165 protein-coding genes and 4 pseudogenes (1 of these 169 cut by a window edge) are annotated in these 230,686 nt (G+C 61.8%); 73 read left to right on the forward strand and 96 right to left on the reverse strand.

The genetic code is table 11. The features are described from left to right. From KGA89_RS12190 to KGA89_RS12210, 5 genes are all read right to left on the reverse strand, one after another. Positions 1–608 (reverse strand): LLM class flavin-dependent oxidoreductase (locus tag KGA89_RS12190; protein WP_223471667.1); only part of this gene is annotated, 608 nt, incomplete at its 3' end. Positions 609–725: 117 nt separating this feature from the next. Beyond that, entirely contained in the window at positions 726–1,829 is a 1,104-nt protein-coding gene (locus tag KGA89_RS12195; RefSeq protein WP_223471668.1) for a sigma-54 interaction domain-containing protein, read from the reverse strand. A gap of 8 nt (positions 1,830–1,837) precedes the next feature. After that, a complete protein-coding gene (locus KGA89_RS12200) occupies positions 1,838–3,025 on the reverse strand; it encodes an acyl-CoA dehydrogenase family protein (protein ID WP_038856383.1) in 1,188 nt (395 codons plus the stop codon). Positions 3,026–3,084: 59 nt separating this feature from the next. Beyond that, complete coding sequence (gene msuE / locus KGA89_RS12205; protein WP_223471669.1) at positions 3,085–3,648, reverse strand: FMN reductase; 564 nt, start codon at positions 3,646–3,648, stop codon at positions 3,085–3,087. A gap of 275 nt (positions 3,649–3,923) precedes the next feature. Further along, a complete protein-coding gene (locus KGA89_RS12210; protein WP_043042596.1) occupies positions 3,924–4,565 on the reverse strand; it encodes a LysE family translocator in 642 nt (213 codons plus the stop codon). A gap of 210 nt (positions 4,566–4,775) precedes the next feature. Here KGA89_RS12210 and KGA89_RS12215 point away from each other — a divergent pair, with 210 nt between their 5' ends. The 4 genes from KGA89_RS12215 (at position 4,776) to KGA89_RS12230 (ending at position 7,606) form a co-directional block, all read left to right on the forward strand. Then, positions 4,776–5,549 carry an SDR family oxidoreductase gene (locus KGA89_RS12215; protein ID WP_223471670.1) on the forward strand — a complete coding sequence of 258 codons (774 nt, stop codon included), beginning with the start codon at positions 4,776–4,778 and terminating at the stop codon, positions 5,547–5,549. 133 nt (positions 5,550–5,682) lie between these two features. Beyond that, the gene (locus KGA89_RS12220; RefSeq protein WP_223471671.1) at positions 5,683–6,576 is read left to right on the forward strand and encodes a LysR family transcriptional regulator; all 894 of its coding nucleotides are present in this window, start codon (positions 5,683–5,685) and stop codon (positions 6,574–6,576) included. Positions 6,577–6,632: 56 nt separating this feature from the next. Further along, positions 6,633–6,902 carry a YceK/YidQ family lipoprotein gene (locus tag KGA89_RS12225; protein ID WP_223471672.1) on the forward strand — a complete coding sequence of 90 codons (270 nt, stop codon included), beginning with the start codon at positions 6,633–6,635 and terminating at the stop codon, positions 6,900–6,902. 89 nt (positions 6,903–6,991) lie between these two features. Then, positions 6,992–7,606 carry a LysE family translocator gene (locus KGA89_RS12230; protein ID WP_003200694.1) on the forward strand — a complete coding sequence of 205 codons (615 nt, stop codon included), beginning with the start codon at positions 6,992–6,994 and terminating at the stop codon, positions 7,604–7,606. A gap of 86 nt (positions 7,607–7,692) precedes the next feature. Here KGA89_RS12230 and KGA89_RS12235 read toward each other — a convergent pair whose 3' ends face one another. Continuing rightward, entirely contained in the window at positions 7,693–8,562 is an 870-nt protein-coding gene (locus KGA89_RS12235; protein WP_223471673.1) for an NmrA family NAD(P)-binding protein, read from the reverse strand. Positions 8,563–8,705: 143 nt separating this feature from the next. Here KGA89_RS12235 and KGA89_RS12240 point away from each other — a divergent pair, with 143 nt between their 5' ends. After that, positions 8,706–9,581 carry a LysR family transcriptional regulator gene (locus KGA89_RS12240; protein ID WP_003200698.1) on the forward strand — a complete coding sequence of 292 codons (876 nt, stop codon included), beginning with the start codon at positions 8,706–8,708 and terminating at the stop codon, positions 9,579–9,581. Between the two features lie 12 nt (positions 9,582–9,593). On the opposite strand, the gene KGA89_RS12245 is transcribed toward KGA89_RS12240, so the two are convergent. Beyond that, positions 9,594–10,052, reverse strand: coding sequence for a winged helix-turn-helix transcriptional regulator (locus KGA89_RS12245; protein WP_223471674.1), 459 nt, complete (start codon positions 10,050–10,052; stop codon positions 9,594–9,596). Between the two features lie 125 nt (positions 10,053–10,177). Here KGA89_RS12245 and KGA89_RS12250 point away from each other — a divergent pair, with 125 nt between their 5' ends. Continuing rightward, positions 10,178–11,464, forward strand: coding sequence for an MFS transporter (locus KGA89_RS12250; RefSeq protein WP_223471675.1), 1,287 nt, complete (start codon positions 10,178–10,180; stop codon positions 11,462–11,464). On the opposite strand, the gene KGA89_RS12255 is transcribed toward KGA89_RS12250, so the two are convergent. After that, positions 11,389–12,279, reverse strand: coding sequence for a LysR family transcriptional regulator (locus tag KGA89_RS12255; RefSeq protein WP_003200706.1), 891 nt, complete (start codon positions 12,277–12,279; stop codon positions 11,389–11,391). The two genes, KGA89_RS12250 and KGA89_RS12255, sit on opposite strands and share 76 nt — an antisense overlap. Positions 12,280–12,448: 169 nt before the next feature. On the opposite strand from KGA89_RS12255, the gene KGA89_RS12260 reads away from it, so the two are divergent. The 5 genes from KGA89_RS12260 (at position 12,449) to KGA89_RS12280 (ending at position 19,201) form a co-directional block, all read left to right on the forward strand. Next, positions 12,449–13,531, forward strand: coding sequence for a 4-oxalomesaconate tautomerase (locus KGA89_RS12260; RefSeq protein ID WP_003200708.1), 1,083 nt, complete (start codon positions 12,449–12,451; stop codon positions 13,529–13,531). Positions 13,532–13,572: 41 nt separating this feature from the next. Continuing rightward, complete coding sequence (locus tag KGA89_RS12265; RefSeq protein WP_223471676.1) at positions 13,573–14,898, forward strand: dicarboxylate/amino acid:cation symporter; 1,326 nt, start codon at positions 13,573–13,575, stop codon at positions 14,896–14,898. A 140-nt stretch (positions 14,899–15,038) separates the two neighbouring features. Then, the gene (locus KGA89_RS12270; RefSeq protein WP_223471677.1) at positions 15,039–16,343 is read left to right on the forward strand and encodes a CitMHS family transporter; all 1,305 of its coding nucleotides are present in this window, start codon (positions 15,039–15,041) and stop codon (positions 16,341–16,343) included. Between the two features lie 92 nt (positions 16,344–16,435). Then, on the forward strand, positions 16,436–17,689 hold the full coding sequence (locus tag KGA89_RS12275; protein ID WP_223471678.1) for an OprD family porin: 1,254 nt from the start codon (positions 16,436–16,438) through the stop codon (positions 17,687–17,689). Between the two features lie 255 nt (positions 17,690–17,944). Then, on the forward strand, positions 17,945–19,201 hold the full coding sequence (locus KGA89_RS12280; RefSeq protein ID WP_223471679.1) for an MFS transporter: 1,257 nt from the start codon (positions 17,945–17,947) through the stop codon (positions 19,199–19,201). A 52-nt stretch (positions 19,202–19,253) separates the two neighbouring features. Here the strand turns inward: KGA89_RS12280 and KGA89_RS12285 are convergent, their stop codons facing one another. Both KGA89_RS12285 and KGA89_RS12290 read right to left on the reverse strand, forming a co-directional pair. Further along, positions 19,254–19,997, reverse strand: coding sequence for a cache domain-containing protein (locus tag KGA89_RS12285; RefSeq protein WP_013693025.1), 744 nt, complete (start codon positions 19,995–19,997; stop codon positions 19,254–19,256). Positions 19,998–20,104: 107 nt separating this feature from the next. After that, positions 20,105–20,836, reverse strand: coding sequence for a FadR/GntR family transcriptional regulator (locus KGA89_RS12290; protein WP_186705837.1), 732 nt, complete (start codon positions 20,834–20,836; stop codon positions 20,105–20,107). A 235-nt stretch (positions 20,837–21,071) separates the two neighbouring features. Between KGA89_RS12290 and KGA89_RS12295 the strand changes: the two genes are divergently transcribed. From KGA89_RS12295 to KGA89_RS12305, 3 genes are all read left to right on the forward strand, one after another. Beyond that, positions 21,072–22,565, forward strand: coding sequence for an aldehyde dehydrogenase (locus KGA89_RS12295; protein WP_053187504.1), 1,494 nt, complete (start codon positions 21,072–21,074; stop codon positions 22,563–22,565). Between the two features lie 86 nt (positions 22,566–22,651). Then, positions 22,652–24,130, forward strand: coding sequence for an APC family permease (locus KGA89_RS12300; protein ID WP_038859754.1), 1,479 nt, complete (start codon positions 22,652–22,654; stop codon positions 24,128–24,130). Positions 24,131–24,194: 64 nt separating this feature from the next. Next, the gene (locus KGA89_RS12305) at positions 24,195–24,680 is read left to right on the forward strand and encodes an ester cyclase (protein ID WP_032833219.1); all 486 of its coding nucleotides are present in this window, start codon (positions 24,195–24,197) and stop codon (positions 24,678–24,680) included. Between the two features lies 1 nt (position 24,681). Here the strand turns inward: KGA89_RS12305 and KGA89_RS12310 are convergent, their stop codons facing one another. From KGA89_RS12310 to KGA89_RS12320, 3 genes are read right to left on the reverse strand one after another with little or no spacing between them, the layout of a single operon-like run. Then, the gene (locus tag KGA89_RS12310) at positions 24,682–26,010 is read right to left on the reverse strand and encodes a sensor histidine kinase (RefSeq protein ID WP_317846354.1); all 1,329 of its coding nucleotides are present in this window, start codon (positions 26,008–26,010) and stop codon (positions 24,682–24,684) included. Between the two features lie 13 nt (positions 26,011–26,023). After that, entirely contained in the window at positions 26,024–26,710 is a 687-nt protein-coding gene (locus KGA89_RS12315) for a response regulator transcription factor (RefSeq protein WP_003200730.1), read from the reverse strand. Then, complete coding sequence (locus tag KGA89_RS12320) at positions 26,710–27,603, reverse strand: MipA/OmpV family protein (protein WP_223471681.1); 894 nt, start codon at positions 27,601–27,603, stop codon at positions 26,710–26,712. The genes KGA89_RS12315 and KGA89_RS12320 overlap by 1 nt, the downstream gene beginning before the upstream one ends. 172 nt (positions 27,604–27,775) lie before the next feature. Between KGA89_RS12320 and KGA89_RS12325 the strand changes: the two genes are divergently transcribed. After that, entirely contained in the window at positions 27,776–29,737 is a 1,962-nt protein-coding gene (locus KGA89_RS12325; RefSeq protein WP_003200736.1) for a methyl-accepting chemotaxis protein, read from the forward strand. Positions 29,738–29,851: 114 nt separating this feature from the next. Here the strand turns inward: KGA89_RS12325 and KGA89_RS12330 are convergent, their stop codons facing one another. From KGA89_RS12330 to KGA89_RS12355, 6 genes are all read right to left on the reverse strand, one after another. Further along, positions 29,852–30,775, reverse strand: coding sequence for a fumarylacetoacetate hydrolase (locus tag KGA89_RS12330; protein WP_028236540.1), 924 nt, complete (start codon positions 30,773–30,775; stop codon positions 29,852–29,854). Then, positions 30,775–32,040 (reverse strand): MFS transporter, encoded by a 1,266-nt coding sequence (locus KGA89_RS12335; protein ID WP_223471682.1) that lies wholly within the window; start codon positions 32,038–32,040, stop codon positions 30,775–30,777. The genes KGA89_RS12330 and KGA89_RS12335 overlap by 1 nt, the downstream gene beginning before the upstream one ends. A 132-nt stretch (positions 32,041–32,172) precedes the next feature. After that, the gene (locus KGA89_RS12340; RefSeq protein ID WP_003200744.1) at positions 32,173–33,222 is read right to left on the reverse strand and encodes a type III polyketide synthase; all 1,050 of its coding nucleotides are present in this window, start codon (positions 33,220–33,222) and stop codon (positions 32,173–32,175) included. 158 nt (positions 33,223–33,380) lie between these two features. Continuing rightward, a complete protein-coding gene (locus KGA89_RS12345) occupies positions 33,381–33,821 on the reverse strand; it encodes a Zn-ribbon domain-containing OB-fold protein (protein WP_003200745.1) in 441 nt (146 codons plus the stop codon). Positions 33,822–33,831: 10 nt separating this feature from the next. Further along, on the reverse strand, positions 33,832–35,028 hold the full coding sequence (locus KGA89_RS12350; RefSeq protein ID WP_003200749.1) for a thiolase family protein: 1,197 nt from the start codon (positions 35,026–35,028) through the stop codon (positions 33,832–33,834). 31 nt (positions 35,029–35,059) lie between these two features. Next, positions 35,060–36,142 (reverse strand): hydroxymethylglutaryl-CoA synthase, encoded by a 1,083-nt coding sequence (locus KGA89_RS12355; protein WP_003200752.1) that lies wholly within the window; start codon positions 36,140–36,142, stop codon positions 35,060–35,062. Positions 36,143–36,560: 418 nt separating this feature from the next. Between KGA89_RS12355 and KGA89_RS12360 the strand changes: the two genes are divergently transcribed. Further along, positions 36,561–37,187, forward strand: coding sequence for a TetR/AcrR family transcriptional regulator (locus tag KGA89_RS12360; protein WP_003200754.1), 627 nt, complete (start codon positions 36,561–36,563; stop codon positions 37,185–37,187). 21 nt (positions 37,188–37,208) lie between these two features. Here KGA89_RS12360 and phlG read toward each other — a convergent pair whose 3' ends face one another. Beyond that, positions 37,209–38,090, reverse strand: a complete 882-nt coding sequence (phlG, locus tag KGA89_RS12365) for a 2,4-diacetylphloroglucinol hydrolase (RefSeq protein ID WP_223471683.1) — start codon at positions 38,088–38,090, stop codon at positions 37,209–37,211. 148 nt (positions 38,091–38,238) lie between these two features. Between phlG and KGA89_RS12370 the strand changes: the two genes are divergently transcribed. After that, complete coding sequence (locus KGA89_RS12370) at positions 38,239–38,916, forward strand: TetR/AcrR family transcriptional regulator (protein ID WP_003200758.1); 678 nt, start codon at positions 38,239–38,241, stop codon at positions 38,914–38,916. Positions 38,917–38,940: 24 nt separating this feature from the next. Here the strand turns inward: KGA89_RS12370 and KGA89_RS12375 are convergent, their stop codons facing one another. Beyond that, positions 38,941–39,411 carry a DoxX family protein gene (locus KGA89_RS12375; protein ID WP_223471684.1) on the reverse strand — a complete coding sequence of 157 codons (471 nt, stop codon included), beginning with the start codon at positions 39,409–39,411 and terminating at the stop codon, positions 38,941–38,943. Positions 39,412–39,508: 97 nt separating this feature from the next. Then, positions 39,509–39,727 (reverse strand): tautomerase family protein, encoded by a 219-nt coding sequence (locus tag KGA89_RS12380; protein ID WP_223471685.1) that lies wholly within the window; start codon positions 39,725–39,727, stop codon positions 39,509–39,511. Between the two features lie 162 nt (positions 39,728–39,889). Here KGA89_RS12380 and KGA89_RS12385 point away from each other — a divergent pair, with 162 nt between their 5' ends. Continuing rightward, positions 39,890–40,165, forward strand: coding sequence for a DUF1203 domain-containing protein (locus KGA89_RS12385; protein ID WP_223471686.1), 276 nt, complete (start codon positions 39,890–39,892; stop codon positions 40,163–40,165). A 96-nt stretch (positions 40,166–40,261) separates the two neighbouring features. Here KGA89_RS12385 and KGA89_RS12390 read toward each other — a convergent pair whose 3' ends face one another. Together KGA89_RS12390 and KGA89_RS12395 are read right to left on the reverse strand one after the other, a co-directional pair. Further along, positions 40,262–42,046: an IlvD/Edd family dehydratase gene (locus KGA89_RS12390; RefSeq protein ID WP_223471687.1), complete on the reverse strand. Its 1,785-nt coding sequence runs from the start codon at positions 42,044–42,046 to the stop codon at positions 40,262–40,264. A 49-nt stretch (positions 42,047–42,095) separates the two neighbouring features. Then, the gene (locus tag KGA89_RS12395) at positions 42,096–43,277 is read right to left on the reverse strand and encodes a fumarylacetoacetate hydrolase family protein (protein WP_003200768.1); all 1,182 of its coding nucleotides are present in this window, start codon (positions 43,275–43,277) and stop codon (positions 42,096–42,098) included. Between the two features lie 113 nt (positions 43,278–43,390). Between KGA89_RS12395 and KGA89_RS12400 the strand changes: the two genes are divergently transcribed. The 4 genes from KGA89_RS12400 (at position 43,391) to KGA89_RS12415 (ending at position 47,616) form a co-directional block, all read left to right on the forward strand. After that, positions 43,391–44,341 (forward strand): LysR family transcriptional regulator, encoded by a 951-nt coding sequence (locus KGA89_RS12400; RefSeq protein WP_223471688.1) that lies wholly within the window; start codon positions 43,391–43,393, stop codon positions 44,339–44,341. A gap of 275 nt (positions 44,342–44,616) precedes the next feature. Next, positions 44,617–45,999 carry an MFS transporter gene (locus KGA89_RS12405; RefSeq protein WP_003200772.1) on the forward strand — a complete coding sequence of 461 codons (1,383 nt, stop codon included), beginning with the start codon at positions 44,617–44,619 and terminating at the stop codon, positions 45,997–45,999. After that, positions 45,996–46,736: an SDR family oxidoreductase gene (locus KGA89_RS12410; protein WP_003200774.1), complete on the forward strand. Its 741-nt coding sequence runs from the start codon at positions 45,996–45,998 to the stop codon at positions 46,734–46,736. The genes KGA89_RS12405 and KGA89_RS12410 overlap by 4 nt, the downstream gene beginning before the upstream one ends. Positions 46,737–46,767: 31 nt before the next feature. After that, positions 46,768–47,616 (forward strand): ureidoglycolate lyase, encoded by an 849-nt coding sequence (locus KGA89_RS12415; RefSeq protein ID WP_003200777.1) that lies wholly within the window; start codon positions 46,768–46,770, stop codon positions 47,614–47,616. A gap of 133 nt (positions 47,617–47,749) precedes the next feature. Here the strand turns inward: KGA89_RS12415 and KGA89_RS12420 are convergent, their stop codons facing one another. From KGA89_RS12420 to KGA89_RS30790, 4 genes and pseudogenes are all read right to left on the reverse strand, one after another. Then, positions 47,750–50,845 carry an efflux RND transporter permease subunit gene (locus KGA89_RS12420; protein WP_223471689.1) on the reverse strand — a complete coding sequence of 1,032 codons (3,096 nt, stop codon included), beginning with the start codon at positions 50,843–50,845 and terminating at the stop codon, positions 47,750–47,752. A gap of 3 nt (positions 50,846–50,848) precedes the next feature. Beyond that, the gene (locus tag KGA89_RS12425) at positions 50,849–52,018 is read right to left on the reverse strand and encodes an efflux RND transporter periplasmic adaptor subunit (protein WP_223471690.1); all 1,170 of its coding nucleotides are present in this window, start codon (positions 52,016–52,018) and stop codon (positions 50,849–50,851) included. Between the two features lie 117 nt (positions 52,019–52,135). Further along, on the reverse strand, positions 52,136–52,891 hold the full coding sequence (locus KGA89_RS30785) for a methyl-accepting chemotaxis protein (protein ID WP_371916756.1): 756 nt from the start codon (positions 52,889–52,891) through the stop codon (positions 52,136–52,138). A 102-nt stretch (positions 52,892–52,993) separates the two neighbouring features. Continuing rightward, positions 52,994–54,187, reverse strand: a pseudogene (locus KGA89_RS30790) (HAMP domain-containing protein); the annotation flags it as partial. Positions 54,188–54,498: 311 nt separating this feature from the next. Here KGA89_RS30790 and KGA89_RS12435 point away from each other — a divergent pair. The 4 genes from KGA89_RS12435 (at position 54,499) to KGA89_RS12450 (ending at position 60,222) form a co-directional block, all read left to right on the forward strand. Then, on the forward strand, positions 54,499–55,947 hold the full coding sequence (locus KGA89_RS12435; RefSeq protein WP_003200784.1) for an APC family permease: 1,449 nt from the start codon (positions 54,499–54,501) through the stop codon (positions 55,945–55,947). Between the two features lie 84 nt (positions 55,948–56,031). Further along, the gene (locus KGA89_RS12440) at positions 56,032–57,453 is read left to right on the forward strand and encodes an aldehyde dehydrogenase family protein (protein ID WP_223471692.1); all 1,422 of its coding nucleotides are present in this window, start codon (positions 56,032–56,034) and stop codon (positions 57,451–57,453) included. An 11-nt stretch (positions 57,454–57,464) separates the two neighbouring features. Continuing rightward, entirely contained in the window at positions 57,465–58,814 is a 1,350-nt protein-coding gene (locus tag KGA89_RS12445) for an aminotransferase class III-fold pyridoxal phosphate-dependent enzyme (protein ID WP_223471693.1), read from the forward strand. Positions 58,815–58,896: 82 nt separating this feature from the next. Beyond that, positions 58,897–60,222, forward strand: coding sequence for an alginate export family protein (locus tag KGA89_RS12450; protein ID WP_223471694.1), 1,326 nt, complete (start codon positions 58,897–58,899; stop codon positions 60,220–60,222). Between the two features lie 188 nt (positions 60,223–60,410). Here KGA89_RS12450 and KGA89_RS12455 read toward each other — a convergent pair whose 3' ends face one another. Further along, positions 60,411–61,163 carry an IclR family transcriptional regulator gene (locus KGA89_RS12455; RefSeq protein ID WP_223471695.1) on the reverse strand — a complete coding sequence of 251 codons (753 nt, stop codon included), beginning with the start codon at positions 61,161–61,163 and terminating at the stop codon, positions 60,411–60,413. Positions 61,164–61,437: 274 nt separating this feature from the next. On the opposite strand from KGA89_RS12455, the gene KGA89_RS12460 reads away from it, so the two are divergent. The 15 genes from KGA89_RS12460 (at position 61,438) to KGA89_RS12530 (ending at position 76,820) form a co-directional block, all read left to right on the forward strand. Continuing rightward, a complete protein-coding gene (locus KGA89_RS12460) occupies positions 61,438–62,979 on the forward strand; it encodes an acetolactate synthase large subunit (protein WP_223471696.1) in 1,542 nt (513 codons plus the stop codon). Positions 62,980–62,989: 10 nt separating this feature from the next. Beyond that, positions 62,990–64,480 (forward strand): aldehyde dehydrogenase family protein, encoded by a 1,491-nt coding sequence (locus KGA89_RS12465; RefSeq protein WP_003200795.1) that lies wholly within the window; start codon positions 62,990–62,992, stop codon positions 64,478–64,480. Positions 64,481–64,506: 26 nt separating this feature from the next. After that, positions 64,507–65,301, forward strand: a complete 795-nt coding sequence (locus KGA89_RS12470; RefSeq protein ID WP_003200796.1) for an SDR family NAD(P)-dependent oxidoreductase — start codon at positions 64,507–64,509, stop codon at positions 65,299–65,301. 12 nt (positions 65,302–65,313) lie between these two features. Beyond that, on the forward strand, positions 65,314–66,354 hold the full coding sequence (locus KGA89_RS12475) for a VPS10 domain-containing protein (RefSeq protein ID WP_223471697.1): 1,041 nt from the start codon (positions 65,314–65,316) through the stop codon (positions 66,352–66,354). An 11-nt stretch (positions 66,355–66,365) separates the two neighbouring features. Continuing rightward, positions 66,366–66,815 carry a VOC family protein gene (locus KGA89_RS12480; RefSeq protein WP_003200799.1) on the forward strand — a complete coding sequence of 150 codons (450 nt, stop codon included), beginning with the start codon at positions 66,366–66,368 and terminating at the stop codon, positions 66,813–66,815. Positions 66,816–66,829: 14 nt separating this feature from the next. After that, positions 66,830–67,432, forward strand: coding sequence for an amino acid synthesis family protein (locus KGA89_RS12485; RefSeq protein WP_223471698.1), 603 nt, complete (start codon positions 66,830–66,832; stop codon positions 67,430–67,432). Positions 67,433–67,457: 25 nt separating this feature from the next. Further along, the gene (locus tag KGA89_RS12490; RefSeq protein WP_003200803.1) at positions 67,458–68,321 is read left to right on the forward strand and encodes an alpha/beta fold hydrolase; all 864 of its coding nucleotides are present in this window, start codon (positions 67,458–67,460) and stop codon (positions 68,319–68,321) included. Positions 68,322–68,323: 2 nt separating this feature from the next. Beyond that, a complete protein-coding gene (locus tag KGA89_RS12495) occupies positions 68,324–69,931 on the forward strand; it encodes a bifunctional 3-(3-hydroxy-phenyl)propionate/3-hydroxycinnamic acid hydroxylase (RefSeq protein WP_028236535.1) in 1,608 nt (535 codons plus the stop codon). Beyond that, the gene (locus tag KGA89_RS12500; protein ID WP_003200807.1) at positions 69,928–70,692 is read left to right on the forward strand and encodes a 2-keto-4-pentenoate hydratase; all 765 of its coding nucleotides are present in this window, start codon (positions 69,928–69,930) and stop codon (positions 70,690–70,692) included. The genes KGA89_RS12495 and KGA89_RS12500 overlap by 4 nt, the downstream gene beginning before the upstream one ends. Before the next feature lie 172 nt (positions 70,693–70,864). Beyond that, positions 70,865–71,806 (forward strand): helix-turn-helix domain-containing protein, encoded by a 942-nt coding sequence (locus KGA89_RS12505; protein WP_003200808.1) that lies wholly within the window; start codon positions 70,865–70,867, stop codon positions 71,804–71,806. 238 nt (positions 71,807–72,044) lie between these two features. Continuing rightward, on the forward strand, positions 72,045–72,713 hold the full coding sequence (locus tag KGA89_RS12510; RefSeq protein ID WP_003200810.1) for a GntR family transcriptional regulator: 669 nt from the start codon (positions 72,045–72,047) through the stop codon (positions 72,711–72,713). Between the two features lie 76 nt (positions 72,714–72,789). After that, entirely contained in the window at positions 72,790–73,596 is an 807-nt protein-coding gene (locus KGA89_RS12515; RefSeq protein WP_013693048.1) for an ABC transporter substrate-binding protein, read from the forward strand. A gap of 12 nt (positions 73,597–73,608) precedes the next feature. Then, positions 73,609–74,385: an amino acid ABC transporter permease gene (locus tag KGA89_RS12520; RefSeq protein ID WP_003200814.1), complete on the forward strand. Its 777-nt coding sequence runs from the start codon at positions 73,609–73,611 to the stop codon at positions 74,383–74,385. A 2-nt stretch (positions 74,386–74,387) separates the two neighbouring features. Further along, positions 74,388–75,167, forward strand: a complete 780-nt coding sequence (locus KGA89_RS12525) for an amino acid ABC transporter ATP-binding protein (protein WP_003200817.1) — start codon at positions 74,388–74,390, stop codon at positions 75,165–75,167. A 42-nt stretch (positions 75,168–75,209) separates the two neighbouring features. Continuing rightward, a complete protein-coding gene (locus KGA89_RS12530; protein ID WP_223471699.1) occupies positions 75,210–76,820 on the forward strand; it encodes a gamma-glutamyltransferase family protein in 1,611 nt (536 codons plus the stop codon). 55 nt (positions 76,821–76,875) lie between these two features. On the opposite strand, the gene KGA89_RS12535 is transcribed toward KGA89_RS12530, so the two are convergent. From KGA89_RS12535 to KGA89_RS12555, 5 genes are all read right to left on the reverse strand, one after another. Then, a complete protein-coding gene (locus KGA89_RS12535; protein ID WP_003200821.1) occupies positions 76,876–78,114 on the reverse strand; it encodes a DUF2599 domain-containing protein in 1,239 nt (412 codons plus the stop codon). Positions 78,115–78,257: 143 nt separating this feature from the next. Next, positions 78,258–78,416 carry a hypothetical protein gene (locus tag KGA89_RS12540; protein ID WP_223471700.1) on the reverse strand — a complete coding sequence of 53 codons (159 nt, stop codon included), beginning with the start codon at positions 78,414–78,416 and terminating at the stop codon, positions 78,258–78,260. Positions 78,417–78,477: 61 nt separating this feature from the next. After that, entirely contained in the window at positions 78,478–79,509 is a 1,032-nt protein-coding gene (locus tag KGA89_RS12545) for an NADP-dependent oxidoreductase (RefSeq protein ID WP_003200825.1), read from the reverse strand. Between the two features lie 99 nt (positions 79,510–79,608). Next, positions 79,609–80,397: an SDR family NAD(P)-dependent oxidoreductase gene (locus KGA89_RS12550; RefSeq protein ID WP_223471701.1), complete on the reverse strand. Its 789-nt coding sequence runs from the start codon at positions 80,395–80,397 to the stop codon at positions 79,609–79,611. A gap of 76 nt (positions 80,398–80,473) precedes the next feature. Continuing rightward, complete coding sequence (locus KGA89_RS12555) at positions 80,474–81,568, reverse strand: alkene reductase (RefSeq protein WP_013693052.1); 1,095 nt, start codon at positions 81,566–81,568, stop codon at positions 80,474–80,476. A gap of 170 nt (positions 81,569–81,738) precedes the next feature. Here KGA89_RS12555 and KGA89_RS12560 point away from each other — a divergent pair, with 170 nt between their 5' ends. Next, positions 81,739–82,326: a TetR/AcrR family transcriptional regulator gene (locus KGA89_RS12560; RefSeq protein WP_003200831.1), complete on the forward strand. Its 588-nt coding sequence runs from the start codon at positions 81,739–81,741 to the stop codon at positions 82,324–82,326. Positions 82,327–82,353: 27 nt separating this feature from the next. On the opposite strand, the gene KGA89_RS12565 is transcribed toward KGA89_RS12560, so the two are convergent. The 6 genes from KGA89_RS12565 to KGA89_RS12590 all read right to left on the reverse strand — a co-directional run bounded on the left by KGA89_RS12565 (position 82,354) and on the right by KGA89_RS12590 (position 89,198). Next, positions 82,354–83,346: a LacI family DNA-binding transcriptional regulator gene (locus KGA89_RS12565; RefSeq protein WP_223471702.1), complete on the reverse strand. Its 993-nt coding sequence runs from the start codon at positions 83,344–83,346 to the stop codon at positions 82,354–82,356. Between the two features lie 75 nt (positions 83,347–83,421). After that, positions 83,422–84,924, reverse strand: coding sequence for a glycoside hydrolase family 32 protein (locus KGA89_RS12570; RefSeq protein WP_223471703.1), 1,503 nt, complete (start codon positions 84,922–84,924; stop codon positions 83,422–83,424). Next, positions 84,921–86,066, reverse strand: coding sequence for an ABC transporter ATP-binding protein (locus tag KGA89_RS12575; protein ID WP_027912346.1), 1,146 nt, complete (start codon positions 86,064–86,066; stop codon positions 84,921–84,923). Before KGA89_RS12575 ends, KGA89_RS12570 begins: the two co-directional genes overlap by 4 nt. Before the next feature lie 31 nt (positions 86,067–86,097). Beyond that, positions 86,098–86,940, reverse strand: coding sequence for a carbohydrate ABC transporter permease (locus tag KGA89_RS12580; RefSeq protein ID WP_003200841.1), 843 nt, complete (start codon positions 86,938–86,940; stop codon positions 86,098–86,100). After that, complete coding sequence (locus KGA89_RS12585; RefSeq protein ID WP_223471704.1) at positions 86,937–87,902, reverse strand: carbohydrate ABC transporter permease; 966 nt, start codon at positions 87,900–87,902, stop codon at positions 86,937–86,939. Before KGA89_RS12585 ends, KGA89_RS12580 begins: the two co-directional genes overlap by 4 nt. Positions 87,903–87,923: 21 nt before the next feature. Then, positions 87,924–89,198 carry an ABC transporter substrate-binding protein gene (locus tag KGA89_RS12590; RefSeq protein WP_038858892.1) on the reverse strand — a complete coding sequence of 425 codons (1,275 nt, stop codon included), beginning with the start codon at positions 89,196–89,198 and terminating at the stop codon, positions 87,924–87,926. Positions 89,199–89,368: 170 nt separating this feature from the next. On the opposite strand from KGA89_RS12590, the gene KGA89_RS12595 reads away from it, so the two are divergent. After that, complete coding sequence (locus KGA89_RS12595) at positions 89,369–90,925, forward strand: carbohydrate porin (RefSeq protein WP_027912344.1); 1,557 nt, start codon at positions 89,369–89,371, stop codon at positions 90,923–90,925. A gap of 265 nt (positions 90,926–91,190) precedes the next feature. On the opposite strand, the gene kdgR is transcribed toward KGA89_RS12595, so the two are convergent. After that, entirely contained in the window at positions 91,191–91,973 is a 783-nt protein-coding gene (kdgR, locus tag KGA89_RS12600; protein WP_003200849.1) for a DNA-binding transcriptional regulator KdgR, read from the reverse strand. A gap of 153 nt (positions 91,974–92,126) precedes the next feature. On the opposite strand from kdgR, the gene KGA89_RS12605 reads away from it, so the two are divergent. The 6 genes from KGA89_RS12605 to uxuA all read left to right on the forward strand — a co-directional run bounded on the left by KGA89_RS12605 (position 92,127) and on the right by uxuA (position 99,498). Next, positions 92,127–93,128 (forward strand): sugar kinase, encoded by a 1,002-nt coding sequence (locus KGA89_RS12605; RefSeq protein ID WP_223471817.1) that lies wholly within the window; start codon positions 92,127–92,129, stop codon positions 93,126–93,128. A 4-nt stretch (positions 93,129–93,132) separates the two neighbouring features. Next, complete coding sequence (gene manD, locus KGA89_RS12610; RefSeq protein ID WP_038856083.1) at positions 93,133–94,344, forward strand: D-mannonate dehydratase ManD; 1,212 nt, start codon at positions 93,133–93,135, stop codon at positions 94,342–94,344. A 54-nt stretch (positions 94,345–94,398) separates the two neighbouring features. Next, entirely contained in the window at positions 94,399–95,430 is a 1,032-nt protein-coding gene (locus tag KGA89_RS12615) for a Zn-dependent oxidoreductase (protein ID WP_003200857.1), read from the forward strand. A gap of 78 nt (positions 95,431–95,508) precedes the next feature. Further along, the gene (locus KGA89_RS12620; RefSeq protein ID WP_003200859.1) at positions 95,509–96,801 is read left to right on the forward strand and encodes an MFS transporter; all 1,293 of its coding nucleotides are present in this window, start codon (positions 95,509–95,511) and stop codon (positions 96,799–96,801) included. A 17-nt stretch (positions 96,802–96,818) separates the two neighbouring features. Beyond that, positions 96,819–98,276: a mannitol dehydrogenase family protein gene (locus KGA89_RS12625; RefSeq protein ID WP_038856081.1), complete on the forward strand. Its 1,458-nt coding sequence runs from the start codon at positions 96,819–96,821 to the stop codon at positions 98,274–98,276. Positions 98,277–98,292: 16 nt separating this feature from the next. Then, positions 98,293–99,498 carry a mannonate dehydratase gene (uxuA, locus tag KGA89_RS12630; RefSeq protein WP_003200863.1) on the forward strand — a complete coding sequence of 402 codons (1,206 nt, stop codon included), beginning with the start codon at positions 98,293–98,295 and terminating at the stop codon, positions 99,496–99,498. Between the two features lie 111 nt (positions 99,499–99,609). Here uxuA and KGA89_RS12635 read toward each other — a convergent pair whose 3' ends face one another. From KGA89_RS12635 to KGA89_RS12645, 3 genes and pseudogenes are all read right to left on the reverse strand, one after another. Beyond that, complete coding sequence (locus KGA89_RS12635) at positions 99,610–100,317, reverse strand: FadR/GntR family transcriptional regulator (RefSeq protein ID WP_038858925.1); 708 nt, start codon at positions 100,315–100,317, stop codon at positions 99,610–99,612. Positions 100,318–100,408: 91 nt separating this feature from the next. Beyond that, positions 100,409–101,921, reverse strand: a pseudogene (locus KGA89_RS12640) (UxaA family hydrolase). A gap of 17 nt (positions 101,922–101,938) precedes the next feature. Beyond that, positions 101,939–102,949 (reverse strand): zinc-binding alcohol dehydrogenase family protein, encoded by a 1,011-nt coding sequence (locus tag KGA89_RS12645; protein WP_223471705.1) that lies wholly within the window; start codon positions 102,947–102,949, stop codon positions 101,939–101,941. Between the two features lie 300 nt (positions 102,950–103,249). Between KGA89_RS12645 and treA the strand changes: the two genes are divergently transcribed. Further along, entirely contained in the window at positions 103,250–104,878 is a 1,629-nt protein-coding gene (treA, locus tag KGA89_RS12650) for an alpha,alpha-trehalase TreA (protein ID WP_223471706.1), read from the forward strand. A 161-nt stretch (positions 104,879–105,039) separates the two neighbouring features. Here treA and KGA89_RS12655 read toward each other — a convergent pair whose 3' ends face one another. Then, on the reverse strand, positions 105,040–105,993 hold the full coding sequence (locus KGA89_RS12655) for a GGDEF domain-containing protein (RefSeq protein WP_223471707.1): 954 nt from the start codon (positions 105,991–105,993) through the stop codon (positions 105,040–105,042). A gap of 3 nt (positions 105,994–105,996) precedes the next feature. Then, complete coding sequence (locus KGA89_RS12660) at positions 105,997–107,007, reverse strand: response regulator (RefSeq protein ID WP_038859032.1); 1,011 nt, start codon at positions 107,005–107,007, stop codon at positions 105,997–105,999. Positions 107,008–107,361: 354 nt separating this feature from the next. On the opposite strand from KGA89_RS12660, the gene KGA89_RS12665 reads away from it, so the two are divergent. Beyond that, positions 107,362–109,734 (forward strand): putative bifunctional diguanylate cyclase/phosphodiesterase, encoded by a 2,373-nt coding sequence (locus tag KGA89_RS12665; RefSeq protein WP_223471708.1) that lies wholly within the window; start codon positions 107,362–107,364, stop codon positions 109,732–109,734. A gap of 9 nt (positions 109,735–109,743) precedes the next feature. Here the strand turns inward: KGA89_RS12665 and KGA89_RS12670 are convergent, their stop codons facing one another. From KGA89_RS12670 to KGA89_RS12685, 4 genes are all read right to left on the reverse strand, one after another. Continuing rightward, the gene (locus tag KGA89_RS12670) at positions 109,744–110,181 is read right to left on the reverse strand and encodes a substrate-binding domain-containing protein (protein ID WP_223471709.1); all 438 of its coding nucleotides are present in this window, start codon (positions 110,179–110,181) and stop codon (positions 109,744–109,746) included. Positions 110,182–110,192: 11 nt separating this feature from the next. Next, positions 110,193–111,431 carry a porin gene (locus KGA89_RS12675; protein WP_123423049.1) on the reverse strand — a complete coding sequence of 413 codons (1,239 nt, stop codon included), beginning with the start codon at positions 111,429–111,431 and terminating at the stop codon, positions 110,193–110,195. A gap of 88 nt (positions 111,432–111,519) precedes the next feature. Next, positions 111,520–113,382, reverse strand: a complete 1,863-nt coding sequence (locus KGA89_RS12680; protein WP_038856853.1) for an ATP-binding protein — start codon at positions 113,380–113,382, stop codon at positions 111,520–111,522. A 236-nt stretch (positions 113,383–113,618) separates the two neighbouring features. Next, positions 113,619–115,322: an ABC transporter ATP-binding protein/permease gene (locus KGA89_RS12685; protein ID WP_223471710.1), complete on the reverse strand. Its 1,704-nt coding sequence runs from the start codon at positions 115,320–115,322 to the stop codon at positions 113,619–113,621. 199 nt (positions 115,323–115,521) lie between these two features. On the opposite strand from KGA89_RS12685, the gene fhuF reads away from it, so the two are divergent. Beyond that, the gene (gene fhuF / locus KGA89_RS12690) at positions 115,522–116,205 is read left to right on the forward strand and encodes a siderophore-iron reductase FhuF (RefSeq protein WP_223471711.1); all 684 of its coding nucleotides are present in this window, start codon (positions 115,522–115,524) and stop codon (positions 116,203–116,205) included. Between the two features lie 904 nt (positions 116,206–117,109). On the opposite strand, the gene KGA89_RS12695 is transcribed toward fhuF, so the two are convergent. The 8 genes from KGA89_RS12695 to KGA89_RS12730 all read right to left on the reverse strand — a co-directional run bounded on the left by KGA89_RS12695 (position 117,110) and on the right by KGA89_RS12730 (position 155,541). Continuing rightward, the gene (locus KGA89_RS12695; protein WP_223471712.1) at positions 117,110–118,756 is read right to left on the reverse strand and encodes a cyclic peptide export ABC transporter; all 1,647 of its coding nucleotides are present in this window, start codon (positions 118,754–118,756) and stop codon (positions 117,110–117,112) included. Between the two features lies 1 nt (position 118,757). Then, on the reverse strand, positions 118,758–122,594 hold the full coding sequence (locus tag KGA89_RS12700) for a non-ribosomal peptide synthetase (RefSeq protein WP_223471713.1): 3,837 nt from the start codon (positions 122,592–122,594) through the stop codon (positions 118,758–118,760). Continuing rightward, positions 122,591–132,790, reverse strand: coding sequence for a non-ribosomal peptide synthetase (locus KGA89_RS12705; RefSeq protein WP_223471714.1), 10,200 nt, complete (start codon positions 132,788–132,790; stop codon positions 122,591–122,593). Before KGA89_RS12705 ends, KGA89_RS12700 begins: the two co-directional genes overlap by 4 nt. 94 nt (positions 132,791–132,884) lie before the next feature. After that, positions 132,885–146,831: a non-ribosomal peptide synthase/polyketide synthase gene (locus tag KGA89_RS12710; protein ID WP_223471715.1), complete on the reverse strand. Its 13,947-nt coding sequence runs from the start codon at positions 146,829–146,831 to the stop codon at positions 132,885–132,887. A 58-nt stretch (positions 146,832–146,889) separates the two neighbouring features. Continuing rightward, complete coding sequence (locus KGA89_RS12715; protein WP_223471716.1) at positions 146,890–149,952, reverse strand: non-ribosomal peptide synthetase; 3,063 nt, start codon at positions 149,950–149,952, stop codon at positions 146,890–146,892. 111 nt (positions 149,953–150,063) lie between these two features. After that, complete coding sequence (locus KGA89_RS12720; RefSeq protein ID WP_223471717.1) at positions 150,064–151,110, reverse strand: TauD/TfdA family dioxygenase; 1,047 nt, start codon at positions 151,108–151,110, stop codon at positions 150,064–150,066. Positions 151,111–151,127: 17 nt separating this feature from the next. Next, positions 151,128–154,556, reverse strand: coding sequence for a condensation domain-containing protein (locus KGA89_RS12725; RefSeq protein ID WP_223471718.1), 3,429 nt, complete (start codon positions 154,554–154,556; stop codon positions 151,128–151,130). Positions 154,557–154,563: 7 nt separating this feature from the next. Continuing rightward, positions 154,564–155,541: a TauD/TfdA family dioxygenase gene (locus tag KGA89_RS12730; protein ID WP_223471719.1), complete on the reverse strand. Its 978-nt coding sequence runs from the start codon at positions 155,539–155,541 to the stop codon at positions 154,564–154,566. Between the two features lie 248 nt (positions 155,542–155,789). Between KGA89_RS12730 and KGA89_RS12735 the strand changes: the two genes are divergently transcribed. Further along, a complete protein-coding gene (locus KGA89_RS12735; protein ID WP_223471720.1) occupies positions 155,790–157,853 on the forward strand; it encodes a TonB-dependent receptor in 2,064 nt (687 codons plus the stop codon). A 108-nt stretch (positions 157,854–157,961) separates the two neighbouring features. Further along, the gene (locus KGA89_RS12740) at positions 157,962–159,383 is read left to right on the forward strand and encodes a diaminobutyrate--2-oxoglutarate transaminase (RefSeq protein ID WP_223471721.1); all 1,422 of its coding nucleotides are present in this window, start codon (positions 157,962–157,964) and stop codon (positions 159,381–159,383) included. 726 nt (positions 159,384–160,109) lie between these two features. On the opposite strand, the gene KGA89_RS30795 is transcribed toward KGA89_RS12740, so the two are convergent. Further along, entirely contained in the window at positions 160,110–160,787 is a 678-nt protein-coding gene (locus tag KGA89_RS30795; RefSeq protein ID WP_371916742.1) for a methyl-accepting chemotaxis protein, read from the reverse strand. A gap of 195 nt (positions 160,788–160,982) precedes the next feature. Next, a pseudogene (locus KGA89_RS30800) lies at positions 160,983–162,260 on the reverse strand (FIST signal transduction protein); the annotation flags it as partial. Positions 162,261–162,445: 185 nt separating this feature from the next. Between KGA89_RS30800 and KGA89_RS12755 the strand changes: the two are divergent. Then, a complete protein-coding gene (locus KGA89_RS12755; protein WP_223471722.1) occupies positions 162,446–163,972 on the forward strand; it encodes an FAD-dependent oxidoreductase in 1,527 nt (508 codons plus the stop codon). Between the two features lie 25 nt (positions 163,973–163,997). Here KGA89_RS12755 and yghU read toward each other — a convergent pair whose 3' ends face one another. From yghU to KGA89_RS12780, 5 genes are all read right to left on the reverse strand, one after another. Next, positions 163,998–164,837, reverse strand: coding sequence for a glutathione-dependent disulfide-bond oxidoreductase (gene yghU / locus KGA89_RS12760; RefSeq protein WP_223471723.1), 840 nt, complete (start codon positions 164,835–164,837; stop codon positions 163,998–164,000). 44 nt (positions 164,838–164,881) lie between these two features. Continuing rightward, positions 164,882–165,616 carry a substrate-binding periplasmic protein gene (locus tag KGA89_RS12765; RefSeq protein ID WP_223471724.1) on the reverse strand — a complete coding sequence of 245 codons (735 nt, stop codon included), beginning with the start codon at positions 165,614–165,616 and terminating at the stop codon, positions 164,882–164,884. Between the two features lie 26 nt (positions 165,617–165,642). Next, entirely contained in the window at positions 165,643–166,986 is a 1,344-nt protein-coding gene (locus KGA89_RS12770) for a diguanylate cyclase (protein ID WP_223471725.1), read from the reverse strand. Position 166,987: 1 nt separating this feature from the next. After that, entirely contained in the window at positions 166,988–167,746 is a 759-nt protein-coding gene (locus KGA89_RS12775) for a substrate-binding periplasmic protein (protein WP_223471726.1), read from the reverse strand. Positions 167,747–167,867: 121 nt separating this feature from the next. Continuing rightward, positions 167,868–168,863: an aldo/keto reductase gene (locus KGA89_RS12780; RefSeq protein WP_223471727.1), complete on the reverse strand. Its 996-nt coding sequence runs from the start codon at positions 168,861–168,863 to the stop codon at positions 167,868–167,870. 113 nt (positions 168,864–168,976) lie between these two features. On the opposite strand from KGA89_RS12780, the gene KGA89_RS12785 reads away from it, so the two are divergent. Beyond that, complete coding sequence (locus tag KGA89_RS12785; protein WP_223471728.1) at positions 168,977–169,900, forward strand: LysR family transcriptional regulator; 924 nt, start codon at positions 168,977–168,979, stop codon at positions 169,898–169,900. 172 nt (positions 169,901–170,072) lie between these two features. Here the strand turns inward: KGA89_RS12785 and phnE (KGA89_RS12790) are convergent, their stop codons facing one another. The 6 genes from phnE (KGA89_RS12790) to ppk2 all read right to left on the reverse strand — a co-directional run bounded on the left by phnE (KGA89_RS12790) (position 170,073) and on the right by ppk2 (position 176,233). Beyond that, positions 170,073–170,840: a phosphonate ABC transporter, permease protein PhnE gene (phnE, locus tag KGA89_RS12790; protein WP_013693114.1), complete on the reverse strand. Its 768-nt coding sequence runs from the start codon at positions 170,838–170,840 to the stop codon at positions 170,073–170,075. After that, positions 170,837–171,688 (reverse strand): phosphonate ABC transporter, permease protein PhnE, encoded by an 852-nt coding sequence (gene phnE, locus KGA89_RS12795; protein WP_411740627.1) that lies wholly within the window; start codon positions 171,686–171,688, stop codon positions 170,837–170,839. The genes phnE (KGA89_RS12790) and phnE (KGA89_RS12795) overlap by 4 nt, the downstream gene beginning before the upstream one ends. Beyond that, on the reverse strand, positions 171,658–172,455 hold the full coding sequence (locus tag KGA89_RS12800) for a phosphonate ABC transporter ATP-binding protein (protein ID WP_223471730.1): 798 nt from the start codon (positions 172,453–172,455) through the stop codon (positions 171,658–171,660). Before KGA89_RS12800 ends, phnE (KGA89_RS12795) begins: the two co-directional genes overlap by 31 nt. Next, on the reverse strand, positions 172,452–173,303 hold the full coding sequence (locus KGA89_RS12805; RefSeq protein ID WP_003200995.1) for a putative selenate ABC transporter substrate-binding protein: 852 nt from the start codon (positions 173,301–173,303) through the stop codon (positions 172,452–172,454). Before KGA89_RS12805 ends, KGA89_RS12800 begins: the two co-directional genes overlap by 4 nt. Before the next feature lie 325 nt (positions 173,304–173,628). Beyond that, positions 173,629–175,248 (reverse strand): inorganic phosphate transporter, encoded by a 1,620-nt coding sequence (locus tag KGA89_RS12810; RefSeq protein WP_223471731.1) that lies wholly within the window; start codon positions 175,246–175,248, stop codon positions 173,629–173,631. A 67-nt stretch (positions 175,249–175,315) separates the two neighbouring features. Next, entirely contained in the window at positions 175,316–176,233 is a 918-nt protein-coding gene (gene ppk2 / locus KGA89_RS12815) for a polyphosphate kinase 2 (protein WP_223471732.1), read from the reverse strand. A 319-nt stretch (positions 176,234–176,552) separates the two neighbouring features. Between ppk2 and KGA89_RS12820 the strand changes: the two genes are divergently transcribed. The 3 genes from KGA89_RS12820 (at position 176,553) to KGA89_RS12830 (ending at position 180,111) form a co-directional block, all read left to right on the forward strand. Further along, on the forward strand, positions 176,553–177,488 hold the full coding sequence (locus KGA89_RS12820; protein ID WP_223471733.1) for a Ppx/GppA family phosphatase: 936 nt from the start codon (positions 176,553–176,555) through the stop codon (positions 177,486–177,488). 255 nt (positions 177,489–177,743) lie between these two features. Next, positions 177,744–178,841 carry a carboxynorspermidine decarboxylase gene (locus KGA89_RS12825; RefSeq protein WP_223471734.1) on the forward strand — a complete coding sequence of 366 codons (1,098 nt, stop codon included), beginning with the start codon at positions 177,744–177,746 and terminating at the stop codon, positions 178,839–178,841. Positions 178,842–178,866: 25 nt separating this feature from the next. Beyond that, complete coding sequence (locus KGA89_RS12830) at positions 178,867–180,111, forward strand: saccharopine dehydrogenase family protein (RefSeq protein WP_043042741.1); 1,245 nt, start codon at positions 178,867–178,869, stop codon at positions 180,109–180,111. A 465-nt stretch (positions 180,112–180,576) separates the two neighbouring features. Here KGA89_RS12830 and KGA89_RS12835 read toward each other — a convergent pair whose 3' ends face one another. Next, on the reverse strand, positions 180,577–181,005 hold the full coding sequence (locus KGA89_RS12835) for a DUF1810 domain-containing protein (protein WP_003201004.1): 429 nt from the start codon (positions 181,003–181,005) through the stop codon (positions 180,577–180,579). A 101-nt stretch (positions 181,006–181,106) separates the two neighbouring features. Here KGA89_RS12835 and KGA89_RS12840 point away from each other — a divergent pair, with 101 nt between their 5' ends. Both KGA89_RS12840 and KGA89_RS12845 read left to right on the forward strand, forming a co-directional pair. Continuing rightward, entirely contained in the window at positions 181,107–181,949 is an 843-nt protein-coding gene (locus KGA89_RS12840; protein ID WP_223471735.1) for a DUF3108 domain-containing protein, read from the forward strand. Next, a complete protein-coding gene (locus tag KGA89_RS12845) occupies positions 181,936–182,601 on the forward strand; it encodes a LuxR C-terminal-related transcriptional regulator (protein WP_043042734.1) in 666 nt (221 codons plus the stop codon). The genes KGA89_RS12840 and KGA89_RS12845 overlap by 14 nt, the downstream gene beginning before the upstream one ends. 53 nt (positions 182,602–182,654) lie before the next feature. Here the strand turns inward: KGA89_RS12845 and KGA89_RS12850 are convergent, their stop codons facing one another. The 8 genes from KGA89_RS12850 to KGA89_RS12885 form a co-directional block, all read right to left on the reverse strand. Then, the gene (locus tag KGA89_RS12850; protein ID WP_223471736.1) at positions 182,655–183,353 is read right to left on the reverse strand and encodes an outer membrane protein; all 699 of its coding nucleotides are present in this window, start codon (positions 183,351–183,353) and stop codon (positions 182,655–182,657) included. A gap of 85 nt (positions 183,354–183,438) precedes the next feature. Continuing rightward, the gene (locus KGA89_RS12855; RefSeq protein ID WP_013693120.1) at positions 183,439–183,909 is read right to left on the reverse strand and encodes an SRPBCC family protein; all 471 of its coding nucleotides are present in this window, start codon (positions 183,907–183,909) and stop codon (positions 183,439–183,441) included. 57 nt (positions 183,910–183,966) lie between these two features. After that, positions 183,967–187,395, reverse strand: a complete 3,429-nt coding sequence (locus KGA89_RS12860) for a beta-ketoacyl synthase N-terminal-like domain-containing protein (protein ID WP_223471737.1) — start codon at positions 187,393–187,395, stop codon at positions 183,967–183,969. A 74-nt stretch (positions 187,396–187,469) separates the two neighbouring features. Continuing rightward, positions 187,470–188,570, reverse strand: coding sequence for an acyl carrier protein (locus KGA89_RS12865; protein WP_003201015.1), 1,101 nt, complete (start codon positions 188,568–188,570; stop codon positions 187,470–187,472). Positions 188,571–188,688: 118 nt separating this feature from the next. Then, positions 188,689–190,452 carry an FAD-dependent monooxygenase gene (locus KGA89_RS12870; RefSeq protein ID WP_223471739.1) on the reverse strand — a complete coding sequence of 588 codons (1,764 nt, stop codon included), beginning with the start codon at positions 190,450–190,452 and terminating at the stop codon, positions 188,689–188,691. Positions 190,453–190,455: 3 nt separating this feature from the next. Then, entirely contained in the window at positions 190,456–191,067 is a 612-nt protein-coding gene (locus KGA89_RS12875) for an HAD-IB family hydrolase (RefSeq protein ID WP_003201018.1), read from the reverse strand. Then, positions 191,057–192,577, reverse strand: coding sequence for a class I adenylate-forming enzyme family protein (locus KGA89_RS12880; protein WP_223471740.1), 1,521 nt, complete (start codon positions 192,575–192,577; stop codon positions 191,057–191,059). Before KGA89_RS12880 ends, KGA89_RS12875 begins: the two co-directional genes overlap by 11 nt. An 80-nt stretch (positions 192,578–192,657) precedes the next feature. Continuing rightward, positions 192,658–193,671 (reverse strand): SDR family oxidoreductase, encoded by a 1,014-nt coding sequence (locus KGA89_RS12885; RefSeq protein WP_027912317.1) that lies wholly within the window; start codon positions 193,669–193,671, stop codon positions 192,658–192,660. A 510-nt stretch (positions 193,672–194,181) separates the two neighbouring features. Between KGA89_RS12885 and KGA89_RS12890 the strand changes: the two genes are divergently transcribed. Next, positions 194,182–194,778: a TetR/AcrR family transcriptional regulator gene (locus KGA89_RS12890; RefSeq protein WP_003201023.1), complete on the forward strand. Its 597-nt coding sequence runs from the start codon at positions 194,182–194,184 to the stop codon at positions 194,776–194,778. Between the two features lie 9 nt (positions 194,779–194,787). Here KGA89_RS12890 and KGA89_RS30805 read toward each other — a convergent pair. After that, positions 194,788–194,901, reverse strand: a pseudogene (locus KGA89_RS30805) (amino acid ABC transporter permease); the annotation flags it as partial. A 151-nt stretch (positions 194,902–195,052) separates the two neighbouring features. Here KGA89_RS30805 and KGA89_RS12895 point away from each other — a divergent pair. After that, positions 195,053–195,964, forward strand: a complete 912-nt coding sequence (locus KGA89_RS12895) for a helix-turn-helix domain-containing GNAT family N-acetyltransferase (RefSeq protein WP_223471741.1) — start codon at positions 195,053–195,055, stop codon at positions 195,962–195,964. A gap of 17 nt (positions 195,965–195,981) precedes the next feature. Here KGA89_RS12895 and KGA89_RS12900 read toward each other — a convergent pair whose 3' ends face one another. Next, positions 195,982–196,725, reverse strand: coding sequence for a GntR family transcriptional regulator (locus tag KGA89_RS12900; protein ID WP_069970894.1), 744 nt, complete (start codon positions 196,723–196,725; stop codon positions 195,982–195,984). 134 nt (positions 196,726–196,859) lie between these two features. Between KGA89_RS12900 and KGA89_RS12905 the strand changes: the two genes are divergently transcribed. The 8 genes from KGA89_RS12905 (at position 196,860) to KGA89_RS12940 (ending at position 207,609) form a co-directional block, all read left to right on the forward strand. Beyond that, on the forward strand, positions 196,860–197,699 hold the full coding sequence (locus KGA89_RS12905) for an ABC transporter ATP-binding protein (RefSeq protein WP_223471742.1): 840 nt from the start codon (positions 196,860–196,862) through the stop codon (positions 197,697–197,699). Next, positions 197,696–198,697, forward strand: a complete 1,002-nt coding sequence (locus tag KGA89_RS12910; protein ID WP_223471743.1) for an ABC transporter substrate-binding protein — start codon at positions 197,696–197,698, stop codon at positions 198,695–198,697. Before KGA89_RS12905 ends, KGA89_RS12910 begins: the two co-directional genes overlap by 4 nt. A gap of 7 nt (positions 198,698–198,704) precedes the next feature. After that, positions 198,705–199,454: an ABC transporter permease gene (locus KGA89_RS12915; RefSeq protein WP_223471744.1), complete on the forward strand. Its 750-nt coding sequence runs from the start codon at positions 198,705–198,707 to the stop codon at positions 199,452–199,454. A gap of 63 nt (positions 199,455–199,517) precedes the next feature. Continuing rightward, complete coding sequence (locus KGA89_RS12920; RefSeq protein WP_223471745.1) at positions 199,518–201,887, forward strand: hypothetical protein; 2,370 nt, start codon at positions 199,518–199,520, stop codon at positions 201,885–201,887. Positions 201,888–201,989: 102 nt separating this feature from the next. Then, a complete protein-coding gene (locus KGA89_RS12925; RefSeq protein ID WP_123350844.1) occupies positions 201,990–203,774 on the forward strand; it encodes a type I secretion system permease/ATPase in 1,785 nt (594 codons plus the stop codon). Continuing rightward, complete coding sequence (locus tag KGA89_RS12930; protein ID WP_185047012.1) at positions 203,743–205,068, forward strand: HlyD family type I secretion periplasmic adaptor subunit; 1,326 nt, start codon at positions 203,743–203,745, stop codon at positions 205,066–205,068. The genes KGA89_RS12925 and KGA89_RS12930 overlap by 32 nt, the downstream gene beginning before the upstream one ends. Before the next feature lie 2 nt (positions 205,069–205,070). After that, a complete protein-coding gene (locus KGA89_RS12935) occupies positions 205,071–206,444 on the forward strand; it encodes a TolC family outer membrane protein (protein WP_123350845.1) in 1,374 nt (457 codons plus the stop codon). 478 nt (positions 206,445–206,922) lie between these two features. Beyond that, the gene (locus KGA89_RS12940) at positions 206,923–207,609 is read left to right on the forward strand and encodes a LuxR C-terminal-related transcriptional regulator (protein WP_123350846.1); all 687 of its coding nucleotides are present in this window, start codon (positions 206,923–206,925) and stop codon (positions 207,607–207,609) included. A gap of 495 nt (positions 207,610–208,104) precedes the next feature. Here the strand turns inward: KGA89_RS12940 and KGA89_RS12945 are convergent, their stop codons facing one another. Further along, positions 208,105–212,280: a DUF5801 repeats-in-toxin domain-containing protein gene (locus tag KGA89_RS12945; RefSeq protein ID WP_123350847.1), complete on the reverse strand. Its 4,176-nt coding sequence runs from the start codon at positions 212,278–212,280 to the stop codon at positions 208,105–208,107. Between the two features lie 304 nt (positions 212,281–212,584). On the opposite strand from KGA89_RS12945, the gene KGA89_RS12950 reads away from it, so the two are divergent. Continuing rightward, positions 212,585–213,349, forward strand: a complete 765-nt coding sequence (locus tag KGA89_RS12950) for an SDR family NAD(P)-dependent oxidoreductase (protein ID WP_223471746.1) — start codon at positions 212,585–212,587, stop codon at positions 213,347–213,349. A 70-nt stretch (positions 213,350–213,419) separates the two neighbouring features. Here KGA89_RS12950 and KGA89_RS12955 read toward each other — a convergent pair whose 3' ends face one another. The 13 genes from KGA89_RS12955 to KGA89_RS13015 form a co-directional block, all read right to left on the reverse strand. After that, positions 213,420–214,475, reverse strand: a complete 1,056-nt coding sequence (locus KGA89_RS12955; RefSeq protein WP_223471747.1) for a hypothetical protein — start codon at positions 214,473–214,475, stop codon at positions 213,420–213,422. Positions 214,476–214,507: 32 nt separating this feature from the next. Next, positions 214,508–216,325 (reverse strand): hypothetical protein, encoded by a 1,818-nt coding sequence (locus KGA89_RS12960; protein ID WP_223471748.1) that lies wholly within the window; start codon positions 216,323–216,325, stop codon positions 214,508–214,510. Positions 216,326–216,328: 3 nt separating this feature from the next. Beyond that, positions 216,329–217,645 (reverse strand): hypothetical protein, encoded by a 1,317-nt coding sequence (locus KGA89_RS12965; protein ID WP_223471749.1) that lies wholly within the window; start codon positions 217,643–217,645, stop codon positions 216,329–216,331. A gap of 19 nt (positions 217,646–217,664) precedes the next feature. Then, on the reverse strand, positions 217,665–218,588 hold the full coding sequence (locus tag KGA89_RS12970; RefSeq protein ID WP_223471750.1) for a hypothetical protein: 924 nt from the start codon (positions 218,586–218,588) through the stop codon (positions 217,665–217,667). A gap of 62 nt (positions 218,589–218,650) precedes the next feature. After that, positions 218,651–221,032, reverse strand: a complete 2,382-nt coding sequence (locus KGA89_RS12975; protein WP_223471751.1) for a hypothetical protein — start codon at positions 221,030–221,032, stop codon at positions 218,651–218,653. Positions 221,033–221,044: 12 nt separating this feature from the next. Continuing rightward, entirely contained in the window at positions 221,045–222,184 is a 1,140-nt protein-coding gene (locus tag KGA89_RS12980) for a hypothetical protein (RefSeq protein WP_223471752.1), read from the reverse strand. Then, a complete protein-coding gene (locus KGA89_RS12985; protein WP_223471753.1) occupies positions 222,163–223,608 on the reverse strand; it encodes an alkaline phosphatase family protein in 1,446 nt (481 codons plus the stop codon). Before KGA89_RS12985 ends, KGA89_RS12980 begins: the two co-directional genes overlap by 22 nt. Then, positions 223,598–224,827 carry a metabolite traffic protein EboE gene (gene eboE / locus KGA89_RS12990; protein WP_223471754.1) on the reverse strand — a complete coding sequence of 410 codons (1,230 nt, stop codon included), beginning with the start codon at positions 224,825–224,827 and terminating at the stop codon, positions 223,598–223,600. Before eboE ends, KGA89_RS12985 begins: the two co-directional genes overlap by 11 nt. After that, positions 224,824–225,708, reverse strand: coding sequence for a TatD family hydrolase (locus KGA89_RS12995; RefSeq protein WP_028237140.1), 885 nt, complete (start codon positions 225,706–225,708; stop codon positions 224,824–224,826). Before KGA89_RS12995 ends, eboE begins: the two co-directional genes overlap by 4 nt. Before the next feature lie 39 nt (positions 225,709–225,747). Beyond that, a complete protein-coding gene (locus KGA89_RS13000; RefSeq protein ID WP_223471755.1) occupies positions 225,748–226,521 on the reverse strand; it encodes an EboA domain-containing protein in 774 nt (257 codons plus the stop codon). Then, positions 226,518–227,408, reverse strand: a complete 891-nt coding sequence (locus KGA89_RS13005; RefSeq protein ID WP_223471756.1) for a UbiA family prenyltransferase — start codon at positions 227,406–227,408, stop codon at positions 226,518–226,520. Before KGA89_RS13005 ends, KGA89_RS13000 begins: the two co-directional genes overlap by 4 nt. Beyond that, positions 227,405–229,279 (reverse strand): 3-dehydroquinate synthase, encoded by a 1,875-nt coding sequence (locus KGA89_RS13010; protein WP_223471757.1) that lies wholly within the window; start codon positions 229,277–229,279, stop codon positions 227,405–227,407. Before KGA89_RS13010 ends, KGA89_RS13005 begins: the two co-directional genes overlap by 4 nt. A 243-nt stretch (positions 229,280–229,522) precedes the next feature. Next, positions 229,523–230,338: a helix-turn-helix transcriptional regulator gene (locus KGA89_RS13015; RefSeq protein ID WP_223471758.1), complete on the reverse strand. Its 816-nt coding sequence runs from the start codon at positions 230,336–230,338 to the stop codon at positions 229,523–229,525. Positions 230,339–230,431: 93 nt separating this feature from the next. Between KGA89_RS13015 and KGA89_RS13020 the strand changes: the two genes are divergently transcribed. Continuing rightward, a protein-coding gene (locus KGA89_RS13020; protein ID WP_039011729.1) for a threonine dehydratase crosses the window boundary here: on the forward strand, positions 230,432–230,686 show its 5' portion. Its footprint extends 702 nt past the window's final position; the window shows 255 of its 957 coding nt (coding positions 1–255); it begins with the start codon at positions 230,432–230,434; its stop codon lies beyond the right edge, outside the window.

Genomic DNA, 230,686 nt, shown 5'->3' on the forward strand with positions numbered 1-230,686 from the left:
GCCGCTGGCGGCTCGCCCCAGGTCAGGTAGGCGTCCACATGCTTGGCCGCCAGCTCGTGGGCCGCTTCTGATGAGCCGCCGAAGTACAGCGGCGGGTGGGGTTGTTGCACGGGAGGGAAGAAGTTCTGGGCGCCACGTACCTTCAGATGCTTGCCATCGAAGTCGACGGTCTCGCCTTGGAGCAGGCGCCGCCAGATGGTCAGGAACTCGTCGGAGGCGTCGTAGCGTTCGTCGTGCGTGAGGAACACACCGTCGGCCTCCAGTTCGGTAGCGTCGCCGCCCGGTACGACGTTGAGCAGCAGGCGACCACCACTGGCCTGGTCCAGGCTGGCGGCCTGGCGTGCCGACGCCGTGGGGTTGCCCAGCGAAGTGCGCAGCGCTACCAGCAGCTTGATGCGCTGGGTCACCGGAACCAGGCTGGCGGCGGTCACCCAGGGATCCAGGCAACTGGCCCCGGTGGGAATCAGCAGGCCATCGTAGCCGAGCTGATCGGCGGCCACGGCGATCTGGCGCATGTAGGCGTTGGTCGCCGGTCGGCCGCTGCCGGAATGGCCCAGGTAGCGGGTGTCGCCGGAGGTGGGAAGGAACCAGAAAATATCCAGGCTCATGAGGTTTGATCCTTGTGCGGTTGGGAGTCTGGAAAGGCGCATAGGTCCTTCCGGTATCGCAACGCTTGGCGTATTGGGGCTTTGTCGGCCGGGCCGCATCGCCTGGTTTTATTTTGATTAGATCGACAGTTGCAGGGCTCGGCCCGGGCGTGTTTTGGCGTCCGGACGGCGCCGGTTGACCACCAACTCGCCGATGGCGATCAGTCGCGCTCGCGTGACGTTGCGACTCAGGCCCAGCAAGCTGGCTGTGCGCACCTGGTTGCAGTGGCAAAAGCGGTAGGCGGCGCGCAGCAGGCTGTCTTCAACCTTCTCGTGGAGGCCGCCGGCCTGTTCTTCGAACAACCGGTGGAAGGTGCGCAGCAGTTGTTCGTCGGCGCTCTCGCCGAGGCTGGCCTGCGGTTGTTCCTGGCGCTCGATCCGCAGGGACGACAGGCGCAGGTCGTCTTCCTGCACCAGGCCGTTGCGGCATACCAGCAGGGTGTGGTGGATGACGTTCTCCAGTTCGCGAATGTTGCCCGGCCAGCCGTAGTCCACCAGTTTGCGCTCGGCTCCCGAGGTCAGGCGCACTTCGCCGTAGCCCAGGCGGTTGCAGTAGGTCTTGATGAAGTGATGGGTCAGCGGCAGGATGTCGCCCGGCCGCTCACGCAGCGGATAGAGTTGCAGGCTGACCACGTCGAGACGGTAGTACAGATCCTCGCGGAAGTGGCCGGCGCCGATGGCCTTGTCCAGTTGCACGTTGGTGGCAGCGACTACGCGCACGTCGATCGGGATGCTCTTGCGCGAGCCCAGGCGCACCACCTCGCGCTCTTGCAATACACGCAACAGCTTGACCTGTATGGCCATCGGCAGGTCGCCGATCTCGTCGAGGAACAACGTGCCGCCATTGGCCTCCTCGAACCAGCCGGCCTTGGCGGCGAGGGCGCCGGTGAAGGCACCTTTCTCGTGGCCGAACAGCTCCGCCTCCACCAGCGATTCGGAAAAGGCTCCGCAGTTGACGGCGACGAAGGGCCCGGCGCGTCGGCCGCTGAGGTTGTGGATGTGGCGTGCGACCAGCTCCTTGCCCGTGCCGGTCTCGCCAATGATCAGGACGCTGGCCTCGCTGGGGGCGACCTGTTGCACGTGGGCGAGCAGCGCCTGCGATCTTGGGTCTTCGAAGACCTGTGCGGTCGCCCGGATCGAGGTAGCCAGTGTTGGCGAAGGGGGGAGAGTCAGCAGTTGCATGGGCATCCCTATGAGTAGAAGGAGGGGGTAGGCCGCGTCTGGTTCAGCGCCCATTCACCCAGTTCGTGGAGTTTGTAATCCACCGGGTCGTGCAGGCTCTGGGTGCGCAGGTTGCGCCAATGGCGGTCGAGACGCAGCGATGCATGGGTGGCGCGGGCTCCGGTGACTTCGAACAGACGGCTACAGATATCCAGGCCGGTGCGTACGGCGGCGACTTTGGCGGTGGCGATGGACAACGCCAGTTGTGCGCGTTCCTCGGCACCCAGCGCGTGCCCCTTGTGCCAGGCCTCATCGAGCTGCTCGGCGGCACGCTCCACCAGCAGGCGCACGCTTTCCAGGCCGACCCAGAACTCACCGTAGTGACGCAGCACGTAGGGGTCTTCGCTGACATGCTGAGCCTTGGAGCGGAACCACGGACGGCCTTCCTTGAGGGTGTACTGACGAGCCTCTTCCAGGGCGCCTTCGGCGATGCCGAGGAAGATATGGGAGAAATGCAATTGGGCGATCAACGGGCGCAGGCAGGCGAAATGCGTGCTCAGGGGGCCGGGGTCAAGCAGCAACTCGTTCTCTTCCACGCGCACCCGTTCGAAGGTGGCGCTGCCACTGTCGGTCTGGCGCTGGCCCATATTGTCCCAGTCGCCGTGCAGGGTGATGCCGGTGCGGCCACTGGGGATCGCGGCAATCAGCAGTTTGCCGCCGGCGCTTTCGTCGATGGCCGAGGCGATCAGCATTTCCGAGTCGCTGGCACCGGAACAGAAGCTCTTCTTGCCGGAAAATTCCCGCCAGCCGTCAAAGGTCTTGACCACGGTACGGGTGTCCAGGGGGTTCAGTGCATTGCCCCAGAACCAGTTCTTGCGGGCGGTCTGTTCGAACCAGGGTTGCCACTGATCGGGGCGCGAAAACAGGCGCACGGTGGCCAGCATCAGGTGCTGGAAACCGAAGACGTGGGCGATGGAACTGTCCACCTTGGCGAACTCGCGCACCACCCCAAGGGTTTCGCTCCAACTGGCGCCGAGGCCGCCAAACTGGGTTGGAATGCTCAAGGCCAGCAGGCCGCTTTGGCGAATGGCGTCGCGTTGCTCCTTGGGCGTGCCGCCGGCCTCGTCGCGCTCTACGGCGGTTTCGGCGAATTCCACCGCCAGGCGGCGGGCGGTCTGCAGCGGGGTCAGTACGGTTGGCTGTTGTTGGGTTCTCACGCGATATCCCTCGCAAAAAGGCCTTCCAGGCAAATGCAGTCGTGATTCATGCGGGCTCCTCAGGCGATCTTGCGCAGGGCGTGTGCCTGGCCGGAAAACAGGCGAGCGGCGCGCGCGGCCGCCAGCTCGATGCGCGACTGCAAGGTCTCGCTGACGATGCGGTAGTCGGCGAAATCGGTCTCGCTGGCGTACACGCCGATGGGCAAGGTGAGTGACTGGAAGAAGCTGAACAGCGGGCGCAATTGGTGATCGAGGACCAGGGCATGACGCTCGCTGCCACCGGTGGCGGCCAGCAGTACCGGCGTGTTGACCAGGGCGTCCTGACCGACCAGGTCGAACAAATGCTTGAACAGGCCCGGATAGGTGCCGCGATAGACCGGTGCGGCCACCACCAGCAGGTCGGCAGACTCGATCAAGCGCAGTTCGTGCTCGACGGTTTCCGGCAATTCCTTGCGCCACAGCGCGCCGCCCAGCGGACGGGCAATGTTGCCCAGTTCGATCAAGTGGGTATCGATGACCAGATGCTGGCCGAGCTCGCCCAGGATGGCTTCGGTCAGTGCCAGAGTGCGGGAGGGGCGGGAGGTACCGCCGGAGACGGCGACGACTTTCAGAGGAGTGCTCATCCTAGGTGTTCCTGTTGGACTGTTGATCGAGGTACATGAGCTTGAGCAAGGGCCGTACCAATGTGAAAAGCCCAGTGTTTACTGGGCTTCGTGGGGTAGGAGAGGGGGGTGACTGTTGATCTGGCGGATGAATTGTTGAGTGGCTGTTGCACAGGCAACAGTTGAGCCGATGTTCCTGTGGCAACAGTTTTCAGTGCTGGGATTGATGCACGTCGAGCAACGGCTTCAGTTCTTGTTTATTCAGCAAGTTGGGGCGGGACAAACATGCAGCCGTCCTAAACAGCCGGCCGCCGCATCGCCAGAATGGCCGCACCGAAGCCGATGAACGTCGAGCCAACGAGCCTGCTGATCCACACGGAAAACGCGGGCCGTTTCAGCACGCCTTTGGCCTGGGCCGCAATGGCGGCATACAGGCTCAAGGAAACCAGCGACAAGCCTGCGAATATCGACGTAAGAATCAGGAACTGCGGCAGCAGTGCGGCGCTCTGGTCGATGAATTGCGGGAACAGGGCGGTGAAGAACATCGTCGCCTTGGGGTTGGTGATGGCTGTCAGGAAGGCCGACTTGTACAGCTTTGAACGCGATGGCTTGCTGGTCGTGCCGTCCGCTTGCACGTCCTGCGCGAGTATCGGGCTCTTTTTGAACAGCTGCCTGGCGCCCAGGTAGAACAGATAACCCGCCCCCAGGACTTTCACGGCGTTGAACAGCCATTCGGAGCTGGCGAGCAAAGCGCCCAGCCCCAGCATGGCGGCGGCCGACAAGCAGAACAGCCCGCTGGCGTTGCCCACCGACGACCACACCGCGTAGCGCGGCCCGTAGGCCAGGCTGTTATTGATCGCCATCAAGGTGGCAGGTCCGGGACTGGCGATGGCGATTGCCGCGACCAGGGTAAAGGCGAGAATTGAGTGCAGTTCCATTGATCACATTCGCGACTGATTGAGAGGATGTGCATCCTACAGGAGAACCGGGGGTTGGCTGAATACGGCCTCAACAAGGTTTCTATCGGTGTAGCCGCGCAGCAGCGATTGGCCGGGTATCCTGAACAGTGCATCCAGCGCCCGCCCGCTTATCTTTGCCCGGCACCGCCCTAGACTGGCAATTCCTCAACCAGTGGAAGGAGTCTCGCCATGCCAGATCATTCAATCAACGGTAAAGTCGTGCTGATCGCCGGGGGCGTGAAAAACCTCGGCGGCTTGATCGCCCGTGACTTGGCCCGACACGGCGCCAAGGCCGTGGTGGTGCATTACAACAGTGCTTCCAGCCAGGCCGACGCGAACGCTACCGTGGCCGCAATCGAGGCCCTTGGAGCAAAGGCCGTGGCGCTGCAAGCGGACTTGACCACGGCCGCTGCCGTAGAGAAATTGTTCAATGATGCAGTGGTGGCGGTGGGACGGCCGGACATTGCGATCAACACCGTTGGAAAGGTCTTGAAAAAGCCCATGGCCGAGATTACCGAGGCCGAGTACGACGAGATGATGGCGGTCAATGCCAAGGCTGCGTTCTTCTTTCTCAAGGAAGCTGGAAAACAGCTCAACGATAACGGCAAGATCTGCACCATCGTCACCTCGTTACTCGGTGCATTTACCCCGTTCTATGCGGCCTATGCCGGCAGCAAGGCTCCCGTCGAGCAATTCACCCGGGCCGCAGCCAAAGAATTGGGGGCCCGCGGCATTTCGGTAACGGCCGTAGGGCCCGGCCCGATGGATACGCCGTTTTTCTATCCGGCCGAGGGCGAGGATGCGGTCAACTACCACAAGACGGCTGCGGCATTGTCACCGTTCTCGCGCACCGGCCTGACGGATATCGAGGACGTGGCGCCCTTCATCCGCAACCTTGTCAGCGATGGCTGGTGGGTGACCGGTCAAACGATTCTGATCAATGGCGGTTACACCACCAAGTAATCGAGCAAAAAAGCCGTTGTGCCTGCGCAACGGCGATTACCCTGTTACCTGTAAATCCATCGCCATGGTGTCGTCATGAACGCCGATCAACTTGTGCTTCATCACCCGTTGCGCCCGTTCGAGCATTGAAACCATGGACAGAATCGAGCAGTACCGCATCTTCGTTCTGGTCGCCGAGCTCGGCAGTTTCATTCAGGCGGCGCGGTTGATGAAACTGCCGCGGGCCACCGTGTCGGCTGCCGTTCAACAGCTTGAGGCCAACGCGGGTACTCGGCTGTTGAATCGAACCACTCGCAAGGTGTCGCTGACCGCTGATGGCCGCCAGCTACTGGTGAGGGCGAGCCAGGTGCTGCTGGACGTCGACGAGATCGACCAGTTGTTCCAGAACAGTCAGGAGCAGGTCTCGGGCCGCCTCGATATCGATGTGCCCAGCCGTATTGCCCGGCGCATGATCATCCCGGCGTTACCCGATTTCCTGCGCCGCTACCCGCAATTGCAACTTGGCCTGCGCTCGACTGACCGTGCAATCGATCTGGTGCAGGACGGCGTCGACTGCGTCATCCGGTTTGGCACCCCACAGATCAGCAGCCTGGTGATGAAACCGTTGGGCCAGGTGCGACTGGTCAATTGCGCCAGCCCCGCGTATCTGGCCGAGTTTGGCGTGCCCCAGCATCCCGATGACCTGAGAGACGGCCATGTGTGCATCGGCTACATGACAACGGCGGGTGCAAATGAAGCTTGTTGGGAGTACGGCGAACGGACACTGGCCTTGCCCTGCCGCCTTGTCGTCAACAACGCGGAAAGCTACATCGCGGCGTGCTGTGCCGGGCTTGGATTGATTCAGGTGCCGTTATTCGATGTCCAGCACCTGCTCGATTCGGGCGCCTTGGAGACAGTGATGGACAGCTATCGCCCCGCACCCATGACGGTTTCGGCGCTCTACCCTGATCGACGTCAGAGCTCACGGCGTCTCGGGGTGTTCATCGAGTGGTTCGCGACCCTGCTGGGGCCTGGCCTTGAGCGCTGAGCCGTCGGGGCGGCTTTAATGCTACAGTCCGGCCTTTCCTGGGGGAGGGGCGCGTCATGCGGATCGTAGTAATGGTTTTGACGATGGCGCTGCTGGGCGGATGCGCCACGGCCAACGAAACCTTTGGCATGGGACAGCTCTGCGGCCGCCATCCTTACTGCGGTGCGGCGACCGATATCGAGATCATCAAGGCCTCGACGAATGACAACGACGTGTATTCACGCGCGCTGGCACCGTTTGCCGTCGTCGACCTTCCTTTCAGCATCGTCGCCGATACGCTGATCCTGCCTTATACGATTTTTCATATGAGGCCTGCCGAGGAGTAGGTGTATTGCCTCGATGGGTTGAATCCGTGGGGCAGCAATGCGGCATTTTTGGTGACGATCACCGCCTACAGATTTCGCGAGGGACGCACATGATCGACGGTTCCGCTGTCTTGACAGTTTTTTTGGTCTACCTGGCTGGTGTCGTGATTCCTGGACCGAATTTCGTCGCGGTGGTCCATAAGGCGGTGGCGGCTACGCGCTCTGAAGCGCTGGCCTTGGTGGCGGGAATCGTACTGGTCAACCTGTTCTGGTCCACCTGTGCGATTGCAGGTCTCGGGGTTGTATTTGCTGCGCTCCCTTGGGCTGCGCTGGTTGTAAAGGTTCTGGGCGCAGCCTACCTGATGTGGTTCGGATTCCGACTGCTGATCAACGCGGGGAGGAATGCGCCGGGCCCGCTGAATGATGCCGTCGCCGGTAGTTGCCGCCAGTCCTTTATTCAGGGGGTGATCACCAACATTGGCAACCCCAAGTCCATGGCTTTCTATGCCGCTGTTTTTTCAGCCGCGGCTCCCGCCCACGTTTCGCCAGGCACGTTTTTGTCGATGCTGGCAGTTGTCGTGGTGGTTTCAATGGCCTGGTATGCAATGGTCGCAATTGCGCTTTCGCAACCGAGGATTGCTTGCGCCTATCAAGGTAGGAAAAAAGCAATTGATCGACTGTGTGGTGGTTTGATTTTGTCTCTGGGGATTCGCCAGCTGGTTTAGCGAGTAGCCGTTGCTGGAGCAAGCCTTCCTCGTTGCACGCCAGGTCGGTGTTCCGCTGACCGACCTGGCGCATACTGCCCAGCTGTTCAAACCCCTGCGGTGGCCTCGCGGACGAAGTCTTCGTAGGTGCGCAACGGACGCCCGAGGATGGTTTGTAGCCGTTCCACGGTTCCTTCAGCAGCCTGCATGCCAAACGTCTGGATACCGGACATCATCAGGCGCATGTCATAAGCCAGCCAGGCGGGACCGTACGCGGCCAATTGCGCTTCGAAGGCGGCCACATCGTCACCGCCGTAGGCGATCTCGCGACCCAGGGCGGAACTCCAGATATTCGCCGCGGCGGCACCGGTCAGTGCTTGTGGGCCGACCAGCTCGAGGGTTACACGGTCCAGGGCCAAAGGTGCCCTGTCGCGTCGCAGCAACTCGGCAGCGGCGATATCGGCGATGTCGCGGGCATCGATCATCGAGACGCCCGCCGAGCCGATCGGCATCGGGTACACCGAGTAGTTCTGAATCGTCTGCTGGACCATCAATTCGTTTTGCATGAAGTACGCCGGGCGCAGGATGGTCGCCGGGATGTCGAGGCTTTCGATCATGCGCTCGACCGTGTGCTTGCCGGTGAAGTGCGGAACGTGGGTGAACTTGTCAGCGTGAATCACCGACAGGTAGACGATGCGCTCGATGCCGGCCTCGCGAGCGAGGTTCAAGGTGATGAGGGCTTGTGTCACCTCGTCGGGGGTCACGGCATTGAGCAGGAACAGCGTACGCACCGACGCCAGCGCCTCGCGCAGCGAAGGCACGTCGGTGAGGTCGGCAACGACTTCAGTCACGCCCGCCGGGAATGTTCCCTTGCCAGGCTGGCGCACGAGGGCTTTGACGTCGGCGCCTGCGTCGGCGAGGCGCTGGATGATGAGTGAACCGATGGTGCCCGTGGCGCCGGTAATGAGAATGCTCATGTTGAATCTCCTGCAAAAGGGTGGGTAGCCGGAAAAGTCCGCTACGGCCTTGTCGGCCCGTTGCGATGATCAAACGATATTCCGTTGCAGAAACAAAACGAAGACGCCAGGATGTAGACACTCCGTTTCAAAAGTGGAACAGCATGAACCTGAACGCGCTGATCGATTTCACCCTCGTCGCAACGAACGAGGGGTTGGGAAAAGCAAGCCGTGCGAGCGGAATATCCAAGGCAACCTTGTCGCGCCGCATTGCCGACCTCGAGGAGCAATTGGGCGTCAGGCTGATCGAGCGCAGTGCGCGTGGTCTGAAGCTCACCGAGGCTGGAGAGCTGCTGCTGAGCAGGGCCGAAGGGCCGTTGGCCGAGGTGGTCGAAGCCATGGCGGCGGCGAAGGAGGGCGTATCGACGCCTCGCGGACGCTTGCGTGTCGCTGCCCCGGTCCTGTTTTCGCAGCTTGCGATGGGCGGCATCGGCGCAGCGTTTTGTGCGGCTTACCCGGACGTCACGATCGAGGTCATTTCGGAGGATCGCGTGGTTGATCTCGTCGAGGAACAATTTGATGTCGCCATCCGGATCAACCCCAGCCCGGACAGCGATTTAGTCGGTCGCTGTTTCGCCAAGGACCGGCTGGTGGTGGTGGCCGCGCCTGGATTACCTCGGCCTGCACCCGGCGCCATCCGCTCAGTTCCCGGTGTTGTGATGTCCAGTTTCGAGCCCACCCATTGGACACTCGATGGCGGCAGCCTGATTCTGGAGCCGATCCCCAGGCTGCGCTTCTCTTCGTTCCTGATGATCCGCGATGCGGCCATCGCCGGTGGTGGGGCTGCCCTCATTCCACAGTCCATCGCATGGAACCAGTTGGCCAGTGGCGAGTTGGTCCAGTGGGGCACGGTATCGGGGAAGGAAGCCGAACTCTGGGTCTTGCACACGTCCCGGCGTCTTGCTGCGCCGAAGGTGCGCGCATTTGTCGATTTCATGTGCGCCAGGTACCCGGACATGTCGTTGGTACTGAAGGGGTAGGGACGATCAATCTCACGTCGGGTTGTCGGCAATGAGCCTCACCCTGTGGCAATCGGCCGGTCCGAGTTTCTGACCGCTTGAGGATCGAACATCCATCGGCATGAGGGCCTGCCCGGACGTGTTGTCCAACAGCGCGGAACGCGTTTCTCCCGGCTCGAACAGGAAGCGTTCGCCCCACTGTCGCAGGCTTACCACGACCGGAAAGATCGCCCGGCCTTTGTCTGTCAGGACGTATTCCTTGTAGGCGCTTCCATCGGATGCGGGTCGAACGTCGAACACCCCGACCTCGACCAACGCCTTGAGTCGCGAAGCCAGAATGTTCTTGGCCACGCCCAGGCTCTTCTGAAATTCGCTGAAGCGGCGAATGTCGTCGAATGCATCACGAATGATCATGAGCGACCAGCGATCGCCAATCACGTCCAGTGTCCTGGCTACCGGGCATTCGCTGTTTTGCGGTGAAGCGTTTTCCATTGTATTGACCTCCTGAAAAAGCATCGCAAGTCCGGTCGATGTCTGTGGTTGCAAATCGAAACCTGATCAGGCAACAATCCAGTCAGGTTTTCAATTGAAACCAGTTTAGCGTCAAGGAGACGTGCATGACAGCAGATGTCGATTGTTGCACCCAGCAGCCTTCGGGAAATTTGAGTGACGACCAATGTGCCGGGCTTTCGCCGGCGCTCACGTTATTGTTTTCCGTGACCTGCGCACTGGCCGTCGCCAATGTCTACTTCGCCCAGCCCTTGCTCGCCTCGATGGCCGAGAGCCTGGGCGTCGCGTCAGGATTGATCGGGGTGGTGGTGACGGCCACTCAGGTGGGTTACGCGCTGGGGTTGCTGTTCATCGTCCCGCTGGGGGACAGGGTCAACCGTAAACGCCTGGTTTTCGCGCAATTGGTGTTGTCCGCGCTTGTGCTGGCGGTCGTCGGTGCCGCCCAGCATTGGTTGGCTTTGCTGGGGGCCATGATCGTGATGGGCTTGCTGGCGGTGGTTGTCCAAGTGCTGGTGGCCTATGCCGCCGTGCTGTCTACGCCCTCCCAACGGGGGCAGGCCGTGGGAACCGTCACCAGCGGCGTGGTCCTGGGTATTCTCCTGGCGCGGTTTACCTCTGGAGTGATTGCCGATCTGGCGGGCTGGCGCGGGGTTTATTTCGTTTCCGCGGGATTGATGCTGACCATCGCGGCAGTGTTCTGGGCAGTGGTGCCTGCCGCCGTGTCGTCACCTGACCGGCAGCCTTACCTGGCGCTCATCCGGTCGCTGTTCAAGCTGTTCATGACCGAGCCGGTGCTACGGATCAGGGGGCTGCTGGCCTTGCTGATCTTTGCCGCGTTTTCGGTGTTATGGACCGCCATGGTGCTGCCGTTGAGCGCCGCGCCGCTGTCGCTTTCACATACGGCCATCGGCCTGTTTGGCCTGGCTGGCGTCGCCGGGGCCCTGGCAGCCAGAAGGGCCGGTCGCTGGGCCGATCAAGGCTTTGGACAACGCGTTACCGGCTGGTCGCTGGGGCTCCTGACGCTCTCCTGGCTGCCTATCACGTTTACCGAAACCTCCCTGATCGCACTGGTGTGCGGCGTGGTGTTGCTCGACTTCGCGGTGCAAGCCGTGCATGTCACCAACCAGAGCTTGATCTTCGCAGCACGGCCCGACGCGCAAAGTCGCATGGTCGGCGCGTACATGTGTTTCTACTCGGCGGGCAGCGCGCTGGGCGCGGCGGCCGCGACCCAGGTTTATGCGCTGTGGGGCTGGATGGCGGTCAGCCTGCTAGGCGCCTTGATCAGCCTCGCCGCGTTGGCAGTGTGGAGGCTCTCGCTTCATTGCGGCCACTGCTCAAGCAGGATCGAGACGAACTTCTCCGCAGCCGGGGAGAGCGATGCGCCCCGGCGGTAGACCAGGCCCAGCGAGCGGTTTACCACCGGCTCGATCAGCGGCACGCTGACCAGCGTTGGATGATCCCCGGCCGGCATCGCCAGGCTGGGCATCGCCGACACGCCGAGGCCAGCCTCGACCAATCCCAGCGACGTGGACAGGTGCTGCACTTCGTAAAACCATTGCGGGCGCCAGCTCAGGCCCGACAGTGCGTGGTCCAGCAGCATGCGGTTGCCGCTCAGGCGACCAACACCGATCAGCCGATAATCACTGAGTTCCGACCAGGTAACCGCACTGCGTTCAGCCAATTCATGATCGCGCCGGCAGGCCAGCACAAAGGGTTCGTTGACCAGGGGCACGAACTCGATGTCCGGGTGCTGGCCGCTCATCATGTTGATGCCGAAGTCGGCTTCGCCGCGCAGAACCGCTTCGAGCCCTTCGTTGGCGCTGAGGTCGAGCAGGCGGATGCGGATTTTCGGGTAGCGCTCGTTGTAGAGGCGGATCACCGAAGGCAGGAAATAAAACGCTGCCGTGGGAATGCAGGCCAAAGTTACCCGGCCGATCTGCCGCTCCGCCAGCTCGCGGATGTTGAGAATCGAGTCGTCGAAATCATCCAGCAGGCGCCGCGCCTTGGGCAGGAAATCACGGCCGACGCTCGTCAGGCTGACCTTGCGGGTGGTGCGATCGAGTAAAGCGGTTCCCAGGCCTTCCTCGAGTTTTTTCATCCGTCGGCTCAAGGCTGGTTGCGACAGATGCAGTGCGTCAGCGGCTTCGTGGAAACTGCCGAGTTCGGCGATTTTCACGAAAGATCGTATGTCCTGGAGTTCATATTCCATGTGCTACCTCACCGGGGAAGGGCCGTGCGCGATGATAATTAGCGTAAAGCAATTCATTTGTGAAACGCAATAATCGCTCTGATCTTTGCATTGGAAACACTTTTCAAACCCTGCCACTCTTGTTTCCAGAGCATCAATTATCCAGATTGATCAACAAGAGTTAGTGAACATGCAGCGAATTCCTTGTGTGCTAATGCGCGGCGGTACGTCCAAAGGCCCGGTATTTCTCGCCTGGGATCTGCCGGTCGCCATCGCTGAACGTGACGAGCTGCTGCTCAACCTGATGGGCTCGGGCCATGAGTTGGAAATCGACGGCATCGGTGGCGGCAGTCCACAAACCAGCAAAGTGGCGATCGTCAGCCCATCGCTGCACCCTGATGCGGATGTCGATTATTTGTTCGTCCAGGTCATGGTTTCCCAGCGTCGGGTCGATACCGCCCCCAACTGCGGCAACATGCTCTGCGCCGTCGGCCCGTTCGCTATCGAGCAGGGACTGGTCAAGCCTTCCGGCGACCTGACCCGGGTGCGTATTCGCAACCTCAATACCGGGACCTTCGTGAATTCCGAAGTGCAAACCCCGGAAGGCAAAGTCCGCTATGAAGGCGACACCGCCATCGATGGCGTGCCCGGCACAGCGGCTCCGGTGCAACTGACCTTTCTCGATGCGGCGGGCAGCAAGACAGGGAAACTCTTTCCCACTGGACAACCCCAGGACCTGATCGACGGCATCCCGGTGACCTGCATCGACATGGCGATGCCGATGGTGATCGTTCAAGCCAGTCAGCTTGGCAAGCGCGGCGATGAAAGCCCCGCTGAGCTGGACGCCGATAAAGCCTTCCTGCAGCGCCTGGAGTCCCTGCGCCTGAAAGCCGGCCTGGCCATGGGCTTGGGTGATGTCAGTGACAAGGTCATTCCCAAACCGGTGCTGGTGTCTCCGGCCAAGTCTGGCGGGACGGTCCAGGTGCGTTATTTCATGCCACACAACTGTCACCGCGCCCTGGCGATCACCGGTTCCATCGGCTTGGCCACTGCGTGTGTGACCGAAGACAGCGTCGTCGCACAGTTGCTTGGCATCGTCAGCGAGCCGCGCTTGCAACAGGTTCGGATTGAGCACCCAAGCGGCGGCATTGATGTCGTACTGTCCTACACCGGTGAAAAGGGTGAGACCATTCGGGCTTCGGTAGTACGTACCGCGCGCCGGCTTTTCTCAGGTTACGTCTACGCCACGGCGTCCCAGCGGCTGGCCGGATAGCCCAGGCAGCCAGGGTCTTTTGCATCAGAACAATTCTAAAAATGGGTGATGCCATGAAAGTTGTTAAATCGCTCTACTTCCAGATCATCTGCGCCGTGCTGCTGGGCGTGGTCGTCGGGCACTTCTGGTCGCAACAGGCAATTGCCCTGAAGCCGCTGGGTGATGCCTTCATCAAGCTGATCAAGATGATGATCGCGCCGGTGGTGTTCTGCACCATTGTCACCGGCATCGCCGGCATGAGCGACAAGCGCTCGCTGGGGCGTTTGTTGAGCAAGACCATGCTGTTGTTCCTGGCGCTGACGGTGATCAGCCTGATCATCGGCCTGGTGTCGGTCTACCTGTTCAAGCCCGGCGCGGGCATGAACATCGATCCGACGCAGTTGAGCACCCAAGGATTGTCGCAGTACACCGAATCCGCCGCGAAACTGAGCGTGGTGGACTTCTTCATGCACATCATTCCCGACACCTTTATCGGCGCCTTCAATAAAGGCGAGGTGTTGCCGGTGCTGTTTATCGCGGTGCTCTGCGGTTTTGCCCTGTCGTCCTTGGGTGAGCGCGGCAAGCCGGTGCTGGAGATCCTGGAATCAGCTTCGCACATGGTCTTCAAGATTTTCTCCTACCTGATGCGTTTCGCTCCGATCGGCGCTTTCGGGGCCTTGGCCTTCACGGTGGGGCAGTACGGGATCACGTCGCTGGGCTCGCTGGCCAAGCTGATCATGACCTTGTATATCGCCTGCGCCTTCTTCGTCTTCGTGGTGTTGGGCAGCATCTGCCGCGCACATGGCTTCAGCCTCTGGAAGCTGCTGCGTTATCTGCGTGAAGAATTCCTGGTGGTACTGGGGACGTCCTCGACCGAACCGGTGATGCCGCGAATGTTGGAAAAACTCCAGGCCCTGGGTTGCAAGAAAGGCGTCGTGGGGCTGGTGCTGCCGACAGGTTACTCGTTCAACCTCGACGGCACGGCGATCTACCTGTCGCTGGCGGCGATCTTCATTGCCCAGGCCTGCAACATCGACCTGACGCTGACCCAGGTCATCAGCATGCTGGCGATCATGCTGCTGTCGTCAAAGGGGGCCGCGGGTGTGACCGGCAGCGGGTTTGTCGCCCTGGCCTCGACCTTGACGGTCATCCACGACATTCCCCTGGCGGGCCTGGCCCTGTTGATCGGGATCGACCGGTTCATGTCCGAAGCGCGGGCGTTGACCAGCCTGGCGAGCAACGCCGTTGCGACCGTGGTGATCTCCCTTTCGGAGAATGCCTGCGACCGCGAACTCCTGTTGCGAACCCTGGATGGCAAACCCGCCCTGACGCAGACCCCGGCAACGGACTCAGCCTGGGACGACACGAAGGTCGCCAAACACATCTAGCCGCTCGCGGCTGACTCGACGGCACCACATCAGCTCACTCACTACCTGCGCCAGGCACACTTTTGCGTGTTGCCTGGCGGGTTGGGGGGCGTGCGCCTGAATGTCAGCCAAGCTACTCATAACAACAAGAGAACTGACATATGCTCGCTTTACTTGGCTTGGCCATGGTGGTGGTCTTTACCTTCCTGATAATGACCAAACGGTTGTCACCGATCGTCGCCCTGACGGTGGTGCCCATCGTCTTTGCCGTGCTCGGCGGCTTTGGCGGGACCACCGGCAAGATGATGTTGGACGGCCTGAAAATGGTCGCGCCGTCGGCGGCACTGTTGTTGTTCGCGATCCTGTTTTTCGGCCTGATGATCGACGCCGGTCTGTTCGACCCGTTGATCCGCAAAATCCTCAAGCGGGTCAATGGCGACCCGATGAAGATCGCCGTGGGCACTGCGCTGCTGTCGCTGTTGGTGGCGCTGGACGGTGACGGCACGACGACTTACATGATCACCTGTGCCGCGATGCTGCCGCTGTACAAACGCATCGGCATGAATCCGATGATCCTGGCGACTGTTTCCATGCTCTCCTTGAGCATCATGAGCGGCATGACCCCTTGGGGCGGCCCGGCGACCCGCGCGATCGCGGCATTGGGCCTGGATGCCGGTGAGTATTTCGTGCCCTTGCTGCCGACCATGATCGGCGGTGCGATGTGGGTGGTGTTCACGGCGTTCCTGCTAGGTCGTGCCGAGCGCAAGCGCATCGGCAACGTCCAGCTGCAAAGCGGTGGCGGTGACTGCTACATCAACGCGATCATCGAGAATACGCCGCACAAGCGTCCGAAGCTGGCCTGCGTCAACCTGCTGCTGGTGGTTGCGGTGATGGTTGCGCTGGTGATGGGGCTCATGCACTCGGCGATCCTGTTCCTGATCGGTTTCGTCCTGGCGCTGATGATCAACTATCCGCAGCTGGACATTCAGAAGGAGCGCATTCTCGCCCACTCGGGCAACGCCATGACCGTGGTCCTGCTGGTGTTCGCCGCGGGCATCTTCGCCGGGATTTTTTCCGGGACGAAAATGGTCGATGCCCTGGCACAAACCCTGGTCGACTGGATTCCGCCTTCCTGGGGCCATCTGTTCCCGCTGGTGGTGGCGATTACCAGCATGCCGCTGACTTTCGTATTGTCCAACGATGCCTACTACTTCGGTGTCGTGCCGATCCTGGCCAATGCCGCTGCCGCCTATGGCATCGAACCGGTGGAAATTGCCCGGGCGTCCATTCTCGGCCAGCCGGTGCACTTGATGAGCCCGCTGGTGGCCTCGACCTTGTTGCTGGTGGGCATGGTTGACCGCGACCTTGGCGACTTCCAGAAAGCCACCGTCAAATGGGCGGTGCTCACGTCCCTGGTGATTACCGCACTGGCGCTGCTGACCGGGGCGCTGACGCTGTTTTCCTGATTCACCCGACACCTTAGCTTTTTGCCTGACACGCCTGCGCAAGCGGGTGTGCGCTGGCTTGCACGCCAAATAACAACAACGAGTAGCTCGACATGACCACTTTGCTTACCCGCGGGGCTTTGTTTCCAATCCTTGGGCTGTTGCCCCTGGCCTCGGCCAGTGCCGAAGGTTTCATCGACGACAGCAAACTCAAGCTGCAATTGCGCAACGTCTACTTCAACGAAAATTTTCGCGACGAGCACGGGATGAGCGCACGGGCGGCGAGGACCGCCAAGAGTGAGCGCACCGAATGGGCCCAGGGCTTCCTGCTGGATTACCAGTCAGGCTTTACGCCGGGCACCATCGGCTTCGGGGTCGACGCCCTGGGCCTGCTCGGGGTCAAGCTCGACTCCGGGCGTGGTCGCAGCGGCACCGGCCTGCTACCGGTGCATGACGACGGTCGCGCCGCCGACGAGTTTGCCAGCGCAGGGATGACCGCCAAGGCCAGGGTGGCCAAGACCACGCTCAAATACGGCACGTTGCTGCCCAAGACTCCGGTGCTGGTCTACAACGATGCGCGGCTGTTGCCCCAGACTTACCAGGGCACCCAGATCAGCAGCACTGACATCGACAACCTCACCATCACCGGCGGGTATCTGGAGCGTTTCAAACTGCGCGATTCGAGCGACAGCATGCCCATCGTGCCCGATGGCTACGGCGGCGATAAGTCCGGTGACTTCAGCTATGCCGGTGCCGACTACAAGTTGGGCAAAAACATCCGCCTGAGCTACTTCCATGGCGAGCTGGAGAATTTCTATCGACAGAATTTTGCCGGTATCCAGCATGATCTGCCCTTGGGCGCTGGGGTATTGACCAGCGACCTGCGCTACTTCAACAGCGTCGATTCGGGTTCGGCCTACGGTGGCAAGATCGACAACGACATGCTCAGCGGATCGCTGTCCTACGCCGTTGGCGGCCATACACTGAGCGCCGGCTATCAAACCCTCAGCGGCGAGGCGGGCCTGCCTTATGTCAGCGGCGCCACGGTGTACTCCTTCAGCAACGTCGGGATCGGCAAGTTCATCGAGGAAGACGAGAAGACCTGGATGCTCGGTTATGGCTACGACTTCGCTCGCCTCGGTGTGCCCGGCCTGACATTTTCCACCCGCTACCTGAGCGGCAACGACGGCAAGTCCAATACCACCGTCAAAGAGTGGGAGCGTGACGCAGAGATCGCCTACGTGGTGCAGCAGGGTACGTTCAAGGGGCTGGGGGTGAAGATGCGCAACTACGTCTATCGCTCGGACTTTTCCCGTGGCCGTGACAGCAACCGGATCTATTTCACCTACGATATCGCGCTTTGGTAGGACGCCGTGCGCGACGGCCGGCGCCTTGGCGTAGCGTGCCCCCAGGGCACGCATCCAACCCAACAACCCATGTGGGAGCGAGCTTGCTCGCGATGACGGTGTCAGATCCAGCATCATCGTTGGCTGATGGTCCGCCATCGCGAGCAAGCTCGCTCCCACAGGGAAAGGGGCCCGCGCTCATCACGGTGGCCCGGTTCGATTCTTTGCGACATCATGGCGGCAATTTTCTTTGGGGCAATGCCCGTCGAGGCCGCTATGGATCGCAACCGAGACCGACGTAACAAGCTTTCCCTGGATGGCCTGAATTTTTTCCTCGCGGATGTACGCGATGGGCTGGGTCCTTACCTGGCGATCTACCTGCTGGCGGTGCATCGCTGGGACCCTGCCAGCATTGGCGTGGTGATGACGGTGGCCGCTATGGCCGGGCTCGTCGCCCAGGCGCCCGCCGGAGCGCTGATCGACCGGGTGCGCAGCAAACGTGCCGTGGTGGCCGTGGCTGCCTTGATGGTGACGCTGGGTTGCCTGGTGCTACCGTTCACGTCTTCCTTCGGCCTGGTGGCGCTGACCCAGGCGCTCGGCGCCGTGGCGGCGTCGGTCTTCGCGCCGGCCATTGCGGCCATCTCCCTGGGCATTACTGGCGCCAAGGCGTTTACGCGGCGCACTGGGCGCAACGAGACATTCAACCACGCGGGCAATGCCTGCGCAGCGCTGCTGGCGGGTGGGTTCGCCTGGCTGTTCGGTCCCATTGCGGTGTTCTACCTGATGGCCGCGATGGCATTGGCCAGCATCGTGGCGGTCAGTTGCGTGTCCGCCGAGGCCATCGACCATGACGTGGCCCGGGGCCTGGAGGCCGGTCAACCGGTGCAGGGGCCGACGCCCTCGGCGCTGCGCGTGTTGCTGGATAACCGCACGCTGCTGTTGTTCGCCATCTGCTGCGGGCTGTTTCACCTGGCGAACGCGGCGATGCTCCCGCTGGTCAGCCAGAAGCTCGCCCAGGCCAATGCCCACCTGGCCACGCCGCTGACGTCGGCCTGTATCGTCGCGGCGCAACTGGTCATGGTGCCCATGGCGTGGCTGGTCGGCGTCAAGGCCGATGCCTGGGGACGCAAGCCGTTGTTGCTGGCCGGCTTCCTGATCCTGCCCATTCGAGGGGTGTTGTACGTGCTCTCGGATGACCCCTATTGGTTGGTGGTGGTGCAGTTGCTCGATGGGATCGGTGCCGGGCTGTTTGGCGCGCTGTTTCCACTGGTGGTCAAAGACCTGACCCAGGGCACCGGGCGTTTCAACGTCAGCCTCGGGGTGCTGTCGACGGTGTTCGGGTTCGGCGCGGCGTTGAGTAACAGCCTGGCCGGCTTTGTGGTGCAAGGGGCTGGCTACAGCGCGGCGTTCCTGACCCTGGCGGCGATTGCCGCGTTGGCGTTCGGTCTGTTGCTGGCAATGCCCGAAACGTTCCGGCCAAGCCGCGTTCCACAGGCCGACACGCTTACGGTCGCTGACGGCGGGGTCGCCTGAGCCTGCGTATCACCTATGCGTGAGCGAGCTTGCTCGCGATGGCGACCGGCAATCAGAGCCTGGGTACCGGCCGTTCCACGACACTCCAATAGGACGAGGTGTCGATGAGGCTCAAAACGCGCCCTTGGTCCATGTCCTGGTTCAGCACGCCTCGTATCAAATCACCGGCCAACCAGCTCGCCGTATTAGCTGCCAATACTCGACCTTCGGCATTGAGCAACAGCGCTTCATTGCTGACTCTCATCAGGCTGCGCACGAGCAAGGGTTCCAACGAGTGCAGGGAGATGTCGGCGGCGGCAACGCCAATGAAGCGATCATCGAAAAAAATCGGCACGGAGAAGGCAACGATGTACTGCTCGGTGCCATACAAGTCGACAAAAGGCCCGTCTATGGAGGGCTGGCGAGTCTGCTGCGGACGGGTGTACCAAGGCATGTGCAGGTAATCGTAGAAACGATCGCTGCGGCTATCGAGATTCAGTTGCAAAGGCTGGACTTGTTCGTTCTGGGTCCGGCACCACCACTGCAGGTGCATCTCGCAATCTTCCAGCTCACCAGGGGCGAAAACCACGCCAGCGCCATGAAACTTGAGACTCTCGGAGTCAAGGATCTGCCGGACGCCAGCCAACAATGGCTTGAGGTCGCGTTGATTGGGGCGCCTGGTCTTGCACCGTTGCCGTTCCCAAATGCTCGATACCTGGGCGCCCAGGTCGTTGAGACCCTTGAAGACGTTACCAATGGAAGCGTTGATCAACGTTGCGCATTGGGATAACCCATTTGCTGACATTTCGTTATCCATGGCTCTAACTCATGCCTCGGAAGGGACAGTGCGGTGTTTGCTGGCGACACGGACAGGCTGTCGGGCGGTGTTTGGAGTCAGTTGTTGAGCAAGTTCTGTTCCAGTCATCAGGCATCTTGCGCCATCTGCTGCAAGCGTATGGCGGTCAAACGCCGGACGCCGCGAGCAACATGGGCTTCGGCCAGTGCCCCTGCCAGATTGGCATCGTTCGCAATGATGGCCTCCAGAATCGCCCTGTGTTCCCGCTCGATCACTTGGGGATCCGGTTGCTCATCAAATGGCAACCATAACAACTCCCCCAGTTCCGCCTGCAAGCGGGCCTCGCTGTGGGTCAGCCGTACCGACTGCGACGCCACGGCAATTTCGATGTGGAACCTGGCGTCGGCACGTCGGCGCTCCAGACGTTCTTGTGCCTTGGCCAGCGCATCGATGTAGCCACCCAGCCGCGCATGTTGCTCAGGGCCGGCGCGTTGGGCTGCCAAGCGGGCGGCGGCGCCTGAAATGGCTGCGTGCTCGTCGGCCAGGTCACGCAACTCAAGCGTGCTCATTTCACGCAATTGATCGAACAACGCCTGATCGGTGGTTTGTGGGGCGGCGCAGATAAAGCTGCCGCCGTTGCGTCCACGCCGGGTTTCGATGACCCCGCGCTCTCGCAAGGCAGCCAGCGCATCGCGCAGGGTGACCGTGGCGACGCCGAGTTGGGTGGCCAGGGTACTTTCGCTGGGGAGCTGTTCACCTTCGACCAGCAACCCCAGGTCAATCATTTCAACCAGGCGGCGGGTGACGGATTCCGTTTTCCCTTCCTGATTGAGGCGTATGAGACTTGATGTAGGGCTCATGGTCGTTTCATTCATTGGCGGCGTCGTCGACGCCTGGACTCAAAAAATTCTATTTCATAGTTCAAAGGCATTTTCAGGGGCCATTGGCGCGGAATTCTAGGGGTGGAAAGGCGTTTAAGTCAAAAAAACCTGGCTGAATTTGGTTTCCCTGGGGTTCTCATGGGCTAAAAGATATGGTTCCATATGTTTAAGCGAGCCGAGATCGCATTCATCCGAACCCAGGAGCACTTCAATCATGAGTCACTTGACCCGAGCAGAGTGGGAAGCCAGAGCCAAGGCGCTGGACATCGAGGGCCGTGCCTTTATCGACGGGCGATACAGGCCTGCCAGTTCAGGCGCTACCTTTGAATGCGTGAGTCCTGTGGACGGGCGATTGTTGGGCCTGGTTGCAAGTTGCGATGCCGCGGACGCCGAGCTGGCCGTGACCAGCGCCCGGGCGGCATTCGACTCCGGCGTTTGGTCGCGTCAGGCACCGGCAGTGCGCAAGGCGGTCATGCTGCGTTTTTCCGACCTCTTGCAGTCTCACGCCGAAGAGCTGGCACTGCTGGAAACGCTGGACATGGGCAAACCGATCGCCGACTCGCTGGCGGTCGACCTGCCCGGCGCCATCGATAGCATTCGCTGGTGCGGGGAGGCCATCGACAAGATCTACGATGAGGTGGCCGCGACGGCGGTAGATCAGCTCGGGCTGGTGACGCGGGAGCCGGTCGGGGTGGTCGCTGCCATCGTGCCGTGGAATTTCCCGTTGATGATGGCTTCGTGGAAATTGGGGCCGGCATTGGCGACCGGCAACTCGGTGATTCTCAAGCCTTCAGAGCGTTCGCCGCTGACGGCTATTCGTATCGCACAGATTGCCCTGGAAGCAGGGTTGCCGGTCGGTGTGCTCAATGTGCTGCCAGGCTATGGACACACGGTGGGCAAGGCCCTGGCCTTGCACGGTGACGTTGATGCGCTGGCGTTTACCGGTTCCACCCGAGTGGCCAAGCAACTTCTCGTGTATGCGGGCGAGTCGAACATGAAGCGGGTTTGGCTGGAGGCGGGGGGGAAGAGTCCGAACATTGTCTTCGCAGATGCCCCAGATCTACAGGCAGCCGCCGAAGCGGCAGCGGCCGCCATTGCTTTCAACCAGGGCGAGGTGTGCACCGCCGGTTCACGTTTGCTCGTCCAGGCTTCCATCAAGGCGCACTTCGTGCCGATGGTGGTCGAGGCTTTAAAAGGCTGGAAGCCAGGCCATCCGCTGGATCCCGACACCAATGTCGGTGCGCTGGTGGACGCGCGCCACCTGGAAGGGGTGTTGCAACACATTCGGCAAGGACAGGATCAAGGCGCCCAGTTGTTGCTGGGAGGGCGCGTGGCATTGGAGCAAACCGGCGGCAGCTACGTGGAGCCGACACTGTTCGACAATGTCAGCAACTCGATGACAATTGCCCGGGAAGAGATTTTCGGCCCGGTGCTGTCGGTGATCGAATTCGACGAAGCCGAGGATGCGGTGCGCATCGCCAACGACACGCCTTACGGGCTGGCTGCAGCCGTCTGGACGGCCAACCTGTCGCGCGCCCACACCATGGCCCGCGCACTTCGCGCCGGAAGTGTCTGGGTCAACCTGTATGACGGCGGCGACATGATGGCTCCGTTCGGTGGCTACAAGCAGTCCGGTAATGGCCGCGACAAATCCCTGCATGCCTTCGATAAATACACCGAGATCAAGGCCACCTGGATACAGCTCTGAGGCATTTCTGGTGAACCACGTTACGGGTGGAATGGTTCTGCCTGCTTGACGCTTACTCAACGAATTCCTTTTTGAAGGATGGCGCAATGAACAGCTCAATAAGCTCCACGGCAGCCGTGGACCAGGACGCGGAGCAACTCCGTGCCCTCGGGTACACCTCGAGTTTCGAACGTAGCATGAGCCTGTGGCAGAACTTTGCCCTCGGGTTCACCTACCTATCGCCGGTAGTCGGCGTCTACACATTGTTCGGCCTGTGCCTGGCAACGGGCGGGCCGCCCATGTTCTGGTCCTACCTGCTGGTGGGGTTCGGGCAAATGCTGGTGTGCCTGATTTTTTGCGAAGTGGTGTCCCAATATCCCATCTCCGGCGGTGTCTATCCGTGGGCCCGTCGCCTGGTGGGGAAAAAATGGGCCTGGATGGTCGGCTGGATCTACGCCATCTCCCTGTGCGTGACCATTGCTGCCGTAGCCCTGGGCGCCGGTCCCTACATTGCCAACCTGCTGGGTTTCGAGCCGTCGCCGGTCACCAATACCTTGGTCGCGCTGGTCCTGACCGCTACTGCGACGGTCTTGAACCTGAGCGGCACCAAGCTGCTGGCGCGGGTGGCTATGTTCGGCTTTCTGTGTGAGCTGGTCGGGGCGTTGTTGATCGGCGGCTATTTGCTGATTTTTGAGCGTCACCAGTCCTTGAGCGTGTTGTTCGACACGTTCGATATCTCCATCGATGGGGAGTACTGGCCGGCCTTCCTGGCCGCATCACTGGCCGGGATGTTCCTTTACTACGGTTTTGAAGCGTGCGGCGATGTGGCCGAGGAAACGCCCAATCCCAGCCGCCAAGTCCCCAAGGCCATGCGAATGACGATCTGGATCGGCGGTGCCGCGTCGATCTTTGCCGCCCTAGCCTTGATCCTGGCCGTGCCTGATATTGCCGCCGTTGTTTCCGGCCAGGACAAGGACCCCATGGCCACGATATTCGGCGCGGCGTTCGGTCCGGTCATGTCGCGGGTGGTCATGGCGGTGATCACGGTTTCGTTCGTTTCCTGTGTGCTGAGCTTGCAGGCATCCGCCAGCCGCTTGTTGTATGCCTACGCCCGAGACGAGATGCTCATGGGCAGTGGCGTGCTGAAGAAAATCTCCCCGGCCACCCATGTGCCGACCGCCGCCCTGATGGTCTGCGGGGTGCTGCCGGCGATCATCGTGTGTGTCGGTTTCTATCTTCAGAACGCCATCGCGCTGGTGGTGAGTTTTGCCGCCATCGGTATCTACCTGGCATTCCAGATGATCGTCGGGGGTGTGATGTACGCCCGTCTCCGGGGCTGGACACCCAATGGCCAGTTCACCTTGGGACGTTGGGGCTGGCCGGTGAACATCGCTGCGCTCTGCTATGGCTTGTTCGCCATCGTCAATATGTCCTGGCCGCGTATGCCAGACGCGCCGTGGTATGTGAACTACGGCATCGTGTTGGTTGGCGCCATCGTGATCTTCGTCGGCCTCGTCTACATGGTCCTGTTTCGCCCCTACGAGAAAGGTACCGCCCCGGCTTCCGATGCCTGGAAAAAAACCTAAGCGACATGACGGCCTGCCGCCGGGCGCGGCAGGCAAATCCTCTGATGAGAAAAGGGTGAACGCTATGACGTCTCGAATCCATTCGATGCTGTTTGGGTTGCTCCTGATTCTGGCCAGCCATGGGGTTCTGGCAGCCAGTCAAAACGATACCCTGGGTGTGATCCATGACTATATGAAAGCTTGGAACGCTCGCGATGCGGAGGCTGCGGCGAAGTACTTCACCGAGGACGGCGAGTTCCTCGACGCCTCGGTGGGGACACCGCAGGTCGGCCGGGAAAATGCCAAGACCCAGGTGATCGAAGTGTTCATGCACGCAGTGCCGGATCTGCAATGGACGATGCTGGGCGAGCCGATCGTCAACGGTGAAAGCATTGCCTTCGAATGGGAATTCAAGGGACACAATACCGGGCCTTGGAGCACCGAGACGCCGGCCACCCAGCGCCCCCTCAGCTTCAAGGGGGTGAGTTTCATCCGGCTCAAGGAGGGCAAGATTATCACGCAGCACGACTACTATGACGCCCTGGGTTTCAACAAGCAGCTCGGCTGGTAGATCAATGTTCCCGCCGCGAGAGCTGTAGCAACAAACCAGGCTCGGCTCTCCTGGCCGAGAGCGTCCAGCCGTGGGCCTGGGCGATTTCCTGGCAGATCGTCAAGCCCAGGCCGGCGCCATGGTCGCGGCGATGGGCTCCGCGCCAGAAGCGAATGAACAGGTGTGGCAGTTGCTCCCGCTCCACCCCGGGGCCCCAGTCTCGTACGCTCAGGTGATCCGCGCCGATGTCCACTCGAATCTCTGTGCCCCGAGGGGCGTGTTGGATGGCGTTTTCCAGCAGGTTCTTCAACAAGGTGAAGAGGGCGCTGCGATCCGCCTGCCATGGGTCAGCAGAGGCAGCGTTCTGCGCCAGCACCAGGCGTACCTCGGCGGCTTCGGCCATGCGCTGCAAATAGTTGCTGGCGTCCCTCGCGACATCGGCCAGTTCGACCTCGGCAAACAGGTAGTTCCGGGCCTCACTGGCTTCGGTCAGGAGCAGCAGTTGCTGGACTTGACGGGTCATGTGAGCGACATCGTTGAGCAGCGCGTTGCGATCGTGGCTGTCCTCCATCAATTCGATTTGCGCGCGTATCAGCGCCAGCGGTGTCTTGAGCTCGTGGGCCGCGGTTGCTAGAAACTCCTGTTGGGTCCGGTAGCCATGTTCCAGGCGCTGGAGGACCCGATTGAAACTGTCCACCAGCGGCACGACTTCGGACGGTACGCTGGTGACCTGCAAGCGTGAATGCAGGGAACGAGGCGAAATGGCCGCGGCCGACTCGGACACCTCGCGCAAGGGTCTGAGCGTATAGCCCAGGGTGATATAGGCACAGGCGGCAAAGACGAAGAGCAGCACCAGGCTGAACAGGACGATACCGGCGCCCATGAATGGCAACGCGAATGCACCATGGAAGAGGTCCATCAGCCGTTCGCTGACGGCAAGTTGCAGGAACCAGGTCTTGCCGTCGTGTTCGACCGGCGCGGTGGCGCCATACATCAGGATGCCCTGGCGCTCGAACTTGAACGGTTCGTGCTCTGAAGGACGCACCGCGGTGCTTGCAGGCCAGAAGGTTGCTTCGGTGGACGTCAGGACCACGTTTGCCGAGGCGTCCAGCACGCGGTATCCGATGTCTTGCGGCATGCTTTCATAGGTCCAGATTCGATCGGCCTCGCTGCGATCGAATCCGACCGGGCGGCCGGCAGGATCGAACTGGAGTTTCTCCGCCAGCTCCTGGGTGCGTTCGGCCATGTTCATGACCAGCAGGATGTCGCTCTGGGAGGTGACCAGGGCCAGCGCCGTCAATACGATCAGCAGGATGCTCAGCGCCACGCCAGCAATATAGGCCAGCAACACTTTGAATCTGAGGCTACTCAGCCACGTCGACCTGGCGCAGCGCATAACCAAGACCTCGCAAGTTGACAATGCGTTGGCGGGAACCGATGGCAAGCAGCTTGCGGCGGATACGGTGAAGGGCCACGTCCAGGGCGTTCGGCGTGACCGCCTCGCTCAAGCCCCAGCCTGCTGCCTCTATCGTCTGACGGCGGACGATCTCCCCAGGTTTGCGCAACAGCAGCAACATGATCTGCATTTCCGCTGGCGCCAGGGCAATGCTTTCATTGGCACACCACATGCTGCCGGTGTCGGGTTGCAGGCTCAGGTCGCCATGGCTGGGCGCCAGTGGGCGACAGTCCACGGGGCGGCGCAGCAACGCTCGCACGCGCGCGACCATTTCATCCATGGCAAAGGGCTTGGGCAGATAGTCATCCGCGCCGGCATCGAGCCCCTGTACCCGATCATGCAGGGCATCCCGCGCCGTGAGCACCAGGCACGGGATGCCTAGCCCGGCGCTGCGCAGACGCTTCAACAGGACGAGCCCGTCGCCGTCCGGCAACCCGCGATCGAGGATCAGCGCCTGGTAGGGCACACGCTGGATGGCCGACCACGCGCCATCCATGCGGTTGATCACATCGACGGCGATCCCCGCATTCGCCAGGCCCGTGCAGACCAGGTGCGCCAATCGTTCGTGGTCCTCGACCAGCAGAATTCGGCTCATCAGAAGCGGTACAGGTAGCCTAACAGCGCGCTGTTTTCGGTAGAGCTGTCTACCAGCGGGCTGTCCTTGATCTCACTGGCGAGGCTCGTCGCTTTGATATCGAGGAACAGGGCGTGGTGTTTATCGAACATGTAGTTTCCCCGGACGCCAAATTCGGTATTGAGGGCAGACTTGCCATCATAGGCCGCACGATCGATGCGGGCCTCACTGTCGCGCACGCCAAAATAATAATCGACGTATTTTTTGTCCTGCCACATCGCCGTGACTTGGGGTGTGAGCGTGATGTGTTCGCCGACCCGCCAGGTCCGCTCCAGGCCCACGTTGAAGCGCTGCCCCTTGCTGTTGCCCGACACCTCCGACAGGCACTCGGCGCGCACGTCCACCAGACCGGTGTGCCACTCCACTTTGGCCCCCGCCCAGAAGCTGCTTTTGCGGTCGCTCATGCCATCGAAGACCCGCGCGTCGTCAGCGTCGTAGCCACTGAAGTCGTACTGGCCCATGAGGCTGAAATCGATTTGCTGGGTGTCGCCGATCTCGAGTTGTGACAGCTTGACCTCGGCGTTTGGGCCGAACACCCATAGGTATTCGTTCTCGAAGTAGATCAGCGGTATCGCCTTGTTGTCACGATCGATGCCGGTATAGGGCTGCTGGCTGCTTAATGCGCCGACCCCCAGTCCCCAGGACGAAGACGGTTCGGCGTTATCAGACTCGGCCGCCTGTGCGGCCATTGCTGAAATGGCCACGGCGAGCAGGAACACACTCGGGATTGTCGAAACGGCTAAGCGCAAAGGCATTGAGTTCTCCAACAGGACAGGATGAATGCACGCCCATCGTCGAGAACTTTCTCTTACCGAATACTTACCGTTATTTGTCGAATGCTTGATCTTGATCAAGGCAAATACAAATTCCAGCCCCCCGGGCGGATATAAGTGCCAAGCAGTGCAATATCAGGCGTGATGGCCATTTGGTATTGCGTTAAGATCGTTCAGGATCAGCGTGTATAACAGCGGTTTTACAATAAGTTCACGCATCACTAATTCAGTATGATATGAGGCTTGAACGGAAATGCTCAGGAATGCACCGCTGCGTCTGAAACTTTTATTGATACTGCTACTTCCCTTATTGGGGTTTCTCACCTTGGCCGGGGTCTTTGTAGTGGATAACTACAAGACACTACGCGATATGAACACCACGGTGACTGCCAGCGCCACGGCGCAGAAGTTGAGTCAACTGATTACCGTATTGCAGCGCGAGCGCGGAGCCAGTGGGGTCTTCCTGGGCAGTGGCGGCAAGTCCATGGGTGAACGGATGTCCCAGGCGCGCCAGGATGCCAATACCTCGGTCGAGGTGGTGCGCCGGTTGTCTGCGTCGGGAAGCACGCAATTGGACAATGTCCTGCGGGCATTGGACGCGTTGCCCACCATTCGCGGGCAAGTTGATAAGTTGAGTATTAGCAGCACCGAGTCGGGTGTTCGTTATACCGAGATCATTCAAACGCTCATGGGTTACACCCACTCTCTGGAAGCAACGATCAACAACGCCACCATTGTCCATGCGCTCGGTGCCCTTAATCAGTTTATCGAGATGAAAGAGCGGGCCGGACGTGAACGGGTGGTACTCGGTCTGGTGTTCAGCCAGGACCATTTCGATGAGACGTTATTGTCACGCTTTAGCCGCAATCTCGGCGAGTTCTCCGCTTATTCCGACGGGTTCCGTCGCAAGGCCCAGCCAGGATTACTTCAACAACTGACTGATCAAATGCTGAAACCCGCTGCGGTTGCAGTCGACAAGTTGCAACGCCTGGCATTCGAGGTGCCATTGGGGCAGCCGCTGGGCATCAAGCCCGAGGCCTGGTTTGAACTCTCCACTCAACGCATCGACATGATGAGCCAGGTGGAACAAGCCCTGGGTGAAAGCGTCAGTCGCCTGGCGACACATGAGCGCGATGAAGCAAACCGTGCATTGTGGCTGACCATTGGCGCGGTCGTCGTGGCATTGCTTGCGGTGACGGTGCTGTCGTATGTGATCATCCGCATGATCGATTCGGCGGTGCGCGATGTGAACCGCGTCCTGAATGACTTGGCCCAGCGTGATCTCACTGCCAGGGCCACCTATGACGGCCGGGATGAGTTCGGCCAGATCTCGCGAAACCTCAACCGCATGGCGCAAGAGATCAGCGGGGTCGTGCAGGAAATCGGCAATGCCACGGCGCAAGTGGCAACCGCGGCGCAAGAGTCTTCCACGGTGACGGTCCAGACCAGTGAGAGTGTCGAGCAGCAGCGCCAAGGCACTGAGCTGGTGGCCACCGCGATCAATCAGATGAGCGCCACGGTGCGCGAGGTGGCGCAAAGTACCAACGACGCTGCGCACATGTCGCAACAGGTCAATATCAGTACGGCTCAAGGTCGGGTGGAGATCGAAAGTACCATCGGCTTGATTCGCCAATTGTCCGCGCAAGCCGAAGAGACCGCGGGGATCATTGGTGATCTCAAGCTGGAAAGCGACGCCATTTCCTCGGTGCTCGACGTGATTCGCGGCATTGCCGAACAGACCAATCTGCTTGCGCTCAATGCGGCCATCGAAGCGGCGCGAGCTGGTGACCATGGTCGCGGGTTTGCAGTGGTCGCGTCCGAGGTGCGCACCCTGGCGCAAAAGACCCAAGAGTCCACGGGCAACATTCAACAGATGATCAGCAACCTGCAGGCCGGCTCCGATCGTGCGGCCCTGTCCATGCAGCAGACCTTGGGCAAGGCCCAGGATGGCGCGAGCAAAGTCGAGCGAGCGGGCGAGTTGTTGGTGGAGATCGCCGAAGGCGTGGCGACGATCAGCGACCGCAACATTCAGATCGCCTCCGCTGCTGAAGAGCAGAGCGCGGTGTCCGAGGACATCAATCGCAATGTGAACGAGATCAATGATCTGGTAATCCAGGTGAGCGCCGGTGCCGAGCAGACGGCAATCACCAGCCAGGAACTCGCGCGCCTGGCCGAGTACCAGCAACAGTTGGTCAGTCGTTTCAAGGTGGCTTAGGTTGCCGCGGTATTTGTGACGGTGTGGTAGAACAGTGTCGTCGTGATGATGCTTCAGCCAACGTAGCCCGGGCCTTTAACGAAAAGGCCCGGATTTGTTCCATACGTTTCGGGATCAGAACTTTTTCGGTACGGGCAGGGGCCGGTCAATACAGCCATGGTCAGGTGCGCGTCGCGCAGGCAAGGGCACCAGCGAAACCAATTCCTCTTCGACGATTTGATTGCTCATGGCCAATTCCAGCTCGGGGCAGTCAATGCTGAGCCAGTCACCGTGTTGGAGCGGCACATTCGCGGTGCGATGGCTCAAGCTGTGAAACACGTAATGAACCAGCCCAGGCTCGAGAAACTGCTCATGTTTCTCCAGGAACTCTTCCGAGTATCGGCGCAAACTCTGCCAGCGATGCAAACTCATCCGGTGGTGACTTGCCGTCAAGGGTTGGCCGTCGCGTTCTATCTGGACATTGATGGCCAAGTCAGCCTGCAATTCCCCCACGATCAATGCCGGGGCAATCGCACAGGTACGCAAGTGCGCATGCGTTGAAGAAATGGTGTCACGACTGTGCAATACATGATCGTGAATATCGTTGCCCAGGGTAAAACCAATGAAGCGCAGCGCGCCAAACGGGTCGACCCAATAGAGGCAGACAATGCACGGCTCGCTACTGATGCTTTGTGAATGATAAGGCACCTGCAAAGGGTCGCCGTCGGTCTTGAGCAGTCGGCCGTTACCTTTGTAATACCAGGCTTGTTCTGTCTTGGCGGTACAGAGGGTGATTTCGCTGATCTGGACCAATAAGTTGTTATCGGGCTTGAGCGGCGGTCGGTATTTCACCGCCGCAGGCGTAAGCGGGTAGGGTGTGGACGGCAGGTCCTTGAGATAGGACTCCCAATCCATATTCCGATCCGCGCAATGGGCCAGGGCTTCATAAAGATTTCCCTGGGGTGGGCGCACCTCCCGGCTTTGCCCGGACTTGAAGTCAAATACGCCAAGACCTCCTCGCGGCACTGGAGAGTCCAGCAACATTACATAATGGGTCATCACTTATCCTCCAGGGTCAAGCGTGCGGACTGAGGGACGTAGTCCTTGAGTCCGTTGAAAGCCGGGTTTGTCTCTTTGAGCCGTAAGGACAGCAAGCCCCCCGTGATACTTCCGGCCAGTGCCAGGAACAGAATCGCGGTAAGCCCCCACGTCATGGCGATGTAGCCAGCGACGACAGGCGCGACGCCGCCTCCAAGAATCTCTCCGCAGCCCACCACCAGGCCCGTCGCGGTGGCCAATAGACTGGGCGGCACTGATTCGCTGGTCAGTGGACCGACCGTCATGCAGATCAGGCTGAAGTTGATGAAGGACAAGAAAAATAATTGAAGGAACAGTAGCCAGGGCAGCGGTGGGCTGATGATCAATAAACCCACCAGCAGCGCGCTGATCATGAAGCAGATGGAAACCACTGGCTTGCGACCCAGTTGGTCGGACAAGCCGGGAATGACCAGTTGGCCAAAAAAACCACCCAGGCCAATTGCAGAAATGATCATGGCCATGGAGAAATTGCTCAGGTGCAGGATGTCTGTCAGGTAGCTGGGGAGCAGGGCGCACAGAACGAACTGGCACGTCAGAATGCAAAGCATCAAGGCAATATTGAGCCGTACATTCCCGCTGGACAGGGCCGTCCTCCACTGACTTTTGGAGGTGTGTGCAATCGACACCGCGCTGGGCGCCTGAGTCGGTTGGTAGGTTCTATAGAGGTACCAGGCCACTAACAGGCCGGGTAACGAAATGATGGCGAATACGGCGCGCCAGGATCCGAACATTTCCAGCAAGACACCCGCCAGCAGCGGTCCGAGGCACAGGCCAATGATGGGGAACAAGGCCTGTTGAATGCCTAGATTGAGTCCGCGCCGGCAAGGCTGCGAAACTTCGTCGGTGACGATGATACTGACTGGAGTGAAGGCACCTTCACAGACGCCCATCAAGGCGCGCAAGAGCACCAGGCCCACCAGGCTGGTGATCAATGCAGACGCGCCGGCCAGAAGCGATAGCAGGGTGATCGACAGCACCAGCAACTTCTTGGGGCCCAGTACCCTGATGGCGGCGCCCATGAACAGGGCGGAGCCTCCCCATGCAAATGCCAGGATGGCCGACAACATGCTCAAGTCCTGATAGTCCAGGGCCAAGTCACGCATGATCACCGGGAACAGCGGCATGATAATGAACCTGTCCAGTCCTACCAGCCCGAAGCTCAGCGACAGAAGCGTGATCATGCGTCTTTCATAGCCGCCCCAAGGTCGAGCGACCAGATACTTCATCTCCATGTTCCTTCCCCTTCTTTCCCTAGTGCTTTCGAAGCCCTCTCGAACGAGGTGAACGCCTGCGATCCATACTCCGGCAGCCAGGGACAGGTGTGCCCCTGGCTGGGTGCCGGTGTTTTATCGGGTCTGTCAGGCGACCCACTTGCCCACGGCCATTTCAGCGGTGAAGCCGGGGCCGAAGGCCGCCAGCATGCCCGTCGCGCCATCGACAAGCCCGCTGTCGAACTGGCGCTTGAGCACATCGAAGACCACCACGCTGGCGATGTTCCCGGCTTCGCTCAAACTGTCGCGAGACTGCGCGACCCGACCGGGTTCCAAGTCCAGTTGCAGGACCAGTTCATCAAGAATTTTCCGTCCGCCGGTATGGAAGATGAAAAAGTCATTTTGAGCGCAATGTTGATTGAAGGTCTCGTAGTTCAATTCCTCCATCATCGGTGCGACATCTTTAATGGAGTTCATGACAGCCTTGTCCAAGGTGAAATGAAAGCCGCTGTCTTTAACGTCGTATTTAATGTAGTGCTCGCTATCAGGCAGGAAGTAAGACCCGGTATTGGCGATCTTGAAACCAGGCGCCTGGTCATCGGCGCGCATGACGCAGGCCGATACGGCATCGCCGAATAACGCGGCTGATATGAACGCGTGCAACTTGGTGTCCTGGGGTTGATAGCAGAGCGATGAGAACTCCAGGGAGACGATGAGGACATGGTTGTCCGGCGCCCGGCTGGCGAAGTCATTGGCTCGATTGATCGCCGCGGCGCCTGCCACGCAGCCCAGTTGAGCGATGGGCAGTTGTACGGTCGACGTTCGCAGGCCCAGGTCATTGATCAAGTGGGCTGTCAGCGAGGGCATCATGAAACCGGTGCACGATGTCACCGCGACCATGCGAATGTCATCGATGGTCAGCCCGGCATTCTCGATGGCTTGGCGCGCCGCGATGGACGACATGCGGCGGGCTTCGCGCTCATAAACGATACTGCGGTGGGTGAAGCCGGTGTGCACCGCCAGTTCATCGATAGGCAGGACCAAGTGCCGTTCGTTCACCTGCGTGTTTTGAATCATTCGTTTGGCAAGTGCCATTCGTGGATGATCATCATGCAACTGCTCTAGATGCTCGATCATTTGTTGCTGGGTGATCTTGTATTGCGGAAACAACAGACTGGGTTTACAAAGAGTAGACATGACAAGTCCTCGGCGAGAAGCCAATAAAGTTAGAAGCACATTTAAGGCAATGACTGCAAAGCAGGACTCTGAAAGACAGAATCAAAGCAGCGGGCTGGAGAGCCAAAAAACTTGACTGTTGTTATCGAAAGAGCGGGGTGTAGCGGGCGCCTGGTTTGTTATTTCACCAGTACAAACTTATAGGCATATTGCCAGGCCAAGTTGCTTTCCCGGACATGTTTGCGAATAACCATGCGCACAGGCGCACCGCTGACGACTTGCCGGGGATCGGTGACATCAACGATTTCCGAGGCAATCACCAGGCCATCGTCCAGGCGCACCATCGCCATGAAGCGGGGCACGGTTTCGCCATAGCCCATGGCCGCCAGTATCGGATTCTCGGCATGGGCGCTGACTTGGATCGTGCCGGTGCGTGAGCAGCGATACGGTTCCACATTCAACGAATTGCACGCGCCGCAGACGGTGCGCCGAGGGAAGAAAATTTCTTCGCAATCCTGGCAGCGGCTGCCTTCGAGACGGTATTTGCCGCCATGCTCGCGCCATTCGCGCAACATGCTGGCGGTGGTCATGCGGTGAATCTGTTCAGGGTAAAGGGACATGGTCGGCTCCTTAATCGTTGGAAAGCACAATGACGCTGTTGTGCGCGGCGTACCCGCCCAGGTTTTGCGAGACGCCAATACGGGCGCCTTTGACTTGGTTGTTGGACTCGCCGCGAAGCTGTCGGAACAATTCAGTAATGTGCAAAATCCCATCGCAACCGGAGGCGTGGCCGCGTCCGATGTTGCCGCCGTCAGTGTTCAGGGGAAGTTGCCCATCAAGGGCTATGCCGCCTTCCAATACAAAGTCGCCTGCCTGGCCTGGACCACATGCGCCCATGGATTCCATTTGAATCAACCCGGCGCCCAGCAAGTCGTAGACTTGCGCCACATCGATATCCTTTGCAGTGATGCCGGCTTTTTTGTAGGCGATTTCGGCGCAGGCCATCGAGTTGGCGGAAACCGCCATGCCTACATCTTTTGGCAGCCCTGGAAATTGCAACGTCGGGTTGTGATAGCGCGTGCCGAAATAGTGCGATACGCCGGTGTAGGCACAGCCACGGATAAATACCGGCTGGGTCGTGTAACGGTGCGCAAGGTGTTCGGCAACCAGGATGGCGCAACCGCTGGCTTCACCCCAGGCCAACATCGAGCCACATGCTTCGCTACTCTTGAGTGCTTCGAGGGACGGAATCGGCACGCCATAGCGGGTAGCCGTGGGGGTGTTATGGGCATAGATACGCATCTGCCGCCCAAACGTTGCCAATACATCCGCCTCGCGTCCTGCATAACCGAACTTTTCAAAATATTCGGCGGTCGCCAGGGCGAAGGCGTCTGTGTGTGAGATGCCGAGAAAATAATCGTATTCACATTCAGTGCTGGAGCCAATGTACTCGGCGTAGTTGATGTGATCGGTCATTTTTTCAAAGCCGCCGCACAGGACAATGTCGTATTCACCTGAGGCGACCATTTGGTGAGCCATCTGGAACGACACCGAACTGCTGGTGCAGTTGGCAGTACTCATGAACGTGGGGGCAGGGCTGATACCCAGGGCATCGGAAATGGTCGGGCCCAGGCCTCCGTATTCAGAAATGCCTTCACCGTGGTAGCCATAGGCAACTGCCTGGAGTTCGCGGGGGTGCATCTTGATGGCGTTGAGCGCCTGGTAGGCGGACTCGACGATCATCTCCTTGAAAGTCTGACGAACTCTGGAACTGCCGGGCTTAGGGGTATAGGCAGCCGAAACGATAGCAACGCGTCGTGCGCTCATAAAAAAGTGCTCCTTGCTGGATGGATTGGAATCAGAGATAGGCCGTCAGGGCATAGTCGGGCCGCAAGTATTTGAACTCGTACTTGATCGACGTCCCGTAATCCACGTAGTACTTATCCTCCAGCAGCGTGCGCAGCGGAACGTTGGTCTTTTGATAGGCTTCGATGGCATCGGTGACGGTCAAGGCAATGGCATCGCTGCCTGCACCAAACCCATAGGAAACCACCAGGATTCTTTCGCCGGGACGCGCTTGATCGAGGACGTTGACCAAGCCCAGCAAAGGGCTCGCTGCCCCAGCATCGCCGACGCTCTGGGCATAGATGCCAGGTTCTATTTGCGCCGTCGTGAATCCCAGGTGCTTGCCGAGAGAGTAGGGGGTCGACACCAGGTTCTGTTGAAAGACGACATAATCGAAATCACCGGCCTGCGCATGGATCTTGGCCATCAATCCCGAGGCAGCACGGCGAGTCTGGTCTTCAAGGCCGATGCTGTTCTTGTCCGAACCCAGTCCCATTCCCGACCGGATATAGCGGTCCCCTTGAGGCCTGATGTTGTCAGCGACATCCGCCGCGCAAGAAAAACTTGCGTCAAAATGCGCGATCACATTTTCTGTACCCAACAGCAGGGCAGCGGCGCCCGCTCCGGCGTAGGACTCTGTCAGATCACCGGGGGCGGTGTTGCGGTTGATCGTATCGGCGCCCACCGCCAACGCGTTGCCCACCATGCCCGATGCTACCAGGGCGTATGCAATCTGAAGGGCGCTGGTGCCTGATTTGCCGGCAAACTGCACGTCAGCACAAAAGGCGTCATAGCCGCAGCCAAGCATTTCCAGGATGATCGCGGCCGAGGCCCGGGAGTCATATGGATTGGTGCAGGTGCCAAGATAAAGCGCTTCAAGGGAACAAGGCGGCGCTTTGTCCAGTGCGCGTTGGGCGGCAAGGACGCCCAAGGTAATGACGTCTTCATCAGGCTGCAGTACAGCCCTTTCGAGAACGCCCAGTTGACCCTTTACCAAGCTCAAATCGGTGTTTTTCCACACCTGGATCACGTCGTCCACCTTGAGCCGGCAGACCGGGATGCCCGCGCCATAGCTCACAATTCCTACTTTATTCATGTGTACTTCCTCCAGATTCCGTTCTTTCACCTGCTGGCAGAAAGCCGTGACAGGTGCATGAAATATTTAGAAACTATCTATTGGTGCTCGCAAAGTGATAAATGGCGGTCCCATGCCCATAAATCGGCAGGTTCAAGCGTCAGAACCTACCGGTCAACCTATGAACAATAGGTTTGTTTTCGCACAATCATTATGTATGATACGAAACGTACCGTATTGTTAAGGTAGCGTTAAAAATTTATGACTTTCCTTCTCATATCTCCCTATTTAGAGGTAATAAGCGCTCAAGAGACCCCCTGCTAAGCAGAAGCTGAGATCAAATAAACATACAAAACGAAACGATCCGTTTCATTGCTTTTCGAGAGAATCCTATACCCTGAGTCTCTTTTGTCAAGCGCCATATTGGAGATTTTGATTTATGGCCCGTAAACCATCTCGGAGCTCCATTGGCTCATTGAGGAGCCCTCACACGCACAAAGCGATCATCATTTCTGCCATAGAAACCCTTAAGGAGTGCGGTTACTCGGGGTTGAGCATCGAGGCGGTGGCCCGCCGCGCTGGCGCGAGCAAACCGACAATCTACCGGTGGTGGGGTAACAAGGCAGCCTTGATCGCCGAGGTCTACGAGAGTGAAAGCGAGCAGATTCGCAAAGAGCCTGATAAAGGCTCTTTCAAGGAGAATCTCAATTTCTTGCTGCTCAATCTCTGGAAGGTCTGGCGAGAAACGATTTGCGGGGAGGCTTTTCGATGCGTCATTGCTGAGGCCCAGCTCGATCCCAGCACGTTGCCCAAGCTGAAAGACGAATTCATGGAGCGGCGCCGGGAGTTGCCTCGCAAGCTGGTGGAAAAAGCTATTCAGCAGGGCGAGTTGCCCAAGGATACGTCGCGTGAATTGCTCTTGGATATGATCTTTGGGTTTTGCTGGTACCGGCTGTTGACCGAGCAGTTGGAGGTGGAGGCAGATATCAATGAGTTCACGACACTGCTGATGAACGGGGTATTGCGTCCGACTTCGGCGGCGGTTCAAGACGCCGCCGAAGCCTGATTTATCGGGGAGGGGATGCGCTTATTTCGTGCCGCTGAATTGTGCATGAAGGCTCGGCAGGATGCTGGCCAGATGGTTGAACTCACACAAGTCATGCACCGCAAATTCATAAGCCAGGGTTTCCAGCTCAACCTCTCCCAGACCGTTTTCTTCCAGTAGCTGAGCGGCTCGCTCGGCGCCTGGAAAACGCTGCATGGCGGGGTGGCTGCCGACCCAGTAACGGCTCGTCAGGTACAAACCCTCCGGACATTCCTTGAACAAGTGCGCCATCAGCGACACCGGCACTTGCGGTTCATGGGCCAGGCTCATCAGGGCGCTGACGCTGCCGTCTATTTTGGATTCGCGGTACAGGTCCGGACAGAAGCCCAGCTCGCAGGGGGCCCTGAAATCAATGTGCAGGTGCATGAGGCGGTCACCGACGTACTCGGAGGCGCAAAAGGTATTGCCATACAAGCGCTCCTCGAAGCTCAGGGTATCGTCCAGGAGGCGCTCGTGATGAACACAGGGGTTTTCCACATGGGCATAAGGAAACCACAGGGTGTAGCGTTCAGCCTCCAATGGATGCCACATGAACCACCACTTGAGCATCTCAGCGGTGCAGTCGGGGAAAAACTTGCGGCTTTGCACGTAGGCCATCGGCCCTGGCAGCAGCGCGTATCCGGCCTCTTCGCTAATGAAATCAGCGGCGAGCATGCGGTTAAGGTCTTCAACGCTGGGCGTCAAGGCGTCAGCCAAGGGCATGGGGCCTTGCTGTATCTTTTCGACGGCACTGAGCGGCACGCTGATCTTCGAGCGGAAAAAGTCGGCGTAGGGTTTGCCTTGGATGGCCCGCTGATTGGCTAGGAACTGCTTCTGCATTGGCAATGAGAAGTAGGTGAAAGGTGTCATTACGCGCGCTTCCATGACGGTATTTCCTTGGTAGTGCGTGAAAAGCCCGCAGCATCGGCTGCAAAGTCCTCACGTGGTGTTGTAAAGGGACAATGACGGGACCAAAATAGGTAGGCTGAAATAAAAAGTCAAATTTGAATTAGAACTATAAAGAGATGAGCTCATGGACAATGCCATTGGCAAGCCTTCCCTGCCTCGTGCTTCGCGACTCGATGGGCAGGCAACGCGGCTGCAGATTCTGGAAAAGGCGGGTGAGTTGTTTGCCGAACAAGGGTTGGCCAACACCACCAGCAAGCAGATTTGCGAACGTTCGCAAGCCAACAGCGCGGCGGTGAATTATCACTTCGTAAACAAAGAGGGCCTGTACCGCGCGGTATTGCTCGAAGCCCACGCTCGGTTGATGCGGATGGAAACTCTGGTTTCGCTTAACGAGCGGCCAGGGTCGCCGCAAGACAAATTACGAGCCCTCATCACCGTGTTGGTCGAGCGCCTGCACGACCATCCGGATGGCTGGGCGCTGAAAGTGCTCACGCGCGAAGTGCTTTCGCCTTCTCCCGAGTTCGAGGTGGTGCTCAAGGAACAATCGTTTCCCAAGGCGCACATTCTGCGTGGCTTGCTTGGACAAATCATGAACTTGCCAGCGGATCATCCGACAACGTTGCGCAGCGCCATCAGCGTCTTCGCCCCCTGTCTTTTTTTGCTTATAGCCCATCAGCCGTTGAAGCAGCATGTGCTGCAAGGCTTGAGTCTCGAGCCGCAGGGTTTGATCGACCACATGATGAGTTATGCCCTTGGTGGGCTCCAGGCAGTGGCGGCGACTGCGCACGACGCCGCAAGCTGACGCGGGGTCCATGGTTATCGGGGTCTACCGTTGGCGCAAGTCCAATGAGTAGGCACCGCCGCCGCGCGCGACGATGTAGAGGGCCAGAAAACCCATCAGCACAGGAAACTCGATGCCCCGATCTATCCAGGGCCATGTCGGCCCCAGCGCGTAGCTGATTGCAACCATCTCAATGGCGATCAGCAGGGCGACGAGTCGCGTGCCGAGCCCCATCGCCAGCATGAGCGCACCGACCGTCTCCAGGAGCATAACCAGGAAGGCAAGCTGTGCAGCGAAAGGCAGCCCCATCACGTTCTGGATGAGGTTGATCGACGCGCTCATTGGATCAGCCATCGATCCATGGGCGGTGCGCAGAACCTTCGGCAAGCCGTGGGTAAACAGGATCACGGCGAAGACGATCCGCAGCAAGGCGTACAGGTGAGGTTCGAAGCGGGCGACTCGTGCAGTCACCGTGGCCACCGCGCAGCGCAGCAATGATAGGTCTTGAGTTGTCATGGGGAATCCTTGGCAGGGTTGCTTGCACTGATGTATGACGTCGATAACGACCCCGACACGGTGTGGGGTCGATACGTCTTTTGAATATCCTCAGGCTCTATTGTCCTTTGGCAGGCAGCCCCATCTTCGTCAGCGTCAGCGTTTCATCGGCGCGCCCCCATCCGCCGTCTGCAACCTCTTCGACCAGCACCATGGTGAACGGACGAACTCCCTCGCCGAAGTACTCGACGAACATCTCTGTGGTGCGATGGATGATCTCTTCTTTGCGGGCGTGGTCCAGGATTCCTTCGGGAAATTTATAGTTGGCGAATGGCATCGGTTTGCTCCGTGGGTGTGAAACAGATTGGGTCGGGCGAACAGCCCGTGGCGCGCATTTTTCTTGTTTGGGCCCTGGAGATAAACCCTGCCGAGTTGCCATCTGAATTCAATAACCGAGAACAATCGGCGCCGTGGAACGCTCTCACGTGCCAACCTCCGGATGCATGCGGTGTCATTTGATTTTCGCCGCATTTTCATCCGAGAGGGGGCGCCCCAGGCTTACGACGCCGTTAACCACGTGCCCGAGGTCATGCGCATCCGACTACTGTCCCTGCGTGCTTTTTCCGAGGAGGGGATGATGCTTGATGCCGATGTGGTGGACGGACAGGCAATAGAGCCTGTGATCAGCCGGATGTTTGCCAATCCCGAGGTCAGTTACATCCACGTTCACAACGCTAAGCAGGGGTGTTACTCAGGGCGGATAGATCGCGTGTAGGCAAGGGGAGGACTTGGCTTGAAAGCATTCGGGCCTGCAAGCCTGGAGCATCGCTCCACGGCCCGATGCGCGGAAGCGATACTGAGTTGGCTGTTGTCAGTGCGAGTGACGCGGCTCGCCGCTGCGGGCGATCACGCGCAGATGCAACGTCGCCGGCTCCAGGCAGCCCCCTGTGGAAAGCTGTCCCACCAGTTGCCGGTACAGTTCCTGCCAGGGTGTCTGTGACGGCGCAATGTTCGGCGTCCATTCGCGGCGGCGCTGGGCCATCTCTTCGTCGTCGATCAGCAGGTTCACGGTGCGGGTATTGAGGTCCACTTTGAGCCGGTCATTGGTTTTCAGCAACGCCAGGCCGCCGCCCACAGCTGCTTCCGGGGACATGTTGAGGATCGATGGGCTCGCCGAGGTGCCGCTCTGGCGTCCGTCACCGAGGCAGGGCAGGGAGTCGATGCCTTGTTTGATCAGCGCCGCCGGAGGGGCCATGTTCACCACTTCGGCACTGCCGGGATAGCCCACGGTGCCAACGCCACGGATCACCAGGATGCAGCGCTCGTCGATGTCTAGCGCCGGGTCATCGATCCGCGCGTGGTAGTCCTCCGGTCCTTCGAATACGATGGCCCGGGCTTCAAAGCTATTCTCGGCACCGGGTTCGGACAGGTAGGTCTTGCGAAACGCCTCGCCCACCACCGACATCTTCATGATCGCGCTGTCGAAGAAGTTGCCGCTGAGCACGATGAAGCCGGCCCGGTGCTTGAGCGGAGTGTCGAAGGGATGGATCACGTCAGTGTTGCTGGTCAGGCTGTTGCTGACGATTTCGCCGATGGTCTTGCCGCTGACCGTGGCGCAGTCTTCATGCAGGCGCCCGGCTTTTTGCAGTTCATGCATGACCGCTGGCACGCCTCCGGCCCGATGGAAACCTTCGCCCAGGTACTTGCCCGCCGGCATGCAATTGACCAGCAGCGGCACGTCCTCGCCAATCCGTTGCCAGTCCTCCAGGCTCAGCTCGACGCCCATGTGCCGGGCGATGGCGATCAGATGCGGCGGGCAGTTGCTCGAAGCGCCGAGTGCCGAGGCGACGGCGATGGCGTTCTCGAAGGCCTGGCGTGTCATGATCTGTGACGGACGTATGTCTTGCAGCACCAGTTCGCAAATGCGCTTGCCGGTGGCATAAGCCATTTGCCCGCGCTCGCGATAAGGCGCCGGAATGCTCGCGCAACCGGGCAGCGACATGCCCAGGGCTTCGGCCAGGGCGTTCATCGACAAGGCGGTGCCCATGGTGTTGCAGTGACCCACCGACGGCGACGCCGCGGTGGTCATTTCCATGAAGCCTTCGTAGTCGATCTCGCCGGCGGCCATCAGGTTGCGTGCATGCCAGAGCACGGTGCCGGAGCCGATCAGTTCGCCCTTGTGGTGGCCGTCGAGCATCGGCCCGCCGGACAGGACAATGGCCGGCAGGTCGGTGGTCGCCGCGGCCATCAGGCAGGCCGGGGTGGTCTTGTCGCAGCCGGTGGTGAGCACCACGCCGTCCAATGGGTAACCGTGAAGAATCTCCACCAGCCCCAGGTACGCCAGGTTGCGGTCCAGCGCGGCGGTGGGGCGGCGCGACTGTTCGGCGATCGGGTGTACCGGGAATTCCATGGGAATGCCGCCGGCATCACGGATGCCGGCCTTGACCCGTTGTGCCAGTTCCAGGTGATGACGGTTGCAGGGCGTCAGGTCGCTGCCGGTCTGGGCGATGCCGATGATCGGGCGTCCCGACTGCAGCTCTTCGCGGGTCATCCCGTAGTTCATGTAGCGTTCGACATACAGGGCGGTCATGTCCGCGTGGGCAGGGTCATTGAACCATTGCTCGCTGCGCAGGCGGCGTTTTGACGTGTCACTCATGATTCATTTCTCTCTTGTAATTGGATGAATCGGTCACGGTCGTGGCGTTTTAGCGGTCCAGCAGTCCTCGGGCGGCGAGGTTACGCAGCAAGGCGCTGACACCAAAGGTCCAGGGGGCGGCATCGCAGCTGTGGGTCACCTGGTTATGCAGGCTTCCGAGCAACGGGCTGCTGATGCTGACCACATCACCGCGTTTGTGGGTGAAACCGCTGCCGGCATGGTCACGGTCTTCGGTGGGGGCGAACAGGGTACCGAGAAATAGCACAAAACCATCCGGGTATTGGTGATTGGCGTTGAGCGTCTGGCCTGCCAGGTCCTGCGGGTCGCGGCTGATCTGGCTCATGGAGCTGGAGCCGTGCAGGCGGTAGCCATCCTCGCCTTGTACCTGAAGATCGACCACGCAATCCCTTACATCATCCAGGCTGAAGTGTTCGTCAAACAGGCGAATGAACGGCCCGATGGCGCAGGAGGCGTTGTTGTCCTTGGCCTTGCTCAGCAACAGCGCACTGCGGCCTTCGATGTCCCGCAGGTTGACGTCGTTGCCCAGGCTGGCGCCGTGGATCTGGCCACGGCTGTTCACCGCCAGCACCACTTCCGGTTCCGGGTTGTTCCATTGCGATATCGGATGAATGCCGATGCGGCTGCCGCTGCCCACGGCGGCCAGGACCGGTGCCTTGGTGAAGATCTCCGCATCCGGGCCGATGCCGACCTCCAGATACTGCGACCACATGCCCTGTTCGATGAGCAGGGCCTTCAGGCGCATGGCTTGCTCGGAGCCCGGCACGATCGTGCGCAGGTTGTCGCCGATCACGCTGTGCACCGTGGCGCGTACGGCTTCGGCCTTCGCGGCATCGCCGCCGGCCTGTTCCTCGATCACACGCTCGATCATGCTGGCGGCGAAGGTCACGCCGGCGGCCTTGATCACTTGCAGGTCCAGTGGCGGCAACAGCGACGGCTTGCTCGGGTCGGCATCAGGGCCGGTGTTGGCCAGCAGGGCTTCGACACTGGCGATGAAGGTGCCGGGCGTCTGTCGCACGGCGGCCAGCGGCGATTCGGTTTCCAGCAGATCACTCAATGTCGCAAAACGATCCGAGAGATCGAACACACCGTCGCTGCGCAACGCAATGGGCGAAGGCCCGGCGATCCGGCCTGGCACCCAGGCACGACCAATCAGGGTTCCGGCCACGCCATCGACGGGCAGGGTGTTCTCGGGAGTAAGCAGTAGCGACATGGCGAGTCTTCCTGTTCGTAAAGCCTTCACGCTAGGGTGGCCGCTCGATAAACTCCAATGAGATATATTCAGTATTTGATAACGTCGGGTTATCGCCGACCTGAGGAATAGCCATGTCAGATCTGTCCTTCTCCAGCTTCTGCGGCTGGCTCAAGTTCCGCCACTTGCTGCTGATCGACACGTTGGGGCGCACCCGCAACATGCACCTGGCGGCGCAGCAGATGAACCTCAGCCAGCCGGCCATCAGCAAGATGCTCAAGGAAATCGAAAGCCTGCTCGGCTTTGCCCTGTTCGAACGGCTGCCACGGAGCATGCCGCCCACGGCCTTGGGCGAACACGTACTGCGGTACGCGCAGATTGCCTTGAATGATGCGCGCTCGTTCGTCGAACAGATCAGCAGCTTGCGCGAGGGCGGCCACGGCTTTCTCAAGGTCGGCGGGATCTTTGCCGCCACTGCGGTGGCTTTGCCCGAGGCGATCCTGCAGATCAAGCAGCGCTGGCCGTTGCTGTCGATTGAAGTGGTGGAGCAGACCAGTAACCGCCTGATGGAGATGCTTGAAGAGAAGACGCTCGACCTGGCGGTGGCCCGTTTTACCGATCAAAGCCAGCAGCAGCGCTATGACTTCCAGCCGTTGGCCCCGGAACCGTTCTGCATCGTGGTCAACTATCGCCAGCCGTTGGCTGGCGCGGGTCCGGTCTCCTTGCAGCAGTTGGTGGACTTGCCGTGGATTCTCTATCCGGTCGGCACACCGATTCGCGCACGCATGGAGTTGGCCTTTGCCGAGGCTGGGGTAGGAATGCCGCGCAATACCATCGACACCATTTCCATGCAGACCTTCCTCCAGGTGCTGCAACGCGGGCCCATGATCGGCATGCTGCCCAATGCGATGGTCGATCCGCTGCTCGAAAGCGGTCAGCTCAAGACCCTCGATACCCCACTGCACCTGGCGCCGCAGGATTACGGCATCCTCACGCGCAAGGATGAGCCGTTGGTGGGCGCGGCGCTGGAGTTCGCCGAGATCCTCAAGGACAACGCGCGCCTGGCCGCCATGCAGCCTGCTTAAGGGCAGTATGAATCTGTGGGAGCAAGGCTTGCCCGCGATGCAGGCGCCTCGTTTCCGCTCAGACCACGTCGTCTTCATCGCGGGCAAGCCTTGCTCCCACAGATGACTCGTCACAGGTTCCATGGGTCTGAAGATTATTTCGATAACGCATCGTTATCAACTAATCCAAAAATGCCATTGGGAAAGAATCGCTTCCCGACAGTAGAGTCCTCGTTCAATCGCCGGATGATTCGCTCATTCGACGTGACCCAATAAAAACAATCAGGGGTTACCTCATGCAAACCATCTCCGAGCAGTTGCCCGCGCAGGCTCCCGCCTGCGAATTGGATTTCGAAGACCGGACCTACCGCAAGGTCATCTGGCGCATCCTTCCGGTCCTGCTGTTGTGCTACATGGCGGCGTACCTCGATCGGGTGAACATCGGGTTCGCCAAGCTCGACATGCTCAACGAGCTGCAGTTCAGCAACACCGTATATGCCTTGGGCGCCAGTATGTTTTTCTGGGGCTATTTCCTCTTCGAAGTCCCCAGCAACCTGTTGCTGCATCGCTTTGGCGCGCGGTTCTGGATTGCCCGGATCATGCTGACCTGGGCGGTGGTGTCCATGGCCGTGGCCTACACCGTGCCGCTGGCGGCTTTCTTCCACCTCGAATCGAGCACGATGTTCTATGTGCTGCGTTTCCTGTTGGGCATCTGTGAAGCGGGCTTCTTCCCTGGCGTGATCCTGTACCTCAACTACTGGTTCCCGACCCATCGGCAGAGCCGGGTGATGTCCGGGTTCCTGCTGGCGTTGCCGGTCAGCCTGACCCTGGGCGGGATACTCTCCGGTTGGCTGATGAACAGCATGCAAGGGGTGCATGGCCTGTCTGGCTGGCAATGGATGTTGCTGATCGAAGGCATTCCTTCGATCATCATGGCGTTCGTGGTGATCGTCTGCCTGGCCGACAACATCGACAAAGCCAAATGGCTTTCTGTCGCGGAAAAAGCCCTGCTCAAGGCCAACCTGCAAACCGACAACCAGGGCAAGGCCACGCGCTTGAGCGAAGTGTTCCTCAACCCGCGGGTGTGGTTGCTGGTATTGATCCTGCTGACCTTCAACACCGGCTTCTATGGCCTGGCGTTCTGGATGCCGTCGATCATCAAGAGCACCGGCATCACCAACAGCTTGCACATCGGTTTGCTGACCGCCATTCCTTACTCGGTGGCAGTGGTGGTGATGCTGCTCAACGCCCGGCACTCCAACCGCACCGGTGAGCGGCGCCTGCACGCGGCAATTCCGGCGTTCATTGGCGGCGCCGGCCTGATCCTCAGCGCGTTCTTCGCCGACAACCTGGTGTTGTCCGTGCTCTTTCTCAGCGTCTCCGCTTCGGGGATCCTCAGCCTGATGCCGATTTTCTGGACCCTGCCGGGCACCGTGCTGTCGGGCGTCGCCGCCGCAGCCGGGATTGGCATGATCAACGCCATCGGCAACCTGTCGGGTTTCACCGGTTCGATGATCACCGCCGTGGCCGAGACCCTCACGGGCAACATCAACAACGGCACCTATGTATTAGCCTTGTGTCTTTTGGTCAGCGGTGGACTGATCCTGGCCATTCCCGCCTCGATGCTCGGCAGGACACCCAAGCACGCCACCACGGCAGCCCAACTGGAGACCGCATGAACCTACAAAACAAGCGCGTACTGGTCACGGCAGCGGGGCAGGGCATAGGCTTGGCCAGCGCCATTGCCTTCGCCCGGGCCGGTGCCGAGGTGTTCGCCACTGACATCGATATCCACGCACTGGCGGGGATCGAAGGGATCACCGCCATGACCCTGGACGTCACGTCGCCCGTTGCCATCAGCGCCGCCTGCGAGCGCATCGGTGGGCTCGACGTGCTGTTCAACTGCGCAGGCTTCGTACACAGCGGCAACATCCTCGACTGCGACGAGGCCGCCTGGGCACGTTCGATGGACCTCAATGTCACGGCCATGTACCGGATGATCCGTGCGTTCCTGCCGGGCATGCTGGCCCGTGGCGGCGGTTCGATCATCAACATGTCGTCGGTGGCCTCCAGCGTCAAGGGCGTGCCCAATCGCTTCGCCTATGCCACCAGCAAGGCCGCGGTAGTGGGCCTGACCAAGGCCGTCGCCATCGACTTCGTCAGCCAAGGCATCCGTTGCAACGCGATCTGTCCGGGCACCGTGGATTCCCCCTCGTTGCGCCAGCGCATTGCTGACCAGGCCGCGCAGCAGGGCGTCGATGAGGCACAGGTCTACCGGCAATTTCTCGACCGCCAGCCCATGGGCCGCATCGGCCACACTGAAGAGATCGCGCAGTTGGCGTTGTACCTGGGCAGCGATGCGTGCGCCTACACCACGGGTGCCATCCACATCATCGACGGTGGCATGAGCATCTGAACCCCGGTCTTCACTTGAGCAGGAGCACGACATGAAACTATTGCGCTACGGCGAAAAAGGTTCGGAAAAACCCGGGCTGTTGGATGCCGACAATCAGATCCGCGACCTCTCGGCCCATGTGCCGGACATCGCCGGGCTGGTTCTCGGCCCGGATAGCCTGGCAACGCTCGCCGCCCTCGACCCGCGCAGCTTGCCGATCGTGGCCGGCCAGCCACGGATCGGAGCCTGTGTCGGCCAGGTCGGCAAATTCATCTGCATCGGCCTGAACTACGCCGACCATGCGGCCGAGTCGAACATGGAGGTGCCAAAAGAGCCGATCATCTTCAACAAGTGGACCAGTGCCATCTGCGGGCCGAACGACGACATCCAGATCCCGCGCGGCTCGCTCAAGACCGACTGGGAAGTCGAGCTGGGCGTGGTCATCGGGAAAGGCGGGCGCTACATCGACGAAGCGAACGCCCTGGAGCATGTCGCCGGCTACTGCGTCATCAACGATGTGTCCGAGCGCGAGTGGCAACTGGAGCGCGGCGGTACTTGGGACAAGGGCAAAGGCTTTGACACCTTCGGTCCCCTTGGGCCGTGGTTGGTGACCCGGGACGAAATCGCCGACCCGCATACGCTGGACCTGTGGCTGGAGGTCGACGGACACCGCTATCAGAACGGCAATACCCGAACGCTGATCTTCAGCGTGCCGCAACTGATTGCCTACCTGAGCCGCTGCATGAGCCTGCAACCTGGGGATGTGATCTCCACCGGCACGCCGCCCGGCGTCGGTTTGGGCATCAAGCCCAACCCGGTGTTCCTGCGTCCGGGCCAGACCATGCGCTTGGGAATCCAGGGCTTGGGCGAGCAGCGCCAGGTCACGGTGCAGGCGGACTGAGGGCTAGACCGGACCACTGCTATCGCGAGCAAGCTCGCTCCCACATTGGATCTTCGGCAGGCACACAATTCATGTGCCCCGCAGGCCCCTGTGGGAGCGAGCTTGCTCGCGATAGCGATGGTCTGGCTTAACCTCACTTGGGATCAACACGCCTCACGCGCTTCATCACCACCACAAAAAACACCGGCACAAACACCACCGCCAGTGTCGCGGTGATCATCCCGCCGATCACTCCGGTACCGATGGCCTGCTGGCTTGCCGAACTGGCGCCCGTGGCAATCGCCAGCGGTACCACCCCAAGGATGAAGGCCAGCGAGGTCATGATGATCGGCCGCAGGCGCAGGCGTGCTGCCTGGAGCGTGGCGTCGATCAGGTCGTGGCCTTCGTCGTACAGGCTCTTGGCGAACTCGATGATCAGGATCGCGTTTTTCGCCGACAGGCCGATGATGGTGATCAGCCCGATCTTGAAGAACACATCGTTAGGCATGCCGCGCAACGACACGGCCAATACCGCGCCGAGCACACCCAACGGCACCACCAGCAACACCGAGGTCGGGATCGACCAACTCTCGTACAGCGCCGCCAGGCACAGGAACACCACCAGCAGCGACAGGCCCAACAGGATGGGCGCCTGGCTGCCGGACAAGCGTTCCTGCAAGGACAACCCCGTCCATTCCTGGCCCAGTCCCGTCGGCCCCAGGGCCACCAGCCGTTCGATTTCAGCCATGGCTTGCCCGGTGCTGTAGCCCGGTGCCGGTTCACCGGAAATGCTCACCGCCGGATAACCGTTATAGCGGGTCAATTGCGCCGGCCCCTGGGTCCAGCGGGCCTGGACGAAGGCTGACAACGGGACCATTTTTCCGCTGTTGTTGCGCACATGAATCTTCAGCAAGTCTTCGACCTGGCTGCGCTGGTCGCCCTCGGCCTGGACCACCACCCGTTGCATACGCCCCTGGTTGGGGAAGTCGTTGATGTAGGTCGACCCCACCGCCGTGGACAACACACTGCCGACGTCGGCAAAGGAAATGCCCAGGGCATTGGCCTGCTTGCGGTCGACCTCCAATTGCACCTGCGGCGCCTCCGCCAGGGCGCTTTCACGCACATTCATCAGCATCGGGCTTTTGTCGGCGGCGGCGAGCAATTCGCTGCGGGCCTGCATCAAGGTGGCATGGCCGAGGCCACCACGGTCCTGCAAACGGAACTCGAAACCGCTGGAAGTGCCCAGGCCGTCCACCGGCGGCGGTAGCACCGAGAACGCCATGGCGTCCTTGATCTGGCTCAGCGCCAGGTTGGCGCGGTCGGCGATGGACGCCGCCGAATCATCGGCGCCGCGTTGCGACCAGTCCTTGAGAGTGGTGAAGGCCAGGGCCGCGTTCTGCCCACTGCCGGAGAAGCTGAAACCGAGAATGATCGTGCTGTCACCGACCCCCGGTTCACCGGCGTTGTGGGCTTCGATTTGTTCCACCACCTGCACCGTACGACTCTTGCTGGCACCCGGTGGCAACTGGATGTCGGTGATGGTGTAGCCCTGGTCTTCCACCGGCAGGAACGAGGAGGGCAGGCGACTGAACAGCAGGCCCATGCCCACCAGCAACACGCCGTAGATCAGCAGATAACGGCCGCTGCGTTTTACCGCATAGGCCACCCAACCTTGATAGCGCTCGCCGAATCGGTCGAAACTACGGTTGAACATGCCGAAGAAGCCGCTCTTGGCGTGGTGATCACCCTTGGCGACAGGTTTGAGCAAGGTCGCGCAAAGCGCCGGGGTCAAGGTCAGTGCGAGAAACGCAGAGAACAGGATCGAAGTCGCCATCGACAGCGAGAACTGCTGGTAGATCACCCCCACCGAGCCCTGCATGAACGCCATCGGAATGAACACCGCCACCAGCACCAGCGTGATGCCGATGATCGCCCCGGTGATCTGCCCCATGGCCTTGCGCGTGGCCTCTTTGGGCGACAAGCCTTCCTGGGCCATGATCCGCTCGACGTTCTCCACCACCACGATGGCATCGTCCACCAGGATGCCGATGGCCAGCACCATGCCGAACATCGTCAGCACGTTGATCGAGAACCCCAGCGCGAGCATCGTCGCGAAAGTGCCCATCAGCGCCACCGGCACTACCAGTGTCGGGATCAGGGTGTAGCGGATGTTCTGCAGGAACAGGAACATCACCGCGAACACCAGCAACATCGCCTCGCCGAGGGTGTAGATCACCTTGGTGATCGAGACCTTGACGAACGGTGAGGTGTCGTAGGGAATCTTGTATTCCACGCCGGCCGGGAAGTAGCGTGACAGCTCGTCCATCTTGTTGCGCACCAGGGTCGCGGTGTTCAAGGCATTGGCGCCCGGCGACAGTTGCACCGCCACGGCAGTGGACGGCTTGCCGTTCAGGCGCGTGGAAAACTGGTATTCCTGGCTGCCGATTTCCACCCGTGCCACGTCGGCGATGCGCACCGTCGAGCCGTCGGGGTTGGCCTTGAGCACAATGTCGGCGAACTCCTGCGGCGTGTTGAGCTGGCCTTTGACGACGATGGTCGCGGTGATTTCCTGGGTGCTGCGGCTCGGCAAATCGCCCAGGCTACCGGCCGACACCTGGGCGTTCTGCGCCACGATGGCGGCATTGACGTCGGCCGGGGTCAGGTTGAAACCGACGAGTTTCTGCGGGTCGATCCAGATCCGCATGGCCCGTTCGGCCCCGTACAACTGGGCCTTGCCGACACCGTCCAGGCGCTTGATCTCGTTCATCACGTTGCGCGCCAGGTAGTCGCTGAGGGCCACGTCGTCGAGCTTGCCGTCGCTGGAGGTGAGGGTGATCAGCAGCAGGAAGCCGGCGGAGACTTTGTCCACTTGCAGGCCTTGCTGGGTCACCGCTTGCGGCAGGCGCGACTCCACGGCCTTGAGGCGATTCTGCACGTCGACCTGGGCCAGTTCCGGGTTGGTGCCGGGTTGGAAGGTCGCAGTGATGGTGGCGCTGCCCAGGCTGCTCTGGGACTCGAAATACAGCAGGTTGTCGGTGCCGTTCAGCTCTTCCTCGATCAGGCTGACCACGCTTTCATCCACGGTTTGCGCCGAAGCACCCGGGTAGACGGTGTAGATCTCGATTTGTGGCGGGGCCACGACCGGGTATTGCGCCACCGGCAGTTGTGGAATGGCCAGGATACCGGCCAACAGGATGAACAACGCGACGACCCAGGCGAACACCGGGCGGTCGATGAAGAATTGCGGCATGGCTTAGTGTCCTGCCTGTGGCCCGGGAACCTGGGCGAGGGGAAGTGGGGTGTCATCGACCTGGACGTGCTCGCCGGGACGGGCGTGTTGCAGGCCTTCGATGACGATGCGGTCGCCGGGTTTCAAACCTTGCGTGACGACCCAGCGATCGTTTTGCGCGACGCCCAGTTGCACCGGTTGCTGGCTGACCTTCTGCTCGGCGTCCAGCAGCAACACCTGGGCGACTCCGGCGCTGTCTCGCAGGATCGCCCGTTGAGGCACGGTGATGCCCTGGCTATTGACCGCCTGTTCCAGGCGCACGCGAATGAAACTGCCAGGCAGCAAGTCCAGGTCGGGGTTGGGGAATTCGCTGCGCAGGGTGATCTGGCCGGTGCTCGGGTCGACGCTGAGGTCGGTGAACAGCAATTTGCCGGGTAGCGGATAGGGGCTGCCATCGTCCTGAATCAACGTGGCCTTGGCCTGGCCCTGGCCGACCGCTTGCAAAAGCCCTGAACGAAAGGCGCGGCGCAGGTCGTTGAGTTCGCGGGTCGACTGCGTGAGGTCGGCGTGGATTGGGTCCAGTTGCTGGATCAACGCCAACGGCGTGCTTTCGTTCTGCCCGACCAGGGCGCCTTCCGTCACCAGGGCGCGACCGATCCGTCCGGAAATCGGCGCGGTCACCGTGGCGTACCCCAGGTTCAGTTTTGCCCGCTCCACCGCGGCCTTGCTGGCAGCGACGTCAGCGGCGGTCTGGCGCACGCTGGCCCGGGCGTTGTCGTAATCCTGGCCACTGATCGCCTTGTCATCGATCAACTGGGCGTAACGTTGTGCCTGCAAGCGGGCCTGGAACGCATTCGCCTCGGCCTTGCGCAATGCCGCCTCGGCACTGTCCAGGTCGGCCTTGAATGGTGCCGGATCGATGCGAAACAGCACCTCGCCCTGTTTGACGTCGCGGCCTTCACGAAACACCTGCTGCAAGACCACGCCGGCCACCCGCGCCCGGACTTCGGCGACCCGCGGCGCGGCGATCCGGCCACTCAGCTCGTTGCTGATCGACAGTGGCCGGGCCTGGACGGTTTCAACGCGCACGCTTGCCAGCGGAGCGGATGCCTCCGGGGTCGAGGCGCTATCACAGCCACTGAGCAGCAGTGCCCCGACCAACAGGCCCAGTGTGACGAAAGGAATCTTGGACATGGTGCTTCCCCAATATTGAGCCGCCCATGGTAGGGGGCGAGGTCAATGGCAGGGGTGAAGCTTTGTAGGCGCTCTGTGAAATTGTGTAAGCACCCTAGTGGTCTGTTTCTGGGGCCACTAGATCCGAAAATGTCCCACCAACTGCTGTTGACGGTTGGCCATGGCATGCAGCGAGTGGCTGGCCTGCGATGCTTGTTCCATCTGGCCGGTCAAGGTCTCGCTGATCCCTCGAATGTCACTGACGCGATGGCTGATGTCCTCGACCACAGCGCTTTGCTCCAGGGCAGCGCTGGCGATCTGCTGGTTCATGTGCTCGATCACTTCCACGGCGTCGCTGATGTGTTGCAGTGCCGCCTGGGTCTTTTCGACTTGAACGACGCTGTCCCTGGCCTGCTCGCGGCTCAATTGGGTGCTGTGCACGACCTCCTGGCTCAACTGTTGTAACGCTTCGATCACCGTGCGTATCTGCTCGACCGAGTTCTGGGTGTTGCTGGCCAAATGGCGGACTTCGTCAGCCACCACCGCGAAGCCGCGCCCCTGTTCACCCGCCCTGGCGGCTTCGATGGCGGCATTCAAGGCCAGCAGGTTGGTTTGCTGGGCAATGGCGCAGATCACGTCCAGCACCTGGCCGATGTGTTGACTGTTGCCGGCCAGCGCCTGCACTTGCTCAAGCGTGGTCTCCAGGCGCCGGTCCAGGCTGTCGATGCTGGTGACCGCGTTGGCGAACAATTCACGTCCTGATCGGCTGGCGTTTTCGGCAACGGTGGCGGCATCGGCCGCCTGGTGGGAGTGGCGGGCCACTTCCTGGGCATTGGTGCTCATTTCATGCAGGGCGGTCGCGGCCAGCTCGACCTCCCGGTACTGCGTGTGCATGCCTGCGCTGACTTCCCGGGCCACCTGCGCCGAGGTATCGGCGGTGTCGCGGGTGTCCAGGGACGCTTGCTGGATATCGCGGATGATGGGCTGCAATTTGTCGAGAAAGCGATTGAAGCCCTTCGCCAGTTGGCCCAATTCATCGTGGCGGTCGTTGGGCAGGCGCTGGGTGAGATCGCCGTCGCCCTCGACAATGGCGTCGAGCATGTGCGCCACCCTGAGCAAGGGCCGTGTGACGCCGTAGGCCGTCAGCCAGATAAGCAATAATCCCAGACAACTGGCGAGCAAGCCCAGGCTGAGGTTGAACCAGTTGGACTGGCGACGCTTGTCGTCCAGCTGGGTCTGCATTTGCAGGGCTGGCGCTTGCACAAGCGACTCAGGCACGCGTATCTGCAATTGCCAGGGCGTATTGGCGGGAGCGGTTTGCACGGCTTGCTGAACGTCGATGGAGATGCCATCAACCGTGCCGCTATGGCCGGCAACTTGCCCTGACGGGGAAAGAATGTTGATCTCGCTGTGGCCGGGGTACAGGTCGTTGGCAAGGCTGGCGGCGAGTTGCTGAAGGGTATCGAGGCTGATGTCCATGCCCACCACGCCGATGACTTTGCCCTGGTCCAGCAACGGTATGGAGATGCTGCTCATCAACGTCTTCTGGCCTTCGACCTCGATCGCGTAGGGCTCTGTCACGCAGGTGCGCCCCTGGGTCTGCGGGCAGACGTACCAAGCGTTGGCCGGCTCGCTGCCCGGTGGTGCGGTGTTGGCACTGATCTGGGCTTCGCTGAGCACCTCTTGCACCAAATTGCCGGGTTGGCTTTGCGACCAGTACAGCGCAAAGCGACCTTTTTCATTGCCGGCCAGATCACGTTGGCCAGTGAAACCGACATCTTCGCCGATCAGCGCGTCGGGAAGCAGTACCACGTAGAAACCGAGGACTTTTTCGCGGTTTTGAAGGGCTTGGCGGGTCGCGGCGATCAGGTCCCGGCGCAGTTGCCCTGGCGTCAGTCGCCCGCTCCACGCTTGGGCGCGCAGTTGCAAGACCTGCTGGGCAAAACCTTCCCCATAGATCGCCGTTTCGCTGAAAAAGCGTTCCACCCGCTGACCATGGGCCATGGCCTGTGCCTGCAGGCCTTCCAGGGCCGAGCGCCCCAGCAGTTGACTGCTTTGCTGCTTGAGCAGCGTTGCGCCTTGCTGGTTCTGATACAAGGAAGCGCCGGTCAATGCCCCGACGACGGCGAGCAAGCACAGGCCACTCAAGAGCGTGATCCGCCATTGGATAGAGAGACGAGTGAAGAACATGCTGAGGTTTCCTGCGCTTAGGGATTTTTATTGTTCTGTGCCCAGCACTGTTTGAGGGACGGGCAAGGCTATCTTGCGAGAGGAAACGCCTGCCGGTTATCCCGAATCGGCAGCCGCTGCACGCGGCATGCAGGAGTGTTGACCTGTTTTGGGGCGCGGCTTTGGATGCTGCCGTTTTGGGATAGCGAAGGGTTTTGGCAAGGGCCTAGGATCGAATCCAGCGTGCAAGCAAAACAATAAGCTTTTGGAAGTCGGCGAAGCTGGCCGTCTCCGATCCAGCAACACTGCCTCATACAATAAGGTCAAGAACAATGAGTGTATCTTTCCCGATCAGCAGCTCGACGGAGTTGAAGCGCGGCGCCTTGGGTGTCGGTTTCATCATCTTCTTTGTGATTTCGGCGGCGAGTCCCTTGAGCGTCATCGCCGGCGGTTTCCCCATTGGCATCATGCTGGGCAACGGCGCTGGCACGCCGGCATTGCTGCTCCTGGCCTTGCTGGTGTTACTGGCGTTCTCGGCGGGCTACACCGCCATGTCCCGCCACATGACCAACGCCGGTGGGTTCTATGCCTTCACCTCCCGCGGCTTGGGTGGCCTGGCCGGCGGCGCGGCGGGCGTGCTGGCGATGTTTGCCTACAACATTCTGCAGGTTGGCCTCTACGGCATGTTCGGCGGCGTGGTCAGTGGCACGATGGCCAGCGTCTTTGGCCTGGACTTGCCTTGGTGGACCTATTCGTTGCTGGCGATGGCGAGCATCGCGATTCTTGGCTATCGCAAGATTGACCTGTCGGCCCGGGTGCTGTCGGTGGTGGTCATTGCCGAGTACCTGGCGATCCTGACGCTGGATTTCGCCATTCTCAAAACCGGTGGCGACAGTGGCATCAATCTCGATTCGTTCGATCGCAGCCATGTGTTCAGCGGCACGCCGTCCATCGGCTTGCTGTTCTGCTTCGCGGCGTTCATCGGCTTCGAGGCCACCACCATCTACGGCGAGGAGGCGAGAAATCCGCACCGCACGATTCCCATTGCCACCTACAGCTCGGTGTTGTTGATCGGTGGTTTCTATGCCTTGTCGGTCTGGGCGATGGTGATTGGCGTCGGGGCCGACAAGATCGTGCCGACCCTTCAAGCGCTCCAGGATCCCACCACGTTCATCTACGGCATGTCCGATCACTTTGTCGGCCCGCACCTGACCCAGATCATCCGCGTGCTGTTCATGGTCAGCATCTACGCCGGGCTGCTGGCGTTCCACAATGCCGCAGCGCGTTATTTCTATGCCATCGGTCGTGACGGTTTGCTGCACAGCCGGTTGGGCACCACCCATCGCGTGCACCAGAGTCCGCACATGGGCTCGGTCCTGCAAAGCCTGATCGCGGCGGTGGTGGTGCTGATCTTCGCCGCGCTGGACGCCGATCCGATCCTTCAACTGTTCGCCTGGTTTTCCAACCTGGCCACGCTGTGCGTGATCCTGCTCATGGCGCTGACCTCAGCGGCGGTGTTTGTCTATTTTCGCGCTCACCCGGAGCTGAAGCTGGGGCTCTGGCGCGGTCGGATTCTTCCGGTCTTTTCGTGCCTGGCATTGCTGGCGGTCCTGGCCCTTGCGGTGATTCATTTCGACGTGCTGACCGGCGCCAGCCAGCTTCTGTCCTATGGCCTATGCGCTGTGATTCCCGCCGCGCTGATCGTCGGCGTGTTCCTCGCCGCTCGATTGCGCAAGGTATCGCCCGAGCGGTTCATGGCGCTGGGAAGCCACAAGCTCTGAGGCGTCAGGCACAACGTCAATCCACCCAGAAAACAAGTCCGCTGTCGTTCGGGACGGTTCGTCAGCGCGTGAAAGGAAGGTTCTATGCACGATTATCAAATGCTCATCAATGGGGCTCGGGTCGACGGTGAAAACGGGCACTTTGATGTGCTCAATCCGGCGACCGCTACGGTGTTCGCTCGATGCGCGGCCGGTTCCCTGGCCCAGCTGGACCTTGCCGTCGAAGCGGCGCAGTCGGCCTTTGTCGAGTGGCGACACAGCACCCATGAAGATCGCCGCCAGCGCCTTCTGAGCATCGCTACCGATCTCGAACAGGAAGCCGAGGCGTTGGCCCGGCTCATTGTCCTGGAACAGGGCAAGCCGCTGGAATTGGCGTTCTCCGAAGTGATGGGTGCGGTGGCCTGGACGCGCTATGCCGCCGAGCAGCAGATTCCCGTGGAGTTGGTGGAAGAAACCCCGACCCAGCGTATTGAACTGCACCGCAAGCCGTTGGGCGTGGTCGCGTCGATCACGCCTTGGAACTGGCCGTTCATGATCGCTGTCTGGCACATCATGCCGGCATTGCGGGCCGGTAACTGTGTGATCAGCAAACCATCGAGCCTGACCCCCTTGAGCACCCTGCGCCTGGTGGAAGTCATCGCTCGCCACGTGCCTCGGGGCGTGATCAATAGCGTGACCGGTGAACAAGGGTTCGGCAGTGCGATCACCTCCCACGCCGGTATCCAGAAGATTGTCTTCACCGGCTCCACCGCCACCGGCCAGAGCGTGATGCGCGGCGCCGCCGGCAACCTCAAGCGCCTGACCCTGGAGCTGGGCGGCAACGATGCCGCCATCGTGCTGCCAGGCACCTCGGTCGCGGCGGTCGCCGAAGATATTTTCCAGGCCGCATTCCTGAACATGGGGCAGACCTGCGCTGCTCTCAAGCGGTTATACATCCACCAATCCCAGTACGAGGCCTTTGCCGAGGCCCTGACCCTGATCGCCCAGCGTCAGGTAGTGGGTGACGGCCTGGCGCCCGGGGTCACGTTTGGCCCGGTGCAGAACCTCGAACAGCTGGCGCTGGTGGAGGAACTGGTGGCGGATGCCCGCGCCCAGGGTGCGCGTGTGTTGTGTGGCGGTGCTCGTCTGGACCGCCCCGGCTTCTTCTATCCGCCGACGCTGGTCGCCGATGTGACCGATGGGCAGCGCCTGGTGGATGAGGAGCAGTTCGGGCCGGTGTTGCCGCTGATTGCCTACCAGGATGTCGAGGATGTCCTGCGTCGCGCCAATGCTGGCGACATGGGCCTGGGTGGATCGGTCTGGGGACGCGACAGCGAGCAGGCACAGGCCCTGGCCAGTCGCCTGGAATGTGGTATGGCCTGGGTCAACTGTCATGCGCAGATCCAACCGAATACGCCGTTTGGCGGCAGCAAGATGTCCGGGTTCGGCGTCGAGTTCGGCCTTGAAGGGTTGTTGGAGTTCACCGGCCAGCAACTGCTGTACGTACGCAAGCGTGAAACAGAGTGAGGAATGCAACCATGTACGAGCAATACAAGACAGCACCAAAAAAATTCTGGCACCCGATGAGTTCTTCGGCGCCGGCGAACCGGTCCAAGACGTTGATCATCGCCCGTGGCGACGGTAACTACATCACCGATATCGAAGGCCATCGCATGCTCGATGGGGTCGGCGGTTTGTGGAACGTGAACGTGGGCCATAACCGGGCTTCAGTGAAGGCGGCCATTGCCGCGCAGCTGGACGAACTGGCTTATTACCAGACCTTCGACGGCATCGCCCATCCGCGGGTGTTCGACTTGGCCGAGCGGCTGACGTCGATGTTCGCCCAGGAAAACATGACCCGGGTGTTGTTCAGCTCCGGCGGTTCCGATGCGGTCGAGACGGCCCTGAAAATGGCCCGCCAATACTGGATCGCCAGCGGCGAGCCAGGGCGCACGCGCTTTCTGTCATTGCGCAATGGTTACCATGGCGTGCACATGGGCGGCACCTCGGTGGGCGGCAACGGCGTGTATCACTACAACCACGGGCCGCTGCTGGCTGGCTGTCATCTGCTCGACACGCCGTGGCTGTACCGCAACCCCTGGGACTGCCGCGATCCGGAAGAACTGACCGCTCACTGCATTCGTCAGTTGGAAGACCATATCGCACTGCTCGGCCCGCAGACCATTGCCGCGCTGATCGCCGAACCGGTGCAAGGTGCCGGCGGTGTGATCGTGCCGCCCGCGTACTACTGGAAGAGGCTGCGCGAAGTCTGCGACCGCCACGGCATCCTGTTGATCGCCGATGAAGTGGTGACGGGTTTCGGCCGCACCGGCTGCATGCTCGGCAGTCGTGGCTGGGGCGTCGCTCCCGACGTACTGTGCCTGGCCAAGGGCATCACCGCCGGTTACATCCCCATGGGCGCCACGGTCTTCAACCAGCGCATGGTCGATGCCATCGAGAACGGCCCGGGTTTCAGCAACGTAATCATGCACGGCTACACCTACAGCGGGCACCCGACTGCCTGTGCGGCGGCCCTGGCAGTGCTGGACATCGTCGAGGCCGAGGATTTGCCGGGCAACGCCGGGAAAGTCGGTGCCCAGTTGCTGGAGCAACTGCAACCGCTGACCGAACGTTATGCAGTGGTGGGCGAAGTGCGTGGCAAAGGCTTGATGATCGCCGTGGACCTGGTGGTGGACAAGGCCACGCGCGAGCCGCTTGACCCTGCAACGGGCCTGGCCTCGCGCATCGCCGAGCAGGCGCGCCTGGCCGGCGTATTGATGCGCCCGATAGGCAACAAAATCGTGATGTCGCCGCCGCTGACTCTCACGTCCGACGAGGCCGCCATGATGGTCGGCGCGTTGGACAGCGCACTCGCTGACTGCCGTTAGCCCGGCCAGCCGGTGCCGCTTGCGGTGCCGGCTCCTGCATATAAAAACAGCCTACAAGGGCGCACCATAAGGAGCTCCAGCCATGCGAAATCTATCGCGTATGGGATTTTTCGGCAGTGGCCTTGCCTGTACGCTGGCGCTCTGCGCTGCGAGTCAGGTCCAGGCCTATGAGTTGTATGCCGATGACGATACTCACCTCAACGCCGACATGCTGGCCGTGTTCGGTCTTTTCAACAGTCGCAAGAATTACGACGGCAGGCCAGGTGGTTCAACCTGGCGCGAAGGCTTCATCAAGTATGGCGTCAGCGGCGACCAGGGCCTGGCCGGCCATGGCACCGCCTACGGGGCGTTCAGCCTGGTCAGTTCCGCCACCTGGGGCGATGGCGACGCGGCCGGCAATACACTGGGCAGCGAGCGCAAGACGAAGATTGAAGACGCTTACCTGGGTTGGCGTTCCGCCGATCTGTTCCCCGTATTGGGACAGGACGGTGTCGATATCTCCGGCGGTCGCCAGGTGGTCAAGCTGGGCAGGGGCTTCCTGATCAACGATGACGGGCCGAACCTGGGCAAGGGGCCTGCCGATGGTCGCTTGAATCGCGGTGGAGCCTATTACCTGGCTGCCCGGCACGCGTTCGATCAAACCGCCGTATTACGTCTCGGCGGGCAGGATGGGCTGCATGGCAGTGTGGTGTGGCTCAAGTCCGATAACCGCGCCCAGGCCGAAACCGAACTGGCCGCCGGTACGCTCGATTACACCGCCAAGGCGGGCACGTTGGGGCTGACCTGGATACATGGCCTCGACGTGAACGAGCAGTGGGCCAGCGATTTCCAGAAGCAACGCAAGGGCATGGACGTCTACAGCATTCGTGGTGAAGGTGACGCGGGCATCGAGAACGCCAGCCTGGCATTCGAATACGCCTGGCAGGACAAGGACGCCGGCCCGCAGAACGCCTGGTACGCCGAGGCCGGCTACACCTTTGCCGATCTCGCCTGGGCTCCGAAGCTGACGTACCGCTACAGCCGTTATTCCCAGAAGTGGGACTCGCTGTTCACCGGGCAGAGCACGGGCTATGGCACCTGGTTCCAGGGCGAAGTCGCGGGTAACTATGCAGGGCCCTTCAACAGCAATACGGCTATCCACCATGTCGGCTTGAAGGCCACGCCATTGGAAAACCTGACCCTTGGCGTGTTGTATTTTGATTTCAACACGGTACGCAAGGATAACGCCCTGAACCTGGATGCCCGTGAGCTGGATCTGTATGCCGAGTGGGCGGTCAACGAGCATGTGATCATCACTCCGCTGATAGGCCTCTACAAGCCGGATCGGGATGCAACGACCGGGGCCAATCAAGTGGCGGGCAATGGCACCAACGTGTACAGCCAGGTGACGGTGGCCGTTCCGTTCTGAAGTAGGGGGTGTTCGATAAAACCTGTGGCGAGGGAGCTTGCTCCCGCCGGGACATGTAGGAGCTGCCGAAGGCTGCGATCTTTTGATCTTGATCTTTCGCTTGGGACTCAATGGGGGGGCGAAAAGATCGCAGCCTCGCTTCGCTCGACAGCTCCCACAGGGCAGCGGTGTGGCCGCACCTCCGGTTTCTAGCCGATGGCAGGCGGATTCTGCATTCTCTCGGCAATCCGCCGGGTGGTGTCCATCACCATTTCAATCACGGTTTCCTGGCGCAGCAGTTTGAAGCTGTCGGTGCTGCCGACGGCTGAAAGGCTGCCCACCACCTCGTCGAGCCCAGGGTTGATGATCGGTGCCGCGATACCGGTGAGTCCCAGGTTGAGTTCGTCGTGGGTCATGCAATAGCCGTCCTTGCGGATCTTTTTCGTCACTTTGGAGAAGCTTGCCCAGTCATAGCCGTTGTCGGGGTCGTTGGCCATGTGTTCTTCGAACAGGCGTTGCAGGCGCCGTCCCTTTTGGAAGGCGATCAGCACCTTGGATTGCGCACCGCGAAAAAACGGCAGCGGCTGGCCGCGACCGAATGCGAACTGGTAGGTGTCGTTGGGTTCGGCGATGTAGGTGTTGATGATGTGGCCGTCATAGAAAACGCTGGCGAACACCGCAAGGCCCGTGGCTTCGGACAGCTGGTGCATCAACTCGCGGCCCGCCACGAGGATCGGGTCGTACTGGCGCATCATCCAGTCGAGCTCGATGATCCGTGGCCCCAGGCCGTAGCTGCCGGCATCCACCCTGACCAGCAGGCCCGCATCACACAAATCCTTGACGTAGCGGTACACGGTCGCCCGTGACAGGCCCATGCGCTCGGCGATGGTGTCGGGGTCGATCTTCAGCGTTGCCGGGTCGAACAGGTCCAGCACACTCAGCATTTTGCTCAGACTGCTCATTTCGCTCCTAAAGGGGGGGATGGCGCGTAGGTGGTCGTTGGGTGAGCACTATAGGTAGGTGCGCCGATGATGAAAAGCCCGCTCGCTCGGCGAACAGGGCGTTGCCACGATACGTCAGCGCTTGAGAAAAACATACATATTGAAGGTGGTATTTACGTCATATTTTTGCATAAATCTCAAAATAAGAGTTTTTATGTATAAAAATGCTTGAGCGTAGGGTTTTTCTGTGTGATAAATCTCAGCCACTGCAAACGCTCGATCAAGAGGGCTGGAAATGAATGGTGCGCAACTGATAGTGAAAGCGGCGGTGGCGAGTGGTATCGAATACTGCTTCGCCAATCCCGGAACGACTGAAATTCCCCTGGTGGCAGCCATGGCCAGTGCGCCAGCCCTCAAGTCGGTGTTGTCCTTGTTCGAAGGGGTGTGCACCGGTGCTGCGGACGGCTATGGCCGGATTGCCGGCAAGCCGGCGATGACCCTGACTCACCTGGGGCCAGGCTTTGCCAATGGCATTGCCAACCTGCACAACGCGCGTCGCGCCAACACCCCGATCGTCAACGTCATCGGCGATCACGCGTCATGGCACGTCAATTACGATCCGCCGCTGGCCAGTGATATCCAGGCGCTGGCCGGGAGTGTTTCCGGATGGGTGCGCACATCGCGCACCGCATCGGGTGTCGGCGAAGATTTCCAAGAGGCAGTGCGTGCCGCCTGGCAAGCCAACGGACAGATCGCCAGCCTGATTCTGCCGATGGACCTGCAAGCCAACACGGTGCAGCACGAGAAAGCCTTCACGACATTGCAGGCCCCGGTTCGCCGTTTTGCCGGTGACCGGATCGAGGCGGTCGCCCAGGCCCTTCGCGATGGCCAGCGCCTGGTGTTTATCGTTGGCGACCAAGGCTTGTCCGTCGCCGGACTCGAAGCGGCGGGGCGCCTGGCACAACTGCCAGGCGTGCGCCTGTTCGCCGAAACCTTTCCACGCCTGAGCTATCGCGGTGGTGGTTTGCCTGACCTGGATCGCCTGCCTTACTTCCCCGAAGTGGCCATTGAGATTCTTGACCAGTACGACGCGGTGGTGTGCGCCGGCGTGCCGGACCCGATCAGTTATTTCGGCTACGAAGGCATTGCCTCTCGCCTGGCCGAACGTGAACGCCTGCTCTGCCTGGCGGAAGTAGGGGACGATGTTGCCGGCGCGCTCACTGCGCTTGCCGATGCGCTTGAAGCGCCGGCTTATGTGCCAACGCCAACCGGTATCGAGCTGCCGCCAAGCGAAGCTACGTTGACACCGCAGTCCGTGGGTCAGGTGCTGGCTGCGTCGTTGCCCGACGATTGCATCGTTTCGGTGGAAGGCGGGACGTGCGGCTATCCGTTCTTCACCGCTTCGGCCCATGCCGCACGGCATCGGGTCTTGACCAACACCGGTGGCGCCATCGGCCAGGGCATCCCGGTGGGTTTTGGCGCCGCCATGGCCGAGCGCGGCAACCGCGTGTTCTGCCTGCAATCGGACGGCAGTGCCCAGTACACCATCCAGACCTTGTGGAGCATCGCCCGCGAGCAACTGCCCGTGGTGATCCTGATCGCAGCCAACCATCGCTACGCCATTTTGCAGAACGAGCTGCGCCGCTTCGGCATGACCGAGCTGGGCCCCGAGGCCCTGAGCCTGACGGTACTGGACCGTCCACGCATCGATTGGAAGGCTTTGGCCAAGGGCTACGGCTTGCCGGCCAGCACCGTGCACACCAATGGTGAATTGCAGCGCGCCCTGGCCAACGCCAAGGCCGATGGCGGTCCTTGCCTGATTGAAATGGCCCTGTGAAGGAGCGGATATGAACCCGATTCAATTGTTACCTGCCGTCGAGAAGTTCCTGTCGCAGCCCGGGCGCCTGTTTATCGGCGGGACCTGGCAGGACGCCGCCAACGGCCGCCGGTTTTCCGTGGAAAACCCGGCCACTGAGCACATCCTGGCGGAAGTCGCCGAAGGCGGCGAACGCGACGTGGATGCCGCCGTCGCTGCCGCCCGCGCGGCCTTCACCGGGCCCTGGGCGCAGCACTCACCGGCCCAGCGCGGGTTATTGCTGTTTCGCCTGGCGGAACTGCTTGACCAGCATCGCGAAGAGCTGGCGCAACTGATCACCCTGGAAAACGGCAAGCCAATCGCCGCGGCCCGGGGGGAAGCGGCCAGTGCGGCCAATATCATTCGTTATTTCGCTGGCTGGCCGACCAAGATCGAAGGCAGCACGCTGCCGGTATCGCCGTCCAGCGGCGCGCCGATGCTCAACTACACCTTGCGCGAGCCGGTGGGCGTCTGTGCCTTGATCGTGCCGTGGAACTTCCCGCTGACCATGTGTGTGTGGAAGCTTGGCCCGGCGCTGGCGACCGGTTGCGTCGCGGTGCTCAAGCCCGCCGAACAGACGCCTCTGGTTGCGATTCGCCTGGTGCAGTTGATCGAGGCCGCCGGTTTCCCGGCCGGGGTGGTCAACCTGCTCACCGGCCTCGGCGTGCATACCGGCGCACCGCTGGCCCAGCACCCGGACGTGGACAAGATCGCCTTCACCGGTTCGACCCAGGTGGGACGACTGATCGCCCAGGCGGCCACGGGCAACATGAAGAAGGTCTCCCTGGAGCTGGGTGGCAAGTCCCCCAACATCATCCTGCCGGACGCCGATATCGTCCGTGCCGCCAAGGGCGCTGCCGACGGCATTTTCTACAACCAGGGGCAGGTCTGCACCGCCGGGTCGCGTCTCTACGTGCACGCCAGCGTCCTCGATCAGGTGCTTGAGGAACTCCAGCGCCATGCGGCCGCCCATGTGTTGGGGCCAGGCCTGGATCCGGCCAGCAGCATGGGCCCTCTGGTCTCGGCCCGGCAATTGGGCACGGTGCATGGCTACCTGCAACGCGGCCAGGAAGAAGGCGCCGAGCTGATCTGCGGCGGTGATCGGCCGGCCCACCTGGAGCGCGGCCACTTCATCCGGCCCAGCGTGTTTCTCGATCGCGCCGAACGCGCCTGTGTCGCCCGGGAGGAAATCTTCGGGCCGGTGCTGACCGTCATGAGCTGGACCGAGATCGATGAACTGGTGCTGCGCGCCAACGACTCGCCCTATGGCCTGGCCGCCGGGCTCTGGACCCGTGACTTGCGTTCCGCCCATCGCGTGGCCGCCCAGTTGAAGGCCGGCTCGGTGTGGATCAACTGCTGGAACGTCGTCGACCCAGCCTCGCCATTTGGTGGCTACAAGCAATCCGGCTGGGGCCGGGAAATGGGTAAGAACGTGATCGATGCCTACACCGAAACCAAAAGTGTCTTCGTCGATCTCGCCTGAGCCGAACAATCACAAGAGGAACTGCTATGGATCTGGAATTACAAGGCCGCGTGGCGATCGTCACTGGCGGTGGCATGGGCATCGGCAAGGAAGTCGCGCGCTTTCTGTCCCAGGAAGGTTGCAAGGTGGTGATCTGCGCGCGGCGCATGGAATACCTCCAGCAAGCCGCCGAGGAAATCACCGCAGAGACCGGCAACGAGGTGCTGCCGCTGTTCTGTGACACCAACCAGATGTCGGCGGTGTCCGACATGGTCGAGGCTGCCCACAAGCACTTTGGCCGCATCGACATCCTGGTCAACGGCGCCGCGGCCCCGTCCGGTGTGGTGCGCAACGACATCGAGCACGCCGGCGACGACGAACTGCTCTCGGACCTCAACACCAAGGTGATCGGCTATTTCCGTTGCGCCAAGGCCGTGACCCCGCACATGAAGGCCGGTGGCTTCGGTCGCATCATCAATATCGGTGGCCTGACCGGGCGTGGCAGCAAGGTCCTCTCGGGCATGCGCAACCTGGCCATCGCCCACATGACCAAGACGCTTTCCGACCAACTGGGCCCAGCCGGCATCACGGTCAATCTGATCCACCCCGGCGTCGTGGACACCCCGCACATCCAGGAGCTTTACGAGCGCGAAGGGATCAAGCAGGGCAAGACGCCCGAGCAGGTGGAGCAGGGCTACATCGACGCAACGCCGATCCGACGCACCCTGGCACCCATCGAAATGGGCTGGCTGATCGGTTTCCTCGCATCCCCCAAGGCCGGTGCGGTGACCGGGGAATCCATTGGTATCGACGGCGGCTTGACCCGCGGCATCTTCATTTGAGGAGCAGCAGTGATGAGTAACGGAACCCTTTTGGTCGCCACCGTAGGGCAGGCGGTCATCCGCAGCGCCGACGCTGGCCGTACCTGGCATCGCCTGGGCCTGGGCCAGGACCTGGAATTCGACGCGATCACCCGCTCCCTGAGCTTGCATCCAGGGACGCCTGAGGTGATCTATGCCGGCACCGATGTCGGCCTGTGCATCAGCCGTGATACCGGAGGCCATTGGCAGCGGGTGGATTCGCCATTCAACGGCCAGACCGTCTGGAAGGTGGCCGTGGATCCTCAGGACGCACAGCGGATTTTCGTCGGCACCGGTGCGCCGTCGCGCGCGGTGCTGTGGCGCACCCTCGATGGTGGCCAGACCTGGGAACGTGCCCCGGTAGAGATCCCGGAGTTTTGCGAAGGGGTCAGCCGTCCACGCTTGCTGGCTTTCGCCTACGACCCGACCGATCGCAACCAGTTGTGGTTCGGCCTGGAAGAGGGCGGGTTGTTCCACAGCCGTGACGGTGGCGATAGCTGGACCCGTGTCGATGACCGCCTGCTGTGGGACTTCAACTCGGACGTGCACAACATCGTGGTCCTGCCCAACCACGGGCAAAAGGTCATCGTGGTGGTGTGCGTCAACGCCGTTTACCGCAGCCTCGACGAGGGGCAGACCTGGACCGGCATCGTCGCCCGGGAAACCTTCGGCCTGTACTACGTGCGTGCCATGAATGCAGCGCTGGGCAGCGAGGATACGCTCTACCTGAGCATTTCCGACGGCACCCCTGGCACGACCAGCAAGGTGCTGGTCTCCCGGGATGCCGCCCTCAGCTGGGAAGTGCTGCCACTGCCGCAACAGCCCAACTCCTGTGTCTGGGCGATTGCCTTGAACCCTGCCGACCCTCGCCAGATTGTCGCCGGCACCAAGTACGGGCATCTGTTCACCTCCGAGAACGGCGGTGACGGCTGGCAGAAGCAGTGGCGTGAATTCAGTGAAATCGCTGATGTGCTCTGGACGCCCGCGGTGGCGCAAATCAAGTCCGGGCATCAATCCATCATCAAGAAGAACTGAGGTATCGCGCGATGAAAGTCGAAGTCGTTCGTACTCACCTGTCGCTGTCCGTGAGCGACCCTGAAGTGTCGGCGCGTTGGTACGCCGACGTGCTGGGCATGCATGAAAGCGCCCGGGGTGAAAGCTGGATCATGATGGCCTTCGGTGCCAAGCACCACGATATCGCGTTGCTCCGTGCAGCACCCGGGGCCCACCAGGGCGGCCTGGGGCTGCAGCACTACGGGCTGGAGATCGCGGGCGACATGACCACCCTGCGCAAGCTCTACGGCATGTTGCTGAAGAAGGGCGTCGAGGTGGTGAAGATTACTGACCACGAGATCGGTAACGGCGTGTATTTCAACGACCCCGATGGCAATCGCCTGGAATTCTTCCTCGAGTCCGAACACGACGATGCACGCGGCAAGGCCCGCTTCAAGGCCGCTGGAGCCCCCAGCCGGCATTTCGATCTCGACCCACTTTGAAAGAGACTTCTCTTATGAAAACCGCAAATTTCGCCAGTTACCACATCCGCAAATGGTACACCTTCGTCGAGGAAACCCTGGCCAACGAAACGGGCCAGTTGGCCGATGGCGAGCCGCTGTTCAAGTACGCCATTGGCGCGGTGATCGCCAACCCTTATGCCGGCCGTTTCAGTGAAAGCCTGGCCGAGTTGATTGAGCCGTCGCCCTTGCTGGGCCAGGAGTTTGGTCGGCGCATCCGGGTACTGGCCGGCCAGCACAAGATCGTCAGCTATGGCAAGGCGTGCCTGGTGGGCAGCCAGGGCGAGTACGAGCATGGCAATGCATTGTTGACCAATCCGGCGGCGGATCCGATCCGCGTCGCATTGGGCGGCGGCAAATCCTGGGTGCCTTCCACGGGCAAGCGTGGCGGGCCTGGCGTGACCATCGATGTGCCGCTGGCTCACAAGGATGCGCTGTATGTCCGTTCGCACTACGACAGCATTTCGTTGTCGTTCGGTGATGGTCCGGCGGCCGACGAATTGATCATCATCTGGGCCTTCGCCACGCGTGGGCGCTTGCGTGCGCGCCTGGGTGGCCTTGAGGCTGCCGACGTCAAGGGCAATGACGGCCTGTATTGAGGTACGGATCGTGGGAAGCAAACGAATGTCTGCAAACAGCCAGTTCTTCACCAATCGATCGGGGCTACGCCTGCATTATCTGTCCTGGGGCAATCCGTCGGGCATTGCGGTGGTGCTGCTCCACGGGCTGCGCTCCTATGCGCAGACCTGGGATGGCCTGGTCAATGCGTTGGGCGAGCGGTACTGCTGCTATGCCCTTGACCAGCGTGGTCGTGGCCACAGTGACTGGGCGGATGCCTCCAGTTACCGGACCGAGGCCTATGTCAACGATCTTGAAGATCTGGTGGCGCATCTGGAACTGCAGCGTTTCGTCCTGGTGGGGCATTCCCTTGGCGGCACCAATGCACTGGAGTATGCGCGGCTCAATCCGGGACGACTGCAAGCGTTGGTGATCGAGGACATCGGCCCTGGTTCTTCGGTCAGCGGTGACGGCGCCGAGCGCATTCGGCGCGAGATGAGCCAGACACCGCTGTTGTTTCCTGACTGGGAGAGTGCCGCCCAGTTCTGGCTGCAAGCGCGACCTGGCCTCTCTCAGGAGGGGCTGGCTTCCAGGTTGATGTATTCCATGAAGGAAACCCTGGCTGGAATCGAATGGCGTCACGACCAGCAAGGTATTGCCCAGGCGCGCCTGAGTATTACCCCGACCGACCTGTGGCCGGCGGTACGGGCGCTGGATTGCCCGACGCTGTTCATTCGTGGCGCCCGTTCCGATTTCCTGCCCTTGGCGACCCTTGAGTCGATCAAGCAGGCCAGTAAGTGGGTGCGCACAGAGGAAATCGCCGACGCCAGCCATTATGTGCATGATGACCAGAGCGAAATGTTCAACCTTGTCGTCATGGACTATTTGTATGACCAGTGCCTACAACCACAACAACAAAGCGGTGAATAGCGATGAAGCAGGAGAAAACCCAGGTTGTCATCGTGGGCGGCGGCCCCAACGGGATCACGGCCGCTCATTACATGGGGCTGTACGGCATCGACTGCATCGTCCTTGAGTTGGCTGACGGCGTCCTGCCGTATCCGCGTGCGGTGGGCATGGATGACGAGGCCCTGCGTGTGTTGCAGGGCATCGGCATCGCCGAACTGGCCGCGCGCGACATGATCTGCAACGTGCCCTTGCGTTACTACAATGCGCGAGGCGTGTGTTTTGCCGAGGTCAAGCCGAGCACGGCAAACTATGGCTGGCCGATGCGCAACATCTTCATGCAACAGTTGCTGGAAACGACGTTGCGCGAGCAGTTGGGCAAGCATGCCAGTGTCGAGTTGCGCCAGGGCCATGAAATGCTCGATCTGGAGCAGGATGCCGAGGGCGTGACCTTGCAGGTGCGCGATGCCCAGGGCGAGCTCTATCAATTGCAGGCGCAGTACGTGATCGGCGCCGATGGTGGACGTTCCAGCGTGCGCAAGAAACTCGGCATCGAGCTGCTGGGGCTGACCCATCCGCGCAAATGGGTGGTGATCGACACGGCCAACGATACCCTGGATGCACCGTATACCGCCCTGCATGCCGACCCTCAGCGACCTTTCGTCTGCATCTACTTGCCGTATCAGCAGCGGCGCTGGGAGTTCATGCTCCTGGAGGGCGAAGACGAGACCCGGATGTGCGAAGAGACGACGATCCGGGACTTGATCCGTGGGCATATCGGCGATGCGGTCGATCAACTGGAAATCATCCGGATCCGCGCCTACACCCATAACTCTCGGGTCGCGGCGCGCTTTGTCCAGGGCCGTGTGGCCTTGGTGGGGGATGCGGCGCATATTTCCCCGCCCTGGGCCGGGCAGGGGCTCAATTCGGGCCTGCGTGATGTCGCCAACGTCACCTGGAAACTCGCCGCGATCCTTCAAGGGCGAGCGTCGCCGACGATTCTTGCCAGTTACGACCAGGAGCGCCGTGGGCACGCGACCGATCTCATCGCGTTGGCCGACAACATGGGCGCGGTGCTGGGGCTGACCAACCCGTTGATGGCCGGTGTGCGGGACTGGTTGTTCCAGGCCGTCAACAGCGTCGACAACCTTCGCTCGCACTTGCTGGAATTCAAGTTCAAACCCAAGGCGACCATCACCAAAGGCCTGGTGCATCACGAGCGTGCCGAGCTGCATGAGGATGATCTGGTCGGGCAGTTGTTCATCCAGCCGTCTGTCGAGGACGCCCAGGGTCAGCGCCGGCGCCTGGACGATGTACTGGGGCATTCCTATGCGGTGCTGGGGTATCGGGTCAATCCGAGCGAACAGCTCAGCGAGCAAACCGCCGCCTGGTGGGCGCGCTGGGAGACGCGCTTCATCCAGATCAATCGCTCGCGCAGTGGCGTGGGGCGTAACCAACCCTTGTCCGCCAGCGGCGCCATTTGCGTCGAGGACATCGATAATCGCTTGGGCGAATGGTTTGCCAAGGTGCGTGACTGCGTTGTGGTGGTGCGGCCAGATCGGTTCGTTGCCGCGATCACCACACCCGAGCGGCTCGAAGGCGTTTTGCGCAAACTGGCGGAGCAACTCTCATGAAGCGTGAGGATGATTTCCTGATCCGGCTCCACGATGCTGCGCAGGTCGTACACGCCTTGCCTTCGTTGGAGCCTCAGGCACTCGACCTGTCGGCGGGCTATACCTTGCAACGCGAGGCGCTGCGCCGGCGCCAGGCCGCTGGTGAGCGGTTGACCGGGTGGAAAGTGGCCTTCGCCGGCCGCGCCGCCCAGGACCGTTTCGGTATTGATGAACCGGTATTGGGCGCGCTGACCGATGCCATGGCTGTGGAACCCGGCAGCACGGTGCCCCTGGCACGGCTGATCCAGCCCAAGCTGGAGATCGAGCTGGCGTTTGTCCTGGGGCGCACGCTGGTGCCAGATTTCTACAGTGACGAGGACATCCTCGCCGCCATTTCCGAGGTCGCGCCGGCATTCGAAATTGCCGATTGTCGCTGGCAGGGCTGGCGTTTCGGTGTCGGAGCGTTTCTTGCCGACAATGCCGCCGCGGGGCTGTATTGCCTCGGGGCCAGGGTGGGGTTCGATCCGGATCGACTGCCCGAAGTGAACTATCGCCTGGTGCATGACGGCGTGTCCTGTGGTGAAGGTAACGTCCTGGCGCGCGAGGACACACCTCTGGCGAATCTGTGTTGGCTGGTCCGGCGGTTGCTGGCCGACGGGCAGCGCGTTGAAGCGGGGCAGGTGGTGCTGTCCGGGGCGTTGTTGGCGCCGATGGACGTCAGGGCAGGCGAATATCGTTTGCACATGCTTGGCACGGAACTGGCTTTGGTTTTCCGACAATAAGAACGGTTCACGAGTCCGTGGCGAGAGAGCTTGCTCCCGCTGGGCTACGCAGCAGACCTGTTTTGTGAGCGCTTCGCGCTCAAGCGGGAGCAAGCTCCCTCGCCACAGGTTTATCGACCTCTTTGGATATCAGCACCAGGGTTAAGCACAGCACCACCGAGGAACAATGATCATGTTCGCCGAAGTCCGTACCTTCAATGATCCTCAGCAACACGCAGGTTCGATCCTGGGCTGGCAACAGGTCTATGACCAACTCGGGCGTGGCTGCCTTTCCAGCGAGCTGCGGCAGGTGTGCGCCGATCGCTTCCAGATCTTCCAGGAGGTGCTGGATAAGCGTGTGGTGCAGCGCGGTTGCGCGCCAAAAGGGCGTTTGTGCATTGCCATGTCGCTGGGCGGCGCGCCGGTGGTCCAGGGGCACCAGGTGGGCGCCCACAGTGTCGTGCTATTGCGCGATGGAGAGGACTTCGTCTTGCACGCCCCGGAAGGCATGCACTTCTTTGCGGCCAATGTCGACACGGTGCGGTTCGCCAAGCTGGCGGCCTACGAACTGTCGAGCGAACAGCTCAAGCGCCTGCAAAGCGTGTCCCAGGTCAGCGTGGATGAGGCGGTGCTGCGTCGCGTGCAGCAAAGGATCCACCCACTGTTTCGTCAGCTTTTGGAACAGGCGGACGCGGTCAATCCGGCCTCGGAAAAAATCCTCGAGGACGTGCTGCTCAACGCCTTTCTCGACTTGTTCAGTCACGCTTCGGACGAGGTGCGTGGCCGGCGCGGCAATTTTGCCGTCAGTGCCTATCTGGTCAAGCGTTGCCAGGAGCTGGTCGTCACCAGCGCAGAGGTGCCCTTGAGCATCCTCGACTTGTGCGAGCAATTGCGGGTGAGTCGCAGGACCCTGCAGAACAGTTTCCAGGCGGTCACCGGGATGCGTCCGGTGGAGTACCTGCGCAACCTGCGGCTCAATGCCGTGCGCCGGCGTTTGATCACGACCCGTGCGGCGGCATTGAACGTCAGTGAAATCGCCGTGGCGATGGGGTTTTTCCACCTGAGTCATTTTGCGGCCCATTACCGGGCGCTGTTTGGCGAGTCACCCTCAGATACACCCAGGGCACCTGCATGATGGGCTGCTGCCTGCGGTGTTACCGAAGCGTCATCCTGCACACATAAAGGGCAGCCACTGAGCTGTTTGGTAGCACAGGTGTGCGGCCAAGCCTATGGCAGGGCTTTAAGGCTGGCAGTGGTTTTCCTCTGAAAATTCCTTCAAATCAAACACTTGCACGATTATTCGTGAGCTTGGCACGCATTCTGCCTTTTTGAATCCATGGATAATTGGATACAAAAATTCAGAAGGTGCTGCCATGCAATTTGCCCCGACTTACGCTGAACGTCCGCCGATGACTGCCGAGGAAGAGGCCTACAACTTCCTGCTCGATGCCATTTGTGGCGGTCGGTTACGCAAGGGCGACCGGCTGATTGCCGAGGACATCGCCAACGAAATCGGCATGAGCCGGATGCCGGTGCGCGAAGCCTTTCGCCGTCTGGATGCCCAGGGGCTGGTGACCCTGCGACCCAATCGCGGGGCGATTGTCAGCGGCCTGGACATCGATGAGTTGCACGAAGTCTTCGAGATGCGCAGCGCCCTGGAAGGCCTGGCAGTCCGTGTCGCGACAGCCAGAATTGGCGAGCGCCAGTTGGCTGCCTTGGAGCGACTGCTGGACGAGATGGACGATTACCGCGAGGAAAGCGCCGAGTGGGTCAGCCGCCATCGCGCGTTCCATGAGTACCTGTGCAGCCTCAGCGGTCGTCCGCGATTGCTCAAGCAGATCAGCGCGCTCTATTCCCTGATCGAAGCGCCCATGCGCCTGTGGCTGCAGCATGTGGAAAAGCCCCTGAGTGCGCGCCAGGAGCACATGCTGATCCTCGATGCCCTGCGTGCGGGCGACGCCGACAAGGCCGAGGCGGTGGTGCGTGCGCACATCGAAGGCACCGTCCCTGAATTGATCGAGTTCCTGCAATCGAAAAAATAACGAGAGCGGGCTCCGAGCCTGCCCGTGTTCTGACTTTGAGTACTGCCCGTTACTTACTGAACTGGAGTGTCTGGTCATGCATAAGCCTCGCCTGTTGGTTGCCGCTTTATCCTTGGGTTTCTGTGCACAGTGGGCGGTTGCCGCGCCCGTTGTCCCGGAGCGTTTGCTCAAGGTCGATAAACTCGTCTACTGCTCGGGCATGGATTCGCCGCCGCTGGTGTCCTTCGATGAGGCGCAGAAACCCAAGGGACTGACCGTGGACCTGGGGCTGGAAATCGCCAAGCGCCTGGGCGACAAGAAGGTGGAATGGCGGGTCATTCCCTTTTCCGGGCTGCTCCCCGCGTTGCTGGCTCGACAGTGCGACATGATCGTCGACCAACTGTTTGACAAGCCCGAGCGCCGCGAGGTGATCGACATCGTCAACTACATGTATTCCAGCCAGGCGGTGGTGGTGCCCAAGGGCAATCCAAAGGGCCTCAAGACGCTGGCGGATCTCTCCGCAGACAAGGTCGCGGTACTTAACGGTTCCACCATCAAGACCCTGCTCGACGCCGAGAACGAGACCCTGGCCAAGGCCGGCAAGCCGCCTATGAAACTGGTGGTCTACAACTCCGACACCGATGCCTTCCAGGCTCTGCGCATCAGCCAGGTCGACGCCTACGGCACCACCGTGGAAACCGCCGGTTATTACGCCGCCATGGCGCCCGATCTGTTCGAGGAGGGCGTGCCAGCCTTCAGCCGGATTCTCACCGGCCTGGGCATTCGCAAGGACGACCCGCAACTGACCGCCGCCGTGCAGCAGGTCATCGGCGATATGCGCAGCGACGGCAGCTACAGCCAACTGCTGGGCAAATGGCATGTCGCCAGTGACACGCTTGATTGAGGTGAACCACCGATGAATTTCAATTGGGATGTGTTCTGGCAGTACCTGTTGCAGCCCAGTGGGGTGTACCTCACCGGGCTCTGGCTGACCTGCCTGATCAGTGTGCTGGCGATGCTGCTGGGCTGTGCCCTCGGGCTGGCTGCCGCGCTGTTGCGGTTGTCGAGGAACCCGTTGCTGCATTTGCCAGTGCGCTTTTACGTGTGGCTGATGCGTGGCACACCGTTGCTGGTGCAGATCGTCTTTCTCTATACCGCGCTGGCCGCTGGCGGGATTTTCCGCTTCGAAGACATCGACCTCTTTGGGCTGGTAATCCCTGGCAATATCCAGGCGGCGATCATTGCCCTGGGTCTCAACGAGGGGGCCTACATGGCCGAGATCATCCGCGCCGGCATCGGTGCGGTGGACAAGGGCCAATACGAGGCCGGGCGCTCGCTGGGCATGACCTTCGCCAAACTGATGCGCCGCATTGTCCTGCCCCAGGCGTTCCGGGTCATCGTGCCGCCGCTGGGCAACGAGTTCAACGTGATGCTCAAGAACACCACGCTGGTCAGCGTGATCGGCGTACAGGAATTGTTGCTCAGTACCCAGATGGTCACGTCGGCGACGTTCCGGGTGTTCGAACTGTATCTGGTGGTGGCGATCTACTTCCTGTTGCTGACCACGCTGTGGGGCTTTTTCCAGCGCTGGCTGGAAGCCCGTTTCGGTCAGTCGGACCGGCCCTCGTCACCGCCGCCGGCTTCGACGCGGATGTTCGGTCGCAGCACCCTGAACCTGCTGAGGGCACGTTAACCATGGCGCATAAAAGCGAAGAGCTGATTATCGAGGCGCTGGATGTCCACAAGTCCTTCGGCGAGCTGCAGATTCTCAAGGGCATCTCCCTGCAAGTGCGGCGCGGCGAAGTGGTGGTGCTGATCGGCGCTTCGGGCTCCGGCAAGACCACCTTCATCCGTTGCATCAACCTGCTGGAGGACATCCAGGGCGGGCGGATCCGCGTCAACGGCCGGGCCATGGGCTATCGCGAGCGGGCCGACGGCAGCCTGGTGCGTGAGTCGGAGCGCAACATCGCCCGTCAGCGGCGGGACATCGGCATGGTCTTCCAGCGCTTCAACCTGTTTCCTCACATGACGGCCCTGGAGAACATCATCGAGGCGCCGATCCAGGTGCTTGGCGTGACTCGCACCGCAGCGCTGGAGCAGGCCCGCGGCCTGCTGGAGCGGGTCGGCCTGGCGGACAAGGCCGATCACTACCCGTCGATGCTTTCCGGCGGCCAGCAACAGCGAGTGGCGATCGCCCGGGCCCTGGCGATGAAACCCCAGGCCATGCTGTTCGACGAACCCACCAGCGCCCTCGACCCGGAGACTGTCGGCGAGGTGTTGCAAGTGATGAAGGAGTTGGCCGAGGAGGGGATGACCATGGTCGTGGTGACCCATGAAATGGGCTTTGCCCGGGAAGTGGCCGACCGTGTGGTGGTCCTGGACCAGGGCGAGCTCATCGAGCAGGGGCCGCCGGAGCAGATTTTCTGTCACCCCATTCATCCTCGTACCCGGGCTTTTCTCAGTCGCGTGTTATGACTTTTCCCGGCCACTGAATTCCTGTATCGAAGAGCCTTCGCCATGCTGAAATTTTCTGCCCACCAATACCCTTATCCGTCGCAACGCCAGAGCGTTTTCGCCCGTCGGGGCATGGTCGCCGCGTCCCAGCCCCTGGCTGCCCAGGCGGGCATCGAGATCATGCAAAAGGGCGGCAATGCCATCGACGCCGCCATCGCCACGGCAGCCGCACTGACGGTGGTCGAACCCACCGGTTGTGGCATTGGCGGTGACGCCTTCGCGCTGGTCTGGTGCAAGGGCCAGTTGCACGGCCTCAACGGCAACGGCCATGCGCCGGCCGCCTTGAGCATCGAGGCGGTCAAGGCCGCCGGCCACGGGCAGATGCCGCTCTATGGCTGGACACCGGTGACCGTCCCGGGCTGCCCGTCGGCCTGGGCCGAGTTGTCCCGACGCTTTGGCAAGCTGCCCTTTGCCGAGCTGCTGCAACCGGCGATCAGCCTGGCGCGGGAGGGCTTTGCGCTGTCGCCGGTGGTTGCCCATCAATGGCAGGTTGCGGTGAACGAGTTCACGCCCCATCGGGATGCCGTCCTCGAGGCCTGGTTCGATACTTTCCTGATCGATGGCCAGGCACCACGGGCCGGGGAGGTTTTTCGCAACCCGGCCCAGGCGCGCACCCTTCAGGAATTGGCCGATACCCGCTGTGAGAGCCTGTATCGCGGCGCGTTGGCCGAGCGCCTGGACGCCCATTCCCGGGCCAGCGGCGGCTATCTGCGGGCCTCGGACCTCAAGGATTATCGTGCCCAATGGGTGGACCCCATCCACGTCAATTACCGAGGCGTGGATGTCTGGGAAATCCCGCCAAGCGGGCAGGGCCTGGTGGCCTTGATGGCGTTGAAGATTCTGGAAGGTTTCGACTTCGATCACCGTGACAGCCAACAGACCTGGCATCGCCAACTGGAAGCGATGAAGCTGGCCTACAGCGACGGCCTGCACTACATCACCGATCCTTTGCACATGCGCGTGGCGGTGGCTGACCTGCTCAGCGATGACTACAGTGCCCACCGTCGTCGACAGATCGGCGAACAGGCCCAACCGCCCGCGCCCGGCGACCCCCACGCCAGCGGCACGGTGTACCTGGCGACCGCGGATGGGGAGGGCAATATGGTCTCGTTCATCCAGAGCAACTACCACGGGTTTGGCTCCGGTGTGGTGCTGCCCGACAGCGGTATTGCCTTGCAGAATCGAGGGCAGGAATTCAGCCTCGATTCGACCCACGCCAACTGCCTGGCCCCAGGCAAGAAGACCTTCCATACCATCATTCCCGGTTTCCTCACCCGCAATGGCGAGGCCCTCGGTCCCTTCGGCGTGATGGGCGGCTACATGCAGCCCCAGGGGCATGTGCAGATGGTCATGAACCTGGTGGATTTCGGCCTGAACCCGCAAGCGGCGCTGGATGCACCGCGCTGGCAATGGCTGGGTGGGATGAAAGTCGGGATCGAGCACGGCGCCTCACGGGACCTGGCCAATGCCTTGGTTCGACGGGGGCATGAGGTCCAGATCGCCAGCGACCTGACCGACTATGGCCGCGGCCAGATCATCCTGCGCGACCCGGTCAGCGGGGTGCTGTGTGGTGGTACCGAACCCCGGGCGGATTCGCATATTGCTGTCTGGTAAATGCGCGATCCGCCGACGCCTGGAGTGTCGGCAGGTCGCGTTTGCCGCTCAAGCCTCAGTAAGGATTGCAGTACTGTGCGACAGCCCTGGCCTGGTCGACGTAAGGACGTGCCGGCTCAAGGTTCCACTCGGGTTTGTCCCTGACGGGTTTGCCATCGAAGGTTGCCGCCAGATGACACACCAATTGCCGGCGGAGGGACCCACCGTAGACGCTGTATTGCCGCCATTGCCCGTCGTCTTTGTGCTTGTTGTACAGCTCGGCAAACATCCTGTCGGTCTGGTCATCCTTGATCGCGCGACCACAGGCCGTGGGCACGACCTGGAGCGACCAGGTGTCGGGCCCAAGCTTCGGATCAGGACGTTTTACCCAAGTGCTGGATTCGATGTAGCGGTCACAGAATTGTTGCGTGGGCGGTGGCGTGGTTCGGGTGCAGGAGAACGTGGCCTTGCTGCCCGGCGTCCTGGGGAAGTCGATCTTGATGACGTTGCGATCCTTGCCGGTCTTGTCCTTGTAGTCCCGTTGGTTGGCCAATGCATCGTTCAGGCCACGTTGATCGCTGTAGAAAAACGCCAGGATCGGCAGTGCATCGTCTTTCGGGTTACCCAGGCGCAGTTCGGTCTGGGTTTGAAACTCGCGGGTATTGATGACTTGCCGGGCGCCCATGAAGTTTCGAAACGCGTCGACCCGTTCCCGGCTGCTCATGGGGTTGCGCATATTGAAACCACATTGCAACTGGTCTTGCCTGCGGTCGTTGTTGAACCGGGTGAAATGCGCGACCCAGGCATTGGCGTTGAGGATAGGCGGCGCCATGGCCTGGCAGACCGCCTCTGTCTGGGCGGTGTTTTTGTTGTTGCCGCAGCCTCGGTCATCGCGAAAGTCGGTCCAGGCATCGTTCGGAAATGCGCAGTAGATGTGCACCGGGGTTTCCGGTTCACGTACCTGGTCGATCGGCGTGATGATGTAGCCGTTCTGGGTGCTCATGCCAGGATCTTCATAGCTGATGCCATCGACCCGCATCCAGGAGGCGGCAAAGGTGCCCAGCTCCTTCGCTTTCGGGCTTGGATTCCAGACATCCCATTTCTCGCCCTTCGCCGGATTGGCGCGGTGAGTGCCCCTGATCAGCAATCCCGAACAATCCGAGGCCGGGTCTTGCCGGCAACTGTCGACGGTGTTGTTGTACAACCCCTCCACCCGTTTCAGCGTCTCTTCGCACGACTCGGCATTGGCTGCTGTCGTTTGCCAGAACAATGGGAGGACGAGCAGTGGCGTGATCCTGTTCAAACGTGTCTTCATGACGTGACTTCCTTGTGGTGGAACCAGTAGCCGGCACGGCATTCCATGCCGGGGAAAGAGAAAACAGAAGGGTTCGTGGCGCCCGGCCGACGGGTTTCATTGAACCTGTCGCGGGCATCGGCGGTGTTATGGGCGAGGGCAACTCAACGCGAGAGCGAATGGCAACCGGCCGCAGCATCGAGTCCCTGGTGGATGTTGTAGTTGGGGTTGATGCGGGGCTTCAGCGGATCATGCGGCGACTGGGCAGCTACCGCATGGAACGCCAGGGGCGGGGTAAAAAACGCACGAGCAGCTGCGCACATGTCGACACTCCTTGTCGAACGAGATGGGTGAGTTTCAAGGTAGTCAACCCATTCCCGCAGGTCAAATCAACGCCTTTCCTCCAGGAGCCATTCCCGAGTGAATCTTGATGACGACCTTGCCCTTCGATCGTCCTTGTTCGACATAGCTCAGGGCATCGGCTGTCGCCTCGAAGGGGAAGGATCGGTCAAGCACCGGCTTGATACTGCCGGACTCGACGAGCGTGGTGATTTCACGCAGTTGAGAACCGCTGGCACGCATGAACACGAAGGCGTAGCTCACACCTTTTTGGCGGGCCTTGCGGCGTATACCGCTGCTCAACAGGCCCATGATCAGTCTCAGCACCCAGGAAAATCCCTGGGCCCGGGCGAACTGTGGGGTGGGTGGTCCTGAGATGGAGATGAGCTGGCCGCCAGGTTTCAGGATCTTCAGCGATTTCTCCAGCTCATCGGCGCCCAGGCTGTTCAACACGACGTCATAGTCCTGCAGAACGTTGGCGAAATCCTGTTGCTTGTAATCGATGACAACGTCCGCGCCCAGGGCTTTGACCCACGGCACATTGGCGGTGCTGGTAGTGGTCGCAACGAAGGCGCCGAGGTGCTTGGCAAGCTGGATGGCGAGGGTGCCGACGCCACCTGAGCCGGCCTGGATGAAGACCTTTTGGCCTTTCTTCAATCGGGCGGTTTCAACCAGTACCTGCCAGGCGGTCAGGGCGACCAAGGGCAGGGCGGCGGCTTCTTCCATGCTGATGTTTGCCGGTTTCACGGCCAGGGCATTTTCGTTCACTGAAATCTGCTCGGCGAAGGTGCCGATATGCCCATCCGGGGCGCGGGCATAGACTTCATCGCCCGCCTTGAATTGCTCGACACGGGATCCCACGCGGACCACGACCCCCGCCAAGTCATGACCCAATGCCAAGGGAAATGAGTAGGGCAGGATCAGTTTGAATTCGCCTTTGCTGATCTTTGAATCCAGCAGATTGACGCTGGCGGCCTGCACGCGGACCAGAACGTCATGGTCACCCACGTCAGGGGCCGGTAGCTCGCCGATACGGCCACTGTGCTTGCCGTAGCGGTCGATTAAAAATGCCTTCATGGTGCTTTGCTCTCATAAGGGATGCGGCGCAGTGATCGCCCGGCCCGGCATCCGGAAATACCGGCGCTGTCCTTCGCGCCGGCGCCCGCTAAACAATGATCACGCCGGGTCTTGATAGCGTTCGGCAACATGGGACTGCCGGATTTGCCCGAGCAGGCCTTGACGCGCGGCCTGCAAGGCATCCCAGCGTGCTTCTTCATGCAAGGGCGGGATGGTCACCGGCTCGCGACGATCAAAACCGACCAGCGCGGCATCGACCAGGTCACCGACTTCCATGACTTCATTCAGGGTGTTGATATCGATGCCCGCGCGTTCCCAGATCTCGGTACGGGTGGCCGCTGGCAGGACGGCTTGTACGTAGACGCCTTTCGGAGACAGCTCCAGGCTGAGTCCCTGGGAGAGAAACAGCACGAACGCCTTGGTCGCGCCGTAGACCGACATACCGAACTCCGGTGCCAGGCCAACGACGGAGCCGATGTTGATGATCGCGCCGTCACCCGCTTTGACCAGGCGTGGGGCGATGGCGCTGGCCAGCCGGACCAGCGCGGTGGTATTGAGCGACACCAGGTGCGCGACACTGTCGGTCGACTGTTCGATGAAGGTCCCGGATTGGGCAGCGCCGGCGTTATTGACCAGGATGCCGATGTTGGCGTCATCGCGCAGCCGGGCTTCGACGGTTGTCAGGTCGCCGATCTGGGTCAGGTCGGCCTGGAGAATATCGACGGCAACGTTGTGTTCGCTGCGCAGCTTGGCGGCCAGCGCTTGCAGGCGCGCGCTGTCGCGGGCCACCAGGACGAGATCGTGTCCACGTTGCGCAAAGCGCTGGGCATAGACAGCGCCAATACCGGTGGAGGCGCCAGTGATGAGAACAGTTGTGCGAGTGTCCATGGAGATTCTCTTCTTCAAGGTATTGATGAGCGAGTCGCGCGCTGTTGTTCAGGCGCGCGGTCGGGTCTGGCCAGTGTTACTGCGTGCTGGATTCAGCGAGCGTTGGATAATCGATGTAGCCCGTCGCACCACCACCGTAGAGGGTAGCGGGATTGAAAGCCGACAAAGGCGAACCGGTTCTGAGCCGCTCCACCAGGTCCGGATTGCCGATGAACGGCCGGCCGAAGGCGATCAGGTCAGCCTTGTCCTCGGCGAGTCGTGAGGTGGCCAGGTCCAGGTCGTAGCCGTTGTTGGCGATGTAGGTTTTTTTGAAGCGCTGGCGCAAGGCACCAAAGTCGAAGGGCGCAACGTCGCGCGGCCCACCGGTCGCGCCTTCGACCACGTGCAGGTAAACGATGTCGAGGGCGTTGAGCTGGTCGACCAGGTAGTCGAACTGGGCCTGTGGCGCGCTGCTGGACACACCATTGGCCGGCGAGACCGGCGAGATGCGCAGGCCGGTGCGGTTGGCGCCGACTTCGTCCACCACTGCCGCGGTCACTTCCAGCAGCAGGCGAGCACGATTTTCAATCGAGCCGCCGTAGGCATCGGTGCGCAAGTTGGCGCCGTCCTTGATGAACTGGTCCAGCAGATAGCCGTTCGCGCCGTGGATCTCTACGCCGTCAAATCCCGCGGCGATGGCGTTCGCCGCCGCCTGGCGAAAATCGTTCACGATCCCGGGCAACTCGCTGATGTCCAGCGCTCGCGGTTCGGAAACGTCCTCGAAACTATTGTTGACGAAGACCTTGGTCGCCGGACGCAGAGCGGAGGGGGCCACCGGCGCCGCACCATTCGCTTGCAGGTCGACGTGGGAAACGCGGCCGACATGCCACAGTTGCAGGAAAATCCGCCCACCTTTGGCATGCACGGCCTCGGTGACCGTGCGCCAGCCGTCGATCTGTGCCTGGGTGTAGATCCCGGGTGTGTCCTGATAGCCCTGTCCTTGCTGGGAAATCTGTGAAGCCTCGGAGATCAGCAGGCCTGCCGACGCTCTCTGGCTGTAGTAAGTGGCAGCGAACTCGCTCGGTACAAAACCTTGCCCCGCACGGTTACGTGTCAGCGGCGCCAGGACCACTCGGTTGGAAAGCGTGAGATCACCCAACGTGTAGGGCGTGAATAGGATCTGGTCGGTCATGACGTCTTGTTTCCGTAGGTTTGGATAAAGGGAGCGCGTGCAGCCTGGCGAGGTGAGCGCGGCTTTTCATTAGGATGATGACCGAAATCTAAACTGTCAACGAATTTGATTATGCTCGACATCTATGTATGATGTGAGCATGATTTCGAGCAGCACGAGGGAGTGAAAAAATGAGGGTGACCAAGGCCCAGGCCCAGGCAAATCGGGAGCACATCGTCGAGACGGCCTCTGTCTTGTTTCGCGAGCGAGGCTTTGACGGCGTGGGTGTGGCGGACCTGATGGCGGCCGCCGGCTTCACCCATGGCGGGTTCTACAAGCATTTCGGCTCCAAGGCCGACTTGATGGCCGAAGCGGCAGCTAGCAGCCTTGCGCAGTCGCTGACCGACAATGCGGGCATCGACGTGGCTGATTTCGTCGATCTTTACGTGTCCAGGGACCACCGTGACGGCCGGGGTGGCGGTTGCACCATGGCGGCACTGTGTGGCGACGCTGCCCGTCAATCGCCCGAACTGAAGGCTACCTTTGCCAACGGCATCGAAAACACGCTGGCCGCGCTCGAAAGCCGGTACGAGGCCGGGCAAGACGCGCCGCAGGAAGCGATCAGGGCAAAAATGCTCGACATGTTGGCGCATGCCGTCGGTGCGATCATGTTGTCGCGTGCCTGCCCGGACGATTCCGCGCTGGCCGATGAAATCCTCGAGGTATGCCGCGCCCGGATCATCGCGGCGCTGCCGCCGTCGCCCGCGAAGCAGCCTTGAGGGCAGGGCGCCGGATGCCGATTGGCGTTATAGCGACGCCCTGACCACCAGCGGGCAATCCACCGGCTGGGCACCCGATACCTCGAGGTTCTCGATCAGGTGCCGGGCCGCCTGGCGACCGATCTCGTAGTACGGCAGTTGTACCGTGGTCAGTGGCGGGATGAACAGTTCGGCGATGCCGATCATGTTGTCATAGCCGAGCACCGCGACGTCGTCGGGAATTTTCAGGCCGCGCCCCAGCAACAGCTGATAGGCACAAAAGGCGATGCGGTCGTTGCCGCAGACCAGGATGTTGAATTGCGGACGGCCGTCAACGATATGCCGGTCGAGAATGGCGGCGGTTTCACCGTAGGCGTCGTGATCGGAAAGGTCGTACTGCAGGAGTGCTTCAGGTGCCAGCCCGACGGCCTGGCAGGCGCGTTGCAGGCCTTGCTGGCGCAGGCCCCAGGCAAGACTCTTCCTCGGTAAATTGATACACAGCGGGCGCCGATAGCCTTGGCTCAACGCATGCTGCATGGCTCGATGCTGCCCGGCTTCATCATCCGGCACATAACTGACCAGGTGGCTGTCATCGGCCAGGCAATTGGCGAGCACCAGCGGCTTGCTCTTGAGTCGCTCGGGAATGCTCACCTGGCGCAATCCCATGGCACTGAAGATCAACCCGTCGGGGCGGTGCGACAGCATCAGGTCGATGTTCTGGTCGGTGGGCGGGTTGCTCAACAGGTTGAGGATGAAGACGTTCCAGCCTGCCTGCTGCGCGGTCTGTTCGATGGACAGCAGCAACTCGACGGCGAACGGCGTGGTCGCGGTGTCCAGTGCGAACACACCAATGGTGCGCGCCTGCAGGTTGTCGCCGCGCATCCTGCGCGCCGACAGGCTCGGTACGAATTGCAGTTCCTCAATGGCGCGACGTACCCGCTGAAGGGTTTCGGGGCTCAGTTTTTCCGGCGTGTTGAGCGCGCGCGAAACCGTCATCAGGGATACGCCGGCCAGCTGTGCAACGTCTTTCACGGAAGTCATGCGAAGTGCGGCCAGTCAGGTTGACGCAGAATCATGACACAGGCCCTGGGCTTCTCGCGACTCGAATGACGGTACTCACAGCCAGCCCGAGTCCAGCGGCCAGGCCTTGGGAATGGCGACGCGCCCGCCAGTCCCGTTCGCCAACAGCTTCACCCCGAGGCTGTCGGGCCGCGGATAGAGGCGGCTGCTGAAGCTGAAGCGGCCGTTTTCCTCGAACACCTCGATGGACGAGCGATCGAGAAATACCCGCAGGTGCAGTTGTGTTTGCGTCGACTCGATCGACACGCTGCGCTGACCACTCACTTGCGCACCCGAGCGGCTGCGATCGAGCACCAGGCGTTGCAGTGACGCGTCGTAATAAAGCAGGGTTTGTTCCTGCTCATCGGCACTGCAGCGCAAGGCGACGCCCAGGCGGCCTTCGGTGCAGCCGAGCAGATCCAGATGCACATGGATTTCGATCCTGTCGCCCTGCACTTGCGGCACCCAGCAGCTGCCCGACTCGCCCCACGGTGCGACGCTCGGCAGCGGCGCCTGGCGCAGCGCCGTCAGTTCCCGTGCCGGAAACACGCCAAGGCGATCGCCCTGCAGTTCAAGCTCGCGGGGCAAGCCGAGCATGCCGCACCAGTGATGAGCCTGGCTCGGCATCGGGCTTTCCCACATATCCAGCCAAGCCCACACCAGGCGCCGACCATCGGCGGCCTCCAGCGTTTGCGCGGCATAGAAGTCGTGACCGTTATCCAGTTCGATGAACGGCCCGCCGGTGAAGTGCCATTCGCTGTCGAGTCGGCCAATGCGATAACCGGTCTGGTACTTGTTGAGGCGTTCGTAACCTTCGGCTTGCATGCCCTGGGGGGAGTACAGCAGCACGTCGCGCCCGTTGAGGTGAAACAGGTCCGGGCATTCCCACATGTAGCCATCGCCCTCATTGCCGCTGGACACGTAGTCGAGGAATTCCCAGGTGTGCAGGTCGGTGGAGCGGTACAGCGGCAGCAGCGGCTTGTCGCCCAGGCGCGCGCCGGCAATCAGGTACCAATAGCCGTCCTCCTGCCAGACCTTGGGGTCGCGAAAGTGCATGATCGTTTCTTGCGGCGCGTTCTCGATGACAGCGCCATGCTTGACGAACCGGATGCCGTCGTCACTGGTGGCCAGGCACTGGACCTGGCGGATAAAGCGTTCGTCACCCACTTCTCCCAGCCAGGTGTGCCCGGTGTAGATCAGCGCCAGGGTGTCGCCACACACCACCGCGCTACCGGAAAAACAGCCGTGGCGGTCGAAGTCATCGCCTGGCGCCAGGGCAAGGGGCAGATGCTGCCAATGGACCAGGTCGGCGCTCTTGGCGTGCCCCCAATACATTGGCCCCCATTTGGCATCGAAAGGGTGGTGCTGGTAGAACACGTGATATTCGCCACGGAAAAACACCACGCCGTTAGGGTCGTTCATCCAGCCCGCGACAGGCGCCAGATGATAGTCCGGTCGATAATCGTCGATGAGACGAGACTGACCTTCACTCAGCGCCTGCTGCGCATGTTCAAGGGGGGAGGGCATGGGTGCATTCATGGCATTCACAGACACAGTCATAGGGCGCCTGCTTTTGGCGAGCGCTGCGGGACGTCCTCCGGGAGGACTTCAATAACAGCAGGATGGCGTCTCAAGGCCGTGCCATCCGCGTCGAACAGATGCACGCTGCCGAACGCCAGTTGCAGTTCAACCCGATCGCCCACTCGCCATCCGGCGTTGACTTCGCAGCGACAGATCAACGGTTCATCCTCGCCTGACTCCAGGTGCACGTAGGTTTCGCTGCCCAGGTATTCGACCCCGACCACGACGATGCCGGCGCTGCCTTGCGCCGCTTTGAGCGACACGTGTTCCGGGCGAATCCCCAAGGTCAATGGGCTGTTCGCCGCCAGGTGGGCGCTGTCGAAGGGAAGGGGCGTCATGCCCAATAAAGGGCTGTCGATCTGGCTGGTTTCACCTGGGGTGTGCAGGTGCGCCGGCAGAAAGTTCATCTTGGGCGAACCGAGGAAACCGGCGACAAAGCGGCTGGCCGGATGCTCATAGAGTTCGCGTGGCGAGCCGACCTGCTCGATGCGGCCGCCATTGAGCACGACAATCTTGTCGGCCAGGGTCATCGCTTCAACCTGGTCGTGGGTCACGTAGATCATGGTCGAGCCCAGTCGTCCATGCAGCCGGGCGATTTCGTTGCGCATCTGCACGCGCAAGGAGGCGTCGAGGTTGGACAGCGGCTCGTCGAACAGCAGGATGTCCGGTTCCCGCGCCATGGCCCGGCCCATGGCCACCCGCTGGCGCTGTCCACCCGACAGTTCCCGTGGTTTGCGCTGCAGCAGTTTGTCCAACTGCAGGATCTGCGCGGTTTTCAGCACTCGCTCGCGCAGGCTGGTCTTTTCGGTCTTTGCCAGTTTGAGGCCAAAGCTGATGTTGTCGTAGACGCTCATGTGCGGGTATAGCGCATAGGACTGGAACACCATGCCGACGCCACGCTCGCGCGGTTCCAGGTCATTGACCCGGCGTCCGTCGATCAGCAGGTCGCCGTCACAGATCGAATCCAGTCCGGCGATCAGTCGCAGCAAGGTCGACTTTCCGCAGCCCGAAGGGCCGACGAAAACCACGAATTCACCCGCCGAGATTTCCAGGCTGACGTCGCGAAGAATGCGTGCGCCGCCCAATTGTTTGTTCACGTTGTCCAGCTTCAACTTGATCACGATGCTGTTCCTTTCTTGTCTGTGTTGGGCCTCAACCCTTTAACGCGCCGGCAGTGAGGCCGGAAACGATGCGGCGCTGGAAGACCAGCACCAGAATCACCAATGGGACCGTGACCAGCACCGACGCCGCCATCAGCAAGCCCCAAGGCAGTTCATGTGGGCTGCCGCCGGAAATCAGCGCGATGGCGACCGGGACCGTGCGTTGCGAGTCGGTCAGGGTGAAGGTCAGGGCAAACAGGAACTCGTTCCAGGCGGCGATGAAGGCCAAAAGCCCCGTGGTGACCAGTGCCGGCCAGAGCAGCGGCAACAGCACGCGGGTCAGCGTGACCCAGGGTGACGCACCGTCCATGATCGCGGCCTCTTCCAGTTCATGAGGCAGTTGGCCCATGAAGGTGGTCAGCACCCAGACGGTGAAGGGCAGGGTGAAAATCGTGTAGCTCAGGATCAACGCCCAGGACGTGTTGTACAGGCCCAGGGCACGTATCACTTCGAACAATCCCGACAGCACCGCGACTTGTGGAAACATCGAGACGCCCAGGACCATCATCAACACCACGCCGCGGCCGCGAAACTTCACGCGGCCCAGGGCATAGGCGGCGGTCAGGCTGAGGAACAACGCCAGCGCGACCACGCTCAGCGCAACCACCAGCGAGTTGCCGATGGCCCGCAGGAACGAGGCCTGGCTCAGCACGGCGGCATAGTTGGAGAAGTCGGGGTTGTCGATCCAGTAGCTCACCTGGAACAATGCGCTGGACGGCTTCAGCGACGTCACGATGGCGTAGTAGAACGGGAAGACCGCATACAGCAGCAAGATCCCGATCAGGCACCAGAATCCGGTGCGCAGCAGGGCTTTTTTCAGCAGGCGCGGGCTCATGAGCGAACCTCCAGCTGACGGCGTCCGAGGTACAGGTAAGTCATGGCGATGACCGCCACGACCAGGAACAGCAAGGTCGAAGCGGCGCTGCCGTAACCGACGTCCTGGAATTCCACCAGGTGCTGGCGGGCATAGACCGACATGCTCATGGTGCTCGATGAGTTCGAGGTCAGCACATAGATGACGTCGAACACCCGCAAGGAGTCGAGGATGCGAAAGATCGCCGCCACCAGCAATGCCGGCATCAACAGCGGCAGGGTGACCCACCAGAACACTTTCACCGGGTGAATGCCATCGACCCTGGCGGCTTCGTAGCAGTCGCTGGGCAACATCTGCAAGGCCGCCAGCATCAGCAGCGTGACGAAAGGCACGGTCTTCCAGACGTCGACGATGATCACTGCCCACATCGACAGGTCCGCGTCGGCTGTCCAGGCCAGGGGCGCATCGATCAGGCCGAGGCCGAGCATCAGGTGATTGATGATGCCGAACTGGTCGTTGAGCATCCATGACCAGATTTTCGCCGAGACGATGGTCGGGATCGCCCAGGGGATCAGGATCAACGCCCGCACCACCGCGCGTCCGGTGAACTTGACGTTCAGCAGCAACGCCACCATCAGCCCCAGTACGATTTCCAATCCCACTGACACCACGGTGAAATGCAAGGTGTTGCGCACCGCGTTCCACCACTGTGGATCGACCAGGATGCCCGACCAGCCGGCGCTGCTGTGATACAGATAATTGCTCAAGCCGACAAAGCTTGCATCGCCCGTGTCGGCCAGGCTGGCGTCGGTCAGGCTGAACCAGAATGTGCGCAGCAGCGGCCAGGCCGCCACCAGGGCCAGGCATAGCAACATCGGGCTCAGGAACAGCCAGGCGGCGCGAACGCGACGGCGTTGTACCGGCGTTTCCCGAGTGAGCAGGTACTCGTCGTCGCCGGGGGCGAGTGTAGTGGAGACAGACATGGTGATTTCCTTCCTTGTGGCTTACCAGTTCCGGCGTTTGATGCGCGTGAGTTCGCTTTCCAGTTCGGCCAGCGCCTGATCGACCGGCCGTTCGTCCGCCAGCACGCCGTGCACTTGATCGAAGAACGCATTGGAGACCCGTGGATAGCGGTCGGCGGTGATTGAAGCAGGGCGCATGACCCCATCATTGAGGATGCTGCGCAGTTGGCTGTAGTACGGCATGGCGGCGAGCAACTCGGGATCCTGGTAGAGCGACTCGATCACCGGGTTGTAGGCACCCACCAGGGCGCGGTGTTTCTGCTGTTGGGCGCTGCTCAGGTAGCTCACCAGTTCTGCGGCGAGCTTGGGGTTGGCGCTGTAGCGCGACACCGCCAGGCCCCAGCCACCGAGGGTGGACGCATGGGTGCCCGTCGCGCCGCCGCGGGGCAGGGGAGCGACGCCGACCTTGTCCTTCACGACGCTGTCCTGGCTTTGCACCAGGGCCCAGACATAAGGCCAGTTACGCATGAACAACGCATTGCCCGACTGGAAGACGCCGCGTCCTTCTTCCTCGGTGTAATTGAGTACGCCACGCGGGGAGATGTCTCCCACCCAGCTTTTGGCCAGGGTCAATGCGGCCCTCGAGGCCTGGCTGTTGACCACGATGTTGCCTTGCGCGTTGACCAGCCCGCCTTGCGGCTGGCTGCTGATCCACTCCAGTGCGTTACACGTCAGACCTTCGTAGGCGCGCCCCTGGAATACATAACCCCAGGCATTGGCGTTCCCGGCATCGCGTTCGGCCTGCTGGACAGCCCTGGCAGTCGTGGTCATTTCTTCCCAGGTCTGGGGCACGGGCTTGTTGTACTTCTCGAGCAGGTCCTTGCGGTAATACAGCAGCCCCGAGTCGGTGAACCACGGCATGGTCACCAGGCGCCCGTTCACCGTGGCGTTGTCCACCTGGGCCTGGAAGTAACCTTGGGTCGCGTTGGCAGGAAGCACCTCGCGCAGGTCCATCAAGTGCTTGGCAAGCATCCCCGGCCACACCATGTCGATCTGGATGATGTCGATGTCGCTGGATTGCGCACTGAGGATCTGTTGGTAGAACGACAACCGCTCGGTCGCCGAGTTAGGCGTGGAAACCACTTCGACGCTGTTGCCGGTCTGCTTCGACCACGCCTCGACGGCCTCCTTGCACAGTTGCAATTCAGCACCCACGGCACCGCAGGAAATCGTCAGGCTGGCGGCTGTGGAGAGGGATGGAAACCCGACGCACAGGCCGAGCAGTGCCGCTGGAAGGATCGATTTGAGCTGTTTCATAAAGCCCTCTTTATTTTTGTTTTTAGAAAAGTTAACGTTAACATCGCCAAATGTAGCAGTGTATTTGCGATGAGGCATCCTTTTTTTCCTTTGGTTTGACAATTCAGAACCTGGGCGAAAAAGGCCGGTCGCGGCAACAGAACAATAAAAACAAAACAGGGAAAATCCACATGCAGAAAGCATCAAGCTGGCTACTCGCAGGCGTGCTCGGCGCCGCGGCGACCACTTCTCAGGCCGCGACTCTGGAAGAGCGCATGGCCGCGTTCGAGGCCCGTGCCAGCGCAGCGGAAAAACGCGCAGCCGCCGCCGAACAGCAAACCCAGGCACTCGCCAGGGAATTGCAGCAACTCAAACTCGCCACGCCCGCCACACAACCGGTGGCGTCCGCTGCTACGGTCCCCACGCTCGATGCTCGCCTGGCAAAACTCGAAGCCAGCCAGCAAAGCACGGCGAAGCAGGGCAGTGGCGCACACCTTACCGACGGCTTCAGCTTCAAGGGCTATGCTCGCTCCGGGTTGCTGATCAATGATGGGTTGGGCGGTGGTCGTGGCGGTCCGTACACCACGCCGGCCGGTTCTGTGGGTGGCGCCGTCGGGCGACTCGGCAACGAGGACGACACCTACATGCGCATCGACCTGTCGAAAGAGCAGTACGCGCAGAACGGCACCCACTCCAAGTTCACGGTGTCCATCGCCGATGGTGTGGAGAGCTCCAACGACTGGACCGCCGATGAAAGCAACCTGAACGTGCGCCAGGTGTTTACCGAACTCGATCACCTCGCGGCATTCAAGGGCAATTCGATGTTCGAAAACTCGACCCTGTGGGCCGGCAAGCGCTTCGATCGGGACAATTTCGACATCCACTGGCTGGACTCCGACGTCGTCTATCTGGCCGGCACCGGTGGCGGCATCTACGATATACAGATGACCAAGGACTGGCGCTCGAACTACTCATTGATCGGTCGCAACTACGGGGATTTCAGCGAGGGTGGCGTCAATGCCGATGTGGAAAGCTACATCCTGACGTCCAACCAGTTTTTCGACGGTGGCCAGTGGCAGTGGATGTTCAACGCCATCGGCTCGAAGAAAAACGACTTTGCTACCCGCACCAACGAGGCGGGGCTGACGCCGGCCGATTCCGGCTTGCACAGCATGGTCGCCAATCACCAGAAAAACTTTTTCGGCCGCGAAGGCTTCTTCAAGACGGCGCTGCTCTATGGGCAGGGCCTGGGGGCTGAGGTCAAGAACGTTGGCTCGGATGGCGAGCTGATCGATGATGCTCGTGCCCTGCGTCTGGCGCTCTACGGCGAGACCCCTATAGCGTCCGGCTGGCGCATCGGCCCGAGCCTGCTGGCTGAACAAAGCAAGGACCGCTACGTCAAGGGCGACGACTACCGTTGGATGACCCTGAACGTGCGGTTGGCCAATGAAATCAACAGCAATTTCGAGATGGCCTACGAGATGAGCTGGCAAACCATGAAGCTGGACCCCAAGGGTTACCTGCAACGCAATGCGGTCGACGGCAACTTCTGGAAGTTCACGGTCGCCCCGACCTTCAAGCCTGACCTGGGCGATCTGCTCACGCGTCCTGAGCTACGCCTGTTCGCCAGCGTCATGAACTGGTCGTCGGACCTGGACCGGTACAGCACCACGGACTCCTTCGGCAAGACTGACTTCAACGCCGGCGGTGTCTGGCAGTACGGCATCCAGATGGAAACCTGGTTCTGATGCCGGCCAGTTGAAACCTGTGGGAGCGAGCTTGCTCGCGATAGCGGTGGATCAGCCTGCAATGATGTTGGGTGTGCCGACACCTTCGCGAGCAAGCTCGCTCCCACAGGTTTACCGAGTTGCTCACAGACCTTGCGTACGCCACACCCCTTGTGGGAGCGAGCCTGCTCGCGAAAGCGGTGGATCAGTTTGCAATGATGTTGGGTCTGCCGACGCCTTCGCGAGCAGGCTCGCTCCCACAGGGGCTTTGCTTGACTGATGGGTATTACCGCGCATGCCAGCCCAACTGGCTTGAGATCTGTTGGGTGGCTTGCATCAGTTGCTTGACGTAGTCCTGCTTCAACTCTTCCCTGAAGCGAAAGCAGGGAAATGAAACGCTCATCCCGCCGATCACATGGCCAAAACGGTCGCGGATCGGTGCCGCCAGGCAACGCATGTTGTCTTCGAACTCTTCATGGTCCTCGGCATAGCCTTGCTGGCGGACGGTCTCCAGTTCCTGCAGATACGCTTCGGCACTGGTCAAGGTATTGGCCGTGCGACGCTCGAAGCTTTCCTGCGCCAAGTGCGCCAGCAACTCCTCTTCTTCAAGCCAGGCCATCAGCACCTTGCCGATGCCGGTGCAGTACAACGGCGCCCGCCGGCCGATGCGCGAGTACATGCGCAGGTTGTACTTGGAGTCGATCTTGTGCACGTAGACGATGCTGCCTTCGTCGAGAATCCCCAGGTGGACGGTTTCGCCGGTCAGCTCGTTGATCCGCCGCATACCCGGCTCCGCTTCCCGGACGATGTCCAGGTGGGGCAGGGCCTGGGCCCCCAGTTCAAACAGCCGGACGCTGAGGCGATAGCGATCCTCGGCGTCCTGCACCACATACCCACGCGCCTTGAGCGACTGCAGGAAGCGATAGACCGTGGCCTTGGACATGTCCAGCTTGTTGGCGATTTCCGAGACGCCGCTTTCTTCCGGATGCTCGGCCAGTGCCTCGAGCACGGCCATGGTCCGGCCAACCGCCGACACCAGATCGTTGTTTGGAATGACGCTGTTGTCCATGAAGGCTCCAACGTGAAAGTAAAACCCAAGGATATACGCAAGCAGAACAAAACGCTGTTTCATTTTTGCTTGACGAGGCGGCAAATCTGACTAGACTCGGGCCTTGAGATAAAAATGAAACGCCGTTTTAAAAACAAGAAAGGCGCGTTGATTATGGATGTAACGCTTAACCATGGCCCAGAGACCCGCTTCGCCCGCCCGATGAAGGTGGCGTTGGTGGGGGAATGCATGATCGAGATGCGCGGTGAACCGGGTGCCGCGATCACGCAGACCTTCGGTGGCGATACGCTCAACACCGCGGTCTACCTGGCGCGATTGAATCTGCGTGGCGCAGTGGCCGTGGACTACGTGACGGCCGTGGGCTGCGATGCGTTCAGCGTTGCCATGCGCCGCTCCTGGCTGGACGAAGGGATCGGTGATGCCCATGTCCGCGTGATCGAAGACGCGCTGCCGGGGCTGTATTTCATCCAGACTGATCCCCACGGCGAGCGGCGTTTCCTTTACTGGCGCGGGGAAGCGGCGGCGCGGCGCATGTTCGAGGGCCCCAAGGCAGAGGTCATGCTCGAAGCACTGGCTGATTACGACTACGTCTACCTGAGCGGCATCAGCCTGGCGATCCTCACGCCAGAAGGGCGCCAACGCCTGATCCAGGCCTTGCACCTGGCGCGCCGAGCCGGCACGCGCATCGTCTTCGACAACAACTACCGTCCCCACCTCTGGCCCGATCCTGAAACGGCCCGGCAGGCCTACCGCGACCTGTTGCAGATGACCGACCTGGCCCTGGTCACCTGGGAAGATGACGCGGCCCTGTTCGGCTATCGCGACACGGAGGCCTTGTTCAGTGCCTACGCCCAGGCGGGAGTTCGCGAGGTGGCCCTCAAGCGCGGCGCCGCCAGCTGTTTGATCCAGTGCCCGACAGGGCGTTTCGAAATACCCGCGCAAACCGTCGTCCATGTCATCGACACCACCGCTGCCGGTGATTCGTTCAACGCCGCGTACCTGGCCTGTCGCCTGCGTGGCGGCGATCCAGAGCAGGCCGCCCGCTGGGGCCATCGCCTGGCTGCCCAGGTCGTCCAATACCGAGGTGCGCTGATTCCCCAAGCGGCGATGCCGAACATGGGCACGTCCTCACTCCCTTCTGTTGCACAGGTCTGACTTTATGAGAATTGTTGAAGCGCGCGTCATCGTGACCTGCCCGGGTCGCAACCTGGTCACCTTGAAAATCGTCACCGACGAGGGCCTCTACGGCATTGGCGATGCGACGTTGAATGGCCGCGAACTGGCGGTGGTCGCTTATCTGGAGGAGCACGTGCTGCCCGCGCTGATCGGCCGCGACGCTCACCGCATCGAAGACATCTGGCAGTACCTGTATCGCGGTGCGTACTGGCGCCGGGGGCCGGTGACCATGACCGCCATTGCCGCCGTCGACGTGGCGCTCTGGGACCTCAAGGCCAAGGCCGCGAACATGCCGTTGTACCAGTTGCTCGGTGGCAAGAGCCGCGAGCGGGTGATGGTCTATGGGCATGCCACCGGCAAGGACATCGAAGGGTGCCTGGACGAAGTCGCCCGTCACGTCGAGCTGGGCTATAAAGCCGTGCGTGTGCAATGCGGTGTGCCCGGCATTGCCACCACCTACGGCGTCGCCAAGCGCAGCGGTGAGCGCTATGAGCCGGCCGACAGCGACCTGCCCGCCGAACACGTCTGGGACACCGCCAAATACCTCAACTACGTCCCCAAGTTGTTCGCCGCCGTGCGCGAACGCTTTGGCGACGACTTGCATATCCTCCACGACGTGCACCATCGCCTGACACCCATCGAAGCCGGGCGCCTGGGCAAGGCCGTGGAACCGTACAACCTGTTCTGGCTGGAAGACTGTACGCCGGCCGAAAACCAGCAGAGCTTTCGCCTGATTCGCCAGCACACCACCACACCGTTGGCCGTTGGCGAGGTGTTCAACTCCATCCATGACTGCCGCGAGTTGATCCAGGAACAATTGATCGACTACATCCGCACGACGCTGGTGCATGCCGGCGGCATTACTCATGTGCGGCGTATTGCCGATTTCGCCGCGCTGTTCCAGGTGCGCACCGGCTTTCACGGCGCCACCGACCTTTCACCGGTGTGCATGGGCGCGGCCCTGCATTTCGATACCTGGGTGCCCAACTTCGGCATCCAGGAACACATGCCTCACGAAGACCGCATCGATGAAGTCTTCCCCCATGCCTATCGCTTCGAGGACGGCCATTTCACGCCGGGCGAAACACCGGGACATGGCGTCGACATCGATGAAGACCTTGCCCGCCAATACCCCTACAAGCGCGCCAGCCTGCCGGTCAACCGTCTTGAAGACGGCACGCTGTGGCATTGGTGAAACGCTTTTAACCCTTTGAGCAAACGGGGCGAATGTCCCGTCAGGAGTGACCCGATGAAAGCGTTCCAGGTAAGAGCACCCTTCGAGTTCGGGTTGGCCGAGGTCGACCGACCGCAGCTCGCCCGAGGCGAGGTCCAGGTCGATGTGGCGTATGCCGGCATCTGTGGCTCGGACATGCACATCATTCATGGGCAGAACGCATTCGTGCGTTTCCCCCGTGTCACCGGCCATGAGTTCTCCGGGGTGGTCCGGCAAGTCGGCGACGGTGTCGAACACCTGCAAGTGGGTGACCGAGTGTGCGTCGATCCGGTGATCAGTTGCGGTACCTGTTATCCCTGCCGGATTGGCCGACCGAATGTCTGCACCCGCCTGCAAGTGATCGGCGTGCATCGTGACGGTGGTTTCAGCGAGCAGGTGTGCGTACCGGCCGAGAACGCACACCGCTTGCCCGATTCGATGTCCCTCAGCCACGGCGCCCTGGTCGAGCCTTATTCCATTGCCTTGAACGTGCTGGATCGGATGCAGCCTCATCCGGGCGACAGCGTGCTGATCTACGGTGCCGGGGTGATCGGCCTGACCCTGGTGCAGATGGCCCGGGCGCTGGGATTGACCGACATCACCGTGACCGATGTCATCGACAGCCGCCTGGAGACGGCGCGGGCGCTGGGCGCCAGCCGGACCCTCAACGGCCAGCAAGTCGACGTCGAGGCCACGATGCGTGAATTGACTCAGGGTGAAGGTGTGCCGTTGATTGTCGATGCCGCCTGCATTCCGGCACTCATGCCGCAGATGGTGCGCCTGGCTTCGCCGGCCGGGCGCATCGGGTTGCTGGGGTTCAATGCCACGCCGAGTGATCTGGTGCAGTTGGAAATGATCAAGAAGGAACTGACCCTGGTGGGCTCGCGGCTCAATAACCGCAAGTTCCCGCGGGTGATCGAACTGATCGCCAGTGGCAAGTTGCAGGTCCAGGACCTGATCAGCCATCGCGTCAGCTTCGACGAAATGCCTGGCGCCATCGACCTGATCGAAAAACATCCCGAGCAAACCCGAAAAATACTGGTGGAACTGACGAACGCCCATCCCTGAGCTGTCTGTACCACCGGTTTCATCGTGCCTGTCATGGGCACCCTCACCGAATAAACACAACAAGCGGGAGGTTCCACCATGTTTGGTCAAGGACGTAGCTTAATCATCATCATGCTGTTCCTGGCCGGGGTCATCAATTACCTCGACCGGTCGGCATTGTCTGTGGCGGCGCCTTTCATCCAGAAAGACTACGGTCTGAGTACGGGTGAGATGGGCATGATCTTCAGTAGTTTCTTCGTCGGTTATGCCGCCTTCAACTTCATCGGTGGCTGGGCCGCCGACCGCTACGGCGCCAAGACCACGTTGCTGCTGGCCATGGTCCTGTGGTCGTTGTTCAGCGGCCTCACCGTGTTGACGGTGGGCTTCGCTTCGCTGGTACTTATCCGGATCCTGTTCGGCATGGGTGAAGGACCGCTGAGCGTCACCACCAGCAAGATGGTCAACAACTGGTACACCCCCAAGCGCCGGGCGCGGGCGATTGGCACCTCGATGTCCGGCACGCCGCTGGGCGGGGCGATTTCCGGTCCGGTGGTGGGCTTTATCGCCGTCACCTACGGCTGGAAGATGTCGTTCATCATCATCATGGTGATCGGCCTGGTCTGGGCGGCGGTGTGGTTCAAGTTCGTCAAGGAAAGGCCAGAAGGCGAGGGTGCCGAGGAGATTCTGCGGGCCGAGGGGCAAAGCGAGTTGGCAGCACAACCGGTGTTCCCACTGCGCTTCTACCTCAAGCAGCCAACGGTGCTGTTCACCTCCCTGGCGTTCTTTTCCTATAACTACACCTTATTCTTCTTCCTGACCTGGTTCCCCAGCTACCTGACCATGGCCCACGGCCTGAACGTCAAGGACATGAGCATCGCCACGGTCATTCCCTGGGTGCTGGGTTTCCTCGGCCTGGCCTTGGGCGGTTTCATCTCCGACTTTGTGTTCAAGAAAACCGGAAAGATGATGTTCTCCCGCAAGGTGGTGCTGGTGACCTGCCTGCTGGCCTGCGCCGTTTGCATCGCCTGTGCGGGGATGGTCAAGACCCTGTATCCGGCGGTCATCCTCGTCGCCTTGGCGGTGTTCTTCCTGTACCTCACCGGTGCCATCTACTGGGCGATCATCCAGGACACCGTCCCGGCGGCGCGGGTGGGCGGCGTCAGCGGTTTCATGCATTTCCTGGCTAACACCTCGGGCATTGTCGGCCCGACCCTGACGGGCTTCCTGGTGCAGTTCACCGGCTCGTTCACCAGTGCATTCCTGCTGGCGGGGCTGTTGACCGTGATCGGTGCCGTGTGTGTGGCGCGCTACGTGAAACCGCTGTCGGTGGCCGATACCGGCAACGCGGCGGCACAAAGCTCGCAACCCGCTTCGGCCCTGGGCCATCCCTGAACAGAAGGAGTGAGTCGATGCCTGTTGTGAAACGTGTACCTTGCACCGGGACTGCAGCGCAGATCGGTATCGTGCACCTGGGCCTGGGCGCGTTTCACCGCGCGCACCAGGCGGTCTACCTGCAACGCCATCTCAATCGCCATGGCGAAAGTGACTGGGGATTATGCAGCGCCAACCTGCGCTCCAATCGCACCTTGGTCGAGCAATTGCGCGAGCAGGACGGCCGCTACCATGTGGCCGAGTACCGCGACCGCGAGCAGGTGACCCTGCGTGAAATCGGGGTGTTGCGCCAGGCCTTGTATGTGGGCGAGGGCGGTGATGAATTGGAGCAGTTGCTGCAGCGCATGGCTGCGCCGCAAACGCGGATCGTCACGCTCACCGTCACCGAAAAAGGCTACTGCCTGAGCCCTTCCTCCGGGCAGTTGCGCCGCGAAGATCCGACGATTGCCCATGACATCGAGCAGCCACAAACGCCGCGCTCGGCCCCCGGCATTGTCCTTGAGGCCTTGCGTCGCCGTCGCGCGGCAGGCATTCCGGCCTTCACCGTGTTGTGCTGTGACAACATGCCCGACAACGGCCAGCGCACCCGCCAGGCGGTGAGCGCCTTGGCGGCGTTGCAGGATGAGGCGCTGGCGCAGTGGGTCGAGCAACAGGTGGCGTTTCCCAGCTGCATGGTCGATCGCATCGTGCCGGCCATGGACGACGAGTCCTTCCGTCGGCTGGAGCAGCAACTGGACTGCCACGACCGCGCGGCAGTGGTCTGTGAAAGTTTCAGCCAGTGGGTGATCGAGGATCACTTTCCCCTCGGCCGCCCGGACTGGGAAGTGGAAGGCGTGCAGATGGTCGACGATGTGCGTCCGTTTGAAACCATGAAACTGCGCATGCTCAATGGCAGCCATTCATTGCTGGCCTACGTGGGGCTGCTGGCCGGCCATGAGTCGGTCTTCGACGCTGTCAGCGACGTGAAGCTGGCGCGCCTCCTCGAGCGTTACATGGCCGAGGAAGCCGCACCCACCCTGGACATGCCGGCCGGCATCGATCTTTCGGTGTATGCCCACGACCTGCGGGCGCGCTTTGCCAACGACAGCCTGCAACATCGCTTGCGCCAGATCGCCATGGACGGCTCGCAGAAACTGCCGCAACGCTGGTTGCTCGGCGCGCAGCAATTACTCGACCAAGGGCGCAGCATCGACTGTACCGCCCTGGGCATTGCGGCCTGGATTCACTACTGCACGCAGCCGTTGCCTGGTCAGTCGATGCACGTGATCGACGACCCGCTGAGCGCAACCTTTGCCGATCTTGCGGGACGCTTCGAGGGCGCATCGCGGGTGAATGCTTTCCTCGACCTGGATGAAGTCTTCCCGCTGCAGCTGGCGGCTCGCGCAGAGTTTCGCGATGCCGTGCACCGCGCCTATCGCACCCTGGTCCGCGATGGTGTGGACAGCCTGTTGCCCGCCCTTGCTGCACCCAACTGATAACAAGGAGAATAACATGGAACAGACATGGCGTTGGTTTGGCCCCAAAGACCCGATTTCCCTGGCGGACGTTCGCCAAACCGGTGCGACCGGCATCGTCACCGCGCTGCACGAAATCCCCAATGGCCAGGTGTGGCCAGTGGAGGCCATTGCGGCGCGCAAGCAGATGATCGAAGCGGCCGGCTTGAGCTGGTCGGTGGTGGAAAGCATTCCGGTGCACGAAGACATCAAGCGCGGCTGTGGGCGGCGCGACGAATACATCGCCAACTACCAGCAAAGCGTGCGCAACCTGGCGAGCTGCGGCATCGATATCGTCTGCTACAACTTCATGCCGGTGCTGGACTGGACGCGTACCGACCTGGCCTATGAGCTGGCGGATGGCGGTTGGGCACTGCGTTTCGATCAAACCGCATTCGCTGCTTTTGACCTGTTCATCCTCCAGCGCCCGGCTGCGCAGGCCGAATACAGCGCCGAGGATATCCAGCAAGCCAAGGCCTACTTCGAACAACTGTCACCGACCCAGCGTGAAACCTTGGTCAACACCCTGATCGCGGGCTTGCCCGGCGCCGAGGAGCACTACAGCCTGGACAACTTCCGTGCCTTGCTGCGTACCTACGCCGACATCGACGAGGCCACGTTGCGCGAACACCTGGGGTATTTCCTGCGCGCGGTGATCCCCGTCGCGGAGGAGGTGGGTGTGCGCATGGCGATCCACCCGGACGACCCGCCCCGGGCGCTGCTCGGTTTGCCACGCATCTTGTCCACTGCCGAAGACGCCCAATGGCTGCTGGACGCGGCGCCTAGCCCGGCCAATGGCCTGACGTTCTGCACCGGCTCCTATGGTGTGCGTGAAGACAACGACCTGGTGGCGATGGCCAAGCACTTTGCGCCGTTCATCTACTTCACTCACCTGCGTTCAACTCGCCGGGAAACCGACCCACGCAGCTTCCATGAGGCCCATCACCTGGATGGTGACGTCGACATGGTCGGGGTCATCGCCGCCCTGGTGGCTGAAGAGCGCCGACGTGAGCGCGAAGGTGGCCCGCGCTTGCCGCTGCGTCCAGACCATGGGCATCAATTGCTTGACGATCAACAGCGCAAAAGCAATCCCGGCTACTCGCTGATCGGCCGTCTCAAGGGCTTGGCGGAAATTCGCGGCGTGGAGCTGGCGGTGCGGCAACAGCTGAGCTCTGTAGGAACTGGCGAAGCCTGCGATCTTTGATCGTTCCCACGCTCCTGCGTGGGAGTGTCGCCAGGGACGCTCCGCGTTCCGCTTCCGGGGTGTGACGCAGAGCGTCACGGGATGCATTCCCACGCAGGAGCGTGGGAACGATCAAGCCCCTTCCGGTTCCAGCGCTTGCAGCCAGCGGTTCTCCGAACGGCTCAGATGCTGGCGCATCGAGGTTTGGGCGCCGAGCACATCCTTGTTGGCTACGGCGTGCAGGATCGCCTCATGCTCGACGACCGCAGCTTCCCACGTCAGGGCATTCTCCGAGTGTTTGCTCAGGTGAGCCGAAATCGGGTTGTGTCGTTCATCAAAGAGCGCAGTGATGATCCGGACCAGGGCGGAGTTGCCGCTCATCTTGGCCAGGCGCTGATGGAAGCGACGGTCATCCTCCAGCGGAGGCAGGCCATTGGCGATGCTTGCGCGCATGGCATCGATACAGTCCTGCAAATAGCGGTAGTCGCTTTTCTTGCCATGCAAACACGCCAGGATCACCGACTCACCTTCGATCAAGGCGCGCGCCTGCATCAGTTCCGACGGGCTCTCGCCCAAGGTCATGCTCGGGTTCTTTCCGTCCTTGGGCTTGGCGCGCACGTACACGCCGGAGCCCATCTTGATCTCGATGTCGCCGTCTATTTCCAAGGCAATCAGCGCCTCGCGCAGCGACGGCCTGGAAACCCCCAGCAGTTGGGTCAAGTCACGCTCGGGGGGAAGCCTGGAGCCTGCTTTGAAATCCCCCTGGGCGATGTAGTTGCGCAGTTGATCGGCGATTTTCTGGTACGGCTTTCGCTCGGCGGTGTTGATCGGTGAGACCATGGGGTGGCGTCCATCGGAGAATCCGCAAAGGCTACCATAGGCGCTTGATGGTGTTCATTTATGTGGGGAAGGGTTGCAGTGACTCTGCCATTCACATCACCGCGCCGATCTGCCAAGGCAGGAACTCGTTATCGCCCAAGCCGTTTTCCTCACTGCAGGTGCGATGTCCGGACGCCGTCTCCAGCATCAGTCGGAACAACCGCTCTCCCGCCTGCGCCACCGACAATGCCGCCGGCGTTGAAATCCATATCCAGTTCCATGCGTTGGAACAGGCGAGTATTGGTGGCGATCTTCAAGGAGGGCGTGGGTTTGCAACCGTAGGTCGAGCCGCGGCCCGTGGTGAAACAGATGAGATTCGCGCCTCCGGCCACCTGGCCGGTCGCGGACACCGGGTCATAGCCGGGTGTGTCCATGAACACGAGGCCCCCGGTATCGACCGTTTCAGCGTATTGGTAGACGCCCATCAGCCCGGTCGCACCGGCTTTCGCCACGGCGCCCAGGGATTTTTCCAGAATGGTGGTGATGCCCCCGGCCTTGTTGCCCGGCGAAGGGTTGTTGTTCATATCGCCGTCGTTGTGGCGCACGTAAGCTTCCCACCAGTGGATCCGCTCCATCAATTTTTCCGCGATTTCAGCAGACGCCGCGCGGGCCGTCAGCAAGTGTTCGGCCCCATAGATTTCCGGCGTTTCCGAAAGAATCGCGGTGCCGCCATGCTGCACCAACAGATCCACGGCCGCGCCGAGTGCCGGATTGGCCGTAATGCCCGAGTAACCATCCGAGCCGCCGCATTGCAAACCGACGCATAAGTGGCTGGCGGCCACGGTCGACCGTTGGTATTGGTTGATGACCGGCAGCATCGCTTCAATATGGGCGATGCCACGGCGCACGGCTTCGCGAGTACCGCCTTCTTCCTGAATGATCAGGCTGGCCTTGAGCACAGCGCGGCGATCTCCCAGTTCATTCATCAACGGGGTCAGTTGGTTGACTTCGCACCCCAGGCCGATCAACAGCACGCCGGCGAAGTTGGCGTGATCGGCATAGCCGCGCAAGGTGCGTTTGAGGATGTCGATGCCTTCACCCTTGGCGCCCATGCCGCAGCCGCTGCCGTGGGTGATCGCCACGACGCCATCGACATTGGGAAAGTCTTTCAGGCGGTCAGAAGAAAAGGCATTGGCGATGTGTTTGCAGACGGTTGCCGAGCAGTTGACGCTGGAAATGACCCCGATGTAATTGCGTGTACCGACGCGCCCATCCTCACGAACGTAACCTTCGAACGTAGCGGGATCATTGCTCAACGAGGTGGGCACATAGACGTTCCGTACACGGTGTTCGGCATTGGAGGCGGACATGTCCAGGTTGTGCACGTGGACGTAATCGCCGGGTTCGATGTCCCGGGTTGCCTGGCCAATGGTCTGCCCGTACTTGAGCACCCGTTGGCCGGCCAACACCGTGCGCAGGGCGATCTTGTGGCCGGACGGAACCGGCTGGCTGGCGGTCAGTGTGATGCCGTCGGCACTCACGTGCTGACCTTTGGCGATATCGCCCCGGGCCACTGCGACATCATCGCCCGGTGCCAGCACAAGCAAAGAAGAAGGCGGGTTCATGTGGCGTCCTCCGATTCCTAGCACTCGATGATGGCTTTGACGACACCCTGGCTGGGGTCGAGCAATGTGGAGAATGAATCGGCCACGTCGCCCAGGGTCAGTCGGTGGGTGTTCAGGACCGCATCCGGAATCAATCCGTCGCGCAGGCATTGCTCGACGTGGCGGAAGTCTTCCTGGGTGGCGTTACGGCTGCCCATCAGCGTGGCTTCGCGCTTGTGGAATTCAGGGTCGGAGAAGGTGATGGAGTCCCGCACCACCGAAATCATCACATAGGTGCCGCCATGGGCGATGAACTCGAACCCGCGCTCCATGGCCCGTGCGTTACCGGTGGCATCGAACACCACGTCGAAGAAATCACCCCCTGTCAGTTCAGCCAGGGTCTGCTTGTCGCCTTCGCCGATGTGCACGGCGGCGTGGATATCCAAGTGTTGCTTGCAGAACGCAAGACGATCCTCACGGGTATCCAGGACAGTGACTTGCGCCCCACGCAGGCTGGCGAAGATCGCCGCGGCCATGCCGATCGGGCCGGTGCCGACCACCAGCGCACGTTTATCCGCCTGGACATTTGAGCGCCGCACAGCGTGGGCGCCGATGGACAGGAACTCGATCATCGCCGCCTGATCGAGGGAAACACCCACAGCCTTGTGCACGAACTCGTGGGGAACGCTCAGGTACTCAGTGAACGCGCCATCGCAATGAACCCCCAGCACTTGAATGCGGGTGCAGCAGTTGGTCTTGCCCTGGCGGCAGGCGATACATGTCCCGCAGGAAAGGTAGGGCATCACATAGACAACATCACCGATGGCGAGGTCGCTGGCGCTGTCCGTCTCGTCGACAACCCCGGAAAACTCGTGGCCCATGACGCGCGGATATTCGAGGTACGGCTGATTGCCGGTGAAGATGTGCAGGTCGGTGCCGCAGACCCCGACACGCTTGACCCGGATAAGGATCTCTCCCGGTTTCCTGAGGGGCTTTTCACGTTCGATGGCGGTTAACGAGCCGGGTTCGTTACAGATGACAGTCAGCATGTTGATGCTCCTTGGCTGGCGTACGGGCAGTGGCTGCCTGCAGGCGGGAGGAGGGTTGTGAGCGCACGGCTGCCGGGACCGGGGCTCTTTTTTTGTTGTAGGCGGGCAGTGACCTGCACCGATGACCTTGGCCCGAAACTACACGCCGTAAAAAATATTGGCAAGACCAATTAATAAAAATATTGATTGGACTGACCAAATTCAATCTGGACGTCGCCCGGCGCTGCATCTTGAGTGAACCCAGGTCCATCCCGACAGGTCACTCGTTTATCAGGAACGAAAAACAGGATGGACCCTCTGATGCGACCTATCGATCTCGCCAGCCTCTCCTTTGCCGCGCTGCTGTGCGTGGCCTGTTCAAGCCAGCCGCCCGCCAAATGGAGCTACGCTGACGCCCAAGGACGGGCCAATCTCCCCCCCGATCAGGCCTATCCCGAACTCTTTGAAGCGGTGCAACGCGGGCAGGTGTTCACTGACCAGAAGCATTTCGTGGACGCACTGTCCAACCGTGACCCGGCGCAGATTCGCGCCGATTACCTGGCCCGACGTAACAGCGATGGCTTCGATATCAAGGCTTTCGTGAAAGACAACTTCATCGAGTCCGGCGAAGCCGAAAGCCCGGCTCCCAAGCCCGGTGCTCCGATCGAGGCACACATCGACAGCCTCTGGCCGGTACTGAGTCGATCCTACAGCCAGGTGCCGGCCTACAGCAGCTTGTTGCCGCTGCCGCAGCCCTATGTGGTGCCCGGTGGACGCTTTCGCGAGATGTATTACTGGGATTCGTATTTCACCATGCTGGGGCTTGAGCAGAGCGGTGATAAGGCCCAGGTCCGCCAGATGACCGACAACTTTGCCTACATGATCGACACCTACGGCCACATTCCCAACGGCAATCGCACCTACTACCTGAGCCGGTCGCAGCCGCCATTCTTTGCTTACATGGTGGAGTTGCAGGCGCGTATCGAGGGCGACCAGGCTTATGGACGATACCTGCCGCAGTTGCAGAAGGAGTATGCCTATTGGATGGCGGGCGCCCAGGCACTCAAGCCCGGCACGGCTGAGCGGCACGTGGTCAAGCTCGCCGATGGCAGTGTGCTCAATCGCTATTGGGATGCCAGCCCGACGCCTCGACAGGAATCCTGGCTGCAAGATGTCAACACCGCCGAGCAGGCGCCGGACCGGCCCAGGGAAGAGGTCTGGCGAGACCTGCGCGCCGGCGCCGAAAGTGGCTGGGACTTCAGCTCGCGCTGGTTGGACGATGGCCACAACCTGGCGAGCATTCGCACCACCGCTATCGTGCCGGTGGATCTGAATAGCCTGATCTATCATCTGGAAAACACCATCGCCAAAGCCTGCGAGACGGTGCACAACAGCCCCTGCGTCCAGGCTTACGGCCGGCGCGCCGAACTGCGCCAGCGTGCCATCGAGAAGCACTTGTGGAATGCCGACAAAGGCTTCTACGTGGACTACGACTGGCAACGCAACCAGCCACGCCAGCAGCTCACGGCCGCGACGCTTTTCCCGCTGTATACGGGGCTGGCGTCTGTCGAACATGCCAATCGCACCGCCGATGCGGTACGTGATGGCCTGTTGCGCCCCGGCGGCATCGCCACCACCCAGGTCAGTAATGGCCAGCAGTGGGACGAGCCCAATGGCTGGGCACCGTTGCAATGGGTCGCGGTGGAGGGGCTGGACCGATACCGGCAAACCGCCCTGGCGCAGCAAATTGGCAGCCGCTTCTTGCAGCAGGTCGAGAACCTTTACCGCAAGGAAAACAAACTGGTGGAGAAATACGATCTGTCCGGGCGCGGTGACGGCGGGGGAGGCGGCGAATATGAACTGCAGGACGGTTTCGGCTGGACGAATGGGGTGACGCTCAAACTACTGGGTAAATATGGCGCGACTCCCCCAACCCTGATGGGCAAGTGAATGCCGTACACATCTCTGTGGGAGCGAGCTTGCTCGCGATGACGGCGTGCCAGCCACCCTCAATGTTGCTGAACCACCGCTATCGCGAGCAAGCTCGCTCCCACAGGGGGATGTGTGGCGTGGTCAAGTCGCACCATCACCTTAGTAGGAAGGTGGGCTCGCTATTCATGGATCGTCACCCGATTGCGCCCGCTCTTCTTCGACGTATACAGCGCCTGGTCCGCCCTGGCGATCAGGTCGGCGTGGTCGTTCGAGGGTTGGCTCAGGTCGGCCACCCCCAGGCTGATGGTGAAGCGGATGGCCTGGTCGTTGTAGTGCACTTCCAGCGTTTCGACGGCCTTGCGCAGGCGCTCGGCGAAAATCTGCGCGCCGGCCTTGTCGGTGTCTGAGAGCACCACGCCGAACTCTTCACCGCCATAACGCCCAGCCACGTCGGCGTCGCGCACATGCTCGCGCAGTAGCCCGGCGACATGCTCGATGACCTTGTCGCCGGCCTGGTGACCGTAGGTGTCGTTGACCCGCTTGAAGTGGTCGATATCGAGCATCACCAGGCTCAACGCATGGCCGTAGCGCTGATGCCGGGCGTAGGCGGCTTTCAGGTTGGCCTCCCAGTGACCGCGGTTGTACAACCCCGTCAGTCGGTCCGTGCTGGAGAGTTTTTGCAGCTGTGCATTGGCGGCCTGGAGCTGATGCCGGTTGGTGGCGACGTCGGTGACGTCGTAGATCACCAGGCAGATGTGCTTGATGGTGTTGTCGGGCGAGCGCAGCGGCAACAGCGTGGTGTTCTGGTACATGAACGCTTCCTGGCCGGTAATCGGCTGGTAGCTCTTGAACCGAATCAGGTACGGGCGCTGCTCCCAGACCGTGAACGCCGGCGTGCCCAGGGTCGCGACACTTTCCACCTTGCGGCTGAACCATTGGCGATCGATTTCAGGGAACAGAGTGAAAAAATGCTGATTGTGGGCGCCCTTGGGCTGCACCCCGGAGCGGTTCTCCATGAAGGTGTTCCAGACCTGCACGCGGTACTCGCGGTCGAGCACCACGACACCGACGTCGATGCTCTGAACGATGGCCAGCAACCAGTGAAACTCGTTCAGATCGATGGAATCGTTCATGGCTCAGCTCATCAGATAGGCGAGTTTGTGGGTCAACCGTTCGATGGAGTCTTCCGTGAACAGCAGCAACAGGTCGAAGCGAATATCGTGCCCTTCCAGGCTGTAGCTGATTTCCACCGCCAGGGTCTTTTTCCAGTGCTTGCGGTTGACCTGGATCAGTTCCTCGATGGCCGCGTGCTGGCCGAGAATCTGCGGATGGCCCTGGGAAAACACCACATCGATTTGTTCGGCAATGCTGCTCAGGCACGCACCGATCAAGACGCTGGAAAGGTCCAGCAACATTTCCAGGTCCGAATAATCGGCGCTCTCGCGCTGCATCAGTTGCGCGATGTCAGCGATTTCCGAGTCATGGAATATCAGCAGGGCTTCGCCGGCGATGCCGCTGCCGATGAAACCCTGGCAGATGGCCGTGAGTTGCTGGGAGCTGCCGACGTCGTTGAGCGCCATATGCAGTTCCCCGACCTCGAGAATGTTCACGTTCGGCACCGGTAACTGCACAAAGACCCCCAATACCTTGGCGATCAGGGCCGCTGCCCGGCCGATGGCCACGTTGACCGTCTCGCGGAACACATCGTGAAAACTGATGGCCGTGTTCGTGGCCGAACGATTCTGCAGCGGCACCTGGCCGGATTGGGTCAGTAGCCCCACCCGGATGAGGGTCTGGCGCAGTTCGTTTTCGTCGAAAGGCTTTTTCAGGAACGCCAGCGCGCCCAGCTCAAGCACGCGGCGCACCGCCTCGTCCTGGATGTCACCGGAAATCACGATGACTTGCGCCTGCAATCCCTCGGCGCGCAAGGCGCTCAACACCTGGTAGCCATCCATCTCCGGCATGGTCAGGTCGAGCAGCACCACTTGCCCCAGGCCTTGGCGTATGGCGTCCATGGCCTGGCGCCCGTTGACCGCCTCGGTGACCGAAACCGGCCAATCTGTCGGCAGCGCGCGCAACACCTGTTTGCGCGCCATGTTGGAGTCGTCACACACAACCAGGGGAATCAACGGCACAGGGGCATCCATTGGCGTTCAATGGCAGGGGAGGTCCTACGTACATCATTCATAGGCAGGCAGGGGCCCTTTGATTAACGAACGGGATTTATCAGGCATTGCGTCGTGCATGAAAGACCTGCATGACACTGTTGTATTAAAAACTGGACCAATAAGTCAGGGGAGTCAACTGCACTTCGTCATTACAACCAGCGCAAAGCCACGGACGACGTGCCGATTGGCAGTGGCAGACGCAGTTTGTGGTCTATAGTTTTCTGCAGGTCCGGAATCCTTCAGTGCCGGCGATCAGGAACCACGGACGCCTCGGAGCGTTGCCGCGTTGGATACCCGCAGGCCGTCAGCAGTGAACAATGCAGGGAGCACATCATGGCGATCCAACGGGCGAGTGTACTGACGTCGGCCCAGGATGTTGCCCCTCGTGAAAACGCCTTGTCCGATGCGACGAGCGATCTGTTTCGGCGCGGCTTCGACCAGGTCAAGGAAGCCTACATTCTGTTCCCGCTGCTGGCGGTTCTCCTGCTGTCGGTCATCTGGGCGGGCACCCTGTACCTGATCAAGTTCGAACAGGCCCGCGCGCAGCAGGGCATTGCCGAGGCGAGCCTGGAAATCGGCGCCACCTACGAAGCGCAGATCCTAAGGGCGGTGCGTGAAATCGATCAGACCCTCAAGCTCGTCAAGTACACCTACGAGTCCGAGCGCGAGCCAAACCCGCTGCCCAAGCTCAAGGCCCGTGCCTTGCTGCCTTCACCCTACTTGTTTGATGTCAGCGTGGTCGATGCCAGTGGCCTGGTCGTCGCCAGCACCCAGTCGAGCGAAGTCGGAAACCGGATCGCCAAGGATGAGCTGCAAACGGTGGGGCGTGACACTGCACTGTCGATCAGCCGCCCGTGGAAAAGCCCGGCGACGGGGGAGTGGAAGTTGCGTTTCAGTCGACGGCTCGACACGGGGGATGGCGCATTCGCCGGGATCGCCATGGTCGAAGTCGATGCGGCCTATTTCGTCAGCAGTTATGACACCTCCAAGCTTGGCAATCAGGGCTTGCTCGGTCTGCTGGGCATCGACGGTGTCTTTCGGGCACGGCGCAGCGGGGAAGCGATATCGGCGGGCGACGAGGTCGATTACGCCGTCGTGGTGCCAGACACTGAAAACGCTGAAGCCGTACGCTTGATCAACGGACCGGACGGTGTGCGGCGCTATATCAGCGCCCGTCAGCTCTACGATTTTCCGCTGGCGGTGATTGTCGGCTTATCCGAAGAAGAACAGCTGGCCACGGTGAAGCGACAAGCGCGCACCTACCTCTGGCGGACCGCGGGCGGCAGCCTGTTGCTGGTGTTGTTGGCGGGGCTGCTTGCCCGGATGAGCTGGCAACTGCTGCAAAGCCGCCTGCGCGCTGGTGAAGCGAAAGTCGCCTACGCCGAAAATGTCGAGTACCTGGCCTATCACGACGGCCTTACGGCGTTGCCCAATCGCAGTCTGTTCAGCAAGCTGTTGAGCCAGAGCATTGGCGAGGCGAGCCGTTATCATCGGCAACTGGCGGTGCTGTTCCTGGATCTCGACCGCTTCAAGCAAGTCAACGATACGCTTGGGCACGATGCTGGCGATCAATTGCTCAAGGAGGTCGCGCTGCGACTCAAGGCGTGCCTGCGCACCAGCGATACGGTGGCCCGATTGGGCGGCGACGAATTCGTGATCCTGCTGCCGGAGCTGTCCGATGACAAGGACGTGGCAACCACCGCCCAGAAAATCCTGGGTGCCATTGCCCGGCCTTTCAACCTCCAGGGGCAGGAGTTCCGGGTGACCGCCAGTGTCGGCATCAGTGTTTTCCCACAGGATGGCCTGGACGAGCAGACACTCAAGAAAAACGCCGATATCGCGATGTACCAGGCCAAGCAATGCGGCAAGAACAACTTCCAGTTCTACTCCGCGAAGCTGAACGCGGACTCACTGGAACGGTTGACGCTGGAACTGAGCTTGCGCCACGCGCTGGAGCGCCACGAGTTCCAGCTTCACTACCAGGCCAAGCGAGATATCGGCAGTGGCCGCATTACCGGCATGGAAGCGCTCCTGCGCTGGAATCATCCGGACCTGGGTATCGTGGCACCGATGCAGTTCATCCCCGTCGCGGAAGAGACCGGTTTGATCGTGCCGATCGGCAAGTGGGTACTCAAGACCGCCTGCCAGCAAAACGTGGCCTGGCAGCAACAGGGATTGCCGCACCTGGGGGTCGCCGTGAACCTCACGGCACGGCAGTTTGCCGATGAGAACCTGCTTACGGACCTGGCTGAGATATTGGCCGAAACCGGTATGGATGCACGTCTGCTGGAGCTGGAGATCGCCGAGAGCCTGCTCATGCAGGACGTCAAGAGAGCGTTGAGCGTGTTGACCGGGCTCAAGCATCTGAGGGTCCGCATCGCCATCGATGATTTCGGCATTGGCTATTCTTCGCTCTCTGCCCTCGAGCAGTTTCCGCTCGACGCCATCAAGATCGACCGCTCGTGTATTTGCGATACCAGCAGCGTGTTGGAAGACAAAGCCTTGACCGAGGCCATTATCGCCATGGGCCGGACCCTCAGCCTGACCGTGGTGGCCCAAGGCGTGGAAACCAAGGAGCAGGCCGATTTCCTGCGCGACAATGCCTGCGACGAGTTCCAGGGTTTTTACTTCAACAAACCGGTTCCCGCCGATCAGTTCAAGGTGTTGCTGCAAGCCCAGGCGGCTGACACGGATCTCGATACCTAAGGCCCGCGCTTATTGCGGGTCAAGCGGCAGCGCCCTGACGCTGCCGTCCACCTCCCGAGCATCGATATAGCCAATGGTGCCGGGGTTCTCTGCAACACGCTTCTTGACCTCCGAACTGCTTGAAACAGCCTGGGGCGGTTGGCCTCTGCCGGTAAAGATGATTTTCGACCAGTGCGCCTTGAGCTGGGAGGCGGACTTGCCTGTGAACGTTGTATAGAACTCATCGCGGGTCGGCGAGTCTTCCGTCAGGTCAATGGGAGTCGCCTGTCCGCCGTCGGGGAAGCGACTGGTCTTGCCGAGGAAAATATCCGACACCTGATTACGCGCGAGCGCTTTCACCGGGCTGGACGTGGCGACGACCACGACCACGTCGGCCTTGACGGCAGCGCTGGCTGCGCACATGGCGAGCCCCGCTACGGCGAATCCGATGAGCCTCACAAACCACATGGCCCGCTCCATCAGAATACAAAATCGACAGCTAGGCTGATGACGTTGAATGAGCCCCCAGGCTCGAAGTCCGGTTGGGGGTTGATCAACGGACCGACCGAGTTACCCTTGAAACGTGTGTGATCGTATTGCAGCTTGGCGTCCATGTTCTTGGTGAAGTCCCAGCGCACGCCCAGAGAAAGGGTCTGCTGGCCTTCGTTTGAGCCCAGGACAGAGTTGAGCGCACCATTGAGCTGCGCAGCGGCACCCGCCAACTCCGGTGGCAAGGCCGATGTCGTCAAGCCCGGGCTGGAGACTTCTGTTTCGGTCTTGGACCGAGCGTAGGTGACATAGGGGGTGAACGCTTCAATGCGGTATCCGCCGCTGATGTACCAGGCGCTGGTCCTGCCCAGGCCGGAGCGGCTATCCAGGCGCCCCCATTCGCTCATGACGAACCAATCGCCCGGATCATAGCTGGCACCTACTCCAAAGAATTCGACGGGCGTGTCATCGGAGTCGTAGCGATCGGCGATGGCGATGCCTTCTGCACCAAACTCCCTGAACGTATCGAAGAGTGAGTTGAACTGCTCCAGGGTCAGGTCGGCTTTCATGAAGGTGATGCGTGTGGTCAGGACGCCGAACTCGGTGGTGTTGGTGACTCCCCAGAAATTTCTCGTCAGTGCTTTGCCGGCGCCATCAGGCTGGCGGCTGTCGGTCTGGCCGTAGTGAGCCTGTACGGTATCGGTGATTTCATCGATATGAAACCGGTAGCTGCCATCGATGCCGTCGCTGCTGGAAATCGGCATCAGGCTGTAGACCTCCATGGGCGCCCGCGCCCAGGGCAGGGTATAGCCCACTTTTCGAGTGTCGGAGACCAGGAAAGTCGGCAATACGGTACGGCCAATGCGTGCGTTGAAGTCCGGCGTGAACTGGTACTTGATGTTGGCCCACTCGACAAAGGGCCGGTAGCTGTTGTCGTAGCGCTGCTCTGAAATGACCTGCACCACAGCCGACAGCTGCGGGGTGAACGTGGCGGTCAGTTGGGCGCCGATCAGGCTGTCGACGTCGGCGCTCCAGTTGCGTGAATGTCCTGCGCCATTGGGTTTGAAGATACTGGTGGTGAAGTCGGCTTTTTTCTCGCTGGAGTGGACGATCCCCACCGTGCCGAAGCTGCTCAACGAGAATATCGACGTATCGGCTGTATCGGCGCTGGAACCGCCGGCATACAGCGTCATGACGGCCAGGGCCAGTGTATTGGGTCTTGTCGCCATAGGGTCAACGTGACCTCGTTGCATGGATCGCCATTCGTCTGTTCCTTGTAACGTTGGCTGAAGCTGCCTGAAACCACCGAAGCGTAGCCTAGATCGCCAATTTGAGCGTAAAGGTCGCTCCCGTTCCCGGGCCATCGCTGTGGGCCTCCAGCGAGCCACCCATCTCCATGGCCGCCAGGACGCAGCTGTGCAGACCAAAACCATGGCCGTCCTTGCGCGTGGTAAAGCCGTGGGCAAAGATCCGTGTCAGGTTCTCGGGCGCGATGCCTTCGCCATTGTCGATGACCTTGATCACCAGGGTGTCTCCTGGGTGCAGCTCACTCTGAAGGATGATTTGATGGGCAAGCTCCGGCTTGTCATCCATCGCCCTGCTGGCGTTTTTTATCAAGTTGACCAGGATCAGCAGCACCCGGTGCTTGTCCAACAGCAGCAGGGGCGTTTCGGCAAAGTTTCGCACCACGGTTATCTGGCGCGCCGCGATGATGCCGGCGTTCATGCGCAGGGCATCCTCGATCAGTTCCTTAATCTGCACGGTTTCGGCAATGGTGGAGGTGCCCGCATACGATTGCTGGGCGGAAACGATTTCCTTGATGTGGTCAACGCTTTTAGTCAGTTGGCCGAGTTCCTCGGTCATGCTCTGTTGCTCGACCGCCAGCGCGTCCACCAGTTGGTTCAGGTAGCCGGGCAGCAGCTTGCCTTTTTCGTCGTGGGAGATGAAGTCGCCGAGGTCCTCGGCATGCTCGTTCATCATTTGCACCGCTTTGCCGAGCCCCAAGGCCTTGCTGGTACGCAGCTTGCGGGTGACCAGGTCGGCGGAGATATTCACGCTGTTGAGCACATTGCCCACGTTGTGCAGGACGTTGGTGGCGATTTCGGCCATGCCGGCCTGGCGGGCGGCCGCTGCCAGTTGCGTCTGGGCTTCGGCGGCGCGCAAACGGCTCTGCGCCAGTTGCCAGCTCATCCGGGCGAGCAGGCTCACCAACAACACCAGCACCAGGCTGCCGCCCGCGGCGCGCCAGAGATAGGTGCGTGCTTGCTGATTCACCGCGGCCAGTTGCTCTTGCTCGGACAAGCCGACAATCACCGCCAACGGAAAGTCGTAGAGCTGGCGGGCACTGGTGTAGCGCCGCACTCCGTCCCACCCATTGACCGAGAGCACGGCCTCGGTGTTTTCGGCGTCCGGCACCACGGCGCTGTAATCGACCGTATCGCCAGCCAGTACCGTTTCCCCGGTGCGCCGTACGCGGAAGATGCCATCGGTGCCAAGGAGCCCGAGCGCACCCTGGTCGCCGAGTTTCGAGGCGTCGTAGCTGCTGACGAAGTAGGCGGCATCGACCTCGACCCTGGCGATCCCGGCAAGCCCGCCATCCGCCGCGTCGAGTCGCCGACTGAAGCGCAAGCGCCATTCCCCGGTGACAGGGCTTTTCCACGGGTGGCTGATGGACAGCGAGTCGCTATGGCGCAGCGTTTGTTGCTCATCCGGGTCCGCGATATTTTCCCGGTCGTTGGTCCGCGTGCTTGCCACGAGCCTGCCGTCCGGGTTGACCACACTGACGTCGAACACCAAGGCCGGCGGCAACAAGGCCCGCTCCTGGAGACGGCGCAAGGGATTGGGCTCACCCTCTGCTTCGTAGGTGTATTTGACCAGTTTGAGGGTTTGATCGATTTCGTGAATGGCGCGCAACATTTGCGCTTCGTAGGTGGCGCCCATCTCCAGGCTTGCCGTCGCGGCGCTCTGCTGCGCGCGGGCATGTTCAACCTTGATCAGGTACAGGGTCGCGGCCCAGATGGCCAGCAACAGCAGCGCGGCCAGCAACGGGAACAGAATGTAGGCTTCCTTGGCCTGGTCGAAGCCGAACCGAAACACGCCGGCCTCGGTATCGCCATCCATCGCTGGATGATGGGCAGGGCCAGGGGCCAACCTCAGTGTCTCAGGCCGCTGGATCGGCATGGTGTGCTCCCTGCATTATTCACTACCGAAGGCTGGTGGGCATCCGACATGGTTACGGCTCGAGGGGGTGTTGCTCCTATGGCCCGAGCGAAACTCTGGATATGTCAGGAACTATAGACCACAAAACCTGCATGCCAATGGGCGAATGGTGCCTAGATTGATAGGTGCACAGGGGGCTTTGTGGCGAGGGGATAAATCCCCTCGCCACAGGTTATTCAGCGTTTGCTCTATTGGGCTCACACCGCTTGTTTGACCTTGCGATGCACCCACTGCGCCTCGTCCCGCAATTCAAGGACTTGCCAATGGAAGTGCTCCAGGGAGGCGCTGTGCCCGACACTGATCAGGATCGTGTCCGGCAGCGTTTGCTTGAGCAGTTGATAGCAGCGCGCTTCGTTTGCCGCATCCAGCGCCGAGCTGCTCTCGTCGAGAAACAGCACCGCAGGTCGGGTCAGCAGGGCCCTGACGAATGCACAGCGTTGCTGTTCGCCGACGCTGAGGGTCTGCGTCCAGTCCCGTTCCTCCTCCAACTGATCGGCCAGGTGTTGCAGGCCGACTTGCTCCATGATCTGGCGCAGCGCCGCATCTTCTTCGCGGCGGGGCGGTTTGGGATACCACAGCGCCTCGCGCAGGCTGCCCAACGGCAGGTAGGGTTTTTGCGAAAGTGTCAGGGCGCGCTCACGGTCATAGCTACTTGAACCGCGAGCGTGATGCCAAAGCCCGGTAATCGTGCGGATCAGCGTCGATTTGCCGTAGCCGGACGGCGCGCTGATCATCAGGCTGTCGCCGGGCTTGAGGGAAAGGTTGAAGCCTTTGAACAATGGCCGACCGTTCGGCAGCCAGATGTCCAGGTCCTTGATGTCGAGGCCGCTGGCCTGTTGCTCGTGCCTGACCTGGGACTTGACCTCGACGTTATCCAGGCGCTCCTGGAAACCGACCAGCCGGTCGATCACCGACTTCCATTCCGACAGCTCCGGGAACACGCTCACCAGGTAGGCGATGGCCGCGTGCACTTCGCCGAAGGCCGCGCTTATTTGGGTCAGACGGCCGAGGGGAAAGGCGCCGGCAAAGAACTGTGGGGCCATGATGAACATCGGGATGACCGTCGCGCTGCGCAAGTAGAAGGTCGAGTAGCCCATGATCAGCTTCTGTTTCTTCACCAGCGCCCAGAAGTTCTCCAGCGCCGCCTCCAGGCGACGGTTGAAGCGTTCGTTCTCCACGACTTCACCCCGGTATTGCGCCACCGAATCAGCATTCTCCCGCAGGCGGATGAGCGAGAAGCGAAAATCCGCCTCACGCCGCTGTTGCATGAAATTGAGGCTGGGCAGCGCGCGGCCCAGCCAGAAGGCCAGGCCGGTGCCCGCCAGCGCATACACCAGGGCGACCCACACCAGCAGCCCCGGAATGACCACCGATTGGTCGTTGAACGGCACGCTGACGAGGCTGGAGGCCTGCCAGAGGATATGCAGGAAGGAAAACAGCGACACCACCGACGTCAACAGGCCCAGGCTCAACTTCAGCGACTTGACGATAAACAAGTCGATGTCCTCGGCGATCCGCTGATCAGGGTTGTCGACCTCGGTTTCGGTCAGTTTCAGCTTCTGGTAGCGCTGGCTGCCCAGCCATTGATCGAGCAAGTTGCGGGTCGCCCAGCGCCGCCAGCGGATGGTCAGCTTCTGCTGGAAGTGAAACGCGCCCACGGTAAAGGCGGCCGTGCCGATCTGCAGCAGGATGAATTGCAGGCTGCCGATCAGAAAACCGTGATAGTCCAGGGCCTGCAAGGCGTTATAGAAGTGCAGGTTCCAGAAATTGGTGAGGATATTGACGCCGACCAGGCACAGGGTCATCAGCACGGTGGCCAACAGCAGCAACAGGGCCGGGTACTTTTCCCCGGAGGCCCAGAAAGGCCGCGCGAGACGCCAGAAATTGCGAAGTGTGTGCATGTGGTCTTGGTAAGCCTGGTCGCTAACGACGTTGAGTTTGCAAGGGCGGGAGGATAGGATCAGCCAATGCTAATCGTTTGCATTAATTAGGGAAAGCCACGGGAGCCCCGTTATCGAATTTCCAGAATGGCTTAACCAGGCCTGGCCGCCGATACAGCGGGTTATCCGGCAGGCACCTGGCGACCAGCCTGCCATCGCGTTGAGCCAGCTTGCCGACCCTGCCGTACTGCAACCCTTGCTGAGCCGGTTTGCCCTGCGTTACCCGGGGGTGAACCGCGCCGCCGTGGTCTCGCAGTGGTCGATGAACTACATGAGTATTGTCCTGCCGGCCACCCTGGCCTGCGTGCTGACGCGTCATTGCGCCATCGAGTTCTGGGGCGAAGACGCGCTGCTGCTGCACGACGACGGTCAACCTGCGGCACTGGGCCTGGCCACCGGGCTGTCGGCCTTGGGTGCGGATGATCGTGCCGCGTACTGGTCGCGATTGATCCACGAGCACCTGGCGCCGCTGTTCAGCACCTTGGCTGCCGCCGGTGGCCTGGCCCCGAAGATATTGTGGGGCAACTTCGTCGCCATCTGGGACGGCGCGTTCGCCAGGATGGACCCCGACCTGTCCAGGGACGGCTTCGCCGAGGCGCACCAGTGGCTGGAACACGTCACGGTGAACAACGGACGCTTGAAGCTGCGAGGCCTGCAACGCATGGTCGAATCACCGGCGCCGCAGATTTGCCCGTGCTTGCCCCTGCGCCGGCATTGCTGCCTGCATTACCAGCTGCATGAGCCGGTCGAAGGCCAACCGCCAGTGCTCTGCGAATCCTGCCCCAAGCTGCACCGCCTGCCGGTGGCGGAGCAGGTGAGCTATCTGCATTACATCTATGAGTAGGGGGGGGCGCGTCGTTTTCTTTTGGGGTTGGATTGGATTGGATTGGGTGCATATCCGTTGCTGCGGTAACGGCTGCTTAGGGTTCCGCCCTGACGGCGGCTCACTTTTGAAAAGCCCGGAAGCCGGCCCAGTCAAAAGTAAGCAAAACGCTTTTGCCCCACCACTTGGCACCTCGCTTCGGCTCGGTGTGCCCTCACTCCGGCATTGCTCCGTGGGCCGCCGCGAAGGGCCATCCTTGGGCCCAGCGCGGCTATCCCGGCATCCATGCCGGGATGCCCACTGCGCAATGCCTGCGTTCGGCCATCGTGGTTAACGGGGCGCCGAGATCAACGTCCACCGCGAGGCGGCCTAACAGCCGACCTGGTTCTCCCGGTCATACACCCATCAGAACTGTGGGAGCAAAGCTTGCTCGCGATGGCGGTGGCTCAGTCGCATGGATGTTGGGTTTGCTGGCCTCATCGCGAGCAAGCTTTGCTCCCACAGGTGATCTTGGGTGTTCATGAGTTCTGTGTTCACTGCGGCCCATTGTGGGAGCGAGCCTGCTCGCGATAGCCGTGGCGCAGTCACATAGATGCTGGACATGCCCCGCTTTTGCTTTGCTTTAGATCTTGATCTGAGAGCCCCGTTAAACCACGCTGGCCGGAGTGAGGGCATGCCGAGCCCTAGCGAGGCACCGAGTGGTGGGGCAAAGCGTTTTTGGTTACTTTTGGCTGGTCCGGCTCCCGGCTCTTCCAAAAGTGACCCGCCGTCAGGGCGGAACCGCCAGCCGCCGTTACCGCAGCAACGGATATACACACCATCCGTCCGGAAAAAAGGCGAGTAGCTTTATCAAAAAAACGACGCTTTCCATTTCTGAAAGAAGCGCCGTAAGTGAACAGCATTACCCACAATGTTCAGGGCTTCCTCAAGACAGCATTTCGGCCACGGGCATCGCATCAGCCTGCGGGGCGACTTCGCTGAGCTTGCCATGTTCGATGCGGATCAGCCGGTCGGCCAGGCCGAAGTAGGCGTCGTCATGGGAGATGACGATCAGTAATTTACCGCGCTTGCGCAGGTCCGGCAGGATCCGGGTGTAGAAAAAGTGCTTGAACACCGGGTCCTGGTCGGCGGCCCATTCGTCGAACAGATAGCAGGGACGATCATCCAGGTACGCGCTGAGCAGCGCCAGGCGCTTGCGTTGCCCGGTGGACAGCGCCAGCGTTGTCAGCTTGCCTTCCTCGATTTTCACCTTGTGGTCCAGTTGCAAGTGCACCAGGTAGTCCTGGGCCTGTTTCACCAGGTGTGGATCGTCGCCATCGAACAGGTTTTCGAACAGGCAGAAGTCGGTGAAGATCGCCGAGAAGTGCTGTCGGTAATGGTGGTTGTCATTGCTCGAAGACACTTGCTCGTCGAGCATGATGTCGCCGCTTTCCGGCCGGTACAGCCCGGTCAGCAACAAGGCCAGGGTCGTCTTGCCGCTGCCGTTGCCGCCGGTGATGAACACCACTTCGCCGGCATTGAGGGTGAGGTCGATGGGGCCCAGGGTGAAATGACCGTCCTCGCGCTCGCGGTAATAGGTGTGAGTGACCTGGCGGCACACCAGGCTGCGAACCTGGGTTGGCGAGATCGTGTCGAGGGCCTCGTCGGCGGTTTGCATCTCGCCTTCCAGGGCGCGGATCTTGTTCAGCGCCACGCTGGCCCGGCCGAGGGTCGGCAAGGCGTGCATCAGTTCCGACAGCGGCGTGATCATGTAGAGGATCGCCAGGATATAGCCGGTGACCAGGCTCACGCCCAGCTCGATGAAGTGCGGCGCGGCGAACAGCACCACGCCGATCAGCATGTAGAACACCGCATTGCCCCAGTTCAGGACCAGGGCGTAGATGCTCATGCCCCGGACAAAATCGCGGCGATATTGCTGGCTCACCGGTATCAGCAGGCGGGTGAAGAAGTGCTGCCGGCGCGGATGGTTGAGTTGCAGTTCCTTGCTGCCATCGGTGAGCAGGCGGTATTGATTGAACAACTGGTCCTTGAGCTCGCGAGCGCGGGAAATCGAGGTCAGTGCCCGGCGTTGCGGCCAGTGAAAGCTCAGGCTGCCGAGGGCGATCAGCAGCAGCGTCAGGCCCAGCAGCGGCATGCTGAGCCAGCCCAGGTAGCCCAGGCATGCGACGATGATCCCGACGTTGACCAGCAGGATCGGCACCAACTCCACCGCTTGGCTGATGGTTTGCGTATCGTCGGTGAGCATTGCCAGCAGGCGATGTTTGCCCAGGCGCTGCAATTGCGCGTAGGGCGTGTCGATCAGCTTGGCGCTCAGGTGCAGGCGCATGTCGTTGACCGCGGCCTGGCCCAGGCGTAGCAGGCTGATGTCGGAGACTATCCGCGACACCGCGACCAACACCACCAGGCCGGCGAAGAGCAGGCCATCCACTGGGCGCAGCTTATCGAACACCTCCAGGCTGTGGTTGATGTTGGCGATCAGGCCGGCCGCTGCGAGGCCGCAGGTCAGCCCCGTCAGGGTCGCCACCAGCAGTGCGCGCCATGAGCGTTTAGCCATGAGTAACAACAGATCCATTTCAAACCGCTCCGTGTGTAGCAATGGCCGTGAGGCGCGCCGCCAATTGTTCATGCAAGGCGCGTTGCTCAAGGATGGTGAGGTGTTGTGCGACGATGACCTCGCGGGTCAACGGACCGCTGCTCAAGCGTTCCCACTGCGGGTCGGCGAAGTCAGGCTGGGCGAGGGTGTCGCTGGCCCACCAGACATGCACCGGGCAACTTAGCCGGGCAGGCTGGAAAGTCGCCAGCAGATGCTGCGTATGCTGCTGGTAGCGCAGCCGCGTTTGCAAATGCTCCCAACTGTCGCCATCGAGTTGCAGGCCTTGTTGCCGTGCCCACTGGACCAGTTCCGGCAGGCGTGCCGCTGGAGGCAGGGCGTCCAGTTGCGCCAGCAAAGCGGCCATGATCGGCGGCGGCAACTGGCGCAACACTGCCTGGCTGTCCGGTGTCACTGCTTGGGAAGCCGATTCCAGCAGTGCTTCGACACTGTCTTCCGGCGCCTGACGCTGGTATTGCGAGTCGATGATACCGAGAAACGCCACTTCTTCACCCTGGTTTTCCAGGCGAGCGGCCGCGGCAATCGCGAGCAGGCCGCCGAGGGAAAAGCCCAGCAGGTGATAAGGCCCCTGCGGTTGCCGCTGGCGCAGGTGTTCGACATAAAGCGCGCCGAGGCTCTCGATATCGCCGCCCAGCGCTGTGCTGTCGTCGCTCAGGTACGCCGCCTGCAAGCCCCACAGATGCCAGCCCGAAAGCGGCGCCAGTAGCGTGCGGTAATCCTGCACGTGACCGGTGGATGGGTGGAAGCAGAACAGGTTGGCGGTTTCAACGGCGTTGGGCGCCGACAGCCGGACCAGCGGCGAGAGCTTGAGCTCGGCCTGTACCAGCGCCGCAAACGCCGAGACGCTCGGGGCGTTGAACACCGCATTGACCGTCACCGGTGCCGAAAGCGCGGTCTGCAAGCGACTGGCAAGGGTCACTGCTGCCAGGGAGTGGCCGCCCAGCTCGAAGAAGTCATCGTCGATGCCCACCCGCTCCAGGCCCAGCACCTGCGCCCAGACGTCGGCGAGCAGGGCTTCCAGCGGTGTGCGCGGCAAGGCGCTGCCGACTGTTTCGAGAACTTTATCGGCCCATTGCTGCAGGGTCTTGCGGTCGAGCTTGCCGTTGCCCATCAGTGGCAATGCTTCGACGATCCGCAGGGTGGGCAGCATGTAGTCCGGCAAGCAATCCTGGGCCTGGCCGTGCAGCCGGGCGACCGTGGTCGAGTGCCCGGGCGCCAGGGTCATGAACGCGAACAGTTGCTGGCCGAGCTCGCCCCGGGGGATGCATTCCACGGCAGCCTGGGCTACACCGGGAAGGCCGGTCATCTGCGCCTGGATCTCGTCGAGTTCCACACGGAAACCGCGGATTTTCACCTGGCGGTCTGCGCGTCCGGTGATTTCCAGGCTGCCGTCATGGCGATAGCGGGCCAGATCGCCGGTGCGATAGAGGCGTTCGCCAGGCAGTTGCGCCAGTTCGATAAAACGCCCGGCGTTTTGTTGCGTGTCCAGATAACCGCGGGCCAGTTGCGGGCCGGCGATATACAGCTCGGCGCTCTGGCCGGGGGCGGCCAGCGCTTGCTGCTCGTCGAGCAGGTACAGACGCATGCCGTCGAGACGGTCGCTCAGCGGCAGGCGGCGATAATCCATGGTCGGCTCGGCTTTGTGCATCACCACGCCAACGGTGGTTTCGGTCGGGCCGTAATGGTTGAAGACCGCCAGCGTCGGCGCGAGGTCGCGAATGCTTTGCAACAGGCGCCGCGAACAGCTTTCGCCACCGAGGATCAATTGCGTGCGTGGCAACACGGCAGCGCTTTGGGCGTGAATCAACCAGGCGTCGAGCAACGACGGCACGATCTTCAGGTGGTCGATCGGGTACCGCGCCTGCCAGGCAGCCCAGGCCTGGGCGTCCATCGCCGTTTCCTTGTCCAGCAGGTGCAATTCGCCGCCGCTGAGCAGTGCCGGGAACAGCAACGTGTAGCCCAGGTCGGCCGCCAGGGAAGTGACCACCGCACTGCGTTCGCCGGGTGCCAGCGCCAGGCGGCGGGACACGCTGGCGACATAACTGGCGAGCTGCCAATGCTCGACGATAACGCCTTTGGGTGTGCCGGTGCTGCCGGAGGTGAACAGCACGTAAGCCGCGTCCTGGGCTTGGATCTCGACGTCGACTGGCGTGGTGGGTGCTTGCTGCCAGGTCGCTTCATCCCGCAGGTCGAGGCTGCCGATGGCGGGCAACGCAGGGGCGCTGCCGGCCGAACCACTCAGGATGAAGACCGGCTGCGCCTGTTGCAGGATGGCCAGGGAGCGCTGTGCCGGCTGATGCACGTCCAGGGGAACGAACGCCGCGCCGCTCTTGAGCACGGCGAGCATGGCCAGGACCATCTGCGAAGAGCGATCCAGGTACAAGGCGACGCGGTCTTCGCGACCCACGCCTTGAGCGCGCAGGTAATGCGCCAGTTGGCTGCTGCGGGCCTGCAATTGGGCGTAGCTCAGTGGCCCGCAGTGGTCGCGCAGAGCCAAGCGCTCGGGGAACTGCGCAGCACACGCATCGAAGCTCGCCGGCACGCTGCTAAACGGCAGCGCCGCGACGTCGACTGGCGCCTGCAGGGCGGCCAGCGTCGCGGTGAAACTCGGCGACTGCAATGACAGCTCGGCCAAGGGCTTGCCCGGGTTGGCGAGGGCATCGAGCAGCAGCGATTGGAACTGCTCCAGCAAGATCAGGGCGGCTTGCTCGCTGTAGCGGCTCGGCAGGTGGCAGAGGTTCAGGCGATAGCCGCCAGCGGTGGTTTCGGCCACCAGCAGCAACTCCATGCCCGCGGGGATGGCCTGTGCGTCCAGCACGGTGAGCGTCGATGCCAGGCTGCCCAAAGTGTCGAGCCGATCGGGCAACTGCCCACCCCACTGGAAACCGTACTGCGAGGCGTCGCCCGGCTGTGCAGCGCTGACGCCGCAGTATTCCTGCCATTCCGTGGCTTGTTCGCAGAGCACCTGCAGGTTCGCCAGCGCCTGGGCAAAATGGCTGTCCGCCGCCGGTTGCCAGCGCAGGGGCAGGGGCTTGGCGAACAAGCCCCAGCAGTCGGCGAGTTCTTCATAGTCGTCGCGGCAATCGTGGACCCAGTTCAAGGTCAGTGCCGGGCTGTCGCCGGTACTCAGGCACTGCAACAGCACGCCCCAGGCCGTTATAAAGACCTGCTCGGGCGATGCGTCGTGACGCTGGCAAAAGCTGTCCAGGGCCATGCTCACCGACGGGTTGGCGTCCAGGCGAGTGGTGACCGGGGCGTCCGGGCGGTCGCTGCGTACCTGGCGGTAGAGCAATTCGCTGGCGGCCGGCTCGTCCAGGGCCTGGCTGGCCCAGAAGCGTCGGCCAGGCTCGGCGTCTTCATCGGCCTGCAATTCGTAGAGCCAGGCGCTGTACTGGGTATAGGTCATGGCTTCGTCATCCACCGATGGCGCATCGGTCGAGCCCAATGCCTGCGCCAGGCGCAGCAAGGTTCCGCGATCGGCGCTCAGTGCCGGCAATTGCAGCGTCACCTGGTGGCGATCGGCGCCGATTGCTTGCACCTCGACGTTGAAGGCGTTCGCGGCCATGACGGTGGATTCGATCACTTGCAATGGCATCAGCAAGCCAGGCTCAGGCCGCACCCGCAGGCGCAAGGCCTCGTGGCAGGCGCTCAGGGCGACGAGTCGTTGCTGCAGACGTTCCAGGGCCAACGGACCTTTTATTTCCAGTTCCAGGCGCGCTGCTGGCGACCCCGCCAACCACTGGCTGCGTTGTTGGGGCGAGAGTGCGAAGGCTTCTTCACGTTTTTCGAAGGCGCTCATGCCTGCACCTCCGCCGCCGGCGACGGCTGTGCTTCGGGCAGGCAGCCGGTCAATTGTTCACGGCGCATCATCTGGCCCATGGCGACACAGATCTTGCGCTCGCCCTCGAAGGGGTCCCGGGCATGGGCCACCAACATATTGTCCAGCATCACCATGTCACCCTTTTGCCAACTGAAACGTACTGCGCAGTCTTCATAAGCTTCGCCGATCACTTGCATCACCGCGTCTTCGATCACGCTGCCGTCGCCGTAGTACACGTTGCGGGGCAGGTGCCCGGGGCCGAACAGGCTGATCAGGTTGCTGCGCACTTCCGGCTCCAGGCAGGCGGTGTGGTGCAGTTGCACCTGGTTGAAGAACGACAGTTCACCGGTCTCGGGATGCGCGACGATGGCCGGGCAATGCTGGGCGATCCGCAGGTTGTCGGTCCCCAGCCATTCCCAGCGCATGCCCGACGCCAGGCATTGGCGCTCGACTTCCTCGCGCTGTTCGGTCTTGAAGAAGTCCTGCCAGCGTACATCCAGCTTGTCGGTGAAGTGCCGCACATAAAGCAGCCCCAGGGCCTTGAAGCGAGCGACGATGTCCTCGGGCAAGCGCGCCAACACTTTCCGGCAATCGACGATGGGCGTGCAGCCGCCGCGCGGTGCCGGCGTTTCGCAATAGAACCACTGCTTGCGTGGCCACTGCGGCAGATGGGAGCTCTCGTTGTGGAAGAGAATCATGTGCTGTTCCGGGTACGGCGTGGAGTGGTAGATGTTCTTGCCCGAGGTGTTTTTCGGCAGGTCGCCGTAGGTCCCGTAGAGGTCGGGTTCGATGGCCTGGGCGAATTGTTCGAAAGCGCCAGCGTCCGGCAGGTTGAAACCCCGGAACAGCAGGCCACCGTGGGTCAACAACTGGGCATTGATCCATTCCCGGGCTTGCAGCGCCCAGTGCACCGGGTCCAGGTCGCCGAGCAACGGCTCGATCACCAATGGCAAGGCCTGCCCGGCGTTGAGGGTGCGGGCACGGACCTGCTCGTGGGCCACCTGGCTCACGGCGGTTGCACGAGTCTGCTTGAGCTTGCTCAGTTTCGACTGCTTGCGCGCGCTACGGGCCGAGGCGTCGTCGAGCGGCAAATCAGGCGTGGCGCCAGCGTTGCTGCCTTCAAGGCGCCACGACCACAGGTCCAGCGCCTGCGCCGGGGCCGCGACGAGCTGCTTCAGCAGGTGCTCGAAGCCTTGTTCGAGGCGCTGGACGGTCTGCGCCTGCAACACGCTGGTGCGATACACCCAGCGCACGTTCAGGCCTTGTTCCTCGTCCTCTTCGACGAACACAGCGAGGTCGAACTTGCTGCTTTCCTGGGGCGATACCAAGTGCTCCACCTCAAGGTCCGGCAGGCTGGCATTGCCGCTGGGTGTGTTCTGCATGACGAACAGCACCTGGACCAGTGGGTTGACCCCCGGCGTACGCGGCGGCTGCAACTCCTCGACCAGTTTGTCGAACGGCACCTGCTGGTGCTGGAACGCCGACAGGCAATCCTCGCGCAAGCGTTGCAGGCGGACGTCAAAGGTTTCGCCCTCGCTCAGGCGGGCACGGATCGGCAACACGTTGACGAAGAAGCCGATGAGGTGTTCCAGGGCCGGATGTTCGCGGTTGGCCAGGTCGGTGCCGACGATGAAGTCGTTGGCCCCGGTGGCGCGCTGCAACAGGCTGTTGAAGGCATTGAGCAAGACCATGAACAGCGTCGCCCGTTGCGCTTGCGCATAGGCCTTGAGCACCTGCGTCTGGGCCGCGGTGAAGCGTTGCTCCAGCGCCGCGCCCTGGTAGTCGGGGCGCGCCGGGCGTGGCTGGTCAAGCGGCAGCGGGATCAGCGTTGGCGCGCCGTCGAGCTGGCGGCGCCAATAGTCGATGGCCCTTGCCAGCAGGCGCTGTTGCGCTTCGCTGCGTTGCCAGTAGGCATAGTCGGCGAACTGGATCGGCAGCACCGGCAGCACCGGTGTCGAGCCGCTGGTACGGGCCTGGTACCCGACGATCAGCTCCTGCATCAGGATGCCCATGGACCAGGCGTCGGTGGCGATGTGATGCAGCACCAGTTGCAGCACATGATCATCGGCCCCCAGGCGCAGCAGGTTGGCGCGCAGCATTGGTGCCTGTTGCAGATCGAACGGGCGAGCGGCCTGTTCAGAGATCAGGCGTTGCAGGGTTGGCGCCTGCTGCTTGCTGTCGAGGTGACTCAGCTCGGTCGGCGTCAAGTCCACCACAGGCGCCGGGCTGATGACCTGGCAAGGCTGGTCGCCGTGGAGGTGGAACGCCGTGCGCAAGGATTCATGGCGCTCGAAGACTGCCTGCAACGCCGCTTGCAGCGCTGCGATGTCCAGCGCGCCACGCAGCCTGACGGTGGTGGTCATGTTGTAGGCGGCGCTGGGGCCTTCGAAGCGATCCAGGAACCACAACCGTTGCTGGCTGTAGGACAGCGGCAACGGCTGGTTGCGCGGCGCCAGGGTCATCTCGCTGTCGCTGTCGGCTTCGGTCTGGGCGTTGCGCTGCTGATCGACCGCTTCGGCCAATTGTTCGAGGGTGCCGCGCTCGAACAGCGTGCGCAGTGGCAGGTTCACGTTCAACCGTCGACGAATCCGCGACAACACCTGGGTGGCCAGCAGCGAGTGACCGCCGATGGCGAAGAAGTCGTCATGCACACCGACATCGTCCAGGCCAAGGATTTCCTGCCAGAGTTCGGCGAGCACTGTCTCGGTTGGCGTACGCGGTGCGATGCCTTGCGCCTGCGCTGTCTCGTCCTGGGGCACATCCAGGGCGGCGAGGGCGCGGCGGTCGACCTTGCCATTGGCGTTCAGCGGCAATTGCGCAAGGGCCAGCCAACGGGCCGGGACCATGTAGCTTGCCAGTTGCTGGCCCAGGTAAGCGCTCAAGACCTGTTGCGCGGACTCACCGCCCAGGTCGACCGCTTCGTCGAGCACATACCAAGCCACCAGTTGCAACGCACCGCGGGCGTCGGGCAGCGCCAGCACCGCCGCGCTGTCCACCGCCGGGTGTTGCATCAGGCGGTTTTCGATCTCGCCCAGTTCAATGCGGTGGCCACGGATCTTCACTTGCTGGTCGCGACGGCCGAGGTACTCGATCACGCCGTCGGCGCGCATCCGGCCGATGTCACCGCTGCGATACAGGCGCGCATCGGCCTGGAACGGGTGCGGCACAAAGGCTTCGCGGGTACGTTGCGGGTCGCGCAGGTAGCCGCGACCTACGCCGACACCGCCGATGCACAACTCGCCGGGTACGCCGATGGGGACCATGCGCAGCGCCGAGTCGAGGACGAACACCTGGTTATTGGCGGTCGGCTTGCCGATGGGCATGTGCAGGCAGTCGTCGGCCGGGGCTTGGGTGATGGAGTAGAAGGCGACGTCGTCCGAGCATTCGGCGGGTCCGTAGGCGTTCATCAACGGGATGGCCGGGAAGCGTGCGAACCAGTCCCGCGCCAGGGCCGGTGGCAATGCCTCACCGGTAGGCAGGAGCCAGCGCAGGCTCGCCAGGCTGTGGTGCGCCTGGCTTTCCTGGAGCATGCCGCGAATCAGCGCCGGTACGGTTTCCAGCAGCGTCAGTTGCTGTTCTTGAACCGCATCGAGCAAGGCCACAGGGTCGTGGGCCTGGGCATCGGGAAGAATGTGCACGGTGGCGCCGAACAGCGGTGCGGCGAGGAATTGCCACACACTGATATCGAACGCCGCCGAAGCCGTCTGGGCAATCCGGTCGTGCTCACCCAGGCCCAGGCTCGGGACCTTGCCGAACATGTTGTTGAGCATGCCGCGTTGTTCGACCATCACACCTTTGGGCGTGCCGGTGGAACCGGAGGTGAAGATCACGTAGGCCAGTTGATCCGGGTTGTGCACATAGCTGACCGGCGGCTGTTCGCGGCCTTGCCAGAGTGCCTGGGCGATCAGGCAGGTGGGTTGCTGGCGCATCTGCGGCAGGACGTTGTCCAGTGCCGAGGTCGCGTGCTCGCACACCAGCAACAGCGGCGCTTCGCCCAGGGCCAGCAGCTCCGCCAGGCGGGCATGAGGCTGTTGGATATCCAACGCCTGGAACGCGGCGCCGGCCTTGAGCGTGGCGATCATCATCGTCAGCAAGGCCAGGCCACGCTCAGCGAACAGCGCCACCAGGGTTTCCGGGCCGGCCCCGGCGGCTTGCAGCGCATGGGCGATGGCGTTGGCGCGGCGATCCAGTTCGGCGTAGGTCAGCGATTGTCCCCGGCATACCGCGGCCAAGTGCTGCGGGCGGCTGCGCACTTGTTCAGCGAACAGCGCCGCATAGCCGCGCTCCAGTGGGAAGTCGACGTCGCTGCGGTTGCAGTCGATCTGCAACTGCCGGCGTTCCGCCTCGGGCAGCATGTGCAGGCTGCCCAGGGGCGCCTGCGGTGCCTCCAGCATGCCCGAAAGCAACTGCACCAGGTGCCCGAGCATGCGCTGCACGGTGTCAGTGCTGAAACGCATGCTGTCGTAGGACAAGCGAATGCCCAGGCGGTCGCCGGGGTACAACACCACCGTCATCGGGAAGTTGGTGTGAACCCGGTCTTCGTAGATGTCGATGCTGAAGGCATCCAGTTGCACGCTGCTGATATCCAGTGGCGCGTTCTCGAACACCACCAGGCTGTCGAACAACTGCTGGCCGCGCGGCACTTGGCTGCAACGCTGAATGTCCACCAGCGACGCGCTTTCGTGTTCGCGCAATTGCGCGTTGTGGGACAGCAGCGCCTGCAACCAGTCGGCCACTGGCGCTTGTGGGTCGACATCGATGCGCAGTGGCAAGCTGTTGATGAACAGCCCGACCATTTCTTCTACACCGGCGAGGTCAGTCGGGCGGCCGGCGACGGTCACGCCGAACAGCACGTCGCGGTTGCCGCTGTAGCGCGACAGCAACAGCGCCCAGGCGCCCTGAATCCAGGTGTTGGGGGTCAGTTGGTATTGCTGGCATAGCTGCTGCAGACGCTGGGTCTGGGCGATGCTCAGGGTCTGGTCGAAGTCGCCGACCTGTTCCGGCGCCTGTTCCGGGCCGGCTGCGGGGCTGTCCACATGCAGTGGCGTCGGCTCGCTGAAACCGGCCATTTCGGCTTGCCAGAACGCGTGTGCGGCGGCCATGTCATGGCGTTCCAGCCAGCTCATGTAGCCGCGGAACGAGCGCAAGCGCGGACGGGCCACAGGTTCCTGGCGCACGATGGCCTGGTAGATCGCCAGCAGGTCTTCCATCAGCAGGCCGAAGCACCAGGCGTCGGTCAGGATGTGATGGAAGCTGCGCACCACGGCGAAGCGTCGCTCGTCGAGTTGGAACACCCGTAGGTGGGTCAGTGGCGCAGCGGCCATGTCGAAACCTTGCAGGCGTTGTGCTTCGAGGGCCTGGTCCATGGCCAGGCGCTGCTGTTCTTCGTCGAGATGACGCAGGTCCTGCCAGTCGAACGCCGGGTGGGTCTGGCGGTACACGCATTGCAGCGGCTCATGGTCGTCCTGCCACCAGAAGGCGGTCCGCATCATCGGATGGCGCTCGAGGAACAACTGCCACGCAGCTTCCATCGCCGGGCGTTGCAATACCCCGTCCCAGCTGTAGCGTTGTTGCATCAGGTAGATGCCGCTGTGGGGTTGCAACAGCGTGTGCAGGAGCATGCCTTGTTGCATCGACGACAACGGGTAGACGTCTTCGATGTTCAACCAGTCCAGCGGCTCGGCCGCCAGGGTCGCCGCTTGCTTGTGGCACAGTGGAAACGCCTGGCTGGCAGGGCGCAGGTCCGGTGTGGCGACGAGTCCGGCGAGTTCGCTCAAGCGTTGAGCAAGGCGCGGTGCCCAGTCGGCGGCGAGGGTGCCCTGGCTGCGCAGGTGCAGGCAGTCATCCTGCCACCAGGCGTCCAGGGTCAGTGGGCAAGGCGAGGCCGCCGACGGGCTCGCGGCTTCGACCTGGGCCAGGATGCCGCGCTCTTCGCGATGGCTGTCGAGGTTGCCCAGCCAGCGAATGGCGACCGAGGCCGTCGGCAGGTCACGCAGCGGTTCTTGCAGGTAGGTGTTGTCCGACAGGTAGCGCAGGGCGCCATAGTCGACGCCGTGTTGCGGGTAGGCGCGCATCTGCGCGGCCAGTGCCTGCAAGCGTTGCAGCAGGCTGTCGCCTTCGGGCTGAAGGAAATAAGGCACCGCCAGTGCCAAGGGCCCGATGATGCGTGCCGGGTCGAGGTCGGCCACGGCAATCGGCGCCGCGACCGGCAAGCGCTCGACACTCGGCCGGGCGCCGTGCACGCTCAGCGCGATCAGGCCATTGCCGCACAGTTCACGGTACTGTTCGGCCACGGCTGCGGCCAACAGGCTGTTCCAGTCCAGTTGCAGCACTTCGCCCAGGCGCTTGAGTTCGCCTGAGGTGGCGGCCGCCAGGGTCTGTTCGATCACGCTGGCCGGCTGCTGGCTGTCAGGCAGTTGCAGCGGTTCCAGACCGGCGTATTGCAGCCAGTGCTCCCAGGCGTCGTCCAGGGCATCGCCCTGTGCGTGAGCTTGCTGGTGCCGTGTCCACTGGGTGAAGTCACCACCGGCGTAGGACAGGCGCACCGGCCGCTGATAACGCAGTTGCGCCAAGGCCAGGTTGAGGTCAGTCAGCAGCAGCGACCAGGAGGCTTCGTCCAGGCACAGCGGATGAGCGGCCAGCAGCAGGGCGTGCTTGCCGCCCACTTCCAGCAAGCTGGCGTGCAGGGTTTGGCCGGCGTCCAAGTCCAGCGCATCGACACCGGCCTGGGCCAGGGCTTGCAGTTGCGCCGGGGCGCAGGTCTCCAGTTTTTCGGTGGTGATGACCGGGGCCTTGGTCGCGACCAGCACCCGTTGCTGCCACTCGCCCTCCGGCAGGGCCTTGAGCGCCAGGCGCAAGGCCTGGTGGTGTTGCTGCAAAGCGGCGATGGCCTGGCTCAGCAGCTCGCTGTCGATCGCCTGGGTCAGCGCCACGCAACGCCAAGTCGCGTGCAACGGCCCTTGTTGCAAGCGCGCCAGTTGACCGGCGGCCAGCGGCAGTTCATAGCCATCGGCAATGTCTTGTGCCACACCCTGGCTGGCATCGGCGCCCAGCACCCGGGCGATGTCGGCGATGGTGCGGTTTTCGAAGAGCTGGCGGGGCGTGAGTTTCAGCCCTTGCTGGTTGGCGCGGGCGATGATCTGCAAGTTGATGATCGAGTCGCCGCCCAGGGCGAAGAAGTTGTCATGCACGCCGACACGCTCAAGCTTCAGCACCTCCTGCCAGATGGCGGCCAGTTGCGCTTCGACTTCATTGCGCGGGGCAACGTGGGTGGCGCTGTCGTCCGTGGGCTTTTGCGGGAGCGGCAGGCGCTGGACATCGACCTTGCCGTTACGGGTCAGGGGCAGTTCGTCGAGGGTGATGAAGTGCGCCGGCACCATGTAGTCCGGCACCCGCGCTGCGAGGTCGTTACGCAGTTTCGTGGCGGACAGCGACTGGCTGGCGACCAGGTAGGCCACCAGGCGCAGGCTGCCGTCCAGTTCCACAGCGCGGACCAGCGCCTGTTCGATCAGCGGCGACAGGCGTTTGAGCTGCGCCTCGACTTCGCCCAGCTCCAGGCGGTTGCCACGGATCTTGACCTGGCTGTCGACCCGACCGAGGAACGCCAATTGGCCGTCCACTTGCCAGCGCACGCGGTCGCCCGTGCGGTACCAGCGTTGTTGATCCGCGTCGAGGTGGAAGCGCTCGGCGGTCAGGTCCGGGCGGTGCAGGTAACCCCGGGCCAGGGCGCCGTTGATCAGCAGCTCACCGGACACCCCGGTGGGCACCAGCCGACCGTTGGCATCCACCACTTGCAATCGGCGGTTCGGCAGCGGCCGGCCGAGGGCGATGCTGTGCAGGCCTGCCGGCAGTTCGGTGGCAATCGCCCCGACTGTCGCTTCACTCGGCCCATAGTGGTTGAACACCCTGAGCCCTGGGGCCAGGCGGTTGACCTGCTCCAGCAGCGCCGGGCCGAGGGCGTCGCCACCGAAGACCAGCAGGGCGCGCGGCAACAGGCGGGCGTCGGGAAGCGCCTGCAACAGACCGGCCAGGTGGCTTGGGGTAATCTTCAGCACATCCACCGGGTGTTGCTCGAAGAGTTCGGCCAGCGCCAGGGGGCTGAAACCGCTGTCTTCATCCACCAGCAACAGGCTGGCGCCGCTGCACAGGGCGCCGAACAGCTGGGTGTGGCCGAGGTCGGCGGCAATGCTCGACAGCAAGCCGTAACGGGCCGCCAGCGGTGGATTGAGTACTGCGTGCACCGCCGTCAGGTAGTCGACGATGGACTGGTGCTCGACCACCACACCCTTGGGGGTGCCGGTGGAGCCCGAGGTGTAGATCACGTAGGCGGCGTCAGTCGGGCTGTGGGCCACGGTCGGGGGCATGTCTGGCTGGGAGGCGATGGTCTCGGCCTGTTCCGCCAGCCACAGCGTCGGCGTGTGCTCGGCCAGGCCCTTGAGCAGGGGCGAGGCGGACGCGCCGATCAGCAGTGCGGCGCGGCTGTCCACCAGCACATCGGCCAGGCGCCCGGCGGGCTGCTTGAGGTCCAGCGGCAGATAGGCGGCGCCGGCCTTGAGGGTGGCCAGCAGGGCAATCACGAACTCGGCGCTGCGTTCCAGGGCCAGTGCCACGACGCTGTCGTGGTCGATGCCCTGGGCGCGCAAATACTGGCTGAGGCGGTTGGCCTGCTGGTCCAGTTCACGGTAGGTCAGGGCGACCTGACGGTCGCGGACCGCCAGGTGTTCCGGGTGAGCGGCCACCTGTTGTTCGAAGCGCTGGTGCAGGCACGCCTCAGGCACCGGCAGTTGCACGCCGCGACCCTGCACGAGCAGTTGCTGGCGTTCTTCAGGGCTCAGCCATTCAAGCTCGCTGACCCGGCACTGCGCTTGCGCCGTCATCGCCAACAGGATGGCGCGCAATTGTGCCGACAACACCGCGACCTCGGCATCGCTGAAGCGACTGCGGTCGTAGCTGATCAGGTAGTGCAATTGTTTGTCCGGCACCACGATCAGCGACAGCGGGAAGTGGTTGCGGCCTTGGGTGAGGGTAATGCCGTCGACCTGCCGGTCGCTGCTCGGGGCACTGAAGCTCAAGCCGCCGGTGTCCTGGTTGAGCGCGTCGGTGACCGGGAAGTTCTCGAACACCAGGATCGAGTCGAACAGCGCCTGTTCAGCAGCGATGCGCGTCATCGACTTGAGCTTGCCCAGCGGCAGGTAGGCGTGGTGACGCAGATCGCTGTTGGCTTGCTGCAAGTGTTGCAGCCAGGTCACCAGCGTCGGCTCGTCAGCCCATTGCACACGCAGCGGCAATGTATTGATGAACAGCCCGACGGTGCTGTCCACTGCCGCCAGGCTCTCCGGACGTCCGGCGACGGTGACGCCATAGACCACGTCGTCACGCCCGGCGTGTTGGCCCAGCAGCAGTGCCCAGGCGCCCTGGATCAGCGTATTGATGGTCAGATCGTTCTGGCGGGCGAAGTGCGCCAGTTGCTCGGTTTCGCTGGCCGCCAGCAGACTTTCCCGTTCGGCGAACGGCGCTCCTGCCGGTGCCGCCTGGCGTACGGCGAAGGTGGGCAGCGGGGTCGGCTCGCTGACGTCCTGCAACTGCTCGCGCCAGAAGCCTTCGGTGGCGACCATGTCCTGTTCCGCCAGCCAGGCGATGTAGTCCCGATAAGGGCGGGTCGGCGCGAGGTCGGCGGGGCGGCCATGGGCTTGTTCGTAGTACAGCGCCAGCCACTCCTGGACGGCGATGCCGACGCTCCAGCCGTCCATGAGGATGTGATGGAAGGTCCAGATCAGGTGCCAGCGCTCGGGGGCCAGGCGCACCAGGCACACGCGCATCAGCGGCGAGTCATTCAGCTCCAGGGGTTGCGCCCGCTGCTCCAGTGCCAACTGCTCCAGCGCGGCCTGTGGCTCGGCGCGGTCTTGCCAGTCCAGTTCGGTCAGGGGCAGGGCGACTTCCTGTTGCACCACCTGATAGGCATCGTCCAGTTCTTCCCAGAGAAACGCACTGCGCAGCACCGCGTGGCGCTGCATCAGCGCCTGCCAGGCAGCGCGAAACGCGTTCAGTTGCAGCGGGCCGTTCATGTCCAGGCTCAATTGCTGGTAATAAACCCGCGAATCCGGTTCATAGACGCTGTGGAACAACAGGCCGTGCTGGGTCGGCGAAAGGGAGTAGATGTCTTCGATGTTGTTCATGCTTGCTTGGTCCATTTCAAAGTCTTGAAAACTCAAGTGAGTCGATCAAGGCGCCGCGTCGGTCGGTCTGAGACCTGCGGCGCCGCATCGCTCGCTAGTTTTGGGAATTGGGTTTGGTCTTGAGCTTGCCCAGCAGCTTGTCCAGGGATTTCTGGTTCAGCGCCTTGGCCAGCGGGAAGTCCGCGGGCATCAGCGAACCGGCCTGCGGGTCGAGGCAGTGTTCGACCAGTGCCTGCAAACGTTCCAGCAGACGAGCGGGCAAGCGGCTGTCGGCATTTGGCGTGACGCTGTGCCATTCGACACGCAACACGCCGTCCTCCAGCCAGGCCACCACTTCACGGGCGTGGGTCACTCGGTTCACCGGGGCCACGTCCGGCGGCGGGGTCAGGCTGCTGGCGCGCAACCAGCCCTCTGGCGTTTGCTCATGCCCCAGGTAGTTGAACAGCACATCACCGTGGCTGGCCGGCAACTCGCCGCGCTGGCGCAGCAAGCCGTAGCCGAGGCCCAGGCCAGGTACGTCACGCAAGGCTTGCTTGGCGTTGCGCACTTGATCGCCCGCGGCGCCGCTGGCATTCACGCGCAGTGGGTAGAGGGTGGTGAACCAGCCGACGGTGCGGCCGACGTCCAGCCCGGCAAACGGTGCGTCACGCCCGTGGCGCTCCAGGTCCACCACGATGTCGCTGCGCTGTTCGGCCTCGGCCAGGGTCGCGGCGAGGGCGGCGATCAGCAGTTCTTCCGGTTGCGTGCGGTAAGCCGCATGGGATTCGGTCAGCCATTGGTGCGTGCGGCTGGCGTCCCAGCGGGCCGACAGGGTCTGGCGTTCGGCGACCGCGGCCATGGGCGGCTGGTTAGCGCCGATCTGGGCACTCCAGTAGCGATGCTCGGCGGCGACCTTGGCGGCATGGGCTTGCAGGTGCTCGCTCCATTGACGATACGTGGTGGTTTTCGCCGGCAACGTCGGGCTCTCGCCACGCTCCAGTGCCGGGTACAACTGCTGGAAGTCTTCCAGCAGCGGCGTCCAGGAAACTGCGTCCACCACCAGGTGATGGGCCACCAGGTATAGGCGCTGCGGGGTACCTTCCAGCAGCGCCGCGGCAAACAGCGGGCCGTGTTGCAGGTCCAGGCTTTGGGCAACTTGCAGCAGTTGTTCCGGGCGTTCGCAGCAGGTCAGTTGGGCCGCAGCCACTGGTGCGATGTGCGCCTGCCATTGGCCGTCGACGTCGGTGAAACGCAAGCGCAGGGCGTCGTGGTGGGCGACCAGTCGATCCAGCGTGGCTTGGACGATGGCCGGCACCAGGCGACGGTCGCTGTCGGCCAGTACCGATTGGTTCCAGTGCGCGACCTGGACCTGCTGCTGGTCGAAGAACCACTGGTGCAATGGCATCAGCGGCATCGGCCCGGTCACGTCACCTTGTTCGGCCTGGGTCAGCAACGCCGTGGTCACGTGGGCCAGGGCCGCTGGGGTTGGCGAACGGAACAAGTCCCGTGGGGTGAGCGAATAGCCCTGTTCACGCAAGCGCGAGATCAGTTTCAGGCCGAGGATCGAGTCACCGCCCAGGGCGAAGAAACTGTCCGAGGTGCCGACTTCACGGCCACCGGTCAAGGTGTCGCCGAGCAGCTCGCCGAACAACTGGCAGAGCAGGCGTTCCAGATCGTTGCGCGGTGCCGCGTAGTCCTTCTGGGTGTTCGGCAAGGGCAGGGCGGCGAGGGCCTTGCGGTCGATCTTGCCGTTGGTGCTCAGGGGCAGGGCCGGGATCTGCACCCATACCGCCGGCACCATGTAGGCCGGCAGCTCGGCCGCGAGCTGGGTGTCGAGGTCCGGTTGCGCGGCGCTACTGCTGTAGAACGCCACCAGGCGGTTGTCGATGACCAGGGTGCAGGCACCGGTGATGGCCGGCAGGTTCAGCAGGGCTGAGTCGATTTCCCCCAACTCGATGCGCTGGCCGCGCAACTTCACCTGATGGTCGAGACGCCCCAGGTACTCGATGTTGCCATCGGCCAGGAAGCGGCAACGGTCGCCGGTGCGGTACAGGCGATCACCGGCCACGAACGGGCTGGCGAGGAAGCGTTCCTCGGTCAGGTCCGGGCGTTTCAGGTAACCCCGGGCCACACCGACGCCGCCGATGTACAGCTCGCCGATGCTGCCAATCGGTAGCGGTTGCAGGACTTCGTCGAGGATGTACAAGCGCAGGTTGGCGATGGGCTTGCCGATCGGCACGATTGCATCGTCCGCCGAGCAGCGCCAGACCGAGACGTCGATGGCCGCTTCGGTCGGGCCATACAGGTTGACCAGCGCTGCCGGGTGCTGGCCCATGAAGCGCCGGACCAGGTCCACCGGCAGGGCTTCGCCACTGGCGAACACCTGGCGCAGGCTCTGGCAGTTGACCAGGCTCGGTTCCTCGACAAAGGCACGCAGCATCGACGGGACGAAGTGCAAGGTCGTGATCCGCTCCTGCTGGATCAACTGGCTGAGATAGGCCGGGTCGCGATGACCGTCCGGGCGGGCAACCACCAGGGTCGCGCCAGTGATCAGCGGCCAGAAGAACTCCCACACCGACACGTCGAAGCTGTACGGGGTTTTCTGCAGAACACGGTCGTTCGGGCCAATCGGGAAGGCGTCCTGCATCCAGTACAGACGGTTCATCAAGGCGCCGTGTTCGTTCATCACGCCTTTGGGTTGGCCGGTGGAACCGGAGGTGTAGAGCACATAGGCCAGGTCGTGGGCCTCGACAGTGATAGGTTCGAACGCTGGGGCTTGGGGCAGGGCGTCGAGGGTCCAGGCCTGATGCCCGGCCGGCAGGCGCGACAGCCACTGCGCTTGGGTCAAGGTGACCTTGGCATCGGCGTCTTCGATCAGGAACGCCAGGCGCGCGGCAGGCAACTCCGGGTCCAGCGGCAACCACGCGGCGCCGGCATGGACGATGCCGAGCAAGGCCACGACCATCTCCACCGAACGCTCCATGCACACCGGCACGATGCTGTCGGTGCCCACGCCAGCGGCGCGCAGGGCGCGGGCAACGGTTTGCGCCCGCTGGTCCAGCTCGGCATAGCTCAGGCGCTGGCCTTCGAACACCAGCGCAGGTGCGTTGGGGCTCAGGGCTGCTTGTTGGCTCAGGGCGGTGTGCAGGTTGGTCGGGCCGCTGTAGTGGCGCTCGGTGGCGTTCCAGCGGTCCAGTTGCTGCTGATCCTGCTGTTGCGGGAACAGTTCGACCAGGGTACGTCCAGGAGTGGCCACCAAGGCGTCAAGCAGCGCGCACCACTGCGCGCTCCAGCGTTGCATCGTCGCTTCGTCGTACAAGGCCGATTGGTATTCCAGCGCCAGCGTCATGTCGCTGCCGTCGTCCTGGACTTCCCAGCTCTGTTCAAACTTGGCGTCGATCACCGGCAGCATCTGTTCTTCGACGTTCAGCCCCGGCCATTGGCTGCTGTCGATGCGGCCATAGTTGAGGGAGAACAGCACTTGGAACAGCGGCGTGCGGTTCAAGTCGCGGTTCTGCGCAATGGCACCGACCAGGGTGGCGAAGGGCAGGTCAGCATGGGCTTGGGCTGCACGCAGGTCGGCCTCGAGGCTGGCCAGCAGTTGCTCGGCCGGGGCCCGTTGGTCGACGTCGCTGCGGATCACCAGGGTATTGACCAGGCAGGCCAGCAACGTCTGGGTTTGCCCATGGTCACGCTGGTCCGCCGGGGTGCCGAGACGAATCTCCCGCTGACCGCTGTAGCGGGCCAGCAGCGCGCTCAGGGCCGTGGCCAGCACCACGTAGGTGGTCGTGCCGCGCTGACGGGCGAACTGCCGGACGGCTTCGGCGCGCTGGGTTCCGAGGCGCACGGTGAGTTGCCGGGCGCGGCGATCCGCTTCGGCGCCGCGTGGATGGTCGATGGGCAGGTCGAGCTGGTAGTCGTCCTGGCCCAGGTGGTTTTTCCAGTAGTCCAGGCTGTCATTGCGCCGGGCCTGGGTGTCCGGGTGCTGTTGCCACAGGGCGAAATCGACGTAGTCGATTTCCAGCGGAGCCCAGGCGGGCGACTGCCCGTTCAGGCCGGCGGCGTAGGCCTGGGTCAGTTCGTCGATGAGCAACTGCATGGCCCAGCCGTCGGTGGCGCTGTGATGCAGGCATACCAGCAACAGGTTCTCGTCACTGCCTTGGCGTTGCAGCAGGTGCGCCCGCCAAGGCGCCGCGGCGGCCAGGTCGAACGGCGTCATCAGTGCGTTCTGGGCATTGGCACAGGTCGCTGCCCAGTCCTGGATTGCAACGCCAGTGACCGCGAGCGCCGGGCCGTGGTCGTCGATCAGCAATTGCGGCTCGCCGTCGACTTCGACGATACGGCTGCGCAGCACCAGGTGGCGCTGGCTGACCTGCGCAAAGGCCTCGCGCAAGACCTCGACCTGCAACTCGCCGCGCAAGGTCAGGGCGAATGGCATGTGGTACTCGCGGGACTCCGGTACCAGGCGGCTGAGCATCCAGAACCGGCGTTGAGCCAGGCCCAGGGGCAATTGCGCCGGGCGCGGTTGTGCGCTGATCGACTCACCGGGCATGGCCGCGCGCAGATGCTCGGCCAGGGCCGCGACCGTCGGTTGGGCGAACACCAGCGGCAAGGGCAGGGAAACCCCGAGGCGCTCACGGACCCGGCTGACCAGGCGGGTTGCCAGCAAGGAATGGCCGCCGAGTTGGAAAAAGTTGTCTTCGATGCCGACTTCCGCACCACCCAGCACTTCGCTGAACAGTTCGCAGAGCACGGTTTCAGTGACCGTGCGCGGCGCGGTGCGCGGCTGCTCGCTTTGGCTTTGTGGCAGCGGCGTGGCGGCCAATGCCTTGCGGTCGAGCTTGCCGTTGCTGTTGAGCGGCAGGTTATCGAGCTGCACGAACAGGCTTGGCTGCATGTGCGCGGGCAGGCTGTCACTCAGGTCGGCACGCAGGGTGACCTCATCGGCGTCACCGCACCAGAAACTCACCAGACGCTGGTCCAGCAACAAGGTGGCGGCGTCGCGAACACCGGCCAGTGCCAGCAGCGCAGCGTCGATTTCCCCCAGCTCGATGCGTTGACCGCGCAGTTTCACCTGATGGTCGAGACGCCCCAGGTACTCGATGTTGCCATCGGCCAGGAAGCGGCAACGGTCGCCGGTGCGGTACAGGCGATCACCGGCCACGAACGGGCTGGCGAGGAAGCGTTCCTCGGTCAGGTCCGGGCGTTTCAGGTAACCCCGGGCCACACCGACGCCGCCGATGTACAGCTCGCCGATGCTGCCAATCGGTAGCGGTTGCAGGGCTTCGTCGAGGATGTACAAACGCAGGTTGGCGATGGGTTTGCCGATCGGCACGATTGCATCGTCCGCCGAGCAACGCCAGACCGAGACGTCGATGGCCGCTTCGGTCGGGCCGTACAGGTTGACCAGCGCCGCCGGGTGTTGACCCATGAAGCGCCGGACCAGGTCCACCGGCAGGGCTTCGCCACTGGCGAACACCTGGCGCAGGCTCTGGCAGTTGACCAGGCTCGGCTCTTCGACAAAGGCCCGCAGCATCGACGGTACGAAGTGCAAGGTCGTGACCCGTTCCTGCTGGATCAACCGGCTGAGGTAGGCCGGGTCGCGATGACCGTCCGGACGGGCAACCACCAGGGTCGCGCCAGTGATCAGCGGCCAGAAGAACTCCCACACCGACACGTCGAAGCTGTACGGGGTTTTCTGCAGAACACGGTCGTTCGGGCCGATCGGGAAGGCGTCCTGCATCCAGTACAGACGGTTCATCAAGGCGCCGTGTTCGTTCATCACGCCCTTGGGTTGGCCGGTGGAACCGGAGGTGTAGAGCACGTAGGCCAGGTCGTTGGCGTCGACGCTGATCGGCTCTGCGACTTCAGCGATTGGCAACGCATCCAGCGTCCAGGCGTCATGTTCGGCGGGCAGGCGCGACAGCCACTGCGCCTGGGTCAAGGTGACCCGGGCGTCGGCGTCTTCGATCAGGAACGCCAGGCGCGCGGCAGGCAGTTCGGGATCCAGCGGCAGCCACGCGGCGCCGGCATGGACGATGCCGAGCAAGGCCACGACCATCTCCACCGAGCGCTCCATGCACAGCGGCACGATGCTGTCGGTGCCTATACCGGTTGCGCGCAGGGCACGGGCGACGGCTTGCGCCCGCTGGTCCAGCTCGGCATAACTCAGGCGCTGGCCTTCGAACACCAGCGCAGGTGCGTTGGGGCTCAGGGCTGCTTGTTGGCTCAGGGCGGTGTGCAGGTTGGTCGGGCCGCTGTAGTGGCGGTCGGTGGCGTTCCACTCGATCAGTTGGCGGTGACGCTCTGCCGCCGGCAGCGGTGTCCAATCGCCGAGGCGGGTCCGTGGCGCTTCGAGCATCGCCTCCAGCAGTTGTTGCCATTGTTCCAGCCAACGCCGGGCCGTGGTTTCGCTGAACAGCGCGGCGCGGTACTCCAGCAACACCGACAGCACCTCGCCGTCATGCACTTCCCAGTTCAGGTCGTACTTGGTGGCCTGGGCGGTCACGGCGCGTTCGCTGACCCGCAACTGCGGCCATGGCTGGCTCGACGAGTCGGCGTTCTGCATGGCGAACAACACTTGGAACAGCGGCGTCTGGCCGAGGCTGCGCGAAGGCTTCAAATGCTCGACAACCTGGTCGAAGGGCACGTCCTGATGCTGCTGGGCATCCAGCACACGGTTGCGCACCTGGTCGAGCAAACCTTCGAAGTCCAGCGCCGGATCGAGGTCGGCACGCATGACCACGGTGTTGACGAAGCAGCCGATCAGCGGCTGCAGCTCGGCGAATGGACGCTGGGCCACCGGGCTGCCAACCCGTACATCGCGCTGGTTGGCGTAGCGGCCCAACAGCAATTGCGCGGCGCCGAGCATGAGCATGTACAGGGTGGCGCCGCGGTGCTGGGCGAACTGTCGCAGGCGTTCCACCAGGACGGGCGGCAATTGCAGTTGGACCGCGCCGGCCGCCGGGGCGAGCTGGGTTGGCCGGCCCTGTTCGGTTGGCAGGTCCAGCAGGTAGTCGCCGTCCTCCAGTTGGTTGCGCCAGTATTCCAGTTGGCTGCTGAACGCGGTCTGTTGACCGGGTTCGCGCTGCCAGAGGGCGTACTCGGGGTATTGCAGCGCCAGCCCTGGCAGTGCTGCCGGGGCGCCCTGGCACTGGGCGGTGTAGCACTGTCGCAGTTCATCCAGCAGGTTCTGGCTGGAGGCGTCGTCGGTGGCGCAGTGGTGCACGTTGAGCAACAGCAGCGACTGTGCAGCGCCGCTGCGTTGCAATAGCGTGGCACGGACCGGCACTTCGGCGGCGAGGTCGAAGCGGCGGCCGGTTTCTGCGTGGATCGCCGCGTCGGTCAGTTGCTGCCATTGCTCGTCGCTGGTCGCGTGCAGTGCCGTCACTTGCACGCTGATATCGACCTGCGGTTCGATCACCAGCGCCAACTCGCCGTCGCTATCGCGCACGATGCGGCTGCGCAGGATCTCGTGGCGCTGGACCACGCTGTTCAAGGCCGTGTGCAGGGCCTGGACGTTGAGTTCGCCGTCCAGTTGCACGGCGCTGACCACGTTGTACTCGCCACCGCCGGTGCTCAGTTGTTCAAGGAACCACAAGCGTTGCTGTTCGAACGACAGCGGCAGGCGCGCCGGACGCGGTGCCGGGACAAAGGTCGCCGCCGGGGCTTGCAGGGGATCGCCCAGCAGCGCGGCCAAGGCGTCGAGGGTCGGGTGTTCGAACACCGCCCGCAACGGCGGCACGCTGGCGAACTGTTGGCGCAGGCGGGCAAACAATGTCGCCGCCAGCAGCGAGTGGCCGCCGAGGTAGAAGAAATGGCTGTCACGGCCGATCTGCGAAGACGGCACCTTCAGCAACTCGGCCCACAGGGCAGCCAGTTGCTGTTCGGCGGCGCTGCGGGGCGGATCGAGGGCGTCTGGCGCGGCTTGGATGTCCGGGGCCGGCAAGGCCTTGCGGTTGAGTTTGCCGTTGTCAGTCAGCGGCAGTTCATCGAGCAGTACGAATGCCGAGGGCACCATGTAGTCGGGCAGGGCGGCGCCAATGGCTTTGCGCCAGGCATGGATGTCGGCCTGCTGGTCGCACGTCACATAGGCGACCAGGCGCTTGTCGCCGGGCACGTCTTCACGGGCCAGCACCACGGCCTGGCGCACGCCCGGTTGGGCGCCGATCAAGGTTTCTATTTCCCCCAGCTCGACACGGAAACCACGGATCTTCACTTGATGATCCATGCGTCCCAGGTATTCGAGCTGGCCGTCGGGCAACCAGCGCACCAGGTCACCGGACTTGTACATCCGTGCCCCGGCCACGGTGGAGAACGGGTCTTCGATGAACACCTTCGCGGTCTGCTCGGCGCGGTTGAGGTAGCCCAGGGTCACGCCGGCACCGCCGATGTGCAGTTCCCCCGGGACGCCTACCGGCATCGGGTTGAGGAAGGCATCGAGCACGTAGGTGCGCACGTTGGCGATGGGCCGGCCGATGATTGGCCGCAGCGGGAAGTCATCCACCGCGCAACCAGTGGCATCCACCGTGCATTCGGTTGGGCCGTAGGTGTTGAAGAAGCGGCTGCCGACAATCGACGGCAGGCGTTGCCACAGTTGTGCGTCCACCGCATCGCCACCGAACAGCACGAAGCGCGGCAGGTACACCTCGCCACGCCGAACACCGTCGCTTTCGAGCAGGGCCTTGAGCTGTGCCGGGGTGCATTCGAAGGCGTCCAGGCGGGTGTCGCGGAAGAATCCGGCCAGGGCCTCAGGGTCGTAACGCACGTCTTCCGGGGTCAGGTACAGGCTGTGGCCGTCGAGCAACAGGATCAGCTCGGCCACCGAACTGTCGAAGGCGAACGAGTAGTTGAAGCTGGTGCGCATCGGCTGGTCGGTGTAGCGGCGATACAAGCCATGGATACGCGCCCAGGCCAGGTTGACCACCGAACCGTTGGTCACCAGGGTGCCCTTGGGCTTACCGGTCGAACCGGAGGTGTACATGATGTAGGCCAGGTCTTGCGGCCCGGCGAGCGGGGCAGGGTTGCTGTACGGCTGGTTGGCGAACAGGGCTGCGTCGCTGTCCAGGCGCAAGCGCGGCAGTTCGGCGCCCAACTGTTCCAACAGGCCTTGCTGGCCGAGCAACAGTGCCGGTTGCGCGTCTTCGAGCATGTACGCCAGGCGATCCACCGGGTAGGTCGGGTCCAGCGGCACATAGGCGCCACCGGACTTGAGAATGCCCAGCAGGCCGACCAGCAGTTCCAGCGAGCGCTCGACACACAGCGCCACCGGGCTGTTGGCGCCGACGCCCCGGCTGCGCAGGTAATGCGCCACCTGGTTGGCGCGCCGGTTGAGTTCGCCGTAGCTCAGGCTGCGGCCTTCGAAGCACAGGGCGTCACGCTCCGGGGTGCGTTCGGCCTGTTGTTCGAACAACTGGGCGAAGGTCAGGTGCGTTGGCACCGCCATCTCGGTGCGGTTCCACTCGACCACGGTGCGTTGCCATTCGGCGTCCATCAGCAACGGCAAGGCGGCGACCGGGCGTTGGGGCTCGGCGAGCATGTGTTCGAGCAGATGTTCCAGGCGCGCCAGGGTCTGGCGGGCGCTGTCGGCGACGAACAGATCGAGGGCGAACATCAACTCCAGCTGGATCGGCGCATTGGCCGGGCACAGCACGTGCAGGTCCAAGTCGCATTCGGAATGTCGCAGCGGCGTGTCCAGCGCTTCGAATGCCAGCCCGGGGAAGCGCAACCGTGACTCCATGGCCAGTTGCTGGGCGACCATCACCTGGTACAGCGGCGCATGGCTGAGGCTGCGTGGCAGTTGCAGGCTGTCCACCAGTTGCTCGAAGGGCAGGTCCTGGTGCAGCAGGCCACTGCGCAGACGTTCGGCCACCTGTTTGACCAGGGCAGTGAAACCGGCTTGCGGCTCGAAGTCCGCGCGGATCGCCAGGTTGTTCAGCAGGATGCCCAGCAGGCCTTCAGTGCCCGGCTGTTCACGGTGGGTGACCGGGGTGCCGACCAGCACCGTGGCATCGCCGCTCAAACGGTGCATCAGCACGGCGAAACCGGCGAACAGGACGGTGAACGGCGTGGTGCCGAGGCGACTGGCAAAGGCCTGTACCCGGGCGCTGAGGTCGGCGCTGAGTTCACGCTGCACGATCCCGGCGCGGTAGCTTTGCACCGACGGCCGTGGATGATCGGTGGGCAAGGCCAGCAGCGGGCTGGCGTCGCTGTCGCGCCGGTCGAGGGTGGTGGTCCAGTAGTCGAGTTGGCGCTTGAGTTCGGCGCCTTGCAGGTGTTCGCGCTGCCAGAGGGCGAAGTCGGCGTATTGCAGCGGCAGGGCCGGCAGTTTGGCAGGGGCGCCGTTGCAACGGGCTTCATAACCCAGGGCCAGTTCGCGCAGGGCGATGGTGGCCGACCAGGCGTCCGAGACCAGGTGATGCAGGGCGATGCCGAGCACGTGCTCGCCCGGCGCCAGGCGTAGCAAGCGCGCACGCAGCAGCGGTGGGCAGGTCAGGTCGAACGGCAGCTCGAAGGTGTCTTGCAGGGCATTGAACTGCGCGCCGGCGCGAGCGGTGGTGGTCAGCCCCGACAAGTCTTCGAAGGGCAGCGCGATGTCCAGCGCTGGGCTGATGCGCTGGCACGGCACGCCGTCGGTGCTGTGGATGCCGGTGCGCAGGATTTCGTGGCGCAGCAGCAGGTCGTTCAGGCTGGCGTGCAGCGCCTCGACATTGAGTTCACCCTTGAGGTGCAGGGCGAACGGGATGTTGAACAGGGTGGTGCCCGGCGTCAGTTGCTCGATGAACCACAAGCGTTGTTGCGAGAACGACAGCGGTAGCAGCGTCGGGCGTGGCTGGGCCTTGGGCACGCTGATCGCGCTGGCTTGCGGCGCGGCGGCCTCGGCCTGGCGGGCGGCGATGGCCACGGCCAGCAAGGCCACGGTCGGCTGTTCGAACAGCACCCGCAACGGCAGGTCGAGCTTGAACTGAGTGCGCAGGCGGGCAACGATCTGGGTCGCCAGCAGCGAGTGTCCGCCGAGGGTGAAAAAGTTGTCTTCCACGCCCACCGTGTCGCGCCCCAGGACCTCGGCCCAGATCGACGCGACGGTGGTTTCCAGCGCGTTGCGCGGGGCGATGCTTTGCTGGGTGTCGGCCTGCCAGTCCAATTCCCGGGCGGCCAGGGCCTTGCGATCGACCTTGCCGTTGTTGTTCAGGGGCAGTTTGTCCAGGCAGACGAACGCCGCCGGCACCATGTACGGCGGCAGTTGCGTGCGCAGGTGTTCGCTCAGGCCGTCGCTGCCCAGGGTTTCGTCATGGGCCGACCAGTACGCCACCAGCCAGGCTTCGCCGACGGTGTTTTCCCGCAGCAGGACGGCGGCTTCGCGTACGTTGGGGTGCTGGGCGAGACGGTGTTCGATTTCCGTCAGTTCGATCCGGTGCCCGCGCAGTTTGACCTGCTGGTCGCGGCGGCCGAGGTATTCGATCACCCCGTCTGCACGCCAGCGTCCCAGGTCACCGGTGCGGTACAGGCGACCTTCGAGTTGAGGGTGGTCGATAAAGGCTTCAACGGTGCGCTGCGGGTCGTGCAGGTAACCGCGGCCAACGCCGACGCCGCCGACACAGATTTCCCCGGCCACGCCCACCGGCACCGGGCGCAGGGATTCGTCCAGCACATACAGGCGGTTGTTGGCGGTCGGCTGGCCGATGGGCATGTGGCTGACCTCGGCCCCCGGTGCTTTGAGGATCGGCTGGAAGGCCACGTCGTCGGCGCACTCGGCCGGCCCGTAGGCGTTCATCAGGGCAATGTCGGGGAACCGTGCGAACCAGTCGCGGGCCACGGTCGGCGGCAGGGCTTCGCCGGTAGGCAACACCCAGCGCAGGTCCGGCAGTTGCAAGTCGCACGGGCACAGCGCGAGCAAGGTGCGCATCAGGCTCGGGACGATTTCCAGCACGTTCAGGCGCTCGCTGGCGAGCACCTGCAACAGGCGTTGCGGGTCGTGGGCAACTTCATCCGCAAGGATGTGCACGGTGGCACCGAGCACCGGTGCGGCAAGGAACTGCCACACCGAAATGTCGAACGCCACCGAGGCAGTCTGGGGAATCCGGTCGGCGGCGCTGAGCCCCAGGGCCGGTACTTTGCCGAAGATGTTGTTGAGCATGCCGCGCTGTTCGATCATCACGCCCTTGGGCGTACCGGTCGAACCCGAGGTGAACAGCACGTAGGCCAGGCTGTCGGGGCTGGCGAGCACCGGCAGTGGCGCGTCGTTGCCGGACGTCCAGCAGGCTTCGGCGAACAGCGCCTCGGGTGCCTGGTCGAGGCCGCTGAGCAGTTGATCGAGCAGGCCGCTGTAGGCTTCGCTGGCGACCAGGAGCGGGGCGCGGGACAGCCCGAGGATTTCCCGCAGGCGCTCGGGCGGGTGATTGACCTCAAGGGGCAGCATCGCCGCACCGGCCTTGAACACCGCCAGCATCATGCTCAACAGCGCCAGACCACGGGGGGCTACCAGCGCGACCAGTTGGTCTTCAGCAGCGCCGGCCTCGCGCAGGGCGTGGGCCAGGCGCGTGGAGCGCAGGTCCAGCTCGGCGTAGGTCAGCGACTCCCCGTCGCAGGTCGCGGCGATCTGTTCGCCGCGCTGAGCGACCTGGGCGGCAAACAGCTCGGCGTAGCTTTGCTCCAGCGGAAAATCGTGGGGGTTGAGCGCCCACTCGCCCAGCAACTGCTGACGTTCGTCGGCGGCCAGCAGCTCAAAGCTGGCCAACGGCGCCTCGGGTGCGGCGAGCATGTTGCGCACCAGGCTGGCGATGTGGCCCAGCAGGCGTTGCACGGTGGCGGCTTCGAAACGTTCGCGGTCATAGGAGACGCGGATGCCCAGCTGTTCGCCCGGCAGGATCACCACGGTCAAGCCGTAGTGGGTGTGCACGCTGTGGTCCATGCCTTCGAGGCTGAACTGGAAGCCGCCTTCGAGGATCTGTTCGTCGATGGGTGCGTTTTCAAATACCAGGATGCTGTCGAACAGGGTCTCGCCCCGGGGGAAATCGCTCCAGCCCTGGATGTCGGTCAAGGGCGTGTGTTCGAAGTCGCGCATGTCGACGTTGAGCTTTTGCAAGTCGCCCAGCCAACTGCCGAGCGAGGCGCTCGGGTCCACCGAAACCCGCAGCGGCAAGGTGTTGATGAACAGGCCGATCATTTCCGCGACACCGGTCAGGTCGGCCGGGCGCCCGGCCACGGTGACGCCGAAGACCACGTCCTGTTGCCCGCTGTAGCGTGATAGCAGCAGCGACCAGACGCCCTGGAAGAACGTGTTCGGGGTGATCCGGCGACTGCGGCAGAACGCCGCCAGTGCCTGGGTTTCCTGTTCGTCGAGGTGAATCAGTTGGTCGTCCACCAGCACCGCATCGGTGTAGCGGTCGCGGGTCACGCCGTTGTCCACGGTCAGCGGCGTGGGGGCATTGAGACCTTGCAGCTGGCCGCGCCAGAACTGCTCGGCCTCGCTCGCGTCCTGGTGTTGCAGCCACTGGATGTAATCGCGAAACGGCCGCGGGCTTTTCAGCTCTGGCGTGCGGTCGTTGCACAGTGCTTCGTAGACTTTGAGGAAGTCCACGGTCACCAGGGAAATGCACCAGGCGTCCATCAGGATGTGGTGGAAGCTGCGAATGAATTCGTAGGACTCATCGCCCAGGCGGACCAGCCGGAAGCGAATCAGCGGTGGCTTCGACAGGTTGAAGCCGACTTTCTGCTCGTCTTCCAGCAGCGTGCGGATTCGCGCTTCCTGCTCATGGGGGGCGAGCCCACGCAGGTCGAGGGTGTCCAGCGGTACCTTGACCTGGCGATGGATCACCTGCACCGGTTGCTTCTGGCTTTTCCATTGGAAACTGGCGCGCAGGGAAGGGTGCAACGCCACCACCTGGCGCCACGATTCGAGGAACGCCCCTTCATCGATAGCCCCGCCGATGCGGTAGCGATCCTGCATCAGGTACACACCGGAGTCTTCGTGCAGCAGGGAGTGGAACAGCATCCCTTGTTGCAGCGGCGACAGCGGGTAAATGTCTTCGATCGGGTTACCGGTGGTTTTTTCGGTGGTCATTGAAAGCGTCCTGCGTAAAAAGGGGCAACGGTGATGGCGGGGCGACGGGACGAGCCGCTCACAGGTCGGCCTCGTCCAGTTCGGCCATCAGCGCTTGCATTTCGTCATCGGACAGGCCCGAGGCGCTGAACTCGGTGCTGTCGGCTTGCGGCTCGGCGGCGCTCGGTGCCAGCGGTTGCGCGACCTCGGCCATGGCCGCGATGGTCTGGCGTTCGAAGACTTGCTTGGCCGAAAGCGCGATGCCTTGCTCGTGGGCCTGGGCCACCACTTGCAGGCTCAGGATCGAGTCGCCGCCGATGGCGAAAAAGTTGTCGGTGACACTCACCGTCAAGAGCTTCAAGACCTTGGCGACGATGGTTTGCAGGGCGGTTTCCATGGCGTTGCGCGGCGCCACGTGGGCACTTTCGTCGAACGAGTCGGGGTCGGGCAATTGGCGGGTGTCGAGCTTGCCGTTGGGCGTGCGCGGAAAGCTTGCCAGGGTCAGCACCAGGGCCGGCACCATGTACGACGGCAGGCGCTCGCCGAGGAAACGCTTGATCGCCTCGGAGTCCGGTGCGTAGCCGTGGGCGGCGAGGATGTAGGCGAGCAGGCGCTTGCCGGCGGCGTGTTCCTGGACGATCACCGCGGCTTCGCGCACGTCGCTGTGGCTGCACAACTGGCGTTCGATTTCACCCAGCTCGATGCGGTAGCCGCGCACCTTGACCTGATGGTCCTTGCGCCCCAGGAACGCCAGGCGCCCGTCGGCCAACCAGCACGCCAGGTCGCCCGTACGGTAGGCGCGAGTGCCGTCGGCCAGGGTGACGAAGGCCTTGGCGGTTTCTTCGGGTTTGTGGCGATAGCCGCGGGCCAGGGTCGGGCCGGCGAGGACGATTTCCCCTGGTTCGCCAATGCCGCAGGCAGTGTCGAACTCGTTCAGCAGGCGCAGGTCCATGCCGGCGATGGGGCGGCCAATGCTGACGTTGCGGTTTGGCTCCAACACCTCATAGGTGGCCCAGACGGTGGCTTCGGTGGGACCGTATTCGTTCACCAGCCGGGCGTGGGGCAGGGTCTTGCTGTGTTGCGCGATCAGCGATGGCGGGCAGGCTTCACCGGCGACGATCCAGCAGGCGAGGCTGTCGGTGCCTGCGCTGCGCTGCAATTGATCGAGCAGGGCCTGGTACAGCGATGGCAGCGACAGACCGTGGCTGACCTGATGCTGGGCAATCAGTTGCGCCAGGCGGGACATTTCCAACTCTTCACCCGGGGCGGGCAAGACCAGGCGTCCGCCTTGGGCCAGGGTCCAGAAAATCCCGGCGACCGAACTGTCGAAGGCGAACGACGACAGCAGCAAGTAGGCGCGCACCGGAGTCTCATAGGCGGCCATGCGCACCTGGGTCGAGAAGCTCAGTGCGCCGTGGCTGATTTCCACGGCCTTTGGCGCACCGGTAGAGCCCGAGGTGTAGATCAAGTAGGCGAGGTCGTTCGCGTCCGGCAACGGCAGCGCCGGCCAATCGCCGAGGTCCGGCGCTGCCAGGTCATCCAGCACGAAGCGTTGCAGGGTGGCCGGCACGCTGTCGGCCAGTTCGCTGCTGACCACGATGTGGGCAATGGTGCTGTCGGCGAGCATGTAGGCGCGACGGTCGGCTGGGTAGGTCGGGTCGATCGGCACGTAGGCGCCGCCGGCTTTCAACACGGCGAGCATGGCGACAATGGCCGCGTTGCTGCGGGCGAACAGGATGCCGACGGGCACGCCAGGACCGATTCCGGCCGCGACCAGTCGATGGGCCAGTTGCGTGGCGCAGGCGTCGAGGTGGCTGTAGCTCAGGTCACCGTTCTGGTCGCTGAGGGCAATGGCGTCTGGCTGTTGGCGAACCTGACGGGCAATCAATTCCACCAGCGTCACCGGTTCGATGGCCGGCACGCTCGTGCTGGTGCCGATCAACTGAGATTGCAGCGTTCCACCCAAGGGCAGTTGGGCCCAGGCCCGTTGCGGTTCAGCCAGGGCGCCTTGCAGCAGTTGCAGCCATTGCTCGGCGAGGCAACCCGCGGCTTCGGCGCTGAGGGCATGGCGGTCGTAGACCAGCTGCGCGTGCAGGTTGGCGGGCAACTGGCGTACGTTCAGGCAGGCCTTCAGCGGGTTCATCACCGCGCTGGCATGACGCTCCCGGGTATCGCCCGAGCGCCAGGCAAAGGCATAGCCGGCGTTGAGGTGGCCGGTGTAATAGTCTTGCCAGCCGACAGCCCGTTCCACGGTGGCGGCCACTTGCGTGCTTTGTTCCAGCAGGGTCGCCTGGGCATCCAGTTCGATGCTCACGGGCAGGCACTGCTCGAACAGGCCCAGGGTGTTTTCCAGCTCCGCGCCGCGACTTTCATGGATCAGGGTGAGCGGCACCTGTTGCTGGCCGGCCAATCGTCCCAGCACCGCTGCCCATGCCGCCAGCAGCAGGTCCGGGGTCAGGGCCGAGTGACGGGCGAGGTCGCTCGGCAGAGTCAGGTCCAGCCGGGTCGGCGCGAACCCGCCATCGAGGGCCACTTCGAGCGGCAGCTGCAAGGTGGCCTGCTCGGTTTCGCCCGAGGGTTTCCAGAAGCTCACGCCCGGATGGTCCGGCGCGTCTTCAACCAGGCTCCAGCGCCATTCGGCGTAGTCGGCGTACTGCAAGGTGTCGGCCAGGTCCGTTGCGCTGTCTTGCAGCAGTGCGCCGGCCAGCCATTTCAGGCTGGCGAGGTCGAAGTGGCTGCTGGCCGCCGCCAGGTCCAGGACCGCATGTTCATCGGACAGGCGCACCAGGGTCACGCACAGTGGGGTTGCCCAGTCGCGGGACTGGGTAGCGAGCCGGGCCAGCGCGGCGTCCTGGTCGGCGCGGTTGCGTTGGCGCAGGTCCTGGAGATTCACCGCCAGCGAGCCGGCTTCGTCGATCACCTGCACCGGGTGGCGCAGGCCGGGCACGGGCATCAGGCGCGTGCGCAGGATTTCACTGCCGGCCACCAGGGCTTGCAGGCGGTTGTCCAGTGCAGCGACGTCCAGCGACTGTGACAGCGACCATTGCAAATGGCAGCCGAACGGGTGCTCCGCCGCGCCGTTGATGTGGGGGTAAACCGATGCCTGTTGCGGCGAAATACGAAAACCTTGAAGTTCGCTCATGTTCATCTCGACTGGAAAAGGGCTTGAGCCTGGATCACCGCACAGACGTCGGGGCTTGCTGGACATGTGTCAGGCAAGCCTCCTGCGAACGGCGGGTGGACCCGTTGAATGTCAGACGGCAACGTCGCTCGACAGCAGGGCTTCAGCCATGCCGGTCATGATTGCGCGCTTGCCGGTAAAGGGTTCGCGACCGTGCACGGCGAGCATGTTGTCGATGAACAACACGTCCCCCTGTTGCCAACTGAACCGCACCAGCGAATCGAGGTAGGCCGCACGCAGCGATTGCAGTACGTGCGGCTCGATCGGTTCGCCATCGCCATAAAAGGTATTGGTGGGCAGGTCGAGGTCGTTGAAGTTGCTTTGCAGCGAATCGCGGATTCGCTCAGGCAGGGTGCTGATGTGGAAGAACGTGGCGTGGTTGAACCAGACCTCTTCACCGGTGCGCGGGTGGCGCACCACGGCCGGCCCGCGTTGGCGGGTGCGCAGGCGATTGCTGTCTTTCCATTCCACTTCGATGCCGACGCTGGCGCAGTAGGCCTCCACTTCGCGGCGGTCTTCGGACTGGAACACGGTCTGCCACGGCAGGCCGAAACCGTCGCCGTAGTTGCGCACGTACAGCACGCCTTTTTCCCGGAATCGCGCTTCGATCTGCGGGCTGATCCCGGCCTTCACGGCGCGGGTCGAGCCAATCGGTGTTTCACCACCGGTCTCGGACGGCAGTTGGCAGTAGAAGAACAGCCGCAGTGGAAAGCGCGGCGAGTAGGAGTGCTCGTTGTGGGGGAAAATCATCTGGTCGGCCGGGTAGTCGGTCGAGGTGTAGATGTTGCCGCCGACCCGTGTCCGGGGCGAGGCGCGGAACATGTATTCCAGAGCGCCGGGGGAAAGGGCGGCGATCACTTGGTCGAACTGCTCGACGGACGCGACGTTGAAGCCGCGAAACAGCAGGGCGCCGTACTCCAGCAGTTTCTTTTCCAGCGACTCGCGTTCCCGGGTGGCCCAGGCGATCAGGTCGACGCCGCTGACCGCCGGCTCGATCACCAGGGGCAGGGCGTGGTCCGGGCTGAGCAGGCGCTCGGTGACCAACTGTTGTTCCGAGACGTTCATGGCTTTGCGACGCACGGCGCCGAGGGCGCGTGGCGATGGGGGCACGATAGACATAACGGCATCCGACTCGGTTAAAGGGACAAGGTGCGACGTTTGGCTTGCATCATCTGGCTGCGACCGGCCAGCGCCTGTGACTGTTGTCGCTCACGGGTAAAGGCCAGGTCCCAGTTATCGATGCGCTCGGCCAATGCCGGCAGCGGCTCGTCCAACAGGGTGTGTAGCTGTTCCAGCAGGCCCGTCCACAGGTGTTGCAGGCGCAGGGCACGCTGCTGGTCGAAGTATTCGCCGCGATACTTGAGGGTCGCGGCGAGGCCTTCGCTGCCGTGCACGAGGTCGAGCACCAGGTGGAAATCTCCCGGTGCCTGGGCCACGTCCAGCGCGGACAGCTGCGCGCCGGCGATGGCGGTCGGGGTCACCCGTGACGGTTGATAGTTGAGCTTGACCTGGAACAGTGGCGAGTGACCGGGACGGCGTTGCGGCGCAAGGGCCGAGACCACCAGATCGAAAGGCAGACCATGATGGGCATAGGCCAGGCGCGCTTCATCGCGAACCCGCTCAAGGAAACCGGCCAGGGTCGGTTCGCCGCGCAAGTTGCAACACAGGGTCAACTGGTTGACGAAGAAACCGATGACGTCACTGTGCTCGGCCAGTGGCCGGCCGCTGACGTCGGTGCCCAGCAGGAATTGCTGCTGGCCGCCCAGTTGCTTGAGCACCAGTTGGTAGCTGGCCAGCAACAGCATGAACAAGGTCATGCCTTGCTCGCGGGCCAGTGCTGCCAGCCGTTCGCAGCGGGCCTGGGGCACGCTGAAATCCAGGCTGTGTTCGCCCGGGGCCTGGCCGCTGCCACCGAGTGCCACCGTTTGCGGCATGCCGGCCAGGTGTGTGCGCCAGAAGTCCTGCTCGATGGCGATCCGCTGTTCGCTCCAGTACCGGGCTTCCCATTGGGCGAAATCGAGGTATTGCCCCGGCAGCGCGACGTCTGCCGAGCCTGCCAGTTCCGCCAGCAGCACTTGCGCCGAACGCCCGTCGAAGGCGATGTGGTGCAGGGTCAGCAGCAGGTCATGCTGGTGGTCCTGTCGGCTAAGCAACTGCGCTCGCAGCAGCGGGCCGGCTTGCAAATCGACAGGGGTGGCGTGTTCGTGGGCCAGGTGCTCGCTCAGCGCCTGCTGTTGCTGCGCTTCATTCTGCTCGCGCAAATCATGATGGATCAGCGCTACCGCCGTGGCCGGCAACACCTGTTGTTGCGGGCCATCGACACCGTCGCGGTACACCGTGCGCAACACGCCATGCCGCTCGACCAGCGTGTTCAAGCGCAGGGCCAGGGCCTCGATGTCCAACGGCCCTTGCAGGCGCAGATGCAGCACCAGGTTGTGGCGGGTGTCGTCCGGGTTCAGTTGGCGCAGGAACCACAGGCGACGCTGGGCGAACGACTGATGGCCCTGGTTGAGGTTGGCCTGCTCGGTCGAGGCTTCGGCCGTGGGCGCCGGTTCATTCAGGAAACCTTGCAGGGCCAGCGCCCATTGTTCCAGGGTGATTTCCCCGAACAAGTCCTGGGTCTCGAGATTCCAGCCCAGGTCCCGGTGCAGGCGCGCAGCGAAGTCGGCCACGCCGATGGAGTCCAGGCCCTGGCCGATCAGGCTGCGTTCGAAATGGGCGGACAGATACGGGTTGACCGCGTGCAGCGTCTGTTCCAGCCATTGGCGGCAGGCGACCTGGGCCTGTTGCGGCGTCTGGGCCACCAGGCGCTTGAACTGGGCAAGGTCAAGGGTCTCGCCGTGCGAGGCATGCTGCCCACCGCTCTGGGCGATGATGCTCAATGTGCCGGCGGCCAGCTGCTTGCGTGCGCCTTGACGGGCGATCTTGCCGCTGGTGGTCATCGGGATGGTGCCGGCTTGCACCAGCACAATCTGGTCGATGCCACAGTCGGCGGCTTCGCTCACGGCGTTTTGCATCGACGCGAACAGCGCCGGATGATGCGCCGGGTCGACGAACTTGCGCTGCGGCTCGGCGACGATCACCAGTTTCTCGCGGCCCAGGGCCGGGTCCATTTCCGAGAAGGCGGCGATGCGTCCGGTACGGATGCCCGGCTCGGCGTCGGTGATGGCGAATTCGATGTCGTGGGGATAGAGGTTGCGTCCGTTGAGAATCAGCAGGTCCTTGAGCCGTCCGCAGATCACCACCTGGCCTTCGTGCATGAAGCCCAGGTCGCCGGAGCGCAGATAATGCTCCGATGAACCGACAATCCGTGCTTCAAAGGCTTCGCGAGTGGCCTCGGGGTTCTTCCAATAGGACTCGGCGTTGCTCGGGCCCTTGAGCCAGACTTCGCCGATGCGCTCGGCGGCGCAGCGTTCGAAGGTGTGCGGGTCGACGATGGCGATGCCGTGCAAGGCTTGCGGGTAACCGCAGGCGACGAACTCCACGGCAGCGGCATCGGCCGTCGCCAGGGCCACGCGACCGGTCTCCAGCACGGTCTTGTCCAGGCGCAGCACCACTGGCAGCGCATCGGCCGGCGTGGCGCTGACGCACAGGGTCGCTTCGGCCTGGCCATACCCGGGGCTGATGGCCAACGGGTTCAGGCCACACGCGGCAAAGCGCTGGGCGAAAGCTTCCAGGGTGCCAGGGTGGATCGGTTCGGCACCGTTGATCGCGTGTTTCCAGGCGCTCAGGTCAAGCTGCGCGATCAGGTTGTCGCTGACCACGCGGTTGCACAGGGCATAGGCGAAGTTGGGGGCGAAACTGGCGGTGGCGCGGTAGCGACTCAACGCCTGCAACCAGGTCGACGGCGCATTGACGAACGTCTGGGACGCCATCAGGTAGCAGGGCATGCCGCTGTAGAGCGGGGCCAGCATGCCGCCGATCAGGCCCATGTCGTGGTATAGCGGAAGCCAGTTGACCATGGCGCCGTGCTCGTCGAAAGCGTACGCCTGGCGCATCAGTTCGACGTTGGCGATCAGGTTGCGTTGACGCACCTCGACGCCTTTTGGCGAACCGGTAGAGCCGGAGGTGTATTGCAGGAAGGCCACGGTCGAACCGTCGATGACCGGGCGTTGCCACTGGCTGGCCGGTGGCGTGCCCAGGTCCTGGACGGTCAGCACATCGACGCGACCCTCCACCAGTTCCAGCAAACCTTCGCAATAATCTGCCGGTGCGAGAATCAGCGCCGGTTCGGCATCCACCACCACGTTGCGGACGCGATCGAGGTGGCGCGGTTTGCGCGACGGCGGCGGAAACAACGGCACGGCAATCAGCCCGGCATACAGGCAGGCACAGAAGGCGCGGGCGTAGTCGAGGCTGCTGGGCAGCATCAGCAGCACCCGATCACCCGGTGCATAACGCGCTTGCAGCGCGACTGCGAGGGATTGGGATTGCTCGTGCAACTGGGCAAAAGTCAGGGTTTCGCCGATCTCTACGCCGTCCGGCAGAAAATGCAGGGCCGCACGATGAGGGAAGTGCTGGGCGTTGGCTTCCAGCACGTCGATCCAGTGTTCGAATGAAAACATGTGCAATTCACGCCATGGCCACGATGACTTTGCGGTCACCGGTGAAAGGATTGCGACCGTGTGCAACCAGTCGGTTGTCGAGCATCAGGATATCGCCGGGCTGCCAGGGAAAACTGATGGCAGTCTCGCGGTAGACCTCGCGCACGGTGTCGAGCATGTCGTCGGCAATCGGCGAGCCGTCGCCGAAATAGACATGGCGCGGCAGGTTCTCTTCACCCACCGCCGCCAGCAGGCTGGCGCGTACGCTCGGTTCGATGGCCGAGACATGGAACAGGTGCGCCTGGTTGAACCAGACCCACTCACCGGTATCGGGATGCTGCTGCACGGCGGCGCAACGCTGGCGGGTGCGCAGGTCGCCATCGGCTTTCCATTCCCACTCGATGTCGTTGTCCTGGCAGTAGCGTTCGACCTGGGCGCGGTCCTGGGTGTTGAAGACTTTTTCCCAGGGCAGGTCCAGGGCGCCGCTGTAGTTGCGCACGTAGAGCAACTCGCGGCTGGCGAACAGCTCGCGAATCTCGGCAGGCATGCGCTGGTAGATAAGGCGGCTGTCGGCAATCGGGGTCTCGCCACCGGTTTCGCTGGCCTTGATGCAGTGGAACCAGATGCGCGAAGGCCAGGGGCGGGTGTAGGCCTGTTCGTTGTGCAGCGGGATGAATTGATGGGCCGGATACTCGGTGGAGCTATAGACCCCGGCGAAGACTTTGCTGCGCGGTGTGGAGCCGAATTCGTAGCTGGCCAGCGGTGCGCCGAAGCTGGCAGCGAAGCGCTTGAAATCAATGGGCGTGGCGACGGTGAAACCGCGAAACAACACGCCGCCAACGGTGCTCAGGACTTGGGCCAGGCTATCGCGGATCGAGGTGTCCAGATCGTGGATCGACTGCCCCGATGTCCCCTGCACCAGCACGGGGAGCGATTGGGCGCTTGCATCCGTGGGCGCCGTTGAAAAAAGCTCGGAACGCCCGTTCAGGTGTTCGATTGAGGTCATCCTTGTGCATCCTCTTATAGCGTCTTCGACCAGTCACAAGACCATGAAAGCAGGGCAGCGGTCAGCGATGTAGGACTCGTCTGTAATGTATGTAAGGCAATACAAGACGACATACTAGGTACAAATGAGATGGATTATCAATACTATTTATTTAATTTTTTTTTTGGATTAGACTCCGCTCCGCTGGCGCCAAGCAGCCTTCGGCCAGCTCAAAAAACCTAAAAATATCTGTCGCAGGGGAGCGGGGCGTGAATTTCAAAAAGAACACAATTGCGTTGGCTGTAGGGTCGGCCATCGGCATGAGCAACGGCGCATGGGCGGCCGAAGAAGCCGGCAAGATGGAGATCGCTCCGATCACCGTGACGGGTGAAAAAATCGACCGCCCCCTCGATAAGACCCAGTCCAGCGTCGTGGTCGTCACCGACAAGAACCTGCGTGAACACGGCGACAAGGACCTGGTGGATGTATTTGCCCGCACGCCCGGCGTCTATAGCCAGGCCGGCAATGAGAACTGGGGTATCCGTGGCGTGCCGGTGTCCGGTTTTGACGACCAGGGCCCGGCGGCCCTCAACGGGGCAGTATCGGTGTATGTCGACGGTGCCGTGCAGCCCAACCGCGCGCTGACCCTCAGCCCGGTCCCGCTCTGGGATGCCGAGCAGGTCGAGGTTTTTCTCGGGCCGCAATCCACCACCCAGGGCCGTAACTCCCTGGCCGGTGCGGTGGTTATCCGAACCAAGAACCCAACCTTCGAACCGAGCTTCTCGGCGCAGACCAGCGTGGGCAACTACGGTGAGCACGGTGCGGCCGTGGCGGGCGGCGGGGCCATCGTCGATGACAAGATCGCCGGGCGTATCGCCGTGGATTATTCCGACGGTGACGGCTACATCCGCAACACCACGCTCGATAAAGACGCCAACCCGCATCGCACCAGCAACGCCCGCGGTAAATTGCTGATCCTGCCCAATGACGACACTGACGTCTTGCTGACTTATGCCCATAACGAACATCGCCAGGGTGACCGCTCGACGATGCGCGGCGCCGATGGCAAGCCGAGCTATTACGACATCGCGTCCAATACCGAGGCCTTCGACAACCTCAAGCAAGACACTTTCAGCGCCAAGGTGGATTACCGCCTGAACGATGCCTGGTCGTTGACGAGCATGACCGCCAATACCAGTACGGACTACAGCAACCGTCTGGACTTTGACCAGACAGCGGTGGACAACGAGGTCGTTCTGCGTAAGCAGGACGGCAACCTGTTCAGTCAGGAGCTGCGTCTGAATTACGACTCGGACACGGTGAAGAGCTTCGTTGGTGCCTACTATGGTCACAACACCAACAACTTCCACGACCGGTTGTTGTTCGATGACGTGCTGGTTCGTACCGTCAAAGGTGATACCAAGATTGAAAACAAGGCGGTGTTCGGTGAAGTCAACTGGACGTTCGCCCCGCGCTGGACCTTGATCACCGGCCTGCGTTACGACCACGAGACGAACGATACGGACATCGAGGCAGATGGCCGCTTCGTGCCCGAGAAAATCAAGAAGTCGTTTGATGCCGTGCTGCCGAAACTCGGCATCGACTACGAACTGGCAACGGACCAGTACCTCGGTTTCACGGTGCAGAAGGGCTATCGCGGTGGTGGTGTCAACCTGCGTTCCGGTAGCGGTCACCAAGCCTACGACCCGGAATACACCACCAACTACGAGCTGTCCTATCGCGGTTCGTTCTTCGACAAGACCCTGCGTACCCGCGCGAACCTGTACTACACCGACTGGAAAGATCAGCAGGTCAGCGTGCGGCAGCCCGGTAGCACGGTCATTGATATCTACAACGCTGGTCGCAGTGAGATCAAGGGCCTGGAAGTCTTCGTCGAAAAAGACATCACCGAGCAACTGACCCTGAACGTCGGCGGCGCCATCACCGATAGCAAATACAAGGACTTCGTCGCTGACAATGGTCAGGACAGGAGCGGCGAGGCGTTCCTCTACTCGCCCAAATACAAGGCCTCGGTGGGTGGTGTCTATCGCTTCGACGATCGCCTGATATTCGGTACGGACATTGTCTATCAGAGCACTGCGCCTTCGGAGTACGAGTTCGATTCAAACGGCAAAGTCACTGGTGAGCGTAAGAGCGACGCCTATGTGCTGGTGAATTTCAACACCGAGTACAAAGTCACCAAGAACGTCGCAGTGTCCGCCTACGTGAAGAATGCGTTCGACAAGGAGTACGTCACCAACAATCGCAACGACGACATCATCGACGTCGGCGCACCGCGCACGGTGGGGATGATCCTGCGCTACGACATGTAATCCCACGGGCGCGGGGAGGCAATCTCCCCGCGTCTGTCCTGCAACGTTTCGGATGTTTGTATCCAGGCTGTTTGTTCCCTTCCAAACCCAGCCTCCATGGAGGAAATCATGAGTGCTTTTTCGAATGTCACAGTGGGTGGCGCGCCACAGCTACGCCTGTTGCACACCGGTCTGTCGAGTCCTTACTGCCTCGATTCGACGCCGCTGCTGGAACGTCAGCAACAGCAGGAATCCAACGCCCGCAGTTACCCGCGACGCATTCCCCTGGTGCTTGAAAGGGCCCATGGCATTTATGTGCAGGACAGCCGAGGGCAAGTGTTCGTCGATTGCCTGGCCGGTGCCGGGACCCTCGCGCTGGGCCACAACCACCCGGTGATCATCGAAGCCATCACCCAGGTCATGGCGGCCGGTGTGCCGATGCATACCCTGGACCTCATGACGCCCGTGAAGGACGCATTCGTCCAAGAGATTTTCGCTTGCCTGCCCAGCGAGTTCGCTCGCCATGCACGCATCCAGTTCTGCGGCCCGAGTGGGGCCGATGCGGTCGAGGCCGCGCTCAAGCTGACCCGTACCGCGACCGGACGGCATTCGGTCCTGGCGTTCGAAGGGGCCTATCACGGGATGACCCTGGGCACGCTGGCCATCAGCGGCAACCTGTCGCCAAAGAATGCCCTCGGCGCGTTGATGCCCGGCGTGCAGCGCCTGCCGTTCCCCCACGACTATCGTTGCCCGTTCGGGGTGGCCGGCGATCAGGCGGTCACGTTGAACGTTCGATACCTGGAACACTTGCTCAACGACCCGGAAAGCGGAGTGACCGCGCCAGCCGCGATGATCCTGGAGCCGATCCAGGGCGAGGGCGGGGTGATCGCCGCGCCGGACCGTTGGCTGCAGGAGCTGCGCCGGTTGACCCAGGCCCACGGCATTCCGCTGATCGTCGACGAGATCCAGTGCGGTATTGCCCGCAGCGGGCGGATGTTCGGTTTCGAGCAATCGGGCATCACGCCGGATGTCATCACCCTCTCCAAAGCCATCGGCGGCGGGTTGCCGCTGTCGGTCATGGTCTACCACGAGTCGCTGGACGTCTGGCAGCCGGGTGCCCACGCCGGCACGTTCCGCGGCAATCAACTGGCGATGGCGGCGGGTACCGCGACCTTGCGTTTTATCCGCGATCAAGGCCTGGTCCAGCACGCCGAAACGGTGGGCGTTCACCTGCAGAAACAATTGCAGGCGCTGCAAAACGAGTTCGCCTGGATCGGCGATGTGCGTGGACGCGGCCTGATGCTCGGCATGGAAATCGTCGACCCGCAAGGCACCCCAGACGTACAAGGCCATCCGCCGGTGGACACGGCCCGGGCCAAGGCGTTCCAGCAGGCTTGCCTGAAGCACGGCTTGATCGTTGAACTGGGCGGACGCCACGGCGCGACCGTACGCTTCCTGCCGCCGCTGATCATCACCGAACAGGAAATCGATTTCGTCGCGAAAATTCTGTTCCAGGCCGCGAGCACCATCAACGAGCGCCCCGCAGACTGATCACCCAGGTCCGGACCCGCATCCAGACACAACACCAAACCCTGTGGGAGCGAGCTTGCTCGCGAAGGCGTCAGCACATTCAACATCACCGCAAGCAGACCCACCGCTATCGCGAGCAAGCTCGCTCCCACAAAAGATTGCAGGTGCCCACAACACCTGGATTCAACACCAAACCCTGTGGGAGCGAGCTTGCTCGCGAAGGCGCCGGCACATCCAACATCACCACAAGCAGACCCACCGCTATCGCGAGCAAGCTCAGCTCCCACAGGGATTTGTGGCGAACGCCGGCCCCCTGATCACCCCGGCCCCCCTGTGGGAGCGAGCTTGCTCGCGAAGACGGCGGCACATTCAACATCAATGCAAGCTGATCCACCACTATCGCGAGCAAGCTCGCTCCCACAATGGATTGCGGGCGCCCTCAGCATCCGGATTCAACACCAAACCCTGTGGGAGCGAGCCTGCTCGCGAAGACGCCGGCACATCCAACATCACCACAAGCTGACCCACCACTATCGCGAGCAAGCTCAGCTCCCACAGGGATTTGTGGCGAACGCCGGCCCCCTGATCACCCCGGCCCCCCTGTGGGAGCGAGCTTGCTCGCGAAGACGGCGGCACATTCAACATCTATGCAAGCTGACCCACCGCTATCGCGAGCAAGCCCGCTCCCACAAGGAATTGCGGCTGCCCACAGCATCCGGATTCAACACCAAACCCTGTGACAGTTACTCAAGCACTGGCGTGGGTCAGCCCCGTCAACGTGTCCGCGATGGCCTTCGTGCGTTGTGCGGTGCCTTCGGTGGTGCGGCTTGAGTCTTCCAGGGCATCGAGCATCTCGCGCAGGGCGCTGACGGCGACGGACTGGTCTTCGATCTGTTGGGCGACGCCTTGGATCTCCGTCGAGAGCAGGTCAATGTCCACGCCGATTTCCGCGGCATTCTTGCGGGTGATTTCCGCGAGCTTGCGGACCTCATCAGCCACCACCGCAAACCCTCTGCCCATCTCACCGGCGCGCGCTGCTTCGATGGCGGCATTGAGCGCCAACAGGTTGGTCTGTCCGGCGATTTGCTGGATGACCTGTACGATCGACTGAATACGCAAGCTTGAACTGGCAAGCGCACGGGCGCCGACCACCGCTTCACCCGCTTGCGTGGCAAGCTGTTCGACGGTCGTGCCGGCCTGCTCGGCGACGCTGTTTTGTCGGTCGATCGTGCCCGTCAGGTCATCCATCGACAAATGAAGTTCGCCAGAGTAGTGCTTGATTTGCGTCGCCATCAGCGCTTGTTGCTGGCTGGCCTGGGCCAATACCTGGCCCAGGTCCGTCAGGCCGTCGAACACCGGCAGGATGGTGTTGTCCAGGCCGCGAGTGTCCAGGGCGCTGCTGAAATCATTCATCTTGAACGCCATGATCTGCTTGACCACGACATGGTTCAGGCCCGCCAGCTTCTTGATCTGGCGGCGCAGGAAAAACGCCTTGAACTCACCGTAGTGAGCAATAAAGTTGTCGACGTACTCATCGACAAAACGGGCGCCCTTGGTGACTCTGAAGAAGAAAATCGCCGTGAGTGTCTGGTTAAGGTTCAAACCGAGAATTTCACCAAACGTCGAGAAGCCGGCCAGAGGCACGTCCCCGAAAATACCGGCCATGCTGCCCAGGTCGCTGCTGTTGTTGAGCCGGCGCAGGATGCAGTCATTGAGAATAGCGGCCACCGGACGGCCGCCTTTGCCCTTGAGGAATTTCTCGTAGTCGAGTCGGGTCGCCTCGTGAAGGGGCGTGCGCTTGACCATCACCAGCTCTTCGCCGGGCGCCACGTCGCAGAACAGCTGGATCATTTGCTGCTGATAGTCGATACGGGCAATGGAACGCACGAACAGCTCATCGCCCACACGGATGGCGAATGAATAATCGGCCAGCTTCTTTTCCAGTGCCTGGGCACTGCACTCGAATGCATCGCACAGCGCCTGGACCATGCTCTTGATGTTGCCACGGCTGTCGATGACCTGGCCGATGGTGCGGTCTTCGACCGACGCGGTCAGCACGCTGAACGTCAGCCCGGCAGGTTGGAAGTTCTGACTCTTGAACACCCCGAAGCGCACATCCGCCGCGGTTTTCAGGAAGACAATCTGCGCGTGGTTCTGATAACTGCGCTGCCCATCACTGATCAGGGTCTTTTTGAAATCCGTCTTGCCACCGGCCGAACCGCCGACGAACAGGCAAGGGAAACGTCCCGACTCATAGAGCGCCTCCATGAAGAACGACTCGGAAGCCGAAAGCCCATCGAACACCACGTAGGCCAAGGTATCGCGGTGGTCAATGGGCGTGCTCACTTGCGCCTGCTTGATGTTAGTCACCAACCTGGCGATTCGCTCACGCATGGCCAAGCGCTTGCCGCCACCGCGAATGTCCTCGCACTCCAGCGGCACCATCACCACCTCGGCCGACACAATCACACTGGCGTCAAACAGCTGCAGCACCACTCGATCCCAGGTATCGCCGGTCTGGCAGTACAGCGTGTTCGCGCCGTTGCACAACTCACCCGACGTCGTGCACAGGCTGATGGCGCTGTGGGCAAAGCGCTTCTTGACCTTGGCGGCGACCTGGTCGATGTCCAGGTGCGGGGAGATGAACCCGGTAATCAACACTGGGGTGATACGTATGTTGGCCAGTGCCTGGTCAAGTTCAGCAGAGGTGCAGACCACGCTGACCGCGCCTTGAGTCTGGGCGCGGGCCTTGTTGAATAGATTCAGTAGGTTCATGGCTGGACTCGGTTGAGCGCGACGTGACGCGTACGAGGTATGCGTGTGGAGCCCTTTCTCTTTAGCGGTCACGGTTGGGGACTTGTATGGGCGTGAGCTTGTGCTTTTGCGGGGGCGGTCCATAGGGGCTTTTGGTTGGGGTTTACTCCGCCTGTTGATCAGCGACTTTCGTATAGGTCCCAGGAGAAGCCTAGCTATCGCGAGCAAGCTCGCTCCCACAGCTTGCCCGCCGGCCGTTCGTTGACATTCGGTCTTCCTCGACCATTATTAAGTGCCTCCAGAGTCATCACTCCTCCAGAGGCACGATCATGGTGCAAACGGACATTCTCATTGTGGGAGCCGGCCCTACTGGATTGGTCCTGGCTTTGTGGCTCACCCGGCAGGGGCTTGCTGTCAGGATTGTCGACAAGAGCAGCGGACCGGGGGAAACCTCGCGGGCCATGGCCGTCCAGGCCCGCACACTTGAGCTGTATCGCCAGCTCGACATGGCCGATGCGGTCATCGAAGCCGGGTACAAGACCCCGGCCATGAACATGTGGGCCCGGGGGAAACGCAAGGCGCGGATTCCCCTGGTGGACGCTGGCGGGGATGTATCGCCTTATCCTTTTGTCCTCATATACCCCCAGGATCGTCATGAGCGGCTGTTGGTCGAGCAGCTTCAGTCCCTGGGCGTCGAAGTCGAGCGGCAGACTGAACTGCTGTCCTTCGAGGACCGTGGCGACCACGTTACCGCGCGCTTGAAACACGCCGATGGTCGCGAAGAAACGCTGACGACCGCTTACCTCGCAGGATGCGATGGTGCGCGTTCGCTCGTGCGTCATCAGGTGGGGAGCGGCTTCGAGGGCGGCACCTACAAGCAGTTGTTCTACGTGGCGGACGTGTCTGCCAGCGGTTTCGAGCCTGCGGAGGAGGCCCATATCGCCTTTGATAAATCCGAATTCGTGTTGGCGTTTTTCTATGGCGAAACTGGCCAATATCGCCTGATCGGTACGGTTCGCGATGAACGCGCGGAACATCCAGAGACGCTCACGTTCGAGGACGTTGGTCATGACGCCATCAACGGCCTGAACATCAGGATCAATGGCGTGAACTGGTTCTCCACCTACCGGGTCCATCATCGCGTCACGGATCAGTTCCGCTGGGGCAGGGCGTTTTTGCTGGGAGACGCGGCGCACGTCCACAGCCCGGCCGGTGGCCAAGGCATGAACACCGGCATCCTCGACGCGATCAATCTGGCCTGGAAACTGGCGGCGGTCGTGAAGGGACAGGCGCCAGACGCGTTACTCGACAGCTATCAGGCCGAACGCCAGGCGTTTGCGCAAAAACTTGTGGAAACGACGGACCGGCTGTTCACCTTTGCTACTGCCCAAGGCAATTTTGCCGACTTCGTGCGCACGCGCATCGCACCGCTCTTCGCAAGTGTCGCCTACAAAAGCGAAAACGTGCGTGAGCACCTGTTCCGGATAGTGTCCCAAACCACCTTGAATTATCACCAGAGCCCGTTGAGTGCCGGCAAGGCGGGTGACGTACTGGGCGGTGACCGTTTGCCCTGGGTACCGGTGCCGGGCGCTGACAACTACCAACCGCTCGCATCCATCGGCTGGCAGGTGCACGTCTACGGCGAGGCCGGGGCGGACCTGAAAGCCTGGAGCAGCCAGCATCAGATCCCCCTGCACACGTTCACCTGGCAGGCTGAGCATCATAAAGCCGGGCTGTGCCGGGACGCCGCCTATCTGCTGCGTCCCGATACCTACGTCGCCCTGGCGGATCCCCAGGCGTCTGCGGCAACGTTGAGCCGGTATTTCAGCGACCGAGGCCTGACGCTGCCGGCTTGAGCGCGTCAGGTGTGGCGATTGGCCCTCAGCCCAGATCCCCAGCCTCATGCCGCTCTGGCACTTGGCTCGCTTCGTCACCCCACGTACGGTTGACGCGTTGCCCGCGCAGGACGGCCGGTCGCTCGGCAATCGCCTCTGCCCAGCGCTGCACATGGGTGTATTCGTGAGCACTCAAGAATTCGGCGGCGCCGTACACGTTGTTGCGCACCAGTTGGCCATACCAGGGCCAGACCGCGATGTCGGCGATGGTGTAGTCATCGCCTGCCAGGTATTGGCTTTCGCCGAGGCGGCGATCGAGGACGTCGAGTTGACGCTTGGCTTCCATGGTGAAGCGATTGATCGGGTATTCGAGTTTCTCCGGCGCATAGGCGTAGAAATGCCCGAAGCCACCACCCAGGTAGGGGGCAGAACCCATCTGCCAGAACAGCCAGTTCAGTGTTTCGGTGCGGCCTGCCAGGTCGGTGGGCAGGAAGGCGCCGAATTTTTCCGCCAGGTACAACAGGATCGAGCCGGATTCGAAGACACGGATGGCAGGTTTCACGCTGCGGTCCAGCAGGGCCGGGATCTTGGAGTTGGGGTTGACCTCGACAAAACCGCTGGAGAACTGGTCGCCTTCGCTGATGCGGATCAGCCAGGCGTCGTATTCCGCGCCCGTATGACCCAGCGCCAGCAGTTCCTCCAGCAGGATGGTCACCTTCACGCCATTGGGCGTGGCCAGGGAATAGAGCTGCAACGGGTGCTTGCCAATCGGCAAGGTTTTTTCGTGAGTCGGCCCAGCGATAGGGCGGTTGATGCTGGCGAACTGGCCGCCAGACGGGGCGTCGTTTTTCCAGACCTTGGGCGGAACGTAGGACGCTTGGCTCATCGGGACATACCTCATCGTTTGCTTGTGGTGTGATCCCCCAGAGTCTACCGCTGTTCGTTCATGATTCGCGCCACTTCACCGGAAGCCTTGAGCTGCTCGAAAGCGCGCTGGGCCTTGGCGACGACTTCGTCAGGTGTGCTCAGGCTGAACGCCAGGTGGACCTTGTGGGGTTGCTCGTCGAGGGTATAGACCTCTTCCAGCGAAGTGAAATCCACTTGGGCATCCTTGCTCATCAGGCGCGCGGTGTTCTCCGGCATCGGCAGCATTTGGATCTGGTGATTCAGCAGCTTTTGAAAGTTGTCGTGGTTGTTGGCCGAGATGACCAGCCGGGTAAACCCACGCTGTTGCAGGTAAATCTGCTTGGCGTCATTTCGCACCACACCGATGCTGTACTGCTTGGCATCCTCGAGGTTGTTGACGACGATGCCTTCACTGTCTCGCATCTTGTAGAGCCGGCTCGCCACCCGGTGTATCTCACCGACCCATTTGAACAATTGCTCGCGGGCCGGGGTGCGGTCCAGCGGGAAAATCAACACGTTAGGCTCGTGCAGCGCCTTTTCGTAGGCCCGGGCCCACGGGTACAGCGACAGGCTGTAGTCGGTGAGCTGCGCGTTTTTCAGCGTTTCTTCGGCGATGCGAATGCCCGGCCCGACGACCTTGTCGTCACGCTGGTAGGCATAGAGGGAATCTTCGGTCACGACTTCGATCGTCTCGGCGTGGCTTTGCAGGCTGATCGAGGTGAGAAGCAGGCACGAGCAGAGTATCAGGCGATAGTGCATATACAGACCTCATGGCACGCGATGGTTTACAGGGCGACGCAATCGCGTCCCTTGTGTTTGGCCCGGTACAGCGCCTGGTCGGCGCGTTGCAGCAGTTGATCGAAATGGTCCATGGTCTCCGGGTCCAGCTCGGCGACGCCGATGCTCACGGTGACAAACGACGAGACCTTGGAACCGCTGTGGGGCAGTTCACGTTCCGCCAGGCTTGCACGGAAACGTTGGGCGGCCTCGCAGGCCTGGGCGGCATCGACGTTGGGCAGGACCACGACGAACTCTTCGCCGCCGACGCGCGCGGTCAGTTCGCCAGAGCGGCCGAACACGCTGCGCAGGGTCTCGGCGATCTCTTTCAAGCACAAGTCGCCCTGCATGTGGCCGTAGGTGTCGTTGTAGATTTTGAAGAAATCGACATCGCACATGAGCACCGCCAGCGGGGTCTTGTGGCGGATCGCCCGGCGAAACTCGATGTCCTTCAACTCGTCGAAATAGCGACGGTTGGCCAGCCCCGTCAAATCGTCGTGGCGTGACAGTGCTTCGAGGGCCTGGTTGGCCGCCTTCAATTCCGCGGTGCGGGCCTCGACCAGTTCGGCCATTTGGTCGCGGCTGGCGGCAAGGGCCAGTTCGTCCGAATGCTGGCGTTCCAAATGGGCGCGCAGGTTGTCCTGGAGTGTATTGACCTGGAATTCGAGCAGACTCAGCTCGTCCTGGCGCTGCACCGCCCGTTGCAGCTTGAGGTGACGCTTGAGGGTTTGCGGCGCCAGTTCGCCCAGGTGCCGGGCGATGTGCACCACATGCACGGTCACCAGGCGGTTGAACACGGTCATGACCAACCCTGCCAGCAGCAAGGACTGGATGAACTGGGTGATGACGATGCTGCGTGCTTCGCCCCAGAGGCGCTCCCACAGCAGGTTATTGTCGCCTTCGATGGTCAGCTCGCCGACTTTTTCATGGGCCCCGGCGTAGGGTTGTGCGATGAGCTGGCGATGCAGCACCGGCACCACGCCCGATTGACCGACGGGGTATCGATTGAGTTCGATGACTTCAGGCGCTTGCCCGGGGCGCAGGATGTTCAATACCAGGCGTCCCACGGGCGCTGCCATGGCGACGCTGGCGATTTGCTGGTCAAGGGATTCACGGTCCAGTTCCCAAATGGCATGGGCCAGGGTGTTCTGGAACACCTGGTCGATCAGGGCCAGCTCAGAATTCATTTCCGCCAGGTTGTTTTCCCAGGCCAACCAGGTGCGCCAGGTGACCATCGCCAGGGTAAAGAGCAGGCAGAACAACAGCGTTGCCAGTACCAGGCGGCGCCCCAGGGAGCTGAACGCCTTGGTCTGTGGTTGTAAGGAGGACGCCCTACGGAAATTGGCATCCATGTCATAACCATTTGCGCAGGATGGCATCGTAGACGCCATTGCGCCGGATGGTCTCCAGGCCCACACGGAACTTCGCCACCATATCGGCTGGCGTATTGCGGCTGAATGCCATGCTCAAGCCGTCTGCGCTGCTCAGCTCGGGCAGCGCCAGCGAGCGGATCAGCAATTTGTCCGGGTCTTCGCCATTCTGGCGCGTCAGGTACAGCGCGTTGAGCTCGTTGGAAATCCACAGCTCCACGTGATCGACCTTGAGCTTGCGGTAGTTGTGTTCGTATTTGGTGCTCGACTGCAATTCCTCGCCGATGCGAAAGCCCTTCGAGACCAGGTATTGCTCACCCACGTCCTGATTGACCGTGGCGATCTGATGCCCATGGGCATCGGCCAGCGAGTCGAGTTTCACTGGCCGGTCCGCCAGCGAGTAGATGTACCACTGCGTCGGGCCGATGCTGCCGACCCACTGGAAAAGCGGTTCGCGTGCAGGCGTGCGGACGATCGAGTAGATCAACACGTTGCTTTCATTGAGCGCCAGTTCGTAGGCCCGGGCCCACGGCATGGAATGGATAGGCGCGTCCATGCCGACCTCCTTGAGCACGGCCTGGACCACCTCGGTGCTCATGCCGGTCATTCGACCGTTCTGCGTCATGTTGTAGGGCGGCAGTTCCTCGGTCACGATGCGCAGCGGCGCCTCTGCCGCGCAAGCGCTTGCAGCGAGGAACATCAGGACGCCCCACACCAGCAGGCGATTCAGCGGCAAACCCATTGATCATTACCCTATGCAACTGCAGAACCCGGAGGTCTGGAAGCTATTATTGATAGGGTTATCGGCTGGGCTGGCGCCTGCTTGAGTCCGGCCTGTCGAAACTGCCAGCCCAGCCGCAGGATCAACCGTTCAACAACGTCATCGTGTGCGCCTGGTATCGGTCGCCTGCCACGGCACCTTCGCCTGCGAAAATTCCATCCAGCTGGGCCAATTCGTCAGCGCTCAACATCACCGAAGCCGCTGCCACGTTGCTTTCCAGGTACTTGCGCTGCTTGGTGCCCGGGATCGGGATGACATGGTCACCCTGGGCCAATACCCAGGCCAAGGCCAATTGCGCAGCGCTGATGCCCTTGTCCAAGGCCAATGCCTTGACCCGCTCTACCAGCGCCAGGTTGCGATTGAAGTTGTCGGCCTGGAAGCGCGGGTTGAAGCGGCGATAGTCATCGGCGGCGAAGTCCTCCGGTGATTTCAGCTCGCCGGTCAAAAAGCCCCGGCCCAAGGGACTGTAGGCAACGAATGCAATGCCCAGGCGCCGGCAGGTATCGAGCACGCCATTGTGTTCAGGCTCACGGGACCACAGCGAGTATTCGCTTTGTACCGCTGCCAGGGGATGCACGGCGTGGGCCCGCTGGATGGTCTCGGCGCTGGCTTCCGAGATCCCGATGTGGCGGACCTTGCCGGCCTTGACCAGCTCGGCCATGGCGCCGATGGTTTCTTCGACGGGCACTTCAGGATCGATGCGGTGCTGGTAGTAGAGGTCGAGGTAATCGGTATCGAGGCGCTTGAGGCTGCCCTCGACAGATTGCCGGACGTAGTCGGGGCGACCATTGACGCCGCGGGCATGGGGATCGCTGCTGCGCACCAGGCCGAACTTGCTCGCCAGGTACAGGTTTTCACGCTTGCCACGCAGGGCCCGTCCGAGCAGTTCTTCGTTGGTATGCGGCCCGTACATGTCGGCGGTGTCGAACAGCGTCACGCCCAATTCCACGGCGCGGTGCAGCGTGGCAATCGCTTCGCGCTCGTCCACGCCCGTGGTGTAGAAATCCGACATGCCCATGCAGCCCAGGCCGATGGAGGAAACGTGAGGGCCGCGATGGCCGAGTTGGCGAGTCTTCATGCTGATAGCTCCTGGAAATGAACGACCTGTGCAGTCTCTATCAAGAGGTTTCCTGGATAAATCCAAGATTATTGGTTTAACTATTCGTGATATCTAAATAATGAGGCGCGAGATTGGACCGATTACAGGCCATGCAGGTGTTCCGGCGCATCGTTGAACTGGGCGGTTTTGGCAAGGCGGCCGATGACCTTGGGCTTCCGCGGGCCACCGTCAGCCTGCTGATCCAGCAGTTGGAAGCCCATCTGGGCGTGCAACTGTTGCAGCGCACCACCCGGCAGGTGCGCGCAACGCTTGATGGGCAAGCGTATTACCAGCGCAGCGGCCAGTTGCTGGACGACCTCGATGACCTCGAAAGTTCGTTGTCGGCGCAACGCAGCCAGCCGCGCGGCACCTTGAAAGTGGACATGCCCATTGCCTTTGGTTGCACCTGGATCGTGCCACGCCTGCCGGATTTCTATCGCCGCTACCCGGCGTTGCAACTGGACATCGGTTTTCATGACCGCCAGGTCCATCTGCAGCGCGAGGGCGTGGATTGCGCAATCCGCGCCGGCAACGTCGTCGACCAGGCGCTGGTGGCGCGTCCCATCGTGCGCCTGCATCAATTGACGTGCGCCAGCCCTGACTATCTGGCCCGCGCCGGCACGCCCGGGCGGTTGGAGGATTTGGCGGCGCACCGGGCCATCGGGTTTGCGTCCGGCAATGGGCGGTTCTTTCCGTTCGAATTCGAGGTGGCGGGGCGGGTGCGCGAAATGCAATTGCCCAGTGACTTGAACGTCAACAATGCCGACGCCTACGTGACGGCCTGTGAAGCGGGATTCGGCTTGATCCAGGTGCCGCGTTATCACGTGCAACAGCAGTTGGCCGAAGGCCGGCTGGTTCAAGTGCTCGACGACTACAGCGTGCCGTTGTGGCCGATCTCAGCGGTGTACCCGCCCCATCGACAGTTGTCGCCCAGGGTGAGGGTCTTTATCGACTGGGTGATCGAGCTGTTGCACGGAGAGGCGGATGCCCAGGGGGCGCTGATGGAGAGGGTGTAGGCCGAGCTGTTGATCGTTCCCACGCTCCGCGTGGGAATGCCTCTACGGACGCTCCGCGTTCGGCTTTTGAGTGGACGCATAGCGTCCATGGCTGCATTCCCACGCAGAGCGTGGGAACGATCAATGTGGGAGCGAGCTTGCTCGCGATAGGGCCCTGTCAGTCAATAGGACCTCAAGCCTTGACCCAGCGTTGGCGACTCCAGCTGCTCAACGTATCGACCGCGAAAACCAGCAACAACATCGCCAGGATCACCGTGCTGCCCTGGGCTTCCTGGAACAGGCTGAGGCTGACGTAGAGCATTTGCCCCAAGCCCCCGGCGCCGACGAAGCCGAGCACGCTGGCCATGCGGATATTGTTTTCCCAGCGGTACAAGACATAGGCCAGTAGCTGGGGCAGGAGGTTGGGCAGCGTGCCGTAGCAGAAAGCCAATACCGCATTGCCACCTTGCAGGCGGATGGCGTCGGCCGGTTCGGACGGGGTATTTTCCAGGGCTTCGGCGAACAGCCGGCCGAGCACGCCGGTGGTGTGCAGGGCCAAGGCCAGGGTGCCGGCATTGGGGCCGAGCCCGGCGGCGAGGACCATCAGCGCCGCCCACACCAATTCTGGAACCGCGCGCAAGGCATTGAGCACCAGCCGCGAAGCGCTCTGCAGGGGCCAGCCGAAGCGCCCGGCCGCAGGCAAGGCCAATAGCAGGCCGAAGACTGCCGCGAGCAAGGTGCCAATGGCCGACATGGCGAGGGTTTCCAGGGCGCCGTGGCCGATCGCCTTCAGGTGGCCCAGGCTCAGGTCCGGGCTGAGAAAGCGCTGCGCATAAGCGCCCATCTGGTGCAGATTGCCGCTGTCGCCGAGCTCGCCCAGGTCGATGCCCAGGTAGATGAACGAGGCGACGACTGCCGCACCGATGCCCAGGACAATGACCGCGTTGATCAGGCGATTCATGCCAGCCTCCAGCGCAGCAGGCGGCTGAGTTGATCGGCGAGCAGTACCAGCACCAGGAACGTCAGCAGCAGGCTGGCCACTTCACCGCCGGCGAACATTCGCAGCGACAGGTCCATTTGCTGGCCCAGGCCCCCGGCACCGACGAAGCCCATCACTACCGAGGCGCGGATGGCGCACTCCCAGCGATACACCGTGTACGACAACAGTTCCGCCGCGACATTGGGCAGGATCCCGTAGCAGAAAGCGGCGAGCCGGCTGCTGCCGGATTGCAAGAGCGCATGGGCCGGACGCTGGTCGACCGACTCGTAGATTTCCGCATAGACCTTGCCCAGCATGCCGCTGTAGGTAATGGCGATCGCCAGTACACCGGCCGTGGGGCCGAGGCCGACGGCACGTACGAAGAGCAAGGCCCAGACGATTTCCGGGACGCTGCGCAGGAAGATCAGCAGGCCGCGCACCGGCCAGCGCAGCAGTTGCCCCCAATAACCCGGGTGCCCGGCACGGGAGGCCGCCGACAGCGACAGGGCGCGGCTGGCCAGCAGGCTCGCGGGCACCGCCAACAGCAACGCCAGGGCCATGCCGGCAGTGGCGATCGCCAGCGTCTGCAAGGTGGCCTGCCACAGCAGCTCGACAAATTCGTCGCCATGGGCTGGAGGCCAGAAGGCTGCTACAAACCGGCCCATTTCACTCTGGCTGTCCCTCGCCACCAGCACGCGAAGGTCCAGTTCGCTGAACTGGATGCCCGGCCACAGCAGGACGAGGGCCAGCAGAGTGAGCAGCAGGCGCGGGCGGGTGGCGGGGTCTCGGGTATCGCGCGTCAGCATCGGGGGATCTGCACGCTCAAGGATGAAGGGGGTGTTGGCGAAGACTGAAGCTGTTCGTTGGCGTAGAGCGTGTCGAGCAACTGGCGGTCGACCGCGTCGGTTGGCAGGTCGAACAGGATCTGGCCATCACGCAGGCCAATGACCCGGGAAAAGTGTGCCAAGGCCAGTTCCACCGCATGCAGGCTGGCGACCAGGGTGACGTTGTGCTCCCGGGCATGGCGGCAAAGCACCGAAAGCGTGTGCTGGGCCAGTACCGGATCCATGGCCGAAACCGGTTCATCGGCCAGCAGCACCTCAGGCGCCTGGTACAACACCCGGGCAATGCCTACGCGTTGCAGCTGTCCGCCGGACAGTTGCTGGCATTGCGCGAACAATTTGTCGCCCAGGTCCAGTCGGGCCAACGCCGCCCTGGCGCCTGGAATATCCAGCGGATGCAGCAGGTTCAACAGGCTTTTGCCGATGCCCCACTGACCGAGCTTTCCGGCCAGGACCGCCGTGACCACGCGTTGACGCGGCGGCAGCGGCGGCGATTGGTGGATCAGGCCGATGCGCGCGCGCAGGCGTTGACGCTGGCGGGCAGACAACTGCCAGGCGCATTCGCCGAGTAGTTGCAGCTCGCCGTTACCCGGGCGCAGGGCAGTGGCCAGCAGGTTGAGCAGGCTCGACTTGCCCGCGCCGGACGGGCCGATGATGGCGACCTGTTCGCCGACGCCGATGTGCAGGTCGATGCCGCGCAGCGCCTGGACGCCATTGGCATGGGTAACGCTGACCTGGGTCAGTTGCAGGGTCATTTGAGCAGTTCGGCGGCGCGTGCGGCTTCCTCGATGCCCTTGTAGTTCTCAGGCTTGGTTTCGATGAAGCGGCTGGCGGCCTGCAGATCGAGGATTTCCTTGTCCTTCGGGTTGGCTGGATCGAGTGCCAGGAAAGCTGCCTTTATCTTGGCCGCCAACGCTGGGTCGAGGGTACCGCGCACCGTCCAGTTGTAGTCGAAATAGGCTGGGGTGGTGGCGAAAACCTTGACCTTGGTCGTGTCGACCTTGCCGGCAGCGACCAGTTTTTCCCAGACACTGGCGTTCAACACGCCAGCGTCGACCTTGCCGGCCTGGACCCAGGCGACGGTGGCGTCATGGGCGCCCGAGTAGCCCACGCGACTGAAGTAGCTTTCCGGCTTGATGCCGTCCTTGAGCATGAAATAGCGCGGCATGAGGCTGCCGGACGTCGACGACACCGAACCGAAGGCAAAGGTCTTGCCCTTGAGGTCGGCGAGGGATTTGACGGCCGGGTCGGCGGTGATGAATTTACTGGTGAACTGGGCGTCCTGTTCACGCTGGACCAGGGGGATGGCGTTGCCGGTTTTCAGGCGTGCCTGCACGAAGGTGAAGCCACCCAGCCAGGCCATGTCGATCCGGTCAGTGGCCAGCGCTTCGACCACGGCGGGGTAGTCGCTGACGGGTACGAACTCGACTTTCATGCCGGTTTGCTGCTCCAGATAAGCACCCAGCGGCTTGAACTTGCGCAGCAGCTCGGTCGGGGCCTCATCGGGAATCGCACTGACTTTCAAGGTGTCGGCGGCCTGGGTCAGCAGGCTGCAAAAAGACAGGGCAACGCCGACGGCCAATGCCAGGGAACGCTTGAGCATGGAGGATCTCCGGTACATGAAGGCAAGGAATAGTGAAGCATCACGCCCACATGGAGGGCGGTACGCCGCTCTGTGAGGGTAGACGAAGGAGAGCGATATTAACCGTTTTCTGGCCTGCCAGATGAAGAAGATAGGACAGGGCAGCGATCTCAAGCTCACCCACAACCCTTGTGGGAGCGAGCTTGCTCGCGATAGCGGACTACCAGTTGCAGGGTTTGTGACTGACACACCGCTATCGCGAGCAAGCTCGCTCCCACATTGGCAGGTGGCGGACAGGAGATTCAGCACGAGACCTCAGTCAGGTGAGGCCTCGGCGAGCGAGAGGTCAGAACAGCTTGGTGAACAACCAGTAGAGGCTGCCCGAAAGGAGGATGGCAGCAGGCAGCGTCAGTACCCAGGCCATCACCAGGTTGCGGATGGTGCGCATCTGTAAGCCGGAACCGTTGGCGACCATGGTGCCGGCCACGCCGGAGGACAACACATGGGTCGTGGACACCGGCAAACCGAACATGTCGGCGGCGCCGATGGTCAGCATGGCGACGGTTTCGGCCGAGGCACCTTGGGCGTAGGTCAGGTGGGACTTGCCGATTTTCTCACCCACCGTCACCACGATGCGCTTCCAGCCGACCATGGTGCCCAGGCCGAGGGCGATGGCCACGGCGATTTTCACCCACAGTGGAATGAACCGCGTGGAATTGTCGATCTGCTGCTTGAACAGTTGCAGCTGGGCGCTGGTGTCGGCGTCGAAGTTGCCGACCTTGTTCTTGTCCATAAGGCGAATGGTTTCGCTGGTCAGGTACATGTCGTTGCGCACGTTGCCCACGGCTTCGGCGGGGACCTTGGCCAGCGAGCCGTAGCCCTTGACCTCGGCGCCGATGCTGCCGGTCATGGCGGCCAGGGCCGGAACCAATTGCGGCGTCGCTTCCTTGCTGCCCACGTAGGTGGAAAGGATCGCTCGCGGATTTGCCGGGGCCGGCAGCGGCGAGTGCTTGACCAGTGCTTGCTGGGTGACTTGCGCCACGGCGGCGAATTGCAGCGCCTGGTCGGCCGGCATGGTGCGGTTCAGCGCATACGCCATCGGCAGGGTGCCGACCAGAATCAGCATGATCAGGCCCATGCCTTTCTGGCCGTCATTGGAGCCGTGGGCGAATGACACGCCGGTGCAGGTCAGGATCAGCATGCCGCGAATCCACCAGGGCGGCGGAGTGTTGCCTTCCGGGGCCTTGTACAGCGAGCGGTTCTTGACGAAGGCCCGCAGCGCCAGCAGTAGCAATGCAGCGCAACCGAAGCCCACCAGCGGTGACAACAGCAACGCATAGCCGATCTTGGTCGCCTGGGCCCAGTCCACGCCGCTGGTGCCGTCACGGCCGTGCATCAGGGCATTGGCGACGCCCACGCCGATGATCGAGCCGATCAGCGTGTGGGACGACGACGCCGGCAAACCCAGCCACCAGGTGCCCAGGTTCCACAGGATGGCGGCAATCAGCAGGGCGAAGATCATCGCGAAGCCAGCGGAGGAGCCGACTTGCAGGATCAGTTCCACCGGCAGCAGGGCGATGATGCCGAAGGCCACGGCGCCGCTGGAGAGCAGCACCCCGAGGAAGTTGAAGAAGCCCGACCAGGCCACGGCGAAGTTCGGCGCCATGGAATTGGTATAAATGACCGTGGCCACGGCGTTGGCGGTGTCGTGGAAGCCATTGACGAATTCGAAGCCAAGGGCAATCAGCAGCGCCACGCCCAACAGCAGGAACGGCGTCCAGGTGGTCACCACGGTGCCGAGTTCGTTCATGTCGTGCATCAGGCTATAGGCGGTAAACAGCAGGCCGCTGCCCAGTACGGCGAAAAACACCACCAGGGTGATCACGCTCGGCTTGCCGGTGAGTTGCGGTCTTGAGCTGGGGGCGATTGAACTCGTTGAGTCCAGGACCAGGGTCTGGTTCGTCATGATGAAATCCGATTCAGTGAGCTGTGGAAGTGGAGGCGCGGTGCCGGGTGTCCTTGCCAGGACTGTCTTAATAGACCTGGGGCACGATGAGCTCCGGTGGCGTCGGACTGCGGGAGTAGTCTTCCTGTCGTACTCGCTGCGGCAGTTCGATGGCCGGCATTTCCACCTCTTCATAGGGCATTTGCCCAAGCAGGTGATGGATGCAATTGAGCCGGGCTTTTTTCTTGTCGTCGGCGTGCACCACCCACCAGGGAGCCTCGGTGATGTGGGTGCGTTCGAGCATGATTTCCTTGGCCTTGGTGTAGGCCTCCCAACGCCGGCGGGACTCCAGGTCCATGGGGCTGAGCTTCCATTGCTTGAGTGGGTCATGAATGCGACTGAGGAAGCGCAGGTGCTGTTCCTGGTCGGAAATGGAGAACCAGTACTTGATCAACTGGATACCGGAGCGAGCGAGCATCCGTTCGAATTCCGGCACGGTACGGAAGAACTCTTCGTACTGGTCGGCGGTGCAGAACCCCATGACTTGTTCGACCCCGGCGCGGTTGTACCAGCTGCGGTCGAACAGCACGATTTCACCCGCCGCAGGCAGGTGCGAGACGTAGCGCTGGAAGTACCATTGAGTCCGTTCACGGTCGTTGGGGGCGGGCAGGGCGGCGACGCGGCATACCCGTGGATTGAGTCGCTGGGTAATACGCTTGATCACGCCACCCTTGCCAGCGGCATCGCGTCCTTCGAACAGGATCACAACCTTGTGTCCGGTCTTGACCACCCAGCTTTGCAGCTTCACCAGTTCGCCTTGAAGGCGGAACAGTTCGCTGAAATACAGTCGTCGGATTTCCTTCTCGCTGCTATCCGGGGCGTGTTCATCGAACAAGGCGGTCAGGTCATACCCGTCTTCGGATAACTCCAGCTCCAGCTCTTCGTCACTGTGGTCAAGCAGTTCGCGGTGGATGCGCTGTACCAAGGTGTCCTGGGTTGAAAGCATGATGGAAAACTCGGTCGTGGAGGCGCCATCCACGCTAGTTGCATTTTGTTACATGACGGTGACGGTCATCCGAGCTTCACGCGCTTTTCCATGGCTAAAACGTTCATCTCTGGAGGATGCCTGCACGATCGAGTTTTATCGATTACGCTCGAAGGCGCAGGGTTCGCCCGAAATTTCGTTGGTGCGCGTCTGTTTTCCATGGCCGAGCGCCAGGGGTGTCATCCAGGTGTCATCGAAGCCATGGCAGGATCTTCGCAAACCATCGTGGGAAGTCCGGCAGCGCCTGTGCCTGCTGGCTGATGAATCAAGGAACACCGCTATGAAAGGCAACGCCCCCCTGTTCGCGGCCATTGACTTGGGCTCTAACGCTTTCCGCTTGATGATCGGCCAGTCGGTCAAGCGCAATCGACAGTTGGTGATCCAGGAAGTGAAAACCCTGCGCGAGCCGGTCCGATTGGCCGAGGGCCTGCAGGCCGGGGCTTTGGACGAGCTGGCGCTGGATCGGGGCTGGCAGGCGCTCGCCCGATTCGGCAAGAAACTGCGCGGCTTTGAAGCCGGACGGGTGCGGGCGGTGGCGACCAGTGCCGTGCGCGAGGCTGCGAATGCCCAGCTGTTCCTGGCCAGCGCCGAGCGGCACCTGGGGTTTCGGATCGACGTGCTCTCCGGGCACGAAGAAGCCCGGCTGGTGTATGCCGGTGTTGCCCATACGGTGCCCGGTGTCGAGCACACGCGGCTGGTGGTGGACATCGGTGGTGGCTCGACCGAATTGATTCTGGGGCAGGGCGCGCAGCCGCTGTTCACGGAAAGCATTGCCATTGGCAGCGGCACTTTTGGCGCGCGTTACTTTCCGGGCGGATGCATGACTGCTCAAGCGCTGTTGGAGGCGGAGCGAGTGGCCGTCCTGCAGTTTGAAAGAGTGGCGTCTCGTTATCGCGCGCTGGGCTGGCAGCAGGCTATCGGCTCTTCCGGTACCGCGCGGATGTTGGCCAAAGTGCTCAAGGCCAACGACCTCAACGACTTGGGTAAAGGCGGCATTACCTACAGTGGATTGTTGCGGTTGTCGTTGCGACTGTTGGAGGTCGGCCATGTCAACCAGCTCAGGTTGGCCGGCTTGCAAACCCACCGCCTGGGCATCCTGCCCGGTGGCCTGGCGATCATGCTGGCGGCATTCAAGGTCTTTGGTATCTCGCAAATGATTGCTTCCGAGCCGGGCCTGAGGTTCGGCGTTCTGCATGGTCTGATGCATCAGCACTGATCACGGACGGTTGGTTACCCATTGCCGTCTATCAGCGATGGCTCAATTTCGAGCATCAGCGCCTCTTCGGTGACCCCTTCTTTACCAGATCATCCAGCATTTCATCGCCTGGGCAGTCGGTACGTCCGGTTATCGCAAAGCGTGGGCCCGGATCAGGGTGATTGCGTGAACGGGGCTTTTCGCTCTTTCGATATGCAGTCAGTGAAGGCACAATGCGCATCCTTTTTTGGCTCGCCTTGCCCGGAGGCCTCGAAAATGATCAAAACGCCGTACTACCTCATCGACAAACAAAAGCTGCTGGCGAACATGCAGAAGATCGCCTATGTGCGTGAGCAGTCCGGGGCCAAGGCCTTGTTGGCGCTCAAGTGCTTCGCCACCTGGTCGGTGTTCGACCTGATGCAGCAGTACATGGACGGCACGACTTCGTCGTCGCTCTATGAGCTCAAGCTCGGCCGGCAGAAGTTCGCTGGCGAGACCCATGCCTACAGCGTCGCCTGGGCCGACGATGAGATCGAGGAGATGCTCGCCAACTGCGACAAGATCATCTTCAACTCCATCGGCCAGTTGCAGCGCTACACCGAAGCGTCGGCCGGCAAGGTCCGCGGCCTGCGGGTCAATCCGCAAGTGAGCAGCTCCGATTACCTGCTGGCTGACCCGGCGCGCCCCTTCAGTCGCCTGGGCGAATGGGATCCGGTGAAAATCGAGCAAGTCATCGAGCATATCTCCGGCTTCATGTTCCACAACAACTGCGAGAACGGCGATTTCGGTTTGTTCGACCAGATGCTGGGCACTATCGAAGAGCGCTTTGGTCACTTGCTGCATAAGGTCGAGTGGGTCAGCCTCGGTGGCGGCATTCACTTCACAGGCGAGGGCTACGCCCTGGACGCCTTCTGCGCACGGCTCAAGGCCTTCTCGCAAAAATATGGCGTGCAGGTCTACCTGGAGCCGGGCGAGGCCGCGATCACCCAGAGTGCGTCGCTGGAAGTCACCGTGCTCGACACGCTCTACAACGGCAAGCACCTGGCCGTGGTGGACAGTTCCATCGAGGCGCACATGCTCGATCTGCTGATCTATCGCCTGGACGCCAAAATGGCACCGAGCGAGGGCGAGCACACCTACATGGTGTGCGGCAAATCCTGCCTGGCCGGAGACATTTTCGGCGAGTACCTATTCGATCGTCCGCTGTCCATCGGCGATCGGCTGTCGTTCATCGACGCAGCGGGCTACACCATGGTCAAGAAAAACTGGTTCAACGGCCTGAAAATGCCGTCCATCGTAGTGAAGCAGCTCGACGGCAGCGTCGAGGTGGTTCGCGAGTTTGTTTACGACGACTATCTGTCCAGCCTGTCTTGAGTTGGCGGAAGGAGAAATGAAGAAATTGAAGAAGAACGTACTTATCATTGGTGCAGGAGGTGTCGCCAAGGTGGTGGCCCACAAGTGCGCGCAGCACAACGACGAACTCGGTCGTATTGCTATCGCGTCGCGCAACATCTCCAAATGCCAGGCCATCATCGACAGCGTCAAGGCCAAGGGTAGCCTCAAGCAACCCGCCGACATCAAGGCTTTCGCACTGAACGCTCTGGATGTCGAAGCGACCAAGGCGCTGATTCTCGAAACCGAGTCGCAGATCGTCATCAACGTCGGCTCTGCCTTTCTCAACATGTCGGTGCTGCGTGCCTGCATCGATACCGGCGTGGCCTACCTGGACACCGCCATCCACGAAGAACCGGGCAAGGTCTGCGAGACGCCGCCCTGGTACGGCAACTACGAGTGGAACCACCTCCAGGAGTGCCAGGAAAAGAACATCACCGCCATTCTCGGCGTGGGCTTCGACCCGGGTGTGGTCAATGCCTATGCGGCACTGGCGCAGCAACAGCATTTCGACCGTATTGATTCGATCGACATTCTCGACGTCAATGCCGGCTCCCATGGCAAATATTTCGCCACCAATTTCGACCCGGAAATCAATTTCCGCGAATTCACCGGACAGGTGTGGAGCTGGCAGGACAGCCAGTGGACCAGCAACACCATGTTCGAGGTCAAGCGCACCGACGACCTGCCGGTCGTAGGCTCGCAGAACCTGTACCTGACCGGCCACGACGAAGTGCACTCGCTGTCGAAGAACCTCGATGTGCCCAACGTACGTTTCTGGATGAGCTTCGGCGAGCACTACATCAACGTGTTCACCGTACTGAAGAACCTCGGCCTGCTCTCCGAGCAACCGGTCAAGACCGCCGAAGGCCTGGAAGTCGTGCCGCTGAAAGTGGTCAAGGCCGTGCTGCCTGACCCGAGTTCGCTGGCGCCGGGCTACACCGGCAAGACCTGCATCGGCGACCTGGTCAAGGGCGTCAAGGATGGCCAGCCGCGCGAGATGTTCATCTACAACGTGGCCGACCACGAGGACGCCTACGCCGAAACCGACAGCCAGGGCATTTCCTATACCGCAGGCGTGCCACCCGTGGCCGCAGCCTTGCTGGTGGCCCGTGGCGAGTGGGACGTGCAGCGCATGGTCAACGTCGAGGAGCTGCCTGCCGAGGCGTTCCTCGAGGCGTTGGACGTGATGGGCTTGCCGACGCGCATCAAGGACGAGCATGGAGACCGTCCCTGGAACCAAAACGCCTAAGGATAGCGGCGGGTTGCGTTCCGGCTCCCACAATCCGTGGGAAGCCTTGAAAAAATGCTCCGTATCGAAAGGTACGGGGCATTTTTCGTTTATGACCCCATCAAACAGATAACCTGTGGCGAGGGAGTCCCCGCCACATCTTCGACGCCGCGCTGTCGCGCAGGGAACTAGAGCGACGTCCACGAGATATCTGTTTTTGATCGTTCCCGCGGCCTGCGTGGGAATGCATCCCGTGACGCTCTGCGTCACACTCCAGAGGCGGAACGCGGAGCGTCCCTGGCGACATTCCCACGCAGGAGCGTGGGAACGATCGACATGTATTTTCAGCCTTAAAAATCACATGGTTGCAATTTGTTCCATGAGAGCCTGTTCTCGCTGGGTCGAGCGTAGGAGCTGCCGAAGGCTGCGATCTCTTGATCTTTCGCTCACCACTCAATTGGCTGGCGCAACGTCCACGTTTCGTAGTCAGGCATTTCTACTCTCTTGCTCCTTAAGCAAATCCAGTGTCCTTGCGTCGACCTTCAGCCCACCCTCCAACGCTTGGGCATACACGGAATGCTCGCCCGCAGCGGCTGCAAAAAGCGTCATGCAGGACGCGAACTTCATGGCATCGATGGTCCCGAGGAGTTTCTCCAAAGCGACTCCCGAGTCCAGTACGGCACGGGTGGCGCGCTCGAGTCGCGGCCCCAGAAGCGGGTGCTGCAAATAGTCACGCGCTTCGTCAATGCCGCACAGGCCATAGTAGGTGGCGTTCTCACTGACGCCCAGGCCGCGTAATTGCGGAAAGATGAACCACATCCAATGGCCTTCCTTGCGGCCACGCCGCAGTTCCAGCAAGGCGTGCTCATAGGTAGACGCTTGCGCCTGGATAAAACGCTCCAGTGATTCGGTCATGCGAGCCTCCGTATGGTTTCAAGGTTGAAGAATGAACCAGACAAGGGCAAAGCCTATAGCACACTTGCGCTATAGCGCCGCTCGGCGCTCGTCCCTAACCTATGAGCGTTATCGGTTTTTCGATCGATCGCAACGAGCACATCGGGACAAGGATCTGTTTTTTGAAAAGTACATCTGCCAGAAAGTCCAACGTCAATCCGGCTTGGCGCAAACGCCTGGCAACGGCGTTCACCGCCTCGACCCTTGCCGTCAGTGGTTGGGGTTCTTTTATCGCCGATGCGTCGGCCTCGACCGCCAGCGCAACGTCTTCAGCCGCTTGCACCAACGAAGCGGACTTTCAGGCCGGGACAGTGGTGGAGTACGAAAGCCGCGACAACCTGTCGTCGGCCATCAGTCGCGGCAAAACCGAGACGTTGGGGCGCGAGGCATTTGCCGACGCCAATCCGGTGGCTTCGGCGCACACCTCGTTTTTGAACAATGCGCCGTTCTTCCTGACGACAACCTTCGCCGAGATCAAGGACGGTCGATTGATTCGTTACGGTGATCGCCATGGCGCCGGGGCATCGTTGGTGACCACCCTCTACCAGCCTCCCGCTTCCACACCGATTGATCTGCAACCTGGGCAGACCGTCACCGTCAGCTACAAAAACAAAGCCGTGAGCGCCGGGGCAACCATCGAGTTCGATGTCGTCGAGAAGCTGACTTATAACGGGCGTGAAACGATCAAGACCGCCCTCGGTACGTTTGATACCTGCAAGTTCACCAATGAAATTTCTACCGGTGCGGCTTCGGCCACGCAGCCGAAAAACGTCGTGGTTGTCCAGAATTGGTTTCCTGCGGACGGACCCTACCGCGGGCAGTCGATCCGATCCGTCACTCCGCCGGCCAATGGCGTTGCGCAGAGAATCAGCGAAGTCATCAAGATGCAGTATGAGGCGCGATGAGCGATGCGTTTCGGGCCAGAAGATTTGCCGGATCATCGTGGCAGACGAACACCCGCTGTTCCGAGAGGGGATGACGCTGTTACTGCAACGCCTGGTACCTGAGGCGATGATCGAACAAGCAGGGAGCCTGGAAGAAGTACGGACGCTCGTAACGAATGGACACGCTCTCGATACGCTGATTCTTGATATACGTCTTCCCGGCCTGGGTTCCGTCAGCGAGCTTGCGCAGTTGCGCCAGGCACTCAAGCACACTGTGATGATTGTGGTTTCGACCCTGGATGACGGCGATGTCATTGGGCGTGTCATGGAGACCGGTGTCGACGGCTTTGTCGGTAAGAGCCTTTCTCCCGAGCAGGTCGGCAAGGCTATCGGCGCTATTCGTCGTGGCGAAGTACTGGTCAAGTACGAGCCTTCGGACCCGCTGCCGCTTGGCTCCAACGATGACATGAACAAGCTCACGTCCCGGCAGCGAGAGGTCTGGCAATTGATTGCCGAAGGCAAGACCAACAAGGAGATCGCCGCAGCGCTTGAGATTTCTCCCTTCACTGTGCGCATTCATGTCTCTTCGTTGATCCGTGCGCTGAACGTCCCCAACCGGGCGGTGGCTGCGGCGCGTTTTGCCGGGCGCCAGGCGCCTGGCACTTTGCGTTAGACGAGATGAGAAATCGACGCCTGGCCAAGGCAAGGCGTCGATCCGGCTAGCGCTTACAGCCAGTACCGCAGGCCGAGCATCAAGGACTGGGCGTTGTATTCGGTTTTCACATCGGCCGGGACCAGGCCCTGGATTTTGCCGTAGTTCGCTTCGCCGGTCTTGAAGTAGCGGTAATCCAGGGACATGGACCAATGGTCGCTCAGCTCGTAAGCAACGCCTGCGCCGAGTTGCCAGGCCGAGACGGTGTCGCGATGGGTGCCGCCGAACTCGACGCCACCCGCTTCCAGGCCCTTGATGGTCAGCACCGCGTAGCCCAGGCCACCGCCTACATAAGGTGTGAAGCGGCTGAAGGGGGCAGGCAGGTTCGAGACGTCATACCAGAGGTTGGCCATGAGGCTGCTGGCTTCCTCTTCGCCTTTGCCCTCGATGCTGCTTCCGCCCTCGTAGACCCGGTTATTGAATTGGTCCATGGTGTTGCGGCGGTAGCTCAGCTCCACCTCGGGCCGCAGTCCGACCGGGAACCGCCAGCCCACTGCCAGCCCGGTGGCGTAGCCCGAGTGCAGCGGTTGATTGTATTCCATCTCGACGAAATCATTGCTGTTCTGGGTCAGGTCCTGTTTAGAGACCCAGTTCACGCCGCCCATGCCACTGACATAGGGGCCGAGGTTGTCGGCGAAACTCGATGCTGGAGCAATAGCCCCCAGGCCAACGATGGCCATGAGCAGATATTGGCTGTTTTTCTTTAGGTTCATGCTAGATCCGAAATGTGCTGTTATCGATAAGTAAGCAAAGCGAGTCCGGGAAGGCGCGTTCAGCACGCGTGCTTCCGGGAGGCATTCACACGAGGTGCAAAGGCGTCGCGGTTTTCTCGTGTCCTGGGGCGCCAATGGCCCGTTGTTCAGCCAGCCGGCACAGGTTGTCCAGTGCCGTGGTCATCGCTGCGGTCAACGCTTTGCGCAGCAGTCCGCGATACAGGAAACTCAACGGCCCGGAAATTTTCGCGCTATGGATGACATGGGTTTCATCGGGAGAAAGCCTGCGCAGCTGATGATCGAACTCGAGGTCGATCCACAGCAGCCGTGCACTGTTGCGATAGCTTTCGTGCAGGCTCACGGCTTCCAGTTTCAGTGGCATGTTCAAGCCATTCTTGAGCACGCATTTGCCGCGTGTCCCCGCCTGGAAAGGGCCGTCGAGTTGACACTGGCGAACGTCGGTATCCCATAACGGCGCTTCTGCAAAATTGCTCCAGATCTTCCAGATTTCAGAAGGGGGCGATTTGACTATGACTTGCACTTTGACATCGTTCACGGCGACACCTTGGTTGTGGGGGGCACGGTCATGCTGGAGGGCAGATCCATTCAATGCTCAGGCCGCCGGCGCGGATTGACTGAGCACCTGGGCGGTAATGCTCGCCTGACCGATTTTTTCGCCCCGGTTGAACAGGTCGATATAAATGCGGTTGGTCTTGAATGCCTGGAGCGCCGCATCAAAGCCGGCTTGCGGCGCCAATGACAGCGGGCTGTTCCTGGGGATGGGGCGATCCAGGGTGAAGCTCAAGGCCAGCAGATTCATCGGGGTATTGAGTGGAATCCGCAGATGGCTGTGGGCGATCTGCATGTAGCACTGGCGAGCGACTTCGAGGAAATACACCATTGAATAGTGCTCGGGATCACCTGCCTGGAAGAAGTGTTCCTGCGGCAGTTTCACCGTGTCCACGCTCAGGCCCTGGGCGACGCCGCTCATGTCACTGACGATGACGTTCTCCTCCCTGGCCTTGTGCAACAAGGCCTTGTTACGGCAGGGCGTGGCGGTGAATTCGCCGGCTGGCGATGTCTCGAACGCCGAGCTGTAGGCCATCCCGAGGACGCAGGTGCACATCACTTTCCCGGCCTGCATGACCTTGGCATTGAACACCTGGGGATCCTGGCCTTGCTCGACGTGCAGATCGATCACGCCTTGCTTCTGTACGTATTGCTGGAACTTGATCGTCAGGCTCTTGATGTAGGCGACCCGGCCGCTCAGAGGCGGCATGGCCAGTTCGATCAGTTGCAGCACGCCCTCGAGCAGCAAAATGCCCGGGACGTGATCCAGGGGGTGATCGAAGAAGTACGGGTGCGCTTCATCCACCACGAGCTGGGCGTGCAGCGACTGTGGGCTGCGCTGGGCGTTGGCGATCACGATATGTTCCGCGCTGCGCTGCCAGTGCGTCGGGCGCTGGGTTGTGTCGCCATGGTGCAGGGCGAACAGGCTTTCCATGGCGCGAACCCGCACCCGTAGCCCGGAGAGCAAGGTGCTGGTGAGCATGTCGCTGAGTTGCAGTACGTCGACGCCATCGTTCTGTGGTTCGCGGACCAGGCTGACAGGCCGGGCAGGCGTGATGACCTGCTGCAGTTCGTGGGATGACGAATGGGCAAAGCGCAACATGAAGGGATGCTTGATGGGCGAGCTGGCTTCGGCCGCCGTCGGGCTCCATTGGCGAAGCTTTTCGGTAAACAGCCACATCACTGTCTTGCCGGCGTCGCGCACCTCGATCACGGAATGGGTCGCGCCCTTCAACATTACCGCCAACAGGGTCTCGATGCCGCTGGCTTCAGCCAGGAAACCGGTCATCTCCTGCAGTGATCCGCTGGCAGGCGTCGCAGCAGGCTGCAACTCACAGACGTCAACGTTCGGATAGTCGCTCGGCGCTTTGTCCAGCCGTTGGCAAGCCTCTTCCAACGAGCCGGCAGCGTGGGCGAGGACCGCCGCGCGGATCACCAGCAAGGGTTTGTCAGCGGCATCCGGTTGGTAACGACGCAGCGCGATCAGTCCCAGTCCTTCACCTTGCGTGATTGCGCTGCTCCGGGCGCGCTCGACCTCGATTTCACCGCTGACAAAACGCCCTGCGCCGAGCAGCAGCGTGGTGATGCCGTCGTTGAACCATTGCGGCGAGGCCAGCAAGGTTTGCCAGAACAGGCCCGCCGTGCCGACCAGGGTCTGATGGAAACCCTTGAAGTCAAAAATCTGCGCCGGATAGCCGGACAACATGTTCGGCAGCATGGTTGCCACGTCTGTCACTTCGACGCCCGGTGCCGCACCTTGCGCCCGGGAGTAGAAGTTGTGGGCGCTGCTGTAGGCATTGCTGAAGCGCTCGCCACCCATGTTGCAGCACATGACCATCGCTGTGCCGGGCGAACCGGCCACGGCTGGCAAACGCCGCAGCAAATGATTGACGCGATCGGTGATCAACAGCTTGAACGGATCGACATGAGCCAATGGCTTGGGCCCCATGCCATAGCCATCGATATCGATGACGTGGTCTTGTGCGAGGAATTTACCCAGCAACGGTTGACCGGGCGCCGGGGTGTAATCAACGAAGCGCCCATAAGGGAACATGACGGAGGGGGCGGCGGGTTGATCGAGTTGCTGCTGGAATGACTGCAAGGAACGGTGGCTGCCCAGCGCTGCTTCAGCCTCGACAATGGCAAGGTCGAGCATGACCACGCCACTGGGACTCGCCGGCGCGATCAGGGGGGCGGCAGGGTGGTTGTCGGGAATGTATTCATCCACCACCAAGTGCGCGTTGGCACCGCCGAAACCAAAACTGGAGATGCCAATCCGGCGTGCAGATGGATGATCCTCCAGGGGATGTACCTGCTGGGTGGCGAGTCTCAGGCAGGTCTCGTCGACCTTGGTGCTGGGGCGGTAACCGGGCTGCGGGGGGATGCCTTTATGGCGCAGTATCATCAAGGCCTTGGCGAGCGAGGCACCGCCGGCAGCGGCCAGGGGATGGCCGATGACCGACTTGATCGAGCCGATGGTGATTTTCTTGCCGTCCGGACGATGGGGGGCAAAGAAGCTGTTCAGCGAGGCCAGCTCCGTTGCGTCCCCCAGCGGTGTCCCGGTGCCGTGGGTCTCGATGTAGTCGACATCGCGTGGATCGAGGCCGCGATAGGCTCGTTGGTAGGCCGAGTACTGGGCCTGTTTGCCTGGCGCAAACACCGAGCCTTCGGCGCCGTCGGCGGACATGCCCAAGGCGCGCAGCACGCCCAGGGGATGACGCTGCGCTGTCAGGGCCTGGGCGAGCGGTTCGACCAGAAAGGCCACGGCACATTCGCCCGGCACGATGCCGTCGGCGTCCTGGCCGAACGCTTCCATCCGCGCGCGGGCGGAAAAAGCCGTCAACTGCGAGAAACCCAGGAACAGCGCGGGTGGCAGCACGGTGTTGAGGGCCATGACAATCGCGTTGTCAGCCTGGCCACTGTTGACCAGTGCCTGGGCCATATCCAGGGCATAGGGGAACGAACTGCACGCGGTGTCTACCGATAACGCCGGCCCACCCAAGGCAAAGGCCGCCGCCAGTTCTGCAACTTGTTCACCCGGTGTAAAGCCCGCCGGTGCGTCGGTTTTTCCGGACACGCCGGTGACGAAATAGCTCTCGTCACTCCAGGAGGTCGCGACCACCAGCGCGGTGCGCTCCCTGCTTAGCGCCGAGCCTTGTCCGGCGAGTTGGGTGAGCAGCGTCTGGAGCACTTTCTTGCCGATGGCGACCTGTCGTCCTTCGTGCCGTGACGGGGTCGAGACGTCATCGGTCAGGCAAAAAGCGCTGTCCAGGTACGTGCGATCCTTCTCGCCGGCCTTGGTTGAATAGATCGACGCCTTGTCCAACTCCCAGCGTGTCGGCATTGATTCGATCGGTGCGATCTGCCCTTGCGAGAGCAACTGCCAAAGCGCATCCGTGGACGGCGCCCCCGGAAACTCGCCCGCCATTGCGCTAAAGCAAAAATCGCCCTTTGTTGTGACTGCGCCACTCATACCTGTCTCCCTGATCGCCAAAATGCTGGGTGACCTGTTCGATCACCCGGATTCCATTCCTGTTGCTGCCGGGCTCAGCTCAGCCTGGCCAGCAGCGACAAGGCATCCTCAGGCGTGCGACGGGACATCAGCGCTTCACCGGCAAATTCGCTGGCAGAGCACTGTTGCGCCATGGATTGGCAGAGCGCCTCTCGGGCAAAGCCGTTGAGGCCCAGTTGTGCGAACGGCGTCTGGATGTCGATCGACTGCGCTGCGTCCGGGATCAGCGGGGACAAGGCGTTGAGCAGCAGGTTTTCTTCCTGCCCTTGAGTGTCCGTCGTGGCCGCTGAAGGTTCGTCGCCAGGCGCCGCCTGCGGCTGGGGAGCGGCCAGGGCGGTTTGAATCAGGGCGATGGTTGCCTGCGGGAACTTGGCGTTGGCCAGTTCGGAACTGTGGGCCTTGAGCTGCGGCCACATGGCGACTACCGACTCCAGGAAGTCCAGTTGCACCAGGGAATCCAGGCCCAGGCTTTCATAGCTTTGTGTCGGGTCGATCTGCTCGACCGTAAAGCCGGTGATGGTCGCGAGTTGGTCGAGTACCCACGCTTGGACATCCACCGTTGGTGCCTGCGGATCGGCTTCAAGCCGCGCCAGCAATGCGGTTGGGGTAGGGGCGTCGAAGAGCTGCGAGGTCAGGTCTTTCTTTTCCGGGAAGTGCTGGGCCAGGGATTCGAAAATATCGACCAGCCCCAGGGAGTCGATCCCCAGGCTCTCGAAGCTCTGATCGAAGTCGATCTGTTGAGCCTGGAAGCCGGTGACCGTACTGATTTCGGCACGCAACCATTGCCCGTAGCTGAGTGCATTTGTCTCTTCGACGGCTGCGGCGGCTTCGACGACAGGCGTCGGCGCCAGTATGGTCGGGTTTGAATGAACCGGCTCGAGTACGGGAACACTCGTGTTGACCGCCGCTTCGGTCCCATTGGCATAAACGCCTTCAAGGACTTGTTGATGAGCATTGAAGTAATGCGCAGTGACCGTTTCAGCCTGTTCCAAGAGTCGCAGCAATATTGATTCTTTGGCGATATTGGATTCGCAGAGTGAATCAATAATCTTTTCGGAAAGAGAGAAATAGCTATGGGCTATTCTCCCATTGGACACGATGAATTCCTGCACAACATCATTAAGTTGCAAGCGCATAAGATTCTCCTAACCAAGTCGGTCGATATTTCTATAAGTAAGAAAGATCAAAAATCATGGCCCAGGGCAGGGCCTTGTTTATATCAGTTCATTAAACTGGCAGTAGCCATGGAGCGACTTAAAGTTGGAGTTCCACTGCGTCGGTCTCGCAAGATATTGTTTTTCTGGCGCCCTTGAGCAACCCGGACCTTACATTCAGATACGTCATCAGCGTTATTGCATCGGCACCGAGGAAAGCGATATAGCCGTCAGGACGAATCAGCATCATCGTGCCTTCCTTGGCGTGATAGCGCTTATGCAGTCGCCAATCGGGGTCCAGCAACGTCGAGTGCCAAGCCGGCAGGCCGGCGCTGCTCAGGGCGTCGATCACGCAGTAGGCCTTGATGCCTGGGAAGTCCTTTTCCACCGACTTGGCCTGCGCGTAGTAGCCTGGCAGCAACGGCGAAAACTGATCGGCCGCGCTGAAAATCAGCAGCGTGAATGTCCCGTGGAACAAGTCGATCAAGCGTTTTGCTGGCATCCCTTGCAGTTGCCACAGTTCGACATCGGGCGCCAGTTGCCCGGCGCGAGGCGCTGCGCTCTGGAACTCGGGTTTTTTCCCTTTCTTGCTCCAGTTCTTGCGCTGCTTCTTCGTCAGCGATTCTTGAATGTAGTCACTTTTCTCATAGTGATATTGATGACCGGAAATCATCGACGGCAGTTTGCGCTGGACCTTTTTGCGGCTGCTCAACAGCGGCAGGACATTGTCGCGCAGCCACACCAGGGCGCGACGCCGGACCGTAATCAGCCCCGTCAGCCGGTGTGCGGTGTTCTCGACTTCCAGGGCAACCGGGTAGCGCTCTTCGTTGTAACTGTCGAGCAAGGATGGATTCGCCAGGCCCTGATCGACATAGGCCATTTTCCAGGCCAGGTTGTAGGCCTCGGAAACCCCCAGGTTCATCCACTGCCCACCGATGGGGCTGCCGATATGCGCCGAGTCCCCCAGCAGAAACACGGAGCCTTGTTGCATCGATTGCACGCGGCGATGCTGGAAAGAGGCGATGGTGGTCGATGAAATGTTGGACAGCGTCATCTTTTGCCCGCGCCCTTCGCACAAGCGCTGGAAGTTCTCCAGGCTCAAGGACGGGCGCTCGCCTTCTGGCGGCAGGTTGTAGGGCATTTCGATGAACAACCGGTAACGCGATTGAGCGCTGATCGGTGCAACGGCCACATAACCGTCCTGCGCACCCAGGAAAAATGCGCCCTCGTCCTTGCTTCCGGACCACTCGATATCGGCATCGGCGAGCATGAAGAAGCGGTCGTAGGACGAGCCTTCGAAGGTCATGTCCAGGCGTTTTCTGATGTTGCTGCGAGCACCGTCGCACGCGGCCACCCAACGACTGGTGAAGTGTTCGTCGGTGCCGTCGGCATGCTTGAGCGTCATGCGCACCGAACCCGGCAGGTTTTCGATGTCCATCAGTTCGGTATTCCACTCCACCTCGGCACCCAGCTCCCTGAGCCGCTCCAGGAGAATCTTCTCCGTTTGCGGCTGTGGCAGGCTCAGGAGCAGGGGATAGGGCGCGTCCAGGTAGGAGAAGTTGTAGTTCAGTACCCGCTTGGCATTCGACTGCACCGAAAACTGGTTGATCGTGAAGCCGTCGCTGATGGCTTGCTCGGCAACGCCCAGGTCCCGAAAGATTTCCAGGGTCCGGGAATGGATAGCCATCGCCTTGGTCGCCGTCGAGGGGCCGGCGTTCCTTTCAATGATGCGGAACGACACGCCCCATTTCTTCAACAGGATCGCCAGGGACAGGCCAACAGGACCGGCGCCGACGATCATGACCGTCGGGGCGCTGCCAGGTCGCTGGAAATGCTTGGGGGCCAACGTGCTCAGAGTGTTCATCGATCAGTACCAGTTTCTGTAGAAGGGAGAGTTGGCAATGCCGAGCAGGGCATCGTCGCCTGATGAATCGCCGTAGGCATAAATGTAAAAATCATCAAGGTTGCTCAAGCAGCCCTTGAGCCGCGTGACTTTCTCTCGCTCTACACAGTTGGTACCGGATATCCCGCCGGTCAGCTTGTTCTTTGCCGTTGCCAGGCGGGTACCGCACACATAGTCGAAACCCGCGGCCTGGCCCCAGGGGATCAGGTAGTTTTCCGGCGAATTGCTCACCAGCGCGGTGACGTGCCCCATGGACTGATGCCATTGCAGCCGTCGCAACGCCTCGGGCCTGAGCCAGAGCGGCAGCAGCTCGCTGATGAAATACTTGGCATGCTCGCGCTCTTGCTCCACCGACAGGCCGCCCAGGTAGCAGGCGATGAACGCCAGGCGCGCTTGCATCAGCGGGGTGATGCCGACGATCACGCTGAGCATCTTGGGCAGCAGGGGAATGATCCGCAGCCAGAACGAACGGGTACCTACGATGAAGCGCATGTAGCGCCAGAACGTGTGCCGGTCGGTCAATGTGCCGTCGAAGTCGAAAACGGCCAGGACCGGTTGTGTGCTGTTAGCGTGCATGTGCCTCTTCCTTGAGAGAAGTAATCTCGATGGTCTTGGGCAGCTTGAAGCCCGATAGGTAGCGCGAAAGCAGGGTGGACAGCGCGTTCTGGGTCAGCTCGCCGGTCCCTTCGACGCACAGGTGCAGCACGTTGACTTCCTTGTGGTCCGGGACGATATAGGCCTTGGCGCGCACCACGTCGGGGTGCTTGAGGGCGACGGATTCGATTTCCACCAGGTCGACCATCTGCGCCTTGATCTTCGAGATTCGCAGGCGTTGGCAATAGAAAAACACATGCCCATCGTCGTCCTGCCAGACCAGGTCACCGCTGTGGAACCAACCATCGCGGAAGAACCGCGCATTGGTGTCCTCGGCATCGTTATAGCCGTCGATCACCATCGAGCCGCGTATCAGCAATTCGCCGATGCGCCCAGGCGCTACGTCCTGGCCCTGGGCGTCGACGATGCGTAGCTGCACACCGCTGATCGGCTGGCCCATGGCGCCACGGTGGACCGTTCCAATCGAGCTCTGGACGATCACGGGCGTGCTTTCGGTCAAGCCATAGCCCTGCAGCACCGGATTGCATCCCAGCAGCCTTCCCAGCTTCTCGGCCTCGTCGGCCGGCAGGTGGCTGCCGCCCGAGTAAATCATCAACTGCGGGTGCAACGGCAGGAGCGCGCCTTTACGCTTGGCCAGGCGCGTATTGAAGTAGCGAATGACGTCGGGCACCAGGCAGGCAAAGGTGACCTGATGCTCGGACAGGACTTCAGCCAGGTCTCGATTGAGCAGGGTGTTGGTCATCAGCAGGGTGGCGCCGATGCTCAAGGGAAACACCATCATCACGGACAGGCCGAAGATGGCATACAGCGGCAGCGTCACCAGATGAACGGATCCGACGCCTTGCAGATGAAAATGCTCATGCAGCCCGTCGCTCGATTGCGTCAGGTCGAGATAACGGTGAGAAACAGCCAGGGGCCTGCCGATGCCACGATAGGTGAATTGTACCGAGACGATCGGATTGCCCTCGGGCAACAACAAGGCTTCGATCTGGCAAGGCAGTTGAGAGATGGCCGTTGCGTTGGCAGGCAGGGGCGCTGACGGTTCGCTCCCGCCGTCCAGCACCAGGGAGTGCCTGACACCGTTGTCAGCCTGGAATACCTCACTGTGTTGCACCCATAGCGTTTCGGTCGTGACCACGAGCGTCGGCCTGGCGAGGCTGACGACACTGGCCATTTCGAAGGAGGTCAACTTGTAGTTGAGGATGACCGGAATGGCACCTCGCCCGATGATCGCCAAGTAGTAAGCGATGAACGCCACGCCATTGGGCAGTACCAGCGCTACTTTGTCGCCAGGCAATATACCGAGCGCTGTAAGAGCGCCATTGCATTGTTCAGCCTTGATGCGCAACTCGCGATAAGTAACGGTATCTTCTTCCGTATCCAGATGCCGAATAGCAACTTGCTCGGGGAACGATTCCGAAAAACCGACAAAGCGATGCAGAAAACCTTCTTTATATGAAAGGCTTTTCATTTACCAACCTCTCTCAATCCTTGGATGTTTGGCTAGTCAAAAAAGTACTACAGAGGCAGGCTATATATGAATTGTTTCAATTAAGCATCTGTGTAGTTGTTATTCCGATACCAGTCCAGGGTATCGGTCAGGGTTTCAGCAACAGGGCGGAACTTGCACTCCAGCTCCCTGGAACTTTTGTTATGGCTGAAATGAGTACGGCCTTGTTCTTGCTCCATGAGCTTGACCGTGGAGGTACTGATGAGCACCGGTTTTTTGGTGATCCGGTAATAACCTTCATAGATAAGCGCGATGATTCGCAGCATGAACAGGGGCACTTTTCGCTCTGGGGCTTTTACACCACTGACGCTGGACAGCGCCTGGAAAATGCTCTTCATGTCCATGTGATTGCCGGCGGCCAGGTAACGCTCTCCGGACCTGCCGCGGGTGATGGCCGCGATTTGATGCTCGGCCACATCCCGGGCATCGACGACGGAAAAGCTTCCGGGCAGTACACCGGGCAATTTTTGTCCGACAAAGTCGAGCAGGAACTGTCCTGAGGAAGTAGGGCCGATATCGCCGGGGCCGAACATCCACCCTGGCAGGACCATGGCGATAAACATGTCCGGGTGCTGGGTCAGGAATTGCTGGACCTTCTGTTCGGACAATATTTTGCTCAAGTAGTAATCGTCAGCCTCCAATTCACTGCGAGACATGGTTTCATCGATCACTTGATCCCGGTTGCCCTTCAATACGGCAATGGAAGAGGTGTGGACTGCACGGCGGATACCGGCGTCATAAGCGGCTTGCAGCAAGCGCTCGGTGCCGGTCACATTGGTGTCATACAGTTTTTGCCAATGTTTCCCGCCTTTGTAACTGTCGCGGAAATAGGCCGCCGTATGAAACAGGGCATCACACCCTTGCAGGGCATGGGCGAAGGCCTCGACATTGAGCATGTCACCTTCGACAAACTCCACAGGCAGGCTGCCGAACTGTTTCTTGGCTTTCTCTACGGAACGAACCAGCGCTTTTACTTTGATGTTCCGCTTTAACAGCGCACGAACGACATTATTCCCGAGCAGGCCAGTAGCGCCTGTAACGAAGGCATATTCCATTAAAATCCCGCTCCTGTGAGGTGACCTGGCATTGCATCGAGAGCGGTGTCACTGACTCGATGCGCTGACCAGGCGTTGGGCTCCACCAACGGCGCAAGTAAAAACCATTCGGTATCTGAAAATCAAGTGGTATTTCGTCGGATTGGCGGGCGGATGGCTCTGCACCGGGCTTCATGGGCGGTTTTTCCAGATCCAGCGTGGGGTGTCGGACAGGAAATTATCCGGTTTGAGCCGCTCAAAGGGATCTCAGGGACTCATCAAGCGGGGCGAAATGAAGATTTCGATTGCTTCATATCCGAGCAAAACTGTGGCGGGTAGCCCATCTAGCGTGCCTTTCCGGCTGTTCCAACTACATGGCACATACATGGCATTTTCTGAAAGTTAAAATGTAAATGATTGAACAAGGCGCGTATAAGATATGATGGCGAAAACGGGTTCCGTACAATGAGTAATCGATTCGTAGCATTCAGTTACACATAGCTATCTTGTTTGGCCAAAGGAGCCGAGGGCGTGATTAAAAAGAGACTAGGTCGAGAAGAGAGCCAGCAAGTAACAAGAGACAGATTGTTCGACACAGCCACTGAGCTGATGATCCGAAAGGGCTTTCATGCCGCCAGCGTCAACGTTATCGCCGAAGAGGCGGGCTTTTCCAAAGGCGCCTTTTTCTCAAATTTTTCAAGTAAATCGGACTTGCTGTTGCAATTGACTCAACGCTTCAAGCGAGTTGAGATCGACCGACTGAGTACGACCCTGGCATCGGGATATTCGGCGGAGCAGTTGAGTCACGGCTTGAATGCCTATATCGACACGCTGAAGAACAATACCCGCTGTGCGATCCTCGATGCCGAGTTGCAATTGATCGCCTTGCGCGATGAAGAATTCTCGCCGCATTACTACGACTTGCATGAGGAAAACAGCGAGGCCTTGGGCAAGTTGATTACCATCATATTCAATCACGCTGGCAAGAAGCCGCCGCTGGCCTACGCCGCGCTTGCCAAGACCTTCACCGCCCTGGCGGAAGGCCTGATATTGCAAGGGCATAAAGACCCGGCTGTTGAAATCAAGCTGGTGTTGAACTCGCTCATCCAGACCGCAGAGCCTCTATAAGCCCTTGGTTTATCGCTGATAGGCCAGCAAGCGGCGCTCAGCCCATCGGAATACACCCACCAGCATGCACGCCAGCAACATGTAGAGCAGGGCGGCAATGCCATAGGCCTGGAAGGTCTTGAAGTTATCCTGGGATTCGGGCCGCGAAGCTTGACTGAACGCATTGATGAGTATTTAGTTGTGCGGTACAACTACTAAATCATTGCGTCCGAGGTCCCCCGTGAGCCATTGCCCACCAGATCTGATTGAGAACGTCCGTTCGGCGTCGCGCCTCATGGTGCGAGAGCTGGGGTTCATGCGCACCACGCTGGCGGCGACGGATTATCCGCCGTCGTCGGTGCACACAATAGTGGAGATCGGCAATCACGAATCCCTGACGGCGGGTGAGCTTGTCGAGTTGCTCGGCCTGGAAAAGTCCAGCGTAAGCCGGATGGTTCGCAAGCTCGTCGAGGCCGGCGAGATCGAAGAAATTCCCCATGAACAGGATGCGCGCGCCAAGCGATTGCGACTCACCGCGCAGGGGCAAGACACCCTTCGAGACATCGATGCTTTCGCCACGCAACAGGTTGTCGCGGCCATGTCTCACTTGTCCAGCGGGCAATGTCAGATCGTGAGGGAGGGGATTGCCAGCTATGCCGACGCGTTGCACGCTCATCGGCTCGGTGCAGAGCCACCTGCGCCGGCGCAGTTGGAGATTGCCCGGGGCTACCGTCCTGGCCTCATCGGTCGCATGGCGGAAATGCACGCAAACTATTACGCCAGGCGTTCAAACTTCGGTCAGCCGTTCGAAAGCCTGGTGGCATCGGACATGGCGGAACTGATGGGGCGTTTGCACAATCCGCGCAACGAGGTCTGGTCGGCCCTGGATGGCGAACGAGTGGTCGGTTCAATTGCCATCGACGGCGAAGGAGAGGACGGCAGTGCGGTGCTGCGTTGCTTCATCCTGGATGATTCGGTACGAGGCAAGGGCGCCGGTAGACGCTTGTTGGCTGAAGCGATGAAGTTCTGTGACGAGTGGGGCTTCAGTTCAACGAGTCTCTGGACGTTCCAGGGGCTCGATGCTGCCCGCAAGCTGTACGAGGATTTCGGTTTCAAGTTGGAACTGGAGCAAGAAGGGCAGCAATGGGGGCAGCGGGTCATGGAGCAGTGTTTTGTCAGGCCGGGTCCAGCCGCCTCATCACGTTGACGCGTAATCCGTCGAGATCAACTGGCCGACGTGGATTTGAAAACCCCACTGAGGATGAAGGCATAGCGTTCCGGGCGGATGAAAAACGTCGTGCGGTCGCAGCAGCGTCCGTCGGCAAAATAGGATGTGCGCTCCATGACCAGCAGCGCGGCGCCGCGTTTGACCTGCAGTGCGCTGGCCAGGCCTTTGTCGGCTTCCTGCGCACGGATGGCCAGGTCGGCACGGGTGACCGCCAGGCCGGTGATCGACTCGAGAATGGAATAGATCGGTTGATGTTCGACTTCAGCCCAGGCCACGCTGGCCAGCTCTGCCGGTAAGTGGCTGCGCCCCAACGCGATGGGTTCGTCATCGACGAAGTGCAAACGCTCCAGGAGCAGGCAGTCGTCTGCGTCCTCAAACAAACCACGCAGGGTCTCTGGAACGGGCTGCAGGGCATGGCTGACCACCTGCATGCTCGGTTGCAGCCCTTGCAGCAACAACGCCTCATGAAAACTGCGCAACGCATCCAGGCCGTGGCGTACCTGCTTGGCTGCCACGAAGGTGCCTTTGCCTTGCTTGCGCTCCACCACGCCGTCGTCGCTGAGCTTGCCCACCGCCAGGCGAACCGTGACGCGGCTCACCCCGAACCGTTCGCCCAACTGTGCCTCGGACGGCAGCTTGCCGCTGGGTTCGTAGTCGCCGCGTTGGATTTCCTCCAACAGTTGATGGGCGATCTGTTCGTAGAGCGAGGTGGTGCTGTCGCGAAGAATGGGCGTGGACACAGTCAGTTTCCATGGCCTTGAGCGGGGCAGGGTGCCTTCACTTCTAAGGTTATAAAAATAGGTTATTGGGACTACTTGTATTAATACGTATTATGTCAGGTATTCCCATTGTAAACGACCTGACGACACTTGCCATGCTCAAATCCTTTCCTTACGCACAGCCGCAAGCCGATGCCCTGACGGTCGATGACATCAGCTTCAGTTACCCCAATGGGCACTCCATATTTTCCGCTTTCAGCCTGAACGCCCAGCCTGGCGAGTTCGTCGCGATCCTGGGGCCATCCGGTTGTGGCAAGACCACGTTGCTGAACTTGTTGTCGGGGTTCATGCAACCGCAAAGCGGTCGTATCACGATCAACCAGACAGCGGTACGTCCGGAGCGTTCGGAATTGGGCTATGTGTTCCAGGCGCCGCAACTGTTTCCCTGGTTGAGCGCGTTGGAAAACGTCCGTTTCGGTCTGCGGATGAGCGCTCGAATCGACGAATCGCAGCAGCGCGCCCAGGCGTTGCAGTACCTGCGCCTGGTCGGACTGGAGAATGCGGCGCATCGGCTGCCGCACCAGCTTTCCGGTGGCATGCAACAGCGCGTTTCCCTGGCCAGGACCTTGGCCCTCGAACCCAGCGTGCTACTGATGGACGAGCCGTTCGCCGCGCTCGATGCCATCAGCCGCAACAGCATGAATGAAGAGACATTGCGCATCTGGGCCGAACTGGGCCAGACGGTGTTGTTCATCACCCACGACATCGACGAAGCGGTGTTCCTGGCCGATCGGGTCGTCGTGCTCAACATCGCGCCGGGCGGTATTCATAGCGAGCTGGAGATCCACCTGCCGCGCCCCCGCAGCAACCTGCAAACCCGCCGCCTGCCGGCCTTCCTGGATTACCGCAATGAACTGATGACGCGCATTGCCCGGGTGATGGACGCGCCCCAGGCCATTGCTCACCCCACTCCTCGACTTGAGCTGACAGCATGATCAAACGTTCGCTGCTTGCCCTTACATTGTCTGCTGCCACGTTGGCGGGCAGCGCATTCGCCGTGGCGGGTGAAGAGAAACCCTTGCGTGTGGGGTACGTCTTCGCCATGGCCAACGCCCCGGCGCTGATCGCTGACAAACAGGGTTACTACCACGAGGAAGGCTTGAACGTCGACCTCAAGGCGTTGGGCGATGGCCCTGTGATCCAGCAGGCTCTGGCCGCCGGTGAACTGGATGTGGCCTACGTCGGCACGCCGCCGGTGTACCAGTGGTTTTCCCGCGGGCTGCAAAGCCGGATCCTGGCGAAGGTCAACTACGGTCAGGCTGCAGTGATTGTCGACGCCAAGAGTCCGATCACCAGCCTGGATGCGCTCAAGGGGAAGAAACTGGCCGGGGTCAAGAAGGGCAGTGGCATGGATGTGTTGCTGCGCGGTTATGTCCTGAAGGAAAAGGCCGGGCTCGACCCTGACAAGGACCTGGACATCATTGACATGCCGCCGGGCAACATGAACGCGGCCCTGGAGCGCGGCGTCGTCGATGCGGCATTTTCCTGGGAGCCCTTCGTCAGCCAGTCGGTATTGCGCGGCTCGAGCCGGATCCTGCTGGACGTCAACCAGGCGTTGCCCCAGTACCCGTGGTATGTGGTGATCGCCTTGCCGAAAACCTTGCAGGAACGTCCGGATGATGTGGTGAAGCTGCTGCGTGCCCATCGCAAGGCCATTGCCTTCCTCAATGAGCATCCCGCCGAGTCGAACCGGCTCATCGCCGAGGCCTTCAAGCTTGAGGCGGTGCAAGGCACTGACGGCAAGACCATCGCCCCGGACGCCATCGTCGCCCAGGCCCGTACCCGACTGGGCTGGTCGGCGGATTTGCAGGCGTCGGACATCCAGTTCATCCAACGCTTGATGGATTATTCCCACGACCTGGGCTTTATCGAGACCACGCTCAAGACTGATCAGATCGTGGATACCTCCTACCTCGAAAAAACCGCGCACTGAGTCCGTCATGTCCTTGCCAAAACCGAACTGGGGATGGGCGTCGCTGCCATTCCTGCTGTTGATCTGGATCGCCCTGGCGAGCCACTTTCCCACCTACATCCTGCCGCAGCCCTGGGACGTTGCCCGCGAGGCGCTGCGCTGGCTGGGCGACCGCTCGCTGTTGCAGCACCTGCAGGCCAGTGTGCTTGAAGAGGTGGGGGGCTTTTGCGCGGCGGTGATCGTTGCAATTGCGCTGGGCACTGGCGCTGGCCTGTCCTCGCGTTTTCGCGACTTTATCTCGCCACTCAACAGCCTGTTCATGGCCATCCCGCCGATTGCCTGGGCGCCGCTGATCATGATCATTTTCGGCCTGGGCTATGTGTCCATCGTGCTGGTGATTTTCATTGCCGCGATGTTCCCCATGGCGGTGACCATCCAGGAAGGCGTGCAGAGTATTCGCGGCGGTGAAGTCCGCGCGGCGCGCACCTTGGGTGCCAACGCCTGGCAACTGTTGGCCCACGTCTACCTGCCGGCCTCGTTGCCGTTCGTCACGGCCGCCTTGCGCATTGGCTTCAGCCAGGGCTGGCGGGCACTGGTTGCGGCGGAAATGATCGGCGCCTCCCAGGGCATCGGCTGGATGGTGTCCACGGGCGGCCAGATCGGCAACAGCAGCCAGGTGCTGCTGGGCATTGTCGTGATCGGCCTGATTGCCTGGCTGATGGAGAGCTTTGTATTCCGGCGCATCGAGCGTCACTACCAGAAATGGCGCGTGCAATAAGCGCTACCTGCTTGTCTTCGTCCCCCTTTCAAACCTTCAGTGGACCATTGCACGAGGTGTCATGTGAGTAACGTTTTCGATCCCCGCGAAGCCGGGCATTACATCGCCCCGCAAGGCTTGTACGAGCGCAACAAGAAACGTCCATTCCTGGGCAGCGTCCACTGCGATCGTGACACGCTGGTTGCCGGTCAATGGGATGACATCACCCTGGTCTACGAGGTCGGTGGCAGTGGCCTGGCGGATGGTGCCTGGCTCAAGCTGGCCTTCAAGTTCTATTCCGACTGGGCTTTGTTCCAGACCTCGAACCCGGCCGGCCCCAACTACGTCAGCGCCGAATACCAGGCCGGTGAATTGATGCCCGGCCAGAGCCAGGCCACCGTGCAGCACTTGAAAGTGCGCTTCGACCAGAAGGGCCATGAACGGCCGTTCCAGAAAGCGATCATCATCGACATCATCGACGGTTACCTGAACCCGGGCGACAAAGTCATCATTCGTCTGGGTGACCGACGCCAGGGTGGGGCGGGGACGCGGGTACAGAGTTTCGTCGAGAAGGACTTCCGTTTCCGTCTGTTCATCGACCCGTTGGGCAGCTCGAAATTTGCCGAGGTGCCGGGCGACCCCTTGCTGGACATTGTGCCGGGACCGGCGCGGAGCGTGCAGTTGATCGTGCCGCGACTGGTCAGCGCCGGTGAGGCGTTCGATGTCCTGTTGCGGGTGGATGATGCCTGGGGCAACACCTGCCGAAACTTGCCGCTCAACGGTGTCCTGACCCTCGTTGACCCGGAAGGTGGCGAGCGCCAACAGCCGTTCACGCTGGCCGCCGAAGGTTGGGCCACGGCCCGGCTCGAGGGGCTTGACCTCGGCGCCGTGGGCGAGTGGCGTTTGTCCGCCAAGGTGGCAGAGCCTTTTGTCGACGGCGCCCAGGCCTTTGTTACCGTCGACCCGGCCGGTACTGCGTTGCGTCCGCTCTACGCCGACCTGCATGTGCACTCCGATGACACGGTGGGCACCAACGACACCCTGTACAACCTCAGCTACGGTCGCGATGTCGCCGGGCTCGATGTACTCGGCTACACCGCCAACGACTTCAATATCACCGAGCAACGCTGGGACCAGGCGGTCAAGCTGATCCACGAACTCAACGAACCGGGGCGATTTGTTTGTTATCCCGGCACCGAGTGGTGTGGCAACTCTTGTGCGGGCGGCGACCGCAACGTGGTGTTCCTGCATGACCGCAAGCCCGAGTTCCCCTTCGACAACCAGGGGCGGCTGGTGCGCTCCTTCGAGTGGAACGAGTTCACCGCCGGCACCATCAAGCCGGGGGCCTGGCCGGTGGACGAGTTGTACGCCGCCTATGCCAAGGACCCCGAAGGGCATCTGATGATGCCCCACGTCGGCGGACGTCGTTGCAACCTCGACTGGCATCACCCGGAGCTCGAGCGGCTGATCGAGGTCGGTTCGGCCTGGGGCCAGTTCCATTGGGTCTACGCCGAAGCGTTGCAGCGCGGCTATCGGGTGGGAGCCGCGGCGAACAGCGATGAACACCAGGGCCGCTGCGGTGGCGGCGTGCCGGCCACGGCGGTGTTCGGCTCCCGTGGCGGGCTGACCGGCGTTGTCGCCGAGGCTTTCGACCGCGCCAGTGTGGGCAAGGCCCTGCGCGCTCGTCGCACCTTTGCTACGACGGGGGAGCGTTCGTTCGCCAGCTTGCGTCAGGGCAGGCACTTCATGGGTGAAGTCTTCACTGCTGATTCGAATGCCACCTTGGACTATCGACTGCTGGGCGAGGCGGGCTGGGAGCAGGTCGATCTGTTCGATGGCGACAAGCTGATCTGGTCGCGCAACCTGCATCAGGAACTGGGTTTTTGCACGCAACGCATTCGCTTGCGCCTGGGGGGCGCACGGATCAAGGACCGTTATCGCGGCGCCTACTGGACCGGCGAAATCCGCATCACGGGCGCGGTCATCAATGGCTTCCGCGCGTTGGGCCTCGATCATCCCGAGCAGACCGTATGGCGCAAGGATGCGACGGTCCTGGCGTTTCGCACCGACACCAACGGCGATACCGACAGCATCGAAATCGACCTGTCGCAACTGGCCGGCGCGACGCTGCAGGTCCACAGCCGTATCGACAACTACGTCAAGGTCGGCGACCCGTCCGAGCCGCAACCTTACGTACACGCGCCGACGGTGTTGATGACGCTGTCCGGCGAACAGTTGCTGGCGCAATCGCAAGTGGTCGAAGAGTTGCCGGGCGCGGAGTTGAAGGTGTCCCTGGAACGGGTGACCGCCGCAGCGCTGCCCCGTGAGCTGCAGGGGACAATCGAACTGGCCCGGTTGGGTCTTGAGCCAGGTCGTGAACACCCGCTGTTCATCTGCGCCCGCCAGCGGGATCAATCACGGGTATGGACGTCCGCACTGTTTCTGACCCTGTAGGCGTCTGTGCCGGCTGACAGAAAACAATCTGGCCAATTGCTACACGCCGTTGTTCGGCATGATCTAAGCTCCAGAGGAGAGTTACCCGAGCAGGGGGTTTCAATGCGAAGCGCACCTGAAAACAGCCTGAAGAAGGCGCTGAAAGCCTGCCGGAACAGCTTCATTTCTGTCGGGTTTTTCAGCTTTTTCATTAATGCGCTGATGCTCGTACCCACGTTTTACATGCTCCAGGTCTATGGGCGAGTGATCACCAGCGGCAGTCTTACGACCCTGACCATGCTGACGCTGATCATGACCGCATTGCTGGTGACCCTCGGTTCGCTGGAATGGATCCGTTCGCGTGTCATGGTTCGGGTCAGCACCCGGCTGGATGTGCTGCTCAGTCGCCAAGTCTATAAGGCCAGTTTCAAACGGGCTCTGGAGAGTGGCGGCATGGATGCTTCAGCCCAATCGCTCAACGACTTGACCGGCTTGCGACAGTTCCTCTCCGGCAACGGCTTGTTCGCGTTTTTCGATGCGCCCTGGTTACCGATCTATATCGCGGTAATGTTCCTGTTTCATCCCTGGTTTGGTTGGGTCGCGACGGGCAGCGCGCTGTTGTTGCTCGCGCTCGCCTTCGTCAACGAACGGCTGACCGGGCCGGCACTGGCCCAGGCCAACAAGGAGCACATCGGCGCGACGCTCTACACCACCAAGAACCTGCGCAACGCCGAGGTCATCGAATCCATGGGCATGCTTGAGACCCTGATGGATCGTTGGGGACGGCGCCAACGCAACGTGCTGTTGCTGCAATCGGCAGCGAGCGACAGCGGGGCGATCATCAGCACGCTGTCGCGCACCTTTCGCATCCTCGTGCAATCGCTGGTGCTGGGGTTGGGGGCGTACCTGGCCGTGGACCATCAGGTAGGGGCCGGCCTGGTGTTCGCCGGGTCCGTGTTGCTCGGGCGGGCGCTGGCCCCCATCGACCTGATCATCGGCAGTTGGAAGGGGTTTATCGCCGCTCGTTCTCAATACAGTCGTTTGAGCGACATCCTCGATAAACAGCAGGCCCAACCCGAGCGCATGTCTTTGCCGGCGCCCCAGGGGCATGTCCAGGTCGAAAACCTGATTGTCGCGGCCCCCGGGTCCAGGACGCCGATCCTCAAGAACATCAGCTTCAGCGCACCTGCCGGCTGCATGGTGGGCATCATCGGTCCCAGTGCGGCGGGAAAGTCGACCCTGGCCAGGGCGTTGCTGGGCGTCTGGGCGGCGCAGCACGGGGTGGTTCGGCTCGATGGCGCCGACATCAGTACTTGGGATAAGCATGAGCTTGGGCCCTATATCGGTTACTTGCCCCAGGACATTGAATTGTTCGAAGGCACCCTCGGCGAAAACATCGCTCGCTTCGCCGGAGTCGATTCGGTGAAGGTGATCCAGGCGGCCAGGACCGCTGGTGTTCACGAGATGATCCTGCAGTTTTCCGATGGTTATGACACTGTCATCGGCAGCGAGGGACTCATGCTTTCGGCGGGGCAGCGCCAGCGTATCGGACTGGCCCGGGCCCTGTATGGCAGCCCACGGCTGATCGTTCTCGACGAGCCCAACTCCAATCTTGACGACGTCGGCGATCGCGCCCTGGCGGCAGCGATCCAGCAACTGAGGCAGACCGGCGCGACGCTGTTTGTCATTACCCACCGGACCAACATTGTGTCGCAGCTTGACCGGCTCATGGTGATGAACGCTGGGGTTATCAGTCTCTACGGGCCACGCGAGCATGTCCTGGCCGAACTTAACGCGCAGCGACAGCCGGCACAGATGCCAGCCGTGCCCGCAAGCACCGGCACGGCTTCGGTCGATACCGGCAAGGGTGATTCCGATGAACCCCATGGTGCCCAGTCGTCAAATTGAGAGCTTCGCTGACCTGCCGACATCCGATCACAATATTCGACGCCTGGGCGTTGTCATCATAGGCGTGATCTTCGGCGTGTTCGGCACCTGGGCGGCCGTCGCGCCCCTCGACGGTGCCGCGTATGCGCCAGGCGTGGTCACCGTGCAGGCTTATCGAAAAACCGTCCAGCACCTTGAAGGCGGCATCGTCAAAGCGCTGCTTGCCCACGACGGCGACATCGTCAAGCGTGACGATCCGCTGATCATTCTCGATGACGCCCAGTTGCGCTTCGAATACGAGATGGCTCGCGGCCAACTGATAGCGGCCAGGGCCATGGAGGCGAGGCTTATCGCCGAGCGCGACAGTTTGCCGACGATCGGTTTTGGTGACATCGCCGATCCCGACAGCCTGCGGGGCATGGAGGCGCGCCAGGGCGAGACGCGGGTATTCAGCGCTCGACAAGGGTCACGGCTGGGCCAGATCGCGGTGCTGCGCGAGCGCGTTGGCCAGTTCCGCCAGCAGATCAAGGGGCTGGAATCGATGGTCGGCTCCAAGGTTCATCTGGAGAAATCCTACAGCGGCGAAATCGATGAGTTGGCTGACCTTCTCAAACAGGGGTTCGTTGACAAGCAGCGCCTGCTCGAACAAGAGCGAAAATTGGGGCTGCTGCGTTCAGAGGTTGCCGATCACCGCTCCACCATTGACCGGACGCGCCTGCAGATCAACGAAACACAGCTGCAGATACTGCAAGTCGACAAGGATTTCAATGCTGACGTCGTCAAGCAACTGGCCGAGATCCAGACCCGGATCTACGACCTGCAGGAAAAAACCTCGGCACTGGAAGACCGGCTCTCTCGTATCGTCATCCGAGCGCCCGAGGCGGGCATGGTGATCGACATGACGGTGCACACCATTGGCGGGATCGTGCGTCCGGCGACGCCACTGCTCGATATCGTGCCCTCGGTGTCCGACCTGGTCATCGAGGCCCAGGTGGCACCGGTGGATATCGATCGCATCGCCATCGGCAAGCGTGCCGATATCCGTTTCGGTGCATTCAATAGCGCCACCACGCCGGTGATCGAAGGCGAGGTCAGCAGTGTGTCGGCAGACCGGATGATCAACGAAAAGACGGGGACGGCTTATTACCTGGCACGGGTGCGGGTAACCGAGGCGGGTGCGCGCACCTTGGGTGAGCGCAAATTATTGCCGGGCATGCCGGCGGACGTTTTGATTATCACCGGGCAACGCACGTTGTTGCAGTATCTGATGCAGCCGGCTCGCAATGCCCTTTCTCAATCGATGATCGAGGAATGACCATGGTTGCGTCGGCAGCTCTGCTAGGCAGTGTATTGATGCTCGCCGCGGGTGCGGTTCTGGCACAAACCGAGGCGGCAGCGCCCGCCGAGGTCAATGCCTCGACGTTTTCCACCGACCTCATGCAGCTTTATCGCGAGGCACGGCTGGAGGATCCGCAGATCGTGGCGTCCTATGCGCAAGCGAAGGCGGGCCAGGAGCATCAGCGCGAAGCCATGGGCGCGCTCTTGCCGCAGTTGTCGTTCAACGCCGGGTCGAACCGGATTCACCAGGAAAGCGATCTGGTGCAGCGCAGTTTCGATAGCGAAAGCTACGGCCTGGTGCTACGTCAGTACCTCTACAACAAAGCTGCGTGGGAGAACTATCAGAAGTTCAAGAGCCTGGCCCGGCAGTCCGAATCCCAGGCCCTGGAAACCCAGGCCGAGGCCTCGGTGGAACTGGCCCGGCGTTACTTCACCGCGCTGGCGGCCGAGGATGAATTGCAGTTGGTGCGGGCAGAACGTCGAACCACCCAGAGGAGCCTGGATCGGATCAATGTGTTGTACGAAAAGCAGCTGGCATTGATCACCGATCAACTCGATCTCAAGGCCCGGGTAGATCTGCTCACGGCCCAGGAACTGGACGCTCGCAATCAGGTCAGCCTCAGTCGCGAGGCACTGGCGGAGATCGTCGGCCGGCCCGTCAAGGAGCGGCTCAACCGGATTCGTGAAGACCTTCAGTTGCAAGTCTCGGCGCACAACCTGGAGACCTGGGTCCGCGATGGCATGGCACTCAACCCGGCGCTCAAGGCCAACGAGAGCGGCGTCGAAGCGGCGGGGGCAGCGTTGCGCAGCGGCAAGGGTGGGCACTATCCGACGCTGAGCCTGAACCTGAGTGCGCAACAGACCAATGAGGGCTACAACAACTCCCTGGCCCCTCGCACCGACAGTTATGTCGCCGGGATAGGTCTTCAGGTACCGCTGTACAGCGGCGGCTCGACCTCGGCGCGGGTCCGTGGGCTCTACGAGGATCAAGTGGTTGCCGAGCAACAGTTGGAGGCGACCCGGCGCCGGGTGGTCAAGGAGATCACCAACGCCTACCTGACCGCCAATTCCAATGGCGAAAAAATCGGTGCGAACCGGCTGGCATTGGAGTCGGCACAGTTATCCAGGGTGGCCGCCGAGAAAGCGCTGAGCTACGGGATGGTCAATTCCGTCGATGTCCTGGCCAGCGTACGCAATGAGTTCCGCGCTCGGCGCGACTTGCTTAAAACCCAATACGACTTTCTCAGCAACGTGCTGATCCTGAACCGCTGGGCGGGGAAACCACCGGCCGAGGGTATCGAAAATTTAAATAGCTGGTTAAGTTCCGGCAGCGTTGGCCAAGACTTTCGCTGATCGGAATAGGCCCATGCGACCTTCCGTTGGCTGATTCGGAGTAGATTTTTGACGATATATTGACTTCATATTTATTAGGCGTTGTAAGTGCATGCCACTCGTCGATTAATTGACGATTTTCTCTCGGCCTCATACAGGTTGCCAATTCCTCGCTCCCGGCTCAACGAGCTGATTTAGCGAGTGTTTTTCTCCTTTCGGGAAGGTTGCGCAGACGGGGCGGTGCCAAGCCTTGGCCGACGGCTGGCTGATGAGCTGTCAGTGGCGCGCCGGGCTGGCCTAGACTCAGCCTACGAGCTCGTAAGGGGCACATTATCATGTGTAAGCTGTTGATAATTATTCCTATTAAGATTGTCTCGATGGTTTCTCCCAGCTTCTTGAAATGCACGCTACCCCCACCAGAACATCCAGTGGACATCCTGGTTTGCCTTGCGAGGGGGTTAGCGATATGAGACCGGATCATAGAGCACCAATCCGCGTGATGTTGGTCGATTGTCGTCCCCTTGTCCTCCGGGGGCTTCATGACTTGATCAACGCCAGAAAGCCGCAGATGGAAGTGAGCGGTCAGGCTTCGACCTATACCCATGCACTGGACCTTGCCGATCAGTTGCGGCCCAACGTGATTTTTTTCAGTTTCTTTCCCGATGCGCTGAACCCTCTGGAGGTTGTCGCCGGGCTGACTCGCAGTGCGCAGATGAAAGTGCTGGTGCTCAAGGGGTTGTATGAGGCCGTTCCTGTCGCCCAGGCGATAGAGGCGGGCGCACGGGGCATTGTGTTGGCCGAAGACCCGACGGAGTCGATTATCCAGGCCATCGTCAAGGTGCATCATCGCGATATCGGAATGGACAGGGCCTGGGCCGGTGGGCTTTCCGGCTATGCCGCCATCGGCCATGCAACCACCCAGTGCAATCTGGAGCAGGCGAAACAGGCTCGGTTGACGCTGCGCGAGAAGGAATTGATTCGTGCCATCGTGGGGGATCCGTCCGCCAAATACATCAGCATCGCTGGGCGCCTGGGTATCAGCGAGCACACGGTGCACAATCACCTCAGTAACATCTATCAGAAGCTTGATCTTATTAACCGCATCGACCTGTTGATGTATGCGCTCAAGCATGGGCTTACCAACAGTGAAGAGCCGCCGGAGTCCACTTGGGTGGAGTTGGATTGACCTTGTTGGAACTGGCTAGGATTTTGTTGATTGAGTACATATCCATTGCTGCGGTAACGGCTGCTTAGGGTTCCGCCCTGACGGCGGGTCACTTTTGGAAAAGCCGGGAGCCGGACCAGCCAAAAGCAACCAAAAGCGCTTTGCCCCCTCCACAATGCCTGCGTTCGGCCAGCGTGGTTAACGGGGCGCCGAGATCAACGTCCACCGCGAGGCGGCCTAGTAGCCGACCTGGCTCTTCCGGTCGTACACCCGTCAGATCTGTGGGAGCAAAGCTTGCTCCCGAAGACAGTGGCACATGCACCATTGATGCAAGCTGACCCACCGCCTTCGCGAGCAAGCTCGCTCCCACACTGGATCTTCATAGGGCAAAAGATTTGTGTTCGGCACAGATTCCTCTTTGAGGTGAGCTGGATTTTGTCGTGATCAGGGAAGGTATGAAAAGCGATGCGAGGATGGTTTCCAGGCCATCCTCGCATCTTTCACGCACGCGATGCTTCAGGCGTTGCCAAAGACAACGTCGCTGCTCTGCAGATCCACGCCCACCAACGTAATGGTTGTTATTTGCCCGCCAGACTCGGCGACCGTAACGACGCTGTCTGCGCCAGCGTTATCGATCGATTGGACAACGGCGCTCTGATCGCCATTGAGCACCAGGGTGTCCCGCAGGTTTTGGCTCACATCAAACCCCGTGACCTGATACTGGTTCTCGGTGAATGTCAGGTCGACGTTGAAGGCATCACGCTCGCCACCCGTGCCAACCAGCGTGTAGTCGAAGAGTGCATCGGCTGCGTTGTTGGCGAACAGGTTGGCGTCGAACGCACTGGTCGCGGTGTCGCCGTCCTTGTCCGTCAGCGTTGCGTTGAACGACAGTTGCACATCGCTGGCCAGGTTCTCGGTTTCCTGGATGAACTGGATGACCGGTATCTTGATTGCGCCACGGCCCATTGTGAGCTGGACGGCATCGATCATCGCCGTGCCCTCGCGCTCGATCTCGAAGGACACCTGCCCACCCGCTTCGGGCGTCAGGGTGTTGACCTCGGTGAGGTTGGAAAACGTGCCGTCTTCGTAGTAGATCCGGAAATACAGGTCCTCGGTCGCGGTGTTGTAGCCGGCCACTGAGTTGTCGATGAAGACTTTCATGCCCGTCACCAGGCTTTCCGGGTTGATGACGAAGCTTTCATCGGCAGCGCTGATGGCCACCAGGTTGTCCCCTTGCAGCAGGTTGTTGCCGACGCCGATGCCGGAGGTGCTGACGTTCATGGCCGCCGGGTCGATGTAGGACGGCAGGGGCGTGGTTTGCAGGGCAGCCTCGGTGGGGTCGGGAGCGCCGAGGCCGATGCCGGTCAGGATATCCGTGGTGGAGGCAAGTGCCTTCGCGGAGAAGAACACGATTTCTTCGGATGTCGAAGGAATGGCCGGATTGCTGGTCTCAGGGATCAACAAGGTGCGCACCGAATCCGGGCCGCCGGCATCGAGCGAACCGTCGGCACTGCTGCGTACGATAGTCGAGCTGAAGCCTTGCACCAGGTCCAGTGCATAGCTGCCATTGGCATAGGCGGTCAGCGTGTAGTCGACGCTGGTAGCGGCGGTGGTGGCGTTGTTGTCGAAGTCACCGGTCAACGTCCCGGCGAAATGGTACGCGCCATTGGCATCCGGCGAGGATGCTTGCTCGACGAGCGTGCCGGTCCCGGTCGTGGTCGTGTCGTCGGGCCTGACCAGGGTGAACTGGCCATTGACCAGCGAGATGTCCAGGCCAGCGGCTCCCAACCCGTCGGCCCCGGCCGATTTATCCCAGAATCCGTATTGCGCAAGCACGCTGCCGGTGCCGATCAGGTTGCCGAACGCGACCGAAGGGCCGTCGTCCTCGAACACCAGGTTCTGTCCGATGTTGAGTGTCGCTGAGGCGCTGTCGCCGTCCTTGTCGGTCTTGGTCGCGATCAGCGTGACCAGATTGTCTGTGAGGCTCTTGGCGTCATCGGGATTGGTGGCGTCGGGATGCACCAGCGCCCGGATCTGGTCGAGCGTGACATCGCCATTGGCGGCCACGCTGACCGTGAACACCAGCAGGTTGGTGCTCGCCGTGCGACCTTCTACCGTTGTGCCGTTGAGCGATAGATTGACCGCTTCCCCCGTGGCCGTGTCGGTCAGACCGGAAGCGCCGGTCACCACGCCAAGGGCGTAGGTCAGCGTACCAGCACCGTCGGCGCCATAGGCGGAGGTGAAGTTGGCGGCGAAGTTCTGCGTGGCGTTGGTGCCCAGTAGCGTTTCGTCCACGGTCAGGGTTGGTTCGGTGCCAGTGGTGCTGATGCTCGGTCCGTCATCTTCGAACACCAGGTTCTGGCCGATGTTGAGCGTCGCCTGGACGCTGTCGCCGTCCTTGTCGGTCTTGGTCGCGGTCAGCGTGACCAGGTTGTCCGAGGTCAGGCTCTTGGCGTCATCGGGATTGCTTGTATTGGGGTGCACCACGGCCCGGATCTGGTCGAGCGTGACATCGCCATTAGTGGCCACGCTGACCGTGAACACCAACAGGTTGGTGCTGGCCGTGCGTCCCTCCACAACCGCACCGTTGAGCGAGAGGTTGACCACCTCGCCCGTGGCCGTGTCGGTGAGCCCGGAAGCGCCGGTCACCGCGCTCAAAGCATAGGTCAGCGTACCCGCACCGTCGGCGCCGAACGAGGAGTTGAAATTGGCGGCGAAGTTCTGCGTGGCGTTGGTGCCCAGTAGCGTTTCGTCCACGGTCAGGGCTGGCTCGATGCCGGTGGTGCTGATGCTCGGCCCGTCATCTTCGAACACCAGGTTCTGGCCGATGTTGAGCGTCGCCTGGACGCTGTCGCCGTCCCTGTCAGTCTTGGTCGCGGTCAGCGTCACCAGGGTGTCCGAGGTCAGGCTCTTGGCGTCATCGGGATTGGTGGTGTTGGGGTGCACCACGGCCCGGATCTGGTCGAGGGTGACATCGCCATTGGTAGCTACGCTGACGGTGAACACCAAGAGGTTGGTGCTGGCTGTGCGGCCTTCTACCGTCGTGCCATTGAGCGAGAGGTTGACCACCTCGCCCGTGGCCGTGTCGGTGAGCCCGGAAGCGCCCGCGACCACACCCAGTGCGTAGGTCAGCGTGCCGGCACCGTCGGCGCCGTAGGCTGAAACGAAGTTGGCGGCGAAGTTCTGCGTGGCGTTGGTGCCCAGTAGCGTCTCGTCCACCGTCAGGGTTGGCTCGGTGCCGGTGGTGCCGATGCTCGGCCCATCGTCTTCGAAAATCATCTTGGAACCGATCTCGGTCTTGGCAATGGAAGCCTGGACCAGGGTGAAGCCGCCGATGTCAAAGTCGGCGTGGCTGGTGCCCTTGGCATCGAGGGCCGCGCCGTTCTCGATGAGCACGCGGTTGTGATCTGACGTGGTTGTGTATTCGATCTGGTAGCCGGCCTTGACGCCGGTGATGGTGGCGACGCCGGAGGCGAAGCTGATGACGATGCCCGCATCATTGACCGAGCCGTCCGAGTTCTCGATGACGGCGCCGGTGCTGATGTTGATGACCCGCACGTTGCTGATCGCAACCGAGGTGTCACCGACATAGCCGTTGATGAAATTCACCCCGGTTTCAGCCGCGGTGCTGAACGCGCTGATTTTTACCACCGCGGTCTTGCCGCTTTGCAACTGCACGATGTCGAAGTTGGCCATCCTCGCATTGAAGACGTCGGTAAAGTCGATGTTGGATTCCACGTCCGCTTCGGTCTGGTCCAGGTTGGGAATGGTCACATCCTGCCTGGCACCGGTGACGAAGGTAAAACGGATGCCTTCCTGCTCCACTATCATCTGGTTATTGGTGCCGAAGGTCGTCGGCCCACCGGCCTGGCTGGTGTTGATCGTGTCGCCCGTGGTGATATTGGCGCCGCTGGATTGGTCGGCCGGGTTCTTGCCGGTGGCGATGATGGTGGGCTCGGTGATCCGCAGGACACCGTCGACCAGCGTTGTCGTCGGGTTCGCCGTGGTGAACATCAGGAAAAGGTTCTGGCCGGAGGGTGCGTTGGCCAGGCTGAACTCCAGGTCCTGGCTCGCGCCGATGAAGACTTTATCCAGCAGATTGACGGCGTCGTCGGGGTTGGTATTGATGGGTTGCTGGAGCGGTTCGTAGAGCACGGTCCAGATCTTGCCGCCGGTGGCGGTTTCTTCAATGTAGGCGGCAAAAACGATTGCACCGGCTGGCCCGCCGGCCCTGCCGAGGACGATATTGTCGTTGGTGTCCGTGTACAGAAGGATGCTGGTGCCATTGAGCGTATCCAGCCCGCTGTCGACACCGTCGAGCGGCGCACCGGTGCTGCCGACGAAGCTGATATTGGTAATGGTTGCTCCAGGCGCGGCGTTGACCGTGAACGCATCGCTGCCGGTGTTGCCCACGGCGCCGGTATAGCCGCTCAAGGCTGCTCCCGTCGCGGTCCCTGTGCCAAGTGCGGTCAGGCGACTGGCGAAGGCCGTGGGGAGGGATACGACCAGAATATCGTTGTCATCCGCGTCTATTGCAGGGCTCGGCGTGGCGGTGCCGTTCTGCAAATTTGCGGTTTCATCCAGCGTTACGTTGATGCCGGTTGCCACGACCCCCAGGCCGGTGCTGGCGGTTGTAGTGTATAGCGAGGCCGGATCGCTCAGCAGTGCTGAGTCTTGCTCGCGAATAGTCATGACTTTCTCCAGAGCATGCGGTCATCGAGGCCTGACCGTTGACCTTATGACCGCAACTATGGGGAAGCCCGGCGTTATTGCGTATCGGCTGATACTCCCAGGCTGGGTGGGAGTTTCGGCCTATGCCACCGGCAATGGGATTGAGCCGGCGTGGGCAGATTTGCGCAAAACCCCAACAGTCCCGGCAAGCCTGCGAAAGCCCGACAGTCGTCGTTGCGAGAAAGTGAAGCCGTCGACAACGACAGCGCCCACGGGCGCCGGGCTGGCGAATGCCTCGTCTGCCCGTTCACGCAGGAGAGCGATCATGACCGATATCCAATACAGCATTCCCCACGAAGTCGAAGGCAGGGTTGCACTGGTCACCGGAGCCGCCAGTGGCATCGGCAAGGCCATCGCATTGCTGTTGCATGCCCGCGGCGCCAAGGTGGTCGCGGAAGACATCAACCCCGCCGTCCATGAGCTGGCCCGTCCCGGGCTGGTACCGCTGGAGGCTGACATCACCGAGGATGGCGCTGCCGAGCGCGCCGTTGGCCTGGCCGTCGAACAGTTCGGCCGGTTGGACATCCTGGTCAACAACGCCGGGATCATTATCAACAAGCTGGTGATCGACATGACGCGCCAGGACTGGGAGCGCATCCAGGCGGTCAACGCCACCGCCGCCTTCCTGCATTCACGCGAAGCGGTCAAGGCAATGATGCCCAAAAAGTCGGGGGCCATCGTCAACATTGCGTCCTACGCGTCCTATTTTGCCTTCCCGACCATTGCCGCCTACACCGCCTCCAAGGGTGCCCTGGCACAACTGACGCGGACCCTGGCGCTGGAAGTCATCGGGCATGGCATTCGCGTCAATGCGGTCGGAGTTGGCGATGTGGTCACCAACATCCTCAATGACGTGGTCGAGGACGGCGCGGCGTTCCTTGCCCAGCACGGTGAAGCCGCGCCTATTGGCCGAGCCGCACAGCCGGAAGAAATTGCCGAGGTGGTTGCGTTCCTGGCGTCGGACCGTGCCAGCTTTATCGTCGGTTCGGTGGTCATGGCGGACGGTGGCATGACGGTCACTGCTGGCTGAGTCAAGAAAAACGGCGCCTATCCCATGAAGGGTAAGCGCCGTTTTTTTGCCTGCGGCCTTGAGCGTTTGTTCAGAGTTGCACCCGACGAAGTCTGCCGTTTAACGGCACCACGCTTCCATCTGGCGCAGGCAGTGGCCGCCCGACCAGACCCATGCCTTCGCTGACCAGTACCGCGTCGGGTAACAGGCACAGGTTGGAAGGGGTATCCAGGTCGCGGGCGAGCACCGTGACCTGGGCTGTCTGCAAGTCGCAGCTAAGCAGTCGCCCACTGAACCGGGTAAAGCCACCATGCAGGGGTTCGCCGTTCCAGTCGGGGAGCAACGGTTGTTGCAGGCGCTCGCAGAGCTCCAGCACCAGCAACTGGCCGTTGGGGCGCAGCGCCAGCCCGGTGGGCAGTTGCAGGCCGCGAATCAGGGTGTCGATCCTGGCGCTGTCCGGCCAGACCCGGATCACCTGGCCGGCCTTCTCGGCGAAGTCGATGCCCTTGCGGCTCGGGTCGCCGTGCAGTTCGCCCGAGAACAGGCTGATCAGCACGGCGTCTGTCGCCGGTTCGTACACCAGGGTCACGGGAACGGCCTCCTGGCCTTGATCCAGTTCGGGCAGTTGCGCCAGTACGCGCTCTTCCTGGCCTGTGACGAACTCCACCAACTGGTTGGTATCGGGCTTGACGGCCAGCCAACTGCGGCGGGTCGGGTGGTAGCACAGCGCATTCAGGTTGCCACGGCTATGAAAGACCGGTTCGGGCGGTGTGAATTGCAGGTCCAGCAGTTTGGAGCCGGCGACGTAATCGGTCTGGCTGACCAGGCAGCGTCCGTCACCACAGGCGATGTCCGACACCCCCATGATTTCATCGCGCAGCATGCGCGCCTGCATGTTCATGGCGCGAAACGCTTGGGCCAGGGTTTCGCGGGGCAGGTAGGCGCCGGGCCGCTGCGGATCCGGTCGCAGTCGGCTGATACGGCCGCTGAAGGGTTGGTCGGGCAACCCCGAGCCTGCTTCGGTCAGCAGCAGGCTGCCATCGGCTTGCAGGCAGAGGCCGCGAGGGTTCAGCAGGTCCTCGGCGACCAGGGTGCTGGGGCGCAGGTTTTCCCCGGGGTGTGCGGGGATCTGAAGGGGAACGGGCATAGGCTCTCTCCGTGAATGAGCAGGGGATACGGTCATTGCGGCGGCTGCCACGGTTCACCGGTGAGATAGGCCCGCAGCAACGCCCGTTGGCAGGGCGACATCGAGCGCACCACGGGCATGAACAGTGTGGTGCCTTTGTAGGCGTCCGAGGTGCGGGCGAGGATGGGGTTCTTGGCGCCCATGATGGCGTCGGGCTGATTCAGCGGGATATAGCGCGACATGGCGGGGAAGGCCAGGTAGTGGAAGCGCAGCACGTTGGGATACATCAGCGGCCAGGTGATGGTGGTGCCCTTGGGAATGCCGAAGTCGGTCTGGGCGTATTTGCGAAAGTTGGTGAAGTAAGCGCTGCTGTCGAGGCCATTGGCCGTGCAGGTCAGGGCGACGAAACCGGCCTGGGCGGCGTTGCCCGGTTTGACGGTGACGGGGAAGCTGACTGAAAGCTGGCCGGCGCTGACCGTCAGCGAGTCAGGGTAGTCGAGGAAGTCCCAGTACTGCGGTTCTTTGTACGTGGGAGGATCAGCTGCCGGGATTGCCTGCAGGCCGATTTCGGTGGTGCTGGGGACCGCCCCGCCGAGGTACCTGACCTGCAGGGTGATCGACAGGCCGTTGGGGTAGTCCTCCAGGTAGACGTTGCGCTGGTCGGCATAGATCCGATAGGTCGACTCGGTGGCTTGCAACGTGGTGCCGGCGACCTTGCCCGGAGCGTTGATTGCCAAGGCAGAGGTCCGAACTGCCTGTAGCTGGTCGGCGGTCAGGGGCAGGTCGACGATGCCGCCATACACGTAGTAGTCGAATAAAAAGCGGCTGGTCGGCTCCAGGGTCGTCAGGGTGGTGGTGCCGGCGCTGATGGTCACGGTCCCGTAATTAGCGTTGGGGCCGATCGGGCTGGTGATGTCGTCCCTGACGGCCCGGAAGGTTTCCTTCGGAATGACGTTCACCATGTCGATGCTCAGGTAGCCGGTGTTGTCCAGGTCGGCATAGCCGGCATTGCCGGTACTCTGGTTGACCAGTTGCCGGCCCGGCTGGCAGTTCAGCGGCTCGTCGGCGAAGGCCGGGGCCAAGGTGCCGATGACACGGCCGATGCTCGGGTTGGGCGTGTACTTGCCGGCGGCGTAGTCGGCGTCCAGTTGTTCGGTGGTCATCGTCGGGCACATTTCGAACATGACGAAACGCAGGACGATGCCCGTCGCTCCTGGTGCCTGGATGATCGAGCGCAGGCCGCTGCTGTTCTGGTTCCAACTGACAATGCTGCTCAACGGGAAGGTTAGTTGAAACGTGCCGCTGGCATGGAAAGAGCCCGGCGCGTCCATTTTTGCTGGCAGCAGCACACGTCCCGCCACGTCGAAACTGCTGCACACGGTGTTGCTGCGGATCAGCAGTTGGATGTTGTCGTTGCCACCGATTTGCAGGCCGCCGACGAAGATCTGGGTGGTCGTCGAGGAGGTGGGGTCCAGGTCCACCATCATCGGGCCGGAAACGGGGCCCTGGCCGGTCACCGGGTCCACCGAACCGAGCAAATAGACGGCCTGGCCCACCAGGTCGCCGGTGGTGTTGATGCTGCCGGGGATGCCCTGGGAGCTGATCAAGGCGTTCTGCATGTCGACGACATGCTGCCCGTAGTGATTCCAGCCACCGGCGGTGTAGTAGTTGCCGGCGGGGGCATTGATCATGTTGTTCAACTGGTCGTCGGTGTAGGGCTCGGCGCCCGGTGCCAGGGTCGAGGTGGTCAGGTCGAAGAGCGGCCAGTCATCGTTGCCATCGTAGGGAATGGTCGGGGAGTTGTTCGGCAGGCTGACGTCGGTGCGGATGCCGCCCCAGAAGTTCAGCCGTGGTCCGTTCAGGATGCTCATGAGTTATTCCTCGTCCTTGATGGTTTTGCCGACAGGTGAATTGGCAAATTTGAACAGGTAGGAGTAGTCGGATTTGTAGGGACTCTTGACCGGTGTCGCCATGGAGTGGCAATTCATGCAGCTGCTGTTGGGCTGGATGTAGCTTTCCATGGTCACGTTGGCCGAAAGGGCGGGGGTCGGCTGGCCCAGCGGGTTGCTGGGGTTGTCCGGCATCAGCGGGCGCTGGGTGGTGATGAGTTGGTAGTACTTCAATACGCTGCGTTGCAGGCCCGGGTCGCTGCGGTAACGGGTGTTGACCTCGTTGGTGATCTCGGCGATCGGGGTGTACCGGTTCAACGGGTTCGGGGTCTGGAAGGTGGTGCCAGGCTTGGGCACGCAGACCAGGTGTGCGCCCTGGGTCTGCCAATCGCAGGGCGACTGGTTGAGCGTGGCTGCCGGGGCGCTGGCGTTGAAGTAGGAATAAGCCGTGCCGGAGGTCGGCTGGTCGACCCATACGCCGTTCACCAGCGTTTTGGGCGGAACGTTGTCGATCTGTTCGAAGGTCGACCAGATCCACTGCGGATAGCCGTTCACCTTGGTGATGACGTGCAGTCCTACCAGGCCCAGGTAGGCCTCGGTGACGCCGGTGCGCTGGCCTTGGTCGTCGAACGTGGCCACGCGCGCAAGCATGGTCAGGTAGCGGCTGGCATTGTCGTTGGGGGTGAGGATGCGCCAGCTCGATTTGACCTCGATGACCCCATAGGGGAAGTGGATGTTGTTGGCTTTGGAAACCACATCGGCGTTATAGAACTGGTTGGCGACGATGTAGTTGTAGGAGGTCTCGTTGGCCGAGATGTCGTAGTAGGTCGGGTTGCCGGCCTGGTCGATCAGCCAGCCGCCGACGGCCTGGTCGACGGCATTCACCTGGGAACTGTTCTTCAGCGCGGCGATGTTGATGATGCCCAGGCTCTTGGCAAGCTGCGGGGTGTTCCAGGGGCCTGGGTCGGCCCCCCGTGGCAGGAAGGTTTCTTCCACGGTCTTGTAGGTCTGCCAAACGGTGTAGCCGGGGTCCCCCGGCTGTTTGCTGCAGTCGGGATCACCGCGCTGTCCCGCCTGGGCGGGCCAGTTCACGGCGATGAACAGCTGCCAGCTGTATTGATCGAACAGGTCCTGGCTGGCATTGGCCGCTGGCGCCGTGCTGGGGGGTTGGCAATTCAGGTTCGAGGCCTGCGTCCGTGGCATGGCTTGCTCTTGGGATGGGCCCTGGGATTGCTCCAGGGCCAGGGCCGGAAGGTTGGCCAGGCCCAGCAGTACCAGGATGAAACGGAGTGAAGTGTTCATGGCGATCCTTCGTCATTGGTCAGGGTTTGCGCTGCATGAGCTTGTTCCACTGCGCCTTTTGCCCGTTGCTCTGTGAAGCCGGTGGCTCGAACAGCTGGCAGGGCGGTGGATTCGCCGGGCACATCGCGGCCACCTGCGCCCAGGTCTGGGCAGGGTCCGGTTTGGCGATGCGGAAGTTGGTGTAGTTCTGGCTGACGATGGGGGCATTGGCGACGCTGGTGTCACCGGAGAAAAAGAACGATTGGGGCTGCCGGTAGGGCGGTTGCCCCGACATTTTCTTGTAGAAGGCATAGCCGAACAGGATCGGACCCTGCGGCGATTGAAGGTCCAGCGCGTAGGCCTGCACGCTGCCATTGAGGTTCTGGCTGCGCTCGGCGCTGTAGGGCAGGTGCTGGATGAAGTCTTGCCGCGGCGGATGATTCATCGGCGAAAACATGCAGCAGGCCGGCATGTCCTTGGGGCGATCCTGCGGGTAGGTCAGGAAGTACGCCTTGTTGCCCAGGGACACGAAGGAGCAGGTGTAGTTGTTGTTCTTGATCGGGAAGATCGGCAGGCAGTACTTCTCATAGTGCTCCATCATCGCACCGAAACCGTCGCCATCGGCCGGGATATAGGCCGTGTCGTAGTAGCTGGTTCCTCGGGAGACGGTGTAGTCCGCCGGGGTCAGGGTGGAGGGCGGATTGCTGTAGGGCGGCGGGTTTTTCTCATAATTGTGCATCACCCGGTACATGGTCCAATCGCTGATCCAGAACGCCGGGAAAAACGGATCGGAAGGCTCGCCTGGGAGGCGTTTGGCGATGCAGTTGCCGTTCTGTTCGTTGCAGCCCTCGGTGTTGTGCACGCCCATGGTGAAGTACACGGCACCGCTGTCCTGTTGGGCAAAAAGCCCCGGACTGAACAACAGGATCAGTAACAACAGTCGGCTCAAAATGCAGGCTTTCATATCGACACTCCTGTGCAGTACCGGGCGGCGGGCTCGCCACCCGGTGATCCTGGGTGAAATCGTCAAAGGCCGTTGTAGTCACTCATGCTGAGTTTCTTGGGCGGATAGTTGAACTTCACCAGGCGCTTGGCCCACAGCTCCAGGACGGCGCGGCGGCTTTGGGACATGTCCCGGGTGATGGGCATCGCAAGGGTGCTCTGGTCCTGGTAATCCTTGCTGATCAACAAGATCAATTGGTCGATTGCGCCCTCCACGCGCGTCCGGGAATTGAGCGGCATGAACTTGTTCATGATGGGGTACAGGTAATAGAAGGTTTGCAGGATCCTTGGATAAATGAACGTGTCCCACAGCAGCTCTGGAGCGTTTGTTTTCTCGTAGATGGTGTTCCAGGTGTCGATGAAGTCCTGTTGCAACTGCATGTCCACGGGCAGCACCCGTATCGGTGCGAGGAAGTCGACGTAGGCCTGGGTGATCGGGAAGCTGAACGGAATGGCCGGTTTTTTGCCGTTCTCCTGCACGAAAAAGCGCAAGGTAGGGAAGCCTGGCGCCACTGCCCGGCAGCCTATCTGGGCGATGCCTTGGGCGTTGGTGGTGATGACGGCGTAGGAGTAACTGACGCTGCTGGCCTTCTTGTCCTGCAGTGTACCGGTGCCGTTGATGCCTTTGTCGAAGACCAGGCAGGGGCGCAGGTCGACGGCGACCGGCGTACCGGACGATTTGAGGAAATCTTGATACCCGACCGGTGTGCCCACGGGGTCGGGCACGTCCTGCAGTTCGGTCAGCCGGCGACCGCTGCCGGTGCTGCGATAGAGGGCGACCTTGGGCGCGTCGATGAACTGCGGCAGATTGGCTGTGTTGTTGATACGGGCCAACGGGTTGTCGTAGAACAGCGTGAAATCGGCCGCATTACTGAAAGCCAGGTAGTAATTGCTGCTGGTCACCATGTAGGGATTGCCGTACTCCGCGACATACAACGTGGTGTTGGCGGCCGGCTGACCATTTTTCTGCACCATGATGCTCAGCGTCTTGCGCTCACCAACATCGATGAAGCTGCCGCTCTCGATGACTTCGGCGGTCCACAGTTGCTGGCCGGCGGCCATCTTCGGAGGGGCGGCCGGGATGCGCTGTTGCAGCAGCAGAGGACCGGATTGCAGCAGTGCCTTGGCTTCGGCGTTGAGCGTGAGATCGAGGATGCCTGAGCGTAGCTCGAAAGCCGATTGCTGGTATTTGTCGAAGCCGAAGCCGATCCCCGCCATGAACCGTCCCTTCTGGCGCACGCCCAACAGGTAGTCTCCGGCGTTGAATTTCTCAGGGACCAGGATGTCGGCTGCGGGGTCAACGGGATAACACGGGAACGTGTTGCTCAGGTCCAGCGACAGGGTATTACCGTTGATCTGCGCCGAGATCACCCCCAATGGGACACTATGATTCCCAGCGGGGCCCGGTTGAACGACCGGGACTGGCTGGGTGGGTACCAGGCGCACCCCGGCGGGAGCGGTGGGGTATTCGTTGGCGAACCACAGACCCAGCACCGCCGAGGTGCGGCTGTAGGCGGGGTTGAAGAAAATCTCGTTGACGTTGTTCAAACCTGCCTTGTACAGGTCACGCACATGCTTAATGCTGTCCGTGTGGTTGGAACGGGTGTCGAGGCGCTGCGGGTAATCGTTGAACACACCATTCTTGTCGTAGCAGGTCAGGTAGGCCGAAAACCGGAACATCAGGCCCTGGGCCCCTTGCTGCGTCATCTGCTGCTGGAGGTTGGCCAGCAGACGCGAGTTGCCAATCGCCCATTCCAGGTTCTCCTTGGGAAAGCAGGTCTGCCAGGTGGTGCTGACATTCACCAGGCCACCCAGGGCTCCCCAATTGAAGTTCAGGAAACGGTCCATCATCCGATACTTGCGGTTGAGAGTCAGGCCGCAGGACGTATCCCCCAGCACCAGTTTGTCGAAATACAATGCCGTAAACGTGTTCTGCCATGGGCTGATGTCCACGAAGCGCGCCACGGTCGGGGCGGATCCGCCCAGAGGGCTGCCGAGTAACTGGTATTTCGCGCCGATCAGCGAATCCTGAGCGATGTAGGTATTGGCCTGCAGCTCGCCGCCGATGACGGTCGAGGTGGTTTTCCCGTAGTTCACCAGACCACAACTGTTGTCACCGAACAGATCCCATTCGGCGGGCATGTACGGGTCATGCTTCGGATTGATATTGCCTGGCACCTGCTGCACATAGGTCGGCATGTCAGTCATGTACTGCGTCGAGAGGATCCATGGCATCAGCCTGTCGGGGGCATTGTGGGGGTCGATGCCGAAGTGCTTCACGAACGGCCAGTTGATGTCCATCTTCACCGCGTCATACAGCGGGTACACGTCGTTGTTATTGGCCGTCGGCGGGTTCCAGAACATCTCGCCGTTGAGGTAGATGCGGGGGAAATTCAATATGCTCATGTCGTGCTCTCCTTAGCGTTGCCACTTGGCGTGTTTCAGCGACCAGACAAAATCCAGTTTTTTGTAGCCGAAGAAAGCCTCTTTCGGCAGCGGCGTAGTGGGGTAGGTGAGACCGCCTGAGGTCGGGATGGCGAAACTGAACCAACCGTGGTTCTTCGAGTAGGCGGCGGTGCCGTGGCAGGCCAGGCAGGATGATGTGTCCTGGAATGCCGACTCCAATTGCGAGTTCGCCAGGACCTGGGTAATGGGCTGGAATTCCACGCCGATCAACTGGTACTTCGACAGCGTCGGGTTATTGGCCTGGAACTGGGTGTTGACGGGTTTGGCGTCCGCTGTCGGCCCGGTGCTGTTTGTCATCGGCTTGGGCGGATAGTCCTTGTTCACGGTGTACTTGGGGTTGTTGACGTTTTCGAAGGTGGTCCAGACCCAGTCGGAGGTCAGTTTGTTGACCACATGCAAACCGCTCAACGCCGCATAGCCGACCTTGTACCCGCTACCCACGGCGTAGTAGGCCTGGGCCACGTAGTAGCCATCTTTTTCCAGCTGCTTCTTGTAGTCCGGGTCCGTGCCGATCCATAGCCAGGCGGCTTTCAACTCCCAGGCCGTGGCCGGAAAATTCAGGTCGCTGGTCAGGGCCTCTTGACCATCCACGTTGTAGACATTGGTTTTTACGATGTAGTTGTAGGTGTCCTGGCTCATCAGCAGTTGAAAGCGCACGACGTGACCTTGTTGTGTGGTAGGCACGGCGGCGCCGCCCATGGCCAGGCTCAGGCCGTCGACCTGCTGCACAGCGTTGATGTTATGCAGGAGACGGTTCGGGTCCAGCCCCAGCGCCTTGGCTTGCCTGAGCACCTCGCTCGGTGGCTTCATGCGGCTGTCATACGAACCGGGGTTGGCGCCATTGGCCAGATAGACCTGATCGGAAGGCTTGAACAGCTCCCACTGACGGTTGTAACCGTTGGCGTCGGACTGGTTCAAACAGACGAACCAGTTCCAGGCCATGGTCTCCGGGCTCTTGTTGAACGCGGTCCGGGTCTGGTCGGCGTTGTATCCAAATTGCAGGAAGTTACCGCAATTGAAGTTGGTGGCGTTCTCGGCCTGGGCCAAACCGGCCAGGGCACTGAGAACGGTTATGGAAATGGCTCGCCGCATGGAAGCTCCTTGGCATTCGCCGTATCGGCATGAGGGTGCCCCCGGAAGTGTTCCAGGAGCAGTTGCTTCACCGCCGTGGCCGCAAGGTGCTGTGGCAACGACAGATCACAATTGGTGATGAGCAGCGGGCCGGTCTTCTCGCTCGTGGGCAGCCGTCCGTGGCTGCCGCGGACCAGGCGGGTGTCCAGCGGAATCAGGTCCATGTAGTAGCGAAAGCCGAGCTTTTTCTGGAGCAGGCGGCGCGCCACTTTCAATTTCGGGAAGCGAATGGCCGGGTCGATGAACAGCTCGAGCGGGTCGTAACCTGGCTTGCGATGGATGTCCACGGTGCAGGCAAAGTCGGGAGCCTTGCGCTCGTCGAACCAGTAGTAGTAATCGAACCAGTAACCGGGCGCGGCCACGGCCACCAGCTCGCCGCTGCGGGGATGATCCAGTTGCCAGGCCTGTTGTTCGGTTTTATCCAGTACCTGTTCGATGCCGGCCTGGCGTTGCAACAGCGCCTTGACGCGGGGGATGTCGCGCGCTTGCTTGACGTAGATGTGCGCGACCTGATGATCGGCCACGGCAAACGCTGCACTGGCACCGGGATCGAGCAACTCCCAGGTCAGCGATTGGCGTACCTGCAACAAGCCCTCGGCACGTAATAACCGGTTGATGGAAACGGATTGGGTGACGGCTTCGATCCCGTATTCGGACAGCAGCATCACTGCCGCGTCTTGTGCTTGGGCAAAGTCCAGCAGACGCCCGACTTCGCTGTCGATGGCGCGTACCTCGTCGGCAATCGACGGGTGATCGGGCCCCAGGCGTTGCAGGCTGTAGTCGAGGTGGGGCAGGTAGATCAATTGCAGGTCGGGATGGTTGAGCTGGAATTCGGCAATGGCACAATCGACGATCCAGCGACTCGAGGCGATGCCGGCCGCCGGTCCCCAGAAGCTCGGAAAGGGAAACTCGCCGATCTGCTGTTCGATACGCTCATGCAACGAGGCCGGCGCCGAATACAGGCCGAACATCTTGCGACCATCGGCCGGGTAATGCGGTCGTGGGGTAATGGCGGCGTCTACGTCGGCATACATGTTGTACCACCAGAACAACTGACTGCAGCGAAACCCGGGGTACTGACGCTTGAGTGTCTGCCAGACCTTTTCCCCCTGGATCAGAGCATTGGGTTGCAGCCAGAAACGCACTTCGGCCTGATCGCGAAAGTACCAGCCGTTGCTGACGATGCCGTGTTCCGACGGCGGCTGTCCGGTGAGGATCGAGGCCTGCACGGTCGAGGTGACCGCCGGGAACACCGGTTGCAGCGTGGCCATCTTGGCCGTTTTCAACAGGGCATTGATGCAGGGCGTCGCGGCACCCAACAGCGCGGGCGTCAGGCCGACCACGTTGATCAGCAGCAGCGGCTGGCGCGCAGGATCAGAGCGCATGGGCATGGGCCTCCAGCGCTTGAGGTTGCAGCAAGCGGCGCTGCTGCAACTGGTCCTCGACCCAATGCAACTCCGCCGCGATGCCCTGGAGTTGGGCGTGCTCGGTCGTGGGCCGCAATTGGCTGGGCAGGACGCCCCAGCTGTAGGTTTCCACTTCCAGTACGGGGCGAAAATCCCCATGGTCGGCCAAAAAGTCGAACGTCTGCGACAGGGCAAGCTGGCTGCCGCTGAGTTCGGGCAGCAGCAACTGCTCGCTGAACAGCGGAATGTGGAAGTGAATCCTCAGTTCGGGATGAGAGACGCGGTTTTGCTCACAATCATCCAGGGCCGCGGGGAGGTCCGCCCAGGCCGATAACCGGTCCTGTCCATTGCGGGCCTTCACTTGATGCAGGTAGGTGGGTTCGGCAAAACCGCTCAATGTCTTGAGCACCTGTTCGCGCCGGTGCTCGTCCTCAGGCAGGCGACAAATCAGTGCATTGGATAACTGGATCTTGCCGATGGGGACCCGGGCCTGACGCAATCGGTCCAGTGATTGATAGCAGTCTTCGAACATCACGGCCTGGTGGCAAACATCAAAGCACAGCGCCAGGTGTTCATGGTGCGGGTCCGTGGCTTGCCAATGGCGGAAGAAGGCGATGGCCTGGTCGGTGTTTTCCAGCACGCAATCGGGCTCCATTTCCAGGCAGACCACGATCTTCTTGCCCGTCTCCCGTTGCAGCCGGGCCAGCCCGGCAGTGAGCTCGCGCAGTTGGTGCTCGGCATGTTGCTGTAGCGTCGGGCTCCAGTGGGCGGCATAGCCCAGCGGCAGGCTGGAGATCACCCCCTGGGCACAGTCCGCTGGCAGGGCCTGGGCGAGAAATCGAGCCAGGTCCAGGCTGTACGCCAGCCGCTGCGGATCGGCCCAGCTGGGCAGGTAGACGTCGGCTTTCACCGCGCCCTGGTGAAATTGGCCGTAGGGAAACCCATTGAGTGAGGTCAGGCGTAGCCCGCTGCGTTGCAGCAGGTCGAGGAAATCCGCACGGGTCGGCGCTTGTTGGAGTTCGGCGGCGGCGAGGGCGCTGATCCACAATCCACTGTCCTGCGTGTCGAGCCCGCGCAGTGTGCGCACGGTGTGGAAATGCCGTTCGACGGATGCGCGCAGCCCGCCCAGGTCATGGGTCGGGTGCACGTTGCTGCAATAGCCGATCTGCGTGGCCGTCCAACCCGTGCGGGCGCTCATTTGATCACCGGTTCCTGGCCCCGCAGGGCGGAGTTGTCCTGCCATTGCCGCCGTTGATCGATGGGCAGGGGCGTGCTGACCAGGGCTTTGTCCAACTGGCCGCTCTGGGCAAAAAAGTCCACCGGGTTGTGGAACAGCACTTGTTCGACCTGGCCTTCACTGAAGCCTGCGGCCAACATTGCCTGGCCGGTCTTGGGCACCTTGAGCGGGTCGCTGATGCCCCAGTCGGCGGCGCTGTTGACCACCATTTTTTCCGTGCCGTACTGCTGTAGCAGCGCGACCATGCGCTGTTCCGACATCTTGGTGTTGGGGTAGATGGAGTGGCCGCGCCAGCAGTCGCTGTCCAGCACCAGGGGCAGGGTCAGTTCGTTGAGGTGGTCGATGATCACCATATGTTCGGCAATGCCGACCTCGCGGATGACCGCGAGCGTGCGTTTGGTGCCGCCGATCTTGTCGCGGTGCGGCGTGTGCACCAGCACCGGCAGATTGAATTGCTTGGCCAGCTCCAATTGCGCGGCGAGGAAGCGATCCTCTTCCGGGGTAATGTCGTCGTAGCCGATTTCACCCACCGCCACCACGCCGTCTTTCACCAGGTAGCGCGGCAGAATCTCCAGCACCTCGTTGGCCACCGACAGGTCATTGGCCTCCTTGGGGTTCAGGCCAATGGTGCAGAAGTGATGGATGCCAAACATGCTGGCGCGAAAGCGTTCCCAGCCCAACAGTGTGTCGAAGTAGTCGATGAAGCTGCCGACGCTGGTCCTGGCCTGGCCCTGCCAGAAGGCCGGCTCGATCACCCCCGTGATGCCGGCGGCCGCCATGTTCTGGTAATCGTCAGTGGTGCGGCTGACCATGTGGATATGCGGGTCGAAGTACTTGAGCATGGTGAATCCTCGTCAAAAAAAGCGGGGGACGGTGGGGCATCAGTTCGGCGAAACGCCGCCCAGGTGCTCGTGCCATTGCGCCGGCAAGCGTCGTTGCTGGCCCAGGCCGGCCAGGCGCTGACGTTGCGCCGGGCTCAGCAGGTCGAAGGCAATCACGTGGGGCAGTCCGGCGGACACCGTTCGTTCGGCGGCGAGTTGTTCGTCCAGCAGGTCGAGGGCCAACTGGTTGAGGGTGACGCTTTGTCGTTGCGCCAGGCCGATCAGGCGTCGTACGTCGAGGCCCATGCCCAGCGCTTTCAACACCAGTTGGTTGAAGGCCTGTTCGTTGTAGTGACGCGACGGGTAGGCGGTGTCCAGGGCGAGGGCGGCGAACACCTGGCTGTTGCTGGTGCGCCCGGCCTGGCGTGCAAGCTCCACGCACGCCCCGCGACTATCGAGCCAATCGAGGGCCTTCAAGGTGGCGACCTTTTCCTGGTCGTCGCCCCACAGGAACAATTGGTGCAGCAGGGCGACTTGCCCGGCGGCGGGCTGCTGTTCCAGCACCTGGGCCAGCAGCAACGCCCGCGCCATTTGGACGTTACTCCAGCCGGCGATATCGGGCAGTGCTCGCTCCTTGAGGTTGCGCTTGCATTGGCTGCTCAAGAGTGCCGAGGTATTGGAGTCCGGGCGCTGGGCAAGTTGCTCCTGTGCCTGGCGCCACCATTGCCGCTCGGTTTCTTCGAGTTGACGAATGAAATCTTGCCGTTGTTCGTTCACGCAGTCGTGGCGCATGTCGAGGGCCGCCGATGCCGGTGCAGTAACGTCCGTGTTCATGTTGGTTTGATCCAGCGTTGGAAATGAGGAAGCAGGAAAAACACCAGGACACATAACAGGCTGCCCAGGGGCTGGTCAGCCACGGCCAGCACCAGGGCATCGAACAGCGGCAGGGCTGCCAGGCCAGCGCCGATAAAGGCGCGGACCTGCCGTTGCCGAGGGTTGGCCAGGTTGCGCCAGTAGTGCCAGCCCAACCAGCCAAGCCATAACAGCAGCACCGGCCAGAACCAGGCGCTGCCTGCGTAGATCGCCAAGGCCAGTGGACTCAGCATCAGTAGCAGGGGGAGGCGGCTGATCAGTTGGTTGCGGTGTTCCTGGCGAGCCAGGTAGGTCAGGCCGCTGATGTAGACACCGAGCAAAATGGCGCAGAGCCAGATCGGTCCCGGCGGCAGTGCCAGACTGGCCGCTGCGGTGAGGTAGAGCGCCGAGCGGCAGGCTCCCATCAGCCAGACGCTGTGGGCGTATTTCTTGTGCAGCAGGTTGTAACCGAGGATGCAGCCCACCAACAGGGTGGCGCTGCCCAGCAGCCAGTGCGGCTGCTCGATCAACCGGCTCAGGCCCAGCAGCGAGGCCGCGGCCAGCACCAGCAACAACGCAGTGGCCAGCCGTACTTGCTGGCGGCTGACCAGGCCCAGGGTAATGGGGCGGGGGTTGTGATGTTGCTGGTCCCAGTCGGCGTCCAACAGGTCGTTCAACAGCATGCCGGCCAGGTACAGCAGCGACAGTGCCGCCAGCAGCAGGATCCACACCAGGGAAGACGGCGGTGCCAGGGCCCCGGCGCTGCTGGCGAGCAGGGCGGCGGCCAAGGTGTTGGTCCACACCGTGGGCAGGTTGGACACACGGCCGAGGGTCAGCCAGGCCTTGAGGTTCGGCGCGGTCTGGTTCATTGCGCACAGCGCTCGTTCAGGGGTAGCGCAAGCTCGACCTGGGTGGACAGCCGCTGCAATGCCTGCTCCATTCGCGCGGTATCGATTTCATGCAAGTCCACCGACTCGCCGATCCGGCTGAGCATGGGGATGGAGAGTTGCCCACCCAGATGCTGGCGGAACTCCTCCAGCCCCAGCAAAACCTGCGAGCGGCCCAGTGCATCTTTCAAGATCAGTTCCGGCGGGTTCAGGCAGAAGCCGAGCTTGAGCAGCAGCTTCAGCACCCGTTCGGTGTCGCTGTCGTTCAACAACCCCAAGGCATTGGCATAGAGTCCATCCAGAGCCATGCCCACCGCGACGGCTTCACCATGGCGCAGTCGGTGCTGACTGAGATTTTCCAGTTTGTGAGCGGCCCAATGCCCGTAGTCCAAGGGCCGCCCGTTACCGCGTTCGAAGGGGTCGCCAGCACCGGTGATGTGCGCCAGGTGCAATTCGGCGCAGCGGCGGATCGCATAGCGGCTGGCCCCATGTTCGAAGCAGGCGAGGGCGTCGGCCTGTTGCTCCATCCACTGGAAAAACGCCTGGTCCTTGATCAGCGCCACCTTGACCGCCTCGGCCAGCCCGGCGATCTGGTCGCGCCGGGTCAGGCTGGTCAGCAATTGAAAGTCGTTGATGACTGCGGTGGCGGGATAGAAGGCGCCCAGCAGGTTCTTCTGGCCGAAGGCGTTGATGCCGTTTTTCACACCGATGCCAGCGTCGTTCTGGGCGAGCACGGTGCTGGGGATGCGAATCAGGCGAATGCCGCGGTGGAAGGTGGCGCAGGCGTAGCCCACCGCATCCAGCACCGCGCCGCCACCGAGGGCCAGCACATGGCAGTGCCGGTCCAAGCCATGTTTCAGCATGTCGGTGTACAGCCGCTGCAACACCTGTGAATCCTTGCTCGACTCGCCGGCCGGGACCGCTATCGGCGGCGCCTGCAGGTGCAAGTCAGGAAAGTGGCTGGCGAAGTAGGCGTTGATCTGTTCCAGCAGGTGCGGGGCGCTTTGCAGCAGTTGTTCATCGGCGAATATCAACACCGTGACCGGGCCCCCGTGGCCGGCCATGAGCTGGCGGTGCAGGCAGGGATTGAGCGGATCGAACACATGATCGGTGAACACCACCGGGTAGTCGTAGCTGACCTTGAAGCGCCCGTGCAACGGTTGCTCCGTGTCGCTGCGGCGAAGGCTCTTGAACAGGCTGTACCCGGCGATGAACAGCCCGGGCAATACCATGCTGGCGAGCAGGGTCACCAACAGCGCGTTCTGCTCGACGAGAAAGGTGCCAATGGCGCTGTAGGCCAATGCCAGGCCAGCATTGGCCAGGGTGGTGACGAGGATGAACGCGCGCAGCGGGTAGCGTTGCATCCCGGCGGCGACGACCGAGGTTTCCGCCAGTACCGGGACCCCGCGCAGGCAGATCAACGACAGTGTGCCCAACCGGTACGCCAGTTGCCCCGGCTGGCGCTGATGCAGGCCCAGGCGGCCGGCCAACAAACGCAAATAGCCGGCTCCCAAGGCATAGCCCAACCCGGCGCCCAGGCACAGCCCCACGAAAATCGCCAGGTAACCCCCCACGCTGCCAAGCATCGCTACGGCCAGCAGCGCGACCATGCTCGACGGCACCGGCAGCACCACGTCCAGCGCCAGCAGGGCGATCAGCAGCAACGCCAGGTAGAGTTTCTGCGCGGGCGTCGAGGGCTGGTACAGGTTGAGATGGGTCAGGAAGTCCTGGATCTGTTGTTCGAACAGCAAGAAGCTGGCGATCACCAGGGCTGAAAAGCAAACCAACGACAGCCAGAAATGTCCGGCTGCGCCTTTTTGCGAGAGCAAACGATACCCACGGCCATGCTTCATCAAGCATCCCTCTTGTTGTTATTGACTGATTCCGTGTCAGTAATTGAAAGCAACGCCAAGTGTGTGTTTTAGGCCAATAGACGCTCTCGCCCGAAGGGCTGTCAGGTGTGGTTGATGATGTGGTTGGAGACAGGTTTGAATCTAGACGGCCCGGGTGTTTTTGCAAGGTCATCTGATGGCAATTTGATTTGGGCTGCCACTGCGCGTTTCAGGTACCCCGTACCAGCGGCTTGTCCCGCTCGTTCAGGGCCTCGAATACCCGCGCAACTGCGCCGGGCTGACGCCAAGGCGTTGCTTGAACAGCGTGGTCATGTGCGCCTGGGAGTTGAAGCCACAAGTGTGGGCGATATCGGTCAGTCGGGCGGTTGAATCGCGCATCAGCGCCCGTGCCTTGGCCAGGCGCCGGTCGATCAGGTAGCTGTGTGGACTTTTGCCGGTGGCATTCTTGAATGCCCGCATGAAATACCCTTCGGACAAGCCAAGCAGGCCGGCCATTTCCTTGACCCCCAGCGGACCGTCGAGACCGGCGTCGATGAACTCGTCGAGCAGGCGCATTCGCCCGCCGGTGATGGACCCTTGTACGGTGGCCGAAAACGTCTTGGGGTCCTTTACCCGTTCAGCCAATCCGAGCGCCCAGGCCTCCCAGTCATCCTCTGCGCTGGCACGCAGCAATGCGCTGCGTATTCTCAGCGCGAGGGTGATGGCCTGCGGGTCAATACGGTTGTTGAACGCATGCTCCCCCGGCAACGCCATACCGTCGGTGCGCACGACCCGCAGGTATTCACCGCCCCTGGGGGACTCGGAGAACACGTCGCATTCGACGGGGACGAATGCCAGGCCGTTGGGGATCGCCTCGAAGGGTTGCACGCGGTCGCTGCCGATGGCATGCAGGCCGCGCTGGCTGTCGAAGGCGAAGCCGATCGCCGACTGGGTGGCGACATAGCGGGTGGCGTAGGCGCAGCCGGGCAGCAATTCGATCGCCCACGGTCCTGCCTCGATGCGACGGACCGGTTCGGACTGGGGCGGCTGGTGGCGGTTTCGAGGGTTCATGAACAGCATAGTAGTGAAGAGAGAGCCTGAAAGTCAGGTCAGTTTTCTGAAAGCCCGCCGGTGGTGCCCTGATTAGACTGGGCAAAAACCCGGAGGCCCATCATGCACACACTGACTCGCGACGATATCGAACAAGCTGCCCGCCACTTATACGAAGTCATGCCCGCCACCGCCCAGTACGCCTGGCCCTTGCTGGCTGAGCGGTTGGGTTGCACGGTGTGGGTCAAGCACGAGAACCACACCCCGACGGGGGCCTTCAAGGTGCGCGGCGGCCTGACCTTCGTGCGCTGGCTCATGCGCGAGCACCCAGAGGCAAAAGGCATCGTCACGGCGACTCGCGGCAACCATGGCCAGAGC

The sequence above is a fragment of the Pseudomonas sp. A-RE-22 genome, assembly GCF_019956035.1.
Classification (GTDB): Bacteria; Pseudomonadota; Gammaproteobacteria; order Pseudomonadales; family Pseudomonadaceae; genus Aquipseudomonas; species Aquipseudomonas brassicacearum.

Excerpts from the sequence above, each read along its gene's own strand:
- KGA89_RS12425 (WP_223471690.1), bottom strand. The coding sequence starts at position 52,018 with ATGTCCAAGATTCCTTTCGTCACACTGGGCCTGTTGGTCGGGGCACTG.
- eboE (WP_223471754.1), bottom strand. The coding sequence starts at position 224,827 with ATGAGCGCCCGCACGGGTTGGACGGCCACGCAGATCGGCTATTGCAGC.
- KGA89_RS12275 (WP_223471678.1), top strand. The coding sequence starts at position 16,436 with ATGACCACTTTGCTTACCCGCGGGGCTTTGTTTCCAATCCTTGGGCTG.
- KGA89_RS12725 (WP_223471718.1), bottom strand. The coding sequence starts at position 154,556 with ATGTTTTCATTCGAACACTGGATCGACGTGCTGGAAGCCAACGCCCAG.
- KGA89_RS12985 (WP_223471753.1), bottom strand. The coding sequence starts at position 223,608 with ATGCGCTCTGATCCTGCGCGCCAGCCGCTGCTGCTGATCAACGTGGTC.
- KGA89_RS12910 (WP_223471743.1), top strand. The coding sequence starts at position 197,696 with ATGATCAAACGTTCGCTGCTTGCCCTTACATTGTCTGCTGCCACGTTG.
- KGA89_RS30795 (WP_371916742.1), bottom strand. The coding sequence starts at position 160,787 with ATGGCGTTCAAGATGAATGATTTCAGCAGCGCCCTGGACACTCGCGGC.
- KGA89_RS12775 (WP_223471726.1), bottom strand. The coding sequence starts at position 167,746 with ATGGGTTTGCCGCTGAATCGCCTGCTGGTGTGGGGCGTCCTGATGTTC.
- KGA89_RS12810 (WP_223471731.1), bottom strand. The coding sequence starts at position 175,248 with ATGACGAACCAGACCCTGGTCCTGGACTCAACGAGTTCAATCGCCCCC.
- KGA89_RS12405 (WP_003200772.1), top strand. The coding sequence starts at position 44,617 with ATGCAAACCATCTCCGAGCAGTTGCCCGCGCAGGCTCCCGCCTGCGAA.
- KGA89_RS12585 (WP_223471704.1), bottom strand. The coding sequence starts at position 87,902 with ATGTCTGTCTCCACTACACTCGCCCCCGGCGACGACGAGTACCTGCTC.
- KGA89_RS12780 (WP_223471727.1), bottom strand. The coding sequence starts at position 168,863 with ATGAAGACTCGCCAACTCGGCCATCGCGGCCCTCACGTTTCCTCCATC.
- KGA89_RS12720 (WP_223471717.1), bottom strand. The coding sequence starts at position 151,110 with ATGTCTATCGTGCCCCCATCGCCACGCGCCCTCGGCGCCGTGCGTCGC.
- KGA89_RS12565 (WP_223471702.1), bottom strand. The coding sequence starts at position 83,346 with ATGACTTCCGTGAAAGACGTTGCACAGCTGGCCGGCGTATCCCTGATG.
- KGA89_RS12470 (WP_003200796.1), top strand. The coding sequence starts at position 64,507 with ATGGATCTGGAATTACAAGGCCGCGTGGCGATCGTCACTGGCGGTGGC.
- phnE (WP_013693114.1), bottom strand. The coding sequence starts at position 170,840 with ATGAATCGCCTGATCAACGCGGTCATTGTCCTGGGCATCGGTGCGGCA.
- KGA89_RS12540 (WP_223471700.1), bottom strand. The coding sequence starts at position 78,416 with ATGTGCGCAGCTGCTCGTGCGTTTTTTACCCCGCCCCTGGCGTTCCAT.
- uxuA (WP_003200863.1), top strand. The coding sequence starts at position 98,293 with ATGGAACAGACATGGCGTTGGTTTGGCCCCAAAGACCCGATTTCCCTG.
- KGA89_RS12480 (WP_003200799.1), top strand. The coding sequence starts at position 66,366 with ATGAAAGTCGAAGTCGTTCGTACTCACCTGTCGCTGTCCGTGAGCGAC.
- KGA89_RS12765 (WP_223471724.1), bottom strand. The coding sequence starts at position 165,616 with ATGCACTATCGCCTGATACTCTGCTCGTGCCTGCTTCTCACCTCGATC.
- phlG (WP_223471683.1), bottom strand. The coding sequence starts at position 38,090 with ATGGAAGCGCGCGTAATGACACCTTTCACCTACTTCTCATTGCCAATG.
- KGA89_RS12345 (WP_003200745.1), bottom strand. The coding sequence starts at position 33,821 with ATGTCCCTTTACCCTGAACAGATTCACCGCATGACCACCGCCAGCATG.
- KGA89_RS12770 (WP_223471725.1), bottom strand. The coding sequence starts at position 166,986 with ATGGATGCCAATTTCCGTAGGGCGTCCTCCTTACAACCACAGACCAAG.
- KGA89_RS12675 (WP_123423049.1), bottom strand. The coding sequence starts at position 111,431 with ATGGCGACAAGACCCAATACACTGGCCCTGGCCGTCATGACGCTGTAT.
- KGA89_RS12325 (WP_003200736.1), top strand. The coding sequence starts at position 27,776 with ATGCTCAGGAATGCACCGCTGCGTCTGAAACTTTTATTGATACTGCTA.
- KGA89_RS12525 (WP_003200817.1), top strand. The coding sequence starts at position 74,388 with ATGGCGCATAAAAGCGAAGAGCTGATTATCGAGGCGCTGGATGTCCAC.
- KGA89_RS12500 (WP_003200807.1), top strand. The coding sequence starts at position 69,928 with ATGAAGCGTGAGGATGATTTCCTGATCCGGCTCCACGATGCTGCGCAG.
- KGA89_RS12730 (WP_223471719.1), bottom strand. The coding sequence starts at position 155,541 with ATGACCTCAATCGAACACCTGAACGGGCGTTCCGAGCTTTTTTCAACG.
- KGA89_RS12305 (WP_032833219.1), top strand. The coding sequence starts at position 24,195 with ATGACGTCTCGAATCCATTCGATGCTGTTTGGGTTGCTCCTGATTCTG.
- KGA89_RS12250 (WP_223471675.1), top strand. The coding sequence starts at position 10,178 with ATGACAGCAGATGTCGATTGTTGCACCCAGCAGCCTTCGGGAAATTTG.
- KGA89_RS12975 (WP_223471751.1), bottom strand. The coding sequence starts at position 221,032 with ATGAGCATATTGAATTTCCCCCGCATCTACCTCAACGGCGAGATGTTC.
- KGA89_RS12555 (WP_013693052.1), bottom strand. The coding sequence starts at position 81,568 with ATGACCGACCAGATCCTATTCACGCCCTACACGTTGGGTGATCTCACG.
- KGA89_RS12335 (WP_223471682.1), bottom strand. The coding sequence starts at position 32,040 with ATGAAGTATCTGGTCGCTCGACCTTGGGGCGGCTATGAAAGACGCATG.
- KGA89_RS12550 (WP_223471701.1), bottom strand. The coding sequence starts at position 80,397 with ATGGACACTCGCACAACTGTTCTCATCACTGGCGCCTCCACCGGTATT.
- KGA89_RS12530 (WP_223471699.1), top strand. The coding sequence starts at position 75,210 with ATGCTGAAATTTTCTGCCCACCAATACCCTTATCCGTCGCAACGCCAG.
- kdgR (WP_003200849.1), bottom strand. The coding sequence starts at position 91,973 with ATGGACAACAGCGTCATTCCAAACAACGATCTGGTGTCGGCGGTTGGC.
- KGA89_RS12570 (WP_223471703.1), bottom strand. The coding sequence starts at position 84,924 with ATGACTGTGTCTGTGAATGCCATGAATGCACCCATGCCCTCCCCCCTT.
- KGA89_RS12265 (WP_223471676.1), top strand. The coding sequence starts at position 13,573 with ATGGGTGATGCCATGAAAGTTGTTAAATCGCTCTACTTCCAGATCATC.
- KGA89_RS12245 (WP_223471674.1), bottom strand. The coding sequence starts at position 10,052 with ATGGAAAACGCTTCACCGCAAAACAGCGAATGCCCGGTAGCCAGGACA.
- KGA89_RS12880 (WP_223471740.1), bottom strand. The coding sequence starts at position 192,577 with ATGAAAAGCCTTTCATATAAAGAAGGTTTTCTGCATCGCTTTGTCGGT.
- KGA89_RS12665 (WP_223471708.1), top strand. The coding sequence starts at position 107,362 with ATGGCGATCCAACGGGCGAGTGTACTGACGTCGGCCCAGGATGTTGCC.
- KGA89_RS12680 (WP_038856853.1), bottom strand. The coding sequence starts at position 113,382 with ATGCCGATCCAGCGGCCTGAGACACTGAGGTTGGCCCCTGGCCCTGCC.
- KGA89_RS12220 (WP_223471671.1), top strand. The coding sequence starts at position 5,683 with ATGGACAGAATCGAGCAGTACCGCATCTTCGTTCTGGTCGCCGAGCTC.
- KGA89_RS12315 (WP_003200730.1), bottom strand. The coding sequence starts at position 26,710 with ATGAGCCGAATTCTGCTGGTCGAGGACCACGAACGATTGGCGCACCTG.
- KGA89_RS12225 (WP_223471672.1), top strand. The coding sequence starts at position 6,633 with ATGCGGATCGTAGTAATGGTTTTGACGATGGCGCTGCTGGGCGGATGC.
- KGA89_RS12965 (WP_223471749.1), bottom strand. The coding sequence starts at position 217,645 with ATGAACACTTCACTCCGTTTCATCCTGGTACTGCTGGGCCTGGCCAAC.
- KGA89_RS12805 (WP_003200995.1), bottom strand. The coding sequence starts at position 173,303 with ATGCTCAAGCGTTCCCTGGCATTGGCCGTCGGCGTTGCCCTGTCTTTT.
- KGA89_RS12435 (WP_003200784.1), top strand. The coding sequence starts at position 54,499 with ATGAGTGTATCTTTCCCGATCAGCAGCTCGACGGAGTTGAAGCGCGGC.
- KGA89_RS12330 (WP_028236540.1), bottom strand. The coding sequence starts at position 30,775 with ATGACCCATTATGTAATGTTGCTGGACTCTCCAGTGCCGCGAGGAGGT.
- KGA89_RS12625 (WP_038856081.1), top strand. The coding sequence starts at position 96,819 with ATGCCTGTTGTGAAACGTGTACCTTGCACCGGGACTGCAGCGCAGATC.
- KGA89_RS12705 (WP_223471714.1), bottom strand. The coding sequence starts at position 132,790 with ATGAACAACATCGAAGACATCTACTCCCTTTCGCCGACCCAGCACGGC.
- KGA89_RS12590 (WP_038858892.1), bottom strand. The coding sequence starts at position 89,198 with ATGAAACAGCTCAAATCGATCCTTCCAGCGGCACTGCTCGGCCTGTGC.
- KGA89_RS12700 (WP_223471713.1), bottom strand. The coding sequence starts at position 122,594 with ATGAGCGCCTTCGAAAAACGTGAAGAAGCCTTCGCACTCTCGCCCCAA.
- KGA89_RS12645 (WP_223471705.1), bottom strand. The coding sequence starts at position 102,949 with ATGCTGACTGTCATCTGTAACGAACCCGGCTCGTTAACCGCCATCGAA.
- KGA89_RS12620 (WP_003200859.1), top strand. The coding sequence starts at position 95,509 with ATGTTTGGTCAAGGACGTAGCTTAATCATCATCATGCTGTTCCTGGCC.
- KGA89_RS13010 (WP_223471757.1), bottom strand. The coding sequence starts at position 229,279 with ATGAAGCATGGCCGTGGGTATCGTTTGCTCTCGCAAAAAGGCGCAGCC.
- KGA89_RS12865 (WP_003201015.1), bottom strand. The coding sequence starts at position 188,570 with ATGCGCTTGCAACTTAATGATGTTGTGCAGGAATTCATCGTGTCCAAT.
- KGA89_RS12300 (WP_038859754.1), top strand. The coding sequence starts at position 22,652 with ATGAACAGCTCAATAAGCTCCACGGCAGCCGTGGACCAGGACGCGGAG.
- KGA89_RS13000 (WP_223471755.1), bottom strand. The coding sequence starts at position 226,521 with ATGAACACGGACGTTACTGCACCGGCATCGGCGGCCCTCGACATGCGC.
- KGA89_RS12560 (WP_003200831.1), top strand. The coding sequence starts at position 81,739 with ATGAGGGTGACCAAGGCCCAGGCCCAGGCAAATCGGGAGCACATCGTC.
- KGA89_RS12925 (WP_123350844.1), top strand. The coding sequence starts at position 201,990 with ATGCGAAGCGCACCTGAAAACAGCCTGAAGAAGGCGCTGAAAGCCTGC.
- KGA89_RS12655 (WP_223471707.1), bottom strand. The coding sequence starts at position 105,993 with ATGAACGATTCCATCGATCTGAACGAGTTTCACTGGTTGCTGGCCATC.
- KGA89_RS12980 (WP_223471752.1), bottom strand. The coding sequence starts at position 222,184 with ATGCGGCGAGCCATTTCCATAACCGTTCTCAGTGCCCTGGCCGGTTTG.
- KGA89_RS12395 (WP_003200768.1), bottom strand. The coding sequence starts at position 43,277 with ATGTCGCTACTGCTTACTCCCGAGAACACCCTGCCCGTCGATGGCGTG.
- KGA89_RS12295 (WP_053187504.1), top strand. The coding sequence starts at position 21,072 with ATGAGTCACTTGACCCGAGCAGAGTGGGAAGCCAGAGCCAAGGCGCTG.
- KGA89_RS12930 (WP_185047012.1), top strand. The coding sequence starts at position 203,743 with ATGAACCCCATGGTGCCCAGTCGTCAAATTGAGAGCTTCGCTGACCTG.
- KGA89_RS12510 (WP_003200810.1), top strand. The coding sequence starts at position 72,045 with ATGCAATTTGCCCCGACTTACGCTGAACGTCCGCCGATGACTGCCGAG.
- KGA89_RS12360 (WP_003200754.1), top strand. The coding sequence starts at position 36,561 with ATGGCCCGTAAACCATCTCGGAGCTCCATTGGCTCATTGAGGAGCCCT.
- KGA89_RS12905 (WP_223471742.1), top strand. The coding sequence starts at position 196,860 with ATGCTCAAATCCTTTCCTTACGCACAGCCGCAAGCCGATGCCCTGACG.
- KGA89_RS12420 (WP_223471689.1), bottom strand. The coding sequence starts at position 50,845 with ATGCCGCAATTCTTCATCGACCGCCCGGTGTTCGCCTGGGTCGTCGCG.
- KGA89_RS12895 (WP_223471741.1), top strand. The coding sequence starts at position 195,053 with ATGGTGCGAGAGCTGGGGTTCATGCGCACCACGCTGGCGGCGACGGAT.
- KGA89_RS13015 (WP_223471758.1), bottom strand. The coding sequence starts at position 230,338 with ATGCTGTTCATGAACCCTCGAAACCGCCACCAGCCGCCCCAGTCCGAA.
- KGA89_RS12825 (WP_223471734.1), top strand. The coding sequence starts at position 177,744 with ATGATCAAAACGCCGTACTACCTCATCGACAAACAAAAGCTGCTGGCG.
- KGA89_RS12995 (WP_028237140.1), bottom strand. The coding sequence starts at position 225,708 with ATGCTCAAGTACTTCGACCCGCATATCCACATGGTCAGCCGCACCACT.
- KGA89_RS12845 (WP_043042734.1), top strand. The coding sequence starts at position 181,936 with ATGAGGCGCGATGAGCGATGCGTTTCGGGCCAGAAGATTTGCCGGATC.
- KGA89_RS12850 (WP_223471736.1), bottom strand. The coding sequence starts at position 183,353 with ATGAACCTAAAGAAAAACAGCCAATATCTGCTCATGGCCATCGTTGGC.
- KGA89_RS12375 (WP_223471684.1), bottom strand. The coding sequence starts at position 39,411 with ATGACAACTCAAGACCTATCATTGCTGCGCTGCGCGGTGGCCACGGTG.
- KGA89_RS12350 (WP_003200749.1), bottom strand. The coding sequence starts at position 35,028 with ATGAGCGCACGACGCGTTGCTATCGTTTCGGCTGCCTATACCCCTAAG.
- KGA89_RS12970 (WP_223471750.1), bottom strand. The coding sequence starts at position 218,588 with ATGAAAGCCTGCATTTTGAGCCGACTGTTGTTACTGATCCTGTTGTTC.
- KGA89_RS12440 (WP_223471692.1), top strand. The coding sequence starts at position 56,032 with ATGCACGATTATCAAATGCTCATCAATGGGGCTCGGGTCGACGGTGAA.
- KGA89_RS12230 (WP_003200694.1), top strand. The coding sequence starts at position 6,992 with ATGATCGACGGTTCCGCTGTCTTGACAGTTTTTTTGGTCTACCTGGCT.
- KGA89_RS12685 (WP_223471710.1), bottom strand. The coding sequence starts at position 115,322 with ATGCACACACTTCGCAATTTCTGGCGTCTCGCGCGGCCTTTCTGGGCC.
- KGA89_RS12945 (WP_123350847.1), bottom strand. The coding sequence starts at position 212,280 with ATGACTATTCGCGAGCAAGACTCAGCACTGCTGAGCGATCCGGCCTCG.
- KGA89_RS12710 (WP_223471715.1), bottom strand. The coding sequence starts at position 146,831 with ATGACCACCGAAAAAACCACCGGTAACCCGATCGAAGACATTTACCCG.
- KGA89_RS30785 (WP_371916756.1), bottom strand. The coding sequence starts at position 52,891 with ATGCACACGCAGTACCGGGAGGTCGAGCTGGCCGCGACCGCCCTGCAT.
- KGA89_RS12835 (WP_003201004.1), bottom strand. The coding sequence starts at position 181,005 with ATGACCGAATCACTGGAGCGTTTTATCCAGGCGCAAGCGTCTACCTAT.
- KGA89_RS12635 (WP_038858925.1), bottom strand. The coding sequence starts at position 100,317 with ATGGTCTCACCGATCAACACCGCCGAGCGAAAGCCGTACCAGAAAATC.
- ppk2 (WP_223471732.1), bottom strand. The coding sequence starts at position 176,233 with ATGCTTTCAACCCAGGACACCTTGGTACAGCGCATCCACCGCGAACTG.
- KGA89_RS12935 (WP_123350845.1), top strand. The coding sequence starts at position 205,071 with ATGGTTGCGTCGGCAGCTCTGCTAGGCAGTGTATTGATGCTCGCCGCG.
- msuE (WP_223471669.1), bottom strand. The coding sequence starts at position 3,648 with ATGAGCACTCCTCTGAAAGTCGTCGCCGTCTCCGGCGGTACCTCCCGC.
- KGA89_RS12660 (WP_038859032.1), bottom strand. The coding sequence starts at position 107,007 with ATGGATGCCCCTGTGCCGTTGATTCCCCTGGTTGTGTGTGACGACTCC.
- KGA89_RS12485 (WP_223471698.1), top strand. The coding sequence starts at position 66,830 with ATGAAAACCGCAAATTTCGCCAGTTACCACATCCGCAAATGGTACACC.
- KGA89_RS12755 (WP_223471722.1), top strand. The coding sequence starts at position 162,446 with ATGGTGCAAACGGACATTCTCATTGTGGGAGCCGGCCCTACTGGATTG.
- KGA89_RS12520 (WP_003200814.1), top strand. The coding sequence starts at position 73,609 with ATGAATTTCAATTGGGATGTGTTCTGGCAGTACCTGTTGCAGCCCAGT.
- KGA89_RS12280 (WP_223471679.1), top strand. The coding sequence starts at position 17,945 with ATGGATCGCAACCGAGACCGACGTAACAAGCTTTCCCTGGATGGCCTG.
- yghU (WP_223471723.1), bottom strand. The coding sequence starts at position 164,837 with ATGAGCCAAGCGTCCTACGTTCCGCCCAAGGTCTGGAAAAACGACGCC.
- KGA89_RS12605 (WP_223471817.1), top strand. The coding sequence starts at position 92,127 with ATGGATGTAACGCTTAACCATGGCCCAGAGACCCGCTTCGCCCGCCCG.
- KGA89_RS12870 (WP_223471739.1), bottom strand. The coding sequence starts at position 190,452 with ATGAACACTCTGAGCACGTTGGCCCCCAAGCATTTCCAGCGACCTGGC.
- KGA89_RS13005 (WP_223471756.1), bottom strand. The coding sequence starts at position 227,408 with ATGAACCAGACCGCGCCGAACCTCAAGGCCTGGCTGACCCTCGGCCGT.
- KGA89_RS12860 (WP_223471737.1), bottom strand. The coding sequence starts at position 187,395 with ATGAGTGGCGCAGTCACAACAAAGGGCGATTTTTGCTTTAGCGCAATG.
- KGA89_RS12255 (WP_003200706.1), bottom strand. The coding sequence starts at position 12,279 with ATGGAATATGAACTCCAGGACATACGATCTTTCGTGAAAATCGCCGAA.
- KGA89_RS12915 (WP_223471744.1), top strand. The coding sequence starts at position 198,705 with ATGTCCTTGCCAAAACCGAACTGGGGATGGGCGTCGCTGCCATTCCTG.
- treA (WP_223471706.1), top strand. The coding sequence starts at position 103,250 with ATGCGACCTATCGATCTCGCCAGCCTCTCCTTTGCCGCGCTGCTGTGC.
- KGA89_RS12875 (WP_003201018.1), bottom strand. The coding sequence starts at position 191,067 with ATGCACGCTAACAGCACACAACCGGTCCTGGCCGTTTTCGACTTCGAC.
- KGA89_RS12495 (WP_028236535.1), top strand. The coding sequence starts at position 68,324 with ATGAAGCAGGAGAAAACCCAGGTTGTCATCGTGGGCGGCGGCCCCAAC.
- KGA89_RS12950 (WP_223471746.1), top strand. The coding sequence starts at position 212,585 with ATGACCGATATCCAATACAGCATTCCCCACGAAGTCGAAGGCAGGGTT.
- KGA89_RS12475 (WP_223471697.1), top strand. The coding sequence starts at position 65,314 with ATGAGTAACGGAACCCTTTTGGTCGCCACCGTAGGGCAGGCGGTCATC.
- KGA89_RS12445 (WP_223471693.1), top strand. The coding sequence starts at position 57,465 with ATGTACGAGCAATACAAGACAGCACCAAAAAAATTCTGGCACCCGATG.
- KGA89_RS12820 (WP_223471733.1), top strand. The coding sequence starts at position 176,553 with ATGAAAGGCAACGCCCCCCTGTTCGCGGCCATTGACTTGGGCTCTAAC.
- KGA89_RS12460 (WP_223471696.1), top strand. The coding sequence starts at position 61,438 with ATGAATGGTGCGCAACTGATAGTGAAAGCGGCGGTGGCGAGTGGTATC.
- KGA89_RS12380 (WP_223471685.1), bottom strand. The coding sequence starts at position 39,727 with ATGCCATTCGCCAACTATAAATTTCCCGAAGGAATCCTGGACCACGCC.
- KGA89_RS12695 (WP_223471712.1), bottom strand. The coding sequence starts at position 118,756 with ATGGATCTGTTGTTACTCATGGCTAAACGCTCATGGCGCGCACTGCTG.
- KGA89_RS12355 (WP_003200752.1), bottom strand. The coding sequence starts at position 36,142 with ATGAATAAAGTAGGAATTGTGAGCTATGGCGCGGGCATCCCGGTCTGC.
- KGA89_RS12195 (WP_223471668.1), bottom strand. The coding sequence starts at position 1,829 with ATGCAACTGCTGACTCTCCCCCCTTCGCCAACACTGGCTACCTCGATC.
- KGA89_RS12410 (WP_003200774.1), top strand. The coding sequence starts at position 45,996 with ATGAACCTACAAAACAAGCGCGTACTGGTCACGGCAGCGGGGCAGGGC.
- KGA89_RS12290 (WP_186705837.1), bottom strand. The coding sequence starts at position 20,836 with ATGAGCCCTACATCAAGTCTCATACGCCTCAATCAGGAAGGGAAAACG.
- KGA89_RS12580 (WP_003200841.1), bottom strand. The coding sequence starts at position 86,940 with ATGAGCCCGCGCCTGCTGAAAAAAGCCCTGCTGCGCACCGGATTCTGG.
- KGA89_RS12800 (WP_223471730.1), bottom strand. The coding sequence starts at position 172,455 with ATGACCCTGCAACTGACCCAGGTCAGCGTTACCCATGCCAATGGCGTC.
- KGA89_RS12840 (WP_223471735.1), top strand. The coding sequence starts at position 181,107 with ATGAGCGTTATCGGTTTTTCGATCGATCGCAACGAGCACATCGGGACA.
- KGA89_RS12260 (WP_003200708.1), top strand. The coding sequence starts at position 12,449 with ATGCAGCGAATTCCTTGTGTGCTAATGCGCGGCGGTACGTCCAAAGGC.
- KGA89_RS12240 (WP_003200698.1), top strand. The coding sequence starts at position 8,706 with ATGAACCTGAACGCGCTGATCGATTTCACCCTCGTCGCAACGAACGAG.
- KGA89_RS12390 (WP_223471687.1), bottom strand. The coding sequence starts at position 42,046 with ATGAGTGACACGTCAAAACGCCGCCTGCGCAGCGAGCAATGGTTCAAT.
- KGA89_RS12515 (WP_013693048.1), top strand. The coding sequence starts at position 72,790 with ATGCATAAGCCTCGCCTGTTGGTTGCCGCTTTATCCTTGGGTTTCTGT.
- KGA89_RS12210 (WP_043042596.1), bottom strand. The coding sequence starts at position 4,565 with ATGGAACTGCACTCAATTCTCGCCTTTACCCTGGTCGCGGCAATCGCC.
- KGA89_RS12595 (WP_027912344.1), top strand. The coding sequence starts at position 89,369 with ATGCAGAAAGCATCAAGCTGGCTACTCGCAGGCGTGCTCGGCGCCGCG.
- KGA89_RS12940 (WP_123350846.1), top strand. The coding sequence starts at position 206,923 with ATGTTGGTCGATTGTCGTCCCCTTGTCCTCCGGGGGCTTCATGACTTG.
- KGA89_RS12340 (WP_003200744.1), bottom strand. The coding sequence starts at position 33,222 with ATGTCTACTCTTTGTAAACCCAGTCTGTTGTTTCCGCAATACAAGATC.
- manD (WP_038856083.1), top strand. The coding sequence starts at position 93,133 with ATGAGAATTGTTGAAGCGCGCGTCATCGTGACCTGCCCGGGTCGCAAC.
- KGA89_RS12535 (WP_003200821.1), bottom strand. The coding sequence starts at position 78,114 with ATGAAGACACGTTTGAACAGGATCACGCCACTGCTCGTCCTCCCATTG.
- KGA89_RS12385 (WP_223471686.1), top strand. The coding sequence starts at position 39,890 with ATGCATGCGGTGTCATTTGATTTTCGCCGCATTTTCATCCGAGAGGGG.
- KGA89_RS12215 (WP_223471670.1), top strand. The coding sequence starts at position 4,776 with ATGCCAGATCATTCAATCAACGGTAAAGTCGTGCTGATCGCCGGGGGC.
- KGA89_RS12955 (WP_223471747.1), bottom strand. The coding sequence starts at position 214,475 with ATGCCCGTTCCCCTTCAGATCCCCGCACACCCCGGGGAAAACCTGCGC.
- KGA89_RS12415 (WP_003200777.1), top strand. The coding sequence starts at position 46,768 with ATGAAACTATTGCGCTACGGCGAAAAAGGTTCGGAAAAACCCGGGCTG.
- KGA89_RS12370 (WP_003200758.1), top strand. The coding sequence starts at position 38,239 with ATGGACAATGCCATTGGCAAGCCTTCCCTGCCTCGTGCTTCGCGACTC.
- KGA89_RS12615 (WP_003200857.1), top strand. The coding sequence starts at position 94,399 with ATGAAAGCGTTCCAGGTAAGAGCACCCTTCGAGTTCGGGTTGGCCGAG.
- KGA89_RS12715 (WP_223471716.1), bottom strand. The coding sequence starts at position 149,952 with ATGAGCGAACTTCAAGGTTTTCGTATTTCGCCGCAACAGGCATCGGTT.
- KGA89_RS12285 (WP_013693025.1), bottom strand. The coding sequence starts at position 19,997 with ATGGATAACGAAATGTCAGCAAATGGGTTATCCCAATGCGCAACGTTG.
- KGA89_RS12545 (WP_003200825.1), bottom strand. The coding sequence starts at position 79,509 with ATGAAGGCATTTTTAATCGACCGCTACGGCAAGCACAGTGGCCGTATC.
- KGA89_RS12505 (WP_003200808.1), top strand. The coding sequence starts at position 70,865 with ATGTTCGCCGAAGTCCGTACCTTCAATGATCCTCAGCAACACGCAGGT.
- KGA89_RS12270 (WP_223471677.1), top strand. The coding sequence starts at position 15,039 with ATGCTCGCTTTACTTGGCTTGGCCATGGTGGTGGTCTTTACCTTCCTG.
- KGA89_RS12670 (WP_223471709.1), bottom strand. The coding sequence starts at position 110,181 with ATGTGGTTTGTGAGGCTCATCGGATTCGCCGTAGCGGGGCTCGCCATG.
- KGA89_RS12455 (WP_223471695.1), bottom strand. The coding sequence starts at position 61,163 with ATGAGCAGTCTGAGCAAAATGCTGAGTGTGCTGGACCTGTTCGACCCG.
- KGA89_RS12400 (WP_223471688.1), top strand. The coding sequence starts at position 43,391 with ATGTCAGATCTGTCCTTCTCCAGCTTCTGCGGCTGGCTCAAGTTCCGC.
- KGA89_RS12490 (WP_003200803.1), top strand. The coding sequence starts at position 67,458 with ATGTCTGCAAACAGCCAGTTCTTCACCAATCGATCGGGGCTACGCCTG.
- KGA89_RS12885 (WP_027912317.1), bottom strand. The coding sequence starts at position 193,671 with ATGGAATATGCCTTCGTTACAGGCGCTACTGGCCTGCTCGGGAATAAT.
- KGA89_RS12235 (WP_223471673.1), bottom strand. The coding sequence starts at position 8,562 with ATGAGCATTCTCATTACCGGCGCCACGGGCACCATCGGTTCACTCATC.
- KGA89_RS12450 (WP_223471694.1), top strand. The coding sequence starts at position 58,897 with ATGCGAAATCTATCGCGTATGGGATTTTTCGGCAGTGGCCTTGCCTGT.
- KGA89_RS12960 (WP_223471748.1), bottom strand. The coding sequence starts at position 216,325 with ATGAGCATCCTGAACGGACCACGGCTGAACTTCTGGGGCGGCATCCGC.
- KGA89_RS12740 (WP_223471721.1), top strand. The coding sequence starts at position 157,962 with ATGAGTGCTTTTTCGAATGTCACAGTGGGTGGCGCGCCACAGCTACGC.
- KGA89_RS12465 (WP_003200795.1), top strand. The coding sequence starts at position 62,990 with ATGAACCCGATTCAATTGTTACCTGCCGTCGAGAAGTTCCTGTCGCAG.